This is a genomic window from Azospirillum sp. BE72 (assembly GCF_031455875.1).
In the GTDB taxonomy this organism is placed as follows: Bacteria; Pseudomonadota; Alphaproteobacteria; order Azospirillales; family Azospirillaceae; genus Azospirillum.
The window spans coordinates 224,354-447,647 of sequence record NZ_JAVDTO010000003.1; the positions used below are offsets into that span (position 1 = coordinate 224,354).

Sequence of the window (223,294 nt, forward strand, 5' to 3'; positions counted from 1 at the left end):
AACCTCAAGCGAAGCGCTCATCTCCGTGGTCGCGCGAAGGTCAGCCGGTGCCAGACGATCATCTGATCGTCTGCGCCACGGTGGTACTGTCGAAGCATTCTGGCAAACTAACCAACCGACGAGCCGACGACGCCACGCGCCAGATCATAGCCCGCGATCGGGTCGCCCAACTGCGCCGCTCCGGCTACCAGATCACCTTCGGGCCGGAAGTACCCGACCACGGCAGAATGACCTCGCCCGTGATTGGAGATCACGACGATGCCTGACCATACCAACGGTCCCGGCCCGGACCTGTCGGAACAGACGGCGTTCTGACCGCGGCGGAGTGTCCGGATCACTCCATCGCAGCAGCGATGCCCGTCCTAAGCACTGGTGGTCCCTTTCCCATACGTGGGCGGTATCAGAGGACGACAATCACCCAGCCGGCGCGGAGCTGACTCTCCGCGGCCGTCCGACTGGCCCAGGCGCAAGGCCGGAACGGGCGGTTGTGTTTTTCCACATATATTCTCTTTCCGCAACTGGCATGAAGGGAGCGACCGCCCGGCCGCTCCCATATTCAGGCTATCAACGCGGGCTTGCCGGGTCTTTCGCCAGCGTCGCCACCGCCCCCAGGACGGACAGGCCGATGCCCAGCCAGCCCTGACCGGACGAAGCCCCCTGGGCAGCGGCATCGGCAACGCTGGCCGCCGCCGTCACCCAAGGGGACGATGCGATCATGCTCACACCGCCCAGGATGCTGGCGAGACCGGCATAGGTGGCGGGTTCCTTCAGGCGCTGGGTATTGAAAGCAAACTTCATCGGTTGTGCCCCTCCTTCGGGCATCAAAAACGCCGCACGGCGGGATGCCGGCGGCGGAACGGTGGATCAGCGGTGTGGGCTGAAAGGGACTACTTGAGCTCCAGCCGGAAGAAGCGATGGTTGCCGATCACGGCCACCGGCTTCTTGCCGCTCGACCATGCAGGCGACACTCCGGCGGTGTGGTAGTGGTCAGCGCCGTTGGTGACGTCGGCCAGCCGGCCGGACAGCAGGGTGTCTGCAATTTCCAGCGCCGCGCGATAGCTCGAATCACGGTCGGTCACTGCCAGCAGTTTGCCCCGGTTCGGATCGTCCGCCAGCCAGCAGGAAAACTGATAGGGCTTCAGGCACACGGTGATGGGCGAGCTGCCCCACCAGCGCGGATTGCGTGCCCGGTTCTGGATGACGCAGGCGACGGCGGCCATGCCGTTGCGGCCTTCGCCGCGCGCTTCACCCCACAGGGTGCGGGCGATCACATCCCGCGCAGTCATGGTGGGGAGCGTGGGAGACTGGGTCATGGTCGAACTCCTTTAGTGACGGGGGGACGGAGGGCCAAGCCGGAGGAAGCCGGCGGACATGCCGCTGTTGGCGGCGAGAGCGAGGCGGGCGAGCGCGAGACGGGCGAGGGCTTCATCCCCACCGCACTCCGCCAGCACGCGCGCGGCGAGCTGCTGCGCGGCATCAGGCGGCGGAGGCATGGTCCACCTCGACTTCGGGGAGGGGACGCGGGGCCATGGCGCGGAGCGCGGCCACGTCGATGCCGAAGGCTCCGAGTTGATCGACCAGGGCGGAGATGATCCGGCTCTTCTCTTCGTCGCGGTGCTCCAGCCCCACCACCTGGGCTTCCAGCAGCTCCACCTTGCGGGCGAGCGCGGCATTCTGTTCACGCAGTCGCTCTTCCCGGCGAGTAGCACCCCCACGCACGGTGGCGTAGGCATCGGCCAGTGGTCGGGCGGCCCGCGGCAGCGCCTGGACCACGGTGACGAGGACAAGCACCACCGCTGCCAACGCGGCAAGGAAGGCGACGCCCAGCACCAGCTCCAGCGCCACCACGGCAGCGCCACCGCGCTCCAGCAGGTCAAGGAAGCGGTCAAGCTGCCCGGCTAACTGATCGATGGGAGGCGGGTCGGTGGCCGCCACGGCAGCACCGCAGGTCACCAGCACGGAGCCGGCGTAGGTAATAGCCCGAAGAATGGTCACAATGCCCTCCGCGCATGAAAAAAGCGCCTCGGGGGCGCCTGTGTGGTCTCAGTTTGGAGTGTTGTCGCGGCGGTCAGGCCAGCCGGCGGTGATGTCCACCGACAGCACGACTTCCACTGTTTCGGCGGCGTCGATGGTGTCGTGCAACTCGCCTTCCCGGTCGAAACAGGCTTGGACGTGATCGGCGACGGCATCGGCGATGGCGATGATCTGGGTGCCAGTCAGTTCCACCCAGGTGCCACCCGCCGTCTTCCATCGGAAGGTCATGTCCGGGTTTTCTCTGGCCCTGGCGCGCTTGCCCAGGATCAGAGTCTTGGACCGGTCGTCGGTCGCGACTGGCACGCCGCCGATTGCAATGCCGGCAGTCTCCTTGCGCCACCGCAGATCGGTCACAGCGGCTTTTGCTGCGTCCTTCACCTCATCCAGCGGGATCGGCTCCACCCCCCGCACTCGGACGATGCGGCCAAGCTCCTGGTCTTCGGTTTCTGTAAAAGTGAGCGCCGGGCGCTCGAAGCGCGCGTCGAATGCACGCTCCATTACTTCGAAGATTTCCATAGATCACCTGTCGGGTATCAAGGCAGCGGGGAGAAGCCGCTCACGATCGGATACGGCAGTTCGGCAGCGGAGGTCAGCAGGGTCATGGTCGTGCCGCTGCCGGGGCCGCATGCCACATACAGCGACCCGCTCAGGCCGCTGAACGCAGGGTTGGTATCTGCGGCAGGGTCGCCGGACGCCTGCACCACGCCATTTTTGGCAAACCAAATCTTGCCGGTGGCAGTGTTCAGATAGACGTACAGCACATCTCCGACCGCAAGAGACGCCCCCATTGCAGTTGCCGATCCACCATTTACTTTACTGCCGAAGGTATCGTACGCCCACCCACTGGCATCCTGCCCAAGATATTGAGACAGGGTTGCTGTGCTCTTGGCGATACCCGCGCCCCCGGCGCTGCTCAGAGTGTCCACCCGGAAGCCGACCACCCACTTCCCGGCCGGGATTGCGGGCGTACCGCGGACGACGCCGATACCGCTGCCCGTCGCCTGCTTGTTGCCGCTGGCCAGCGAGACATTCGGGCTTTTGTCGGCCGCATTGAATGTGGTGGACGAAATGAGCGAGGCGAGACTTACGCCATTCAGCAGCAGCCGTCCGGTAGACGGACGCAAATCCAAGTCACCGGGACCGGCCAAGACAAGCTTGTTCACGATTGCGGATGTCGATCCGGAAGCCGGCGGGGAAGAACACACAAGCCAGGACGCCCAATAGGCCCCCATCGTCGTGTCTGCGATGTTGTCGCCGCCGAGCAAGATTGATTGCATCTTGACAGAGGCAGCGTTCGAAACACGCCGACGCAGATTGCTTTGCGCGTAGTTCCAGTTTGCATCGCTAATTTGCTCAGTGACACCAGCCGTGACCGCAAGGCTATCACTGGCACCACCGGGCGCCTTTAGCCCAGTCACGGAGACGGCCCCGGCGGCGTCGCGTTGCGCCAGGGTGTTGGGGGTGGCCGCGGTGACGCCAGAGCCAGAGTCGCCCTTATCGCCAGTCCGGACGAAGCCCAGCGCCAATGGATCACCTGCAGCAAAGCCGCCGGGGCTGGCGATGTAGCTGACCGGCACCTTGCTGTAGCCGGTCGCCGCGGTCACCGCTCCCGTCACCGCGAACAGCGCCCACTTCGCCGGGTTGGAGCGATGGCAAATGCGCAGCAGTCCCTTGACCGTGGTGGATGTGCTGTCGTCGAACAGCCCAACCACCGCCGACACGTCGCTACCCAGCGCATCGGAATTGGCAATGAAGAGCTGTGTCGTGGCGGCGAGCGTTGCTGCATTGCTCCGGAGTTTCCCGCCGCCAGGGTTGGCATCGGCCGTGCCCGCGTCCCACCCGGTCAGGAATGCCGGCACCGCACCGCCCATTCCACCTGCGCGGATGTCCATCTCCGCCAGTACGTCTTCCCAAAACTTGTCCCAGATGGCGGCATAGGCATACGGCGCGAAGCTGGCGAAGGTGTAGGAAATCCCGTTGAAGGTCGCCATCAGATCAGTTCCTCAGCGGTGATGCCCCAGCCATAGCGGCGGGGCATGGTGGCGGTCGTGGTGGTGATGCCGGTGGTCTCGGTCAGGGCGGCGTAGACGGTCCGGCGGAAGCGCACGGCAGGGGAATCGTCCGGGTCGTAGACCAGCAGGAAGTCGCCGCTCTTCCCCAACTGCCGCTCGATCTCGAAGCCGGTGCTGTAGGCGTCGGCTTCGGTCATGTGCTCGAAGGTGATCGACACCTCACGGTAGCCGGGCAGTTTCCGCACCAGCCGCCGACCGCCGCGGGTCCGGCGGGTCTCGCTCGGGTCGACCGGCCTGATCTTCACCCCGAACGCCATCTTCTGCGTCCAGGCCTCTCCCGCCATCAGGCGGCCCGCCTGCAGGTAGGGGGCAGGGTTCGACGGGTCGGACAGAAAAGTGAAAAGATACCGGCCATAGACGGTGGATGGCGCGACATGCAGATCGACCGTGCCGCCCGGATAGGCCGTGGTGTCGACGCCATCGAAGGGGAACGCTCCGAAGGGCTGCTGTCCCCACACCTCGGTTGGGGTCGACATGCGTTCGAAGCCGGTGTCGTAGACCGGCGATCCCGCGTTGTTCGGATCGTTGGTGACGACATGACGGCGGCGGGCGGCGGGCGATCCGTTGTGGTTGAGGATGGCGAACATCGACAGCGGCACCAGCCGGCCGAAATCGACCCGCCACCACGTCGAGGTCTCCGCCGTGTCGGTGGAGCGGGCCAGCTCCATCACGTCCTGGGTGACGAGATTCCCCAGCGCCAGCCCACCCGTGTCCACCCATGAACCACCGGCATAGACCCCGGAATCGGTCGGCTTCTTCCACAGCACATGCAGAGGCTTCATCCCAGCACCGTCAGCTTCATGGTTTCGTCGTCCGCGTTCCGCTCACTTTCGAGCACCAGGCCGTGCCATCCGGCAGCAAGCCCATAGCGGGAATCGGTCAGCGCCACCGTATTCCCGACCGTCAGGCCGGGGATCAGCGGCACCGTGGCGTCGAAGGCTTTGCGCTTGGCGGCATAGAGGCCCAGCCGGCGGTTGCGCTCCGCGACGGCGTCGGCTTCAGCATCGAACAGGGTCTTGGCCTCGTCCTCGGTCGCCAGCAGCGAGGCGGCGGCAGCGGCAGCATCGGTCGCCACCGCGGTCCAGCGGTATTCGTTCTGGAAGGCTTCGGCATCGGCGGCGGTGACGTTGACCTGATCCAGGTCGGATGCGGTGAAGGTCACACCGAAAGGGCGGTAGCCCAGCTTCAGCGCCTTCATCCGGCGGGCGACCGAACGCGGCGTCAGGTCGATGATGTCCCGCGCGTCAAACTCATAGTCGGCGGTTCCGGCAGGTCCATCGTAGCGCCCCAGCGACAGCAGGCGGTCTTCACCGAAGCCCCAGAACGCCCCGACCGAATCGGCGAGCTGGTCGACCACGTCGCGCACCTTCGGCACGCTGGACCCGTCGCACCAGTAGCCCAGCACCGCCGGCTGAAGAGCGTTGAAGGCGGTGAAGGAGGCATCCAGCAGGCTGGCTCCGGTCACCGTCGTCATGCTGGTAACCAGATGGCGCACCAGATCGGCGAAGCGGTAAATCCAGGCACCGGAGACCTTCACCCCTTCGGCGTCGACGGTGAAGCGACCGGCAGGCTTCTGGCCCAGCCGGATCAGCCCGGCCGCTTTGGACGTCGCCACGTTGGTGCCCGTGATCGACGCGGCAACCAGGGCGTCATAGGAGGGGTAATCGCCAACCGATGCCGGGTAGGACACGCCCATGTCGCGCGCCGCCAGCAGAGCGGAGTAGCCCAGCGGATCGACCATGTAGACGTTGTTGTTGGCGTCGATCAGCACCGGTTCGATCTGCCGCCGCCGGCCGATCAGCCAGGGCTTGTCCCGGCCCTTCAGCTCGGCGGTGCCATCGATGCCGCCGGTTCCGCCGAACTGCCCCCGGCTTGCCGGTACATCCAGCAGCACCAGCAGGTCGCGGAGCTGGATTTCGATCTCATCGCCCAGCACGAGCTGTTCGGCCGCACCGCTGAACAGCACGCTGAAATCTGCCAGCGTGGGACGTTCTTTCGGCGTGTACAGGATCTCGACCAGCCGGCCGTCCCAGTCCAGATCGACGAGCCAGTCCAGCGCCCCGTCGTCATTGGCAAGCGTCGCGTTGCCGAAGGAGGTTTCCGAATAGCCGCCGACCGCAGTGCCATCGAACAGCGACCGTCGGACCTGCAACGGCGTCTCGATCCGCCTGACGAAGTAGGTGTTGGACGGGCTGTCCGCCGGCTCGCTGGTGAAGCCGATGTCGGAGAAATAGAGGGGCCGCACTGCGCCAAGGCTGGCGTCGTACGGCTCCGCGCGCATCAGATAGGGCATGGGATCACCCGTTCACGGCGCGGCGCTGACCGACCGGGGCGGCGGAGCGGCCAAGCTGCTTGCCGATGCTCTTCAGCTCGCCCAGCGTGTCGGCATCGCCGTCTTCAATGGCGTCAAGGATGCGCTCCAGCACCGCGACGGCCCGGTCGAGGCGCTGCTCCAGTCCGGCGGTGTTGATGACGATGGGCGGGATGCTGGGCGCGTGCAGGGCGGTGACGTTGCCGCCCCAGCGGTCATTCGCCGCTTGGAAGCGCCGCGCCATCGCCAGCGAGGTTTCGTGCGGATAGACCCGCTCGCCGCCGGCCATCCGCACCAGCTCCCGGCCATGCTCGCCCACCCAGGCCAAGCCGGGCGGTGCGCTCTCGGTGCCGCTGGCGAAGCCGGGAATGCTGCGGGTGCCGGACAACACTTCGTTTATGCCGAAGGTCCGGAACCACTCCGCCAGATTGAACAGAGGATTGGCCGCACGAGCGGCGATGATGTCGCTGAAGCCGCCGAACTTGGCTTCGATGTCGGCATTGGTGAAGGCTTCCAGCCGCGCCCGCTTCTGCTCAATCGTCCTGTCGACGTTGGTGGTCGGCGCGGTGCTGGAGTTGGCACCGGTCAGCCCCTGCAACGCCGTCAGCGACGCCTGCCAGACCAGATAGGACTGGTTCATGATGCTGTTCAGGTCGGTCAGCGCGCCATACTGCCGCTGGCCCAGATTGGCGGCTTCAGCCCGCTGGCGCTGCAACTCCTTCAGCGTGGCGTTGGCGGCGTCGAGTTGGCGTTGAGCGGTGTCGACGCCGCTTGCCTGAAGACCGGCGAATTCGGCGAAGACCTGCCGCACCCGGTTGTAGTCGGTGGTGTCAGTCGATCCAAAGAATCCCTTCGCCAACTGCACCAGCGTCGGACCGAGTTGCTGCAGGGTGGCGATTGCCGCTGTCTTTTCCGCCTCGCTGGCGGATGCACTCTTAGCCGTGGTGTAGGCCGCTTCGAACTGGCGGCGGGCTTCGGCCAGCCGGTCGCGGGCGTTCAGCGGGCTGTTGTCGTTGACGGCAAGCGCATCATAGGCCTGCCGGAACTGCTGCATCGCCTGGGCGCTGGTCTGAAGGCTCTCGACCAGGGACTGTTGCGCGGTGATCTGCGCATCGTAGGCGGCCAGAACATCGGCCTGGGCAAGCTGGAAGGCTTTGGCCGAACGCTCCGCCGCCTGCACCTGCCGGAGCTGCGTGACGTCGTAGCCATTGGCACGAGCCTGCGCCAGCTCCGCCGCCTGTTGCTGATCCAGCGCGATCAGGCCGGCACCGCGGTCGTTGCCGAGTGCGGCATACATCCGGCTGTTCAGATCGGCCTTGTAGGCTTGCAGGTCCGCCGCCGCCTGGACCGTTGCCGCGCTGGTGGCGCGCATCGACACGGCCAAGTCGCGGATGCTGCCGGTGAAGCTGGCCGCGATCACGTCGAGTTGCGACGCGTCCAGCCCCCGCAACAGGCCGGTCAGCGAGGCGTTGAAGATGTCGCCGGCCGTCGAGACGTCCAGCCCCACCGCGGCAAGGTTGCGGGCGTTGATGTTGCGGGCATCTTCCAGCGCCTTGATCTGGTTCAGATAGCCGCGCCCCATCGCTTCGTTGAGCATGGCGGCGGCTTCCTGCGCGGTCTGCGTCTTGATCCGCGCGCGGGTCTCCGCCTCGATCTGGTCGACATAGCCGGCCATCGTCGGATTGAGCTGCGCCACCGCCTCCCGAATCGCGGCGAACTGGCCGGTCAGTGCCGCCATTTCCTGTTCGCGCTGGGTGTAGTCGACCGGGTTCCGAAGCTGATCCAGATAGGCCTTGAGCTGGTCAGTGGCGAGCGAGACATAGGCCCCACCAAGGTCCAGTTTCTTCGCCCGCTCGAACTCGTCCAGCATCGGCTTCATCGCTTCCGCCGTGGTCTCCTTGGCGGATTTCGTGAAGCTGTTCAGCGACTTGTCCAGGGTAGCAAGCGCGGTCACACCTGCGTCGATGGACGAGCCGAGCGCGATGTCCTTGGCCGCGTCCTCATAGCTGGCCGCCTTGGTGTTCCTGATCGCCTTGGTGACGGCTGGCCCGGCATTCTTCAGCCCGCCCTGTTCCAGCAGGGTGTAGCGCAGCAGGTTGCCCAGGGCGTCGTCGCCGGTGCCGAATTCCTTGTAGGGGACAGAGCCGCTGACATAGAGGCCCTTGGCTGCGGTCTGGCCGATGCCGAACTCTTTCGCCAGCGTGCCGCCGCCGGCTGCCGCCGCGGTGAAGATCGTGCTGAAGGCGGTGCCCAGCTTCTGGGCGTCTTCGATCTTCCCGTCGTTGTCGACTTGGAAGTTGCCCGCCGTCGCGCTCTTGCCCCCGGCGGTGATGGTGATGTCCGCCGATGCAGTGGGGCCGACCGTGGCCTTCTGGGTGCCGATCATGCCCATGATCAGACCGACCACGGCACCGATGGCCGCTCCCACCGGCCCGCCCAGCGATGACAAGCCGATGACGGTCGAGAGGTAGCCCGCCCCGGCACCGGCCAGAGCGCCAGCAGCCCCGCCCACGACCTTGCTGTTGGTCTTGGTGCCGAGCCAGCCGCCGACCAGACCGCCGCCCAGGGCACCGGCCCCGGCGGCACTCAGGTAGGCCGAGAGGCCGCCCGTGATGCCGCCGACCGTGGTGCTTCCGGTCGCCGCCGCGTTGCTGACACCGCCCAGCGTCGGCATGACGCCGATGTCGGCAGCCAGCCCGCCGGCTGTTGTGGTCATCATGGTTCCCTGGGTGCCGGCCATCGTGCCGATTCCCAGGGTCGAGTAGCCGAACTTGTCGATGGCGTTGGTGATGCCGCCGGTCAGCCCCAGCTTGTCCATAGCCCAGCCGCCGGCCTTCGACACAGCGGTGTTGGTCAGGCTGCCGGTCAAGCTGCTGGTGGCGGTGCCGGCCGCGCCCGTCGCCCCGGACGGAGCGGTGATGCCGAACAGCGACGGCATCGCGCCCACGACCTGGGTGACGATGGGCAGGACGATGTTGGCTTCCAGGGCGGCGATGGCGATGCGTTTGAAGATGGACTTGAAGACGTCCACCACGCTGGTGGCCTTGCCTGGGTCCATCAGCCGGTCGTACAGCGCTTCCGAGATGTCGCCGGAGATTTCCTTGGCTGTGGCCTGGACCGACTTCAGATAGTCGATCATCGCCCGCTTGTCGGCGATCTGTTCCTGCCACGCCAGCCACTGCCGCGCGCCATCCTCGCCCAGTTCCGCCACCTTGCGGGTGGCTTCCTGCTGGTTGCGCAGGGTGGTCATGGCCCGCTCGCGCACCGGCTCCGCCTGCCCCATCAGCTCCAGCTCACGCTGGGCAAGGGCAAGGTTGTCGTTGGCGCTCTGGCGTTCCTGCTGAAGCCGGTTGTTGTCGTTGGCCGCCCGGTTCTTCCGGTAGGCGTCCATCGCATCGTTCAGCGCCTTCTGGGCCGCCGTGCCGGCGACGGTGGCGTCGGTGCCGAGCTTGCGGATCAGGGCGAGCTTGTATTCCTCTTCCTGCGCCACCCGCACCGCCGCACCGCCGGACGCCATGGCAAGCGTCAGCGCGTTGGTGTTGGCCGTCTCCAGTTCCAGCGCCCTGACCGTCTCATTCCGGATCTGAACGATGGCCGCCGCCTCTTCCCGGCGGTTGGCGGCGGCGACCGCGGCGACGTTGCCGTTCCCCTTAGCAGCTTCCTGGGCCAGCTTGGTGGCATAGGTCGCCTGTCGCGTTGCCGCCTCGCCCAGTCCTGCCGCCTGGGCCATGACCATCTGGGCATCGGCGGCCAGCAGGATTTCCTTGGCGGCCTGCCCGGCGGCGGCACCGGCTTCGGTGATGGCGACGGCGTAATCCTGGGCGGCATTGGCTTCGGCGACCTTCCGGTCGACACCGCGTGCGACCATCTGTTCGACATCGCGGTCACGCTTCAAGCGGGCTGCTTCGGCAGCATTGCCGGCGGTCTGCGCCCTCGCGATCTGCTTGTCGAGGTCGAGCACCTTGGCGCGGGCGGCGGTGGCGGCTTCCACCCGCTTGGTTTCCACCTCCTGCGCCTTGCCCAGCAGTTGCAGATACTCCGGGCTGACCGTGGTCAGCGGGGCCTTGCCTTCCTTCTCCCGCTGCTGGTTGATGCCCTGAAGCACGGTCAGCGCCGTGCGGGCGGCACCTTCCGCCGCACCGGCCTGGGCCAGTTCGCGGTTCATGTCGGCGATGGCCGATGCGACGGGATCGATCTTCAGCTTCAGCGCGGCCATGATGCCGCCGATCTGCTGGGCATCGGTGCCATACGTGCGCAGGAAACCGGACCCTGCCTTCAGCGCCTGTCCCAGCGCGGTGACCGCCTTTTCGGTCTCGGCCTGCTCGTTGGTCATCAGCCGGCCGGACTGGACCGTCAGCCCTGCCTGCTTCAGCGCATCGCCCGTTGCGGTGTTCAGTGCGTTGAAGGCGGCGGTGCCGCGGGACAGCTTGCCGGCCATCTCCAGCCCGACCGCGTCGCCGGTCTTCTGACCCACGGAGTTCATGGCGTCCAGCGCCGCCGCTGCCGCCTGCGCCCGCTTGCGGGTGGTGTCCGCCACCTCGATCAGTTGGCGCATCACCCCGGTCTGGTTGGGGGTGCCATCGGCACGGACGTTGCCGGTCCGCTTGTACAGTGCTTCCTGTGCCGCCAGCTCCGCCTGCGCCGCCGCCGCCGCATCCTGGGCGGCGGCCACCTCGTTGCGCTGCTTCTCCAGCAGGGCGTTCGCCTGTTCACGGGTGGCGGAGGTCAGTTCCTGCACCCGCTGCCGGCCATCGGAGAGGGTGCGGTTGTAAGCTTCCTGCGCCTTGTCGGCTTCCGTGGTGCGGGTGGAGAGGTAATAGACGGCGGCACCGGCCGCCAGGAAGGCGGCACCCCAGGGGCCACCGACCAGCCCCATGACGGACGACAGCCCGGCCCCGGCTCGCGACAGCAGGGTCGCGGCGGCGGTGGTGCGGGCGACGGCGGAAGCCTGCGCCTGCGACGCCATGTTGACGGCAATGGATGCCTGGGCGACCCGTTCGTCGGCAGCGGCACGGGCGAGACGGGCCGCCGCCAAAGCCTCTTCCGCCTGGACAAGGCGGGCGGTTTTCCCGATGGCGGCATCCAGCGCCACCGCGGCTTCATACTGGGCGGCACGGGCGGCCAGATCGGATCGGGCCTTGACCGCAGCCGCTTCAGCAGCGGCCAGATCGGCGGCAGCGGCCTGGGCGGCGGCGGCAGCCCCGGCCCGAAGCGCCGCCTCCTTCTGCAGGATGTGGCCGGTGTTCCGCACCAGCTCGCCGCGTAGCGCAATCTGCGCCTTGGCGAACTCCAGCCCGGCAGCGACCGCCGGCACCAGCCCGCGCGCCACGTAGACCGACGCCATGGCCGTGCCGACCGCCGTCACCCCGGTGGCGACGGCATTCAGGTTCTCGCCCAGCGCCTGGATGCCGCGGGCCAGGGCCGTGGTGGCCCCGGCCGCCTCGTTCGCCTCCCCGATCAGCTTGCCCATGGCGTTGTCGAGAATGGCGAGCGACCGGCTGATGGTCGGAACCGTCTTGTCGAACTCCGCCTGGATCTTCGGAACCTGCCCAAGGAAGGCGTCGAAGAACTGCTTGTTGCTGACCTTGCCGTCGTTGATGAGCTGCTTCAGCCGCGAGACGGAGCCGCCCGCTTCAGTCAGTCCATCGGCGACCGCCTTCGCCACCCGCGGGGCACCGTCGAGGATGGAGTTGAATTCCTCCGCCTGGACGCGGGCGGAGCCGAGCAACTGCCCGAGCTGCTGCATCGCCCCTGCGGCCGCATCGGCACTGGTGGCGGAAACGGCGAGCGCCTGGGCAACGCCGCCGGAGAAGCGGGTCAGTTGTTCCTGGGAGGCGCCCAGCTCGCCCGCCGCCTGGGAGGCGCGGCTGTAGACGTCCACCACGGAAGCCATCGACACGCCCGCCTTTTGGGCGGCCTGGAAGAGCTGTTCCTGCGTCGCCTTCATCTGGGCGGCGTCCTGCGACACCAGCCGCAGGCGGTTGCCGACCTGGGTCCAGGCTTCGGCATAAGTGAGGGTCTTGGCCGCCATGGCAGCGATGCCGCCGACCCCGATCACCGCGGCGAACTGGGTGAGCCGCTGCGTCACCTGGGCGGCGGAGCGGTTGACCTGCACCATCGCCTGATCCATCCGGCCGGCGGAAGCCGTCAGCGCCCGTTCGGCGCGGGCAACCGACTGCTCCGCCGACCGCATGCCGCGGTCCAGCCCGCCGGTATCGGCGGTCAGAGAGACGGAAAGGCCTTCGAGTTCAGCCATGGATGGATTCCGGATGGAGGAAGGGCGCCACGGCATGACCGGGCGCCCTGCGGGTCGGACTCAGGCTGTCGGCTTCCGGTAGCGTGGACTGCTCCGGAGGATTGCGATCAGCCGGTCGGCGGCTTCTTCCTCGGAGGCGGCGGCAGGCGTTTCCTCTTTCGCCGCGCCCCAAGGGTTGGTTTTCTTCAGAAAGTCGACGCGACCATCCAGGGCCAGCTCGATCTGGGGGATGGGAGTGCCCCAGAAGACATCCGGCGTCCATCCGAGCCAGCCCGTCGCGTACTTGAAGAGTTGATCCAGATATTCGTCGAGGGTCAGGCCTCGCCGTTTCCCTCGTCTTCCTCGCTGTCCTCAGTGGACGGCATGTCGTCCGGCCGCTTGCCGCCGTTCATCAGGATGACGATGAACTCGATCAGGGGGGCGGCCAGATCGCTGATGCCGGCGGTGAAGACCTTGTCGTTCAGCCCCTTGGCGGCCTCGCCCTTGATGCCGGCACCGGCCGCGATGATGAAGGAGGCGGCGGCGATGTCATGGCCGGCGACGCGCGGCACCGCCCCCTGAAGGCCGGTGAAGTGGTTGCTGATCGCCATCGCGGCGCGCGGCGTCGGCTTCAGCACGACCTTTTCGCCGTCGAGGGTGATGGTGACGTTGCCGGAGTTCAGCTTGGACATGGTCGGATTTCCTCTTGGTCAGGGGGAAGAGTGTCAGGGCGGATGAAAAAGGCCGATGGCGCCCTGACTCGCCACCGGCCCTCTGAACCACCAGCGGAGCGCAGCCCCGGCCGGCGGTGTGCCGTCAGGCGACCCCGCGGGCGCCTTCGATGATGAAGCCGTCGATGCCGACGTTGATCACGGCCTTCGTGACCTGATTGGCGTCGCCGAACTGGTTCTTGTAGGAGAAGATTTTCGCCGGGAAGCAGAAGCGGGTCGGCTTGGCACCGGCACCGGCCGGCTTGTCGTTCATCTCGACCTTGATGTTCACGTTCTCGTAGCTGTCGAGACCGACCAGCACGTCACCCTGACCTTCGTCTTCCGGGTTGCGGGCGACGGTGATGGAGAAGGTGCCGTTGTCCAGAGCGCCCTTCAGGCGGTGGACGATGCCATCGTCGATGGTGGTGTAGGTCACCTCCTGGTACTGCGCGCCGAACTCGCCGACATCCAGCAGGTTGCCGACGCGCACCCAGGTCAGCGCATCGAACTCAGCCAGCGTGTCGGCGGCGGTGCCGGCTTCGATGAAGACTTTCATCTTGGCGGTGGAAATCGCACCCATGGGGGTTCTCCTCAGAAAAAGAGCCGCCCCATGGGCGGCCCGGAAGCTCCGGCAATGCCGAAGACGGTCAGGCGCTCTGAAGCAGAGCGCGGAAGCGGATCACGCCGTGACGGGTCAGCCCGTCCGGCTCCAAGAAGACGGCTTCGAAGGCGAAGCGCAGGGTCACCAGTTGCGGTCCGTCGACCGGGAGCGGCTGCTGGTGCAGCGCCGCCTTGATGGTGCCCATCAGCTCCTTCACCTCACACTTGCCGGCATAGCGGCTCCAGACGTGGATGACGGTGTCGATCTCTTCGGCCTCGTCATCGCCCAGCATCGGCCAGTCGGTGACGGTGTCTTCACCGATCACGACATAGGGGAAGGCCTGCCCCTGGGGCACGTCGTCCAGCACCGGCACGGCATCGCCCAGCGCCGCCGTCAGCGCGGCGAACAGGGCCTTCTGGAGCGGCCAGGATGCGGCGCTCACGGCTTGCCCCCTTGGCGGGCGGCGGCACGCGACAGAGCCTCATTCACCGCGGCGCGGATCAGCTTGACGCTGTGCGCCCGGTGCCGGCGGTAGGCCGGGAACAGGAAGGGCTGGGCCGGGGCACCGGGATGGTGGATCACCCCGCCGTCCGGCATCCGGATGTCGTGCGGGGCCGCGCCGAACTCCACCAGATGGATGTGCCGGGCGCGGCGCTTGCCCCAGGACCCGACGCGGGCCTGAAGGCCGTTCCGGCTGATCATGAGCCGCAGCTTCCGCTTCAGCTCGCCCGTGGCATAGGGGTGCTCCGGACCGGGAGCGGCGGCCTGGGCATCGGTGAAGATCGCGGCGCCGGCCTGGGCAATGGCCTGGGTGACGCCGTCCTTGATGTCGATCGGCAGCTTGCGCAACGCGGCGCGGAGCGCCCGGCCACCCGACACGGCGGTCTTTCTAGCCATCAGATCGCGACCCCCGCTTCGGCGTCGATGGTGAGGAAGCCAGAGCGCGCCCCGGCATCGGCGATGAAGCGGACGTTGTGCGCCCGCCCGTTCCAGACGATCCGCATGCCTTCGCTCAGGTCGCGGCGGTGGCGCAGCTTGAAGCGCATCATGGTGGCGGCCTGGAGCTGCTGCGCATCGGCGCGTTCCTGCCCCGACACCGGCCAGACCTGCGCCCAGACGGTCGCCACCTCCACCCAGGCTTCGACGGCACCGCCGCCGCCATCCGCGACGCGGCTCTTGGTCTCGATGCGGATGCGCTGGTCGAGGTCGCCGGCACCGGTCTTGCGCCCGCTCATCAGAGGGACAGCCGGCGATGCGGCCAGAGCAGGCGCTCGACCGTGGGGTTCACCGCGTGGATGGTGCCGAACACGCCACCTTCCCGGTTGCTGTAGAGGTCACCCAGCACCAGCAGGATGGCCGCCTTCACCGATGCCGGCACCGGCACTTCGGTGCCGGCGGCATCGACCCAGGGCAGCGGGCGGTTGAGGAACTGTGCGGCGGCATCCTCAGCCGCTGCCAGCTTCAGCGTGATGTCCGCATCCTCTTCGGCGCCGTCGACGCGCAGATGCCCCTTGGCCTCGTCCAGGGTCACAACGGCCATGGGGTCAGCCCTTCGCCCGGACGGCACGGCCGCCCTTGTTGGCCGGAGCCGGTTCGGCCTTGTCCAGCACCGGCTCCAGCACGCCCAGGCGCAGCAGCTCGGTCGCATCGGTGGGCAGCATCTGGCGCAGCTCGCCGGCCGCATAGGAGCGGTCACCGTCCAAGGGACGGTTCACCCGATAGGTTCTCAGTTCGGCCATGGCTCGTCTCCGGAAGGAAGACGGGGCGGCTCCAGCAGCCGCCCCATCGGTCATCAGGCCACGCGGCCGAAGTCGCCGTAGATGAAGGCCTCCGGCCGGTAGACGGCCAGTGCCAGGCGCTCTTCGCAGAGCATGGTGATCAGGTTCTTGACGAAATCGTCTTCGTTCTCGGTGGCGATTTCCACGCGGGCAAGCCAGCGGTCGAAGACCTGCGCACCCATGCGGAAGGCACCGGTCAGATACTTGTCGACTGCCATCGCCTGGGTGGTCACCACCGGCAGGCCCCACAGCGACGGCGCGATGTTGCCCTGCGGATTGCCGATGATGTAGCGGCCTTCGCCGTCCTTCAGGGTCTCGATCCAGGCCCAGTCGATGGGGTTCAGGACATGGCCGGTGGCCGGCAGTTCGGCCAGTGCCGCCTGGAGCATGGCAAGACGCAGCACGTCGATGCTGGTCGGGTCGGTCAGCGTGATCGGCGCGGTGAAGGCGGAGGCCTGCGGCACGATGCCCAGCAGGTTCTGGCCGGTGCCGTCACCGTTCAGAAGCTGGGCCTCTTCCTTGTAGGCCAGCCCGTAGCGCAGACGCCCGTCGATGTAGGAGGCGAGCTGCGACACGTCGTCAAGGATCTGGCGGGAGGCCTTGGCGTAGTGGGCGATCACCTTCGCGGTGGTGCTGACCAGATCGAACTTGATGTCGGACTGCGGCTTCTTCGCCGTCTCCGCGACCGTCGCGGCGTTGTTGGTGAAGCCGGTTTCCTTGACGTACTCCAGAGCGTTGCCGTCCATCCGGCCGGGGGTGATCAGGTCGCGCACCGTCATGCGGCGATCCGGCGGAGCGACGATGCCCTGCAGACGGGTCGGACTGACCAGATCGCCGGCAGCACCGGCAGAGTCGGAGGTGTCCGACGTGATCGTCGCCTTCATCTGGAAATCGACCCGGCCACGCGGCTGGGCCTGACTGATGAAGGACTTGACCTTGTCGTCGTCCACGAACTGCTGGCCCAGCGACTTCTGGGCATCGTCCTTGCCGCCGTGCTGGCCGCGGGCGACCCGCTGTTCCAGCTCGGCGAGCTGCTCGCTGATGCCGTTCATCTTCAGCAGGGCTTCGTCGGCCTTTTCCTTGGTGGCGGAAGCGACCTTGCCGTTCTCCTTGGCTTCGGAGAGTGCCTTTTCGGCGATGCTCTTGGTCTCGTCCAGCGCCTTGTCGAACGACGCCTTCACCTCCGCCGCCAACTCGGCCGCGGTCTTGGTCCCGCCGCTGCCCCGGCCATCGGGCGCGTCGAAGCAGATGCGGTTACCGAAACGGGAGGCAACAAGCCAAGCGATGCCGCCCGCCGCAATCATCGTGCGGTGGTTCATAGGGAATCCCCTTTGTGTGGAATGGATGGTCAGCGGCCCAGCAAGGCCTGAAGGAACGCGGTCGAATCATCACCCGCCGCAGCTTCAGGCTCCCCCCGAAGAAGCGGCGTCGCCTTGCTGGCAATGGCCGTGGCAAGGCTCTTCGAAAAGCCGCCTGCCTCCCGCAGGAACTCTTCGAACTCTCGGACGGTCGGCAGCGCGCCGGCCTCCAGAATGGATTTCACGCTGGTCACCCGAGCCTGGACGTTCATCGGCATGGTGACCAGCGAGACTTCGCGCAGGTCCAGCTTCTTCAGCCGGTACACCCCACGGCGCTTCTCGTCTTCGGCGATGCCGCCGGCCGGGATGCGGTAGCCGATGGACAGGCCGCCCAGCGCCTTGGCCTTCAGCAGGCCATGGGCGCGCTTCGCCAGCGGGTCCGCCTCGATCAGCAGCCGGCCCTTCACCCACAGGCCTTTGGCGTCCTCGCTGATGTCGTCCCAGACGCCAATCGGCTCGTCCTGCTTGTGCTGCCACAGCATCGGGATGGCGCGGCCATCGGCCTTCGCCTTCACCAGCCCTTCGATGAAGGCGCCCGGCTCGACCACGTCGCCGCCCTGGTCGACGTTGCCGAAGGTCGAGGCATAGCCTTCGAAGGTGCCTTCGTCGCCAACGGCCTTGGTCTCCAAAGCGAAATCAAGCGTCTTCATGGTCGCTCTCCAGAGGCGGCCCGCCGTTGTGGCCGATGCCGGCGGATTGGGTGATCGGGATGTTCTGGGCCTGCATGCGCGGCACGTCGCCACCCGGCACGGGCGGCAGGTTCTCCAGTGCCCGCACCTCGTTGATCGTCATCACGCCCGCGTCGAGCATGGTCTTGTAGAAGGCCGCGCGTGCGGCGCTGTCACCGCGCAGCAAGCCTTCCAGATTGAACTCGACGGTGATACCGGCGGCCCGGTCCTGCGGGCTGAGAAGCTGCTTGGCGATGGCCTGTTCGATGCGCTTCAGCCGACGGCGCAGGGTGAACTTCTGGAAAGCCAGCGTCTGCTGTTCCAGGCCGGTGCCCCAGCTCGTCGCCTTTTCCGTCCGCCCCACCATGTGCGGCGGAACGCCAAAGAAGCGGCACACCTCTTCGACGGAGAAGCTGCGCGACTCCAGCATCTGCGCGTCTTCGGGATTGATGGACACCGGCTCCAGTTTGGCCCCGCCCTCGCTGATGAAGGGCTTTCCGGTGTTCATCGCCCCGACATACTTCTCCACCAGCACGGTTTCAGCGATGGACCGCTGTTCAGAGGTCAGGAACTTGTCGAAGGCAATGGCGACGGACGGGCGCATGCCGTTGGCGAACATCTTGCCGGCGGCCCGGTCGATGGCCGATGCCAGACCGAAGGCATGTCGGCCGAACGCCAGCGTCGACATGCCGCCCAGCGGGTCGCCGCCGAAACCGCGAATGTGCAGCATGTCCGGCTGCATCACCTCGAAAGCCTTGCCTTGCTCCGACCAGCGATAGCGCAGCACGCCGGACGACAGGCGGTCGACCAGCATACCGTCCGGCTTGGCCGGGGTCAGCGCGATCACCCGGTCGCCGGACCGCTCGATGCGGGCATAGGCGTTGCCCCACAGCTCCAGACCGGCAACGCTGTACTCCCAGAAGTCGCCCGCCGTCTGATCGGCATTCGGGCTGTCGTGCAGCACCCGGTACAGCGGATGGTCCTTGGCGACCGTCCGCACGCCCTGCGGCGTGGTGCGGTAGACCATCAGCGGCAGCGATGCGATGGTGCCGGCCAACAGGTTGACGCAGGCCCAGGCCGTCGACAGCGCAAGTGCGCTTTCGGCGGTGACCGGTTCGCCCGCGTGGCTGGAACCGCCGCCCCGCGGCCAACCGGTGGGGTCAGTGAGGGATAGGGAGCGGATGACGAAGCCAACCGCTTTGCGCAACAGGTTCATCCCGCCCTCGCCAAGCTCGCGAAATAGTCGTCCAGGCCGCCGTCCTCTTCGGACGGGGCCATGGCGCGACCGATTGCCATGATCAGCGCGACGATGCCGTCGATGCGCTTCGGGGTGCCCTTGCGGTTCGGTTTGACCGGGGCGATGTTGTCGCGACCGTCATCGTCAAATGCGACGCAGGTCGCCATCCAGCGGGCGACCGGGTTGCTGCCGTGGTTGAGGTCACCGGTCAGGATCAGCCGTTCCAGCTCCTTCGACGGAGCCGACATGCTGGCGATGCCTTGGCCAAACGGCACCATGATGACGCCGTCGTTGCCGAGCTGCGTCGTGATCTGGGACGAGTTCCAGCGGTCGATGGCGATTTCCTTCAGGTCCACCATCTCCGTGATCGGCGTCCAGTTCTTCAGCCGCTCCGCCGCCTCTCCCTTGCCGGTGATCTCCGCCCGGATGACGTCGTAATCGACCGCGTTACCTTCGGTGCCCCGTATCCAGCCCTCGGCGATCCACTTGTCGAAAGCGACCCGGTCGCGCTTGATCCGGTCCGCCAGGGCCTTGCTCGACGGCACCGGCAGCCAGAACCGCCACCACGCGTCATAGCCCGGCCCGTCGAGGCGGGGCGAGATGAGCGCCAGGGCGCTCAGGTCGGTGGTGGTGGAAAGGTCTAGGCCACCCCAGCAGCGGCGGCCCGCCAGATCGGCCAGCGACACCGGCCGGATGCGGCAGGCGTCCCACTGCTCCATGTCCAGGCCGGTGGTGACGACGTTGTCGACCCACAGGTTCAGATGGAAACGCTTGAACTCGGCTTCCTTGCGCGGCTTGCCCTTGGCCTTCTCGCACTCGGAAGCCAGGAAGTCGGGCTTGGGCGAGACGCCATAACCGGGGTTGGCCTTCGCCCAGGTCTCCGGAGCCGTCCAGTCATCGGCCGGATCGGCGGCGAAGATCACCGGCAGGAAGGTCGGGTCGATGATGTCGCCCTTCAGGATGGCGACAGCCCGTTCATGGACTTCCCAGCCATAGCCGATGCCCGCCAGCCCGGCCGTGGTGGTGTACACCTCCAACGGCTGGCGGCGGGCGGCAGCGCCCTTGTGAACGACGTCCTGAAGCTCGCCGGACGGCCATTCGTGGATTTCGTCATAGATGCCGCCGGAGGGGGAGAAGCCGTGCTTGCTGCCCGGCTTGGCCGACAGCGGCTTGAAGCTCGCCGCCAGCTCCGCGCAATAGAGCGAGGTCTTGTACACCTCGACGGCTTCCCGCAGTTCCTCCGACAGGCCGACCATGGTGCCGGCTTTGTTGAACACGATCTTGGCTTGGTCCTTGTCGACCGCCGCCGAATAGACCTGACCGCCGAACTCGCCGTCGCCGATCAGCATCAGCAGCGACAGGCCGGCGGCGAACTCGGTCTTGCCGTTCTTGCGCGGAACCTCAAGGTAGACTTCGCGGATCAGCCGGGTTCCGTCCGCCCGCTTCCAGCCAAAGACGGTGCGCACCAGCTCCGCCTGCCACGGGCCAAGATGGAACGGCTTGCCCCACCACTCCGCCTCCGTGTGGCGCAGATAGGTGGGGAAGAAGGCCACCGCCGCTTCGGCCGCCGCATGGTCGAACCACGCGCCAAAGCGTTCTCCCCCGCGAGGCATCGGGGGAGGCGGCAGGGTCTGCAACTCGGTCACGTCAGTTCAGGCGGGAGCGGTTCAGCAGGCCGACAGGCGACGGGGGCGGGGCGGCGGCAGGCGCGTCGGGGGCAGCAGCGCCCGGCTGCTGGTCATCGCCGAACAGCCCCGGCTGGGGTGCCGGCGGCGGGGCCATTGCCAGCCGCTGAAGAAGCTGCTGGCGGGCCATCGGCGACAGGCCGAAGCGGTCTTCCAGCGATTCCATTCGAGCTTCCAGCCGATCCCTGACCATGAAGGCCGGGCGGATGCGCTCCATGGTGCCGTGGGCGCTTGCGGTGACGTAGGTTTCACCGTTCTTGCGCAGGTCCTTGGTCAGCTCCACCCACCGGGCCAGATGCTCACAATAGCGCGCGAAGGCCCCGAAGTCGGTGGAGCGCAGCAGCTTCATGCGGCCCAGCTCGGGCGCGAGGTCTTCCCAGATGCGGCGGGCTGCAACCGGCAGCGTCCTCGGCGCCGTCGACTTCAAGCCCGGCAGATCGTGGGCAGCAGACGACAGCGGACGGCGGCCAGGGTTGCCCTGGGCTTCGCGCACCTCCGCCGGCTTAGGTTTACGGCCCTTCATCGCCTAACCCCCTGCCACAAAAAAAGTTTTCCCAATTTCGCGCGCTGTTCCATTTGCTTAAGGCACCGGTCCGTGGGGCGAAAGGCCCCAAGGATCAGACCCCCCCCCACCCGCCGGGGGGACCGGCCGGGGGCCGGCTGCGCGGCGCGGGCCGCCGCCCGCTCCGCCGCCTGTTTCGGCCCGTCATGGCAGGGCTTGCACAGGCTCTGGGTGTTCTCGCGGCTGAAGAACAGCGCGCGGTCGCCATGGTGCGGCTTGACGTGGTCGACCACCGTCGCCGCGACGGTCTGGCCGTGCTCCGCACACATGCGGCACAGCGGCTCCACCGACAGCCGCCACGCCCGGATGTCCAGCCACGACTTGACCTTGTACCAGCCGCGCCACGGCTGCGCTTCCTGACGGGCGCGGTCGTGGCGTTGGCGGTCTTCGGCAGCGTGGGCATCGCAGAAGCGGCCATCGGTCAAACGACCGCAGCCGGGACGGGCGCAGGGTTTCTTTGGCTTCCAGGGCATGTCGGGGAGGGTCAAAACGCAGTGCGCCCGGCTCGGGTTACCCCGGCCGGGCGCAGTACCTCAATCTGAAGGATAGCTTTGCGCAAACGCCCCCGTGTCCGTCAAGTGGTTTCTTTTGGAACAGTGAGACGGAAAGTTGCGGCGTAGCCCGCCAGCACCTTCAGCACCGCATCCCGCGTCCTGTCCTTGCGCAGCCCAAGCACGCGATCCAGCTCACGCGGCTCCACCTCACCGGTCACGACCTTGACCGTCACAACGTCGAGATACAGCGTCTCATGCCGCCCGCGCAGCAGCCCCGCCTTGCCCGATGCGCGCACCGCCGCCCGCCACTCCGCCACCCGCCGCGCCGGAGCCGACACCGCCCACGACACCGTGCCGCCGGACGGAGCCAGCGGCGGACTGGTGCGGTTGCCGCCATCAACCACCAGCCGCGATGGATCAATCGCCCGCAGCCCCGACGCCGTCCCGATCTCGGTCGCCAGCCCGCGCCCGATGTCGACGGCAGCAGCGAGCTGCGCCACGTCCATCCGCCCGCGGGCATACATCAGCGCTACCCATCCCCGACCGCAGACCAGCCCCGGCACCGCCGGGTCACCCCGCTTCGGCAGGTCGCGCAGACGGCCGGTGATCAGCCCGTCACTGTCGCCTTCACCCCTGCCCGGTATCACCGCTCCGCCATCCATGCCCGAATGCTCCCTGATTGCTCCCCGCCCGGCGGGAATGCTCCCTCTCTGAACCCCTTGGAAACTCTCGTTTTAGGGAGGATAGGGAGGATAGGGAGCAATAATCGGAGGTCTGCCATACGCGCCCGCACGCCCCCGCGCACACACGCACGCACATATGTGAGACCCCCGAAAATCGCTCCCTATGCTCCCTATGCTCCCTAAACCCAGCATTTCCGCGCCTTTCCCCAAGTGAGCCATGCCCGCGATTGCTCCCTCTGGGGTCGATTGCTCCCTGTCCCGTCAGATTTCGGGGGGCGGGGTATCGACGTTCTGGGGCAGCCCGTCCAGCAGGCACAGCCCCACATACTCGTTGACACCGCAACTCTTGACTGTGCGGAAGCCGCGATCCTTCATTTTCCGTCCGAACCCGTTTTGCTTGAGCGGTTCTTGCGCGTTTCTTTCGCACCACTTGGTGTAAGCGTCGTACAGCGCCGTCGCCGTAACGCGCCGATCCCGCAGGGCCGCCGTCTCCGCTTCGAGGAAGTCGCCCAGCGGGTCCTGATCGCGCCGGTACTCTTCGACCGCCGCCATGATCTTCTCGGGCGGGTCCAGCCCCTCTTCCAGCCACAGCCACAGCCCGTCCAGCAGCCAGTTGAAGACCCCGTCCTTCTCCGCGACCAGCTTGTCGAGGATGTGCGGGTCGCGTTCGTCCGGGGTGATGAAGACTTCGAACGGCACCAGGATCACGCGGCGCCAGATGCCCACGTCCTGCCCGCGAATGATCGGCCGATGGTTGGTGACCATGATCGGGGTGAACTCCGGCCGAAACTCGAACGGGTCCTTGTTGAGCTTGCGGGTCTCCATCGGTTCGCCGCCGGTCACCTCCTTGACCAAGCCTTCCGACAGGGCCTCGCCCTTGTCCGGTTCGTTCATCAGCACCAGCCGCACGCCCGGCAGCTTGGCGATGGACGGCTTCGGTCCGTCCGCCTTCTTGTCCTTCCCGTCGAGGAAGACACCCACCGGGATGGTGGCGGCATAGTCCCCGAAAATCTTGCGGATCAGGTCAACCAGCTTTGACTTGCCGTTCTTGCCTGTTCCGTAGAAGATCACAAATATCTGTTCAGACGTGTCGCCGGTCAGACAGTATCCAAGAAGCTTTTGCACGAATTTTCTCACATCTTCATCCGGCAGGATGCGCTTGATGAACCGGTCGAACTGTGGCGCACTCGCCTGTGGGTTGAAGGCGGCACCGGCAAGCCGGGTGATCAGGTTCGCTTTGCGGAAGCCGCCCAGATGCATCTGGTCACGGCTTTCCGGCTTCTGGCGCAGGTCCAGCGTGCCGTTCTCCGTCGTCAGCAACCAGGGGTGCGCGTCCATCGCCCGCATCGGCTTCGACAGGTACGGCTTGGCCTGTTCCAGCGCGCCCTTCACCTTCGGGGTGTCGCCGCTCTTCACCGCGAATTGCTCGAACGCCTTCAGGCCGCGTTCCCAGTCCTTGATGCGCTCCAGCCGCAGCTTGCCCTGAACGTTCGGGTCAGTCTCTTCGGTCTCGGTCGGGGGTGCCGGCGGCGGCCCCAGGTCGCGCAGCTCCTTCACCTCGTCCCGCAGCTTCTCCACCATGCGGTGGCACAGCTTCGTGGCCGCCGCCTCGCCCAGCTCATAGCCGAAGCGCTTGCCATCCCAGACCGCCCACCCGTTCTGATCGACGAACACAAGGTCACGGCCGAACCGCTGAATCAGCCGCTCCCCGTTGCCCTTGTCGGACTTATCGTAAGTTGCAAGCTCTCGGTCTGGCGGCGGTTCCCCGTCGTCATCGTCCGGCGGCTGGGCGACACCGCCGCCACCCGTGCCGACATCGACCACGACCGCGCCTTCGATCTGCTGTCGCAGCTCTTCCAGCGTATCGGGATGGTCCGCCGGCACGATCTTCGCTCCGTCATCGGGCATCGCGCACCTGAAAGCCTCTGGCACGCCCATCGGGCGCCCATATTTGGAGGGGGGCGGGGGGAGGCGCGGAGGGGTGGCGATGGGTCATGATCCCACCTCCCCGGCGTCCGCCGTGAATTTGCCAGTCTCGTTCCCCCAGACGTCGAAGCCCGGCCAGGATTGGCGGGCGAACAGCTCGCACGCGGGGCCGCTGGGGATCAGCCGGCGCGCCATGGCGTATTGCTCATCCGGCTTCCGGCTATGCTCGCGCGTGACCGCGTCCAGAGCGTCGCCATCGTCCAGCAGGATGCCGCGTTCCGACGTGCAGCCCGGCCCATAGGGCGGGTCGCCGATGGCCCATAGGGTGACATGCTCGGTCGAGACCCGGACGACATAGCCGGGGCCGAAGGCCAGCTTGCCGGAGGGGGTGCGCTTCACCCAGGGGAAGCCGGTGACGTACCGGAAGCCCCACGCCTCCCCCACAGCGATGGCCTGGGGGAGCATGGCCCAGGTGCCCCACATCCACAGCAGGCAACCCCGCGGGTTGGCGAGCTGCTGCACCGGCAGCGCCTTGATGGCATCCACCGGCATGCAGGCGTAATGCGCCACCGGGTTCTTGCCCTCGCCCTTGGTGGAGCGGTTGTAGAAGCGCCATGGCGGGTCCGCCATGATCAGGCGGTACGCCGCGGGGGCGAGGTTGCCCCACTGCCACGATGCAGGCTTGCCCGACAGCGATACCGCCCGAAAGGGAGCATCGCCCCCAATCGCCGGCAGATCGAACAGGAGGGGGGCGGGGGAGGTGATCTTGGTCACGCGGCGGCCCTCCTTCGGTCTTGGTCGAATTTGGCCGCGAGCTGTTCGGAAGCGGCCACCCGCCGGGCGATTACCGCGGCGAACAGCTCGGAGTCGGCGATCAGCACGACCAGCAGGTCGAAGGCGTCCGACCACAGGGCGGCGCAGTCGCGACGGCGCTCACGGTGCCCCAGCAGCCGGCGACACCAGCGGTAGACGTCCGGCGCACGGCGCGCGGTCGTGCTCATGTAGCGGAAGGCCAGCAGGCGCGCGGCGGCGTCATCCATGGCCGCCCCCATTCCGCGCCCGGCGGGGAGGGAAGCGCACGGTCACCCGGCCATCACCGCCCAGCGCCCGCGCCACCCGGCCGCGCAGCTCATCCGACGCGCCATCCGCGCCGATCACGATCACGTCCCGCACCGTCTCCGGCAGCGCCAGATGCAGCAGTGCCGACACCGGCCCGCCGATCCACACCGGCACGCCCGGATAGGCATTGCGGGTTTGAAGCCCGATCACAGCCCCGGTGGTCAGGTGCAGCCGCTCGCCCGAAACCTTGCCCAGGCGCACCGCCGCGCCCTGCCACGCGCCAATCAGGCGGCGGGGCGGCAGCACCTCCCCTGTGCTGGGATCGGCAATGGTCGCCATCCGGCAGCCGTCGGGCGACAGGAAGGTCGCCAGCACGGCGCGCACCTCCGGCTGGCCGTCCCGGTCGGGCCACCGCGCCATGCCGGCCAGCAGGGCGGGCCACCGGCCGATGCACACCGGTTCCGCCCCGTCCGGGCCATGCAGGTATTCAACCTCACCGAAGCCAAACCACGGGCCGGCAGTCGCCGGGTCCACGCCGTTGGCAGCGAGGAAGGCGGCGGCGGGCGTGTCGGTCAGCGACGCGGCGCGGGCATTCCACACCGCCCGGCCAGCGGCCATCTGCACGCCCAGGGCAGCCGGCGATGGCGCACCGCCACGGTGCCGGCGCTGGGGTTGATAGCGCCGCTGTTGCCGCTCCGGAGGCTCGGGCACGTCGCGCGGGTGGTTCCGGCCGGCGGCGATGCCGCCGTCGATGATCTTTTCTAGATGGGCCGGGTCCCACCCGCCTTTGCGCGGGTCGATGCTCCACCCCAGTGCCGCCGCCATCAGGTGCTGGCGCACCAAGTCTTCCGGCAGGGCGTTGGTGGCGACCAGCCCGCCCAGCTTGAAGGCCGCTTCGTTCAGCGCGTTGTTCTGATTGCCCGGCCCGGTCTGCCGCACGCGCTTGGTTTCGTCGTCCAGCGCGGCGCGGGCATAGGCGGAGATGCGTTCGGTCTTGGTCGAAGGCGGGCGCGCGGATGCCTTCGACACCGGCTGGCCAATCCGCTTGGCGAGAAAGGCCGGCAGCTCGCGACCGTCGAGGCGCAGGCGCAGCCACTCAAGGTCTTCCGGCTCGCCCATCAGCAGCCGAATCACCCACTCCGGGGCGGGGGCGATGGGGGTGGAGTCCGGGCTGCCGATCCAGGCGTACCGCCCGCCGTTCGGGTGGATCGACGGCGCGGCGAGGATGTAGCCGCCGCTTGACCGGGTGTCGAGACCCGGCCCCAGGCGCGACCGCGCGCTGTTCTTGACCGGGCGGCCCGGCCAGCGGAACAGCCAGTGCCGGCCACCGCTGGGGGTGTTCTGCCCCAGCGTTTCCGGCAGCGCCTCGCCGAACAGCCCTTCAAGGATCTGCAACGTCTCGAAGCCGTTCTCCGCCGCCTTGTCGCCCGTCGCTTCCTTTATGTCGGCATCCATCACCCAGAAGCCAGACTGTTCGCCGGCAGCCAGCCCGACATTCGCCCGTGGCCAGCGGGCCCAATACTGCTTCACCCAGTAGGGGGAGGTCTTGGCGTCGTTGACGCCGTGTTCGAAGAAGCCCTTTTCCTTGTAGGGCAGCTTGTCCCCGGCCACGCAGGGGAACACCGCCCAGCCGCGGGCGGCATAGGCCGCCGCCGCCTCGAACAGTTCCGGTCCGGCGGCTTCGGTCATGGCCGAACCTCCCCGGACGTCAGATCGCGGACATGCGCCCACAGGGCGGCATCGGCGATGGACAGCGCCAGCGAGAAGAAGCCCCACGAGCTGTGGCGGCAGCTTCCGCGGCTGATCGTCGCCCGCAGGTCGCCCGCGGCGGTCTCCAGCCGATAGCCGGCCGGCACCATGACCAGGGCGGCACCGACCAGGGTGATGGGCGGCAGCAGTCCGGCGGCAGCATCGCTGATCTGCCGTCGCAAGCCCGCATGCTGATCGGGGCTGAGGATGATCCGCCCGCCCGCGCGCAGGCACAGGATGGCAGAGTGCAGCGCCTCGCATTCCTGGCGCAGACTGAAGGCGTCCTGGGCCAGTCGCCGCAGGTCGCCCAGATAGGACACGCTGGTCATGGCCGGTTGCCTCCGACCTGGGCGCGGACGCGCTCCATCACATCCGGCGGAACCGTGAAGAAGCCCAGCGCGCCCTTGCACGGGATTGGCTCCCGGAACGCCATGGGGTTGGCGAGCTGGAAGCCGTAGTCACCGAAGAACCACGGGCTGTCGCTGGCGCTGACACAGCCGATGATATCGACCATGCCGACAATGCATCCGCCATAGGGGCGGATGTCGTCTTCAGCGGTGAAGCGGCGACCGCAATGCCGTTGAGCCAGGGGATAGCCCCACGACATGGCTTCCAGCACCTCAATGGTCCGCCACCACTTGCTGGCATGGATCAGGACGGAGCCGCGGTAGTTCGTCGACCAGTCCCGGTTTTCGATGTCCTTGCCGCCGTGCAGGATGAACCACCACCACGGGGCACGGATGGACAGAGCCTTGTTCGGGACGATCATGGCCGAACCTCCGGGACTTCGTCCCAGGTCAGGCCATCCAACCAGCGGCCAGCGGCCTTCTTGCCGACGCGGTACAGATCGGGCTCGTCGTCACGGTGCATCTCTTGGCTCGCCTGGGGCGACAGGGAGCCGAAGCGCCACTCTTCGTTGATCAGTTCCGCGGTTTGCTCCGTCCGCGTGGCTGTATGCAGTACGCATTCGCCGGGCGCCCATTCGCCCCACTGCTTGAAGAAGAAAGCCACGCCCGCCGCGGCGCATTGGTCGCGGATCGACCGTAACCAGTCCGGATGGCTGGGACGCGCGCCGGGGCCGCTCTCGCCGCCGGTGATGACCCAATCAATGCCGGGCCAACCGAAGCTTTGAACGCCGGCCAGAGCGTTGATCGTAAACCGCGCCTTGGTGATGGCTGGTTGGCCGTCGAAAACGGCCGGAGATTCGCCAATCAGGACGCGCGTCAGGTCCACCGGCCCCAGCAGCGGCTCCATCGACAGGAAACGCACCGCAGCCGGCGTCGCCAGCAGGTGCGGGATGCGGGCTTCCGCCATGGCCTGATTTTCTACGGTGGTGCCGAGCCAGACGTTCGGCAGCGGCCATTGCACCGCCGGGGTGCCGAGCTGATCAGCCAGCCAGTGTTCGCCGCACCGCCACGCCAAGTCGGCATAGTCCCGCATCACCTTCGGGCGCTTTGTCAGCAGCAGCCAATCGAGGTTCGGCGTCGCCGCAATCAGGGCGAACAACTCGTCGCGCCACGCGTCCGGCACCTCCGCGTCGAAGACATCCGCCAGCGAGGCGCTGAACACCCGCAGCCGGCGGCCTTCGCGTTCAGCTTTCCGGTTCCAGCGCAACGGCAGCTTCCAGTTGCCGTTGCTGGTGCGACGCCGCGGTTCGCCCTTACCCCAGGCAACACCCAGACGCGCCTTGCTCAACGCCTCCGCATAGCAGTGGTCACAGGCCGGTGAGACGGCGGTACAACCGATCCACGGGTTGAAGGTCGCGTCGGTCCATTCGATCTTGCTGACTTCTGCCATCGGGTCAGCCCTCCCCGCGCCGGAGCCGCACGGCGATGCCGGCCGCGCCGAGCGCCGCGCCGCGCACGGAGTCGCGCAGGCGGCTCTTCGGCTTCCACCACTTGGGCAGCCAGGGCCACAGGTCGCAGGGTTCACCCGCGGGGAACTCCTTGCGCTCCTTATCGGTCGTGCCCGCGTTTAGCAGGTAGCAGCCGCCGGCCATCTCCAGATCGCCGTGGTCGTTGACAGCGCCGTCCGCTTCGGCGGCGAAGCCCTCGACGGTTCTCTGCCGGGCCAGCTCCTGCGCAATCAGGCGCAGGGCGGTCCGGTCTGCCAAATCCAGACCGGAAGGCAGCTCCAGCACGAAGACGGCACCCGTCACCCAGGTGGCGCCCGAGTCGTCCATCGTGACGGTCAGACCTTCCTTCCGCAGAAGGCGGCCGAACTTGTTCCGCTGCACCGGACGCAGCTTTTGCGCCCCGCAGAACTGGACATAGTCGCCGTACAGATGGGCGACGCGGACACGAACGGAGGCTTCGCGTCCCTCGCATGCACTGCGGAGGAACGCGTTCAACGTGGCGGACATGGGTCAATCCTCCAGGGCTTGGGCCACTCTCGCGGCGTGGGTTGCGGGCGCGAACAGCGGCATGTCATCGGCACCGCGTTGCGCCGGATCGGGGCGCCGGTTGGCGCAGAAAGGGGCGTTGAAGTTGGCGAGCGCCACGGCCAGAGCGTGGTTGTCGAGACCGCCGGCCAGCCAAGCGGCGGCGACCTGGGCCAGTCCGCGCGCGGCGCTGTCGACGTCCGGCACCGCGGCGATCGCTCTAACCAGGCCGTCGCGGTCGGCGTCCTGGGGACGACCGATCAGCACCCGGCCGCAAGCCAGCGACAGGGCGATACCGGGGGAGATGTCGCGGGAGCCGGCCGGGGCGGTCATGCAGGCACCTCTTGCGCTGCATGGTCTGGCCGGCAGGCTTCCAGATGGCCGGCGAGCACGGACACCATGCTGTCGGCATCAGCCCAGCCCGACGCCCAGCCCCAGCCGCTGATGGTATCGGGCAGATAGGGGTTGTCGGTCAGGGGGCGGCGAGCGAGGCAGGCCGTAGAGCCTTCCCCCCAGCCCGCAAGGAATCGCACGTCGGTCGGATGCTCGATCCGGCCGGACAGCATCAGGGCAACGCCCCCGGTGGTCAGCAGCGCAGTCATCACGCCACCTCGACAGCACGGGGGCCAGCCGGGATGGAGGCGGTCACGTCGCGTTCCAGAGCGTCGAGCACCCCGCGCAGGACGGCCAGCTCGCGCAGCACCTCGCGCGCTTCCTCCGGCGTGATCTGCCGGCCGGCGTCGCTCTGCGGACAGCGTGCCTGCCGGACGGCTTCGGCCACGTCGCCCAGCTCCACCATGGCTTCGGCAAGCCGCGCCATCGGATCGCCCGGCACCGCGACACCATCGGCCGCGCGGCGCAACTCCGCCTTGTAGGCGGTCAGTATCGGCGGGGCCTCACCACGGCCAACCATGGCACGATCCAGGCGCAGGGCCTGGAACAGGGGAATGCGGTGCGCATCGTCGTCAGGGTCCGACCACATGCGGACGAGGCGCGCGCTCTTGCTGGTGACGGCCTCGACCTGGGCATCGCCCAGGGAGGCATGGACGAGAAACACCGCGTCCTCCAAGGACAGCGGATCACGGCGCTTGGTCATTGTCCGACACTCTCTTTGGGATTGAACAAGACTGTTTCCACTCGCGGTTCCATAGTTCCGCCATGCCCAAAGCTAGCCACCGGACGCGCCACATAAATCCGCAGCAAAAAGCCATCCAGCCCGCGGTGGGCAGATCGCTGTGGCGTGTCGCGCCCGGCGTCTTTCTTCACCCGGCTCATGCGGCGACAACCTTTCGATCAGCCGCCAAAGGAGGCGGCTCGAAGAACCACGCGTCGTCCCACGGCTTTCCGTTTGCCATCGCATGGCATCGGATGCGTTCCATTTCACGGCGTGAGGGATCGAGTTCCCCGCTTTCCCATCTGCTGATGGTCGCTTGGTCTCGTCCGACGATTTCGGCCATGGCCTTCTGCGAAATGCAGAGAATGGCCGTTCGAATGTGGCGCATCTGGTTCATGGGCGGAGCGTATGCGCATGCGCATTAGTGTGCAAGAGCCAAATGCGTTACCGCATTTGCCATCGGCGATGCTCGGCTATATGCATGTGCGCATGGTCAATCTTGCGCAGAAAATCATACGCTTGCTAGAGCGCCACCGGCTCACACAGTTGGAGCTGGCTGAAAAGATTGGTGTCCATCAATCGACTGTGAACAGATGGACAAAGGGTGCCGATATTAAACCAGAGAACTTAATCGCGTTGGCGACGTTTGCCGGCCAGACCGTGGACGACTTCCTGCTATCAGAAAGCGTTGAGGCAACTATCACGGATGCAGAAGCAAGCGCTCGTCTGGCTGAGGACCTTCAGGTAATAGGTACTGTTGACCCAGAAGAACGTAAGGATCTTGAAGATCTTGTTCGCAAGCGAGCCGCAGCCGCTCGCGGGCGGCTCGGGCGTGCCGACTGATAATTTGCTGAAGCTCCCGCTGCTCATCTTTCGGTAAGCTGTTGAATGCAGCCATTAGCTCCGACAATTCTGCCGCACCCGCCATATCGATTCTCCTAAAATCCAGACCCAAATAGGAACACATTAGGAACATCGTCTCAACTGCCTACCGCGAGAATTTCCTAAAACTTCTCTTGTTATGGGCGAGTGATCTGCGGAGCGGGGTTGTTCTCACTTCCAGCAACGCCGCCGAGGTAATGCGGATGCGCATTTTCCTGCTTGCGTCACGAATGCGCATGCGCATATGGTTGGGTCGTTCAGAGGCATTACAGAGCCTTCATGGACGATCCTTCCAACCTCCCCGGCGGACTGACACGCAGTCCACCGGGGATATTCCTGAGGCTGCGGTATGCTGTTATCCGGCCAACTCCTGCTGAATACGCATGATCAGGTTGAATTCGGCTGGGTCCTGTACTCCGTCCGCGTCCATCAGCATCATCGCAAACCGAATCAACAGCCGCTGTTGAATTCGGGGTGCGGCATTCAAAGCCAACAGACATTCGCTAAGAATATCCGAACTGGGTTGCTGCCGTTTCAAGTACGGCAACAGAGCCGCACGATCTGGTTCCATCATATCGATACCGCACAGGTCGCACTGTTCGGCGATATAGTCCAGGATCACTTCCAGTTCTTCGGGGTGCAATTCGCCATCGGCACGGGCCAAGGCAACCAGCACCCGCAGTCCATCGCGCGCCGCCCGTCGCTGGGCCATTCCAGGCTTGTCCGTCGTTCGCACGTCGGGACCGGCAGCGCGATTGCGTGGGGCCGATTGTTCGTAACGAACCGGGCTGGCGGGCGGTTTGGTCGGGCTGCTGACCGTTGCTACGGTCGGGAACTCCAACCCCAGCGCTTCGATGAAGAACTGTCGCGGATCGTGGCACTCGCCATCAAGGTCGATCACCTCGACGATCCTGTCGAAGCGGAAGGATCGGGCCGCGCGGCGTTCATGGCAGAATGCCTGCACATAGCTCCGCTCGCCGTTCGTATAAAGCTCTCGCATCGTAATTCGCCGACGCGACAGGTTGCCCTTGCTGTCCTGATAGTCGATGGCAAAGGTCGAACCAGCCGCCTCTTCAGCTATGGCCTGGAACTTGTCGTTTCCTACGCAGAAATGCGCGCGGCCATCATGGGCAGGCTGATCGACAACAGCCGATTCAACGCCAATGGTCACGAACAGACCTGTCATATCCGCATCATCGGGTTCGGCCAGCCCTTCCGGATGGAAGGTTGCAGGCATTACTGGCGGCACGGACTCCGTTCGCCGGAACAGCCGAGCTAAGCCATCAAACACACCCATGTCAGCGCCCCATTCGGTTGTGTAGCGACGCCGATGGTACGCGCGACAGCGACGGGCTGGAAGGCCCGCCGCAACCCTCAAGCCATGGAGACCACCTTGAAGCACCGCCAATCGAAGCGCAGCCCGTCCGACCTGCATCAGATCGCTCGTAACATGGGGCGCAAGATCGCCGATCTGGGCGGAGCCGGCGATGCAGTGACGGAAGCCGACCTGCTGACTGACTTCAGCGCCAGCGACATCAAGCTCCACATCGAAGCTGCCCGCGACTATGCCCGCGACCTGTTGGGCATGAAGCAAGCCGCCTGATCGTCTTCCGCGCTGGGGCGCTTCTGAAGCCCCAGCGCGGCGACGGCGACCCGAGCGGATGCACTGCCTCCCCTCCGGCCGCCGCCGCAGTAGGCAGCGGGCGCGGCTGGCGCAATCCAGCCACCTAGCGTGTGTCCCAGCCTGAGGCCCCCGGTTTTCGGCGGAAGTGCCGGGGGTCGCTGGGACCCCACCCCGAGACTTCGACCATGACCGACACCACCGCTTCGGTGGACGGCGGAGCTTTGCCCGCCGTGCCCCAGACGCACGACCCCGATCTTGAAGCGATCTACCGCCTGTGGGTCGACATCATCCGCGAGGCGCGCATGCTGGGTGGCCGCGACGCCGCCCGCCGGCTGTGGCGGTCTTCACCCCTGCCGCCCCTGGACACGCACAGCAAGGGGAAGGACACGCCCGACTGGGTCGAGTCCTTCCTCTCCGACAGCACGGAACCGGCCCCCGGTGCCCGCCTGAAGGCGGAGGCCCTGTGGACCGCCTATGTCGCGTGGTGCCAGCCGCGCGGCCTGGAACCGATCACCCGCGCCGGGCTGATGCGCCAACTCGTCCGGCACGGCCTGCGGCGCCAGAAGGCGAGCTGCATCTACTTCCTGAACCTGCGCCTGCGGGTCCAGTGATGGCAAAGGCGAAGGTTTCCAACGCGCGTACGCACGTTCCGCAGGATGCGCCAGGATTGGCCCCCGGCCCATCCGTCGCGGCTCGGCACCCGAACGAATGCCGGGAGTGCGGACGGCCATTCCGGCCCATCGACCTTCAGCAGGAATTCTGCTGCGCCGTGTGCCGCCGGGCATGGCGGTCACGCGCCATGACACGCGGCGCAAAGCTCTACGAAGCGGTGATGACGTGGCGCGTCCTGCGCCAGCCCGGCGGCTTCGCCGACGTCACCGCCCTTGTCTCCGCCTTCCTCGACGAAGACCGCACCGCCGGCCGGCGGTGGCGGCCCCGCACCTTCAACCCCAAGACCGGCCGCCGCGAGCGGCGGAAGTGAGGAACCATGACCAAACAGCAGAACCTGCACCGGGCGGGCCTGTCCGCCGTCGCCGATCTGGAAAAGCTGATCGACCGGCTGAAGGATGCCGGCCCTTGCCCGCTGGATGGGCGCAACGCGCTGATGAACCTGCGACAGCACGTCGAAGGGCTGTTGAACCGCTTTCCGCAGGATACGGCGGCGGAGCGTCCCGCGCAGAAGGCGAAGCGTCCCGCGACGAAGGCGACCGGCATGGAAGGATGGTGCGTCGTCCAGATGGGCGACACCATCCTGCCTGGACACAGCCGACTGGCCCGCTTCGAGATCCGTGGCCCCAACCGCCTGATACCGGGCAACCCGGCCTATCCGCCGCTGCTGGCGACCATCGAACAGGACTGGGGTATGGACCGGGAGGAAACCACCCAGGTCGCGCACACCATGGGTGCCGCCCAGGACATGCTGGCCGCGCTCAAGGAGGCACACCGCACCTTCGGCCCCTTCTTCGACACGTCGGAAGAGGCGCAGAACCGCGCCACGGCCATGATGGAAGCTGCCATCGCGAAGGCGGAGGGTCATTGAATGACCGTCATCGGCCACTGCCACGACTGCGGCGAACACACCCGCATCGACCGCGCCACGCGCCTGTGCGACGGCTGCACCGAACAGGCGGAGATGTTCGCCGCCCTCCCATCGCGCGAAGACACCATCGCCTTGATCGGCCGTCACCTCATTCCGAAGGGGAGCGACCACCATGCCCCGTGAAGCCTTCGTGCAGAAGCGCTTCACCGCCAAGAACGAGGCGGTGATCCTTCAGGCGAACGACATCATCGCCGACTACCAGCGGCAGGGTTTCACCCTCACCCTGCGTCAGCTCTACTACCAGTTCGTTGCGCGGGCGCTGATCCCGAACACCATGCAGAGCTACAAACGCCTTGGGCAGATCGTGAACGATGGCCGCATGGCCGGGCTGATCGACTGGGAGGCCATCGAAGACCGCACCCGGAACGTCCAGAGCGTGTCGACGTGGAGCGACCCGGAAAGCATCATCGACGCCTGCGCGTCGCAGTTCCGGGTGAACCGCTGGGCTGCACAGCCAGCCTACGTGGAAGTGTGGATCGAAAAGGAAGCGCTTGTCGGCGTCATCGAACCGGTCTGCACCGACCACTTCGTACCCTTCTTCGCCTGCCGGGGCTACACGTCTCAGTCCGAACAGTGGCGTGCCGGCCGCCGGCTTCGGCAAAAGCACCGGGCCGGCAAGCGTGTGGTCGTGCTGCATCTGGGCGACCATGACCCGTCCGGGTTGGACATGACCCGCGACAATGACGAACGGCTTGCCCTGTTCGCCGGGGATGAAGACATCGTCGAAATCCGCCGGCTGGCACTGAACATGGATCAGGTGCGGAAGTACCGTCCGCCCCCCAATCCGGCGAAGGAGACCGACAGCCGATTCGCCGACTACATCAAGCGGCACGGCGACCAGTCCTGGGAGCTGGACGCGCTAGACCCCACCGTGATCGACAAGCTGATCCGCGACCAGCTGGAAGGGCTGATTGATCGGAAGGCTTGGGAACGCAGCGTGGCGGAGGAAGACGAGTACCGCGCCCAGCTGGAACGCACCGCCGACCGCTGGACCGATGTCCGCGACTTCCTCTATCGGGAGGGCGAGGAATGACCATCCTGCTGCCCGCCCTGACCATCACGGCGATCCTCGCCGGCTCTGCCGGCGGGTTCGTGTGGTTCCTCTCTGCATGCCGGGGGGCGTCATGAGCGAGAATACCGATTCGCTTGCCGGCCGGGCCGAAGCCCAACCGGAGCCGTCCCATGACTGCGTCATCAAGCGCTGGATCATCATGTACGAGCCGGGGATGGTGCCGCAGGTCAAGGGGCCGATGCCGGACCATGACAGCAATATCGCCTTCCTTCGCGAGCTGATGCAGCACAACCCGACGGCCACGTTCACCGTCTGCGAGGTGGTGTGGAACCATGACCTGTGGGTCACGGACGGGCACGAAGCTATCGCCATCGACGACGATATGAAACTTCTGCCCGATCTGGACGAGTTGCTTCACGACGAAGCGGATGACGATGGGGAAGGCGAGGAATGACCGCTGCGAAAGCACGCCCTGCGGAGCTGCCCGGCTGGCCGCGTCTGCTGTCGCGTGAATTGGCGGCGGCCTACATCGGCCAGTCGCCGAACGTGCTGGATCGACTGGGCATCACCTTCCACAAGGTCGGCTCCCGGCGGATGTACGACCGGACCGATCTGGACCGCTGGGTGGACGACTTGGCGGGCCACCGGCAGGATGGGGAACCTCAATCCTGGATGGAGCGAATTTCCCAATGCGGAACGTGAAGCGGGTCACCGCCAAGGGGCGGGCCTACTACTATCACCGGGGCACCGGCATGCGCCTGCCGGGCGAACCCGGCAGCGCTGAGTTCGAAGCCGAATACCGGCGGCTGGAAGGCATCGCCGTCGAGAACAGCGACGCGGCGGCCCCGGTGATCTGCAAGACGCTAGGCGCGCTGCTGATTGCCTATCGGGGCAGCCCAACCTTTGCCGAGAAAGCGGACTCGACCAAGGCCGACTATCACGAAGCCATGGATTGGCTGAAGCCGCTGCACGACATGCCGCTGGACCGTATCGACACCCCGACCATGACCCGGCTGCGCGATCAGGCGTACAAGACGCGCAAGCGGTGGTTCGCGAACCACCTGCTGCGCTTCATGTCGGCACTGTTCAACTGGGGCCGCCCATACGGCTACATGGACGCGAACCCTTGCGAGAAGGTCCCGAAGATCCGGAAGCCGCGCGGTGAACGCGTGGTCAACCGCCCGTGGACCGACGAAGAGTTCGCCACGATCATGGCGGCGATGCCGCCGGAGCTGCGCGTCGCCGTGGCGCTGGGCGCACATGCCGGTCTGCGCGAAGGCGATGCCATCCGCCTGACGTGGTCAGCCTACCGTGGCGGCGTGATCGAGTCGCGACAGGCGAAGACCGACGACCCGATCTGGGTGCCGGTGCATTCGGAGCTGAAGACGATCCTCGACGAAGCCCGCGCCCGCCTGCCGGCTCTGTCGGCGAAGCTGGCGTCGAAGAACCGCCCGGTGCCCATGACCATCGTCGTCGGACAACGCGGCGAGCCGTTCACGGAGTCTGGCTTCCGTGCCCGGTTCTTTAAGGTGATTCGGCAGTTGGTGGCTGAAGGCAAGGTCCAGCCCGGCCTGACCTTCCACGGCCTGCGGCACACGGCTGCGACAAAGCTCGCGGATGCCGGCTGCGACACCCGCGACATCATGGCGATCACGGGGCACAAGACCGAAGCGATGGTCGCCCGATACACCCGGTCGGCAGACCAGAAGCGGCGCGCGACGGCGGCGATCATGAAGCTGGAAGGGGTGGGGAAGAAGGCGTGACCAGAGCCAGAACAACGGTGGAAAACCGTTTGGAAAACTCTGGAAAACTAGGTCAGAAGCGCTGACCGTACGACACCATCCAACCCACTGATTTTAAAGGAGGGAGGGTGGTGCCCAGGGACGGAGTCGAACCGCCGACACGGGGATTTTCAGTCCCCTGCTCTACCAACTGAGCTACCTGGGCATCTCGGCGCCGCTTGGTGGGTGACCGTTTCGGTCGGTGCGGCGCGTCGTGTGGGGCGCTTTTTAGAGAGGTTCGGACGGGCTGTCCAGAGAAAAATTCGCAAAAATTTTCGACCCCCTTACGGCTCGTCGTCAGGGTCGGAATCGTGGGGCGGAACCGGGGCTTCAGGGCCCGGAATGCGGTAGCCTTCGCCCAGCCAGCGCGACAGGTCGATGTCGGCACAACGCTTGGAACAGAAGGGGCGGGTGGCCGGTTCGGTCGGGCGGCCGCAGATCGGGCATTGGGTGCCTTTCTCGCCGATGGGCCCCGCTTTGGCGGCGGCATAGGAAGGCGCATGGGAATGGGGGCGCTGCTCGGCGCCGGGGGATTGGGGATCGGACAAGGGAAGGTCTCCGTAACGAACTGCTGTAAGCGGCTAGGGACGCAGCAGGGCGGCCAGCGGCGTGCCGCGGCGGGCGCGGGTCAGCTCGACCAGGCCCAGCTTCGACATGCCATAAACTTGGGTCTGCACCGGGTCGCTTTCCACCGCATGCGACAAGGCGGCCAGCACGCGCTCGGCATCGCCGCGGCCGCGCATGTTGACGAAATCCACCACCACGATGCCGCCGACATTGCGCAGGCGAAGCTGGCGGGCGATCTCCGCCGCGGCGTCGATGTTGACGTCCACCGGGTTGCCGCGCTCCCCGGCATTGACGTCCACCACCGTCATTGCCTCCGTCCGCTCGATCACCAGCGAACCGCCGAGCGGCAGCGGCACCCGGATGTCCAGAAGCTCCGCAATCGCAGAGTCGAGGTCGCGCAGATCGAACAGGCGCTGGGAGGCCCTGTGGGCGGTCAGGCGCGGCAGCAGGTCGGGGGCGTGGCGGTCGCACCAGCCGCGCAAGCCCAACAGCAGCGGCCCTTCACCGACGGCGATGCCGCCGGCCGGGGCCGGGTCGTCGACGATGATGGAGTCGGGGGCCGCGGCTCCCTGCTCGATCAGGGCGCGGGTGGCGGCGTCGGGACCGGGATGAAGCAGGCGGGGGGCGGAACCGGCGCGGGCGTCGTCGCGGATGGCGCGCCATTGCAGGTGCAGCGCTTCCGATTCGGCGGCCAGAAGATCGTCGGACACCTGGGCGGCGCCGGCGCGGACGATCCAGCCGGCGCCGGTGACCAGCCCCTCGATGCGGCGGGCAAGCGCCGCGCGCTCCGGGCCGCTGCCCAGGCGCTTCGACACCGCGATGTCGCGGCCGAGCGGCGCATGCACCAGGAAGCGGCCCGGCAGGGTGATGTCCATCGTCAGCGACGGCCCCTTGGCCCCCGTGGCGTCGGCCTTCACCTGCACCACCACCGGCTGGCCGGTGCGCAGCAGCGTGCCGATGGCAGACGGCTTCGACCCCGGACGGGGATGGGAGCGTGATGGGGAGGAGTCGTCGTCGAGGATGGGGCGGCGCACGTCGGCGGCCGGCAGCAGGCCGGACAGGCCGCCTCCCAAGTCGATGAAGGCGCCGTTCAGGCCGGTGGCGATTCGCTCCACCCGGCCGAGGATGACGGCGCCCAGCAGCGACGGGCGGTCGGCATGGTCGATGTGCAGGTCGGTCAGGCGGCCGTCGGCCAGCACCGCCGCCCGCATCAGCGGACCGTCGCGGTCGACCAGCAGCTCAAGCCTGCTCATCGTTCAGGAGGCGCAGGGGGAGCGGGCGGGAAGCCGGCGCCGTGCAGCATGCCGGCGACCTCGTGGAGCGACAGCCCGACGACATTGCTGTAGGAGCCGCCGATCCAGCGCACCAGCGCACCTGCCCGGCCCTGGATGGCATAGCCGCCGGCCTTGCCCTTCCATTCGCCGGACGCGATGTAGGCGTCGGTTTCCGTCCGGTCGAGCACCTTGAAGGTGACGTCGGTGCGGACCAGCCGGTCGATCCTGCGGTGGCCCTCTCCGCCGGCGTCGGGGACCAGCAGGACGATGCCGCCCAGCACCCGGTGCCGCCGGCCGGACAGCAGGGACAGGCAGCGTCGCGCCTCCTCCTCCCGTTCGGCCTTGGGCAGGATGCGGCGGCCGCAGGCGACCACGGTGTCGGCGGCGAGAATCCACGAATCGGGATGGCGCGCAGCGACGCACGACGCCTTCTCCGCCGCCAGACGCAAGGCGTGCTGGGGCGGGAGTTCGTCGCGCAGCGGCGCTTCGTCGAGATCGGCGGGATCGACCGCGTCGGGCACGATGCCGATCTGGCGCAAAAGGTCGAGCCGGCGGGGCGAGGCCGAAGCCAGAACCAGCCGGGGCGCCTTGGACGGGATCGTCACGGGGAACCGCGATGCAGCAAGAATGCTACTTGAACCGGAAGGTGATGCGGCCCTTGGTCAGGTCGTACGGCGTCATTTCCACATTGACGCGGTCGCCAGCCAGGACGCGAATCCGGTTCTTACGCATCTTCCCCGAGGTGTGCGCGAGAACCTCGTGATCGTTGTCGAGCTTCACCCGGAACATCGCGTTCGGAAGCAATTCGACGACGGTCCCGGAAAACTCGATCAGATCTTCCTTTGCCATAGGCCCTTATGTCCGTCCTAATAGTTTCGCGGCAATAACTGACCTTCCAAAGCCGCCGGGTCAAGTGGGATTCCCACTGCCGATGCGTTCGGCCGCAGCCCAGCCGCGCGGGTCAGCCCCGCGTTGCGGGTCGGACGGCCCTCCGGCACCGCTTCCGCTGGCCCTTCGGTCAGACCGACTGATGGGGGTTGAGCGGCGATGCGCTGCCCTCGTCCAGGCGGCGCGGCCGTTCCAGCGCTTGGCCGATGGCCGCGAACATCTCGCGCTGGTCGATCTCCATGCGCCGCGTCAGGCGGCTCACGGTTTCCGCCGCGGTCAGGGCGCGGCCGCTGGACCGGTCGTGAAACAGGTTGTGATTCGCCTTCGCGGCGCTGGGCAGCAGGTCGGCGGCGACGGCGCCGGGCGTCGATTCGGCGGCGCGAATCAGCTTCGCCGCCCCGCCGGAGCCCAGAACATAGGCCATGCGGCTCTCCGATTCGCTGGCCCGGCGGCCCAGCCGCTTCTCCAGCGCGTCTCGCCCCTCGGCCAGATAGCGGGCGGCCATGCCGGCCGACAGGTCGACATCGTGGCGCAGGTCCAGGATTTGGCGGCGGATCGCCGGGTCCTTGACGCTGGACACGCCGTTGCGGACCTGGATGTGCGAGGCGAGTTCACCTTGCCCATAGGCGGCGCCATGGCGGCGGAACAGGTCGAGCCAAGTGGATTCCAGGAACTGGAACGGCCCTGCGGCGGAGCTGCGGCTGTTCTTCGCCGCGCTGTCCAGCCCGCTTTCCTGCGTCGCCTGGGCCAGGATGGCGGTGAAGCTGTGGCCGGACAGGCCGGCGACCTGCTGCGAGGCGACCAGCACCCGCGCTGCGGTCGGATTGTCGGATGTCACCGCCTCCACGGCGTCCGCGACCCTGGCGGAGCTTGGCACCGGGGCGGGAACCGCCGGCTTCAGTCCGGGCAGTGGCGTGCGCGGTGCCGCCGCCTCAGGTGCCGGGGCGGTGTCGGCCAGCAGGACGGGTGCCGCGGGCTTGGCGGCGGGCACCGGTACGGTGGTGCCGTCGGCCAGCCGGATGGGTGTCACCGGCTTCGCAGCAGGAAGGGGAACCTGGGTACCATCCCCCAGCAGGACCGGGGCCGCCGGCTTGCCCAAGGGCAGGGGCGGCGCCTTTTGGCCGTTGGCGAGCCGGCCGACCGGAACGCTCCCCGAACGGCCTTGCGAGGTCTGGACCAGCGAGTCGCGGAAGGACGGCTCGGCGCCGGCACCATCGGCCGGCGGCGGAAAGGCGTCGGGCTTGCGCTCCGGAACAGGGGCGAGAGGGGGCTGCGCAACCTTCATGGCACACACTTCGCTGCAGGCCGGCAGAGCATGCCGGGGTCGAGGCCCGCCCGGCCGCGCATCGGGAGCGGGAGCGCGGCCGGGACGGTGCAGGCACTATAACACCGACTCGTCAGCTGTGTGCGATCAACTGCGGGCGCTGGGCATCGGACCCCTCCCCATCCCGGGCCCCAACACGCTCATGGCCGAACTCGCCGCCGCCGGACCTGTCGCCGGACCTGTCGTTGTGGCCGTCATCGGGGCGGGCCCAGCGGCCGACGGCGGCCAGAAGCTTCGACTTCTCCAGCGGCTTGGCCAGATGCGCGTTCATGCCCGCCTGCAGGCAGCGCTCGACCTCCACCTGCATCACGCCGGCGGTCAGGGCCAGGATCGGGATCCTGCCGACCGGAGCGGGCAGGGCGCGGATGCGGCGGGTGGCCTCCAACCCGTCCATCACCGGCATCTGCACGTCCATCAGCACGATGTCGTAGGTCTGTTCCTGCACGGCGGCGACGGCGGCGGCGCCGTCAACCACGGCGTCGACATGATGCCCGGCCTTGGTCAGCATGGTCATCGCCAGATCGCGGTTCATCGCCAGATCCTCGGCCAGCAGGATGCGCACGCCGGGGCTGCCCGGCTCGATGCTGGAGACGGCGGTGCTGTCGGGCTGGACCGCGGCGCTGCCGGCGGACAGCAGCGGCAGCGAGAACCAGAAGGTGCTGCCGGCGCCCACCTTGCTGTCCATGCCGATCTCGCCGCCCATCAGCTCCACCAACCGGCGGCAGATGGCAAGGCCCAGCCCGGTGCCGCCGCGCCCGCGCTCCAGCTGGGTGAAGCGCTGGAACAGGTCGCGCTGGCGGTCGGCGGCGATGCCGATCCCGGTATCCGTGACGGTGAAGGTGCAGATGCGGTTCCCGCCCGGCCGGCCCCCGGATTTGCTGCCGTCGTCCTCCACCGCCTTCACCGTCAGCCGGACGGACCCGCGGTCGGTGAATTTCACCGCGTTGCCCAGCAGGTTCAGCAGGATCTGGCGCAGCCGGTCGGGATCGCCCATGACGAAGCCGCGGGCGGTGGCGGAGATCGTGGTCTGAATCTCCAGCCCCTTCTGTTCGGCGGCAAGCCGGACGATGGCGACGCAGCGGTCGGCCAGATCGTCCAGCCGGAACGGCACGCTGACCAGATCGAGCCGCCCGGCCTCCAGCTTCGACAGGTCGAGCACGTCGTTGATGACGGTCAGCAGCGACCGGCCGGCATCGCGCACCTGCGAGGCATAGCGGCGCTGTTCGGTCGTCAGCGGCGTTTCCAGCAGCATTTCCGCGAATCCGATCACGCCGTTCATCGGCGTGCGGATCTCGTGGCTCATGGTGGCGAGGAATTCCTCCTTGGCGCGGCTGCCGGCCCGCGCCTCCTCCATGGCGGAGCGCAGTTCCTGTTCGCGCTGCTTCAGGCGGCGCGACATGTTGTTGAAGGCGTGGGAGACGACGCGGAATTCGTGCGGGGCGCGGTCGGCCTCGATCATGGTGCCGCCGCCGCCGTCGCCGATGCGGGTGGCCGCACTTCCCAGTTCCCACACCCAGCGCAGGACGGAGGCACGCAGCAGCACCCACAGCGCGATGACGCTGACCAGCCCGGCGATGGCGAGCAGGCCCAGGCTTTGCCACAGGTCGCGCCGGGCCTCCGCGATGATCGGGGCGGTCGGCATGCCGACGGCGAAGACGGTGTCGGTCTCGCTGGAATGGCGGAAGGCCCACAGCCGGCCGCGGCCGTCGGCGCTTTCGGAATCGAAGGCGCCGTTGCGTTCGCGCAGCATGTGCTGGACATGCGGCATGTGGAAGACGTTGCGGTTCAGCCAGCCTTCCGGGTCCGGCTGGCGGGCCACGATCACGCCGTGACGGTCCAGAACCATGACGCGGGCGTCCGGCTGCTTCAGCACCTTCACCAGATCGGTCAGCCAGGTGAGGTCGACCGCCACGCCGATCACGCGGACGATCCGTCCATTCTCCATGATCGGGCCGGCGACGATGATCAGCGGCTTCAGCGAGCGCTTGCCGATGATGAAGTCGCTGACCACCCAGTTTTTCGTGTCGAGGACGCGCTGGAAATACTCGCGTTCCCTGAGCGAGATGCCGGCGCCGGGGCCGGTGGTGTCGCAGATGATGTTGCCGTCGGCATCGGTCAGCCAGACGCCGGTGGTCCAGCGGTGCTGGCGCGGCATCGGCGACAGGGTGGCGACGCAGGAATCGGTGTCGAGCGGCGTCGCATCACGGATCGCCGGAACCAGCGACAGCACGCCGAGCAGGTTGCGCGCCTCCCCGATCAGGTCGCGCTGGCGCTCCACCCCGTCGTCGGCGAGGTGCAGGGCCAGTTCGCGCGCCGCATCGATGCGGTCGTCGAGCTGCTGGTCCGCCAGATAGAGCGCACCCGCCAGCGGCAACGCCAGCGACGCCAGCACGACACCCATCAGGCGTGCGCGCAGGCTGCGCGGACTGAAGGCGCGGAGGAGGCGGGGCAGCAGACCGGCGGGCATGGATCAGGGGCTCTCCGCGGGAATGGGCGTCGACACACCCGAGCCTAGGCCGGCACGCAGTGCGTTGCGATGACACAGCTCAATAGCATTGCGCGGGACGCTATGGGAACAGGCTGCAACGCAGAAAGTTGCAGAATGCCAAAATTATTACCGACCATGCCGTGTGTCCGTATGGCGGAATTTGACGGCCGTCAAGGCCGGCCGGCAGGGCTTCCGGGATGGTTCGCCCACTGCACCGATCATCCTTGCGCCGATCATCCGTCAGGAGACCCGCCCGATGCACACCCACGGCGACTGCGCCATGACCCCGGCGAGAGCGGCCGGCCGAGCTTCCGGCATGGCAAGACAGCGGATCCGAAGGATCGTGTTGACCCTGCACCTGACGCTGGGGCTCGTGGTCGGAGGGCTGCTGGCCCTGACCGCGCTGACGGGCAGTCTGCTGGTCTTCTACGTCGACATCGACCGCATGCTGACGCCGGAGCTGGTGGTCCCGGCGGGCCAAAGGGATGGGCGGACGGACCCGGTGCCGCTCGACCGGGTGGTTCAGGCACTGCGCGAGGCCCATCCGCATCGCACAGGCGGCTGGCGTCTGGAACTTCCCCATGGCCCCGACCATCCGATCATGGCGCGCTACATGAAGCCGGAGGAGACGGCGGGGAAATCCTTCGCCCCGCTGATGGTGGCGGTGAACCCCTACAGCGGTGAGGTGCTGTCCTCCCGCTTCTGGGGACGGACCGCCATGACCTGGACCTACGATCTGCATTACCTGCTGCTGGCCGGCGACAGCGGCCGGATGGTGCTGGCGGCGGGCGGCATCGCCAGCCTGCTGATCCTGGCCAGCGGGGTCTATCTGTGGTGGCCGGCCGCCGGGAAATGGGGGCGGGCCCTGCTGCCCCGCATCCGCTCCGGCTTCGTGCGGCAGGTGTTCGACATCCATGTGCTGGCGGGCGTCTACGGCCTCGTCGTCCTGCTGCCGCTGATCGTTACCGGGGTGGTCATGGAACAGCCGGACTGGGTGAGGCCGATGGTCGAGAGGCTGTCGCCGCTGACCCCGGCGCCCGCCGTCGCCGCGGCGAAAGCGGGGACGGAGGTGGGGGCGGATGCCGCCCTGGCCGCGGCGCTCGCCCGCTTTCCGCAGGCCGAGCCGCGCTGGGTCGAGGTGCCGGCGCAAGCGGGCGGCGCCTACCACATCCGCCTGTTCCAGGCCGGCGAGCCCGGCTGGCGCTTTCCGAAGACCAGTGTCTGGGTGGACGGCGGCGACGGCACGATCCTGGACCTGCGCGACCCCACCCGCTGGACCCTCGGCGACGCCTTCTTCGGCTGGCAGCATCCGCTGCACAACGGCGAGTGCTTCGGCCTGTGCTGCCGCATCCTGGTGGCGGTGGGCGGCCTGCTGCCGGCATTGCTGCTGGTCACCGGCGTGGTGCGCTGGCGGCAGAAGAAGCGGCCGCGGCCGGTGGCGGCGCGGGTCGGCTGACCGCCGTTACACCGTCGGCCCGCGCGTCAGCGGGAAGCGCTGCTTGACCTTGGCCAGCAGGCCGTCGCGCACCTGCCGGTAGGCTTCCAGCATGGTGTCGCGGGTGCCGTCGACCAGGGTGGGGTCGAAGGTGTTCCAGAACTCCACGTCGCAGGCCATGGTGCGCGTCATCTCGATGGCGCGGTGCTGCGCCTCCGGCGACAGCGAGACGATCAGGTCGAAGTTGGTGTCTTCCAGATCCTCGAAGGTGCGGCAGCGGTGCTTGGACAGGTCGATGCCGATCTCCTCCATCACCGCGACGGCGAAGGGATCGACCTCGTCGCCCTCGCGGACGCCCACCGAATCCACATAGACGCGCGTGCCGTGGTAATGGCGCATCATCGCCGCCGCCATCGGCGAACGGATCATGTTGTAGGTGCAGGCGAACAAGACGCTCGTCACCGGCAGGGGGGTGAGGACCGGGGTCGCCGCCATGGCCATGCGCCGCCCGTGCCCGTCAGCCGCGGATATGCAGGACGCAGATCAGCGTGAACAGCCGGCGCGCGGTCTGCAGGTCCATCTCAACCTTGCCGGCCAGCCGTTCGCGCAGCATCTCGGACCCCTCGTTGTGCAGGCCGCGGCGGCCCATGTCGATGGCCTCGATCTGCGAGGGCGTCGACCGCTTGATGGCGGCGTAGTAGCTCTCGCAGATCAGGAAGTAATCGCGGACGATCGACCGGAAGCCGGTGATCGGAAGCATCAGCCTGTCGAGTTCGCTGTTGTCCTCGCGCCGGATGTCGAAGACCAGGCGGTTGTCCTCGATCGACAGGTGCAGATGATACGGCCCGTCCTCCGCGAACTCGCAGGGACAGAACTCGTTGTCCTCCAGCAGGTCGAAGATGGCGACGGCGCGCTCATGCTCCACCTCGGGCTTGTGGCGGACGACACTCCGCTCGTCGAGCGTCACATGGGTGATGCGCCGCTTGCTTTTCGCCGTCGTCACGCCCCGCCTCCCCCGCAATCCCGGATTTATCGCCTTTAGTCTTTGTAACCCGGCAGCCGCTGCGCGACCGAGCGCGCATGCGCCTCCAGCCCCTCGGCCATCGCCAGCGTCACCGCCGCCGGGCCGATGGCCCTGAGGCTGTCGGCGTCGCAGGCGACGAAGGTCGTCCGCTTCATGAAGTCCAGCACGTTGAGGCCGGAGGAGAAGCGGGCGCTGCGCGCCGTCGGCAGCACATGGTTCGGCCCGGCGACGTAATCGCCGATGGCCTCCGGCGTGTAGCGGCCGAGGAAGATGGCGCCGGCATTGCGGATGCGGGCCGCCAGCGCGTCCGGATCCTCCACCGCCAGTTCCAGATGCTCCGGCGCCAGGCGGTCGACCAGGGCCGGCGCGTCGGCCATCAGGTCGCCGACCAGGACGATGGCGCCATGCTCGCGCCAGCTTTCGCCGGCGATTGCCGTGCGCGGCAGCGTCTCCAGATGCTTCTCCACCGCCGACGCCACCGCGTCGGCGAAGGCGGCATCGTCGGTGATCAGGATCGACTGGGCCGAGGTGTCGTGTTCGGCCTGCGACAGCAGGTCCATGGCGATCCAGGCCGGATCGTTTTGGCCGTCGGCCACCACCAGGATTTCCGACGGGCCGGCGATGCTGTCGATGCCGACAAGGCCGTAGACCTGACGCTTGGCGGCGGCGACGAAGGCGTTGCCGGGGCCGACGATCTTGTCGACCGGCCGGATCGTCGCCGTGCCGTGGGCCAGCGCCGCGACCGCCTGGGCGCCGCCGATGCGGTAGATCTCGTCGATGCCGCAGCGCTTGGCGGCGGCCAGCACCAGCGGGTTGATCGCCCCGTCCGGCGTCGGCACCACCATGACGACACGCTCCACCCCCGCGACCTTGGCGGGCAGGGCGTTCATCAGCACCGACGACGGGTAGGACGCGGTGCCGCCCGGCACATAGAGGCCGACGGCGCCGACCGCGGTCCAGCGCGCACCCAGCCGCACCCCGGCGGCGTCGCGGTAGTCGGTGACCTCCGGGATCTGGCGGCGGTGGAACTCCTCGATCCGCGCGGCGGCGAGGTCCAGCGCCTCCAGCGTTTCCGCCGAGCATTTGGCCGTGGCGGCGTCGATCTCGTCCCGGCCGATGCGCAGGGTGTCGGCGGTCAGGGTCTGACGGTCCCAGCGGGCGGTGTAGTCGATGAGCGCCGCGTCGCCGCGCGTGCGCACCTGCTCGATGACGCCGGCGACCAGTGTCTGGACATCCTCGCTGGCCTCGCGCTTGGCGTGCAGCAGCGCCTCGAAGCCGGCGGCGAAGTCCGCGTCGCGAATATCAAGCCTGACGGGCATTCACCGCCTCCCGGAACTTGTCGATCCACTGAGAAATCTCGGCCGTCCGCGTCTTGAAGGCGGCGCGGTTGACGATCAGGCGCGAGGTGACGTCGGCGATATGCTCCACCTCCACCAGTCCGTTGGCCTTCAGCGTCGACCCGGTGGAGACCAGATCGACGATGCGGCGGCACAGGCCCAGCGTCGGGGCCAGTTCCATCGCGCCGTTCAGCTTGACGCATTCGGCCTGGACGCCGCGGGCGGCGAAATGGCGCTTCGTCACCTCCGGGTATTTGGTGGCGACGCGCACATGGCTCCACCGCGACGGATCGTCGCCCTCCATCATCTCCACCGGCTCGGCGACCGACAGGCGGCAGGCGCCGATGCCGAGGTCGAGCGGCGCGTAGATCTCCGGATAATCGAATTCCATCAGCACGTCGTTGCCCGCCACGCCCAGATGGGCGGCGCCGAAGGCGACGAAGGTCGCCACGTCGAAAGACCGGACGCGGATGATGCTGAGGTTCGGCACATTGGTGGCGAAGCGCAGGAGCCGGCTCTTGTCGTCGTCGAAGGCCGGCTCCGGATGGATGCCGGCATGGGACAGCAGCGGGCGCAGCTCCTTCAGGATGCGGCCCTTGGGCAGGGCCAGCACCAGCTGGTCATCGACCGGCGTGGCCGTCATCGCTGCGGCAGTCACCCCTTGGGCGCTGGGATCGGCGGACAAAACACTCTCCTCGCATCGCTCGCCGGGGCGCTGTGCAGGCCCCGGATGAACCATCGACGCGATTGATAGCACATTCCGCGCGCCCGTCACCTGTCGGTGTCGCGCCCCGCATCGTTCGCGTGGCCCGCCGGTCGCCGGCGGCTGCGGCACGACGGCGGCAGGTTGCCGGGATATGGTTACAATTTGACTCAGAAAATCCATCCATAGGTGCATTGACAGCATTTATACAATTTTCATCCATTCACTTTAAGAAACATCAAAGCAATGATTGCGTCGCTCCATCCCATTTCCCACGGCGCCGTCCGGCCGGCTATTCTGACGGCCTTGGTCCTGGCGCTTTCAGCCGCCCCCTTGGCTGGCGCCGTTGCCGCCTCTTCCACCTCCTCCGGCAATTGCACCTATCCGCAGAGCGGTTCGGTGTCGCTGGCGCTCAGTTCGGGCGCATCGTCGGTTCTGAACGGGTATATGATCGACGTCGCGGTGCTCGACGCGAACAACGCGGCATCGGCCGGCACCCAGCCGGTGATGGTCGACACCGGCTCCACCGGCCTCGCCCTGCCGTCCGGCAAGGTTCCGGCCAGCGTCTGGAAGGCCTCCACCCAGACGACCCAGATCGCCTATTCCAGCTCCGGAAATTACTACGCCGGCAAGAACGTCAAGGCGGCGATCGCCCTGCCGCTGAGCGGCGGCGGCTATACCAACACCACGCCGGTCGACATCATCGCCACCAGCTGCCATTGCCAGGTGACCTCCAACCTGCCGACCAGCACCGCCACGGTGGACCCGAACAACTGCGCCAGCTATGAGGGCACCGCCCCGGTGAACGGCAAGACCGGCACCAGCTTGGCGAACTGCGCCAAGGTCAGCGACGGTTTCGGCATGATCGGCGTCGGCTTCGACCGCGGCACATCCCCGACCACCACCAACAACCCCTTCCTGAACGTGCCGGCCGCGGCACATGCCGGCTATGTCTTCACCCAGCAGGGCATCGACATCGGCCTGACCCAGGCGAACGCCAACGGATTCCAGACGGTTCAGCTGACCCAGGTGTCGCCGCAGCCGACGACCGGCGGCACGGTGTGGAACGGGGCAACCGGCTGTATCACGCTGAAGGATTCGAAGGGGACCGCGCTGGGCGCCCCGCTCTGCGGCAGCACGCTGGTGGATACCGGCCTGGACTACATGTTCATGGCCTTCGCCGACAGCGCCCGTCCGGCCGGTTCCGTGGACACCGTCACCGTGAACGTGCCCCAGCCCGGCGGCGGAACCAAGCCGGTGAAAGAGACGATCGTCACCCCCGGCCTGACCATGGAACTGACCGTAGCGGGCACCACGCTGAACCCGACCCTGACCGCACAGCTGAATCCGCCGAAGGTGGTGCTGCCGCTCGACCAGTCCCAGGCGACCTGGATCGAGCCGAGCAACGGCAACTTCATCAACACCGGCCGGCATTGGCTGAGCAAGGTCGACTATCTGTTCGACCAGTCCTGCGGCCAGATCGGCTTCAAGCAGCTGTCGCAGTAACCGGCATCATTCGGGCGCGGCGGTTTCCGCAGACCGCCGCGTATTCAACATGATAAGAATGTGCAAACACATAAAGTACACTTATTTGTGAAAAAGCCGGTTGACTGAATACCGATATCAGCAGTAGACATTATCCATCGGACGCCCCGCCGGGGCATCCCGCGGCAATTTGACTTCTGCAGCTTGCGCCGCGTCACCAAACGCTAAAGCGCCACGATACCGGTCGTGGACCTCTTCAAGAAGGAGAGACCGGAATGACATCGCGAGTTTCCGCTCCCCCATCCGTGCGTCGGACCGCCCCCCTGGCCTGCATGATGCGCCCGGGCCTGTGTTGCCGCTGACCTCGCGGCCCCAAGACACAGCGCCCATTCCGCACATCCGCCAGTCCTGAACGCATTTGCGCCGCCGTCCCGCCCTGCCCCAGTGTGCCGAGGGCCCGGCCGCGCCAGGGGGAGTCCTTCGCCATGTCCCACGCCAACGCCTACGCCATCGAAGTTCAGGGCCGGTCCGCCGGCATCGTCGTCGCCGAGCGCGGCGGCTTCACCTTCTTCGTGTCCGATTGGGCTTTCCGCGATCTCGACCGCCGCGTCTTCCGCAATGTCGGACAGGCCCAGCGCGCCGCCCACCAGCACTACAGCCGGCTGCCCGACACGCGGCGCCGCTGAGCCCTCATCAAGAAACCTGCCGCCAACGTCACTGAGGAAAGTCCCGATGAAGCGCATCCTGATGTCGGTGGCCGTCGCCGCCGGCCTGCTGACCGCTGCGACCTCTGCCTTCGCCGCTCCGCTGAAGCTGGGCGTGTCGGCCGGTCCTTATGGCGAGATCCTGGAATTCACCGCCAAGCTGGCCGCCAAGGAGGGCATCGAGGCGCAGGTGATCGAATTCACCGACTGGAACATGCCCAATGCCGCGCTCCAGGCCGGCGACATCGACGCCAACAACTTCCAGCACCAGCCCTTCCTGGACAATCAGGTGAAGCAGCGCGGCTACGACATCGTGTCCGTCGCCAAGAGCGTCGTGGTGCCGATGGGCGTCTACAGTGCCAAGGTGAAGGCGCTGGCCGACCTGAAGCCGGGTGCGTCGGTGTCGATCCCCAACGATCCCACCAACGGCGCCCGCGCCCTGTTCCTGCTGGCCAAGGCCGGCGTGATCGGGCTGAAGGACGGTGCCGGCCTGAACACCACCATCGCCGACGTGGTGAACCCGAAGGGCATCAAGCTGGTGGAACTGGACGCCGCCCAGCTTCCCCGCTCGCTCGACGACGTGGATGCGTCGGTCATCACCCTCAACTATGCCGTGCTGGCCGGGCTGGAGCCGAAGAAGGCGCTGGTGCTGGAGGATGACCAGTCCAAATGGAACCTGGTCTGGGCGGTCCGCAAGGATCGCATGGAAGACCCGACGATCAAGCGCTTCATTGCGCTGTATCGTTCGCCCGAAGTGCGGCAGTTTATCGAAACGCGCTTCAACGGTTCCATCATTCCGACTTGGTGAGGGGGCTGGGGGGACGCTGGACGTCCCCTTTTGCCGAATAAAAGATGATAACGCTAACAAACATTCGCAAGACTTACGCCGCCCGCGGCGGCGGGTCACCGGTTCACGCGCTGGCCGACATCGACCTCTCCATCGGGCGCGGCGAGGTCTTCGGGATCATCGGCCGGTCGGGTGCCGGCAAATCCACCCTGCTGCGCACGATCAACCTGCTGGAAAGCCCGACCTCGGGCAGCGTCACGGTGGACGGGGTGGAGATGACCACCCTGTCGGCGGCGGAGCTGCGGCAGGCCCGCCATTCCATCGGCATGATCTTCCAGCATTTCAACCTGCTGTCCTCGCGCACCGTCTTCGACAATGTGGCGCTGCCGCTGGAATTGGCGGGCATGGCCAAGGCGGAGATCGGCCGGACGGTGGAGCCGCTGCTCGACCTCGTCGGGCTGGCCGACAAGCGCAACCGCTATCCGGCGGAGCTGTCGGGCGGGCAGAAGCAGCGCGTCGGCATCGCCCGCGCTCTCGCCAGCAAGCCGAAGGTGCTGCTGTCGGACGAGGCGACCTCCGCGCTCGACCCGGAGACGACGACGCAGATCCTGCATCTGCTGGGCGACATCAACCGGCGGCTCGGCCTGACCATCGTCCTCATCACCCACGAGATCGCCGTCATCAAGGAAATCTGCCACAAGGTGGCGGTGATGGAAGGCGGCCAGGTGATCGAGCAGGGGCCGGTCTTCGACATCTTCGCCCACCCCAAGCACCCCACCACCCGCAGCTTCGTCGATCCCGTCATCAACCGCGGGATTCCCGATAGCCTGCGCGACCGGCTGTCGCCCCAGCCCGGCTTGGGGAGCAACCCGGTGCTGCGCATCACCTTCACCGGCGAGAAGGCGACCACCCCGGTCATCAGCGCCATCAGCCGTCAGTTGAACCTGGACCTGAACATCTGGCACGGCCAGATCGACGAGATCCAGGGCGCCCCCTTCGGCACGCTGGTGGTGGAGGCGCTGGGCGACACGGCCAAGGTCGATGCCGCCATCGCACTGGTGAAAGAGAACAATCTGGGCGTCGAGGTGTTGGGCCATGCTCTCCCCGCAAATCATTGACCTGCTGATCAAGGGGCTGATCGACACGCTGCACATGGTGGCGGTGTCGGGCGCCATCGGGACGCTGATCGGGCTGCCCATCGGCGTGATGCTGGCCGTCACCGGCCGGGGCGAGCTGCTGCAGAACTTCGCCTTCAACAAGGTGATGGGGGCGGTGGTGAACATGACCCGCTCCACCCCCTTCATCATCCTGGTGGTGGCGATCATCCCCTTCACCCGGCTGATCGCCGGCACCTCCATCGGCACCAACGCCGCCATCGTGCCGTTGACCGTCGCCGCCGCCCCCTTCATCGCCCGTGTGGTGGAGAATGCGGTGCGCGAGGTCGACCGCGGACTGGTCGAGGCGGCGCAGGCGATGGGCGCCACGCCCTTCCAGATTATCCGCAAGGTTCTGCTGCCGGAAGCCCTGCCGGGCATCGTCGCCGGCCTGACCCTGTCGGCGGTCAGCCTGATCGGCTATTCGGCCATGGTCGGCGCCGTCGGCGGCGGCGGCCTGGGCGACCTCGGCATCCGCTACGGCTATCAGCGCTTCCTGCCGGAGGTGATGCTGGCGGTGGTGATCGTGCTGATCGTGCTGGTGCAGATCGTGCAGTCGACGGGCGACCTGATTGCCCGCCGGGTCAACAAGCGTAATTTGAAATCCTGACCTAAAAATCCGAGGAGTGTTCGAGATGCTGCGCTTCCGTTCGCTGGCTTCCCTGCTGGCCGGCGCCGCCACCATGGCAATCGCCTTCGGTGCTTCTGCCGAGACCATCAAGGTTGGCGTCACCGCCGGGCCGCATGCCCAGATCCTGGAAGCGGTGAAGCCCATCGCCGCCAAGGACGGGCTGGACATCCAGATCCTGGAATTCACCGACTACGTCATCCCGAACCAAGCGCTGGCCGGCGGTGACCTGGACGCCAACAGCTTCCAGCACCAGCCCTATCTGGACAACCAGGTGAAGGACCGCGGCTTCGATCTGGTCAGCGTCGGCAAGACGGTGGTCTATCCGATCGGCATCTATTCCAAGAAGGTGAAGAGCCTGGAGGAACTGCCGGCCGGGTCCAAGTTCGCCATCCCCAACGACCCGACCAACGGCGGCCGCGTCCTGCTGCTGCTGCAGGCCAAGGGGCTGATCAAGCTGAAGGACGGCGGCAATCTGAAGGCCTCGCCCATCGACATCGTCGAGAATCCGAAGAAGCTGGAGATCGTCGAGCTGGACGCCGCCCAGCTGCCGCGCTCGCTGGACGACGTGACCGCCGCCGCCATCAACACGAACTTCGCGCTGGAGGCAGGCATCGACCCGGTCAAGGACGCCATCGCCCGCGAGGACGCCGACAGCCCCTATGCCAACGTCATCGTCGTGCGCAAGGCCGACAAGGACAAGCCCTGGGTCGCCAAGCTGGTGAAGTCCTACAACAGCCCCGAGGTGAAGGAGTTCATCCTCACCAAGTTCAAGAACGCCGTGGTTCCCGCGTTCTGAGGCTGTTGAGAGCACGCCCGGCGGCGCCCAGCGCGTCGCCGAGCGTCTCGCCCGTTTTCGGGCAGACCAGCCGCATCGACGGATACCAGGGCCGGCACGCGGTGCCCAGCGCCGTCCAGTCCCCTGCCGGCCCGATCCGCCAGACCGGCACTCCCAGCGCGCCCGCCATCTCCGCCACCGACGTTCCGGCGGAGATCACGAGGTCCAGCGCCGCCGTCAGGGCGGCCGCCCCGTCCAGATCGTTCTTCAGGTCGAGCGGCGGGCGGTGGATAGCGATGCCGAAGCGTTTTTCGGTGTCGGCGAGTTCGGATTCGCAATCGTCATATTGAAGGTTGACGAGGCGCAGGCCGGGCAGGGTGAGGATCGGCGCCCAGTCGGCCAGCGGCGCGTAGTTGGCGTCGCGCAGGGCACCGCGCAGGCCGCTGCGCCAGCAGAGGCCTATGTTCAATGCGGAGTTAGACCCCCACCCTGACCCTCCCCCGCCGGGCGGGGGAGGGGATTGGAGTTTTGTCACCGCTCGGCGGTAGTCCCTCCCCCGCCCAGCGGGGGAGGTTAGGTGGGGGCAATCGTCGAGACCCAACCCACCCAACCATCCCCGCCACCGCTCCACCGCCGCCTCATCCGCCCGCAGCCAGCCGCCCCGCGCCGGAAAGCCGCCCAACCCCCAGCCCAGCCGCAAGGGCAGCGACCCCGCCGGGACGTGGCAATCCGCGTCCACCGGGTCCGCCGTCGCCGCCCGCACCAGGGCCTGCGGGAAGGAGCGCGCGAACAGCGCGACCAGTCGCGGCTCGCACTCCACGATCACCTTGCCGGCACGCGCGATCAGATCGGCATAGCAGGCGCTGTACATCAGCTCGTCGCCGATCCCCTGCTCGCGCCAGACCAGCACGGTCCGTCCCGTCAGGTCGCCGCCGTCCCAGGCCGGGATGCGGAACCGGCGGTCGGGCAATGCCTGTCCGGCGGCGAAGCGGGCCTCCAGCCCGGTCCACCCGGTGCCGAGATCGCCGCGCGCCAACGCCGCATAGCCACGGTTGAAGGCGGCGAGCGTCAGGCCCGGGTCGTCCTCCACCGCCTGCCGATAGGCCGCGTCGGCCTCGGCCGGCCGGCCGGCGGCGTGCAGGGCGTTGCCCAGATTGTAGCGCCACTCCGCCCGCCGCGGCTCCAGCGTCAGCGCTCGTCCCCAGCCCTTCAGCGCGGCATCCAACCGGCCTTGGCGCTGCCGTAGGTCGGCCAGCCCGGCCCAGCCGGCCCCGACGCCGGGAGCCAGCAGGATCACCCGCCACCAAGCCAGCCCCGCCGCCGCGCCGTCGCCCGCCCGTTCCAGTGCCAGGGCGAGGTTGCCGATCGTACCGAGGTCGCCCGGACGGCCCCGGAGCGCCAAGTGCAGATGCGCCACCGCCTCGGCCGGGCGATCGAGCGCCAGCGCCGCCAGTCCCAGGTTGCCGACCGCCGACGGATCGCCGGGCCGCAGGCGCAGGGCCCGCCCTGCCGCCCGCTCCGCTTCGGCGGCATGCGCCGCGTCGCGCAGAGCGTCGGCCGACAGGGCGGTCCAGGCCTCCGCCAATGCGGGATCGAGGGCGAGCGCCCGTCGGAAAAACGGCACGCCATCACCGTCCATCGCCTGCCGGGCCAGCCCGGCATTGGCCCACAGCCCGGCATGGAAGGGGGCGAGGCGCAGAGCCGCGTCGGTCGCCTCCGCCGCGTCCCTGCCGGCGCCGCGGGTCAGGCGCAGGGCGCCGAGATTGCCGAGCGCCTCCACATCCTCGGGGTCGAGGGATGCGGCGGCCTGCCAGTCCGCCTCGGCTTCCTCCATCGCCCCCATGTCCTGGTGAGCCAGCGCGCGGCGCTTGTGGCGGCCGGCGGTCGGCTCCGCCGCGATGGCGCGGGTCAGCAGGGTGACGGCGATGTCGGGACGGCCGGCCTGATGGCCGAGCAGGCCGTAGCCCTCCAGCGCCGCCGGCACTTCGCCGCCCTGGTCGAGGATGCGCTGATAGGCCTTCTCCGCCTCCGGCAAGCGGCCGGACTCGTGCAGGTCTCGCGCCTCCGCCAGCCAGTCGGCGATGGGCAAGGCGGGCACCAGACGGCGGAGTTCCGCGGCCATGCGCGCCAGCACGTCCGCCAGCCCTTCGCCCGGCCGCGTGCTCCACAGCCGCATGGACGGGAACCAGGGCCGCACCGCGCTGCCCAGCGCCGTCCAGTCGCCGGCCGGGCCGAAACGCCAGACCGGCACCCCCAGCGCACCGGCCATCTCGCCCACCGAACTCGCCACCGTCACCACGAGGTCGAGGCCGGCGATCAGCGCCGCCACCCCTTCCAGGTCGTTCTTCAGGTCGGTGTCCGGCCAGCGGTGGATGCGCAGGCCGAGTTGTGCTTCGGTCGCGGCGATCTCCGCCTCGCGCCCGTCATATTGCAGGGTGACCGGGGTCAGGCCGGGCAGGGCCAACAGCGGCGCCCAGTCGGCGAGCGTCGTGTAGGCGGCCTTGCGCTCCCCCAGCACATTCTGGCTGCCCCAGCAGATGCCGACGCGCAGGCCCGGCCCCAGCGCCGCCAGCCGGTCCCGCCAATCCGCCAGCCGGGCCGGGTCGGGTGCCAGCCAGGACCGCCGGTCGGGAAAGGCGGACAGCGTCGGCCGCAGCCGCCGCGGCAGCGACCCCATCGCCAGATGGGCGTCCGCATCGGTGGGATCGTCCGTCTGCGCCCGCACCGTGACGCCGGGCAGGGCGCGGCCCACCAGCCCGGTCAGCCGGGCATCGACCTCCACCACCAGGTTGCCCGGACCGATCCCGGCGGCGAGGTCGGGCAGGGCGGTGCCGAACATCAGCTCGTCGCCCAGCCCCTGTTCGCGCCAGACTAGCAGGCGCCCGCCCGTGGCACCGTCCGCGGCGGCGTCCCAGGGCGGCAGCGTGAAGCTGCGCCCGGCCGAGACGCGGCGGGAGGCGAAGCGCGCTTCATACTCGTCCCACCCCTCCGCCAGCCGTCCTTGCCCAAGCATCCGCAGAGCGAGGTTCCAGCGCGCCAGCGCGAATCCGGGGGACAGGGCGAGCGCTTGGCCGTACAGCGCTTCCGCCTCTCCGCCGAGGCCTTGTGCCTCGCGCAGCAGGGCGAGGTTCACCATGGTCTCGGCGTCGCCGGGGGCAAGGCGCAGCGCCTCCAGATGCGCGCTCTCCGCCTCTTCGAGGCATCCGGTCTCCTTCAGCACGACGCCGAGATTGGTCAGGGCGGTGGCATGGCCGGGGTCGAGCCGCAGGGCGTGGCGCAGCGCCGTTTCCGCCTCGCCATACTCGTCCCGCGCCCGCAGCAGCGTGCCGAGATTGGCCCAGGCCTCGGCATAGCCGGCGTCGAGGTCGAGCGCGCGGCGGTAATGGACGGCGGCATCATCCAGCCGGTCCTGCTCCTGCAACGCGCTGCCCAGGCTGTTGTGCGCCTGCGGATAGGCCTCGCGCAGGGCGAGCGCCCGGCGGTATTCCGCCTCGGCCTCGCCCAGCCGGCCCTGCGCGTGGAGGGCGAGGCCGAGGTTGGCGTGCTGCTCCGCCATCCGGGGGCGCCGCGCGATTGCCCGGCCGATCAGTTCGACCGCTTCGGCATCCTCCCCGCGCTGGTGGTGCAGCACGCCCAGCAGATGCAGCGCATCGGGGTTGCCGCGGTCGGCCGCCAGCATCGCGCGGTAGGCGCGTTCCGCCCCATCCAGGTCGCCGGCGCGGTGAAGCCCCAGCGCTTGGCCCAGCAGGGCGGCCAGTTCGGCGGCGGCGGAGGATGGCGGCATGGAACGGGGGCCGGATCGAAGGAGGCGGTCCGTCTCGATAGCATGAGTCGGCCGGCCGCCGCGCCCGCAAAATCCCGACGCCTATTCCCGGCTGCGATCAAGGGGACTGGCGTGACGACATTCATTCTGTATACTTGCGCACAATTCGGCTCTGCCGGTCGAGCTCTATCCAAAAGGCCTATATCTTGGGTAAGACTGTAATCATTGTCGACGATAGCAAGCTTTCGCGCATGCATGTGCGGGCGATGGTCTTGCGCAACAAGCCGGACTGGTCGGTCGTCGAGGCGGCGAACGGCGATGAACTCTTCAAGACGCTTCAGGACACGCCTGTGGATGTTGCGATCATCGATTACAACATGCCCGGCGACAATGGCGTGGAGAGCGCGGCCAAGCTGCGGGCGAGCCACCCGAACGTCCATATCGCCATCATCACCGCCAACGCTCAGGACGCGGTGGTTTCCGGCATCCGGGCGGTCGGCGCCGCCTTCATGCCCAAGCCCCTGGAGGAGGAGCAGGTCGCCCGCTTCCTGAACTCCACCGCCCTGCCGCTGCGCCGCGCCTCCCAGGCCGCGCCGGAGTGACCGCCGCCCCCATGCTGAGCGAGCTGGAGCGCGATGCGTTGGCCGAACTGGGCAACATCGGGATCGGCAAGGCATCGACCGCGCTCGGCCGCATGCTGGGCAGTCTGGTGACGCTGTCGGTGCCGTCGGTGGAGATGGTGCCGCCGGACGAGGTGGCCGGGCTGCTGGACCGGGCGCTGACGCCGCCGCTGGTGGGCGTGTCGGAAAAGCTGGGCGGCCTGTTCGCCGGCTGCGCCCTGCTGGTGTTTCCCCAGGCCGGCAGCCTGCCGATGGTCCGCGCGGCCCTGCCCCCCGACGTTCCGCCGGACGACGTTCCCGAACTGGAGGACGAAGTCCTAGCGGAACTGGGCAACGTTGTGCTGAACAGCGCGCTGGCGCTGGTCGCCAACCTGCTGGGCGAGCCGGTGGACACCGGCCTGCCCGTGGTGATCCGCGGCAGCGGGGCGGAGGTCCTGGGCGGCTGCGCCGCGGTGGTGCCGGCCATCGTGGCGGATGCCGGTGCGGCCCAGTCCGGGTTGGGGGCTGCTGCGGTGCTCTTCCACATCGATCTGCACACCAGCCTGCCGGGCGGCGACGGGGTCGGGGTCGGAGTAGGAGTCGGGGGGCGGGTGGTTCTGCTGCTCGATTCGGGCTCGGCGGACGCACTGCAGGCCACGCTCGGCCGCTATATCGGGCGGATGGTAACGTAAGAGCATCAAGAAGAACCGACGCGGAAGAATCGGCCAAGAAGAACCGGCCAAGAAGAACCGACTGGAAAGGCGGGGAAGGACAATGGCGCTCATCAAGAAGACCAGGATGGACACGGCGCGCACGGCCCGGAACAAGGACGGCGGTGCCGATGCCGGTTCGGATGGGGGTGCGGTCGAAACCGCAGCCGAAGCGGCCACCGTCCCGACCATGAAAGCCGCTTCGCCGGACGGTGCCGTGCCGAACACTCCGCAACGCCGCCGGGCGCGTGCCGACTCGCGCCGCCGGCAGGCCGCCAGCGGCATCGCCGCCGCTTCCACCGAACTGGCGAGCGGCGTCACCCAGGCGGCCTCCGCCGCCGAGGAATTGCGCCGGGCGATGGAGCAGATCGCCGCCGGGGCCGAGGAAACGGCCGGCGCCACCCAGCAGTCGCAGCGCATGATCGGCCGCGCGTCGGAACTGCTGGCCCGCTCGCGCGCCACGGCCGAGCAGGCGGTGCTGCGGGTCGAGGCGCTGCAGGGCACGCTGAAGGACGTCAGCGGCCAGATCCTGTCCTCCATCGACGGCATCGTCCGCGCCGCCGAACGGCAGGAGGCCTCGGTCCGGCTGGTGCGCGACCTGGAGGCCCAGGCGAGCGAGATCGGCGCCATCGTACAGAGCGTGGCCGCCATCGCCGACCAGACCAACCTGCTGGCGCTGAACGCCGCCATCGAGGCCGCGCGGGCGGGGGAGGCCGGGAAGGGCTTCGCCGTCGTCGCGGACGAGGTGCAGGCGCTGGCCGAACGGTCCGAACGCAGCGCCAACGACATCCAGGGGATGGTCGGGGAGATCCAGGAGGCGGTGGCCTCCATCGCCGCCGGCATCGTCGCCTCGTCCGACGCCGCCAAGGCGGAGGTGGAGCGCGGGCGCACCATCGTGCAGCAGCTGGAAGGCGTGAGGTCGGACATGACCGCGCTGGTGCAGGGCGCACAGGAGACGATCCGCGCCGCGGTCGAGGCCGACCAGGCTGCGCGCGAAGCCCTGCGCGGGGCGGAAACCATCGCCGCCAGCGCCGAGGAGCAGTCCGCCGCCGCCGAGGAGGCGCTGAAGACCGCGGGCGAGCAGGCCGTCGCCCTGAACCAGAGCCAGCGCGCCGCAGGCCAGCTGTCGGAACTCGCCGAGGATCTGGAGGGCACCGCCGACCTCGCCGCCACCGCCGACGAGCTGGCCTCGGCCGCGGAGGAGCTGTCCGCCGCCATCGAGGAGATCAACCGGGCCGCCGCCCAGATCATGACGGCGATCGGCCAGATCTCCGGTGGCGCCCAGTCGCAGAGCGCCGCCACCCACCAGTTGGCTTCCGCCATCGCGGAGATCGACGCGGCGGCGACGCTGGCCGCCGGCCGGGCGCAGGATTCGGTCGAGCGCTGCTCCTCGATGGAAGCCCTGCTGGGCGAGACCCGCGACACCATCGGCCGGCTGGCCGACGGCATGCTGGAGGCGGTGGACTCGTCCCGCCGGGCCGGCGAGCGGCTGGACGCGCTGGAGCGGATCGGCCGGCGCATCGACAAGGTGGTGGACGCCATCGCCACCGTCGCCATCCAGACCGGCATGCTGGCGGTCAGCGGTTCCATCGAAGCGGCGCGGGCGGGCGAGTTCGGCCGCGGCTTCACCGTGGTCAGCGGCGACATCCGCAAGCTGGCCGGCGACAGCGCCGAGAGCGCCGAGCGGGTCAAGGACATCGTCCGCGACATCCAGGACCAGATGCTGCGAGTGCGCCGCGACATCGACGATGGCTCGGCCACCGCGCTGGCGGAAACCGCGCGCCACCGCGCCTTCGGCGTTACCCTGACCGCCGGCGCGCAGGAGCTGCGGGTGGTCACCGCCGGTAGCCGCGAGATCCTGGACGCCGCCGCGGAGACCACCATCGCCCTGCGCGAGACCCGCACCGGCGTGGAGCAGGTGGCCACCGCCGCCGCCGCCGCCAACCTCGCCGCGACCGAGGCGGCCAAGGCCGCCCGCGAACAGGCCAAGGGGGCGGAGGAGCTGGCGTCGGCGATCGAGGAGATCGCGGCGATGGCCGACAGCCTGCTCGGCGCGGTTTGACCGCCGTGGCGACGGAAGAGGCGTCCGGAGGGGCAACCGGCGACGGCGGGGCGGGTAGCCTCGCCTTCGTAACCATGACGGTCGGCGACCTGCGCCTCGCCCTGCCGATGTCGTCCGTGCATGCGGTGATCCGTCCGCCGGAGCTGGTGCGCATCCCGCTGGGCCCGCCGGGTCTGGAGGGGCTGGCGCATTGGCATGGCGACGCGGTGCCGGTGCTGGACCTCGCGATGGCGCTCGGACGGGACGGCGGGACGCCCGACACGCGCGAGACCCGCGTGGTGCTGGTCGGACATCGCGGCCAGCCGGTCGGCCTGCGGGTGGACGCCATGGCCGGCATCCTGCGCAGCGACCCCGACCGCATCGACCCGGTGACCGCCGAGGATGGCGGGCTCGACCCCGCCATGCTGGACGGCCTGCTGCGCGACGGCCCGGCCACCATCCTGAAGCCGGACGTCCTGATCGACCGGCAGTTCGGCGATCCGGGCGAGAGCGCCCGGACGGCGGGCGCGGGCGGGCTGGTCGGCGGTTTCGGTCAGGTCGCAGGCCCAGGCGATGACCAGAGTGCCGGCGCAAAGGCCGCGGGCGCGATCGACCGGCTGGCGCTGCTGGTCTTCGAGGTCGCCGGGCAGGAATTCGCCCTGCCGGTGGAGCGCGTGCGCGAAGTGCTGCCGGCCCCACGCGAGATCGCCCGCATGGCGCGGTCCAGGGCGCATCTGCTGGGGGTGATGTCGGTGCGCGACCGGCTGCTGCCGCTGGTGGGCCTGCGGGCGCTGTTCGGGCTGGACGGCGCTGGAGAGCAGGGGGCCGGGGAGCAGGAGGGCGGACGGCGGGTGGTCGTGGTGCGGCCCGGCCAGGGGCAGGCCCCGGTCGGCGTCCTGGTGGACGAGGTGCGGGAGATCCTGCGGCTCGACGCCGCACAGATCGATCCGGTGCCGCCCTTTCTCGCCCGCGAGCCGGAATTCGAGGATTTGGACGGCATCGCACGGGCGGATGGCGGGCGGCGGCTGGTCTCCGTCCTGTCGGCCGGGCGGCTGTTCCGGCATGGCGCGGCAATCGGTGCCGAAAAAAATGTCGATGGGGGGAGCGACGGCATGGAACCGGCACGGCCTGCGGATGCGGGCAGCAAGGGGGGCATGGCGGAGCGTTTCGTCGTCTTCAGCCTCGCCGGGGCGGAATACGGCCTGCCGGTCGCCGCCGTGCGCGAGGTGCTGCGGCGGCCCGACAGCATCACGCCCCTGCCCAATGCTCCCGACTTCGTCAGCGGCGTGCTGACGCTGCGCGGCGAGGTGCTGCCGCTGATCGACCAGCGCCGGCTGCTGCATCTGCCGGCCGTGAGCGGTGACGCTGCCGCCGGAATCGCGCGCGGCCGGGTGGTGGTGGTCGGACATAACGGGGCGGATGCCGCACGGGTCGGACTGCTGGTCGACGGGCTGTCCGGGCTGGTGACGATCCCGGCGGAGCGGATCGGTCCGGCTCCGACGGTGTCGGCGGCGCAACGGCGGTTGATCCGCCGGGTCGCGACCCTGGTGCCCCGCGAACCGGAATTGGCGGGGCGGGATGCCGGCGGCGCGGCGCGCCTGATTCTGCTGATGGATGCGGAAAGCCTGCTCGACATGGACCGGCTGGCCGGCCTGCTCGTTACCCAGCAGTGATGACTCGATGGGGAACGGCGTGCTGACGGTTCTGGTGGTGGACGACTCCGCGTTGATGCGCCGGCGCATCGCGGAGCTGCTGACCGAGGCCGGTTTCCGGGTGGAGACCGCCGCGACGGGGGAGGAGGCCCTGGCGCGCCTGCCGGTCGTCGATCCGGACGTGGTGACGCTCGACGTGACCATGCCCGGCATGGACGGGCTGACCTGCCTCGCCCGCATCATGGTGGAGCATCCCAAGCCGGTGGTCATGGTCTCCGCCCTCACCGGCGCCGGCGCGGAGGAGACGCTGGAGGCGCTGCGGCTGGGAGCGGTGGAGGCGGTGCAGAAGCCGGCCGCCGGAGCCATCGGCCGCATCGGCGAGGGGCTGGTGGAGACGGTGCGCGCCGCCGCGTCGTCGCGCCCGCGCCGGGTGCATGGCCTGCGCGAGCGGCTGCGGCTGGCCCGCGCCCGCATCGCCGGGGAGGATTTCGTCGCTCCCGAAGCGCCGCTGCCGGCTCCGCCCGCGGGAAAGACCGTTGCGGGCGCGGAGGGGGACGGGGTGGTGCTGGTTGGCGTGTCCACCGGCGGACCCAGCACGCTGGAGGACATCCTGCCGCTGCTGCCGGCCGACTTCCCCTGGCCGGTGGTGGTGGCCCAGCATATGCCTGCCGCCTTCACCGCGACGCTGGCGCGGCGGCTGAACGAGCTGTGCGCCCTGCGCGTCTTGGAGGTGGAGCGGGCGACGGTGCTGGAGCCGGGCATGGTCTGCATCGCCCGCGGCGGTGCCGATGTGGAACTGGCGCGGCGCGGCGGGCGGCTGCAGGCGGTCTGCGTGCCCGCGTCACCCGACCGACCCTGGCATCCCAATGCCGACCGGCTGGTGGCCAGCGCCATGCGGCTGCTGCCGGCGGACCGGCTGGTCGGGGTGCTGCTGACCGGCATGGGCAACGACGGCGCCGCGTCGCTGGCGGAGCTGCACGCCCGCGGCGGACGGACCATCGCGGAGTCGGAGGACAGCGCCGTCGTCTTCGGCATGCCGCAGGATTTGATCCGGCGCGGCGGCGCCGGCATCGTGCTGCCGTCGGACCGCATCGCCGGCCAGCTGGTCCGCTGGCTGATGCCCGCCCAGCGGCGGGCCGGCGGGCACTAGGGAGGACGCCATGGGACTGGTGAGGAAGAAGGCCGGCGCCGCGCCATCCGGTACTGCGGCGCCCGACGCGCAAGCTGATCCGTTGGCCGATCCGCTGGCGGCGCTGGAGGAAGCCGACGCTTCGGTCCGCCGCGATGCTGCCCATGGCCTGGGCCATGCAGCGCCTCCGGGGACCGTCGCGGCGCTCGCCCGCCGGCTGGAGACGGAGAACGATGCCGGCGTGCGGGAGGCGATCCTGACGGCGCTCGCCCGCATCGCGACCGGCGAGGCGGCGACGGCATTGCTCCCCTTCCTCGACCGCGAGGACGCGGCACTCCGCAACGGTGTGCTGGAAAGCCTGCAGCAGATGCCGGCGGAGGTCGCCGCCCCGGCCCTGCTGCCGCTGCTCGGCCATGCCGACCCGGACCTGCGCATCTTCGCGGTGCAGGGGCTGGGCGGCCTTGTCCATCCCGGCCGGGCCGACTGGCTGGCGGCGGTGATGGAGCGGGACGCCGACGTTAATGTCGGCCTCGCCGCGGTGGAGGCGCTGGCCGAGGCCGGCAGCCCGGAGGCGCTGTCCAGCCTGGAAACCCTGGCCCGGCGCTTCCCCGACGATCCCTTCGTCGCCTTCGCCGTCGACGCCGCCCGCTCCAGCTTCCAGGGCGGGTGAGCGCGTGGGGGAGAGCGAACCGGGCGGCCTGTCGCCGGAGGATTATGCGACCCTGTGCGATTTCCTGCGGGATCGCACCGGCCTGTCCTTCACCGAGGCCAAGCGCTATTTCGTCGACCGCCGCATCGCCGCCCGCATGCAGGCGGTCGGGGCGACGGGCCTGCGCGCCTATCTGAACCTGCTGCGCTTCCAGGCCTCGGGGGAGGAGCTGCAGCGGCTCGTCAACCTGATGACGGTGAACGAGACCTATTTCTTCCGCGAGAAGTACCAGTTCGACTGTCTGGTGAAGTCGGCCCTGGACGAGCTGGTGCGGGACAAGCCGAAGGGCTCGCGGCTGCGCATCTGGTCGGCCGGCTGCGCCACGGGGGAGGAGCCCTATTCCATCGCCATCATGCTGCTGGAGAACTGGGGCCGCGTGGACGATTACGAGATCGAGCTGCTGGCCTCGGACATCGACAGCGCCGTGCTGGAGCGGGCGCGCGAGGGCATCTATGACGAGCGCGCCCTGCAGGGGCTGCCGGCCCATCTGCGCGCCAAGTATTTCCAGCCCGTGCGCGGGACGGCGGGGGCCGGGGGCCCGCGCTGGCGGATCGCGGAGGAATTGCGGGAGTCCGTCGATTTCTCGCTGGTCAACATCGCCGATCCGCAGCAGGTGCGTGGATTCCGCGGGATCGACGTGATCTTCTGCCGCAACCTGCTGATCTATTTCGACGATCTTGGCCGACGGGAGGCGGCGAGCATGTTCCACGATGCCCTGGCGCCGGGCGGCTTCATCTGCCTCGGCCATTCGGAAAGCATGAGCCGCATGTCCTCGCTGTTCGTCCCGCGCCGCTTCCCCGACGCGATCCTCTACCAGAAGCCAGTGGACGGAGGTGCGTTATGAAGGATGGGCTGCGCATCCTGGTGGTGGACGATGCCGTGACCGTCCGCGCCTTCGGCCGCCGCGTGCTGGAGGCCGACGGCTTCGTGGTGGACGAGGCGGTGAACGGCATCGAGGGGCTGGAACGGGCGATGGCCGTGCCGCCCGATCTGGTGATCGTCGACGTCAACATGCGCAAGATGGACGGCTACACCATGCTGCGCGTCCTGCGCCGCGATCCGGTCTTGCGCGACGTGCCCGCCATCATGATCAGCACCGAATCCAAGGACAGCGACCGCGAACAGGCGCTGCTGGCCGGCGCCAACTGGTACATCGTGAAGCCGCCGCGGCCGGAGATGCTGGTGGAGGCGGCACGGCTGCTGACCGGCCGTCCGCTTGGACCGGAGGGGGCGCCATGAGCGAGCTGTTCGACCAGTTCATCGTCGAGGCGCAGGACCTGCTGGAGACCGCGGGCGGCGCGCTGCTGACGCTGGAGCGCGACCCGGCCGACCGCGCATCGGTGGACGAGCTGTTCCGCGCCTTCCACACCCTGAAGGGGGCGAGCGGCCTGTTCGAGATGGCGCCCTTCACCCGGCTGGTCCATGCCGGGGAGGACACGCTGTCGCTGCTGCGTGACGGCCGGCGGGCCATGACGCCGGAATTGGCCGACCGGCTGTTCCGCGTGCTCGACCAGTGCGCCCGTTGGGTGGCGGCGCTGGAGACTGCCGGCGCACTGCCCGACGACGCGCCGACCGCGGCCGACGCGCTGGTCCGCGGGCTTGGCGGAGACGCGGCAGCGGAGGGCACGGCCGCGGCCAATGGGGAGGCGGAGGCTTTCCCCTGGCTGGCGGCGTTGACGGCGGAGGAGAGGCAGGCGGCGGGCGATGGCCGGCTGACCGCCATCGACTACCGGCCCGATCCCGAATGTTTCTTCACCGGCGACGACCCACTGGCGCTGTTCCGCCGGGTGCCCGACCTGCGGCTGCTGCGCATAGAGCCGGCCGAACCGCTGCCGGCACCGGCGGAAATGGACCCCTACCGCTGCGTCCTGCGCTTCCACGCGCTGAGCGGCGCCGATGCGGAGGCGGTGCGTCCTGCCTTCCGCAGCGTGCCGGATCAGGTGCACATCGCCGCCGTCACGCTGAAGCCGGCCGGAACGCCTGCCGTGAAGCCTGCCGTGACTCCCATTGCCGTGGCGCCGCCGGAGTCGCTGGCCGCACGCATGCTGGAGGAGCAGGCGCGGATTCTGGAGTTGCCCGGCAGTGCCGTGGAGCGCGACTCCCGCCGCGCCGCGGTGGCGCGGGCGGTCGCCGCGATCCTGGCATCGCTGGGGCGTCCGGCCGACCGGCGCATGATCGAGGCCGCCTGCGCCGATGCCGGCACGCTTCACCGCTTCCTCGCCGAAGGGCCGGCCCGTCCTGCCACACCCGAAGCGCCGCCGGCAGCCCTCCCCGCCGCCCGCCGCGCCTTGCGGGTCGAACCGGAACGGATGGACGCGCTGATGGCCCTGGTCGGCGAGCTGTCGGTGGTCAAGGGGCAACTGGGACCGCTGCTGCGCCGTGCCGAAGACGGTGAACTGGCGACGGAGTTGCGGCGCGACCTGAAGGGCTTTTCCGCCCGGCTGGATACGCTGGTTGGTGATTTGCGCCATGCGGCGCTGCGGTTGCGGCTGCTGCCGCTGGCCCGCGTCTTCGATCCGCTGCCCCGGCTGGTGCGCGACACCGCCCGCCGGCTCGACAAGACGGCGGAACTGGTGCTGGAGGGGGCGGAGACCGAGGCCGACAAGGACATCCTCGACGTGCTGGGCGAGCCGCTGCTGCATCTGGTGCGTAACGCCCTGGACCACGGCATCGAGCCGCCGGACCGCCGCATTGCCGCCGGCAAGCCGCCCGGCGGCACGTTGCGGGTCCGCGCCTTCCAGGACAAGGGCGGGGTGGTGGTGGAGGTATCGGACGACGGCGCCGGCATCGACCCGGCGGCGATGCGCCGCGCCGCCGTTGCCAAGGGGCTGCTGGAGCCGGACGCCGCCGCGGCGCTGTCCGATGTTGACGCGGTGCGCCTAGTCTTCGCCCCCGGCTTCAGCACCGCAGGCTCCGTTTCCGACCTGTCGGGCCGCGGCGTCGGCATGGATGCGGTGCGCGCGGCGGTCGAACGGGCCGGTGGCCGGGTGGAGATCGCCTCCACCCCCGGAGCCGGAACGCGGGTGCGGCTGTCCCTGCCGCTGACGCTCAGCATCACCCGCGTCGTGGTGGTGGAGGCGGCGGGCGCTCTCTACGGCATTCCCGTCGCGCTGGTCGGCGGCATCCAACGGGTGCCGCGCGCCGCCATCCGCGCGGTCAAGCGGGCGGAAAGCGTGGTGCTGCGCGACCGGGTGGTGCCGCTGGTCCGTCTGCGCCGCCTGCTGGGCCAGCCGGAGGACGGCCGCGTCCGCGAGGCGGATTGCGTGGTGCTGGCCGAACTGGGCGACGGTCCGGTCGCGGTGGCGGTCGACGATGTCGGCGAGCGTGCCGACGTGGTGCTGCGCCCGATGACCGGCGTTCTGCGCGGCCTGCGCGGCTATGCCGGAACCGCCGTGCTGGGCGACGGCCGCCTGATCCTGGTGCTCGATTTGCGGGAGCTGCTGTGATGCCGGTCCGGTTCGACTCCGACCTCGCCCGGTTCGAGGCCGCCTGCACGGCGGAAGAGGCGCTGCCGCTCGCCGAATGGCTGGAAACGGCGGCAGCGCCGCGGGTGGATTTGTCCGCCTGTACCGAACTGCACACCGCCCTGCTGCAATTGCTGCTGGCGGCAAGGCCGGCGCTGGCGGCAGCGCCGGAGGATGCCTTCCTGGCCCGCTGGGTCGGGCCGCTCCTGGCGAAGGCCGGGTGAAGCCGCTTACCGCTCCACCGCCACCGGGACGTTCAGGGCGTTGCGCTTCGCCACCGCTTCGTAGACCGGAGGGAAGGCGGGGCGGTTGACGTAGCGGCCGGCGCCGCGCACCGCACGGCTTTCGCCCAGCGCGTGGACGATGCGGCCCTGGCTCAACGTGTAGGCCGGGGTACCGGTGACGGTCATGCCTTCGAAGATGTTCAGGCCGACCTTCTGCATCTGGGTCTTGGCCGAGATGGTCTTGGTCGCCTTCGGGTCCCACACCACCAGATCGGCGTCGGCCCCGACGCTGACCGAGCCCTTGCGCGGGTAGAGATTGAAGATCTTGGCGGCATTGGCGGAGGTGACGGCGACGAACTCGTTCATCGTCAGCCGGCCGGAGTTGACGCCGTGCGTCCACAGCGCGGTCATGCGGTCCTCGATGCCGGCCGTGCCGTTGGGGATCCTGGTGAAGTCGTTGCGGCCCATCGCCTTCTGCTCCGCACAGAAACAGCAATGGTCGGTGGCGGTGGTGTGCAGATGCCCCGCCTGCAGGCCGCGCCACAAGGCGTCCTGATGCTCCCTGGGGCGAAAGGGCGGGCTCATGACATGGCCGGCGGCGAAGTCCCAGTCGGGGTTGCGGTAGACGCTGTCGTCGATCAGCAGATGGCCGGCCAGCACCTCGCCGAACACGCGCTGGCCGCCGGTCTGGCCGCGCTCGATCGCCTCCAGAGCCTCCTTGGCGGAGACATGGACGATGTAGACCGGCACGCCGAACACCTTTGCCACCTGGATGGCGCGGTTGGCGGCCTCGCCCTCCACCTCCGGCGGGCGTGACAGCGGGTGTGCCTCCGGTCCTGTCAGTCCCTGGGCCAGCAGCTTTTTCTGCAACTGGAACACCAGCTCGCCATTCTCGGCATGGACGGTGGGGATGGCGCCCAGTTCCAGGCAGCGCTGGAAGCTGTTCACCAGCGTTTCGTCGTCGGCCATGATGGCATTCTTGTAGGCCATGAAATGCTTGAAGCTGTTCACGCCATGGTCGGCCACCAGCGTGCCCATGTCCTGCCGCACGCTCTCGTCCCACCATGTCACGGCGACGTGGAAGCTGTAGTCGCCCGCAGCCTTCTCCGCCCAGCCGCGCCAGGTGTGGTAGGCCTCCATCAGGCTCTGCTTCGGGTTGGGGATGACGAAGTCGATGATCATCGTCGTTCCTCCGGCGAAGCCGGCGGCGGTGCCGCTGAAGAAATCCTCCGTCGTCACCGTGCCCATGAAGGGCAGTTCCATGTGGGTGTGCGGGTCGATGCCGCCGGGCATGACGTAGCAGCCGCCGGCATCAACCATTTCGGCTCCTGCCGGCACGTCCAGCGTTTCGCCCACCGCCGTGATGATGCCGTCCTGGCAGAGGACATCGGCGCGGCGCGTGTGCTCGGCGGTGACGACGGTGCCGCCGCGGATCAGGATGGTGGACATGCTCGGGCGCTCCCTCAAAGGATTGGTTGGGCGGAGTCGATGGGCGTTTCGGCTATTTGTGGTTCGGGCAGGCCGGCGGCGCGCAGGACCATGCGCAGGACTTCGGCCGTCATGGCGGCGAAGTCCTGGCGGGTCAGGCTGCGGCGGCCCAGCACCTTGCGGATCTGGATGTCGAAGTCGGCGTAATGCTGGGTCACCGCCCAGATCATGAACAGGAACTGGCGGGCGTCCACCGGGGCCATGCGGCCGGCGGCGACCCAGCCGTCGATGACGGTGGCCTTGGCGTCGACCAGCGCTTTCAGGTCCTCCGCCAGAAAGCGTTCAACCTGGGTCCCGCCATGCAGGATCTCGTTGGCGAAGACCTTGGAGGCGTGCGGGCGGGTGCGCGACGCCTCCATCTTGGCGGTGACGTAGGCGGTCAGCGTCTCCGCCGGATCGGCGTCGGGGGTGAAGGAGGCGATCGGCGCCAGCCACATGCGCAGGATGTTGTCGAGCACCGCGCGGTAGAGGTCCTCCTTGGTGCCGAAATAGTAATGCAGGTTGGCCTTGGGCAGGCCGGCCCGCTCGGCGATGTCGGCCATGGTGGCGCCGGCGAAGCCGGCTTCGGCGAAGATGCGCTCGGCCGCCTTCAGGATGCGCTCGACGTTCTCACGCCGGATGCGGCCCTGGGGCGACGTGGTGTCGGTGGTGTCGGCAGCCGTTCGCGCCATCGATTTCGCCATTGCTGTTGCTAAGTGCCCTCTCCCGCCCCGGGAGAGGGAGGGGACCCACGAAGTGGGGAGGGTGAGGGGTTAGGCACGAAGCCATGCGGTTCGGGATTCTTGCAATCCCCCTCGCCCTTCCCACCGCTTCGCGGCGGGCCCCTTCCCTCTCCCGGGACGGGAGAGGGAGCGTATCACGCGGGCGCCTTCACCTGTTCCGCCATGGCGTTGGCGCGGTCGAGCACGGCGTGCAGCAGCACCTCGCAGCCGGCGGTCGACCATTCCGGGGTCGTTTCCTCGACCTCATTGTGGCTGATGCCGTCGATGCAGGGGATGAAGACCATGGCCGTCGGCGCGACCTTCGACAGGTAGCAGGCGTCGTGGCCGGCGCCCGACACGATGTCGCGGAAGCTGTGGCCGGTGCGCTCCACCCCCTTGCGGACGGCGGCGACGCAGGTCTCGTCGAATTTGATCGGGGCGTAATACCAGATCTGCTGGAAATCGCTCTCCAGCCCGATCTCGCCGGCGATGCGCTCCACCTCGGCGCGCAGCTCGCCGTCCATGGCGGCGAGGATGCCGTCGTCCGGGTGGCGGAAATCGACGGTGAAGAAGACGCGGCCGGGGATGACATTGCGGCTGTTGGGGTGGATCTGCATCAGCCCGACCGTGGCGCAGGCGAGCGGGCCGTATTTCAGGCCGATGCGATTCACCGCATCGACGACGCGGGCCGCGCCCAGCAGGGCATCCTTTCGGCGGACCATCGGGGTCGGGCCGGCATGGGCCTCCTGGCCGGTGAAGGTGATCTCGTACCAGCGCTGGCCCTGGCAGTCGGTGACGACGCCGATGGTCTTGCCCTCGATCTCCAGGATCGGGCCCTGTTCGATGTGGGCCTCGAAATAGGCGCCGACCTTGCGGCCCCCCACCTCCTGGTCGCCGGCATAGCCGATGCGGGCCAGCTCCTCGCCCATCGTCTTGCCGTCGAGATCGGCGCGGGACAGGCCGTATTCCAGATCGAACACCCCGGCGAAGACGCCGGACGACACCATGGCCGGGGCGAAGCGCGAGCCTTCCTCGTTGGTCCAGACCGCGACCTCGACCGGGGCTTCGGTGACATAGTTCATGTCGTTCAGGCTGCGCACCACCTCCAGCCCGGCCAGCACGCCATAGACGCCGTCATACTTGCCGCCGGTCGGCTGGCTGTCCAGGTGGCTGCCCATGATGACCGGCGGCAGGCTGTCGTCGCGGCCGGGGCGGCGGGCGAAGATGTTGCCCATCCGGTCGACCGAAATCGTGCAGCCCGCCTCCTCGCACCAGCGCACGAACAGGTCGCGGCCTTGGCGGTCGAGGTCGGTCAGCGCCAGCCGGCACACGCCGCCCTTGGGCGTGGCGCCGATCTGCGCCATGTCCATCAGGCTCTGCCACAGGCGCAAGCCGTTCACGGCGACATTCTGCGGGGTGGACATGTTGCTCTCTCCTGAACGTCGTTTTTATTCGGCGGCTTCGGGGACGCGCATCGGATTGCGGGCGTCGTTGGGCCAGGTGACGTAGGGCAGGTCGGTCTGCTCCGGCACCATGGTGATGCAGTCGGGCACCGGGCAGACATGGCTGCACAGGTTGCAGCCCACGCACTCCTCGTTGACCACGGTGAAGACGCGGCGGCCTTCCCCCTGGTCGATGCGGATCGCCTGGTGCGAGGTGTCCTCGCAGACGATGTGGCAGCGGCCACAGTCGATGCACAAGGCGGGGTCGATCACCGCCTTGGTCGAGAAGTTCATGTTCAGGTCGTTCCAGTTGACGACGTTGCGCACGGCCCGGCCGCTCAGTTCGTCAAGGCTGCGGTATCCCTTCTCGTCCATCCAGTTGGACAGGCCGCCGATCATGTCCTCCACGATCTTGAAGCCGTAGGTCATGGCGGCGGTGCAGACCTGGACGTTGGTGGCGCCGAGCGCCAGGAACTCCGCCGCGTCGCGCCATGTGGTGATGCCGCCGATGCCGCTGACCGGCAGACCGCGCGTGTCGGGATTGCGGGCGATCTCCGCCACCATGTTCAGCGCGATGGGCTTCACCGCCGGGCCGCAATAGCCGCCATGGCTGCCCTTGCCGTCGACCACCGGGGTCGGGGCCATGGCATCGAGGTCCACCGCGACGATGGAGTTCACCGTGTTGATCAGCGACACCGCGTCGGCGCCGCCGCGCTTGGCCGCTTCGGCCGACCACAGGATGTTGGTGATGTTGGGGGTCAGCTTGACGATCACCGGCAGGTTGACGGCGTTCTTCACCCAGCGGGTGACCTGCTCCACCATCTCCGGCACCTGCCCGATGGCGGAGCCCATGCCGCGCTCGCACATGCCGTGCGGGCAGCCGAGATTCAGTTCCAGGCCGTCCGCCGCCCCGGTCTCGGCGATGCGGCGGGCGAGGCCGGCCCAGGCCGTCTCGGTCATGGTGGCCATCAGCGAGACGACCATGGCGCGGTCGGGCCAGTCGCGCTTTACCTCGATAATCTCCTGCAAGTTCACGTCAAGCGGCCGGTCTGAGATCAGTTCGATGTTGTTGAAGCCGATCATCCGGCGATCGGTGTCGAGATGGGCGCCGTAACGGCTGGAGACGTTGACCACCGGCGGGTCCTCGCCCAGCGTCTTCCACACCACGCCGCCCCAGCCCGCCTTGAAGGCGCGGACGACATTGTAGGCCTTGTCGGTCGGCGGGGCGGAGGCCAGCCAGAAGGGGTTGGGGGAGCGGATGCCGGCGATGGTGCTGCTGAGATCGGCCATGATGTGGCTCCCTTTCCTCAGGCGGACAGGTGGCTGTGGATGGCGAGCGCGGCGAGTTTGCCGTCCTGCACGGACTGGACCGTCAGATCCTCGCCCGTGGCGACGCAATCGCCGCCGGCCCAGACCTTTGCCAGCGTCGTGCGATAGGCGTCGTCGATGGCGATCTTGCCGCCGGCCAGTTCCAGGCCGTCGAGCGCGTCGGCCGACAGCTTCTGCCCTACCGCCTTCAGCACCATGTCGGCCTGGAGGGTGAAGGTCTCGCCGGTGCCGGTCAGCTTGCCGTCGGTCAGGCGGGTGCGCTCGAAGGTGATGGTGGTCTCGCCGATCTCTCTGGGCGCGGCGAAAGTCTTCAGCACGATGCCCTCGGTCTGGGCCAACTCCTGCTCCCAGGCGGTGGCGCCCATTTGGGCCCGGCCGCGTCGGTAGACCAGGGTGACGTCCTCCGCGCCCAGGCGCTTGGCCTGGATGGCGGCGTCCACCGCGGTGTTGCCGCCGCCGATCACCACGACGCTGCGCCCCACCGCCGGCGGCTGGCCGGGGGGAGCCTGACGGACGCGCTCGATGAAGGCGGTGGCGTCCTCCACGCCCGCACGTTCCTCGCCGGGGATGCCCAAGCGGTTGTTGGACCCCAGGCCGACGCCCAGGAACACGGCGTCATAGTCGGCGCGCAGGCTGTCGAGCGACAGGTCGGCGTCCAGCTTGCGGCCATGCTCCACACTGATGCCGCCGACGCCGAGGATGAAGGCGACCTCGCGCTGGGCGAAATCGTCGGCCATCTTGTAGGGGGCGAGGCCGTATTCGTTGAGGCCGCCGGACTTCGCCTTGGCCTCGAACACCGTCACGTCATGGCCGAGCGTGGCGAGGCGGTGGGCGCAGGACAGGCCGGCCGGGCCGGCACCGACCACGGCGACGCGCTTGCCGGTGGCGGCTGCGCGCGGGAAGGGGTGGGCCGGCTCGCCGTCGATCAGGCGGTCGGTGGCATAGCGCTGCAGCCGGCCGATGGCGACGGGCCGATCCTCCGCCCGGTTGCGCACGCAGGACTGTTCGCACAGCGTCTCGGTCGGGCAGACCCGGCCGCAGGTGCCGCCCATGATGTTCTCCGACAGGATCGTCGTTGCGGCACCCTTCAGGTTGCCGGTGGCGATGGAGCGGATGAAGGCCGGAATGTCGATCCCGGTCGGACAGGCCTTGATGCAGGGCGCGTCGTAGCAGAACAGGCAGCGGTTGGACTCGGCCAGCGCCTGCACCGGCGTCATCGCCGGGGTCAGGTCGGCGTAGGGCGAGGACGGATGGTCCGCATCGGGTCTTGAGGTGTCGTCAAGCGTAGCGATCAGGGTCATGGCGGATGGCTTCCCTTCGGTCGCAGAGCGGCGTGTCTACCGAAGCGTCAGCAACCCGCGTGCCAACAGAACCAACCAGCACTGCCAAGGCACGGAGGCGGCGGAAAAGCTGACTGTTCGGTCAAGAATTGACGGTATGGACAGGCATGGTTCGATCATGCCAGCCATGCGCATTGCACGCAACTCAGCCTTTTGGCGCCTCTTTTGGCGGCGATGCGCAAGAAAATCCGTTGAGCGGCGCAGGTCGAGGACAGGAAATTGCGCCCTATCAAAGAGTTGCGTCGCAAAGGCGATGCCTTCATTTTCGGCAGCGCGCCTATGCATCAGGGATAGGGGGTGTCGCCATGTTCGCTGTCTCCAGCCTGCTGATCGACCGCACCGCCACGCCCATCGGCGAGTTGATCGTCGTCGCGGATGAAGAGGGCGCCTTGCGGGCCATCGACTGGACCGAGCATGAGGATCGGCTGCACCGGCTGCTGCGTCTGCATCATCCCGGCGGGTACGAATTGCGGCCGTCAGACGATCCGGGCGGGCTGACGCGGGCGATGGATGCCTATTTCGCGGGCGAGCTTGCGGTGATCGACCGGTTGCCTGTGCGCACCGGTGGAACGCCGTTCCAGCGTGCGGTGTGGGCGGCACTCCGCGGGATTCCCTGTGGCGGCACCGTCAGCTACCGCGAACTGGCGGCGCTGGCCGGACGTCCGGCGGCGGTGCGGGCGGCTGGGCATGCCAATGGCGCCAATCCGATCAGCGTCGTGGTGCCCTGCCACCGGGTGATCGGCTCCGGCGGGGCGCTGACCGGCTATGGCGGCGGGGTGGAGCGCAAGCGCTGGCTGCTGGCCCATGAAGGTGCGCTGGCGGACACCGCCGGCCGCTGATATGGGGCTGTCTCAACCCTGTTCGGTCATGGGTGGTTGGTCTTCCGCCATATCTGCGGAATCGACCGACACCAGGACGGCTTTGGAGGCGGGAACGTTCGGCCCGGGGTCCCGGATCAGAATCGGCGTGAGGTCGCTGCCGGCCGCGACCTTGTCCAAGTAGGAGGCGCCGTTCGTCACCCAACCGCCCTGTGCCTGGTCGTAGGGCAGTGTCACGCTGGCCGGGGCCGTTGACAGATCGATTGCGACGGCGGGACCGAGACAGGTCGTCAGGATTGTGCCGGACTGATAGGTCGAGGTTCCGAAGAAGAACAGGGCGGACCCGGTGGGCGCTGTCGTCACCATGGAGGATGGCTGTGCATCGAAGGCTACGGCCGGCACCGCAGATGGAGGGACGTTCTGAATAGACATGTTGCGGGCGATGCCGACCGTGTAGTCGACGGACGCGTTGTTGACGATATACACGGTGTTTGCCGGAGCCCCGGACGTGACCGAGAGGGAGCCGTTGCCGTCGATGACGGCGAACTGCCCGGTGGTTACGGTGATCTGATTGCCGATCTGGATCGTTGCATTGTCAGCAATCTGGGAACCCGAGTCATAGGCGGTCAACTGACCTGAAAGCGTCACCGTGTTGTTTTGAAAATATGTGTTCGTACAGACGACGACCGCGGGCCTTCCGCTTTTGTTTGAGCTGATGACCCCGACCATTCCAAACAAATTATATCCGGAATTTTTCAAAGAGGTGAAAGTTGTGCTTTCGATTGTAATGCTGATAAGGAAATCGCGGGTCGTGCTCATCACCGCTCTCCAAAGGGGGGCGTGCCCGTGTGCCTGCCGATCGACGGAGGCCGGCGCGGCGCCGCCGCCGGGTTGCGTTCTGCAACCCGGACAACGACGCCGTGGCCAATCACATGGGGCCGATCACATGGGGCCGATCACATGGGGTTGATCAGGAGCGGCTTCAGCGCCGCATTCGGCGCATAAACCGTCGCCCAGGTCGCCCCATCCGTCTGCCAGCCCTGGTTGACGACGTAGCTGACCGTGCGGGTGTTGCCCGGGGCCCCGGTCAGATCGACGGCGATGCTCTGCGTGTAGGCGTTGTAGAGCACGGTGCCGGTGTTGACCGTCTGGGTCGCGAACATCAGCAGGACATATTCGATCGGCACGATCACGTCCGTCGTCTGTCCGAGAAGGCTGAGCGCGCAGAGCGGGGTGGCGGGGCCACCGTTGGCGGCCTGGCTGAGGCCCGTCGTGTAGGGGGTGCTCGAATTGTCATAGACGCTGACCGCGCCCGACGTGCCGCCCGTGGTGCTGACGGTTAGCATGCCGTTGCCGTCCACAGTCACCAGATTGCCGAGATCGGCGGAAATGTTGTTGCTGGCGTCGATCGTCGTGTTGGCCTGAATCTGCTGGGAGCTGATATAGGCCTTGTAATTTTCGGTCCAGCTGATGGTGGTGTTGGTCAGATATTGATTGGTTGAAAACCAGACGGTCGGCTGTGCCGACGAGGCATTCGGCGTGTTGATGCCCTTAAACCCGTAAAGAATGAAGCCGTTGTTTTTCAGAGTGGTCAGAGTGTTCTGGTCCATGTTGACGGCAACGCTGTAAGTCGTAGACATAACTATCGCTCCTATTTTCAGAAACATTGAAATGATAATCGATCTGCCTATGCACTCATTAAGATGCATGAGTGGCAAGTGCGTATCGTGTTCTGATAATGCACAGGCAATTATTCTATTCAATAGAAGTTTCTTGGGAAAATAATGCACATAAACGTATTATTGCACCAGAAGATAACAAGATACACTTCAGAAGCATTCATTTGTCTGTTGAATTTATTTGCATGTGATTGCGCACATGCGAGATTTGTATGCTGCTGTATGCTTTTGTTTTGATGACGAATTAAGTATCCTGAAGTTCCGAACCGTCGTGGCGGATGCTGACGCCGGCTGCCCGGCATCGTCTGCGAGGTCTCCTTTCGCGCGGCGCAAGTTTCGCGTCCGCTTCCGGTTGATAGGGAATGGGGCATCGCAAGGTGGAGCGGCAGTTGCCCGGATCGCCGCGGTGCCGCAAGCCAAAGGAAAGGATTGCCGATGAGCAACCAGAACGACCGGAACCGGCCCAGCGACCGGAACAGCAGCGGGCAAGACCGCGCCTCGGGTGACAATGACCGGATCCGGGACGCTATCGATCAGGCGAAGGACAAGGCCGCAGGCGATCTGTCCGGTCACGAGCAGGGCGCGCGCGAGGGCGGCGAGCGGATCAAGCGTGCCGTCGACGCCATGTCGCCCGGCAACACGCCGCAGGCTGGCGACGACCCACAGCACATCACCGGGGATACCATGCAGACGCCGATGCCGGACGAGACCGGCGGAGAAGGGGCGAAGCGGCGGGGCCGGGACAAATAGGGAAAAGCAAGGCGGGGGACGGTCGTCGTCCCCCTGTTCCCCGGTACCGGAACGTTTGGCGTCAGGCGCCGAACCCGCCGTCGATGGTCTGGAACGAGCCGGTGATCATCGCGGCATGCGGACCGGCGACGTAGGCGGTCAGTTCGGCGACCTCGTCGGCATGGATGTAGCGCTTGATCGCCATGAACTCGCGCATGGCGGGCGCCATCGGTCCGTCGGCCGGATTCATGTCGCTGTCGGTCGGACCCGGCTGGATTGCGTTCACGGTGATGCCGCGGTGACCGAAATCGCGGGCGAGGCCGCGCACCATGCTCTGCACCGCCGACTTGGTCATGCCGTAGGCGGCACCGCCCGCGAAGGGCACGCGGTCGCCGTTGACCGACCCGATGACGATGATGCGCCCACCGTCGTTCATGCGCCGGGCCGCTTCGACCGACGCGTGGTAGGGCGCACGGACATTGATGTCGATCATCCGGTCGACGGCGTCGGGCTCGAAGGTGAGCGGATCGCCGATGATCGCCGTGCCGGCATTGACAACCAGCACGTCGAGCGCGCCGCGATCGGCCACGGTGGCGATCAGAGCATCGCGGTCGGCGCTGTCGGTGCGGATGGCCTCCGCGCCGGTTTCGGCGGCAAGCGCGTCGGCGGCGTCCTTCGACCCGGCGTAGGTGAAGGCGACCTCGGCGCCGGCCTTGGCGAAGCGGCGGACGATGGCCTTGCCGATGCCGCGGCTGCCGCCGAGGACCAGGACTTTGCGGCCGGTGAACTCACCCATGATGCGCTCCTTGAGAAAATGTAGTGAGCGCTATATAAAATCAGGCAGGGGGTTTGCGCAAGGAGAAAATATAGTGGTCACTACAGAATCATCGCCAAAGGAATCGTCCGGAGTACGCGGACGGCGGCGGTCGTTCGATGTGGACGAGGCGGTCGAGACCGCGATGAAGCTGTTCCATGCGCGCGGCTACGACGCCGTGGGCGTCGCCGAACTGGGGGCGGAGCTGGGGATCAAGCCGCCGAGTTTCTATGCGGCCTTCGGCAGTAAGGCCGGGCTGTTCGAGCGGGCGCTTCAACGCTATACGGCGGGGGAGGCGAACATCTTCGCGCGGGCGCAGGCAGAGGGAGGCAGCGTGGCCGAGGTGATCGAGCGCACGCTGCTGCTGGCGGCGCGGCTCTATCCGGAGCGGAACGGGGTGGCGGGCTGTCTCGTGCTCGACGGCGCGCGCAACAGCGCCGACCCGGAGGCATGCGCGTTGGCCGAGGCACTGAGGAAGGCCGGCGTAGCGACGATCCGTGACTTCATCGCCGGGGAGGCGCCGGAACGGGCCGGCGAACTGGCCGACTTCGTGGCGATCGCGATGAAGGGAATGTCGGCGGCGGCGCGTGACGGCGCGGACGAGGCGGCGCTCACCGCCTTCGCGGAAATGGCGAGCCGCGCCTTCCGCCGCGAACTGGCGGCGGAAGGCTGATTTGGGGCCTGAACCGGCGATCAGGCCGGCATCGCCTCGCGCGGGATGATGGCACCGCGGTGCTGGATGACGGCGGCGGCAAGCCTGTGGGCGGCGCGGGCGGCGTCGACCGGGCCTTCGCCGCGCAGGCGGGATGCCAGATAGCCGGCGCTGAAGCTGTCGCCGGCCGCCGTGGTGTCGACCACCGTGGCGACCTTCTGCGCGGGGACCTCGACGGCTTCGCCGTTCTCGATCACCACGCAGCCGGGCTGTTCCAGCTTCAGGACGATCTCGGTGACGCCGGCATTGCGGACGCGGGCCAGCACGGCGTCGGCATCGGCGTCGCCATAGAGATCGCGCAGGTCGGTGACGCCGGGCAGCGCGATGTCGGTCAGCCGCAGCATGCGGTCGAAGGCGACGCGGGCGGTCTCGATGTCCGGCCACAGGCGCGGGCGCCAGTTGGTGTCGAAGGCGACCTTGCCGCCGCGCGCCCGCACCCGCTGCAGCACCTCGAACAGCCCCTCGCGGCCCTGCTCGCCCAGGATGGCGATGCTGATGCCGGACAGATAGACGATGCCGTAGCCCTCCAGCGCCTTGGACAGTTCCGGCGTCTGGGGCAGGGCGAACAGTTCGCGCGCCGGGGCCTTGTCGCGCCAGTAGAGGAAGCGGCGCTCGCCGCTGGCATCCGTCTCGATCAGGTAGAGGCCGGGCAGGCGGTTCGGCACCCGCAGGACATGGGACGTGCCGACGCCTTCCGCCGCCCAGGCGGCCACCATGCCGTCGCTGATGCTGTCGTCGCCGAGAGCGGTGACATAGTCGACCGGCGTGCCCAGACGCGCCAGATAGACCGCGGTGTTCAGCGTGTCGCCGCCGAACCCCATGGTCAGCGACCCGTCCGGCCGCCGGAACATCTCGATCATGCATTCGCCGAGCGCGGCGACGCGGTTGGGCGTGTCGGTCATGTTTCTTCTCCACAAGCCGGGGATCGCCCCGGCAAATCCTATTTCATGCCGCCAAGCGGCGTTCCCGTGCCCGCATCCGTTCGCGGTGCGCGGTGTAGAGGCCGCTGGCGATGATCACGCCGGTGCCGACGAAGGTCCAATGGTCGGGCACCGCGCCGAAGACGAGGAAACCCAGGGCGGTCGACCAGATCAGCTGGACGTAGGTGAAGGGCGCCAGAACCGATGCCTCGCCCTGGCGGTAGGCCAGGATCAGCAGCCATTGCGCTGCCGTGTAGACCAGCCCGATGAAGACCCCGAGCAGCATCTCCCACGGCGTCGGCCATGCCGCATGCAGGGGAAGCAGCGCCGTCAGGACGATCAGGCCGGTGAGCGCGCTCCACACCATGGTGGTCAGCGGGTTCTCCTGCACCGTCATCTTGCGCGTCGCCACCAGGCCCAAGGCCCAGCTGAAGGCGGTCAGGATCGGCAGCAGCGAGGCGGGCTGGAAGCCGTCCGCCCCAGGCCGGATGACGATGATGACCCCGACGAGCCCGACCAGCAGCGCCACCCAGCGGCGGATGCCGACCGTCTCCTTCAGCAGCAGGATCGACAACACGGTGACGAAGACGGGGGAGACGAAGCTGATCGCCGCGGCCTCGGCCAGCGGCAGATGCTGCATCGCCATGATGAAGAACAGCGCCGAACCCAGCATGCCGAGCCCCCGCAGGACCTGCAGCCCCGGCCGCGTCGTCTTCAGCACCCGCAGCGATCCGCCACGCAGAGCCAGCGGCATCACGAGGGCGGTGAAGACGACATAGCGCATCCAGGCGATCTCGACCGGCGGCAGGGTCCGGGCGAGATATTTCGCCGTGGCGTCGGAGCAGGACAGGCAGGCCACCGCCAGCACCACCAGCAGGATCGCCCGCATCGGCTCCGTGCCCTTGGCCCCCGATCCGGCCGCTGGATTGACCGTCGGCTGGATCGGGGTCTGCGGCGCGTTCACCGGTTCGGGACCGGATTCAACACTGTTGCGCGGGGTGGAACTGTCGGGCATGGCGCCGGCTCGTCATCGGTTCTGAAAAAGGGGGCGGACCCCTTACATAACCGCTCCCATCTGCCAAGGAGCGAATTCATCGGCGCCGACGCCGAGTTCCTCGCTCTTGGTCTTGCGGCCCGACGCGGTGTCGAGAACCAGCTGGAAGATCGCGCGGCCGACCTCCTCGATGGAGGCGTCGCCGCTGGCGATGGCGCCGCAATCGATGTCCATGTCGTCCGGCATCTTGCGGAACAGTTCGCTGTTGGTCGCCAGCTTCAGGCTGGGCGTCGGCTTGCAGCCGAAGACCGAGCCGCGGCCGGTGGTGAAGCACAGCACGTTGGCGCCGCCCGCCACCTGCCCGGTCGCCGAGACGGGATCGTAGCCGGGGGTGTCCATGAAGACGAAGCCCTTCTCGGTGATCGGCTCGGCATAGCGATAGACGGCGGTCATCGGGGTGGTGCCGCCCTTGGCGACCGCGCCCAGCGACTTTTCCAGGATGGTGGTCAGGCCGCCCTTCTTGTTGCCGGGCGACGGGTTGTTGTTCATCTCGCCGCCGGTGCGGCTGGTGTACTCCTCCCACCAGCCGATGCGCTCGACCAGCGCCTCGCCCACCTCGCGGCGGACGGCGCGGCGGGTCAGCAGATGCTCGGCGCCATAGACCTCGGGCGTCTCGCTCAGCACCGCGGTGCCGCCGTTGCGGACCAGCAGGTCGACGGCATGGCCCAGCGCCGGGTTGGCGGTGATGCCCGAATAGCCGTCCGAGCCGCCGCATTGCAGCGCCAGCGTCAGGTGGCTGGCCGGCAGGGTCTGGCGCTTGACGTCGTCGATCTCCGGCAGCAGAGCCTCGATCCGGCGGATGCCCTCGCGGGCCGCCGCGGCGGTGCCGCCCATGTCCTGGATGCCGATGGGGATGACGCGGGCGCCCGCCTCAAGGCCGGTTGCCTCCATCAGCTTGTCGATCTGGTTCACCTCGCAGCCGAGGCCCAGCAGGATCACCGCGGCGAAGTTCGGGTGGCGGGCATAGCCGGCGATGGTCCGGCGCAGCGTGTCCATCACCTCGCCGCTGCCGGCCATGCCGCAGCCGTAGCCGTGGGTCAGCGCGACGACGCCGTCGATGTTGGGATATGCCGCCAGGGCGGAGCCCCGGAAATGGTCGGCGATCATCCGCGCCGCGGTGGCGGAGCAGTTCACCGAGGTCAGCACGCCGATGTAGTTGCGGGTGGCGACGCGGCCGTCCGGGCGAACGATGCCCTGGAAGGTGGCGCGCTCGGCCTCCGGGATCGGCTCGACCGGGTGGACGTCGGCGCCGAAGGCGTAGTCGCGCTCGAAATCGCTGCCCATGCCCATGTTGTGGACGTGGACGTGATCGCCCGGCTGGATCGCCACGGTGGCGAAGCCGATGACCTGATTGTACTTGCGCACCGGCTCGCCCGGTGCGATGGCGCGCACCGCGACCTTGTGCCCGGCCGGCACCGGCCCGGTGGTCGCGACTTCTGTGCCGGGCAGAAGGATGCCGGGCTCCAGGTCGGGGCCGGCGACGACGACGTTGTCGGCGGGGTGCAGGCGGATGGTCAGCGATGCCATGGGAAGATGTCCTTGAGGAGACTTGCAGGCCCCTCTCCCCTTGCGGGAGAGGGGTTGGGGTAAGGGGTGCGGCCCGCCCGACAAGGGCGGGAGCGGGTTTGAGGCCGGCAGTGGCCGGCGCCACCCTCACCCCAACCCCTCTCCCATCAAGGGAGAGGGGCTTCGCTGGTCGTAAAGCTCAACCAATCACAGCTCAGCCAATCACAGCTTGTAGGCGTTCTTGGCGAGGCGGTAGGCGAGGTCGACGGCCAGCTCCGCCGCCTCGTCCTCTTCCATCCGGTGCTCCGCGACCAGACGGGCGAGGAAGCTGCAGTCGACGCGGCGCGACACGTCGTGACGGGCCGGGATCGAGCAGAAAGCGCGGGTGTCGTCGTTGAAGCCGACGGTGTTGTAGAAGCCGGCGGTCTCCGTGATCATCTCGCGGTAGCGGCGCATGCCCTCGGGGCTGTCGTGGAACCACCAGGCCGGGCCGACACGCAGCGCCGGGTAATGGCCGGCCAGCGGCGCCAGCTCGCGGGAATAGCTGTCCTCATCCAGGGTGAACAGGATGATGGTCAGGTCGCGCTCGTTGCCGAAGCGGTCGAGCAGCGGCTTCAGCGCCCGCACATATTCGGTGCCGCTCGGGATGTCGGCGCCCTTGTCGCGGCCGAAACGCTCGAACAAGCGGGTGTTGTGATTGCGGAAGGAGCCGGGGTGGATCTGCATGACCAGACCGTCTTCCAGGCTCATCCGCGCCATTTCGGTCAGCATCTGGGCGCGGAACAGCTCGGCCTCCTCGGCCGTCGCGCCGCCGCGGCGGACGATGTCGAACAGCGTCTCGGCCTCGGCGCGCGGCAGATCGGCGGTCGCCGCCGTCGGGTGGCCGTGGTCGGTCGAGGTGGCGCCGAAGCTCTTGAAATACTGGCGGCGGTCGGCGAGCGCGGCGAGATAGCCGTCCCAGGTCGCCGTGTCCTTGCCGGTGATGCGGGCCAGCTCGGCGAGGTTCTCGCGGAAGCCCTCGAACTCCGGATCGACGACCGGGTCGGGACGGAAGGCGGTAATGACCCGGCCCTTCCAGCCGCTCTCGCGGATCGCCTTATGGTGCTCCAGCGTGTCGAGCGGCGATTCGGTGGTCGCCAGCACTTCGAGGTTGAAGCGCTCGAACAGGGCGCGCGGACGGAACTCCGGCTTGCCCAGGCACTCCTCGATCTGGTCGTAGATGCGGTCGGCGCTGGCCGCGCTCAGACGCTCGGTGACGCCGAACACCGTCTCGAAGGCGTGGGTCAGCCACATCGACGTCGGCGTGCCGCGGAACAGGTGCCAGTTGGAAGCCAGCAGGCGCCAGATGGCGCGATTGTCGGACGAGGTCTCCCCGCCGTCCTTGCGCGGAACGCCCAGCTGCTCCAGCGGAATTCCCTGGCTGTACAGCATGCGGAAGGCATAATGGTCGGGCTTGACGAACAGGCTCGCCGGGTCGGGGAACGCCTCGTCCTTCGCGAACCAGGACGGATCGGTGTGGCCGTGCGGGCTGATGATCGGCAGGGCGCTGACTTCGCCGTAGAGGCGCCGCGCGATGGCGCGCTGCGTCGGGTCGCTCGGGAACAGACGGTCGGGGTGAAGCATCGGAAGCCTCTGCGCTGCAAGAGAGTGACAAAAGCAGGGTGGGGAGAAGGCGGGGTCCGTGCGGGGGACCGTCCCTACCGGCTGGTCGTATAATATTAATATATCAGATATGATTGCAAGCCCAATCATGCTCCCGATCACCTCTCGGGACCCCTATGGCCTGCGCCCAGTCGCCGCACCCGAGCCGGGCAAAAGGTCGGGCATGATGCTGGCGATGGGTTTGACCTTGGTGAAGCGGGGCGGGTAGATTGCGGGAAACGAGGAACGCCCTGGGGGCGGAAGACTGCCGCCCCGTTACATGCCTGCCGGAATGGAGCCATCGGTGAAGAAGGTCGCGACGACAGACGATGAAGGCGGCCTGGCCCCTGCAACCGCCCGACGTGCTGCGGTGCCGGCCGCGACGGTCCGCCCGCCGCGCCGCGCCGCGACGGTGGCGTCGCGCATCTACCGTGACCTGCGGGGCGAGATCGTCTCGCTGAAGCGCAAGCCGGGCGACGCCATCGCCGAAAAGCAGATCGCCGAGACCTACGGCGTCAGCCGCACGCCGGTGCGCGAAGCGGTGCTGAAGCTGGCCGACGAGGGGCTGATCGAGATCTTTCCGCAATCCGGCACCTTCGTGGCGCGCATCCCGCTGGACGGCCTGCCGGAAGCCTTCGCAATCCGCAAGGCGCTGGAAGAGGCGACGGTGCGCTATGCCGCAGCGCGCGCCACGCGCAGCCAGATCGCAGCGCTGCGAGCCAATCTCGAGTTGCAGAAGGAGATGCAGGAGGCCGCCGATTTCCCCGGATTCCATCAGGCCGACGAGGCGTTTCACGCGCTGGTCGCGGAGATCGCCGGCTATCCCGGATTTTGGACGCTGATCCAGCAGACCAAGGTGCAGATCGACCGCTACCGCCTGCTGACCCTGCCGGTGCTCGGCCGCGTCGCCGAGGTGATCGCCGAGCACACCGCCATCGTCGACGCCATCGCGGCCAACGATCCGGCGGCCGCCATCAAGGCGCTGGACGAGCATCTGGACGACCTGCAGATCTCGGTCGCCGACATCCGCCGCGACTATCCGCGCTACTTCACCGCGCCCGGCGACCTCGCCTGACCCGAGGGGAAAGGGGGGCGGGGAAAGTGGCCAGCGCGGCCCCCTTTCCCCAGCACCGGTCAAGCCTGGGTGGCGTCGGCCGCGGCGGCGTAGGCCACCGGCTCGCCCAGGAAATCCTCGCGGATCGGCGTGAAGATGTCGAGCAGCACGCCCGGCTCCAGCGCAACCACGCCATGCAGCACGTTGGACGGCACCATATAGCCGTCGCCGGTGTTCAGGCGCTTGGTGCGGCCGTCGATGGTGACGTCGAAGGAGCCCTTCTCCACCACGGCGCACTGGACATGCGGGTGGCGGTGCTGCGCGCCGATGGCGCCGGCCTCGAACTCCACCCGCACCATCATCATGGCGTCGTTGTAGCCGAGGATCTTGCGCCGCACCCCGGCGCCAAGATCCTGCCAGGGGATATCGTCCGCGGTCACGAACACGTCGGTGGTCATTGGTCTTCTTCCTTCTTCCCCTGAGATCCCGTCGCCGCTCCGGACTGGGGCGGCGGCGGGTGTTGGTTCCCGTCAGCGCGCCAGCCAGCCGCCATCCACCGGCAGGGTGATGCCGTGGACATAGTCCGAGGCGTCGGAGGCCAGGAACACCGCCGGGCCGGCCATGTCGGACGGCACGCTCCAGCGCCCGGCCGGGATACGGCCGAGGATCTCGGCATTGCGCGCCTCGTCGGCACGCAGCGCCGTGGTGTTGTTGGTCTCGACATAGCCCGGCGCGATGGCGTTCACGTTGATGCCCTTGCCCGCCCATTCGCAGGCCAGAAGCTTGGTGACGCCGGCGATGCCGCTCTTGGAGGCCGTGTAGGACGGCACCCGGATGCCGCCCTGGAAGGACAGCATCGAGGCGATGTTGATGATCTTGCCCTTGGCGTCCTCACCCGCGGCCCGACGCGCGAAGACATGGCGGCCGAATGACTGACAGAGGAAGAACACCGACTTGATATTGACGTTCATCACGTCGTCCCAGTCGGCTTCGCTGAAGTCGATGGAATCGGCGCGCCGGATGAGGCCGGCATTGTTGACCAGGATGTCGACATGGCCGAGACCTGCGACCGCCTCCTCCATGATCCGGGGGACCGGCTCGATGCTTGTGAAGTCGGCGGAAATGGCGACGAAGCGCCGGCCGGCGCGCTCCACCATCCCTTGAGTTTCCACCGGCGGGGTGCGGCCGGCCACCGCCACGTCGGCGCCGGCCTCGGCCAGCGCCACGGCGATGGCCTGACCGATGCCGGTGTTGGCGCCGGTGACCAGCGCCGTCCGGCCGGACAGATCGAAGGACTTGGTCATGGCTGCGTCGGCCCTCAGCGCAGGCGGTCCATGGCGATGAAGTCCATGTCGGTGAAGTCCTGGTTGTCGCCGCCCATCGCCCAGATGAAGGTGTAGTTGCGGGTGCCGACGCCGGAATGGATCGACCAGGGTGGGGAGATCACGGCCTGCTCGTTGGCGACGACGATGTGGCGGGTCTGCTCCGGCTCGCCCATCAGGTGGAAGACGCGGGCATCCTCCGGCAGGTCGAAGTAGAAATAGACCTCGCAGCGCCGGTCATGGGTGTGGCACGGCATCGTGTTCCACATGTTGTTCGGCTTCAGCACGGTCATGCCCAGCACCAGCTGCGCGGTGCGCACCACGTCCGGGTGGATCATCTGGTAGATGGTGCGCTCGTTCGACTGGGCCGGGTCGCCCAGATGCACCGCCTTGGCCTGCCCGATGGAGATCTTCATCGTCTCGAACCGCGCATGGGCCGGCATGCTGTTCAGGTAGAACTTGGCCGGCTCGCGGCGGTCCAGGCTTTCGAAGGTGACGTCCTTGCTGCCCATCGCGACATAAAGCGCATCGCGCGGCGCCAGTTCGAACACCGCGCCGTCGACGGTGACGCGGCCGGGGCCGCCGACATTGACCACGCCCAGCTCGCGCCGGTCGAGGAAGTTGGGCGAGCCGATCTCCTTGGACGACACCAGCTTGACCGGGCCGGCGACCGGCATGGCGCCGCCGACGACGAAGCGGTCGATGTGGCTGTAGGTGAAGACGGTCTCGTCCGCCTCGAACAGGGTCGGAACCAGGAAGTGGTCGCGCAGCGTCTCGGAATCGAAGCTGCGCACCGCGTCGGGGTGGGAGGCGTGGCGGACGGAGATTTTCATGTCGATCGGGTCCTTCGATTTCGGGTGGGCCGGCGATTCGGCAAGTCTGCCCCGATCATACTAATATACTAGTAAAACGGGCAAGCTCTAATGATGGAAAGCCGGACATTTCAGCCAACGGAGAATGCGCGACAAAATCGCGGGAATGCGATTCCAGCCGGCTTCGGCGGGGCTTTCGCATACCGATTCTGTTCACGGACAAAGCCCCTCTCCCCTTGCGGGAGAGGGGTTGGGGTGAGGGGCGCAGGTTCAGAAATTCCAATGGCTTGCGGGCGCATTACCCCTCATCCCAACCCTTCTCCCGCAAGGGGAGAAGGGCTTCCGTAACGGAAAGTCGTTGCCCACTTCCCGAATGCGATAGGCCCTGACCGGGCTGGGCGCCCGCGTTGCGCCTGCGGCCAATCTAATATATCAGTAAGGAGGCATTTCCCGGAGACCAAATCCATGACCGCCCAGCAGCCCCGCAAGCGCATCGCTCTCGTCGCCCATGACGCCCGCAAGGCGGATCTCATCACCTGGATCGGCGCCAACATCGCCACGCTGGACGGGAACGCCTTCTGGGCGACCGGCACCACCGGCCAGAAGGTGCGCGCCGCCCACCCCACTCTCGACGTGACCCCGCTGAAGAGCGGACCGCTCGGCGGCGACCAGCAGATCGGCGCCATGATCGCGGAGGGGCGGATCGACCTGCTGGTCTTCTTCGTCGATCCGATGACCGCACAGCCGCACGACGTGGACGTGAAGGCGCTGACCCGCCTCGCCACGCTGTACAACATCCCGATGGCCTGCAACGAGGCCACCGCCGACATGATCGTGTCCTCGTCCCATTTCGCCAGCGGCTACATCCCGCGCAAGGCGAGCTTCACCGATTACGAGACGCGGACGGTGTGAGGGCGGCCGACCGCCTCTCCTCCGCCGTCCTCAGCTGGTGAAATATTGCGGATTGGTCCGCTGGACGTCGGCGATGCCCAGTTGAAGGTCGGTCAGGTGGCGGCGCAGCTCGGCGACGGCACGGTCCGGGTCGCGGGCGGCGATCGCCTCGACGACGGCGCTGTGTTCGGCTAGGGCCTTTTCCATCCGGCCGGCGACCGGCAGCGTCAGATGGCGGTAGCGGTCGACCTGCCGCTTCACCTGCTGGGTCAGCGTCCAGAAGCCGGGATAGCCCGACATCTCCGCCAGCAGCGCGTGGAAATCCTCGTCGGCATCGTGGAAGCCGTCGAAATTGCCGGCCTCCTGCATTTCCCGCTGCAGTTCCAGATTGGCGCGCAGGCGGGCCACCTGGCTGCCGGTCGCCTGTTCGGCGGCATAGCGCACCGTCGCCTCTTCCAGCGCGCGGCGGATGGCGATGGCCTCGGGCAAGGCGCTCAAGGGGATGCGGGCGACGAAGGTGCCGGATTGCGGGAACACCTCCACCAGCCCTTCGTCGGCCAGCTTCAGCATCGCCTCGCGCACCGGCGTGCGGCTGACGCCGTAGGTATCGGCCACTTCCTTCTCGATCAGCGGCTCGCCCGGCTTGCGCCGCAGGGAAACGATATCGTCGCGCAGATCGCGGTAGATGGTGCCCGACACGGTCGCGCCGCGGTGGGCCGGCCTTGCGGTGGCGCTGGCGGGCCGGCGGCGGCGGCGGCGGACCGGAGCGGTCGCGTCCGCCAGATTCATATCGCCCGCGTTGGAGTCCATGTTCGATCCGTTCATGTCAGCGGCGTGACGCCGTGCTTACTAATATATCTCTTGCGCTCCTCATGCGGAAAGTCTTTTGCCGAAAGAAATGCACGTCTGTCTTGTGCGGGCAAGGCTTGGAGGAGGGGGCGTGCGCGACGCCTCCCTCCCCTCCGTAACCCGCGACTGGTCCTTACAGCTTGGCCGCCGCGTCGAACACCGCGTGGCTGTAGGCGCCCTCCGGCTTCTTGGAGATCACAGGCGCCGAGGCGCCCGACATCAGGATGTCCACCGTGCGGTTGAAGTCGGCCGGGTCGAGATAGCCGGTGCCCTTGGCGCCGCCGTCGATCAGCTTGGCGATCTCCTGCATCATGGTGGTCTGGTGTTCTTCGGTCTGGGCGCCGGTGGTGTCGTTTTCCAGCACGATCTTCACCGCCTCGGCCTGGTTCTTGGCGGCATACTCCCAGCCCTTGGCCGAGGCCTTCACGAACTTCGCCAGCTTCGCCACCGTCTTGGGATCGGACAGCGCCTTTTCCGTGGCGTAGAGGCCGTCCTCCAGCGTCGCGACGCCCTGGTCCTGGTATTTGAAGACGGTCAGCTCGTCGGCCTTCATGCCGGCCTCGATCAACTGCCAGTATTCGTTATAGGTCATGGTGGAGATGCAGGCCGCCTGCTTCTGCAGCAGCGGATCGACGTTGAAGCCCTGCTTCAGCACCTTCACGTCGGGGCTGGACCCGGAGGTGGAATAGCCGAGCTTGCTCATCCAGGACAGGAACGGATATTCGTTGCCGGAGAACCAGACGCCCAGCGTGTTGCCCTTGAAGTCCTTCGGATCCTTGATGTTGGCGTCCTTGCGGCAGGTCAGCATCATGCCCGACTTCTGGAACATCTGGGCGATGTTGACCAGCGGCACGCCCTTTTCCCGGCTGGCCAGTGCCGACGGCATCCAGTCGACGATCACGTCGGCTCCGCCGGCGGCGATGATCTGGGTCGGGTTGATGTCGGGGCCGCCGGCCTTGATGGTGACGTCCAGCCCGGCGTCCTTGTAGAAGCCCTTGGCCGCCGCGACGTAATAGCCGGCGAACTGAGCCTGGGTTACCCATTTCAGCTGCAGCGTCAGCGGATCGGCGGCGGCGGCCGGCGCACCCCAGCCGGCGAGGCCGGTGAGCGCGGTGGCGGCGAGCAGGACGGCGGAGGCAAGGGTCTTCATCGCGTTCGATCCTCTTCTGGCTGGAGTTTGGTTTGGCTTGAAGGACGGAAAGTCGGTCAGCGTTTGCGCAAAGACGGGTGCCAAGCGGTGACGCGCCGCTCCGCCAGCGCCAATGCGCCGTAGAGCAGCGATCCGGTGAGCGCGGCGACGGCGATGGTCGCCCACACGACATCCAGATTCATCCGGGCGACCTGGGTGGAGATCCGGAAGCCCATCCCCACCACCGGTGTCCCGAAGAACTCGGCGACGATGGCCCCGATCAGGGCCAAGGTCGAGTTGATCTTCAGTCCGTTGAACAAAAAGGGCAAGGCGCAGGGAAGCCGCAGCATCACCAGCGTGCGCCAGTAACCGGCGCCGTAGGACCGCATCAGGTCCAGTTGGATACGCTCGGCGCTCTGCAGCCCGGCCAGCGTGTTGATCAGCATGGGGAAGAAGGTCATCACCACGATGACGGCGGCCTTGGACTGCCAGTCGAAGCCGAACCACATCACCATGATCGGCGCGATGCCCACCACCGGCACGGCGCTGGCGAGATTGCCGAGCGGCAGCAGCCCGCGCGCCAGGAATGGTACCCGGTCGGCCAGGATCGCCACGAGAAAGCCGGCGCCGCAGCCGATCAGATAGCCGCGCAGGACGGAGATCAGCACCGTCTGGCGGAAATCGTCCCACAGATCGGCGGCATGGACGGCGAAGGCGGACAGCACCGCGCTGGGCGGCGGCAGCAGGATGGTCGGCACCTGGAAGCCGCGGGTCAGGATCTCCCACAGCATCACCAGTGCCAGTCCGAACAGAGCCGGACCGGCCAGCCGCGCCGGACCGCTGACCTCCGCCAGCAGGGCCAGCACCCGCCACAGCAGCAACGTGGCGCCGGCCACATAGACCCACAAGCCGCCGGCCTGGGCGAGGCCATAGCCCTGCTTCAGCAGCACCAGCGGCGCAGCATAGGCGGCGGCGACCCCGGCCAGCAGGAGCAGGGCCTCGCCAAGAGCGGAGCCGGGCAGCCGGCGGGCGAGGATCGTCGCAACGGTCACGGCGAAGAGGGCCAGCGCGATGGGAAGCTGCGGCAGGAACAGGGTGGTGCCGTTCAAGCCGGCGAAGGGCAGTAGCGGGGCGGCCAGCATGACGAGCGGCCAGGGCGCCATATTTGGGTGCGCCATTTGCGGGCGGGCCATGGTGGGACGCTTCATCGCGCACCTCCCCGGCCGCCCGGCACCAGCGCCCGCTCGGCGAGGCCCACGGCGGCGACCAGCGTGACGCTCAGCAGCGCGGCCATCACCAGCGCGCTCCAGATCTGCACGGTCTGGCCATAGTAGGAGCCGGACAGCAGCCGCGCGCCCAACCCAGCCTGCCCGCCGGTCGGCAGTTCGGCGACGATGGCGCCGACGACGCTGGCGGCGACCGCGATCTTCAGGCTGGTGAACAGGTAGGGCAGGGAGGCCGGCAGGCGCAGCAGGCGGAAGGTCTGGGCCGTCCCGGCGCTGTAGGTCCGCATCAGGTCCAGCGTCAGCGGATCGGCGGAGCGCAGCCCTTTCACCATGCCAATGGTGATCGGGAAGAAGCACAGATACATGGCGATGATCGCCTTGGGCAGCAGGCCGGTGAAGCCCAGGTTGCCGAGGATCACCACGATCATCGGCGCGATGGCCAGGATCGGCACGGTCTGGGAGGCGATGACCCAGGGCAGCAGGCTCGATTCCAGCGTGCGCGCCTGGACGATCCCCGCCGCCAGCGCCACCCCCAGCACCACCCCCATGCCGAAGCCGGCCAGCGCCGCCCCGGCGGTGACGCCGGTGTGGTAGAGCAGGTTGCGGATGCTGGTCACCGGATGGCCGGTCAGGGACGTGTAGAGATCCAGCGCCACCTGATCCGGCGTCGGCAGGATCGGCCGCTTCATCGCCAGCGTGGCGCGGATCAGGTCTGCGGTGGTCCAGCTTTGGCCGGCGCGGTTCAGCGCATCCGTCGCCATCGGCGCGTTCAGCCAGACGGCGCCCACATACCACAGCACCAGCACCGCCAGCGCCATCACCGCCACCGGCAGGGAGCCCTTAATCGTCATAGCTGTGGCCCTCCATCAGCCCTTCGCGGACGCGGTGGGCGATGCGCTGGAACTCCGGGCTTTCGCGGATGTCCAGCGTGCGCTCGCGCGGCAGATCGCCGTCGCAGTCGATGATGTCGAGGATGCGGCCGGGCCGCGGGCTCATCACCACGATGCGGGTGGAGAGGAACACCGCCTCGGCGATGGAGTGGGTGACGAAGATGCAGGTCTTGCGCGTTTCCAGCCACAGGCGGGTGAGCTGCAGGTTCAGGTGGTCGCGCGTGATCTCGTCCAGCGCGCCGAACGGCTCGTCCATCAGGAGCAGGTCGGGATTGAAGGCGAGGGCGCGGGCGATCGACACGCGCTGCTGCATGCCGCCGGACAGCTGCCAGGGGAACTTGCGCTCGAAGCCGGACAGGCCGACCAGATCCAGCTGCTCGCGGGCGCGCTGCTGCCGGTCGGCCTTGGGCAGACCCATGATCTCCAGCGGCAGCATGACGTTGCGTTCCACCGTCCGCCACGGATAGAGCGCCGGGGCCTGGAAGACATAGCCGTAGGCGCGCTTCAGCCGTGCCTGTTCCGGCGTCATGCCGTTGACCGTCACCTCGCCGGAGGTCGGCCGCTCCAGATCGGCGACCACCCGCATCAGTGTGGTCTTGCCGCAGCCGCTGGGGCCGATCAGCGAGATGAAGTCGCCCTTGACGATGGACAGGCTGACGTCGCTCAGCGCGTAGACCGGATGGTCGGCGGCCTGATAGGTCAGGGTCAGGTTGCGGATGTCGACGATGGTGCGCGGCGCCGGTTCGGCGGCCGGCGGAACCAGAGTGAGCGGTGCGGGCTGGGCGGCTGGCACGGCGTTCGTCCCTTCGCGTTGGCGTCTCTCGCGAGGGACGGGAGCAAGAAGCGAGCCAGACGGGGCGAGGGGGTCGGTATAAAGGGGCAGCGCTTTGTTTCCATTGCTGAAAAACCTGTCTGCCGGGACAGGAACTGACGGGATGGACAATGGGCGGGCCGGGTGCTGTTCCGGCAGACGCACAATTTTCGGGCCGAGCCTGTCCGGCTGGTCAATTTTCAGGCATTGGCGGGAAAAGACCCTCTCCCGTCGCGGGAGAGGGCGTAACCGTCACCCCACCTCGACCATCAGCGTGGTCGGGTATCCGGCGTCCTTCATGCGGGCGATCAGCGCGTCGACATGGGTCTGGTTGCGGGTTTCCAGGACCACGTCGACCTCCGCCATCTTCACCGGCACATTGTGGAACAGGCGCTGGTGGTGCACCTCGACGATGTTGGCGCCGGCCTCGCCCAGCAGGCGGGTTACGCGGGCGAGAGCGCCGGGGGCGTCGGTGATGCCGATGCGCAGGCGGACGATGCGGCCCTCATAGACCAGCCCGCGCATCAGCACCTGCGCCATGATGCGGGAGTCGATGTTGCCGCCCGACAGCACGATGCCGACCTTGCGGCCGCGGTAGCGCTCCGGTTCCTCCAGCACGGCGGCGAGCGCCGCGGCGCCGGCCCCTTCGGCGACCTGCTTCTGCACGGTGGCGAGGCGGTAGACCGCTTCCTCCAGCCGCGCTTCGCCCACCTCCACCACGTCGTCGACCAGGGCGCGGATGATCGGCAGGGTCAGGGCGCCGGGCGCCTTCACCGCGATGCCTTCCGCCACCGTGGCGCCGCCGCAGGTGATCGGCTGTCCGGCAAGCGCCTGCCGCACCGCGGGGTAGAGGCTGCACTGGACGCCGACAATCTCCAGGTCCGGCCGCAGCGCCTTGGCCGCCGTCGCCATGCCGGCGATCAGCCCGCCGCCGCCGATGGGGATCACCAGCACGTCGAGGTCCGGCACATCCTCCAGCAGTTCCAGCGCCGCGGTGCCCTGGCCGGCGGCCACCAGCGGGTCGTCGTAGGGATGGACGAAAATCAGCCCGTCGCGCGCCGCCAGATCATGGGCGAAGGCGGCGGCCTCGCTCAGCGTTTCGCCATGCAGCTCGACGGTGGCGCCCAAATTCTCGGTGCGCTCCACCTTGGTGAAGGGGGTGAAGCCGGGCATGACGATGGTGGAGCGGATGCCGAGCCGCGTGGCATGGCAGGCCACCGCCTGGGCGTGGTTTCCGGCGGACATGGCGATGACGCCGGCGCGGCGCTCCGCCTCGCCCAGCGACAAAAGCTTGTTCAGCGCGCCGCGCTCCTTGAAGGATGACGTGGCGTGCAGGTTCTCCAGCTTCACATGCAGCCGGCATCCCGCCATGTCCCCCAGGCGGGGCGCCGGCACCGTGGGCGTTCGGGGCAGATGCCCCGCGATGCGCGCCGCGGCGGCGCGCACGTCCTCCAGAGTTATGGTCATTTGTTGCTTGTCCCGGTGTTGCGTGGTGTGAGTGTCAGCACCTCCGCCCCTGCCGAGATCAGCGTGCCACGGTCGCCGGCCAGACGCAACGCGCCGCCGTCGCGCCACATCTCCACCAGATCGCCCCAATGGCGGGACCAGATGTTGCCGGACTGGCCGGTGGCGATCACGAAGCGGGAATTGTCCAGGTCGGCCAGATCGTAGACCGCGCGGAACCCGGCGCCGTGGACATGGCGGAACGGGTTGGCGGCGCTGCGGATGGTCGTCGATCCGCGGTTGACGGTGAAAAAGTCGCCGTCGGTCTCCACCGACACATCCGCCATCCCGCCGATCAGCGGCAGGCGGCTCAGCATCCGGTGGACGAGGTCGGCCTTGTGGTCGTCGCCCCAGCGCCAGCTCTTCGGGCTGGAGCCGTGGCGCTCGGCCAGCGCCGCCACCGCGGTCTCCAGCGACCGGCCGATCATGTCGGCGCAGCTTTCCTTCTGCGGGGTGGCGACGTCGTCGCACCAGTCCGGCCGTTCATGGATGACGCGGCGCAGCGCTTCCGGCCGCAGATCCCAGTAGGTGGCGAAGTCGGTGCCGAGTTCGTCGGCGAAGACCGCCCGCACCAACTCCCGCAGCCACATGGAGAAGATCAGCGGTTCCGGCCGCTCGCGGTCCATCCGCCCGTCCCAGCCGCGCAGCAGCGCCGCCGCATCGCTGGCAAGGCCCGGAGGCGTCGGGTATTTCAGCAGCTCCGGCAGGAAATCGCGGGCGGGCAGCGAGACGATGTCCATCTGCTGGCGCGCCACGTCCTCGACGGAATGGCGCCCGGCGCCCAGCATTTCGACGATGCGCTTCGCGCGCGACGGGTCCGGCCATTCGGTGGCGAGGCGGTAGGGATAGTCGCGCCCGACCACCGCGTTGTTGGCGTTGACGAACTGGCCCGACGGCGGGTTCACCGCCTGCGGCAGCGCGTAATAGGGCAGGAAACCGGTCCAGTCATACTCGCCGGTCCAGCCCGGAACCGGCACGCTCCCGTCGCCCTTGCGGCGGATCGGCACCCGGCCGGGGGTGATGAAGCCGACCTCGCCGGTCACGTCGGCATAGACGACGTTCTGCTGCGGGGCGACATGCAGGCGAAGCGCGTCGCGCGCCGCTTCCGCCGTCGCGGCATGGTTCAGGCGGTACAGCGCCTCGGCGCTGGTGTCGTCGTCGGCAAGGCCGGGGAAGGACAGCGCCAGCACCGGGCCCGGCGCGTTTCCGCCTGCGCCATCAGCCGGCGCGGTGTCGAGGTCGGAGATAACGGGGCCATGGCGCGTGCTGCGCACGGTCAGCGTCTGCGACGCCTCGCCGGCGACGGCGATGGTCTCGGCCCGCGTCTCGAAGGGCTCGCTGCCGTCGGGGGTCAGATAGCGGCTCGGGTCCCGCGGATCCGGTTTTTCGACGAACAGGTCCTGGGTGTCGCTGTGGGTGGTGGTGAAGCCCCAGGCGACCTTGCCGTTATGGCCGAGGATGGTCAGCGGCACGCCCGGCACGGTGGCCCCGGCGCTGGTGAAGCCCGGCGTCACGATGCGGGCGAGATACCAGAGGATCGGCGCCTCCAGCCCCAGATGCGGATCGTTGGCGAGGATAGGCTTGCCGGTGGTGGTGCGCGCACCGGTCAGCACCCATTCGTTGGACGCGGTGTCGAAGCCCATCTGCGGCAAGGCCGCCAGGGTGCGGCGCACCATGTCCCGCATGTCCATGCCGCGCAGCTCGCCGGCCAGCGTGGTGGGCGCACCGGGGATGTCGGACGGGAACAGGTCGTCGATCTGCTGCGGCGACAGCCGCTCCAGCACGCGGGAACGGAACAGCTCGTCCCGGTAATTCGCGGACAGCTGCAGCGCCATCAGCTTCGCCCAGACAAGGCTGTCGGCGACGGTCCAGGGCTCCGGCGTGTGGCGCAGAAGCTGGAATTCGAGCGGCAGCGCTTCGGAGCGCGTTTCGAGATAGGCGTTCACGCCCTCCGCATAGGCGTCGAAGGCGGCGCGGGCATCGGGCGACAGGGTGGCGGCCATCGCCTCGGCCGAGCGGCGGACGCCGAGCGTCCGCATCAAACGGTCGGTGCGCAGCGCGAAGTCGCCGTATTTGACGCCGATCAGCTCGGCCAGCCGGCCGGCGCCGGCCCGGCGCATCGTCTCCATCTGCCACAGCCGGTCCTGGGCATGGGCATAGCCCAGCGCGCGGTAGGCGTCGCGCTCCGTCGCGGCGAAGATGTGGGCGACGCCCCGGTCGTCGCGGACGATCTCCGCCGGGGCGCCGCTGCCGGGGATGGCGACCGTGCCGCCGGTCTGCGGCTGCTGCGCCCGCATCCACAGATAGGTGCCGAGCAGAGCCACTGGCGGCAGCAGCACCAGAACGCCCGCGACCGCCGCGACCTTGCTCCAGCGCCCGCGCGGCAGGCGGAAGCGCGGACGGTTCGGCGGAGGCGGGGCATAGGGAGGCTGCGTGCCGTAGACCGGCTGGCCGGTATAGGGCGGATTGGGGGGCGGAACGGGCTGCTGCGGATAGGGGGGCGGGGCGGGCGGATAGCCGCCGGGTGGGTAGCCGCCGGGCGGGTAGCCGTTGGACGGATCGACCGGCTGCTGCGGCGCCTGCGGATAGGGGGCGCCGGGATAGGGCGCGCCCGGATATTGGACCGGCCCCTGCTGCGTCCGATGCGGCGGATATCCGGCGGGGGGAGGCGCGGCAGGCGGAGGAGCGGGGCGGGACAGCGCCCGCGCCAGGGCGGCGCGGAGATGGAAAGCGCAGGTCTCGCCGGCGCGGATCAGGGAACGGCGCAGCATTACGGTCCGTGGGAGAGAATGGGGCGGCGACGGGCGGGGGCCGCCGGGGGCTCGTTCGGGTGCCGGATGCTAGTTGCCGGCCGCCCGTGCGTCCAGGGCCGCATGGGTGGAGCCGGGCGCTTTTTCGGACCTGGACCCGCAGGCTGCCCCTCAGGCTGCTGAAGTCAGGATTTCCCGCAGCATGGGGGCGGACACCGGCTTGTGGATCAGGCGGTGGCCGCTGCGCTGGACCTCGGCGATGCGGGCGGGGTCGGTGTCGCCGGTCAGCACCACGGCGGGAACGCGCACGCCGCAGACGCCGTAGATGTCGCGGATCGCCTCCACGCCGGTCCGGCCTTCGCGCAGGCGGTAATCGGCGACGATCATCGCCGGCTGGCGTCCCAGGTTCAGCAGCGATTCGATCGCCTCGTCGGCCGACACGGCGGCGACCACGTCGTATCCCCATTCCTCCAGCATCGCACGCATGCTCAGCAGGATGATGGTGTCGTCGTCGACCACCACGATCAGGCCCTTCGCGCGCGCCGGCTCCACCGGCAGGCGGACCGGCTTCGGGATCGGGCGCGGCACCGCCGTCGGCAGGTCGAGGAAGAAGCCGCTGCCCCGCTCGGGCGTTGAACGCACGGTCACCCCGTGCTCCAGCAGCCCGGCCAGCCGCCGCACGATCGCCAGCCCGAGGCCGAGGCCCTTGCGCCGGTCGCGCTCCGGGTTGGCAAGCTGGGTGAACTCCTGGAAGATGTCCTGGGTCTTGTCGGCGGGAATGCCGATGCCCTGGTCCAGCACCGCCAGCCGCAGCCCGCCGCCGCGATGCAGGCAGCCGAGCAGGATGTGGCCGCGTTCGGTGTAGCGGATCGCGTTCTCGATCAGGTTGCGCAGGATGCGCTCCAGCAGGGCCGGATCGCTGCTTGTCCAGGCGGAGGTCGGGACATGGCGCAGCACCAGACCCGATTCCGCCGCGCGGATGCGGTATTCCTCCGCCAGACGGTCCAGCAGGGGGCCGAGCGCGAAATCGGTGACGCCGGGCTTCACCACCCCGGCATCCAGGCGCGAGACGTCCAGCAGGCTGTCCAGCATCACCCGAAGGCCGGTCAGCGATTCGGTCATGCTGGCCAGCAGCGGGGCGGTCGGGTGGTCCTCCAGCTTGTCCGATAACGCGTGGGCGAAGAAGAACAGCGACTGCAGCGGCTGGCGCAGGTCGTGGCTGGCGGCGGCCAGGAACTTCGTCTTGGCGCGGTCTGCGCGCTGGGCGTCGTCGCGGGCGCGCAACGCCTCGATCCTCGCGGCTTCCGCCTCGTCGCGGGCGCGCAGGATCGCCTCCTCCGCCGCCTTGCGGGCGGTGATGTCGCGCATGATCCCGGTGTACATGCGCCGCTTGCCGACATGCCATTCGCCGACCGACAGGTCGAGCGGGAAGGTGGTTCCGTCCTTGCGCAGCCCTTCCACCTCGCGGCCGATCCCGACGATCCGCCGCTCTCCCGTGCGATGGTAGCGGTCGAGATAGCCGTCATGGGCGGTGCGGTAGGGTTCCGGCATCAGCATGTTGACGTTGCGGCCGATCACCTCGTCGGCGCGGTAGCCGAAGGTCTTCTCCGCGGCATGGTTGAAGGACTGCACGGTGCCGCGGTCGTCGATCAGGATGATGGGATCGACCGCGGTGTCGACGATGGCGCGGTAGCGCGCCTCCTGCTCCGCCGAGCGGTCCGCCTGCTGCCGGCGGTCGAGCAGGGAGGACAGCAGGGCTAGGCACAGCAGCAGCAGCGTCCCGAGCCCGGTCATGATGGCGAGAAGGGTGGAGGACAACGCAATTCCCTGGCCCGTGGCCGTCATCCCCGGTTGATGTCCTGCCTGATGGGCGGGCGTCAGGGCCGGTCCGGCGGCACTCAGCTCCGTAACCGGCTCCATGCCCGCCGCGGCCATGCCGGTATAATGCATCGTCACCACGCCCAGCCCCAGCAGGACGGCACCGGCGGCGCGCTGCAGCGGGCGCCTGGTGCGGAAGGCCAGCCACAAGGCCGCGGTCGAGGCGACGATGGCGACGGCGACGGAGACGGCGACCAGAAGGAGGTCGTAGGACAGTTCCATGTCCATGCGCATGCCCGCCATTCCCACATAGTGCATGCCGACGATGCCGAGACCGGTGAGTGTTCCGGCAACGCCGAGGGTGAAGCGGTGCGGACGGTTGCGGGCCACGGCGAACAGCCCGGCGCCCGATACGGCAACCGCCAGCAGGAAGGACAGCGCCGTCAGCCCGGCGTCGTAGCCGATCGGCACGTCGCTGCGGTAGGCCAGCATGCCGATGAAGTGCATCGACCAGATCCCGGCGCCCAGCGCCAGCGCAGCACCGGCCAACCGACGCACGTCGCCGCGGCCGCCACCTCGGAGACTGCCCTCGCTGACGCGGGCGTGATTCGCCAAATCCAGGGCAACGTAACCGCCGAAGACGGCGATGACGTAGGATAAGGCGACGAGCAGTGGGTCGTATTGGCCTGGCACGGGAGTCGTGGTGGGTTGTACGGATTGATCGGGTTTGTAGCGATATCGTTTGCATATGTGCGGAGACAATTGGTGGGACAGTGCCAGTCCCTCCCCACGAACGAAAGGCTCGCCTTGGTGGTAGACTGCGACCTACGCCATCCGGCGGGATATGACGGATGATCGGGCCTTCCTCTTCCGGGCAGCCCCACGACCCCGATTCCCCCGAACGGTCGGCTCCTTCGCGCTCCCGTCCCGGCTTGCCGGCGAGCCGCCTGCTGCGTCCGGTGGGGACGCTGGCGGCATTGGTGTACTTTCTTCTGGATGCGCTGGCCTACTGGGTGGTGCGGCCGGTCCTGCGCCGGATCGCGCAACTTCCGGTCTTCGCGCGCATCGGCCGCCGGATCGGCTTCTGGATCGCCGGGTTGGGGCCGTATCCGTCGCTGGTGCTCGTCCTGGTGCCGCTCGCCCTGCTGGAACCGGCGAAGCCGGTCGGGGCGTGGCTGTTCGCCACCGGGCGGCCGCTGGCCGGTGCCGCCGTGATCGCCGGGGCGGAATTGGTGAAGATCACCCTGGTGGAGCGGCTGTTCCACATCGCCAAGCCGAAGCTGCTGACCATCGGCTGGTTCGCCCGCGGCTATGGATGGGTGACCGCATGGCTGGCCTGGCTGAAGGAGACCGCCCCCGTCCGCGCCGCGCGCCGCCTGCTGGGCGGACTGCGGCGGGTCGCGCGCCGGATTTCCCTGATGGTGCGGCGGGCGGCGCGGCGCTGACGGATCAGCCCAGCAGCGCCAGCACCAGCGCCCCGCCGATCAGCAGAATGCAGGCGCGGCGGTAGAGCGCCAGCGCGCGGCCGATGTCGGACGGAGTCGCGGCGGTGCGGCCGGCGCCGAGCCAGACATCTTCGATGCGGGTGGCGCCATAGACGCGCGGACCGCCCAGCCGCAGGTCGAGCGCGCCGGCCATCGCCGCCTCCGGCCAGCCGGCGTTGGGGGAGCGGTGGCGGTGGGCGTCCTGCCGCACGGACCGCCACGCCTGCCGCGGGTCGGCCCCCTGCATCATCCAGGCAGCCCCGATCAGCAGCAGGGCGGTCAGGCGGGAGCCCGGCAAATTGACCAGATCGTCCAGCCGCGCCGCCGCCCAGCCGAAGGCTTCGTGCCGCGGCGTGCGGTGGCCGATCATGCTGTCGGCGGTGTTGATCGCCTTGTAGAGCGCCAGTCCCGGCAGCCCCCCCACCAGCAGCCAGACGGCCGGCGCCACCACCCCGTCGGAGAAGTTCTCCGCAAGGCTTTCGATGGCGGCGCGGGCGACGGCCGGCTCGTCCAGCGTGGCAGGGTTGCGGCCGACGATCATCGACACCGCCTTGCGCGCGCCCTCCAGCCCGCCGCTGCGGAAGCCGTCCGCGACCGCCGCCACATGGTCGTGCAGGCTGCGCTGGGCCAACAGGGTGGAGGCGAGCGCCGCCTCGATCAGCCAGCCGAAGGGAAGCAGCCGGCAGGCCCAGGCCACCGCCACCGCCACACCCCCCACCGTCAGCAGCAGCACCGCCAGCGCCAGCACACCGAACGCCTTGCGCCGGCCGAAACCGTCGTCCTCGCGGTTGAGTGCGCCGTCGAGCTGCGCGATAAGCGCACCGATCCACACCACCGGATGGCGGATGCGGGTATAGAGTGGGTCCGGATAGCCGGCCACCGCCTCGATGACGAGCGCGGCGGCGAGCAGGAAGGGATGAAGCGGCACGGGCGGGACGTTCCAGCGGATGGGGCGGCCGGCTGGCCGCGTGAGGGTGGGCGTGAAGGAGGCGCGATCATGGCCGAAGACAGCACGGTGACCAAGCCGCGCGTGGTGGGCGATAGCGGCAGGCTGCTGCATGGCGGCGACCTGGATGGGGCGCGCGCCGTCTTCCCGGCGGCGCCCGAGCCCTGGGTCGACCTGTCCACCGGCATCAACCCCTGGCCCTATCCACTGCCCCCGGTCCCGCCGCAGGCCTGGGCCCGGCTGCCCGGCCGGGCGGAGGAGGAGGCGCTGCGCGCGGCCGCCGCCGCCTGCTACGGCGCGCCATCGGCGGAACTGGTGGCTGCCGCCTCCGGCTCGCAGGCGCTGATCCAACTGCTGCCGCGCCTGCTGCCGGCCGGCCGGGTGGCGGTCATGGAGCCGACCTATGCCGAACATGCCCGTTGCTGGGCGCTGGCCGGTCATGAGGTGCGCGGCGTGGAGGGCAAGGGCATCCTGATCCCGGATGCCCCGGATGTCCTTGTCGTGGTCAACCCCAACAACCCCGACGGCCGGCTCCTGCCGCCCGAACGGCTGCTGGAACTGGCGCAGGCGCAGGCGGCGCGCGGCGGCTGGCTGGTGGTGGACGAGGCCTTCGCCGACATGGAACCGGAGCAGAGCGTCGCCCGTTTCGCCGGCCGGCCGGGGCTGGTGGTCCTGCGCTCCTTCGGGAAGTTCTTCGGGCTTGCGGGCTTGCGGCTGGGGATCGCGCTGGCGCCGGCCGGTCTGGCGGCGTCGTTGCGCGATGCCGTCGGCCCCTGGGCGGTGTCGGGCCCCGGCCTGTCCATCGCCACGGCGGCGTTCGGCGACGGCGACTGGATCGCAGGGACGCGCGGCATGCTGGACGATGCGATGGCGCGGCTGCGCCGCCTGCTGTCCGGTGCCGGCCTGACGGTGGTCGGCGGCACCGCGCTGTTCTGCCTCGTCGAGGATCGGCGGGTGCCCGGCCTCTATCGCGCGCTTGGGGAGGCCGGGATCCTCGTGCGCCGGTTCGAACGGCGGCCGGATTGGCTGCGCTTCGGCCTGCCCGGCCCGGAAGAGGCTTGGCAGCGACTTAGCGTCGCACTCGACAGCCGCGGGACTTGGGAGCAAGGCGGGGACAAGGTTGGGGCGGTGCAACCAAGCAAAAAGTCAGCACCTTGAACAATCGCCGAAAATTTTATATACTCAACTGTTTTTAGAAGTCCGGCCGGAGCACTTCGACCCCTTGGGGCCGCGCCGGCATTGCAGGGAAATAAAACTCTATGGGACACCGCGTGCCATGCTGGTTTCGGATAGCATGGCAATGATCTCCGACCGTGGCGTGCAGGACATGCGGGGTTCCGCATGGTCGGCCTACGACCGTTTGCCGGTCGGGGTTTGCATCGTCACGGCATCGGGGATGATCCGCTACGCCAACCCCGCGTTGCACGGGCTGCTCGGCTGCGGACCGGGCGGGCTGCCGGGGCGGAGCCTGTGCGAGTTCGACCTGGACCGCAACCTGCCGCAGGCATGGCCGGCGCGGCGGGCCGACGGCGCCGTCCGTTGGGTGGCGGTGGCGGAAATGCCCCTTCCCGCAGACGCCGACGGTCAGGATGCGGACGCGCTGCGGATGCTGACGGTGACGGATGTCGACGCCCTGTGCCGTCAGGAGAAGGTGGCCGGCGACGGCGCCCCCTCCCGCCCCGGCCCCGCCGGAATGCCGATGGTCGATGCCCTGCTGGAAGCGGCTCCGGTGCCGCTGTTCGTCAAGGATGCTGACGGCCAGTACATCGCGGTCAACGACGCCTTCGCGCGCCTCACCGGCATCAGCAGGGCGGACATGCTGCGGCGGACCACCTTCGCGCTGACCGGCCCCGACATGGCTAGGGAGCATGTCGGTCAGGACCGCGCCGTGATGGAGCGGGAGGGCAGCGTCCAGTACGAGGCGCCGGTCCGCACGGCGGAGGGCGCGATGCGCATGGTCAACCTGACCAAGGCCGCCTTCCGCGATCAGGCCGGCAATGCGATGGGCATCGTCGGCGCCATCCACGAACTGACGGAATCCCGCCCGAACGAGGAGCGGCTGGAAGCGATCCTGGAGCAGAGCCCGATCGGCGTCTCCGTTTCCCGCCGCGACGACGGGCGGATCATCTTCGTCAACACCCGCTTCGCCGAACTGATCGGCCTGCCGCGGGAAAAGCTGATCGGCAGCCGCGCCCGCGACTATTACCTGGACAGCCACCAGCGCCTGCGCGTCCTGGAACGTCTGCGCGGCGGCGGTGGGGTCACCAACATGGAGGTCCAGTTCAAGCGGGCCGACGGGTCGCCCTTCTGGACGCTGTTCACCGTCAATCAGGCGGTGATCCAGGGCGTGCCGGTCAATCTGGCCTGGATCTACGACTACACCGAACGCCGCAGCATGGAAGAGGCGCTGCGCGACATGGCGTCGCGCGATCCGCTGACCGGCATCTACAATCGCCGCTCCTTCATGGAACTGGCCCGGTCCCAACTGGCCCGCGCCCACCGCTTCCACGAACCGCTGTCGGTCTTCGTGCTGGACGTCGACCATTTCAAGCGAATCAACGACACCTTCGGCCATGCCACCGGCGACGACGCGCTGCGCATGGTCGCCGCCGGCTGTCAGGCGATCCTGCGGGAATACGACCTGCTGGGCCGGCTGGGCGGGGAGGAGTTCGTGGTGGTCCTGCCCGGCGCCACCGCCGACGAAAGCCGCGTGGTGGCCGAACGGGTGCGCCGCCACCTCGCCCGCATGCCGATCGAGGTGCCGGACGGCACCTTCCGCCTGACCGCCAGCATCGGCATCGCCGGGCTGGAGGGCGCCACCGACACGCTGGAGCGGGCGATCCACCGCGCCGACCTCGCGCTCTATCGTGCAAAGCACCTGGGCCGCAACCGCGTGGCGGTGTTCGAGCCGGGAATGTAGGCTCAGGGTTGGTGCGCCGCCGCCGCTCTGCTAACGTGGCCGTGACGGGATCCACCACGCCCGGGTGTGTGGATGGGGCCGGGTGCAACGGCGGATCGGCGCATGGACTATACGGTGCATGACAGCGGCAGCCTGCGGGAGCTGGAGCTTCGCGGCCAGATGACGTTCGAGGCCGATGGCGGGTTCCGCGAGATCATGGCCGGCTGGGAGGCGGGCGGCGTGGCGGACTGCGTTCTGAACCTCGCCGCCGTCGACTACATCGACTCCGCCGGGCTCGGGCTGCTCGTGCTGGCGAACAATGCGGCAAGGCGGACGGGCGTCACCTTCCGGTTGAAGCATCCTCGCGGGCAGGTGCGCGAGCTGATCGAGAACTCGGAGTTCCACACGATCATCCCCTGCGAGTTCTAATCTTTTGATTTTCCGTGCGATTCACGCTTCAGACGATTCCGTCCGAACCGGTCGCACTCTAACCGCTACTCCCCGACCTGTCCCCGGTCCAGGTTGACGATCCCCACCACCCGGTTGCCGGTGCCGACGAAGGTCAGCTGGTCGAACCCGACCATGCGGGCCAGTGCGATGCCGCGGCCATGGGTGGCATGCGATTGGGAGGCATCGACCGACAGATAGCGGTTGAAGTCGAATCCCGGCCCCATGTCGGTGACGGTGAAGATGACGCGGCTGTCGCTGCGCTCCACATGCAGGCTGGCGTATTTGTCGCGGTGCTCGGACGAGGCCAGCCGGGCTTCGATCTCGCGGGACAGCATGCCGCTGGCCTTCAGCCGGCCCTTCGCCTCGAACCCGATGCCGAGATTGCCGTGCTCCACCGCGTTGACCAGGATTTCCGACAGGCCGAAGGTCAGGCTGTGCCCGGTGGAGGCGACCGACGACAGGGCGATGGCGAGGTTCTGCGCCTCCTGCGGGGTGCGGAAGCGGAAACGCGCGTCGCGCAGCAGCGCGATGGCGTCGGAGCGGGAGCGCAGGTCGCCCTGCAGGCTTTTCAGCCGGCCGGTCGTCTCCTCCGCCGCGCGGACGACGGACCGCAGCAGCGCCCCGTCATAGGGCTTGATCAGGTAATAGAACACCCCGGCGCGGATCGCCGCCGCGATCTCCGCACTGCTGTCGGAGATGGTCTGCACGATGACGGGGATGCCGGCCAGTTCCGGCACGCCCTTCATCCGTTCGTACAGCTCAAGCCCGTCGCCGTCGGAAAGGCGGCGGTCGAACAGCACGACATGGATCGCCGCCCCGTTGGCCGACAGGATCTCCCAGGCTTGCGCCATGGTCTCAGCCTCAAGCGTCCGGTAACCGATGCGGGACAGATACCCGGCGACGATGGCGCGGGTCATTTCCTCGTCATCGACGACCAGAGCGGTGACGGCATCGGCCATGGTCGGCTTGGCTCCAGCGGTTCGCAACAGGGAGGGGAATGAAATCCGCGGCATTTTACTGAAATCGGGCCTATCGCACAATCACCGGCGGCATTGCGCCGCAGCATGATTCGCGAGCCGCGTGGGCCGCGTTTCAGCCGACGGGGGCCTCCAGTGACGCTGCCGCCCGCTGGGCGGCCTCCAACTCCTCCGCGACGCGGATCCCGGCGGCGGGGGTCAGCGCGTCCTGGTCCCGGCGGCGGGCGGCGGTGACCAGATGATGGGCGGTGGCGGCCAGCCGGTCGAAGCCGACATTGGCGGCGGAGCCCTTCAGGATGTGCGCCTCCCGCTCGATGCCGACGCAGTCGCCGCGGTCGATGGCGTTGCGCAGCAGGTCGAGATGCATGGGGCTGTCGCTGAAGAAGGTTTCCAGCAGCAGGGTGAAGCCGTCCCTGCCCAGGGCGTCGCGCAGTTCCTCGATCTTCTCCACGTTGACGGCGGCCGGTTCCGGTTCGGCTGGCGGAGAGAATGGCCGGTCGGCCGACCCGCCACCGGGACCACCATCGATCCCCCCGGCCGGCTTCGCGAAGCGGGTGATGGTGTCCAGCAGCTTGCGGGCATTGATCGGCTTGGACAGATAGTCGTCCATGCCGGCCTCCAGGCAGATGGCGGCGTCGCCCTGCATGGCGTTGGCGGTCAGCGCGACGATGGGAATGCGCGTGGCCGGGCCGGACAGCCGGCGGATGCGCCGCGTCGCCTCCAGCCCGTCCATCACCGGCATCTGGACATCCATCAGCACCAGGTCATAGGGGCGGGCGGATACCGCCTCCACCGCTTCCTCGCCGTTCGACACCGCCTCCGCGCTGTGGCCGGCACGGCGCAGCAGCGCCAGCGTCAGCTGCTGGTTGACCGGATTGTCCTCCGCCACCAGCACGCGGACCCGCGGCTTGCCGTCGGGCGGAGCTGCCGGACCGGCCGGGGGCCGTGGGGGGAGGGGAACGACGTTGCCGGTCCCCGCGGGTGCCGACCGGTCCGCCGCCGCCGGCAATTCAGGCCCCGATTGCGGCTCCAGCAGGCGGGCGAGGCACTGGCAGAGCGTGCTGAAGCGGATCGGCTTCGGCAGATGGGTGTCGACCGGCGCCCGCTCCGGTTCCTGCCCCTCCAGCCTTTGGGAAGAGGCCAGCGCCAGACGGATCCCGGCCAGCGCCGGATTGGCGCGGATGCGTTGCGCCACCTCCACCCCGGTCAGGCCCGGCATGCGGTGGTCGAGAATCGCGGCGTCGAACGGACGGCCCGTATGAGCGGCGGCGACCAGCCGGTCCAGCGCCTGCTCGCCGTTCTCCGCGGTCTCGGTCACGATGCCGAAGCCGTCCAACTGCCGGGTCAGCAGGTCGCGGTTGACCGCGATGTCGTCGACCAGCAGCAGGCGGCGCCCGGCCCAGTTGCCGGCGGGAGTCGGGGGATGGGCGCTGCCGGCGCCGCGCTTCAGCGGGATCGACACCCAGAAGGTGCTGCCGGCGCCCGGCTGGCTCTCCACCCCGATGCGGCCGCCCATCAGTTCCACAAGCCGCTTGCAGATCGCCAACCCCAGGCCGGTGCCGCCATGACGCCGCGCGGCGGACGAATCGACCTGGGTGAACATGGCGAACAGGCGGGGGCGTTCCTCCTCCGGGATGCCGATCCCGGTGTCGCGCACTTCGAAGCGGACGCGGACGCCGCCGCCCGCCTGCTTGTCGGGATCGGCCGGCTCCTCGCCCAGCAGGATGGTGACGCTGCCGCTGTCGGTGAACTTCACCGCGTTGCCGGCGAGGTTCAGCAGGATCTGGCGCAGCCGCCCGGCATCGCCCAGCAGGGTGCCGCGCAGGCCGGGCGGCACGAAGCTGGCCAGATCCAGCCCCTTGGCCGCCGCGCGCGGCGCCAGGATCTCCGCCACGCTTTCGACCATCGGCACCAGTTCAAACTCGCCGACCTCCAGATCCAGGCGGCCGGCGTCGATCTTCGAGAAATCCAGGATGTCGTTGATGATGACCAGCAGCGATTCGGCGGAATCGCGGATGGTTTCGGCATAGGTGCGCTGCTCCGCCTCCATCGGCGTGTCGAGCAGCAGCCCGGCCATGCCGATCACCCCGTTCATCGGCGTGCGGATCTCGTGACTCATCGTCGCGAGGAATTCCATCTTGATGCGCTGCCCGTCCTCCGCCCGCTCCTTGGCGTCGCGCAGCGTGTGCTCCAGCCGCTTCTCTTCCGTCAGGTCGCGCAGGATGGCGGCGTAGAGCGGCCCGGCCGCCGTCTTCACCAGGGCCATGGAGTAAGCGAGCGGGAAGCTCTCTTCGCCCTCCGCCTTCTCCGTTTCCGCCACCGGCCTCATCGCCATGGTCTCTCCGCGGATGGCGGTGTCCATCGGGCGGCGGCCGCGCGCGATCTCCGACAGGGTGCGGGCGGTGGCCTCGCGCTTGTCGGCCGGCAGCAGGTCGGTCACCGGCCGGCCGACCAGCCCACCCGGCGCGCAGCGGAAGATGGCGTGGGCGGCCGGATTGGCGGCTTCGATCACCCCGTCGGGCCGGGCGGTGACGATGCCCTCCGCCGCGGTGTCGACGATGGCGGACAGGCGGGCGTTCGCCTCCTCCAACTCCTCGCCCTGGCGGCGCTGGGCGGCCAGCGACCGCGCCAGCAGCAGGCCGAACAGCCCCAGCAGCAGGATCATGCCGCCCGACAGCAGGGTCGCCATCCACAGATTGTCGCGCCAGTTCACAAGCACGGCGTCCTGCCGCACGCTGACCGTCAGCACCAGCGGCCAGACCGGTGTCGTCCGGTAGGCGACGATCCGCGTGTCGGGACCGGCGCCGACATCGGTGCCGGAATGGCGGAACACGCCGTATTCGGCCTGCGGCAGGCGCTCGCGGAACAGCGGCGTCGCGGCGAAGGAGCGGCCGATCTCCTCCCCCGCCTGCGGCTGGACGGTCAGCAGAGTGCCGTCATAGCGGTAGAGCGCGATGCGGTCGGCCACCCCGGCCGCGTCGCCGCCCTGGACCGCGCGGTACAGCCCCTGGAAATAGTCCGGGTTGACGGTTGCGACGACCACCGCCTGCAGCATGCCGTCGGCATCGCGGAGCGCGCGGCTCATCGGCAGAAGCCAGCGCCCGGACCGCTCGCCCCCCGCCGCGCGGTCCAGCAGGCCGCGCCCCGGCCGGGGATCGCCGATCACCAACGTGCTGCCCTGGCCGGCGGTCTGCAGGCGGAAGGCGTCCAGCTCCGTCAGGTAGGCGTCGCCGGGATGCGCGCCCTCGGTCGTGGCCAGGATGCGGCCGGTGCGGTCCAGCAGGGTCAGTCCGCGCAGGTGCGGCGACCGCCGCAGCCGGTCGGTCAGAAGCGCCGCCAGATCGGGACCGGGCCGGTTATCCTCGCCCGTCCAGCTGGCGTCGGCCAGGGAATCGACGATCGCCGACAGCGTGACGTCCACCGACTGCACCGTGCGGGTGGTCGACACCTCCAGCGCGGCGGCGAGGCTGGCGAGATTGATCTCCGCGGTGTCGAGCGCCGCCTTGCGCGCGGCGATCAATTGCTGTCCCTGGTTGACCAGCAGGGCGAAGACGGCCAGAAGGGCAAAGGCGATGATGCCGCCGCGCTTCTGGAAAAGACCCTTCAGATCCGCTTTTGCTGGGGGCGAGGACAGGGCTTGCGTTCCGGACGGTCAGGTGTGGTCGAACGGGTTGGGTCGGGCAGGCGTGGTCATCCGCACCTGGCCCGGTGCCTGGCCGACGTTGGCTCTCGCGACAATAGCAGCTACGCGGACCATACGCCAAGCGCCCACTGCCGTTTGCAACCGGTCGATGCTAAGATGCCGCTCCCGCCGCATGGCATTGCGCGGCGATGATGAAGAACAGGGTCGAGTGGTTAACGAAAGGTGTGACATGGCGACGCGGATCCTTTGGGCTGTCTGCTGCACAATTCTGTTCCTTCTGGTTGCCGGTAACACTGCACCGGCAACTGCGCAGGCCGGGAGACTTCAGAAAATTGCGGCGCAGAAGCAACTTCGTGTCTGCTCTTGGCCTGATTACTACGCGATCTCGTTCCGGAATCCGCGAACCGGCGCGCTGGAGGGGCTGGACGCCGAACTGGCACAGGCCTTCGCCGACGATCTCGGCGTGCAGCTGGCGGTGGTGGAAAGCAGCTTTCCCCGCTTCATCGACGATCTGCTGGCCGACCGCTGCGACATCGGCATGTTCGCCATCGGCGCCACTCCGGCGCGGGCCCAGCGCGTGGCCTTCAGCCAGCCCTATCTGCGCAGCGGCATCTATGCCGTGACCACCCAGACCAACGACACCATCCGCCGCTGGGAGGATCTGGACCGCAGCGGCAACGTCGTGGCGGTGCAGAAGGACACCTATATGGACGGCTACGCCCGCGGCGCGATGAAGGCCGCCCGCATCGTCGCCGTCACCCGCCCGCAGGAGCGCGAGGAGGAGGTGCAGGCCGGCCGCGCCGACGCCTTTCTGACCGACTATCCCTATGGTCAGCGCATGCTGGCCTTCCATCCCTGGGCTCGGCTGGTCGTGCCGGACATGCCGGTGCAGCCGACGCCCTATGCCTATGCGGTGGCGCCGGGCGACGCGGCGTGGCTGGAGCGGGTCAACGTCTTCGTCGCCGCCATCAAGGCCGACGGCCGGCTGGAGAGCATCGCCGCCCGTTACAAGCTGACCCCCATCGTGGCGCGGGACTGAACCGCGCCATCAGAATGCGTCTGCGGGAACGATCCGGTTTAGGATATGTGGCGTGGTCCAGCATCACCCTGGGGAATCGTCGATGATCCTGATCGGACAGTATGACTCGCCTTTCGTCCGCCGCGTCGCCGTCGCTCTGCGGCTCTACGGGATGGCCTACGACCACCGGCCCTGGTCGGTCTTCTCCGACGGGGCGGAGCTTGCGCGTTTCAACCCGCTGAAACGGGTGCCGACGCTGGTGCTGGACGACGGGGAGGTGCTGATCGAGAGCGGCGCCATCCTCGACCATCTCGACGAGGCCGCCGGACCGGACCGGGCGCTGATCGCCCGCCAGGGTGCGGAGCGGCGCCGGGCGCTGAAGCTCTGCGCGCTGTCGACCGGGCTGGCGGACAAGGCGGTCAGCCTCGTCTATGAACGGGTCCTGCACAAGGAACGGTCGGATGTGTGGGTGGAGCGCTGCACCGGCCAGATCGGCGCCGTCCTCGACGTTCTGGAGGCCGACCGTGCCGCCGCAGCGGGGCCCTGGTGGTTCGGTGAGCGGATCGGCCACGCCGACATCGCCGCCGGCTGTGCCCTGCGCTTCGTCGGTGAAGCGCATGCCGCCGTCTTCGACCGCAACCGCTGCCCGGCGCTTGCCGCGCATTCCGACGCCTGCGAGGCGATGGCGGATTTCCAGGCGGTGGTGCAGCCCTTTTCGATCAGCGCCTGAACCGGCCTCCCCTCCCGTCCCGGGTTTCAAGTTCCGAGAAGGGAGGGGGCGCCTCCCTGCCGCCGCGCCTTACCGGTGCCCGCTGATCTCCGCGTGCAGCGGCTTGGTGTCCTCGAACTTCTGCTGCTGTTCGGGGGTGGCGTCCTTCTGGTGCTTCTGCTTCCATTCGGAATAGGGCATGCCATAGACGGCGATGCGGGCGTCCTCGTCGGACAACGCGACGCCGCGCTCCTTGGCCGCCGCCGCATACCATTTGGACAGGCAGTTGCGGCAGAAGCCGGCGAGGTTCATCAGGTCGATGTTCTGCACGTCGGTGCGCTTGCGCAGATGTTCGACCAGACCGCGGAAAGCCGCAGCTTCCAGTTCGATGCGGGTCTGGTGGTCCAGATCGGCCATGGGGTCTCTACTCCTCCGGTTTTCTTGTTCTGTTAAGAGTGGGGTGGCCGGTGCAGCGTGACCATCCGGCCATGGGGATGAAAATCGCGCGAGCCGCCACCGCCGACGATGGTGCGGACCACCGCCTCGCGGTCGGTGGCGACGAAGCCGGCCAGCACGTCGACGCCGTAGTCGAACAGGCGCGGGGTCAGCGGCGTGCCGGGGCCGATCATCGCCACCCGCGCCCCGGCCGACACCCGCAGCAGGCGGGGCAGGGTTCGGTTGGCGAAGGCCGACGCGGTGACGGCCACCGCCTCCGCGCCCGGCAGAAGCCAGTCGCAGGCGGCCTCCGGATGCTCGCCCTCCTGCGGGGTCATGTCGATCACCTGGGCGCGCGGCATGCGGCGGGCGACCTGCGGGAAACCGCCGACCACCACGACGCGTCCCTCCACCGAAGCGAACAGGTCCAGCCCGTTGCCGGGGATTCCGGCCACATCGGGACGGTTGTAGTGGGCGTTCAGCGCCGCGACCCCCACTGCCATCTCCAGCGGATCCCAGGACTGCGCGGCCATGGCGGCCAGATCGCGCAAGGACCGGCCGGCCCAGCGCCCTGGGGCGTCGTCAGCCGCGGGCGCCTGCCGGGCGGCGACGCCGAGCCCTTCGGCGGTTTCCACCAGGACCCACTTGTCGCCGGTGACGACGCGGCGGACCTCGGCATCGGCGACGCCCTGCACCAGATCCGGGTACATCCGCTGCGGCCCCCACCAGCGCCACAGCGCGTCGGCGGTCGGCGACAACAGGTCGCAGAAGCCGCCGGTGGCGGTCTGCCATTCGTTGAGATAGCGGCTGCCGACGCTGGTCAGCAGCGGGATGCCTTCCGCGATGGCCGTCAGCATCTCGTCCGACAGGCCGTCGCCATGCGATTCCAGCCCGGCGAACTTGTTGACCACCAGCAGGTCGACGTTCGCGGCGACGGCATCGCGGATGGCCTGGCTCGCCTCCGCCACGCCGGTCGGGTCGACGCGGCAGGATTGCGATTCCCGGCCCAGCCTCTGGGTGATGTCATAGGCGCGGCCGGTCGCGACGTCGACCAGCTCCATCCGTTCCGCGCAGTCGTCGCCCGGTCCGTGGTTGCGCTGCACCAGCCCGCCGACGCGGAAGCCGCGCCGCTTCAACTCCGCCGTGAAGCCGTCCAGCAGCGCGTCGACCCCGTACGAACCGGGACCGTGGATCACGGCGCCGGGACGCAGGGGCGGCGGGGAGGCGGGGGGAAGCGGCATCGGGGTGGAACCTTTCGCGGAGCGGCGGGGAGGGGAAGAACGGATGCCTCAGCCGCCCCGGCGGATGCGGTAGACGAAGACGGTCTTGTGGACCTCGTCCGGCTGGGTCTCGTGCGACAGCAGCGCGTTGTCGGTCGTGTTGCAGAAATGCTTGAAATCGATGACGGAGGCCGGGTCGGTCGCATGGACCACCAGTTCCTCCCCCGGTTCCATGCGGTCGAGCAGAGCCCGGGTGCGCAGGATGGGCAACGGGCAATGCAGCCCCTTCACGTCAAGCTCTCTCGCCGGCACCGCGCCCGCTCCACGATCGTTGAGGACGAAATCCTTACTCCGCCTGCGACTGTAGCCGGTTCGCGCCCGCTTCTCCAGACCGCTGGCCGATCGGTCGCATCCGCCGCAACCACCGACGGCGGATCCGGAGCGGCAGCCGAGATTTTCCTCAAGCCGCGCTGTTGTACGGCCCAACGACGGGATTTCGACGAAAGGATTGCGGTCATGGCGAAGCGTCTTGACGACAAGGTGGTGGTCATCACGGGCGCGTCCAGCGGCATCGGGCGGGCGACCGCGCTGGAGTTTGCGCGCCAAGGCGCCGCGGTGATCCTGGCGGCCCGCCGGATGGCCGCCTTGCACGAGGTGGCGGAGGAATGCGTGGAGGCCGGCGGCCGGGCGATGGTGGTGCCGACCGACGTCACCGACCAGCGCGCCATGCAGCATCTGGCCGACCGCGCCGTCGAGGCCTTCGGCGGCATCGACATCTGGGTGAACAATGCCGGCGTCATCGCCTTCGGCCGGTTCGAAGACATCCCCGACGAGGTGTTCGAGCAGGTGGTGCGCACCGATTTCTTCGGCACCGTCCATGGCTGCCGCGCCGTGCTGCCCCATTTCCTCGACCGCGGGGAAGGCATCATCATCAATACCGCGTCGATGGTGTCCAACATCGGCCAGCGCTATGCCACGCCCTACACCGCGGCGAAGTTCGCCGTGCGCGGCTTTTCCGAATCGCTGCGGCAGGAGTTGGTGGACGAGCCCGCAATCCATGTCTGCATGGTCATGCCGGCTTCCATCGACACGCCGCTGTGGCAGCATGCCGCCAACTATACCGGCCGGGCGGTCAAGCCGCTGAACCCGATCCACCCGCCGGAGGAGGTCGCCGCCGCCATCCTGTCGCTGGCCCGCAACCCCCAGCGCGAGCAGTTCGTCGGCACCGAGGCGCGCATCGCCGCGGTCGGCAACGCCATGGCCCCGCAGCTGACCGAGCGGGCGCTCGCCCACACCATCGAGCGGGACATGTTCCAGAACCGCTCCGCTCCCGCCACGTCGGGCGGCGTGATGACCGCGATGCCGGAATATCAGGGCGCCAGCGGCGGCTGGATCGAACCGAAGCCGCCGCGCCGCCCCTTCTCCTGGACCAACCTGACCCTGTTCCTGCTGCCGGTGGTGCTGGCCAGCCGGCCGCTGGGCAACGGTCGGACGCGGCACGTCTGGTGACGCCGCATCCGATGGCCCGGCAGCGCGCTTGATCCGGCCCGCCCTGATCTTGCGGCCCCTGATTTTGCGGCCTTGATCCGATGGCCGGGAGCCGTTATACGCTCGCCCCTTTTCCGGTGCGGCGGGTGGCCGCAGCGGTCATCCGGGCAGGAGGCGGGACATGACGGCGTGCGGACTCGATTTCGGCACCTCGAACACGACGCTGGGCGTGCAGGACGCCGGCGGCTTCCGGCTTCTGGCGCTGGACGGCGCGCGCACCACCCTGCCGACGGCGGTGTTCTTCGATTTCGAGCATGACCGGACCACCATCGGTCAGGAGGCCATCGACGCCTATGTGTCGGGGGTGGAAGGGCGGCTGATGCGCTCCATCAAGTCGATGCTCGGCACCGACCTGATCGACGCCGACACGGCGCTCCGCAAGGGCCGCATCAGCTTCCGCGCGGTGATCGGCACCTTCCTCGACCTGGTGAAGGTGCGGGCCGAACAGGCGCTGGGGGGCGAACTGGGCGATGTGGTGGTCGGTCGTCCCGTCCATTTCGTCGACGGCGACCCGGCCGGCGACGCCGCGGCGGAGGAAACGCTGGGTCAGATCGCGCAGGCCGCCGGTTTCCGCAACGTCTCCTTCCAGTTCGAACCCATCGCCGCCGCGCTCGATTACGAGCAGCAGGTGGCGGGGGAGGAACTGGCGCTGATCGCCGACATCGGCGGCGGCACGTCGGACTTCTCGGTCGTGCGCATCGGGCCGGAGCGGCGCGGCAAGGCCGACCGGGCCGGCGACATCCTGGCCAACGACGGCATCCGCGTCGGCGGCACCGACTTCGACCGCGACCTCAGCCTCGCCACCGCGATGCCGGAGCTTGGGCTGGGCAGCGCCATGAAGCGCGCCGGGCTGCTGGCTCCGCGCAGCATCTATTTCGATCTGGCGACCTGGTCGAAGATCAACTTCCTCTACACCGCCAAGGCGATGGCCGAACTGGAGCGCCTGCAGCGCGATTCCGCCGAGCCCGAAAAGATCGAGCGCCTGATCGGCGTGGTGGAGCACCGGCAGGGCCATGCGCTGGCGATGGCGGTCGAGCGCACCAAGATCGCCCTGTCCGACCGGGAGGCGGCGGATCTGGCGCTGGATTGGGGCGATGGCGACCTCGCCCTGGCGGTGGACCGGGAGGCGCTGAACCGCGCCACCGGCTCGCTCGCCGCCCGCATCGGCTCGCGCATCCGCGACTGCCTGGCTGATGCCGGGGTGACCGCCGACCGCATCGACGCGGTGTTCCTGACCGGCGGCTCCACCCTGCTGCCGCAGGTGCGCGCCGCGATCCTGGCCGAGGCGCCGGACGCGCGGGTGGTGGAAGGCAACATCTTCGGCTCCGTCGGCCTGGGGCTGACGGTGGAGGCGCTGCGGCGGTACGGGTAAGGGGCGCCGGTCCGGCTCCTGCGGGGGGCGGCCGAGGCTACCCTCCCCGCGGGGGATCGTCCTGCGGGGCGTCACTTGCCCTTGGGTTGCTGCCTTTTGAAGTCCTCGTGGAACTGGTCGGCCATTTTGCGCAGGGAGCGTCCGATCGCGGCGTATTCGTATTCGTTCAGATTGGCCAGCGACGCGCGGGCGGCCGGCTGCTGGGTGCCGAACCCCTTGCCCGGCAGCAGGACGATGCCGGTTTCCGCCGCGATCCGAAACAGCAGATCGTTCGGCTTGTAGGTCGCCTTCACCCAGGCCGCATAATCGGGGCCGTACAGCTTCAGGGCGATGTTTTCCAGGTCGAGCAGCGTGTAGTAGGCGACTTCGTTCGGATCCGACTGCGTCGGCATGCCGAGTTCGCGGTACAATGCGGCTTCGCGCCGGCGGATCACCTTCTTCAGTTCGGCCTTGTAGCCGTCCTGTTCGTCCATCAGGGCGAACAGGGAGAACAGCACCATCTGCACCTGCTGCGGCGTGGACAGGCCGGCGGTATGATTCAGCGCCACGGTGCGGCTGTCGGCGACCAGCCGGTCGATGAAGCGCAGGCTGCGCACATCCGGCACCAGTGAACCGTAGCGGCGGTCGAGCATGGCCTTCCTCTCCTCCGGCATGCCGGCGATCTCCTGGTCGCAGACATTCTGCTTATGGGTCGCGATCACGCCCAACCGGAAGAAAGCCCTGCGCGGCAGCGTCGCCAGGAAATTCGGATTGCCGCGGCCCGCATTCAGCATCAGCCGGTTCTCGCGGCCGGACGCGAGCTTGATCAGTTCATCCTTCAGTTCGAAGGGGCTGAGCTTCTCGTAGCGGCTGTAATTGATCGGATCCATGATGGAATCTCCTCGTCCGGATTACACGAAGGCCACGACCAGCGGGCCCAGCAGGGTCAGGAAGACGTTCGCCAGCGCATAGGTGATGGCGAAAGGGACGGTCGGGATCGAGTTGCCGGCCTTGTTGAGCACCTCGCCGAAGGCCGGGTTGGCGCTTCGCGCTCCGGAAAGCGCGCCGGCGAAGACGGCCACATTGTCGTAGCGCAGCAGGTAGCGGCCGACGAGCAGGGTGACGATCAACGGAACGAGCTTCACCACCATGCCGACCAGGAAGATGCTCAAGCCGCTCTCGGCGACCGTGCTCACCGCCTGCCGGCCGGATTGCAGGCCGACCACGGCGACGAAGCCGGCAAGTCCCAGGTCGCGCAGCAGCGTGGAGGCCGGCGTGGGCATGTTGCCGATGGTGAGGTTGCGGGTGCGATACCAGCCGAACAGCAGCCCGGCCAACAGGGCGCCGCCGCCGCTGCCCAGCGTCAGCGGAATGTCGCCGAAGCGGATCACGGCCAATCCGACGAGCAGGCCGAGCGCCAGCCCCAGGCCGTGGTAGACGAAGTCCGTCTTGTCGCTTGGGATGATGTCGGTTCCCACGGCCTTCGCGACGCGCTGCACATCCTCCGCGGTGCCGTAGAGCGTGGCGACGTCGCCGGCTTCGATCACGGTATCGGGAGCGAGCGTCAGCGGCATGCCGCTCCGCTTCACGCCGGTCACATAGACGCCGTGATAGTGGATGTCCGCCGCTTTCCTGCGGATCTCCGCGACGGTGCGGTGGATGTAGGCCGGGTTGGTGACGGCAACGTCCCGCTCCAGCATGATCAGATCCATGCCCTGCGAGGACTGAAGCTCCGTGCCGAGAGTGCCGGCGAGATCGACCACCCCGGCACGCCTTCCCACCAGCAGAACGATGTCCCCGGCTTGCAGACGCAGATCCGGCTGCAAGCCGATCAGCGTGTTCTTCCGCTTCACGCGTTCGACGCTGACCGGGCCGTCGGCGGAGGCCGCCTCGATCTCCGCCACGGTTCGCCCCGCCGCCTGTTCGATCTGATAGAGACGGCCGACCAGGGCCGGCATCGCGTACTCCTCGCCATGACCCAGAAGATGGGCGCCGGCCAGCATCGCCGTTTCCGCCTTGATGGCGTCGTCGCGGATGCCGCGCTTCATCAGCCAGGGCAGCAGATTGACGCAAACCAGAATGGGGCCGAACGATCCGAAGATGTAGGTGACGGCATAGCCGACCGCGACGTTGCTTTGGAGGCGCTGCACCTCTTCCGCGGGCAACCCGAGTTTGCCGATGGCCGAGCCGGCGGTGCCGATGATGGCCGACTGGGTCAACCCACCGGATGCGATGCCCGCGGCCAGGCCTTTGTCGAGACCCGTCAGGCGGGCCATAACGATGACTGTGATCAAGCCGCTGACCGCCAGAACCGCCGCCAGGACGATTTCGCGGATCGACTTCCGGCCGAGCGATTGAAAGAACTTCGGGCCGCTTTCGAAGCCGACCGCATAAATGAATAAGGCAAACAGGATCGATTTGACCCCATTGTCGATCGAAACGCCGATTTGGCTGATCGCTACGGCGACCAACAGAGAACCGGCAACTCCGCCAAGCTGAAATTTACTGAATTGGACCTTGCCGATCCAGTAGCCGCCCGCCAGGGAAAGAAATAACGCGATTTCCGGTGCTTGATTGAGGATTGAATGAATCCATGGCATGGGATTTCCTTGCGGAAGGGTTTGTTCCCGGCATTTTTCATATGGATAATGAATGAAAGTAAAAGCCGGCTTTTCTGTGTTGGTCAATAAAATGCACCATAGAATCCGGAAAACGATTCTTAATGGTCATACTTTGAGCGGAAATGAGAGTAAAAGAAATTATGCTTTCCGTACAGACAAATGACTCTACATTCTTAAAAATTTGAGACTTAAAAATGCATGATAATTTGCATTTTTCATTTTTATGTCAGAGTGCTGAGCTTTTAAGGTTGGGCGTGGCTTTAAAGAATCCGTCGTTGGGCGATTTCTCCGGTATACGGAAAACCGTCTTTGGAGACATCGAATTTTACGGTGGCGTCTTCGCTCACGTCTTCGGAGCGCACGCACGGTCCCGCGCGGTGCGTCGGATCACCATTCCAGGCGGGGCGGCGACGGCAGCAGCGATTGGGCGGGCAAGCCGGTCGTGCATGGACGGCCGGCTCACCGGAACCTTAGGGGCGTCGGGCATGGCGTCGGGGGCGCGGCGACAGTGGAGTCCTCTCCACAACCAAGCCCCCTCGGCCGCCATTCAATCAGCGGGACGGGCCCCCCACTCCCCTCACTGCACCACGATGCGCGGGGCGGCGCGCCCACCGGTGCCGCCGCCGATCTTTTCCCACAGGCGGGTGGCGATGCGGCGGTAGGACTTGGCGTGCTCGGACTCCGGCTGCGACACCACGATCGGCTGGCCCTGGTCGGAGGTCTCGCGGATCGACAGGTGCAGCGGGATCTCGCCCAGGAACTCCATGCCCAGGGTGTCGGCTTCCTTGCGGGCGCCGCCGTGGCTGAAGATGTCGGTGCGGTGGCCGCAGTTGGGGCAGCAGAAATAGCTCATGTTCTCGATGATGCCCAACACCGGCACATCGACGCGGCGGAACATGTTCAGCCCCTTGCGGGCGTCCAGCAACGCGATGTCCTGCGGGGTGGAGACGATCACCGCGCCGGCCAGCGGCACCTGCTGGGCCATGGTCAGCTGGGCGTCGCCGGTGCCCGGCGGCATGTCCACCACCAGGATGTCGAGCGTGCCCCAGTTGACGTCGCGCAGCATCTGCTGCAGCGCGCTCATCACCATCGGCCCGCGCCAGATCATCGGGGTATCCTCGGCCACCAGGAAGCCCATGGACATGACCTTGACGCCGTAATTCTCCATCGGCTCCAGGCGCTTGCCGTCGGGGCTGTTGGGGCGGCCGGCGATCCCCATCATGCGCGGCATCGACGGGCCGTAGATGTCGGCGTCGAGCAACCCGACCTTCAGCCCGTTGGCGGCCAGCGCCAGCGCGAGGTTGGCCGAGGTGGTCGATTTGCCGACGCCGCCCTTGCCCGAGGCCACGGCGACGATGGCCTTCACGCCGGGGACCAGCGGCTTCTGCGGGTCGCCCTGCGGTGCGGCGCCATGGGAATGCCCGTGCGAATGCCCGCCATGCGAATGGCCTTGCTGCGGTGCGGCCTGGGGAGCTGCCCGGTGGGCGGTCAGCACGGCGGTGACCGACAGGACGCCGGGCAGGGCGTCCACAGCCTTCTCGGCGGCGTGGCGCAGCGGCTCCGCCTGGGCGCCGCGCTTGGGGTCGACCTCGATGGAGAAGGCGACATGGCCGTCACGCACCACGAGGCCCGACAACATGCCCAAGCTGACGATGTCGCCACCCCGGTCCGGGTCGACGACGGTCTTCAGCGCCTGCATGACTTGAGCTTCGCTGATCTGCGCCATGGTTGAAAACTCCGCTATCTTCCCGATATTGGCGGATATCCGTTGGTGGAATCCTTGCCGAAGGGTATGGGGGACTATAGGACCGACGGAGGACATCGGTAAAGGGAGGCGCGGGGTCATGCCGTTGCGCTTTCACATCATGGGACGAATCGCAAAGTAAGGGGGACTCACTCGGATGCCGTGGAACAATCAAGGTGGGGGCGGCGGCGGCGGCGGTCCCTGGGGTCCCCCGCCGGGCAACAACGGCCCGGGCAACCCGTGGGGCCGTCCCCAGGGCGGAGGAAATGGCGGCGGCGGCGGCGGCCCGCAGCCTCCCGACCTTGAGGATCTCCTGCGCCGGAGCCAGGACCGCCTGCGCCGCGCCATGCCCGGCGGCTTCGGCAGCGGGCGGGGCGTGGCCCTGGTCGTGGGCGTGCTTGCGCTGATCTGGCTCGCCAGCGGCATCTACCGCGTCGAGGCGGACGAGCAGGGCGTGGTCCTGCGGTTCGGCGAATGGACGCGCACCGAACAGCCCGGCCTGCGGTATCGCCTGCCGTCACCGATCGAGACGGTGCTGCTGCCGAAGGTGACGCGCGTCAACCGGATCGAGGTCGGCTACCGCTCCTCGGCCGGCGGCGGCCGCAACGACCGCGACGTGCCGGACGAATCGCTGATGCTGACCGGCGACGAGAACATCGTCGACATCGATTTCACGGTGTTCTGGGTCATCAAGGATGCCGGCAACTACCTGTTCAAGATCCGCGATCCGGAATCGACGGTGAAGAAGGCCGCCGAGAGTGCGATGCGCGAGGTCATCGGCCGCACCGACCTGCAGCCCGCCCTGACCGAGGCACGCCAGCAGATCGAAACCTCGACCCGCCAGCTGCTCCAGGCCATGCTGGACGAATACCAGTCGGGCATCGAGATCACCCAGGTCCAGTTGCAGAAGGCCGATCCGCCGCAGCCGGTCATCGACGCCTTCAACGACGTGCAGCGCGCCCGCGCCGACCGCGAACGCGCCCGCAACGAGGCGGAAGCCTACCGCAACGACATCATCCCGCGCGCCCGCGGCGAGGCGGAACGTCTGGTGCAGGAGGCGTCGGCCTATCGCGAGCAGGTGGTCAGCCTGGCGCAGGGTGACGCCGACCGCTTCCGCAAGGTGTACGAGGCCTATGCGCTGAACAAGGACGTCACCGCCCGGCGCATGTATCTGGAGACGATGGAGGAGATCTTCCGCGGCCGGAACAAGATCATCGTGGACGGGTCGGCGCAGAACGTCGTGCCGTACCTGCCGCTGAACCAGCTGGCCCCGAACGCCACCCCGGCCCCGCAGCAGGCGCCGCGCCAGGCTCCGCCGGCCAATTCCGGCGGCAACCAGGGCGGGCCGCGGCCCGGCACGCAGACGCAGCCCCAGCCGCTGTCGTCGCTGCCGCAGAACCCGCTGATGTCCGGCCAGTGAGGAGGATCGCATCATGAACCGCACCCTCGCCATCGCCGGCATCGGCATCGTCGCCCTCGGCATCATCGCCTCGTCGTCCCTGTTCACCGTCAACGAGGCCCAGCAGGCGCTGATCCTGCAGTTCGGCGAACCGCGCCGGGTGATCCAGGAGCCGGGCCTGCAGGCCAAGATCCCCTTCATCCAGGAAGTCCGTCTTCTCGACCGCCGCGTGCTCGATCTCGATCCGCCGGTGGAGCAGGTGATCCTGGCCGACCAGAAGCGCCTGGACGTCGACGCCTTCGCCCGCTACCGCATCCAGGACCCGCTGCGCTTCTACCAGACCGCCGGGACCGAGGCGGTGGCCGAAACCCGCCTGAACTCCATCGTCAACTCGGCGCTGCGCCGCGTGCTCGGCAACGTCACGGTGCTGGCCGTCCTGTCGGACGAGCGTGCCCGCATCATGACCGACATCAAGGGGCAGGTGAACGACGAGGCCAAGCGCTTCGGCATCGAGATCGTCGACGTGCGCATCCGCCGCGCCGACCTGCCGGAGGAGACCAGCCAGTCGATCTTCGCCCGCATGCGGTCCGAGCGCGAACGCGAGGCGTCCGAGGCGCGAGCCCAGGGCCAGGAGCAGTCGCAGCAGATCAAGTCGCGCGCCGAACGCGAACGCACGGTGATCATCGCCGAGGCCCAGCGCGACGCGCAGATCCTGCGGGGCGAAGGCGACAACAGCGCGTTGAAGCTGATCGCCGAGGCGACGTCGCAGGATCCCGGATTCTACGGCTTCTACCGCTCGCTGGAGGCGTACCGGAAGTCGCTGAACGGCAACGACACCACGATGGTGCTGTCGCCGAACGGCGAGTTCTTCCGCTACTTCAGCGGCCCGGGCCCGCAGGCGGGAGGCCCTCCGGCCGCCGCGCAAGCGGCTCCCCAGGCCGCTCCCCAGGCGGCTCCGCCTGCCGCTGCCGCCGCTCCGGCGCAGTAAGGCCGAAGGCCCGCATACGAACGGCAAGCGGCCGGATCGGGGTTTCCCCCGATCCGGCCGTTGCTTTGCCGGGCCCAAGGCGCGCGGCAGCTGTGGGAAGAAATCGGCGGGCCTGTGATTTCCGCTGGTGCCGACTGGACCGGCAGGCCATCTTGCGGCCATACTCTTGGACCAACACATATATGGCCCAGAACTGGGCGGCCGCTCCCGTCCATGGAACCGGCCGGACGTCTGGTAGGGAGACCACGTTGATTCGCATACCCAAATTCGAACCCGCCGCGCGGGGTGCCGTGGCCGGGGCCCGGCCGCGTAAGGCGGGCGTCCGGCCGCTGGTCGCCGCCATCGTCTGGGGCATGACGTCGGTCATCGGCGGCGGCGCCGTCATCGGCGCCTTCGCCGGTGCCGCACCGGCCCAGGCCCAGGCGGCGACGCCCAACCGCAACGCGCCCGGCAGCTTCGCCGATCTGGCGGAAAAGCTGCTGCCGGCGGTCGTCAACATCTCCACCAGCCAGAGCGCGCCGCAGCGTCCGCAGGGGCCGCGGCCGGAGATCCCGCAATTCCCGCCGGGCTCGCCCTTCGAGGATTTCTTCCGGGACTTCTTCGACCGTCAGCAGCAGCAGGACCAGCCGCAGCGCAAGGCGACCTCGCTGGGTTCCGGCTTCGTCATCGACGCCAAGAACGGCTATGTGGTCACCAACAACCACGTCGTTCAGGACGCCGACGAGATCACGGTCATCCTGCAGGACGATACCAACATCAAGGCGGAGTTGGTCGGCAAGGACAGCAAGACCGATCTTGCGCTCCTGAAGATCAAGACCAGCCATCCGCTGGTCGCCGTGCCCTTCGGCGACAGCGACGCCATGCGCGTCGGCGACTGGGTGCTGGCGATCGGCAACCCGTTCGGCCTGGGCGGTTCGGTCACCGCCGGCATCATCTCGGCGCGCCAGCGCAACATCGACGCCGGTCCCTATGACGACTTCCTGCAGACCGACGCGTCGATCAACCGCGGCAATTCCGGCGGCCCGATGTTCAACCTGAACGGCGAGGTCATCGGCATCAACACCGCCATCTTCTCGCCGTCGGGCGGGTCGGTCGGCATCGGCTTCGCCATCCCGTCCAACCTGGCCAAGCAGGTGGTGGCGCAGCTGAAGGAATACGGCAAGACCCGCCGCGGCTGGCTGGGCGTGCGCATCCAGGCGGTCACGCCGGAGATCGCCGAGAGCCTTGGCCTGCCCGGCCACAAGGGCGCGCTGGTCGCCTCCGTCACCCCGGACGGCCCGGCCGCCAAGGCCGGCATCCAGGCCGGCGACGTGGTGACGAAGTTCGACGGCAAGGAAATCGACGAGATGCGGCGCCTGCCGCGCGTCGTCGCCGAAACCTCCATCGACCGGGCTGTCCCGGTCGAGGTCTGGCGCAAGGGCAAGGCCCAGACCATGCAGGTCAAGGTCGGCGAACTGGAAGCCGCGGAAGAGCAGGGTCTGCTCGCCGCCAATCCGGACGAGAAGCAGCAGCCGAAGGACAAGGCCCCGGCCCAGAAGCCGACCGAATCGCTCGGCATGAAGCTGACCGGCATCACCCCGGAACTGCGCCAGCAGTTCGAGATCAAGCCCGACCTGAAGGGCGTGGTCGTCACCGAGGTGGCCGGCAACTCCACCGCCGCGGAGAAGGGCCTGCGCGCCGGCGACGTCATCCTGGAAGTCGGGCAGGAAGAGGTCCGCAAGCCGGAGGACGTCACCGCCAAGGTCCAGAAGGCCAAGGAGCAGAGCAAGAAGTCCGTCCTGCTCCTGGTCGACCGCAAGGGCGACCTGCGCTTCGTGGCGATCCCGCTCAGCTGATCCGGCTGCGGGCGGAGAACAAGGGGCGCTGGCGGGAGACCGCCGGCGCCCTTTTCGTTTGTGCGGGTTCGTATGTGCCCACAAGGAGCGCCGTGCGCTTCTACGTCCGGTCCAGCATCATCGCCACCGCGACCGTACCGGCCAGCAGGGCGCAGAGGACGGCGACGATGGCGAGGCTGCGCAGGAACTGGCGGAACTCCCCCTGCTTCCAGGCGCTTCGCCCCAGCAGCGCCAGATAACCCGCCACTGCGGCGGCGATGATCTGCCAGCCCATTCCAGTCTCGATCTTGCTCAACATCGTCTTCGGCCCATCCCCGCCATCGGGGCGGCAGCATGAAAAGCGCATGCGCGGCCGGTCCCGGTCAAGCCGTACGACCATGGCCGGGTTGTTCCCTATATCGAATGGTGCGGGTCTCCATTCGGGTTATCTGTTGGCATCACCACCGCAGGGGCCGTGACTTCAACTTCGTGTGAGAAAAATGCGGCACAGCTCGCTTATGAGGCGCAACTATACGCAAATAAGTGGTGGTTAACAAAACAGTTAACGCCTTCGAGCACTGCAATGTTCGCTGCTGTGATATCTTTGGATCCGGAAATCTTGGGGAGGCTTTGCGCATATGCCCAATGCGTTCTTCTTTTAACTCAGGAGAGTGGTACCGTAGGACGCGACACGGGGGTAACCTCCCCCTAAATAACGGCCTGCCGAAGCTGTCGAGGGGTAATCGGCCAGTCGCCAATGCGTCGGGATCTTCCTTCGTGCAGCGGCCACCACCGGCCCAACCGTCGGCCATCACCCGATGATGCTCGGTTCAAAATTGCGGGAGCGGACAATGGACACAGTGCGCGCTTTTCTTATCGACTCGAACAAGCTGTTTCGCGAGGGGCTGAAGCGCCTCCTTGACGATTCGCCCTTCCAGATCCTTGCGGAGGCGGGAAATCTGCGCGAGGCGCTGGGTTCGGTCGAAAACGGCCTGAAGCCGCAGCTCCTTCTCCTCGACCTGCAGAATGGCGGCGACGAGGAAGCGGAAGGGATGCGCCGCCTGCGCGCCTTGCTGCCGGACACCCGCATGGTCATCCTGACCAGCGACCTCTGCACCCGCCGCCTCGCCAACGCGCTGGAGGCCGGCGCCGACGGCTATCTGATGAAGGATCTGTCGTCCGACGCGCTCGCCCAGTCGCTGAAGCTGGTGATGATGGGCGAGAAGGTGTTCCCGACCCATCTGGCGGCCCTGCTCATCTCCGGCCGCGTCAACGGCAACGGCACCGAGATGCCGGTGTCGCGCAAGGGCCTGTCCCAGCGCGAAGTGCAGATCCTGCGCTGCCTGCTGAACGGCGACAGCAACAAGATGATCGCCAACCACCTGAACATCACGGAAGCCACCGTGAAGGTTCACCTGAAGAGCCTTCTGCGCAAGATCAACGCGTCGAACCGCACCCAGGCCGCCATCTGGGCGCTGAACAACGGCATCGGCGGCGAGCTGGCCGGGGCCGGCGCGGTCGCGGCTGCGGCGAACCAGTAACCCGCCTGTCCATTGCGCTCACCTGACCCTCCCTCGCCATCCCGGGGGAGGGTTCTTCCCGTTTGCGTCTTCCGTCTGCTTTTCCGCTTATTTGGCGAACAGCTGCGACATGTCGGCGAAGGCCTTGAACTCCAGGGCGTTGCCGGCGGGGTCGAGGAAGAACATGGTGGACTGTTCGCCCACCTGCCCCTTGAAGCGGGTGTAGGGCTCGATCACGAACTTCACGCCGGCGGCCTTCAGTTTCCCGGCCAGCGCATCCCAATCGGCGGGCTGCAGCACGACGCCGAAATGCGGCACCGGCACGTCGTGGCCGTCCACCGGATTGCGGTGGGCCGGGGCGGCATTGGGATCGCGCGGCTTCAGATGTGCGACGATCTGATGTCCGAACAGGTCGAAGTCGATCCACTCGTCGCTGCTGCGCCCCTCCGGGCAACCGAGCACGGTGCCGTAGAAATGGCGGGCGGCGGCCAGATCGTCGACCGGGAAAGCGATGTGGAAGGGCGTCAGCGTCGTCATAGGGTCATGACCTTTTGGGACCGGTTGGCACTTGGCTGTTGGTGTCCCCAGCAGACCCGATCCCTCCGGACTTGACAAACGAGTTCTCGGGCGGAGATTTATGAGTTCAACTCATGAGTCGGTTCGCCCCATGCCAGACCGCGTCCTGCCGTCGCTCAACGCCGTCCGCAGCTTCGTCGCGGTGGCCCGCCATCTCAGCTTCACCAGGGCGGCCGACGAACTGGCGGTGACCCAGGGCGCCGTCAGCCGCATGATGCAGACCCTTCAGGCCGATCTGGGCGTGGAGCTGATCCGCCGCGTCGGCCGGGGCATCGAATTGACGCCGACCGGGGCCGCCTTCTATGGCGAAGCGTCGGCGGCGCTCGACCGCATCGCGGCGGCGGCGCGGGCGGCCCGCGCGCAGGACGGCGGGGTTCTGCGGGTCAGCGCACTGCCGACCCTGACCCAGCGCTGGCTGATCCCGCGGCTGAAGCGCTTCCAGGCTGAAAATCCCGACATACAGGTCGAGGTCGGCATCGGCGAGCATCGCGTCGATTTCGCCAAGGAGCGGATCGACGTCGCCATCCGCTATGGCGTGGAGGATTGGCCGGGGGCGGAGATGGCGACGCTGATGCCGGAGACGATGGGCGTCTTCTGCGCGCCGTCGCTGCTGGAGCAGGGGCCGCCGCTGCGCCGTCCGGCCGATCTGGCGCATCACCGGCTGCTGCAGCACACCACCCGGCCAGATTCCTGGCGCGTCTATCTCTCCGCCTTCGGACTGACCCTGCATGATGCGGCGCTTTCGCTGGCCTTCGAGCATTTCTTCATGATCATCGAAGCGGCGTCGGCCGGCATGGGGGTGGCACTGCTGCCGGTCTTCCTGGTGGGCGACGACGTGGCGTCGGGCCGGTTGGTCCAGCCGATGCCCGAGACCCTGCGCCCGCGCGGCTGCTACCTGATCGCCCACGCGCCGGGTGCGGAGCGGGCGCGCCGCGTCCGCCGCTTCAAGGACTGGCTGCTGACCGAGGTGGAGTAGGGGGCGCTACTCCCCAGCGTCCTACTCCAGCGTGCCCGCCACCTCAAATCGGTCCTCTGCCGTCGTCAGGATGGTTTCAACCGCGATGCGCAGGCCGGCGACCACCTGTTCGACCGCCATCGACGGGGCACCCGGGTGGCGCACCGCCTGTTCGGGGGCCAGCGGGATGTGCAGGAAGCCGACGCGCAGGGTCGGGCGCCGCACCGCCCGCAGATGGCAGGCGCCGTAGAACAGATGGTTGCAGACGAAGCTGCCGGCGCTGTGCGACAGGCCGGCGGGGAGGCCGGCGTCGCGCAGGGCGGCGGCGATGGCCTTCACCGGCAGGCTGGCGAAATAGGCCGCCGGACCGCCCGCCACCACCGGCGCGTCAATCGGCTGGTTGCCGGCAGTGTCGGGGATGCGGGCGTCGTCCAGGTTGACGGCCACCCGTTCCAGCGACAGCTCCGCCCGGCTCTGCGCCTGCCCGACGCCGAGCAGGGCCACCGGGTCGGTTTCCGCCACCGCGCGGTCGAGCGCGTCGAGCGACGCGCCGAAGACGCAGGGCATCAGGCGGGCGGCGATATGGTGGCCGCGGCATTCCCAGCCGTCGAGTTGCCGCACCGCCTCCCAGGACGGGTTGACGGCCTCCCCACCGAAGGGCTCGAAGCCGGTCAGCAGGATCGTCGGCATCGAGCCTCCTCCCTTAAGCCGGGTCCGTCCGCTCCCAGGACGGCGTCGGCAGGGTCATGCCGTGGTTGCCGCGATAAGCCGCGACCTCCGGCGACGACCAGCCCGCCAGCAGGGCCGGGTCGAGCCGGTAGACCTCGACGCCCAGCGGGCGGCAGACCTCCAGCGGGTCGCGGGCGTCCGGTCCCCACAGCGGCACGCTGAGGTCGCCGCCGGGGCAGGTGGACAGGGCGCACAGCAGGTCGATCTCGGCGAAGAATTCCAGGAAGTCGCCCTTCTTGGCCGGGCAGGCCTTCATGAAATACTTGTCCTCGGCGTTCAGCCCGGTGACCTGGAAGACGTTCAGCACGTCATGCACGTCGAACTCCGTCAGGCCATAGGGGGCGACGGCGCGGGTCAGGTTGGAATGGCAATGGTGGTGGAAATCCTCACCCGTCAGCATGCGGTTGACGTAGGGATCGCAGCGCGTGCCCAGCAGGTCGTGGACCCGGCCGCCATACTCGTCGATGCCGTAATCGGCAAGCGTGTCGTGGGTGATGGTCGCCAGCGGCCGCAGATAGGGCAGGGTCGACCACAGCCGGTCGAAATTGCTGACATGCGCCTGCTGGAGCTGCCGCGTGCGCGAGGCCCAGAAGCGTTCGCGGGGGTTGTGGCGGTTCCAGATGTTCAGGTCGGCGACCTGCGGCCCCTCGACGGTGACGATGCGGAAGACATGGCCCGCCGGCACGGTCCAGGCGCGGCCGGAGCGGATCGGCACCACGAATTGGTCCACCAGCTCCCGCCCCGCGGTCTGCGACCCAATGCGCCCGTAGAACGCGCGGTCGACGTCGAGCGCAGAGCCTTTGCTGGCTTGGTAGGCGGCGGGATAGCTGGGCATCGCGGTCTCCTCTGGGGGATTCACAGGGAAGGTGCCGCTGGACGGCCCAGCTCAGGCCGCGGCGGCGGCCAGGACGCGGGTTTGGCGGGCGACCTTCTCGAAGGCGCGTTCCTCGATCTGGCGGATGCGCTCGCGGCTGACGCCGTAGCGGACCGACAGATCTTCCAGGGTCAGCGGGCTGTCCGACAGGCGGCGGCAGGTCAGGATGTCGCGCTCGCGGTCGTTCAGCACGCCCATCGCCTCGTGCAGCAGGGCGCTGCGTTGGCGGGCCTCACCGCGTTCGACCAGCGAGTCCTCCACCGACGGACGCTCGTCGGTCAGCAGATCCTGCCATTCGGCCGAATCGCCGTCGGCGCTCATCGGGGCGTTGAGCGAGGCCACGGGCGCCGACAGGCGGCGGTTCATGGCGACGACGTCGTCCTCCGGCACCGACAGGTCGGCGGCGATGCGGGTCACGCTGTCGGGCTGCAGGTCGCCGCTGCCGTATTCGCCCAGCTTCCGCTTCAGGCGGCCCAGGCTGAAGAACAGCTTCTTCTGCGCGGCGGTGGTGCCGATCTTCACGAGGCTCCAGGACCGCAGGATGTAATCCTGGATCGACGCCTTGATCCACCACATCGCGTAGGTGGACAGGCGGAAGCCGCGTTCCGGCTCGAATTTCTTGACGGCGGTCATCAGGCCGAGATTGCCCTCGGCGATCAGGTCGGACAGCGGCAGGCCGTAGCCGCGATAGCCGCCGGCGATCTTGACGACGAGACGGAGATGGCTGGTGACCAGCTTGTGCGCCGCATCGACGTCGCCATGCTCGGTCCAGGCCTTGGCCAGCATGTACTCGTCCTCGGCCGCCAGGACCGGGTAACGGTGCGTGTCGTTGATGTAGCGGGACAGCGATTCGCCGGAATCGGGCGAACGGAGGGTGATGGCGGTGCTCATGTCACATCCTCAAGCAAAGCGATATGACGGGTGCAGGGCCCCCAAGATGGCGAGCCCAGGCCTCTCCGGCGGAGCAGGCAAGCATATAGTACAAAATCGGTGCTGAAAGTCAAGCTTGGCGGTCGGGTATCGCGCCCGGCACCTCGGCGGATTGACCTCCCTCAGTGCGCGGCAAGCCGAACCGTGGCAGGACCGGGCAGTCGCCGGGCACCATCGCGAGGGAACCGCATGCCATGAAAATCGCTGTCGGCACCAAGGACTTCGAGACCATCGCCACCCATGGCGGCCGCACCCGCCGCTTCCTGGTCTATGAGGCGGAGGCCGGGGGCGACCCGGTCGAGACCGGCCGGATCGAACTGGCGGAGGAGGAGGTCCTGCACCTCTGCGGCGACGGCCGGCCGCACCCGATCGACGCGGTGCGGGTGGTCATCACCGGATCGTCCGGCTCCGGATTCGTCGCGCACATGAAACGCCGCGGCATCGAACCGGTGACGACGACGGAAACCGATCCGGTCCGGGCGATCCGCTGCTGGTTCGCCGGAACGCTGGCCCCTGCCGCCGAACCGGAGCACCCGCATGAGCACCATGACGGCCACCATCACGGCGACGGGCACCGCCACTGAGGGGCTGCGGATCAGACCGGAAAGCTGACGCTGGCGGTCGTGCCGGCGGCGTCGCTGTCGGTGGACAGCGTGTCGCCCAGCTGGCCGGCCAGCGCCTCGGCCAGCATCAGGCCGTCCTCGGCTGTGGTGTCGAAGCCGGCGGGCAGGGCGCGTCCGTTGTCCTCCACCGTCAGGCGGGCGCGGCCGCTGTCGCCCTGCTGGCGTACGGTGATGCGGATCCAGCCGTCGTCGGGGAAGGCATGGTGCAGGCAGCTGGTCACCAGCTCCGCGATGATCAGGCCGAGCGGCATCGCCTCGTACAGGCCGATCTGGATCGGGTCGGAGTCCACCGTCACCGGCACGCGGGACAGGGCGCCCGGCGTGCCTTCGCGCACCGCCTCGCACAGGGCGGTGACGTAGCGGCCGAGGTCGACATGAGTGCCGGCACCGCTCTCGTGCAACTGGCGATAGAGAATTGCCAGCGCTTCGATGCGCACCATGGTTTGTTCGTAGGCGGCGCGGGCGTCGGGGTCGCGGATGCGGCCGGCCTGCAGCTTCAGCAGGCTGATCACCAACTGCAGGCTGTTCTTGGCGCGATGCTGGAGTTCCCGAAGCTCGGCTTCCAGCTCCTGGATGCGCGCCGTCAGCCGGTCGGCCGGGGACGTCCCGGACGCGACGCCGTCGCCTGGCTGGTCCGGAGGAGAGTAGGCGGCCTGGGACCGCGGAAGCATCGGCATGGGAACGGACTCGGCTCGGTCATCACAGGTAAGCATTGTCGAAAACATTCGTCAATCTAAGCGCTTGTCCGGCAGGCCCCACCGGTTCTGAGGGAGTAACCCGCCGCGCCTAACCGTTAAGTCCGAGGCGTCATGACGGTCGTTCCGCAATCCGCCGGCCCCGGATGGGCATGCGGATGGGAGCGGGCGGGTGCCCGCCGAAAGATAGGTTGTATCCCTCGGTTGCACTGGCAAGAGTGGCCGCATGACGATGCGAAAGATGTTGGTCTGGGGCCTGCTGCTGACGGCCCTGTCGGGCGGCTGCGCCGCCATGGTCGGGGCCGGTGGCCGGTCCGGAGACCCGGAAATTGTCACTGCCAAGGAGGTGCCGCTCGACCGCGTCCGGCCGGAGAAGGTGGCGGTCGGGCCGCTGCGGTTCCTGGGTGGGCTGGAGATCGTTGGCGGCGACCGGGTCGGCGGACTGTCCGGCCTGTGGATCGACCCGGCCGGCGAGCGCTTCGTCGCCGTCGGCGACACCGGGCTGGTGGTGGACGGCCGGCTGCGGACCGACGCCGCCGGACGCTTGGCCGGGGTCGCCGAGGTCCGCGCCCGCCCGCTGCCGGTGGAGGAGGGGGTTTCCCGCCGCAAGCGCCGCACCGATGCGGAGGATATGGCGCGTCTGGCCGACGGCAGCTGGCTGGTCTCGCTGGAGCGCGACCACCGCATCCTGCGCTATTCCGCCGGAGACCACGGACCGGAAGGGACGCCGACGCCGATCCCCTTGCCGCCGGAGGCGGAGGACGGCCCGGAGAATGGCGGGCTGGAGGCGCTGACCCGTCTTCTCGACGGCCGGCTTCTGGTCCTGGAAGAGGGCGGGGACGACGGCCGGCAGGAGCGCCGCGCCTGGATTGCCGGAGCAGGGATCACCGGCGCGGGAGTCGCTCGGACCGGCTCGCCGAAGGACGCCGTGCCGCGCCGTGCGGCGGACTGGCAGCCGCTCACCTACCGTGCGGCACCCCGCTACCGGCCGACCGGCGTCGCTCCGCTGCCCGATGGCGGCGTTCTGGTGCTTGAACGGCGGGTGTCGCTTCTGGGCGGCTGGTCGTCGCGTCTGGTTCGGGTGGCGCCGCAACAGCTGAGCGCCGGTGCCGTCATCGAGGGGGAGGAACTCGCCCGGCTGGAGTCGCCCCTGCTGAACGATAATTTCGAAGGCATCGCCACGCGCCCCGGACCGGCGGGGGAAACGCTGGTCTACCTGATCACCGACGACAATTTCAGCTCGCTCCAGCGCACCTACCTGCTGCAGTTCGCCCTGGACGGGCCGTCCTCCTGAAAGCCCGGCCGTTTCCGACCAAAGTCGGATGGGGCGAAGCCAGCTGCGGGTTTGACAGCGCGGCAACCTTGCGGCTAGCTGCTCCAGGTGTTTGCAGGGGAAACAATCATGGCGGCGAGCGATAAGCTGGGGGCGGGGCGGGCCGCTGCCTCACCGGCAGTTCCGGCGATGACCCCCGGGCTGAGGCGGGCGGCGCTGCTGACCCTGCTGGCGATGCTGGCCTTCGCCGCCAACTCCATCCTGTGCCGGCTGGCCCTGACGCAGACCGCCATCGATCCGGCCGGCTTCACCCTGGTGCGGATCGTCTCCGGTGCCGCCAGCCTGTGGCTGATCGCCCGCGCGACCGGGCATGCGAAGCCCGGATCGGGCAGCTGGCGCGGCGCGGCGGCGCTGCTGGCCTATGCGGCGGCCTTCTCCTTCGCCTACCTGACGATGACCGCCGGGACCGGGGCGCTTCTGCTGTTCGGGGCGGTGCAGGCCACCATGATCCTGGTCGGGCTGTACCGCGGTGAACGGCTGGTGGCGCTGCAGTGGGGCGGTCTGGCTCTGGCATTCTGCGGGCTGGCGCTGCTGCTGGCGCCGGGCCTGTCGGCCCCCGATCCGCTGGGGGCGCTGCTGATGGTGGCGGCCGGTGCGGCCTGGGGCGTCTATTCGCTGCTGGGGCGGGCCAGCCGCGATCCGATCGCCACCACCGCCGGCAATTTCCTGCGCGCCGTTCCGATGGCGGCGGCGTTGGCCCTGCTGTCGGCGCTGGCCGGGCCGTTCACCGGCGGCGGGCTGCGCTGGGATGCGGGCGGGCTGCTCTACGCCGTCCTGTCCGGGGCGCTGGCGTCGGGAGTGGGCTATGCGATCTGGTACGCCGCGCTGCCGGCCCTGACCGCCGCCCGCGCCGCCTCGGTGCAGTTGAGCGTCCCGGTCATCACCGCGCTGGCCGCGGTGCTGGCGCTGGGCGAGCGGATCTCGCCGGCGCTGGCGGTCTCCTCGGTCGCGGTGCTGGGCGGCATCGCGCTGGTGATCGTCGGAAAGCGGCGGGCTTGAAAGGAGTCTTCACCCCGCAAATTCATACGGGGACCGTCTGCGTCCGTTCCAGCGTCATGAGGTCGGCGGGACGGCTGCGCAGGCGTCCCGGTGGAAAGAGCACGGTGGCGGTGGTGCCGCGCCCCAGCACGCTGGACAGCACGAATCGCCCGTCCTGCATCTCCACCAGCGACTTGACCAGAGGCAACCCCAGCCCGGTGCCGGCATAGCGCCGGGTGTGGGAGTTGTCGACCTGATGGAACGGCTCCATCACCTGTTCCAACTCGACGGTGGGGATGCCGATGCCGGTGTCGCTGACCCGCAGGCGCAGGCTGCGCGCTGCCCGATCCGCCTCCACCGCGATCCGGCCGCCGGGCGGCGTGAACTTCACGGCGTTGGACAGCAGGTTCAGCAGGATCTGCCGCACCGCGCGGGCGTCGGCGTACAGGATGGGCAGGGGATCGTCCAGCTTCGCCGTCAGGGTCACGCCCTTTTCGAGCGCCAGCTGCTCCATCTGGCGCAGGCACTCGCCGATCAGATCCTCCACCGCCAGTTCCTCCTGGTGCAGGACGTATTTGCCCGATTCGATCTTGGTGGTGTCGAGGATGTCGTTAATCAGGCTCAGCAGATGCTGGCCGGACCGGCGGATGTCGCCGACATATTCGGTCTGCTTGGGCGTCAACGTGCCGAAGATGCCGCTTTCCAGCGCCTCCGCGAAACCGATCACCGCGTTCAGCGGGGTGCGCAGTTCATGGCTCATGTTCGCCAGGAACTGCGTCTTGGCCCGGTTGGCGGCGTCGGAGACCTGTTTGGCGGCGATCAGCTCCGCCTCGATCCGGTGACGGGCGGCGATGTCCTGGATAAGCCGGTGCTGGCTGTCGCGCAGCGCCCGCTCACTGCCCTGCAGGTCGGTCATCGTCCGTTCGCGCCGCCCCGCCTCGCGCAGCAGGGCCAGCATCATCAGCCCGAGGACCAGCGTGCCGGCGAGGCCGGCGGCTGCCAGCATGACGGCTTTGGACCGCCAGGGGGCGAGCACCGCGTCGCGCGACGACGACACCGTCACCACCAGCGGCATTTCGGCCGAGGCGCGGTAGCTGAGGATACGCCGCGGCCCATCGGACGGGCTGTCCAGTAGTTCCGTGCCGACCGGCGCCTCCTTCAGCAACCGGGCGAACAGCGGCAGATGGCGGGCCGACCGGCCGATGTAGGTCTCATGGTCGGGAAAGCGGGCCATCACCGGCCCGTCGGCATGATAGAGCGTCACCACCGCGTCGCCGGGAAGCGCCAGCGTCCGGTAGAGGCCGCGGAAGGCCGTCGGCTCCATCACCGCGACCACCACGCCGGCGAAGCGCCCGTCCGGGGCGTTCAGCCGCCGGCTCATGCCGATGAACCAGGTGCCGGAGGTGCGCCCCCGCGCCGGATTGCCGACGAAGACCCCGTCCGCTCCGCCGGCGACCAGCCCGTCGCGGTGAGCCATCAGGTAGTCACGGTCCGACAGGTCGAGGGTGGCGGGGGTCAGCGTCTGGGTGTCGTGGACCAGCCTGCCGTCGGCGGCGACCACCAGCATGGCGCGGATCAGCGGCGACTGGCCGGCCTGACGGCGCAGCAGGGCATGCACGTCGGCATCGCCCTGCTCCCAGCTGTCGCCGCGGACGGCCAGCACCTCCGCCACGCCGGCCAGGATTTTCGATACGCCGGAAAAGCTGTCGGTCGCATGGCGCTCCAGCACCAGCGCCATCGCTCCGTTCTCTTCCCGTGCCCGGGTGACGGTCTCGCTGCGCTCATGCAGGAGGTCGTAGCCGATCATGGCATTGAAGCCGACGATCAGCGCCACACCGAAGGCGCCCATTCCCCCTTTGAGACGCGAGATCAACCGACGGCCCGCCGTGTCCGGTCATGGATCGACCGATGCTACACCGCGAATCGCAACGCCGGAAGTCGCCTTTTCGTGGAAGAGGATATGGATTTGTTCGCCTAAAGCCGGACGGTGGAGCTGGAGAAACGCTCTGCGGTCGAATGGCCGATGGAGTTCAGCGCCACCGCCGCGCCCAGCGCGATCACCGCCGCGGCGGCAAAGCCAAGGATCATGGCCTTCATCTCGTGTCTCCCATCTTTGGGTTTGGCATGTTTGGGTTCGGCGCATAAAAGCAAAGCGGCCCCGGCGGCGCAATCCGCGCTTTCCCGGAGTCGGGATCTCGAAATCGGAACTGCCGTCAGAGTTCGTCCGGATCCACCACCGAGAGCGAGATGACGTCGCTGTCGATCAGCACCTTGCCCGCATGCTCGAAATTCACGGTGATGCGGTTGCGGATGGCCGACTGCACCTGGCCCAGCCCCCAGTCGGGCCGGTCGGGGTGGCGCACCCAGGCGCCGGGCACCAGCGAATCGTCCATGTCGCGTCCCATCCGTCAGTCTATTGTACATAGGAAATGCGACCGCCTGTGCGGCGGCGCCGTGAGAGTATAGAATCGCCGGCACCGCGCCGTCGCCGCTCCTTTTTCCACCGGAGACCGTCTCGTGACCGAATCGCCTTCCCAACCCGTCAGCGTCGACATCCGTGTGCTGGAACTGCTGGCGTCGAAGCTGTGCCACGATCTGGTCAGCCCGGTCGGCGCCATCCGCAACGGCCTGGAACTGATCGAGGAGATGCAGGAGGACGAGGATGGCGGCGGGGCCGGGTTGGCCGGCGGCTTCCTGGGCGAGGCGGTGAAGCTGATCGACCATTCCTCCGGTCAGGCGGACCGCCGGCTGCGGGTGTTCCGGCTGGCTTACGGGGTGGCGGGGCGCGACCAGAAGGGATTCGGCGACGCCCGCAACTCCGCCGCCGGCTATCTCGAGGGCGGCCGCACCCGGCTGGACTGGCCGGAACGGGTGCCGCACGACATGACGGCCCAGCGCCGCGGCGTGGTGAAGCTGGTGCTGAACCTCATCCTGCTGGCGGACGAAGCGCTGACCCATGGCGGACTCGTGTCCGTCGCGGCCGACGGCGACGAGACGGCCGGCCGCATCACCGTGACCGCCGCCGGCCGTCCCGGCACCTTGAACCCGGATGCCGCCGCGGCCCTGGCCGGCACGGCGACGCCCGATGCGCTGACGCCCCGCACCATCCACGCCTATCTCGCCGGACGGCTGGCGGAGAGCGATGGATTCCGCATCGCCGCCGCCACCGAAAGCAGCGAGCGGCTGGTCTTCACCGCGGAGTGGTGAGGCTTTCTACAGCTGTTTGAAAATCCGCGTTTCCACCACGACCTGCTCCACCCCGCCGGTGGTCTGGTGGGACGTGGTGCGCAGCGTGACGGCCAGATTGTGGCGTGCGGCCTCCGCCAGGGCGGCGTTGAGGTTGTCCACGGCGTCGCGCACGGCCTGGGCGAGTTCGGCGTCGGTCATCGATCCTCCCTGTGACAATCGGTCCCTCATCCTACCGGTGGAAGCTTCCGGAAGACTCCCTATCGGAAGAGGTAAGGTTCTCTTAATCAGTGTTTGACAGGCTCCCACCCTACCTGGACTGGAGCGCAACCGGCGGCCCTTAGATGCTGCCCGTTCGAGCCGCAGGCCGGCGCGGACCATAAACATTGGGCCTGGGGAATGCGACATGGATGATCTGCTGTCCGAATTTCTGACGGAAACCAACGAAAACCTCTCGGTGCTCGACGTCGAGTTGGTGCGGTTGGAGCAGAATCCCAACAATCCGGAACTGCTGTCGAACATCTTCCGCCTCGTTCACACCATCAAGGGAACCTGCGGCTTCCTCGGCCTGCCCCGCCTGGAAAAGGTGGCGCACGCGTCGGAGAACGTGCTGGGCAAGTTCCGTGACGGCGAGCTGACGATCAATCCGGAAGCGGTTTCGCTGATCCTGCAGGCTCTGGACACCATCAAGAGCCTGCTGGCGGTTCTGGAAGCGACCGAGGCGGAACCGCCCGGCGACGACCTGCCGCTGATCGAGCGGCTGAACCTGTGCGCCGAGGGCAAGCTGGGCGGCCCCGCTCCGGCCGCCGCCGCTCCGCCGCCGCCGACCGCTCCCGCGGTCGCAGCATCGGACGACAGGCCGGCGACGCTGGACGAGCTGGAGGCACTGTGGAACTCCATCCCGGGCCCCAATGACCCGCCGGCCGCGGCTCCCGCCGTTCCGGCGAGCACGGCGGTCGCCACCCGCGCGCCCGAGCCGGCCGAGGAGCCCGCCCCGTCGCAGGACCTCGTCGTTCCCGACGCCGAACCGGCCACCGCCGCCAAGGTGCCGGCGCCGGTCGCCCCGATGGCCGGCGGTTCGGCCGGCGGCAATGCGGGCGGTGCCGATGCGGGCGCCGAGGCCGCGACCAAGGAATCGGCGGTCGCCGCGCAGACCATCCGCGTGAACGTCGACCTGCTCGAAAACCTGATGACCATGGTCTCGGAGCTGGTGCTGACCCGCAACCAGCTGCTGCAGATCCTGCGGTCGCAGAAGGAGAGCGAGTTCGCCGCCCCGCTGCAGCGCCTGAACCATGTGACGTCGGAGCTGCAGGAAGGCGTCATGAAGACGCGCATGCAGCCCATCGGCAACGCCTGGGCCAAGCTGCCGCGTCTGGTGCGCGACCTGGCGCATGAACTGAACAAGAAGATCGACCTCCAGATGCTCGGCGCCGACACCGAGCTGGACCGCCAGGTGCTGGAGCTGATCAAGGACCCGCTGACCCACATGGTGCGCAACAGCGCCGACCATGGCCTGGAGATCCCGGCGGAGCGCCTGAAGTCCGGCAAGTCGGAGACCGGCCGGATCACGCTGAACGCCTATCACGAAGGCGGCCACATCATCATCGAGATCCAGGACGACGGTAAGGGACTTGCCATCGACCGGATCAAGCAGAAGGCGATCCAGAACGGGATGGCGTCGGAGATCGAGCTGGCCTCGATGACCGACCAGCAGATCATCCAGTTCATCATGAAGCCGGGCTTCTCCACCGCCGCCAAGGTCACCAACGTGTCGGGCCGCGGCGTCGGCATGGACGTGGTGAAGACCAACATCGAGAAGATCGGCGGCACGATCGAGATCAAGTCGGCCCAGGGCAAGGGGTCGACCTTCGTCATCAAGATCCCGCTGACGCTGGCCATCGTCTCCGCCCTGATCGTGGAGTGTGCGGGCGAGCGCTTCGCCATCCCGCAGATCAGCGTGGTCGAATTGGTGCGTGCAGCATCCGACAGCGAGCACACGATCGAGCGCCTGAAGGGCACGCCGGTGCTGCGCCTGCGCAACCGCCTCCTGCCGCTGGTCTCTCTGCAGCAGCTGCTGCGGCTGGATGACAGCGAGGACGCAAAGAAGCCGGCGGACGAGACCTTCATCGTCGTCACCCAGGTCGGCACCTACACCTTCGGCATCATGGTCGACCGCGTGTTCGACACCGAGGAAATCGTGGTGAAGCCGGTGGCGCCGATCCTGCGCCACATCGAGATGTTCTCGGGCAACACCATCCTGGGCGACGGCTCGGTCATCATGATCCTGGACCCCAACGGCATCGCGTCGGCCACCGGCGAGATGGCGATGGGCGAGGCTGCGGGCAAGGAGACCACCGCGGTCCAGACCCAGCGCCAGGAGGACAAGATGGCGCTCCTGCTGTTCCGCGCCGGCGAGGGCGCGCCAAAGGCGGTGCCGCTGTCGCTGGTCGCCCGCCTGGAGGACGTCGATCTCGCCACGGTCGAGATGTCGAACGGCCTGCCGGTGGTCCAATACCGCGGCAAGCTGATGCCTCTGGTGCCGATCGACCCGAACTTCTCCCTGGCCAACGAAGGCCGCCAGCCGGTTCTGGTCTTCGCCGACGGCGACCGCTCGATGGGCCTGATCGTCGACGAGATCGTCGACATCGTGGAGGAGAAGCTGAACGTCCAGCTGGCCGCGGAGCGTCCCGGCCTGATGGGGTCGGCCATCATCGCCGGCAAGGCGACCGAGGTGATCGACGCCGGCTTCTTCCTGACCCAGGCCTACAAGGACTGGTTCGGCTCCGCCCAGGAGGGGTTCGAGGAGGAGAAGCTGCAGCGCGTGCTGCTGGTCGACGACAGCCCCTTCTTCCGCAACCTGCTGACGCCGCTGCTGTCGGTCGCCGGCTACGACGTGACGGCGGTGGAGAATGCCGGCGACGCGCTGGCGCTCTGCGAGGCGGGCGAGGACTTCGACGTCATTGTCTCCGACATCGAGATGCCGGGCATGAGCGGCTTCGACTTCGCCGAGGCGGTGCGCCACGGCAGCCGCTGGCAGCGCGTGCCGATGGTGGCGCTGTCCAGCCACGCCAGTGCCCGTGACCTCGACCGCGGCCGGATCGCCGGCTTCAACGACTATGTCGCCAAGTTCGACCGTGATGCGCTGCTCTTCGCGCTGCAGCAGACGCTGACCGACCAGAAAGGTGCCGCATGAGCAACGCCAAGCTGCCGTCCACCGTCCGGAAGTCGAAGGGCGACGATATCGTCGTCTCCGGCAATCAGGACTTTGTGACCATGACGATCGCCGACCAGATGTTCGGCATCCCGGTCCTTCAGGTGCAGGACGTGCTGGGCCATCAGCGGATCACCCGTATCCCGCTGGCCCCGCCGGAGGTCGCCGGATCGCTGAACCTGCGCGGCCGCATCGTCACCGCCATTGACGTCCGCCTGCGGCTCGGCCTGACCGGCCGGCCGAAGGACAAGCCCGGCATGTCGATCGTCGTCGACCTGCGCGGCGAGCTGTACAGCCTGATGGTCGATTCGGTTGGCGAGGTGCTGAGCTTGACCAAGGAAGACTTCGAACGGAACCCGGCGACGCTGGATCCGCGCTGGCGCGAGGTATCCACCGGAATTTATAGGCTGAACGGCCAGTTGATGGTTGTGCTGGACGTGCCTCGTCTGCTCAACTTCACAACCATCGAGACGGCCTGACGGCTTTCGGCGCCATCCCCAGGGGAGGGCGCCGTTCCGGCCGGCCGGCTTCTCCGCCGACGAACAGATGACCTGAGGCCCTGCCGCAATGAAATCCTGCCTGGTGGTCGACGACAGCCGCGTGGTCCGCAAGGTCGCACGCAAGATCCTTGAAGAGCTGAACTTCACCTGCACCGAGGCGGAGGACGGCAAACAGGCGATGGAGGCCTGCGCGGCACAGATGCCCGATGCCATCCTGCTGGACTGGAACATGCCGGTGATGACCGGCATCGAGTTCCTGCGCCGGCTGCGCAAGATGAGCGGGGGCGAGCTGCCCAAGGTGGTCTTCTGCACCACCGAGAACGACCTCGCCCACATCCAGGAGGCGCTGTCCGCCGGGGCCAACGAATACATCATGAAGCCCTTCGACAGCGACATCATCCAGACCAAGTTCGTGCAAGTCGGCTTGCTGTGATCTCCTGCCCGTGCCGGACATGACCGTCCAGCATACGGCCGCCGGCTCATGAGCCGGTCGGGACAGGCTTCCTGTCTGAACGCTGGACAAGCCGCGTTGAACCAGTCGAGTTGAAAGGCGAATCGCCGATATGTCGGACAGTTTTGGCAGAGGCCCCCTCACCACCGCGCGACCGGCCAATCCGGATCCCGTCCGGGTCATGGTGGTGGACGACTCGGCCGTCATCCGCGGCTTGCTGACCCGTGCGCTGGAAGGAGACCCGGACATCCGGGTCGTCACCTCCGTGGGCGACGGCCAGATGGCGGTGAATTCGCTGCAGCGCAATTCGATCGACGTCATCGTGCTGGACATCGAGATGCCGGTGATGGACGGGCTGACCGCCATCCCGAAGCTGCTGGCGGTGGCGCCGCAGGTGAAGATCATCATGGCCTCCACGCTGACGCTGCGCGGGGCCGACATCTCCATCCGCTGCCTGTCGGCGGGTGCGGCCGATTACATTCCGAAGCCGACCTCCACCCGCGAGATCGGCGGGGCGGAGAACTTCAAGCGCGAGCTGGTCGCAAAGGTCAAGGCGCTGGGCGCCGCGGCGAAGCGTGCCGGGTCGCGCACCCGCGGTGAAATCCGCCCGCTGACCCCGGCGTCTCCGGTCGGGCTGCTCAAGCGCGAGGTCGGGCCGATCACCACCCGCCCGGCCCCGGCCGGCGCCATGGCGGTGAAGCCGGACGTGATCGCCATCGGCAGCTCCACCGGCGGCCCGCAGGCGCTGTTCGAGGTGCTGTCGCACCTGAAGGCCGGCGTCAGCCAGCCGATCCTGATCACCCAGCACATGCCGGCGACCTTCACCACCATCCTGGCCGAGCACATCACCCGCCAATGCGGGATCGATGCGCGCGAGGCCAAGGACGGCGAGCCGATCGTGCAGAACCGCTGCTACATCGCCCCCGGCGACTTCCACATGCTGGTTGCGCAGCGCGGCGGGGCCAACGTGATCACGCTCAGCAAGGATCCGCCGGAGAATTTCTGCCGCCCGGCCGTCGACCCGATGATGCGCTCGATCCTGAAGGCCTTCGGCGGCCGCAAGATCCTGGCCTGCATCCTGACCGGCATGGGGCAGGACGGGCTGAAGGGCTGCACCGACGTCGTCAACGGCGGCGGCATGCTGATCGCCCAGGACGAGGCGTCGAGCGTGGTCTGGGGCATGCCGGGTGCCGTGGCGCAAGCCGGCATCTGCAGCGCCATCCTGCCGCTCAAGGAAATCGGTCCCCATATCCGCAAGCTCGCTTCGAGGGCAGCATGAGAGTCGAAGATTTCGACATGTTCTCCACGCTGCTCAAGCAGCGTTCCGGCCTGGTCCTCACCCGCGACAAGGCCTACCTGCTCGAATCCCGGCTGATGCCGGTGGCGCGCAAGTGGAACATGAAGGGGCTGGAGGAGCTGGCGACCACCGTCCGCACCCGCAAGGACGAGGCGCTGCTGCGCGACATCACGGAAGCGATGACGACCAACGAGTCGTCTTTCTTCCGCGACCAGAAGCCCTTCGACCAGTTCAAGCAGCTGGTGCTGCCGAAACTGATGGAGGCGCGGGCGGCCAAGCGCAGTCTGCGCATCTGGTCGGCCGCCTGTTCGTCGGGGCAGGAAGCCTATTCGCTGTCGATGATCCTCAACGACGAGGCGGCGAAGCTGGCCGGCTGGCGCATCGAGATCGTCGGTACCGACATCTCGGCCGAAATGGTGGAGCGGGCGAAGTCCGGCGTCTACACCCAGTTCGAGGTGCAGCGCGGCCTTCCAATCACCATGCTGGTCAAACATTTCAAGCAGAACGGCGACAAGTGGCAGATCAGCCAGCAGCTGCGCCAGATGGTGTCGTTCCGCGAATGGAACCTGCTGGGCGATCTGTCGGCGCTCGGCCAGTTCGACATCGTCTTCTGCCGCAACGTGCTGATCTATTTCGACCAGCCGACGAAGGCGAAGGTCCTGGAGTCCATCTCCCGGCAGATGCCGCAGGACGGCGTTCTGTATCTGGGCGGTGCGGAAACGGTGCTGGGCATCACCGACAAGTTCAAGCCGGTGGAAGGCCAGCGCGGCCTGTACAGCCTGGGCGGCTTTTCCGCCGCCGGCGCCAGGGTGGCGTGAGAGCCTGTTGAAGAGCGACGGGGGCGGGAGAGCCGCCCCCATTCGATCACAGTAGCTTCAGGCCGAAGGCGTGATCGACTTGATCGGTCCGCGCGGGTTGCCGGACATCTCGGCGATCTTGCGGTCCTGCGCCTCGATGAAGGCGCGGATGGAATTCTCGCGGTCGAACTGGTCGATGTCGGACGTCGGCACCTTGCGGTTCGAGGTGCGCGCACCGTCCTGGTAGATCACATCGAACAGTGCAAAGGCGTTTTCGACGGGTTGTTTCTTCTGACGGGCCATGGCCTGTCCTCCGTATAATCGCGGTCGGCCGAAGGATCGGCCTTGCGGTCAAGCATTGTTGGTATCGGTCTTGGTATCGGTGTCGGTCGAGACGGCGTCATCCTGCACGTCCGCATCGTCCTGCCCGGTCTGTTCGCCATCGGTCTGAGTGCCGGCACGGCGGGCGGCGACCTCTTCCTCGCGGCGCTGAAGCTTTTCCTGCTTCCTCTGTTCCTTGGCCCGGTTGCGCTCGGCCCGCTGCTGGTTGTAGTTCGGTTTGAAAGCCATAGCGGTTCTCCTCTGGGCAGGTCCCGGCGGGACGTAGGCCCGGCGTATGGGCGGCACTGAATGCGCAACACGGAAAAAGGGCACCGGTTTCCCGATGCCCCTCTTTCCGCAGGTCGGCGGTCAGGCGGTCAGACCGCCTTCAGATTTTCCGCCGAGGTCTTGCCGCGCTTGGGATCGCGCTGCTCCTCGTAGGAAATCTTCTGGCCATCGACCAGGCTGCGCAGCCCGGCGCGTTCGACAGCGGAGATGTGAACGAACACATCCGGGCCGCCGCTTTCCGGCTGAATGAAACCGAAGCCCTTGGTGCTGTTGAACCATTTGACGGTGCCGACGGGCATGTCTGTCTCCCATAACGCGAAGGGCGCCGCACCACCGGTGCGGCGCATCAGACTGGATGTGGGATTGGCGGCCCCCGAATGCCCGCAATGGCATGCTCGCAACGGCGAAAAAAAGGGGGCTGAGCGTGGGGGCGTTTGAACGTCCCGCAGTCCGTAGCAGAATGACCTGCCTTACATGGGAACGCCCGGTCCGACTTTCAAGGCGAAAGACGTCCGGGCGTTCGATTGTGAGAGCGACAATGCCGCTCCACCTTTTCAGATGCCGGTTTTCAGATGGCAGTCAGCCGGCCGCCTGCTGCTGGGGCACGCGCGGCGGCGGGGGATTCGCTTCCGAGATTTCCTCGTGCGGGTCGCGCAGCACGTAACCGCGGCCCCACACCGTTTCGATGTAGTTGTCGCCTTGGGTGGCGGCGGCCAGCTTCTTGCGCAGCTTGCAGACGAAGACGTCGATGATCTTCAGTTCCGGCTCGTCCATTCCGCCATAGAGATGGTTCAGGAACATTTCCTTGGTCAGCGTCGTGCCCTTGCGCAGGCTCAACAACTCCAGGATGCCGTATTCCTTGCCGGTCAGGTGCAGCGGCGACTGGTCGACCTCCACCGTGCGGGTGTCGAGGTTGACGGTCAGGCGGCCGGTGCGGATGATGCTGTCCGAATGGCCCTTCGACCGGCGGACGATGGCCTGGATGCGGGCGATCAGTTCGCGCTTGTCGAACGGTTTGGTCAGGTAATCGTCGGCGCCGAAGCCCAGGCCCTTGATCTTGTTGTCCATCTCGGTCAGGCCCGAGAGAATCAGGATCGGGGTGGTCACGCGCGCGGCGCGCAGGCGGCGAAGAACCTCGTACCCGTCGATGTCCGGCAGCATCAGGTCGAGAATGATGATGTCGTAGTCATAGAGTTTGCCGATCTCCAGCCCGTCCTCACCCAGGTCGGTAGAGTCGACGATGAATCCTTCCGTGTTCAGCATCAGCTCGATGCTTTTGGCGACGGAGGAATCGTCTTCAACCAGCAGAACCCTCATGGCGATATCCCGACGTTTGATGGCGCGCTTTCGCTACCCGACCCCCGAAATGGTCCCCGGTCCTTGATGACCGATTTCAACCATCCCGTTTACACAAGTTAACAGACGATTCAGCTTAACGCCAGTGCCAAGCGCTTACACAACGTTAATCCTTCCATCGCAAGATGCGATCATGGTGGTTAACGTCGCCTCCGTCCACAGAACTACCACTTAATAGGAGCGCGTCCCGTCTTGGGGATGTCGGTATCCGACTCATGCCGTTTGATTTCGACCAGCTGATCCGCGACATCGACCAGATTCCAGACCGCAGCCGTTACGGCCGCGTCACCGCCGTGTCCGGCCTCATGGTCGAGGTCGGCGGGATCGAGAAGGAATTGTCGGTCGGCGGCCGCTGCATCGTGGAGACGCGCGACCGCCGGCAGGTCCCCTGTGAAGTGGTGGGATTCCGTCAGGGCCGGGCGCTGGCCATGCCCTTCGGTGCGCTGGACGGGGTGGGGCTGGGCTGCCGCGCGCTGGTTGCGGGCGATCAGGCGCAGATCTTCCCCACCGACGCCTGGCTCGGCCGCGTCGTCAACGCGCTGGGTCAACCGGTGGACGGCAAGGGACCGCTGCCCAAGGGGCCGCGCGGAACGCCGATCCGCAACAGCCCGCCCAACGCCCACGCCCGCGCCCGGGTGGGACAGAAGCTGGACCTTGGAATCCGCGCCATCAACGCCTTCCTGACCTGCTGCCTGGGTCAGCGCATGGGCATCTTCGCCGGCTCCGGCGTCGGCAAATCCTCGGTGATGTCGATGCTGGCCCGCTTTTCCGGTGCCGAAATCGCGGTGATCGGGCTGATCGGCGAGCGTGGCCGCGAGCTTCAGGAGTTCATCACCGAGGACCTCGGCGAGCAGGGACTAGCCCGCAGCATCGTCGTCTGCGCGACATCGGACGAGGCGCCGTTGATGCGCCGGCAGGCCGCCTACATGACGCTGGCGGTGGCCGAGCATTTCCGCGACGAGGGCCGCAATGTCCTGTGCATGATGGACAGCGTCACCCGCTTCGCCATGGCCCAGCGCGAGATCGGCCTGTCGGCCGGCGAGCCGCCGACAACCAAGGGCTATCCGCCGACCGTCTTCGCCGAATTGCCGCGCCTGCTGGAGCGTGCGGGGCCGGGGCTGGTCGGCTCGGGCACCATCACCGGCCTGTTCACCGTGCTGGTGGATGGCGACGACCACAACGAACCCATCGCCGACGCCGTGCGCGGCATCCTGGACGGTCATATCGTGCTGGAGCGCCAGATCGGCGAGCGCGGGCGCTATCCCGCCATCAACATCCTGCGCAGCGTGTCGCGCACCATGCCCGGCTGCAACACGCCGAACGAGAACGAGCTGGTCGGCCATGCCCGGCGCCTGCTGTCGTCCTACGACAACATGGCCGAGATGATCCGGCTGGGCGCCTATCGCCGCGGTTCCGACCCGCAGGTGGACGAGGCGATCCACTTTCAGCCGGCGCTGGAGGCTTTCCTGAAGCAGGGCAAGCGCGAAGCCACCGATCTGGAGACCAGCTACGCCATGCTGGCTGAAATCTTTGGGGTGCAGTGGCCGCAATGAGCCTGAAGACCATCATCCGCCTGCAGAAGCTGCAACTGGACGAGAAGCGTCGCGTCCTGGCGGAACTCCACACGCTGGCCGACCGGCTGCGCAACGAGATCGAGAAGGTGAAGCAGGAGATCGCGCACGAACAGGACACGGTTCGCGACGATTTCTCCGTCTCCTTCACCTATTCCAACTTCGCCCAGGCGGCGCTGGAGCGCGGCCGCCGGCTCGGCCAATCGCTGGCCCAGGTGGAAGCGCAGATCGAGATCGCCACCGACGAGATGGCCGAAGCCTTCCAGGAGCTGAAACGCTACGAGCTGGCGGAGGAGGAGCGGCAGAAGCGCGAGCGCGACAAGCAGAAGCGCAAGGATGCCGCGATGCTGGACGAAACCGCCCTGGTCGGCTTCCGCCGCCGTCAGGCGGAGGAGGAAGCGGCCGGCGGGTGAGTGCCCCGCCGGCCGCTTCCTCCTCCGCCCGCCGGTCCTTACAACTCCGCCACCTCGACCACGCCCGGCACCGCCTTCAGGGCCGAGCGGCTCTGCGCGGTGATGGTGTAACTGCCGGGCAGCTCGATCTCGACCTCCTTCAGCGGGTCGATCTCCACCAGCACGTTGATCCGGCTCTTGCCGCGGGACAGCCGGTCCAGCGTGGCGCGCAGATGCTCGATCGGGGTAGGGTCGCGCAGGACGACGCGCAGGCCGGCGCTGACCGAGGCGACGGCCTCCTCCAGCGGCTTGATCTCCTGGCAGGTCAGGCGGATCTCTTCGCCGTTCAACTGGACATCGACGGTCAGCAGGACCGCGTTGCCCGGCTCCAGCAGGGCGCGGTTGGCCGCCAGGATTTCCGAGAACAGTGTGACCTCGTAGCCGCCGGCGGCGTCCGACAGCTCGACGAAGGCGAAGCGGTTGCCGGACTTGGAGGTCTTCTCCTTCTTCGACACGATGATGCCGGCCATTGCGCGGCGGGTCATGCCGCCGGACTTGGCGACGTTCGCCAAATCGGCCGAGCGCACCACCTTCATGCGGCCGAGCGGGCCGGAATAGGCGTCCAGCGGGTGGGCCGACAGGTAGAAGCCGATTGCGCCGAACTCGTGCTTCAGTTTCTCCAGCGGTTCCCAATCCTTGACCTTGGGCAGATCCGGTTCGGGCAGGCCGCCCCCGCCCCCACCGAAGAGGTTGCCGATGCCGCTGTCGCGCTCCGCCGCCTCCGCCTGGGCATAGCGGATGATGGTTTCCAGCGCGGCATGGACCTGGGCGCGGTTGGGGTTCAGCCCGTCGAAGGCGCCGGCGCAGGCGAGATTTTCGAGCTGGCGCTTGTTGATGGTCTTCAAATCCAGCCGGCGGGCGAAGTCGAACAGGCTCTTGAACGGACCGTTCTTCCGCCGCTCCTCCACCACCGCCCTCATGGCGGGCTGGCCGACGCCCTTGACCGCGGCCAGCGCGTATCGCACCGCCTTGGTTCCGTCGGCCAGCTGCTCCACCCCGAAGATGGAGTCGGATCTGTTGATGTCCGGCGTCAGCAGCTTGACGCGCAGCCGGGCCAGTTCCTGCCGGAAGACGTTCAGCTTGTCGGTGTTGCCGAGGTCGAGCGTCATCGACGCCGCCATGAACTCCACCGGGTGGTTCGCCTTGAGATACGCCGTGTGATAGGCGACCAGGGCATAGGCGGCGGCGTGGGACTTGTTGAAGCCGTAGCCGGCGAACTTCATGACCTGATCGAAGATCAGGCTGGCCAGCTCGGCCTTCACGCCGCGCGCCTCTGCGCCGTCGCAGAAGATCTTGCGCTGGTTGTCCATCTCCTCCTTGATCTTCTTGCCCATGGCGCGGCGCAGAAGATCGGCGCCGCCCAGCGAATAGCCGGACAGCACCTGGGCGATCTGCATGACCTGTTCCTGGTAGATCATGATCCCGAAGGTTTCCTTCAGGATGCCTTCCAGGCTGTCATGCATGTAGTCGGCTTTTTCCTCGCCGTTCTTCACCCGGATGTATTTCGGGATGTTGTCCATCGGGCCGGGACGGTAGAGCGACACCAGCGCGATGATGTCCTCCAGCCGGTTCGGCTTCAGCCGGCGCAGAACGTCGCGCATGCCCGAGCTTTCCAGCTGGAACACGCCGGTCGCCTCGGCCCGGCTGAGCAGCTGGTAGCTTTTCTCGTCGTCCAGCGGGACGGTGGTCAGGTCCGGCTTCTCGGGAATCAGGTCGACCGCCGTCTTCAGCACGGTCAACGTCTTCAGGCCGAGGAAGTCGAACTTCACCAGACCGGCCTGTTCGACATACTTCATGTTGAACTGGGTGACGGGCATGTCCGAGCGCGGGTCTCGGTAGAGCGGCACCAGTTCCTGCAGCGGACGGTCGCCGATCACCACACCGGCGGCGTGGGTCGAGGCGTGGCGGTAGAGCCCTTCCAGCTTCAGCGCGATGTCGATCAGGTGGCGCACGGTGTCGTCGCCGTCGCGCGCCTGCCGCAGCATCTCCTCGCTGTCCAGCGCCTGCTGGAGGGTCACCGGGTTGGCCGGGTTGTTCGGCACCATCTTGCAGATCTTGTCGACCTGACCGTAGGGCATCTGCAGCACGCGGCCGACGTCGCGCAGCACGGCGCGCGCCTGCAGCTTACCGAAGGTGATGATCTGGGCGACGCGGTCGTAGCCGTACTTGTTCTGGACGTAGCGGATGACCTCTTCGCGGCGGTCCTGGCAGAAGTCGATGTCGAAGTCGGGCATCGACACGCGCTCGGGGTTCAGGAACCGCTCGAACAGCAGGCCGAAGCGCAGCGGGTCGAGGTCGGTGATGGTCAGCGCCCAGGCGACGACGGAACCGGCGCCCGACCCGCGGCCCGGACCGACGGGGATGTCGTGGTTCTTCGCCCATTTGATGAAGTCCGACACGATCAGGAAGTAGCCGGGGAACTTCATCTTGACGATGACGTCCAGCTCGAACTCCAGCCGCTCGAAATAGGTCTTGCGGGTTTCCTCCCGCTGTTCCGGCGTCATGTCGGGCGTGAAGACGACCTTCTCCAGCCGCATCTCCAGGCCGGCGCGCGACTGGGCGCGCAGCTCGTCGTCCTCGGTGCGGCCGCCTTCGCAGGCGAAGGGGGGCAGGATCGGCTTGATCGGCTTCAGCAGGAAGGAACAGCGCCGGGCGATGGCGACCGTGTTGTCCACCGCCTCCGGCAGGTCGGCGAACAGCAGCCGCATCTCCTCCGCCGACTTGAAGCGGTGGTCGGGGGTCAGGCGGCGGCGGTCCTCCTGGCTGAGATAGGCGCCCTCGGCGATGCAGAGCAGCGCGTCGTGCGCCTCGTACATGTCGGCGGTGGCGAAATAGCAGTCGTTGGTGGCGACCAGCGGCAGGTGATGGGCATAGGCGAGGTCGATCAGCGCCGGCTCGATGGCGTTCTCGATGGCAGCGAAATGGCCGCGCCCGCCCTCGTGCCGCTGCAATTCGACATAGAGGCGGCCGGGGAAGAGACGCTTCAGGCGCTCCAGAACGTCGAGCGCCAAGTCCTTCTGCCCCTCGTGCAGCAGCCGGCCGATGGAGCCGCCGGGGCCGCCGGTCAGCGCGATCAGCCCGGCGGACCGCCCCTCCAGCGCGTCGAGCGTCACCTGCGGGCCGGCCAGCGGGTCCGATTCGAGGAAGGCCTTGGACACCAGCGCCGTCAGGTTGCGGTAGCCCTCCTCGTTCTGGCAGAGCAGGACGATCTGGTCGGGAGTGGCCGCCGCCTTGCCGGGCAGGCCGGGCTTCGTCTGGGCCGGGCCGACGCGGGTGATGCCCAGCACGGTGCCGATGATCGGCTGAACGCCGGCATCGGACGCCGCCAGCGCGAATTCCAGCGCACCGAACAGGTTGCCGGTGTCGGTGACCGCGACGGCCGGCATCTGCTGCTTGAGGCAGAGCTTGACCAGCTCCTTCACCTTGATCGCACCTTCCGACAGCGAATAGGCCGAATGGACGCGCAGGTGGATGAAGTCGGCGTGGGGCATGGCAACCAAGGGCTTGCTGCGACAGGGCCCCCGGTTCTAGCACAGGCGGGGCGGTCGCCGCGACGGTCGCCGGATGCATGCGAACGTGGTATGCAGATCGCCGCATCACGTTCAGGGATGGGGAGGACGCCGCGATGGATCGGCTGCACCTTGCACCCGTCGTCCGACTGCGGCCGGCCTTCATGAGCCGCCGCGCCGTCCGGGCGGCGACGCCTTTGGCCCTGTTGACCGGCCTCGTGCTGGCGCTCGCCGCCTGCGAGACGGTGCCTCCTCCTCCGGCCCCGCCGCCGCCCGCCGCGGGTCTGCCGGACGGACCGGCCAAGCCCTTCAGCGCCGGCAAGGGCTGGACCGTCACCATCCACACGCCCTCTGGCGGCAAGGCTTTTTGCGTTGCGGAGCGCGGTATTGCGGTCGGCCAGGATGCCGCTCCGCGCCTGACCTTCCGCACCGCCTCGACCGAATCGGGTTTCATCCTGTCGGGCTTCACCCCGTCGGACAGCGGCGCGGCGGTGAAGCCCGGCGAGCGCTATGACCTGACGGCCAGCCTGGACCAGGGATCGCGGATGTCGCTGAGTGCCCGCGGCCTGCCCAACGGCAGCCTCTATGTCGCCATCCCGACCAAGAGCTACCTTGAGGATCTGGAACTGCTCGCCCGCGCCCGCCGCGTCAGCTTCCGCAGCAGCGGCCTGGGCGATATCGGCACGATGGTGCTGGCGGGGTCGTCCTGGGCGATCAACGCGTCGGACGAATGCCGGATCCTGCATGCCGATCCCTGACTGGACCGCGCAGGTCAGCCCCGCGACGGGAACGTCCAACCTCTGATTGACCGGTCCGGCGGCGCCCGTTTAGCTTGCCGATCATGCGTGCTTCCCACATTCTGCTCGCGGTGGCGGTCGCCGCCGTCTGGGGCTTCAACTTCGTCGCGATCAAGGTCGGATTGCGCGATTTCCCGCCGCTGCTCTTCTCCTGCCTGCGCTTCGCGCTGGCGGCGCTGCCGATCCTGGTGCTGGGTTGGGCCAAGGGGCCGCCGGTGCCCTGGCGGTTCGTGATCGGCATCGGCGTGATGCTGGGGGTGGTGAAGTTCCCGCTGCTGTTCCTGGGCATCGACGTCGGCATGCCGGCCGGGCTCGCCTCGCTGGTCCTCCAGGCGCAGGCTTTCTTCACCGCTATCTTCGCCGCCCTGATGCTGGGCGACCGGCCGGGGCCGCGGCAGATCGCCGGCATGGTCGTCGCCTTCGCCGGAGTAGGCCTGATCGCGCTGGAGATGCCGGCGGGCGACTCGCTGCTCGGCCTTGCCCTGACACTGGCGGCGGCAGCAGCCTGGGGCGTGTCGAACATCGTGATGAAGCAGGCCAAGGCGCCCGACCTGTTCAGACTGATGGTCTGGGTCAGCCTGATTCCGCCGCTGCCGCTGCTGGCGATGTCGCTGGCGCTGGAGGGGCCGGAGCGCATCGCCCACGCCTTCACCACCCTGACGGTCGTCGGCGTCGGCTCGCTGGTCTACATCGCGGCGGGGGCGACGCTGTTCGGCTTCGCCGCCTGGGGCTTCCTGATGCGGCATTATCCGGCCAGCCTCGTCGCTCCCTTCTCGCTGCTCGTGCCCATCTTCGGCATGAGTTCCAGCGCGCTCCTTCTGGGCGAGACCTTCACCGCGGCCAAGCTGGCCGGCGGGCTGCTGGTCTTCGCCGGCCTTGCCCTGTCGGTGCTGAAGCTGCCGGGGCCCATGCGGGCGCGCGCCTGATCCGGTGCCGCCCTGATGGCGGCCGTCAAGGTCCTATTAGCCTTGACGGTCTTGACGGGACGCTATGGCGTCCGGATCATTCCAGTTGATAAGTTAGACACTACACCATAGGCCTGCCTTGATCTCTTCCGACAGGATGGCGCAACCGGACGGTGGGCTGCCGAAGTCCCCGATCGGGCAGTGGCTGGTCCATCTGCGCGCCAGCCGACCGCTGCGCCTCCTTCTGCTGATCGGCGGGCTGTCGGTCGCCGTCCTGCTGGCGGCGACGGTCCACTATATCGGCAGCATGCACGAGCGCGAGATGGAGGGGGCGGAGCGCGAGCTGTCGACCCTGAACCTGTCGCTGGCCGAACAGACGACCCGCGCGATGCAGAGCGTCGATCTGGTCCTGGCCACCATCATCGATCAGATGAAGTCGGAAGGGATCGCCACGCCCGGCGACTATGTCCGCCGGATGGGCGGGCGCGACACCCACCAGATGTTGCGGGCGCGGATCTCCGGCCTGCCGCAACTGGACGCGGTGACGATGATCGCGGCCGACGGGCACCTGATCAACTTCTCGCGCTATTACCCGATACCGCCGGTCAATGTGGCCGACCGCGATTACTTCGCCTATCTGCGCGACCACGACACCGCGGAGCCCTTCATCAGCGAACCGGTGCAGAACCGCGGCAACGGCAGCTGGACCATCTATCTGGCCCGCCGCATCAGCGGGCCGGACGGCAGCTTCGTCGGCCTCGTGCTGGGCGCCATCGAGCTCAGCTATTTCGAACGGCTGTACAAGGCGCTGCAGCCCGACGGCGACGGCAGCATCAGCCTGTGGCGGCGCGACGGCATCCTGCTGGCCCGCTATCCGTTCCTGCCCGACATCGGCCGTCCGCTGGGCCAGCGCCTCTTCCTGGAGGTGCTGCAGACGGCCCGGTCGGGCGTCTATCTCGCTCCCATCGGGCTGAATGACGGACCGCGGATGGTGGCGACTCGGGCACTGGCCGATTATCCGCTGGTCGTCAACGTCACCCGCAAGCTGGAGGCGGTGCTGAGCGAGTGGCGCATCCAGGCCTGGACCATCGGGGCCGCCGGCACCATCGGTGTCGCCGCGCTGCTGTTGTCCTTATGGGCGCTGGCCCGCCAGTTCAGCGCCTACGAGGCGGCGACCCAGGCGATGGACGCCGCCCGCCTTGCGGTGGAGGGGCGCGAAAAGGCGGAGCACGCCCTGCGCCAGAGTCAGAAGATGGAGGCGATCGGCCAGCTGACCGGCGGGGTCGCCCATGATTTCAATAACCTGCTCCAGGCCATCGGCATCAACCTGCATGTCATCGACAGCCGCAGCGACGACGAGCGCATCACCGGCCCGGCCCGTCTGGCCCTGCAGGCGGTGGAGCGGGGCGCCACCCTGACCCAGCATCTGCTGGCCTTCTCGCGCCGGCAGCAGCTTCGGCCGATCCCGGTCGACGTCGCCGGGCTGGTGGAGCGGATCAGCCGCCTGCTCGGCCGCACGCTGGGCCAGTCGGTGCGGATCGAGGTGGAGGTCGCCCCCGGCCTATGGGCGGCGATGATCGACCCGACCCAGCTGGAAATGGCCCTGCTGAATCTTGCACTGAACGCCCGCGACGCCATGCCCGGCGGCGGCACCCTGTGGATCACGGCAGCCAACCGGACGGTCGCCGCCGACGCGGTGCCCAACCTCTCCGCCGGCGACTATGTGGTGCTGCGGGTGTGCGACACCGGCACCGGCATGCCGGCCGAGGTCGCCGCCCGCGCCTTCGAACCCTTCTTCACCACCAAGGAGGTCGGGCGCGGCACCGGCCTCGGGCTCAGCATGGTGCATGGGCTGGCGACCCAGTCGGGCGGCGGGGTGGAGCTGGACAGCCGGCCGGGGCGTGGCACCACGGTGACGCTCTACCTGCCGCGCGCCCTGACGGATCCGGCCGCCGCGTCGGCTGGCGGAATGGGAGCGGGGGACACTGCCGCGACCGGAATCGGTGCCGGGGGCGATGTCGGTGCCGGGGGCGGCTGCGCCGTCCTGCTGGTGGATGACGAGGAACTGGTGCGCACCGCCACCGCCGAATATCTGGCGCAGGCCGGCTTTTCGGTGCGGGAGGCGGCCGACGCGGCGGCGGCGCTGTCCCTGCTCGACCACGGCTTCCGGCCGGACGTGATCGTCACCGACCACATGATGCCGGGAATGACCGGGCTGGACATGGCCCGCGCCCTGCGCGCCAGGAAGGATGCCACGCCGATCCTGATGGTCACCGGCTATGCCCAGGATCTGACCACCACCGCTGCAGCCCAGGAAGTGGCGTTGACCGTACTGTCCAAGCCGGTGGAACCGTCGCGGCTGGCCCGCTCCATCCGCCACATGGCGGCGGCCGAGGACTGAACGCCCGCGGCCTTTGGGCAACGGCCGGGGGGCGGCCGGGGTGGCGGCAGGGGAGGGAACAGACGGGGATGTACCGCGTTGGAAGGGGCATCCCACCCCCATTTTCCTCCGGAGCAGCCATGAACGCCCAATCCTCGATCCGCCATGCCTATGACAGCGTCTTCGAAGGCCACACCAACATGGGCATGGGCGAGCGCATCGTCTCGACCGGTCTCGGCCTTGCCGTCGCGGCGGGCGGCCTGCGCAAGGGCGCCAGCATTCCCGGCGCCATCATGGGGCTGGTCGGGGCCGCCCTGGTCGCCCGCGGCATGAGCGGCCACTGCCCGGTGAAGGAGCGCCTGTCCGGCGGCCATCAGGACGCCCTGGGCCATGATGGCTCCCACGGCTCCTTCGACGGCGGCTCCGGCAGCATGAGCCGGTCGCGGATGGCGGAGACCTACTGAGTGCCCCTTGCCGACAGGAATGACGGCCGCGCCGTGAGCCGCGTCGCAATCCATTCACCGGCCGTCACAGTCCATTCACGGGGATGAGCGACGCCATTAACCCTGATGGTGAATTGTTGGGTAGACCAGCGACGGGGTGAAGACCGGGGACCGCGGGTGTGACATCCTGCGGGGCCCGGGTTGCAGCCCCCGACCTGTCGTCCCGCTCAGGAGATTCACCGCATGTGGTTTCCCGCTTTACGGTCCCGTTCCTCCATCGCGGCGGTGGCGGCGCTCTGCGTCGGCTCGGCCCTGGTCCTGCCCCTGGTCCTGCCGGCTCCAGTCCTTGCCCAGAAGGCTCCTCAACAGGTTCCGGCAGCTGCCCCCACCACCACCTCGGCCCCGCCGTCGGTCCGCTACGACATCGGCTACGACATCTTCTATCCCGTCCGTTCGCAGAACGGGATGGTAGCCTCGGAGCACCGGCTGGCGACGGAGATCGGCGTCGACATCCTCAAGCGCGGCGGCAATGCGGTCGACGCGGCGGTCGCCGTCGGCTTCGCGCTGGCGGTGGTGCTGCCCAACGCCGGCAATGTCGGCGGCGGCGGATTCATGATCGTCCATGACGCGGCCAGCGGGAAGGACGTCGCCATCGACTTCCGCGAGATGGCACCGGCCAAGGCCTTCCGCGACATGTATCTGGACGCCCAGGGCAAGGTCGTGCCGGACCGCTCGCTCTACACCCATCTGGCGGTGGGCATTCCCGGCACGGTCGCCGGGCTTGCCCACGCGCTGGAAACATACGGCACGATGCCGCTGCCCGACGTGATGGCCCCGGCGATCAGGCTGGCGCGCGAAGGCTACACCGTCACCCCGCAGCTTGCCGGCCTGCTGGAGGTCGAACGCGACCATCTGGCCAAATGGGACGCCACGCGCGCCGTCTTCTTCAAGGGCGATGGCCCGCTGACCGCCGGGGAGACGCTGGTCAACCCCGACCTCGCCAACTCGCTGGAGATGATCGCCCGCCAGGGGCCGAAGGCCTTCTACGAGGGGGAGATCGCCGAGAAGATCGCGGCGGAGATGGCCCGCCATGGCGGCTATGTCACCAAGGAGGATCTGAAGTCCTACAAGGTGGTGGAGCGCGAGCCGGTCAGCGGCAGCTACCGCGGCTATACGGTGAAGTCGATGCCGCCGCCCAGCTCCGGCGGGACGCACATCATCCAGATGCTGAACATGCTGGAGCGCTGGCCGCTGAAGGAGTACGGCCCGGCCAGTGCCCGGTCGATCCATCTGATGGCTGAGTCCATGAAGCTCGCCTATGCCGACCGCTCCGAATATCTGGGCGACCCCGACTTCACCAAGGTGCCGGTGAAGGGCCTGACCTCGCGCAAATATGCCGACGAACTGGCGGCGAAGATCGATCCGGAGAAGGCGACCCCGGCCAGCAGCATCAAGCCCGGCAAGCCGGCGCCCTACGAGAGCGATCAGACCACCCATTATTCGGTGGCGGACAGCCGGGGCAACGTGGTCAGCACCACCTACACGCTGAACCTCAATTTCGGTAGCGGTATCGTCGCCGCGGGCACCGGCATCCTGCTGAACAACGAGATGGACGACTTCTCGGCCAAGCCGGGCGTGCCCAATGCCTTCGGGCTGATCGGCGGCGAGGCCAACGCCATTCAGGCCTTCAAGCGGCCGCTCAGCTCCATGTCGCCGACCATCGTGCTGAAGGACGGCAAGCCCTGGCTGGTCACCGGCAGCCCCGGCGGCAGCCGCATCATCACCACCACCATGGAAACGGTGATCGACCACATCGACTTCGGCATGAACCCGGCCGAGGCGGCTGCCCTGCCGCGCGTCCATCACCAGTGGACCCCCGACGAGCTGCGGGTGGAGAAGGGCCTCAGCCCCGACACGATCCGCCTGCTGGAGCAGATGGGCCACAAGGTGGCGGTGAAGCCGACGATGGGCCGCACCCAGACCATCCAGCTGCGCGAGGACGGGTTGTACGGCTATTCCGACCCCCGCAATCCCGACGGCATGACGCTTGGATACTGAAAAGGCGGATTGACCGAACGGTATGAGCCGCAAGGAAAGAAGGACGCCCGGCGGAGGCTGGGCGTTACAATTCCCGTGTACAAAGAAAAAGCGTCGTGCTTTGGTAACCTTTGATCCGCCGTGCCGGGGGGCACGGGGTCGCGAGGGCTAGGGGCTCGTTCGGATAAGGCAACGGAACAGTTGGCTTAAGGCGGGCCGGTCGGTTAGCCTTTGCAGGAGTGAACCGGAGCATTTGCCGTGGACAAGGCCTTGGTCGAAAAGAACCGCGAGTGGACCTATCAGCGTGAGGGAAAGCAGCCCGTCACCATCCGGGTCGCCGATTTCGAACGCGAGGGGAAGCGCATCGTCGCCTTCCTGGAACAGACCGACATCGTCAAGGCGGCCGGCTCGCCCCAGCCGGCCGTGAACGATTGGCCCGGCATCGCCGAAGCCTATGCGAAGGAACAGGGCGTCGCGCTCGGCGACATCTATTGGTACGAGCTGCACCCGCGACGCTTCGCCAACGGCCGTCCCAACGTGTCGGAATACCGGCCGGGCATGGCCGAATGGCGGTTCGAGACCAGCATCCCGCTCGCCCGCGCCATCGTGGAGCAGCTGGGCTTCGACCCCGACAACCTGCCGCTCGACATCTGATCGATCCGATCGGCCCGCATATGGCCCCGCGCGCAGCCCCTGTGATGCGCCGCGGGGCCGGTGTATGATGCCCTGTCGGGCATGTCTGCGGCGGGACCGCCGGGTGTCGCGACCGGGAGACGGATGATGAAGACGGTGCGGAGGGCGTTTGCCCTGGGTTCTGTGATGATGGCGACCGCGGTTGCCGCTGCGGTGGCCTTGGTTCCTGGACCGGCGCAGGCGCGCACGTCGGTGTCGGTCGGCATCGGCTTCGGGCCGATCTTCCCGGGTTACGGCTATTACCAGCCCTACCGCTACTACGCGCCGCCTCCGCCGGTGGTGCAGTATTACGCGCCGCCACCGGTGGTCTATGCGCCACCGCCTCCGGTGGTGCAGTATTACAACCCGCCCCCCGCCGCCATCGGCGTCGATCCGGCCGGCCCGGTCTATTACTCGCGCAGTGGTCAGCAATGCCGCGAATACCAGAGCCGCGCCATGGTCGGCGGCCGGTCGCAGCCGGTCTACGGCACCGCCTGCCTGCAGCCCGACGGTACCTGGCGTATTGTCAATTAGGGGCGCATCGTCAACTGAGTGTGCCGCCGGTCGTCACGCATCCTCCGGGACGATCTCCGGCAGGTCGTCGGCATTCTCGCGGTGGATGGTGCAGACCTCGTCCCAGCGCGACAGGAAGGCGTCGAGCAGGGCGGGGTCGAAGTGGCGGCCGCGCTGCTCGATCATGAAGCTGCGCGCCTCCTCCAGCGTCCACGACCGCTTGTAGGGCCGGGTGGAGGTGAGGGCGTCGAACACGTCGGCGATGGCGACGATGCGGCCGGACAGCGGGATGGCGGTGCCGGACAGACCGTTGGGATAGCCGCTGCCGTCGAACTTCTCGTGATGGCTGAGCGCAATCTCCGCCGCCAGCCGCAGCAGCGGGATGTCGCTGTTGGCCAGGATACGGTGGCCGATGGCGGCGTGCTGGCGCATCACCGTCATCTCCTCAGGCGTCAGCCGCCCCGGTTTCAGCAGGATCATGTCGGCGATGCCGATCTTGCCGATGTCGTGCATCGGCGCCGCCTTCTGCAGTTCATGGGCATAGGCGCCGCCGCAGCCCGCCGCCTCGGCGATGAGGCGCGAATAGAGCGCCATCCGCTCGATATGGGCGCCGGTTTCGGGGTCGCGGTATTCGGACGCGCGCGACAGGCGGTTGACCAGCTCCTCTCCCTGGCGCTGGAGGGCGGCGGTCACCCGCTCCACCTCGTCGGCCAGCAGGGCGGCGCGGTCGCGCAGCAGGGCGCGGCTCTGGCGCAGGGCCAGCAGGTTGCGCAGGCGGGCCTGCACCTCCGGTACCACGATCGGCTTGGTCAGGAAATCGCTGCAGCCCTCGTCCAGCGCCCGCACCCGGATGTCCACCGCCGTGTTGGCGGTGATCATCACCACCGGAACATTGTCCAGCCGCGAATCATCGCGGATGTGGCGCAGCAGCTCCATGCCGTCCATGTCCGGCATCATCTGGTCCAGCAGGATCAGGTCGGGCTCGTTCCCGCGCAGCCACTCCATGGCGTCCAGCGGGTTGTCCATGGCGATGGGCTCCGCATCGTCCAGACGGCGGACGATGGCGCCCATGATGAACAGGTTGGTGCGGTCGTCGTCGACGATGAGGATGTTCATCCGGCGGCACCTTCCTTGCGGGCGGCGATCAGCCGGCCGGCTTCCGCCAGCAGGGCCGACAGGTCGACCGGCTTTTCGAACGCCGCGTCGGCCCCCAGCAGTCGGGCCATTCCCGGCAGCTCCATGCGCAGCCGCAGGCTGCCGCCGGTTACCGCGATCAATGGCGGGCGCGATGGTTGTTCCTTCAGCCGCAGGATCACCTCGTATCCATCGGCCTCGGGCATGATGATGTCGGTCACGACCAGATCGACGGTCTGGCCGGCCAGGATCGCCATGGCGGCGTTGCCGTTCTCGGCCTCGTGGACGGTGTAGCCGGCGCGTGTGAAGGCGATGCGGGTCATCCCGCGGAAATCGGGATCATCGTCGACCAGCAGGATGGTGCCGGGCTTTGGGTCGGCGGCGGTCGCGGGGGAGGGGGCGGGATGCGCCCGCAACTCGTATAGGGTCATGTCCATGGTCGCCGCTTCCGTCGCCCGCCTTGATGCCGGCGGGCTGCGCTGGATAGGATCGCTGAGCCTCACCATAACCGGATGCGACCCTCCGCGGCGGTTGAGTCTGGGATAGCAGGATCAGAAAATAGGATAGTGGGGATATTATCCCGCGGGCGGCAAGGAGTGGCTTCGCTGAAGCATGTTCCAATGTGACCGACGTGAAATATATGGAAGCCACGAAAACTTAAGATTTCGACCGGCATAAGGGGGAATGCTGATATAACGAATCGGGCGGGTGCCGAGGGTTGGCGGAGGCTGTTTGATGAAGATCTTGGTGGCAGACGACCATCCCCTGTTCCGGGATGCGCTTGAGCTGTCGGTCCGGCAGGCTTGGCCGGATGCCGAGGTTGGCTGCATCGGTTCGCTGCTGGAACTGCCGGCGGTGCGGCAGGTTCCCGACGGCGCACCCGCCCCGGCTTTCCGTTACGACCTGATCGTGCTGGACTGGCGCATGCCGGGTGCCGAGGGAAGCAACCCGGTCAGCGTGCTGCGCCAAGCCGGGATTCAAGGACCGGTCGCCGTGGTGACGGGGGCGGAGGACCCGCTGACCGCGCTGGAGGTGCTGCGCTGCGGTGCCGAAGCCTATCTGCCGAAGACCACGCCGCGCCGCGTCCTGGCGCAGGCCCTCCGGCTGGTGGCGGAGGGCGGCAGCTTCGTGCCGAAATGCGTGGCGCTCGACCTGATGCACATGACCGACCTGTCGCTCGACATCGACGAGGCGGACGACGCCGAGGATCCCGTGGCGGAGGGGGAGGGGGTGCTGTCGTCCCCCCTGACCGACCGGGAACAGCAGGTGCTGTCCATGCTCGCCACCGGGGCGACCAACAAGGAGATCGGCCGCCATCTGAGCCTGCAGGAGGTGACGGTCAAGCTGCACACCCGCCGCATTCTGCGCAAGCTGGGTGCCCGCAACCGTACCGATGCCGTCCGCCGGGCCCAGCAGGCGGGACTGCTGTCGCGCAGCCTGGACGAGGCGTCGTCCTGACCGGGCGGGGCCGCCTTGGGAGCGGGGCGGCCAGGGTGACACATAGGGCCGATCCCAGCGGCGCTATCCCCACCCTTCTGGTATAGTCCCTCTCCATCCGGTCGCGTCTCCTGCCCCGCCCGCCGTCAGGTCCGCCACAAGGCGGGGGCGCAACCGCAAATGGCCGCACTCCCGAGTCGCCGATGAGCCCATCCGACCATTCCCTGCCACGGCCGACCGTTCCGCCGGCCCCTGCACCTGCTGCCGGCCGAGATACGTCCGGCAATGCCGTCGCGGCGCCGGCATTGGCCGCGCTGGCAGGTGCGGCGGTGCTGCTCCTGCCCGTGCTCGACCCGCTGAGCGGTGCTGCCCCCTGGGCGCTTCCCCTGGTTGCCGCCGGCACCGGCGCGGCAGCCGGGCTGGCGCTTTTCCGTGGCTGGGCCGCACACCGCCGGCCGGCGGGACCGGTGCAGCAGCGCCTAGCGCCCACCACACCGCCCACCGCTTCCCCGCTGGCCGAGCAAGGGAATGCACAGGCGAGAAGCGCCGCGGACGCCGCCCGGATCGCCGCGCTGGAGGAGGCGCTGCACGAGATGCGGCTCCGGATGTCGGCCGCGCTGCGCGCCCAGCAGATGGCGGCGATGGACGCCCGTGCCGAACTGGCCTGCACCATCGTGCACGACCTCAACAACGCGCTGGGGGCCGTGGCCGGTTATGCCGATTTCCTCGCCGCCGACCTGCCGGCCGACTCGCCCCAGGCCGACTATGCCGAGAGAATTCTGAAGGCTGTTCAACGCGCCCGCCCGGAATTCCGCCGTCTGGTGACGGCGGCAAGAATGGAGCCGGCCGCCGTCGTCCAGGAGCGGGCGGGCAAGGTGCTGGACGAGGCCGCTGCCCTTCTGCGCACCGCGTCGGCGACGCCGGCCTGCCTGGCGGTCCGGCTCGACCCCGCCGCGCCCGATCCCCTCTGCGATGCCGGGATGCTGGCGCGGACGCTGGCCGGACTGGTGGCGGAGATCGTGCTGGCGACCGGTGCAGGCACCGATTTGCGGTTCTGCCTGCGGTCCGGCTCTTCCGGCCTTCCCGGCGGCCCGCCTTGCGGGGGGTCCCACAGGGAAGCTGCCGGCGGAGACCCGGATTCGCGTGAGGGCGAGGACGCGGCGGGCGCCGGCTGGCATGTGCGCCGGCTCCTGCAGCCGCGGGAAGGCCTGCATACGCTGTTCGAACTGCGCGTCAACGGCGCGCCATTGGCCGACGACCTGCTGTTCGCCCTGGTCGACCCGCTGCTGTCCGTCCGCACGCGCTACCGGCGCGGCCAGCCGGCGCGGGAGGATGGCGACTGGCCCACGGCCCTGTCGACGGCGCGGCGCCACGATGGCGGCCTCAGCCTGCTGACCCATCCTGTCGAAGGCGCGGCCATCCGCCTCTACATTCCCGCCGTTTCACCTCCCCGGCCGGAGCCCGCGCCGGCAGCCCCCGTACCCCCATTGCGGCAGCGCAAGGCACCGGTGCTCCAGGTTCTGGTGGTGGAGGCCGACCCGGCGTCGGGCGACCGGTTCCAGACCGGTCTGGAACGGCAGGGCTTCGAGGTGTCCGTCTGCGACGATCTGCGCGATGCGCTGGACGTGGTCGCCGAGGAGCCGGGCTTTTTCGATGCGGTGGTGATCGGGCCGGGCTTGAGCGCGCTGCCCGCGGGCATGGCTCTGGCTGGCCGTATCAAGGAATTGCGCAGCGATTTGCCCTGTGTCCTCTACGGCGGTGAAGCCCCGTGCGGACCTGCCGACCTCGTGCTGCCGACGCCGGTGGACCTGCCGCGGCTGGCGCGTGGGGTGGCGGCGCTCGCGGCGGGCGGGCCGGACAGAGCCCGGGCCGGCGGAGAGCGCGGCTGATGGGGGAGCGGCTTCAGCAGCATGGCTTCATCGCCGCCGTCTGGGCGGCGACCCTGGTGATCGCAGCCGGCCTGTGGGCGGCATCCCTGATGCTCGTCCATTACGACGACGCGGAGGCCATGGAGCGGGCCGAGCGCGACGGCGGCAATCTTGCCCGCGTCGTGGCCGAACAGGCGAACAGAACCATCGCCGAGGCCGACCAGATCCTTCTGTTCCTGATCGACGACTTCCGCGAGCACGGCGATGTGTGGAGCCACGGCGTGTCGCGGATGCTGCGGCAGGCGGTGGAACGGTCGGCGATCCTGGTCCAGCTCGCGATCATCGACGAACATGGCGACCTTACCTACACCAGCGTGGAGGACGCCCCCGCCCGCGTCCATCTGGCCGACCGCGAGCATTTCCGCGTCCACGCCAACAATCCCAAGACCGGCCTGTTCATCGGAAAGCCGGTGTTCGGCCGGGCGTCCGGCAAATGGTCGATCCAGCTGACACGCCGCATCGACCGCAAGGACGGCAGCTTCGCCGGCGTGCTGGTCGCGTCGATGGATCCCTTCTATTTCAGCCGCTCGCTGGAGGAACTGGACGTCGGTCCGAACGGTGCCGTGGCGATCGTCGGCACGGACGGCATCCTGCGCGCCCGTTCCCTGATGAACGACCGCATCATCGGCCGTGACGTGAACGATTCGGCGACGCTGGACATGGCGCGCCGCCAACCCACCGGCTTCCTGCGCACCGCCAGCGTGATCGACGGCATTCTGCGCCTGCAATCCTACCGCACCCTGTCGGCTTATCCGCTGATCGTCACGGCCGCCTTCGACGAGGCGTCCTTCATGGCCGATACCCGGCGGCGGCAGCGGATCTACCTGCTGGGAGCGACGGTCTGCAGCGTCGGCCTGTTCGGGCTGGCCCTGCTGGCGACGCGGCAGACGGCGCGGCTCACCGCGCTCGCCCGGCGCCTCGCCCAGAACGAGGAGCGGTTCCGCGACCAGGCGGAGACGGCGTCCGACTGGTTCTGGGAGATGGATGCGGATCTGCGCTTTTCCGGCCTGGCCGGTCCGCTGGTCCCGCACATCGCCAACGGCTCTCTGCCCATCGGCCTGCGGCGGGAGGATATCGCCCTGCGCGAGCCGGGGGATGCCGCCAGGTGGGAGGAGCATCGCCGCGTCATGGAACGGCGGGAACCGTTCCGCAACTTCCGCTACCGGGTGATGACGGCGGCCGGGCCGCGCTATTTCAGCGTCAGCGGCCGGCCGATCTTCGATCGGCGCGGTGAATTCCGCGGCTATCGCGGCTCCGCCACCGACATCACCGAGCGGGAGACGGCCGCCAACCGGCTTGCCTCGAGCGAGGCGCGCTACCGCGCCATGTTCGAGGCGGTCGGCCAGCCGATCGTCACCATCGACGAACACGGCACCGTCGACGCCTTCAACCGGGCGGCGGAGCGGCTGTTCGGCTATCGGGCGGCGGAGGTGCTGGGGGGACCGATGACCCGGCTGATGCCGGCCGCCGTCGGCGCGGTCCACGACGGGCTTCTGGCCACATATCGCGACAGCGGCGGCGACACCCCGCGGTCGGAGGTGCAGGAACTGACCGGGCGGCGCAAGGACGGCAGCGAGTTCCCGTTGGAGGCGTCGCTGGCCGGCTGGCGGGAAGGAGACCGCCGCTATGTCACCGGTGCGCTCCGCGACGTCACCGCCCAGCGCGAGATCGAGGCCAGCCTGCGCCGTGCCAAGGAGGCCGCCGATCAGGCCAACCGCGCCAAGGGCGAGTTCCTGGCCACCATGAGCCACGAGATCCGCACGCCGATGAACGGCGTTCTGGGCGCGCTCGCCCTGGTGGACGGCCCCAACCTGGACGAGGAGCAGCGCCAGCTCCTGGACGTCGCCAACCGGTCGGGCAAGGCGCTGCTGCAGATCATCGACGACATCCTCGACCTGTCCAAGCTGGAGGCCGGCAAGGCGGAGGTCGAGCCGGCGGATTTCGAACTGCGCGCCGTGATGCGCGACTGCATCGACCTGCTGGAACCGACGGCCGGCGGACGCGGCCTGATCCTGACGCGGGAGGTGGCTCCGGCGGTGCCGGACCGCGTGCGCGCAGATCTGCGGCGCATCCGGCAGGTGCTGGTCAATCTGGTCGGCAACGCGCTGAAATTCACCCAACGGGGCGGCGTCGCCGTGCGGGTCGGGCTGGAGGGGGAGGCCGTGCCGGGCCGTCCCTTCTTCCTTCGGTTCGAGGTGGCCGACACCGGCATCGGCATTCCGGAGGACGTGCAGCCGACCCTGTTCCGCCGCTTTACCCAAGGCGACAGCTCCACCACCCGGCGCTTCGGCGGAACCGGGCTGGGGCTGGCGATCAGCCGCGAACTGGTGACGCTGATGGGCGGGCGGATCGGCGTCGTCAGCGCCGAGGGCAAGGGCAGCACCTTCTGGTTCACCGTGCGCTGCGAACCCGCCGCCGACCCGTGCGACGGCGTCCCGACCGCGCCTTGCGCCCCGGAACCGGAGCCGCAGGGGGCGCCGCAGGGCGGGTGGGGAACGGAGGAAACCTGCGGCCTGCGCGTGCTGGTGGCCGAGGACAACGAGATCAACCGCGACATCGTCGTCACCATGCTGCGCCGCGCCGGCCACCGGGTGACGGCGGTGGAGGACGGGCTGCAGGCCGTGCGACTGGTGGAGGAGGACCGATTCGATCTGGTGCTGATGGATGTGCAGATGCCGGTGATGGACGGCGTCACCGCCACCCGCCACATCCGAGCCATGCCGGGTCCGGCATCCCGCCTGCCCATCGTGGCGCTGACCGGCAACGTCATGCCGGGCCACCGCGCCGAGTATCTCGCCGCCGGCATGACCGCCTACCTGACCAAGCCCATCGTATCGGCCGACCTGTTCGAGATGCTGGGCAGCGTGTCGAAATCCCGGACGGAGGAGCCATCCGGCACGGGCGCCGCCGGTCCTCAGCAGTCCTCTTCGGACGCAGGAGCGAGGGAGACCGTCTCCGCGCCGGCGGGCCCATCGCCGGCTTCGGCTCCGGCGGATGCCGAACTGTGGCGGTCCGCACCGCTTCTCGACGCCGGGCAGGCGGAGTCCCTGCGTGCGGTGATCGGCGAAGAGACCTGGGCGAGGACGGTGAGCGCCTTCCGGCAGACGGTGGACGACGGCATCGCCGCGATCCGGGAAGGCAACCGGCTGGCCGGGCAGGGCGGTGCGGGAGATGGGCCCGGCAATTCCCCGGCCCATCTCCTTCGCATCGCCCACACGCTGAAGGGGACGGCGGCCAACATCGGTGCCGTGCGCTTGAGCCGTCTGGCCTCGCTGATGGAACAACGGCTGCAGTCGTCCGGCACCTGCCCGCCCGACGACCCGCTGTACGAGGCGCTGGGGGAGGTCGCCGCCGCCACCAAGGAGGTGCTGACACCGCGCCTGCAGCCTTTGGAAAGCCCTGGAAGTCGAAGCGAGATGGTTTGAAGCAACAGTAATTCTGCAGCTAGAATTTTTGTTGCTCAATGGCAAAAATCAAATAACCCAAGAGTATTTCCTGCGGTTCAACGCAGGGTTCATCCGATTTCGACTGTTTGCCGTGACGAAGGTGACGAAACGGTTTAGAGTGATTTTGCGTCGAAGGGCGCAAATCGTTTGTACTCTTAACGTGCGAAGTGCCTGATCATGGTCGCTGCCGGCAACATTCTCCACGTCATTTCAATCCGGGCGAAGGTTGTGGCGGTCGCGGTGTTCGTGTTCGCCGCGGTCGGCTTGTCCTCGGTCCTCACCATGCGCGACATGGGACGGCAGACCGAGCATCTGTCCGATGTCCAGCGTGAAACCGGCGATGTGGTCGGCCGGATCATCCCCCTCGTGTCGCTGGTGGCGGAGATCCGGCACGACGTGGTGCAGACACAGCAATGGCTGACCGACCTGTCGGCCACGCGCGGTCTGGACGGTCTGGACGACGGCGGGGCGAAGGCGGCCGATTTCGCCCGCCGCTTCGGGGAGCACACCGCCAGGGCCGCCGATCTGGCGCGCGAACTGAAGCTTCCGCAGGTGGTCGCCGAGATCGAGAAGACCCGCACCGCCTTCGGTCCGTTCTATGAGACGGGCCAGCGCATGGCCAAGGCCTATGTCGCCGGCGGGCCGGCGGCCGGCAATCCGATGATGGGCCAGTTCGACGACGTCGCCGAGGTGCTGGGCGCCAGCCTGGAGGCGCTGGGCGTCAGCGTGGTCGCCGTCAGTTCCGACCGGTTGAGGGCGCTGACCGCCGGCATCGAGGAGGTGCGGGCGACGGCGGACGGGCTGCGCCTGACGCTGATCGGTGCTGGTCTGGCCATCCTGCTGATGGCGTCCGCCTGCGTGGTGTTCCTGGAGGTGGCGATGATCCGGCCGATGGAGCGGCTGCGGCGCGCCATGGTTGCGCTTGCCGGCGGCACGCTGGATGTGGAGATCGGGCTGACGGATCGCCGGGACGAGATCGGCCACATGGCCGATACCGTGCGGGTCTTCCAGCAGAGCGCGCAGGAGAACGCCCGGCTGCGTGCCGAGCAGGAGGAGACCCGCCGCCGTGGCGAGGAGGAGCGGCGCCATGCGCTGGAAGCGATGGCGGAGAAGGTGGAGCAGGAGACCCGCGTCGCCGTCGACCATGTGGCGGAGCGCACCTCCCGCATGAGCACCAATGCCGGCGCGATGGCCGAATCGGCGGTTCAGGTCAGCGACAATGCCCAGACCGTCGCGGCTGCCGCCCAGCAGGCGCTGAGCAATGCCGAAGCCGTCGCCGCCGCGACGGAGGAGCTGTCGGCCGCCATCGCCGACATCGGGATGCAGGTGTCCACCGCCGCCGACGTCACCGGCCGGGCGGTGGACCGTGCCGGTCTCGCCCGCTCCACCATCGAACGGCTGTCGGCCTCGGTGGAGCGCATCGGCGCCGTCGCCCGGCTGATCGGCGACATCGCCAGCCAGACCAATCTCCTGGCGCTGAACGCCACCATCGAGGCGGCGCGGGCCGGCGATGCCGGGCGCGGCTTCGCCGTCGTCGCCAACGAGGTGAAGAACCTCGCCAGCCAGACCGCGCGCTCCACCGAGGAGATCGGCTCGCTGATCGCGGAGGTGGAGGCGGTGACGGCCTCGGCCGTCGGCGCGGTCGGCGAGGTGTCGGAGACCATCGACGAGGTGGCCGGCATCTCCTCCTCCATCGCTGCGGCGGTGGAGGAGCAGGCGGCGGCGACCCACGAGATCGCCCGCTCCGTCGGCCAGACCAGCGAGGCCGCGAAGGAGGTGTCGCTGCGCATCGGCCGCGTCTCCGCCGAGGCGAGCTCCACCCAGAACCGCGCCGGCGAGGTGCGGACCGTCGCCGTCGACGTGGCCGGCGGCATCGACGCCCTGCGCAACGTGCTGATCCGCGTCGTCCGCACCGCCACCACCGACGTCGACCGCCGCCAGCGCCCGCGCTTCGCCGTGTCGATCGACTGCACGGTCGAGGGCGCCGGCGCGCCACCGGTGCGCGCCACCATCGCCAACCTGTCGTCGGGCGGCGCCATGCTGACCGGCGCTCCCGAACGGCCGGCCGGCGCGCCGCTGGTCCTGCGCATCGACGGCGTCGCCCGGCCGCTCGCGGCCCGCATCAAGTCCAGCGAGCAAGGCCGCCTGCACGTGAAGTTCGACCTGTCGGACGCCGACCAGGCTGCCTTCGACCGCGATGTCGAACGGTTGACACGTGGGCTGACGCCGCTGGAAGCGGTGGCATGAGGAGTCGGAGGTTCGACCTGAAAGCCAGCCGCCTTAGTACCGCATGCCCTAAAGCCCGATGCCCTATAGCCCAATGAACGGCTGCATCAGCCGCCCCATCAGCCCGGTGAAGCGCAGCGGCGCGTCGGTCGCGATCAGGCAGATGCAGTCGCGGTGGCTGTCGGCGATGGGCTGATGGTCGGTATCGCCGTCGACCTCGGCAAGATCGCCGGGACCGTAGCGGCCGAGTTCATCGGCGAAATGGCCGCTCAGCACCACGGTCAGCTCCAGCCCGCCATGGCCGTGGTGGGGCAGGGCGGTGCCGGGGGCGATGCGCAGAAGCTGGGCGGCACCGCCCGATGCGCTGCGCGGCATCAGCTCCACCCGCCGGACGCCGGGCGCCAGACGCTGCCATGCCAGCCCGTCCAGTTCGGCCGCCCTTGGCACATAGGGTCTCAACGGTGCGGGAAGAGCCGGGCCGCATCGTGGCCCCGGACCGGCCGGCCGGCGGCTGACCCACAGTGCGCCGGCCCGTCCGGCCTTGCACGGGTTGGCGGGGGCCTCCTCCAGATCCAGGCGGGCCAGCGTGGCGGACAGCGACAGGGTTTCGAGCGGTGCGGGCGGCAGCTCCTCCAGCAGGGCGCCGCCCAGCGCCTCCACCTCCGCCAGGGCGGCGCGGCAGTCGGGGCAGTGGGCGAGATGGACGGCGACCGCCAGCGACAGCCCTTCCGCGAGGCTGCCGGCGCCATACGCCACCAGCAGGGCGTCGCTGGGATGGTGGTTCGGCAGGACGGCTTGGGCAGAGGTGGGTTGGCGGGCGGTCATCGGTCGTCGTCTCCCAGCGCCTTGCGGATCTTGACCATGGCCAGACGCAGGCGCGATTTAACTGTGCCCAGCGGCACATCCAGCCGTTCGGCGATTGCCGGGTGGGCGAGGTCGGCGAAGAAGGACAGCTGAACCACCTCCGCCTGTTCCGGCGTCAGCTCGGCCAATGCGCCGCGCAGGCGGCGGGCGCGGCGGTCGCCGTCCAGCAATTCGTCGGCGCGGGGGCGGTCGTCCTCATGCTCCAGCAACTCGTCGTCCGACACCTCCGGGTGGCGTTCGCGGCGAAGCGCGTCGATGCGCAGGTTGCGTGCGATGGTGAAGACCCAGGTCGCCGCCTCCGCCTTCGCCGGGTCGTAGAGCGAGGCCTTCCGCCACACCGACAGCATGGTGTCCTGCGCCAGATCCTCCGCCCGCTGCGCCGGCATGCCCAGTTTCAGCATGTAGGCCTTCACCCGCGGGGCGAAGTGGCCGAACAGCCGGGCGAAGGCAATCCGGTCGCCGGAGGCCACCGCGACGAGATCCTCCGACAGCCGCGCCGCCAGCGCATCGTCTGGACATCGGGCGGGAGGCGGGGCAGGCAGGTGCCGGGCTGGCCCGGTCCTGGTCCGGGCCGGGCCGGCGGCATGCGAAAGCAGTGAGGCCAGCGGTGCGATCATGGCCAGGATACGCCAACGCTGCCGCTTCGGATCACCGCCGGTGAGACATTTATCGGTGCGCGTTTCGTCCACTCGACCGGAGCGCCGGAAAGCGCGAGCGTGGCATGATCCAACCGCGGCCGACCGCCGTATCTGGATCATTCGCGCCGGACCTACCCATTTCGGATAGGGTCCGGTCCCGATAACGCCCAAGACCCCGAGAAGGGCCGTCCGCCATGCCGCTTTCCGACCCCGCCCTTCCGCCATCGGCCCCGCTCGACATCGCCGTGATCGGCGCCGGCATCGCCGGGCTGTCGGCGGCCTGGCTGCTGTCGAAGGCGCACCGCGTCACGCTCTACGAGAAGGAGGACCGGCCGGGCGGCCATGCCAACACGGTGGAGGCCGATGGTGCCGGCCCGGTCGATACCGGCTTCATCGTCTACAACGAGCCCTGCTATCCCAATCTTGTGGCGCTGTTCGACCGGCTGGGCGTGCGGACCCGCGCCACGGACATGAGCTTCGCCGCCTCGCTCGACGGCGGGCGGGTGGAGTATGCCGGCAGCTCGCTGGGCACGCTGTTCGCGCAGAAACGCAACCTGCTGCGCCCGCGTTTCTGGCGGATGCTGGCCGACCTGCTGCGCTTCTATCGCGAGGCGCCGGGGCTGTTGGCCGAGTTGTCGGAGGGGCCGGCGGCGGAGACGCTGACGCTGGGCGACGTCCTGGTCCGCGGCGGCTATTCCGACGCCTTCGTCCGCGACCATCTGCTGCCGATGGCCGCCGCCATCTGGTCCAGCCCGGCCGAGGCGATGCGCGACCATCCGGCCGCCGCCTTCATCCGCTTCTGCGACAACCATGGCCTGCTGAAGATCAAGGGCCGCCCGGTCTGGCGCACGGTGGAGGGCGGGAGCCGCAGCTATGTCGAACGCATCCTGGCTGACATGCCCGGCGCGTTGCGCCTGAACTGTGCGGTGGAGGGGATCGCCCGCGAGGAGGGGCGCGTCCTGGTGCGCGATCGCCGCGGCAACCTGCGCGCCCATGACCATGTCGTGATCGCCACCCACGCCGATCAGGCGCTCGCCCTGCTGGAGGATGCGGGCGAGGAGGAGCGCCGGCTGCTGGGCGCCTTCGGCTACGAGCGCAACCTCGCCATTCTGCACACCGACGCCGCCCTGATGCCGAAACGCCGGGCCGTGTGGTCGAGCTGGAACTATCTCAGCCGGCAGAGCGATGGCGGCAAGGATGGGGACGCCGTCTGCGTCACCTACTGGATGAACCGGCTGCAGGGCTTCCTGCCGCGGGAGCGCGACCTGTTCGTCACGCTGAACCCGTCCCATCCGCCGCGCGAGGGCAGCATCCTGCGCAGCGTTCTCTACGACCACCCCATCTTCGGGATGGCGGCGCTTGCGGCGCAGAAGCGGCTGTGGACCCTTCAGGGCCAGCGGCGGACCTGGTTCGCCGGCTCCTATTTCGGCGCCGGATTCCACGAGGACGGCGTGCAGGCGGGGCTGGTGGTGGCCGAGGCGTTGGGCGGCCTGCGCCGGCCCTGGACCGTGCCGAACGAGTCCGGCCGCATCCATCTCGGCCCGTCGCCTGCGCCGGCCGCCCGCGCCACCCGGCTGGAGGCCGTGTGATGGAGCGCCATCAGGAAGAGCGGCGCTTCGCCTCCGGCCTCTATGTCGGCACGGTGATGCACCACCGGGTGAAGCCGGTGCGCCACCGCCTGTCCTATCGTGTGTTCAGCCTGCTGGCCGACCTGGACGAGCTTCCCCGGATGGACCGCGAACTGCGGCTGTTCGCCCACAACCGCTTCGGCCTGACCGGTTTCCACGACCGCGACTTCGGGCCGTTGGAAAGCAACCCTTCGCGGTCGGATGCCCTTCTCCCGCAAGGGGAGAGGGGCTTGAAAGCTTGGGCGGAGGCGCAGCTGGCCGCGGCCGGGATCGAGGCGGGCGGGCCGGTGCGGCTGCTGTGCTTTCCGCGGGTGCTGGGCTTCGTGTTCAACCCGCTCTGCGTCTGGTTCTGCCACCGGCCCGACGGGACGCTGGCCGCGATCATCCACGAGGTCAGCAACACCTTCGGCCAGCGCCACGCCTATCTGATCCCGGCGGAGCGCGGAGCGGACGGGCTGGTGCGCCAGAGCTGCGACAAGCGGTTCTACGTGTCGCCCTTCATGGACATGGAGACCGCCTATCACTTCCGCATCCGCCCACCCTCGGGCGAGCTGGGGGAACCGCTGTCCGTCTCGATCCGCCAGACCGACGCGGCGGGGCCGGTCCTGCATGCGTCGCTCGCCCTGCGGCGGGTGGAGCTGACCGATGGCGCCATCCTGCGCGCCTGGGCCCGGCACCCGCTGATGACCGCCAAGGTGGTCGCCGGCATCCATTGGGAGGCGCTGCATCTCTGGCGCAAGGGGCTGGCGATCCGCCCGCGCCCGCCCGCGCCTGCGCATCCGGTGACCGTCGTCGGCACCCCCGCTTCGACCCGCTTCTGACCGTTCCCGAGAAGGCTTTCCCGCATGACCGACATCGCTGCGCCCGCGCTTCGCCGTCCCTCCCGGTGGCTGCGGCTGGTGACCGGACACGATTTGTGGACCGGCGCGCTGCTGAGGCTGGCCGCCCGCATCCGCGTCGGCGAACTGACCCTGCGCCTGCCGGACGGGCGGACGATGCGGTTCGGCAACGGGACAACCGGCCCCCGCGCCGATCTGGCCCTGCTCGACGGATCGGCGGCGCGGCGGCTGGTGCTGGGCGGCGGGATCGGCATGGCGGAGGCCTATGGTGACGGGCTGTGGCACAGCGGCGACCTGCCGGCGCTGATCGAACTGGCGATCCGCAACGAGGCGGCGCTGAAGGGCGTGCTGAAGGGCACGATGGCGGCGTCCGCGATCAACCGGCTGTTCCACCGCAGCCGGGCCAACTCCCGCCGTGGCAGCCGCCGCAACATCGCCTTCCATTACGACCTCGGCAACGAGTTCTACCGGCTGTGGCTCGACCCCGGCATGACCTATTCCTCCGCCCTTTACGAGGATGAGGGGCAGAGCCTGGAGGACGCGCAGGACGCCAAGATCCGCCGCGTCGCCGAGCTTCTGCAATTGCAGCCCGGCGACCGGGTGCTGGAGATCGGTTGCGGCTGGGGCGGCATGGCGGAGCATCTGGCCGGCCGCGGCGGGGCCTCGGTCGTCGGGCTCACCCTGTCGGCGGAGCAGCTGTCCTTCGCCCGCCGCCGCATGGCGGAGTCCGGACTGGCCGGCTCGGTCGATCTGCGGCTGATGGATTATCGCGATGCCGGCGGCAGCTTCGACCGCATCGTCTCCATCGAGATGATCGAGGCTGTGGGGGAGGAGCATTGGCCGCGCTATTTCGCCAGCCTGCGCGACCGGCTGGTTCCCGGCGGGGCGGCGGTGGTGCAGGCGATCACCATCGACGACGCCCGGTTCCAGCACTACCGCCGCAACTGCGACTTCATCCAGCGCCACATCTTCCCCGGCGGGCTGCTGCCCTGTCCGTCGGCCCTGCGAACCGAGGCGGAACGGGCCGGGCTGGTCGTGGAGCATGTCGAGACCTTCGGCGCCTCCTATGCCCGCACCTGCGCCGAGTGGCGCCGCCGCTTCCATGAGGCCGCGCCGCAGGTCGCCGCCATGGGATTCGATCCGCGGTTCTGCCGGCTGTGGGACTATTACCTCGCCTATTGCGAGGCGGGATTCCGCGCCGGAACCATCGATGTCGGGCTCTGGCGCTTCCGCCGGCCCGGCTCCACACCCTGAACGGGGGACTCCTGCCATGAAGGTCGAGGATTTCGCCGGGACGGGTCCGGAATTGCGGATCGAGCGCTATTTCGCCGGCCGCACCCGTGCCTGGGGCCTGTTCGAGGACCGGTTCGGCACCTTGCGCCGCAGCTTCACCGTCGTCATCGACGGGCATTGGGACGGGCGCGAGCTGACGCTGGACGAACGGTTCGACTATGCCGATGGCGAGACCGACCGCCGGGTCTGGCGCATCGCCAGGACCGGGGAGGGCCGGTACGAGGGGCAGGCCGACGACGTGATCGGCAAGGCGGTCGGCCGGTCGGCCGGCAACGCCCTTAACTGGACCTACGAGATGGCGCTGAAGGTCGGCGGCGGACGCTGGCGGGTGCGGTTCGACGACTGGATGTGGCTGCAGCCGGGCGATGCGCTGATCAACCGGGCCAACGTCTATCGCTGGGGATTGTGGATCGGCACCGTCAGCCTGTTCTTCCTGCCCGAAGGGCGGATGATCCAGCCGGGCGCCGTCAACGCGGCGGTGCCGCCCCCAGCCGCCGCTGAATGAGGCGCAGCGGGGCGCCCAGCACCGGCAGGCGCAGGTAGACATGCTCGCCGGAATCCCAATGGTCGATATGCTCGGTCACCCGGCCGTCGGGAGCCTGCCGGATCTCGCTGGTGCCGATGACGTCCATCCGGCCGATGCCGGTCACCGTCGCCTCGAACCGCCAGCGCAGGATCGCCAGATCGTCGGCGGGCAGCCGGTGCGTGACGGTGAAGCGCAAATCCCGGCAGCCGTTCAGCGTGTGGAGCAGCGCCGCGCGCACCGCGTCGCGCCCGCGGGCGTCGTTGAAGGGATCGCGGAAGCGCACCTCCGGCACCGTCAGCGCGGTCAGCCGGTCGAGCGTGCCGTGGCTCAGCGTCTCGAAGAAATCGGTCCAGGCGTCGAGCCCGCGGCTTTTCAATTCATCCGTCATGTTCCCCGCCATCATGCCCCCGTCACCTTGCGGACCAGCGGGAAGTAGGCCCGATACGGCAGCAGGCGCGCCAGCTTCAGCTTGCGGATGAAGCGTTTCGGGAAGGCGATTTCGAAGCCGCCGCTCTCCAGCCCGTCGGCCAGTTCGCGCGCGGCATCCTCCACCGGCATGAGGTCCGGCATGGAGAAGCCGTTGCGGGCCGTCAGCGGCGTGTCGACGAAACCGGGGCAAACCAGCTGGAGCCGGATGCCGACGCGGTCGCAGTCGGGCTTCAGCGATTCGCACAGGTTGATCAGCGCCGCCTTGGTCGGGCCATAGGCCGCGGCGGTCGGCAGGCCGCGGTATCCGGCGACGGAGGCCACCACCGCGACATGCCCGCGGCCACGGGCGCGCATCCGCGGCAGCAGCGCCTCCAGCCCATGGACGACGCCCATATAGTTGACCTCCATCAGCCGGCGGGCGGTGTCGGCCGAGAAGTCCTCCAGCGACATCGGGATGTGGGTGCCGGCGTTCAGCACCGCCCGATCGATCGGACCCAGCCAGCGTTCGATGGCGACGACCGTGGCGGCGGTCGCCTTGCGGTCGGTGACGTCCAGCGGGAAGATCCGCATGCGCTCGGCCGACAATTGGGCGGTTGCGGCCAGATCCTCGGGGTTGCGGGCGGACAGCGCCACCCGTTCGCCCGCATTGGCGAGGTGGATCGCCAGCGCCCGGCCGATGCCGCTGCTGGCACCGGTGATCCAGGTCAGTGGCTGAGTTGGCGGTGTCCCGCCATTCGGATCGGCCTTTTGGCCGTTTTCCTCGCCGTGCATGGTGCGCTCCGCAGCTTTCCCCGCTCCCCCCTACGCAGCCATGGTCTTGGCGGATCACCCGATCTCGGCCCTACCAGATGCGGCGGGCCAGCTGGTCGCCGCGCTGGGACAAATCGCGCATCAGCGCCCGCGCCTCGTCCTCGCCGGTCCATTGGGCGACCGATTCGATGCCGTCAGGGCTGTCGGCGGCGCCATCGCGACCGCCGTCGCGGTCCTGCGGCATGCCGAAGACCTGTCCGGCCCGCGCCTCCACCACGGCGAAACGGCCATCGCAGGCGACCAGCCGGAAGCTGCCCTTTTCCTCCACAACCGAAACGCGGTCCATCGGCTTCCTCCTCGGGATGATATCGACCGAGGGTTCAACCCGGGGCGGCGTCTGATTGTTGCGCGGTTCCGGTTTATTTCAGCCGGTCTGGCCGATTGAAAAGATCGCGATTTTCCCGCGACAGAGCGGCGGTTTGGTGGTACTGAGACTTAGTCGCAGCATCGAGTCCGCACCGTTCATGGCCCTTGAACAGTTCGCAAGGCCAACGGAACGGCGACCGAGCTGTTTGAAATTCCCGCAGAAAATGACCCGATTGCGTGCGGAAGAGGTCGATTTTCCGTGCGAGTGCGACTCATTCGCATTATAACCGCGGTGGGGGCTTTGCTCTGGAGTGTCATCGGGTTTTTGCATCGCGCGTGCCGGACACGCGTCGAGGGGAGTTGGACCGCCATGCCGACATCGTTTCGCCACCGTCCTGTTCTGGCTGCCGTCCTTGCCGGCGCCGGGACGTTGATGGCCGGCGCCGCCGCCCGCGCGCAGCAGGCTGCCGCACCCGCCACCGTCGCGCCCGCCGCGCCGACGGTGCCGGAGGCGGTACAGGGCGCGGTGCCGGATGTGGCGCAGGGTGTGGCGCAGGGCGTGGCTCCCGCCGCCCAGGGTGCCGCGGACGCGGCCGCCGCACTGGCCACTCTTCCGCACGACCTGTCGCCCTGGGGCATGTTCATCGCCGCGAGCCCGGTCGTTCAGGCGGTGATGGTGGGTCTGGCGCTCGCCTCCGTCGTCACCTGGACCATTGCCATCGCCAAGGCGGTCGAGCTGTCCGCGGCCAAGCGCAAGGCACGCGGCGCCCTGGCGATGCTGGAAGAGGCGCGCTCGCTGTCCCAGGCGGCGGAGCGGGTCGGCTTCAGCCAGGGCACGGCGGCGGCGCTGGTCCGCGCGGTGGTCGCCGAGACCCATCTGTCGGCCGATGCGCCGTCGCGTGACGGGCTGATGGACCGCGCCGCCTCGCGGCTGGAGCGGATCGAGGCGGCGGCCGGCCGGCGCATGGCGCGCGGCACCGGCATCCTCGCCACCATCGGTTCGACCGGCCCCTTCATCGGCCTGTTCGGCACGGTGTGGGGCATCATGACCAGCTTCATCGGCATCTCGAAGGCGCAGACCACCAACCTCGCCGTGGTGGCGCCCGGCATCGCCGAGGCGCTGCTGGCGACCGCCATCGGCCTCGTCGCCGCCATTCCGGCGGTGGTGGTCTACAACGCCTGCACCCGCGCCATCGGCGGCCACAAGGCCCAGCTGACCGACGCGTCGGCGGCGGTGCTGCGCCTGCTGAGCCGTGACATCGACCGCCATGCGCTGCCCCGTGCACAAGCACAGGTCCATGGCGGTTCCCGGGCGGCGGAGTGACGGCGATGGGTGCGCGCCTGGGCTCCGGCAACGACGACGAACTGACCGAAACGCATGAGATCAACGTCACGCCCTTCATCGACGTCGTTCTCGTCCTGCTGATCATCTTCATGGTGGCCGCACCGCTGGCCACGGTGGACGTGCCGGTGGACCTGCCGGCGTCCACGGCAACGCCGACGCCGCGGCCGGACAAGCCGCTGTTCCTGACCATCCAGGCCGACAAGACCCTGTCGCTGGGCGACACCCCGACCACCAAGGAATCGCTGGGTGCCGCGCTCGACGCCGCCACCCATGGCGACAAGAGCCAGCGCGTCTTCCTGCGCGCCGACAAGACGGTGGATTACGGCGCGCTGACCGAGGTGATGAACAGCCTGCGCGGCGCCGGTTACCTGAAGATCGGCCTCGTCGGCCTGGAAACGGCCCCCGCCCCATGAGCGCGGCGTCCGATTACGGTGCGGCGGACTGGTCCGCCGCCCTTTCCGACGACGGCAGCGAGCGTCCGGCCCGCGGCTTCGCCCGCTGGGGCGGCAGCCTGCTGCTGGCGCTGGGCGTCCATGCCGCGGCCGGCGTCGCGATGGTGGCGTGGCATGTGCCGATCACGCCGTCGGAGGCGGACCCGCCGGCCGTGCTGCTGGAGTTGGCTCCGCTGCCGGTCGCCCCGCCGGAGCCGGCCCCCGTTCCAGCCATCGACATCCCCTTGCCGGAACCGATGCCCGAACCGGTCATCGAACCGCTTCCCGAACCGCCGCCGGAACCCGAACCGGTGGTCGAGGAACCGCCCCCGCCGCCGGAGCCGCCGCCCGTGGTCGAGCCGGAGGTGGTGCTGCCCAAGCCGCCGCCCGAACCGCCGAAGCCCAAGCCCGAGGTGAAGAAGGAAGCGCCGAAGCCCAAACCTGAGAAGCCGAAGCCGCCACGCCCGGTGGCCCAGCCGGTGCAGCAGGCGCAGCCCGCACCCGCCGCCGCCCCGCCGGCTCCGGCCGTGGCTCCCGTCCCGGCGGCCCCGGCACCGTCGGCCGCACCCAGCCGCGCGATTCCGACCTGGCAGGGCCGCGTGCTCGGCCATCTGGAACGGCACAAGCGCTATCCGCGCTCCGCCCAGGCCCGCCGGCAGGAAGGGGTCGCCCAGGTCCGCTTCACCATCGACCGCGAGGGGCGCGTGCTGTCGGTCCAGCTCGACCGCAGTTCCGGCCACAGCGTGCTGGACGAAGAGACGGTGGAGATGGTCCGCCGCGCCTCCCCGCTGCCGGCCCCGCCGGACGAGATGGCGCAGGACCGCATCGAACTGGTCGTTCCGGTCCAGTTCTTCATCCGATAGGGCACGTCCCTCCGTCGCCCCTCAAAGCCATCTCCCTCAAGGTCGTCGCCATGGCCAACGCCAGCAAGCCGCGCAGCCAGCGCCTGTGGTACCGCACGCTTCAGAACATTCACCTGTGGGTCGGCCTGATCCTCTGCCTTCCGCTGGTCCTTCTCGGCATCACCGGTTCCATCCTGGTGGTGGAGGACGAGCTTCGCGCGCTGACCGGCGACACGCCCGCCCAGGCGATGGCCGACGGACCGATTCAGCCGGTGTCGGCGATCCTGGCCGCCGCCCGCGCCGCCGCTCCGGCCGGCACCCAGCCCGGATTCCTGATCCTGCCCGAGGAGCCGGGCCGTCCGGCGGTCGTCCGTCTGGTCGCGGCGCGCGGCGGAGAACGGGGAGGTGAACGGGGAGGGCAGCAGGGCGCACCGCAAGGTGGCGCCCCAGGAGGCGCTCCCCAGGGCGGCGCTCCCCAGAGTGGGCCGCCGCAGGGGCCGATGGGGATGCTCAGCATCGATCCGGTGTCGCTGGCCGTGCTTGGGGATGCCAATCCGGCCCAGGCGTCCGGCGGCTTCCTGCGCACGGTTCACATCCTGCACGGCAACCTGCTGATCCGCGACCGCAGCGGGCGCGAGATCGTCGGCTGGCTGGGCGTCGCGATGCTGGTGCTGGGCGTCAGCGGTCTGGTGCTGTGGTGGCCGCGGCCCGGCCGCTGGAAGGCCGCCTTCACCGTGAAGGCCGGAGCCCGCGGCGTCCGCCTGCACCGCGACCTTCACGGCGCGGTCGGCATCTGGTCGCTGGCGGTCTTCATCGTCGTCACCTTCTCCGGCGTCTATCTCGCCTTTCCGCAAACCTTGGGAGCGGGGGTGTCATCGGTCCTGCCGGCCCGCGACCTGCGCGCCGCCGTGACGGTCCAGCCGGTGAAGGGCGCCACCCCCATCGACGTCGACCGCGCGGTCGCCCTGGCGCGGGAGGCCCTGCCGGGAGCCGAACTGCGCTCCGTCTCGCCGCCGGCCCGGCCGGACCAGGCCTATCGGATCGGGCTTGCTCCGGCCGGTCAGGCGCATGGTGCGCCGGCCGCGACGGTCTTCGTCGATCCCTGGGCGGCCCGCGTCGCCGAAGTGCGCGATCCCGCAACCTACAGCGCAGGCGAGACGGTGATCGCATGGCAGCGCCCGCTGCATGCCGGCGAAGGGCTGGGACCGCTGTGGAAATGGGCGGTCTTCCTGTCCGGCGTCCTGCCGCCGCTGTTCGCCGTCACCGGCACGCTGATGTGGTGGCTGAAGCGCAAGGCCCGCCGGGCCAAGGACGCGGAGCGCGCGGCGGCCCTCGCCACCGCTGGGTGAGGTTTGTTCAGGGGAGCGTCGGCGACGATGCTCCCCGCCCGTTACCGACGCAGCGGCACCGCCCGCTTCACCAGCCGGCGGTCCATGTCCGCGGCGGTGACCGTGGGTTCGCCCTGGCTGCGCATGACGAAGGCAAAGGTGTCCATCACCCGGTCCAGCACGATTTCCTGGTCGTCCGGGCGGCGGCTGACCGACACCACCGCATAGCCGGCGGCACGCGCCACCGCCGGGTCGCCGCGCAGGCCGCGCACGCCCCAGCCGGCCAGCGCGTCCTTGCAGCGGAACAGCTCGGCGGCGAAACCACCCGCCGACTGGGTGCGGCCGACCACATAGGCGGCGGCGACCGCCAGCGGCGCCAGCAGCCCGTCCCAATCCAGGCAGTCTTCCCGGCCGACCCAGACGCCGCCGACCGAACAGGCGGCGGCACCGATCGCCTCGCCCAGCCCGGCGCGGAAGGCGCGCAGCGAGTCCACCGCGTCCGCCGCCGGCATCGGCTCCACCCGTCGTCCGTCCGGCATCAGCATCAGCCGGCCCGCCCATTCCGACGAAGGCGGCAGCTGTTCGGTCAGGCGCGCGAGCAGCGCCTCGCGGGCGGCGGCGAAGGGAACGACCTCGGACATCGGGGCCTGCGGCAATGGTGGGGAGGAGAGAGGGCGAGAAAAAGCCTGAGATGCCCCGAACTGTCAAGAGCAAGCCTGAACGGCGGCAACCCATGGCTGCGCCGCAGGTGCTTTGTCACAGGCAAACGGCGCGAAACCGGCCTTCTCCGGAAAAAATGCGCAGCTTTGCATTTTTCCGCTTGCCAGGATCCGCCAGCGCTTTTATAAGGCGGCCTCTGTTCCCGGTTAGCTCAGTTGGTAGAGCAGCGGACTGTTAATCCGCTTGTCGCTGGTTCGAGTCCAGCACCGGGAGCCATCGCGCGGGTGTAGCTCAGTTGGTTAGAGCGCCGGCCTGTCACGCCGGAGGCCGCGGGTTCAAGTCCCGTCACTCGCGCCATTCTCTCCTATATCTCTCCAAATCGATGTAGCGGATGATGGCGACTGCCCCACCGGGCGGCTTCGCGCTATCATGCGTTCTTCGCCGTGTTCACGATGCGGCCGAAAGCGCCGGTTCCCTGTTGTACGGAGTCCGCGCGCCGAACGGCCGCGCGCTTATGGGAACGCGAATTGCCGGGGAGGAACCGCTCATGCGTTTGTCAGGGAAAGTCGCCGTCGTCACCGGTGGCGGATCGGGCTTCGGCGAGGGCATCGCCCGACGCTTCGCCGCCGAAGGCGCCCGCGTCATCGTCGCCGACCTGGACGAGGCGGCGGCCGGCCGCGTCGCCGACAGCCTGGGCGAGACGGCGCTCGCCGTGCGCGCCGACGTCGCGGTGGGGGAGGATTACGGGGCGATCGTCTCCACGGCGATCGGCGAGTTCGGGCGGCTCGACATCCTGGTCAACAATGCCGGCTATACCCACCGCTACGGCTCGATGCTGGAGGTGGACGAGGCCACCTTCGACCGCATCTATGCCGTCAACGTGAAGTCGATCTATCACGGCGCCATCCACGCGGTGCCGGTTTTCCGCGCCCAGGGCGGCGGCGTCATCCTGAACATCGCCTCCACAGCCGGGCTGCGGCCGCGGCCGAACCTGACCTGGTACAACGGCTCCAAGGGTGCGGTCATCACCCTGACCAAGTCGATGGCCGCCGAACTGGCGCCCGACCGCATCCGCGTCTGCGCCATTGCCCCGGTGGCGGGCGAAACCGGCATGCTGCACCGCTTCATGGGGCAGGACACGCCGGAACGCCGCGAGCAATTCCTGCGCAGCATCCCGCTCGGCCGGCTGACGACGCCCGACGACATTGCCAACTCGGCGCTCTACCTCTGTTCCGACGAGGCGGATTTCCTGACCGGCGTGTGCCTGGAGGTCGATGGCGGGCGGTGCATCTGAGGGGAGGTTAGACCCAGCCTCCCCCCTCTCCCCCCGGGAGAGGGTCGGGGTGAGGGGGAGGCACTGCGTGATCTTTGGGTAAATCCAGGAGTGCTTCCCCCCTCACCCTACCCCTCTCCCCGGGGGAGAGGGGATTACCGCTGCATTGCGAGGTGTGTGTAATCTGCAATCGCCCAGCGGGGTAGGGTCGGCGTCAGGGCAGGTGGCGTCCCCCGGCAACTCGCCGTCAGCCAACTCCTCTTGGCTATCGGCCACCACCACCTCCTCCTCAACCTCCTCCTCCCGCTTCTCGTCGGGCAGCACGGCGTCGAGCAGGCGGGCGATGTCGTCGGTGGGCCGCAGGGCGCCATAGCCGGGGGCGTTGTAGTCCCAGTCATATTCGGCGAAGCCGCGGAAGCCGGCGATGGCCGGGTCGCTGGCCCAGGCCTTGCGCAGGGCCTGGCGGCGCAGTTCCTCCGGAACGTCGCGGCGCAGGAAGCCGGTATAGTCGCTGCCGGCGTCCAGGCTGTCGAGCGGGGGCAGGTCCGACAGGTCCGGCGCCTCCTCCTCATCCGCCGCCGGAGGGGCAGCGGCGATCTCAGCCGGGACCGCGGCCGGGGCGCCGTCCACCCGCTCCGGCACCATCGGCTGGATCGGCGTCTCGACCGGCGCCTCCTCCGTCCGCGTCTCGCGCTTCCGCCGCGACCAGCGGCCGAGGAAGCCTTCCGTGCCTGCGGGGTCAGCCATGCCGGGGCCGCTCCGTCCCGCGGTGCCGGGCCAGGGCTTCGGTGTCGGCGCGGTCGCGTTTGCGCTTGTGGAAGGGGCGTTCGACATGATGCCGGGCGACGAAGCCGTCCATCCACAGCAGCAGAGGAATCGGCAGCGCCAGCGGCTCGATCACGTCGTCGCCGGCTTCAGCATGGGTGTCGATCTCGCCGGGGTCCACGGTGACGGCCAGCAACCGCATCCCCGGCGCGGGGCCGCCCGGCCGCAGGATGATGTAGGCGCAGGGCTTGCCGCCGTCGAGATTGTGCTTGTAGTTCTCCGTCTCGGTCGGGAACAGGGCGATCTCGGCGGTGCCGGCATAGTGGCGGCTCCAGTCCGGCCCCTCCGCCACCACGCTCCAGTCGGGCCGGTCGGGTTCGGGCGGGACCAGAAGGACCGGTTGCCAGCGCGCTTCGATCCAGGGATTGTCGACACGCCGCCGCTCCACCACGACGCCGACCGTCCGCCGTTCGGCACGGTCGGGCGGAGAGGCCGGGTGGGTTGCGGGCATGGCCTGCGCGGATGGGAACTCGGTGGGCATGGGCGGTGTTCCTGATGGGCTGGAGGCGGACTCCGTCCCCGCTACAACGCGCCGGCGGGCGATTGGTGCCGCCGGCTCGCCGAATGCCCCCGAACTACGGCCAAACCGCCCCCGAACCTGAGGATGCGCCATGCGCAAGTTCGCCGCCGCCCTACTGCTGTCCAGCCTTCTCGCCGGCCTGCCGCTGGTCGCCACCGCCCAGCAGCCGGCCCAGCATGAACCGGCTCAGCAGCAATCAACCCAGCCGGTGGATTCCGGAGCGAAGGAGACGACCGGCGACGCGCTTGCCCGCGACGGCAACGTCCAGCAGAGCCAGGACCCGCTCCCCAGCCAGCAAGGCAACAAGCCGCCCAACCCGACCAGTTCCGCCGCCACCGGCAGCGGGGAGCTGCAGCAGGCGCTCGCCGACGTCCGCCGGGCGCCGCCCGACCTGAACGGCACGCCGGTCCCGCGCCCGAACCAGTGGGCAAGCGAGCCCGACCAGCGCAACGAGCCGACGCGCTCGCAGAATCCTTCGGACCTCACCAGCCAGGAAGTGAAGTAGCGCCGCCTATCCCGAGACCCGGCGGGCGCGGACGCGGATCAGGCCGCTGCCCTGCGGATCGGCGCGGTCCGGCTTCAGCATGGCGTCCAGCAGCCGGTCGTCGCCGGTCCAATAGGGCACGTACCACAGGCGGTCGGGGTCCATCACCAGCGCGCGCCGCGTCGCCGGATCATAGGCCCCCAGCGGCGCGATATGGCCGAGGCCGACGTCGCCGGTCAGCGTGCCCTGGTCGAAGGCCAGCAGGATGATGTCGTCGGCGCTGCGCTCGTTCTCGGCCAGGATGCGGCGCAGTTCCGCCAGCGTGGCGGGGGAGGCGTCGCGCGGGCGCCAGACCTCCACCTCGGCGTCGATGCCATAGGCGGCGAGGCTGCGGCGGACATAGCGCTCCAGTTCGCCGAAGGAGACGCCCTCGCCGTCCTCGGCGGTGGCGGCGCGCCAATGGTCGTCGTCCAGACGGTCGAGCAGCTGACGGCCTGTGACCAGCCGTTCCGATGCCGGCCCCGGCAGCCCGCGCAGTGCGTTCAGCATCATCGTCACGCTGGCCAGCGAACAGGAGGCGCTGGTGGTCTGCGGCACGTAATAGGGGCTGAGCGCCCAGTAATCCGGTGCCGGGGCGCTGCGAAGATAGTCGGCGGCGCGGGTGATCGGCACCGCGTCGGGGCCGAATTTCGGCTTCTGGTCTTCCTGCGCCCGGGCCGGCACCGTGCCGGCGATGCACATCAGCAGGCCGGCCATCATCGCCGTCACCATCCCGCCTGCCGTTTTCGCGGTCCTGTTCATCTGCGTCATCAATGGAAACGGTCTCTGTCGGTCCGGCTTCGATCGGGAGTCCGCATATGGTGCGCGGCAAGGCTGGAGCCAAGCCGGGGCAATGGCCCACGCCGGAAACGCCTGTGGACGAACGCTGATGGGCGGAGCCCACCGCTGCCCGACACCGTCGAGCAGGACAGGATCCGCCCATTGCGAAGTTCGGCGCACCGGAGGGATCACCCCCCCCGGTGCCGCCGTCCGGGATCGTGCGATCAGACGCCGTCCCAGAACTGTTCCATCCCGGCCGCCGCGGTGCCGACCACACCCATCTTCGCCCAGGCGAGGTCGTGGATGCCCATGTCGAAGGCCGGCGAGGATGCCTGCAGAGAGTAGTCGCCCCAGTAGGGATTGGTGAACATCGGCTTGGCGCTGACGTCGTGGTCGCCGTACTTCGGCACGTTGTAGACCAGATTCTGGTCGATGACGAAATCGTTGGCGCTCAGCAGCTCGGTGTAGTCGTCCAGCGGCAGGGTCCCCATCACCACGTTCTTGGTGATCGTGTTGTTGTGCGGATCGCCGGCCGTGCCGTGCACCGGCTGCCATTCGATGCGGATGAAGTCTTCCTTGTTGCTGGCGATGACCGAGAAGTTGTTGGTCACCACGTTGTTGTCGCCGCCATGGATCTGCACCGAGGCCCAATCGGCATCCTTGATGAAGTTGTCCTTGACGGTGACGCCGCCGGCCATGTCGTCCAGATAGATGCCGAAGCCCTTCTGGCCGTACATCCAGCTGTCCTGGGCGCTGGTGGCGAGGCCGTTGGCATGTTCGATCCGGTTGCCCTGGATGATCAGGCCGGTGTTGGTGCTGGACCGGCCGAGGATCTCGATGGCGCCGCCGTCGGCGGTCTCCAGCCCGGTGTAGGAGACGTTGTTGTACTGGATGACGTTGTTGTGGTTGGCCGTGTTGGTGCTGCCGCCGTAATCCTTGAACGAGATGCCGTAGCGGGCGCTGTGGTCGATGTCGTTGTTGGAGATGACGTTGTTGTCGACGCCGGTCCCGAAGATGCCGGACACCGCCTTGCGCACTTCGCCGATGTTGCTGATGCTGTTGGCGTAGATGGTGTTGCCGTTGCTGCGGCCGTCCATCTCGATGCCGTTTTCCGCCAGATGGTTCAGCGTGTTGTGGGCGATCTGGTTGTTCGACGAGCCCGAGCTGAGCCGGATCGCCGTGCCGACGTTCAGGAAACTGTTGTCGCTGATGTGGTTGCCGTCGGCATTGTTCAGCAGCAGTGCGTCGCCGCCGGTGGTGGTGTTCTTGAACGTCAGCCCGTCGATGGTGACGTCGTTGGCGCCGGTCAGCTTGATCAACGTGCCGAGCCGCGGCACCTCCACGCCGGTCGACGCGAAGCCGGAGCTGGCGGCCTTGTACAGCAGCTTGCCGTCCGACGCGCGCCAGGCGAACTCGCCCGCCTGATCGACGTAAGAGGCGTTGTTCAGCAGCTTGTAGGTGGTGCCTTCCGCAAACGGCAGCGAGGCGCCGTTCTTCAGCTTGATCGTGCGGGTGGCGGCGTTGAAGCTGTCGATGCTGGTCAGCGTGTCGCCCAGCCGTTCGGCGTCCATCACCTGGATCATCGTGCCCGGCTGGATGTCGGCGGCGGTCACCTCGGTGCCGTGGGAGCGGATGTACCAGCCGCTGGGGCCCCCCGAGGCGGCATCGGCGAACTTCCAGCCGCTGGTGACGTCGGCGGCGTCATAGGCGTACTTCTCGGCCAGATGCTGGCGCACGTCGCCGACGATCAGGTCCAGGTTGCTGGCGGTGGCGAGCTTGGCCGAATAGAGGCCGTTGCCCTCGCTGGTGAAGCTCTTCACAACTTCGCCGCCGCTCAGCACCGGCGTCTCGCCGGGATAGTTCTGGAAGCTGTGGCCGTTGTCGAGCGAGGTCAGCTCCAGCGTCTTGGTCAGGTGATAGGTGCCCTCGCGGACATAGGTGGTGTCGATGGTCGAACTGGCCCGCATGGCGGCCTGCGCCTTTTCCAGCGAGGCGAAGGGACCGTCGGTGCCGTCGGCGTTCGGCGCCGACAGCTTGCCGGACCAGCTGTCCTTGCCGTTGGCGGCGACGTAGAAGGCCGGCTTGGTCGGCGGGGTCGGGACCGGGTTCTGCGGGACGGGCGTGTCGCCGAACATCTCGGCGCCGGCCTTGATGTTCAGGGCGCCGCCCCAATACAGGCCTTCCTGGCCCTTGACCACGTCCTTGCCGTCGACCGCACCCTTGTCATAGGTGACGATGCTGTCGGTGACGGGAACGGTCTTGCCGTTGATGACCACCGACTTGACGAACAGGTTGCGGTCGACGCCGTTCACCGTGGCGTCGTTGTCGTACCAGACCTGGACCGTGTGGGCCTTGGTCGGATCGATGTCGGCGGTGAACTTGTAGCCCGTGGTGGTGGCCGACGCCTTGGCGTCGCCGATCACCTGCCCGTCGACCAGCAGCTTGAAATGCGCCGCCTGTCCGCCGGCCGAGGTGCCGTAGGCGTTGACGACGATGTCGACCGGCTTGGTCGGGATCGGCGGGGGCGGCGGGACATAGGCGCCGCCGAAATACTCCTCCGGCACGCCGAAGGACAGGGCGCCGCCCCAGAACAGCCCTTCCTGGCCGGCGACCACGAATTTGCCGTCCACCGGACCCTTGTCGTAGGAGGCCATCTCGGAGGTGGCGGCGATGGTCTTGCCGTCGATGTTGATCGACTTGACGTACAGGTTGCGGTCGACGCCGTTCACCGTGGCGTCGTTGTCGTACCAGACCTGGATCTTGTGAGCCTCGTTGGGGTCCACCTTGGCGGTGAAGGTGTAGTCGGTGGCCGAGGTCGCGTTGACCCAGGCGTCGCCCACCACTTCGCCGTCGACCAGCAGTTTGAAGTGCGGGGCCTGGCCGCCGGCGCTGATGCCGTAGGCCTTCACCTTGATGGTCGTGGTCATGGTCGCGGTGTCGGTGCCGGTGTCGACCGGGGTCGTCGAGAACAGCGTGGCGGGCAGCGCGACGTTCAGCGCGCCCGGCCAGTACATCTCGCTCTGCCCGGCGATGACGTTCAGCCCGTCGATCTTGCCGGTGTCGTATTTCACCGAGGGATCGATGGCGAGGATGGTCTTGCCGTTCACCTCGAAGGACTTGACGAACAGATTGCGGTCGACGCCGTTAACCGTGTCGTCGTTGTCGTAGACCAGTTGGAGGGCGTGGGCCTTGTCGGCCGGCACGTTGGCGGTGAAGACATAGCGCGACTGGGAGGCGGAGGCGACGGTGGCGTCGCCGATGACCTTGCCATCGACAAGCAGTTGGAAATGCGGCCATTTCCCGCCGGCCACGGTGCCCCAGGCATTGACCGCGAAGGTGACCTTGATCGTGCCGTCGGTGTTGGTGGTAGCCATTTTGGAACTCCGCTTTATGGGTATCGCCTTGTTCCGCAGGCTCGTCTGTTAGCCTTAATCGGGTACTAACACTTATGGTTAGGAAATTATGAATAAGGTGGTTTTCCGTGGCATGAATGAGACAAAAAACGGGCATCGATCCTTGGTCATGAATCAGCCAAAAATGAAACTTCCACGTTCAGGGGAAACCCGGAGCAGTCGATCGGCAGGTTTTTCCCGGCCACCTTGAGCTTGGCTGTTTGTATTTATCGAAAGCGTTGCGAAATAAGCTCAAACACCACTTTTTTGAACCGTTGACTTGGCGTGACGGGATCACCTCCCACGAGAGGCACCCTGCCGGGCGAATGGAACCGAAAGGCCCGGAACTGCGTCTAGAACGAGCGTCCCCGGCGACGCAGGATGCGGCATGCGGAGGCGGAGAGCGTGGACAGCGGAACGGACGGCGGGCGCTGGGATGACGGGCAGGGGGATGACGGGGAGCGGCAGGGCAGGGGGCGCGTCGACCGCGTCAACCTCGCCCTCTGGCTGCTCGGCATCCTGGCCGGGGTGGCGGTTTTGTGGGTGTTGCAGGCGGCGGCCTCGATCCTGATCCCGGTCATCTCGGCCTTCTTCGTCGCCGTCGCCGTCGCTCCGGTCAGCCGCTGGGTGCGCGAGCGGGTGCCGCGCCGCCTGTCCTGGCTGGGACTGGCCGCGTCGATGCTGCTGATCCTGGGCATCCTGGCCGCCTTCTTCGGCGGAATGGCGCTGGTGGCCCAGCGCGTGGCGGAGGATTTCCCGCAATATGCCGAGGCGTTGGGCAAGCTGTGGGCGAAGGTCAACCAGTGGATCCAGGGCGCCAAGGCCGATCTGGCGCCGGCGGCCGGACAGGGTGGGGAACAGCAGGCCGGGCAGGGCGGCGGCGAGGTGCCGGTCGATCCGATCACCGGCTTCGCCAAGGCGGCCCTGTCATCGGCCGGCCAGACGGCCTCCATTCTGGTGCTGACCGTCTTCCTCGCCCTGCTGATGCAGCTGGAAGCGCCGGTCTGGCGGGAGAAGATCGTCATGACGCTGGGCCGCGAGCGCTGCCAGACCGCTGTGGAGGCGGTGGCGGCCATCGCCCAGCAGTTCCGCCGCTATCTGGTGGTCAGCAGCGTGCTGGGGCTGATCACCGGTGCGCTCTATATCGGCTGGCTGTCGCTGTTCGGGGTGGATCTGGTCCTGCTGTGGGGCCTGCTGGCCTTCCTGCTGAACTATGTGCCGGTGGTGGGATCGGTGGTGGCCGGGGCGCTCCCGGTCCTGCTGACCGTGGCGACCAAGGACGCCGGCACCGCGACGGCGGTCGCCGCCGGCCTGCTGGTGATCGAGCAGGTGATGGGCAACTTCGTGGCGCCGCACATGCAGGGCAAGCAGCTGGCGATCTCGCCCCTGGTGGTGATGATCGCGCTTCTGCTGTGGAGCTGGCTGTGGGGAGCCGCCGGCGCGCTGCTGGCCGCCCCGATGGCGGTGTTGATCGCCATCACCCTGAACCATGCCGACGCGCTGCGTCCCTTCGCCATCTTCATGAGCGACAAGAGCGACCGCGAACGCTTCGACGCCCACACAAGGGCGGAGTGACCCGGACCGGCGGGAGGTCGCCGGTCCAAAGACATTAAAAAACACATAACAATCATTATGGAAATTTAGTTCAAGTGCCTCCCAAGGCGGAAACGCCGCCCGGTCTTGCGACCGGACGGCGTTCGGAGCCCTGCCTGTGGAACCCGCATGACGATCAGGCGGCGTTCTCGCTCAGCACGCCGCGGCGGATCTGGTCGAGTTCGATGGATTCGAACAGCGCCTTGAAGTTGCCCTCGCCGAAGCCCTCGTTGCCGATGCGCTGGATGATCTCGAAGAAGATCGGGCCGATGACGTTCTGGGTAAAGATCTGCAGCAGCAGGCCCTGGCCCTCGGTCGGGGCGCCGTCGACGAGGATGCGGTTGGCGCGCAGGCGCTCCAGATCCTGGTTGTGGCCGGGCACGCGGGCATCGATGCGCTCGTAATAGGTGTCGGGCGTGTCCTGGAACGGCGTGCCCATGCCGCGCATCGTCTCCACCGTGTGGACGATGTCGTTGGTGCCCAGCGCAACGTGCTGGATGCCTTCGCCCTTGTAGTCGCGCAGATATTCGACGATCTGCGACTTGTTGTCGGCGGACTCGTTGATCGGAATGCGGATCTTGCCGCAGGGGCTGGTCATCGCCTTCGACCGCAGGCCGGTCAGCTTGCCTTCGATGTCGAAGTAGCGGATCTCGCGGAAGCCGAACAGGCGGGTGTAGAAGCCGGCCCACTCCTCCATCCGCCCGGTGTGGACGTTGTGGGTCAAATGGTCGATGTAGGTCAGGCCGGCGCCCTTCGGATGCTGGTCCACCCCCGGCAGCGGCACGAAATCGACCTCATAGATGCTGTCGCGCTCGCCATAGCGGTCGACGAGGTAGATCAGCGAATCGCCGATGCCCTTGATGGCGGGGATGTTCAGCTCCATCGCGCCGACCCGGTTTTCGACACCCCAGGCGCCGAGATCGACGGCGCGGCGGTAGGCGAAGGCGGCGTCGGCGACGCGGAAGGCGATGGCGCAGATCGACGGGCCGTGCTGGGCGGCGAAGTTGCGTGGGAAGCCCGACGGCTCGGCATTGACGATGAAGTTCACGTCGCCCTGGCGGTAGAGCGTGACGTCCTTGGACCGGTGGCGGGCGATTGCCGAGAAGCCCATCTGCTCGAACAGGCGGCCCAGCGCCACGGTGTCCGGCGCGGTGAATTCGATGAACTCGAATCCGTCGGTCTTCATCGGGTTTTCCCACATGTCGGCCATGATCGCCTCTCCCTTGGTTCATTATGCGATCAGTATGCCGGACTGTTCGTGGAAATAGCTTTCAAAGTGGGGCCAGCATACCTATGATTTTGGCAGGATTTTTCGCCTAACGCTGCTCCACCGGAGAAGTTTGCCGTTGCCTGCCGCCCTATCGGAAATCGACGTCAAAATCCTGATCGCCCTGCAGGAGGATTCGCGCCTGACCGTGCAGGAGCTGGCCGACCGGGTCGGCACCTCGCCGTCTTCCTGCTGGCGCCGTTTGAAGTCGCTGGAGGAGACGGGGGTGATCCGCCGCTACACGGCGCTGGTCGATCCGAAAGCGGCGTCGGTGGGAGAGTGCGTGTTCGCCCATGTGACGCTCGACCACCATTCGGCTGAGACCGCCGCCGTCTTCATCGACGCGGTGCGCAAGCGGCCGGAGGTGCTGGAATGCTATGCGGTGTCGGGCGATGCGGACTATCTGCTGCGCGTCGCGGTGCGGGCGATCGCCGACTACAACCGCTTTCTGGAGGAGTTCGTCTTCCAGCTGCCCTTCCAGGTCCGCATCCGCTCCAACTTCGCCCTGAAGGAGATTAAGTTCGAAACGGCCCTGCCGCTTGGGGGCGGGGCCTAGCGCCCTCCCCCATGCCTCTCTCCTACCCCGCCACGCGGCGCTTGGCCGGCACCGCGGCGGCGGCGGTCGCGGGGTGCGGGCCGGCGATGCGGTCGAGCAGCAGGTCCAGGCCGGTGCGGCTGGTCTCGTAGGCGACCCGCGCGCGGGTCAGCGTCTGGGCGGACGCGAGGGCCAGAGCCTCGCGGTCATCGGCCCAGGCCGCCAGGATCGGCAACGCCGCTTTCACGAAGTCGGCATCCTGCGGGACCAGCCCGTCGGCCGGGATGTCGGAACCGATGCAGCCGCGCTCATAGGCCAGGACCGGCACGCCGGCCGCCATCGCCTCGAACAGGACCAGCGGCTGCGCCTCGTTGCGATAGCGGGTGGGGAAGACGAAGACGTCGATGTCACGGTAGAAGGCCTCCTTGGCCTCGTCATGGATCGGGCCGTGATACTCGACCGCCCCGTCGAAGGCCATCAGGCCCGCGGCGATCATCGCATTGTCCTTCGGCTTCAGGCCGGGGCCGGCCAGCACCAGCTTGGCGTCCACCCCATCCAGCTGCAGAGCGCGCAGCAGGGCGAACAGCGTGTCCAGCCCCTTCTCGCTGCACAGGTTCGACAGGTGGCCGATGCGCAGGGGTCCGTCGCGCCGCGGACGCGGGGCAGCGTCGGGGACGGAGAAGATGGCGTTCGACATGGTCATGCAGCTGCGCGCCGCCGGGTAGATCGACTGGAAGCGCATCTGCATCGCCGGGCACAGCAGCACATGGGTGCAGTCGGGCCCGGCTATCCGGGTCAGCAGCCGCATTCGCCAGGTCGGCTTGCTGATGGTGGCAAAGGAATGGTGGTGCAGAACCCGCTCGTAGCCGAACAGGCGCGCGGTGCCGGCAAGCGCCGCGGTGTAGAGCGCACCCCAACCCGAATCGACCGGCATGTAGAAGCGCCGGTCGGCCTTGCCCACCCCGGCGGCCAGCCGCCCCATGGTCCCGAACACCCGCGCCATCTTGCGCAGGTGGTAGGCGGCGCCGCCGCCGTTCCACCCCGGCGACAGGTCCGCCACCTCGACACGGCCGCGCCCCCGCATGCGGTCCCGGAGACGGTCCAGCACCAGGGCGGTCACCCGGCTCATCCCGTCCACCGGCGGCGGCAGCCGTCCCGAGACGACCACATGGGTGCGCGCGTTCCGTTCCATCGTCAACTCCCGGTCAGTGCCGCTCCGGCGGACCGGCCATGCTGGCCACCCTCCGGGTCGGCGGAATAGTCGGACGCATATTCCGTGTCCGCGCTGCGCTCCGCCTTAGGGCCGCCCAGCGCCACCACGGCCTTCTCCACCGACTGGGCGAAGAAGCTCGCATCGGCCAAGGCCTGGAAGGGCCGCCCGTTCAGGCTCAGACGGCGCCATTCATCCTCATCCCCCGCGACCGACAGCATGTAGCGCGCCAGCCCCTCGGGGTTGTCCGGCTCCACGATGTGGCCGTTCAGGCCGCTGCGGATCAGCACGTCGCGGGCGCCGCACTGATCGGACAGGATGGTCGGAACCCCCATGGCCAATGCCTCGTTCACCACCAGACCGAACTGCTCCTCCAAGGACGGCAGCAGCAGGCAGAGCGTGGACCCCAACGTTTCGGCGATCCCCTTCTCCTGCAGAAAACCGCGGAAGATGATCGATCCGTCCAACCCGCGCCGCGTCACCTCGGCCCGCAGATCCGCCTCCAGGGGACCGGACCCGCAGAGATGGAGCGGACGGGCGGCCGGACCGGCCAGCCGCCGGTAAATGTCGTAGGCTTCGACCGCCCGGAACAAGTTCTTCTTCGGGACGAAGCGCGCGATGATGGTGAAGTGTCGATCGGCGAAGGGTACTCCGCCAGGGGCCGGCTCCATCCCGGACAGGCGCCGGATGCGGTCCAGGGACAGCGTGTCGTACCCGATATAAAGGCGGTCCTTGGGCAGTCCCAGCAGTCGGAAGTAATCCACCGTGCGGTGGCTGCCGCCGATCCCCGCCTGATAGGGGGAGTAGAAGACGCTCTTGACCATCTCCCGCCACAGGATGCGCGGCTTGTCGTCGTATTTGGACGCGTTCATGTTGATGACCTTGCGCCCGGTCAGCCGCATGGTCAGGGCAAGCGCGAAGACGTCCGGATCCTCGTAATGGCACAGGAAGACGAAGCGCGCGTCGACGCGCCGGCATTCGCGCAGCAGGGCGCGGTAGACCGCGGCCTTCGACAGGTCGGCCTTCGATTGGCCGGGGAACAGGGTGACTTTGCGGAAATTCTGCCCCGTTCCGGTCGAATCCCAGGCGTAGGTGTGCGATTTCGACCCGACCTCCAGCCCGATCACGTCATAGACATGGCCCAGTCGGCGGCCGACCGCTTCCAGCCGGTCCATGTGGTAGGGGCCGAACATCTCCCAACTGAAGACCAGAGCGGGCTTCTTCATGCTGCCTCTCCCAACAGAAGACGGGCGTATCGGTCGAGCGCAACGGCGCGGGTGGCATTGGCCTCCACCCAGGCGCGGCCGCGGCGGCCCATCGCAGTGGCGCGGGCGGAATCGGACAGCAGCGCCGCCACCGCCTCCGCCATGGCGCGCGGCTCCTCCGGCGGGGTGCACAGGAAGGCGCCGACCTGGGCCTCCAGCGTGGCGAGCGCGGACCCCGGCAGGCAGGTGCTGACGAAGGGCCGTCCGGCGGCGAGGATGGTCACCGCCTTGCCGGGCATGGCGAAGGCCGCCCCTTCGGGCCGCTGGGGCACGAGATGGACGTCGCCCTCCGCCATCGCTTCGTTCAGTTGGTCCTTGGGCGCCAGCGGCTGGAAGATCACGTTGCCGAGGCCCATGGCGCGGGCGCGCGACTTCAGCTCCTCCTCCAGCCCGCCCTGGCCGCGCATCTTGACCCGCGCCTGCGGCATCAGCTCCGCCAGATGGCCTGCCATGTCCAGCACCTGCTCCAGCCCCTGCTTGCGGGCGAAGGCGCCGCTGTAGAGCGCGGTCGGCGGCTGGTCGGGGCGTGGCAGCGGATGGACCGCGTCGGCATCGACATGGGGCGGGATCACATGGATCGGCTTGGTGACGCCAAGCTCCTCCAGAACGCCGCGCATCGGCTCCGACAGGACGACGATGGCGTCGGCGCGGTTCAGCGCCGTGCGCTCCATGGCGCGGATGGCCTTGACCGCCGCCTTGCCGCCCATGCCCAGTGCCCCGGCAAGCCCGGACTGGATGTCGTGGACGATGGCGACGTGGCGGCCGCCCGGCGTGGTCAGGCGGTCGGCGATGGCCACCGACAGGATCGACGGGCAGAGCGACAGCACCGCGTCGTGCCGCCCGACCCGGCCGCGGGCGAGTGCCGCGGCGAAGCCGGCATGCAGCACGCCCTCGTGGATCAGGCGGGCCTTCATGCCGCCGCCGGCCGGCGGGATGGTGGGCAGGCGCTCGATCAGCACCCCGTCCACGGTCTTGCGGTCCTGCGACCCGTCGATGTAGCCGTCATAGACCTTGTTGCCGGGATAGTTGGGCCGCGCGGTCAGCACGGTCGTTTCGGCCCCGGCCGCCGCGAAGGCGGTGGCGAGGTCGGTCATCATCGGCGCGCTGCCGGCCGGCTCCGGCCAATAGCTCTGCGCCACCAGCAGCAGCTCTTCCGGCACGGGCACGTCCGACAGGGACAGCGAGCTGGGAGAGGCCTTGGAAGCTGGCCGGTCGGTGACCGGCTCCCGCAGATGGATGGAATCGTCCGGCATCGGGGCTTTACTCCGCTGCCTGCTTGGAAGCTTGGCGACGGTCCGGAGCGGCGTTCTCCAGGAACCAGTCGTAGGTGCGGCGCAGCCCCTCCTCCAGCGACACCCTGGGGCGCCAGCCGGTGGCGAACAGGCGCGACACGTCCATCAGCTTGCGCGGGTGGCCGTCGGGCTTGCTCAGGTCCTGGGTCAGCGTGCCGGTGTAGCCGACGGTGTCGCGGATCAGCGCCGCGAGGGAGGATATGGCGATGTCGTCGCCGGGGCCGACATTGATGATCTCCTCGCTGTCGTAATGGTCCATCAGGTGCAGGCAGGCGTCCGCCATGTCGTCGACATAGAGGAACTCGCGCCGCGGCGTGCCGGTGCCCCACAGCGTCACCGTCGGGTCGCCCGCCAGCTTGGCGTCGTGGAAGCGGCGGATCATGCCCGGCAGCGCGTGCGAGGTCTCCGGATCGAAATGGTCGCCGGGGCCGTAGAGGTTGGACGGCATTGCGCAGATGGCGTTGAAGCCGTACTGGCGCCGGTAGGCCTGGCACATGGTGATGCCGGCGATCTTGGCGACGGCGTAGGGCTTGTTGCTCGGCTCCATCGGGCCGGACAGCAGCGCCTCCTCCTTGATCGGCTGCTCGGCATGCTTGGGGTAGAGGCAGGAGGAGCCGAGGAACAGCAGCTTTTTCACGCCGCCGCGCCATGCGGCGTCGATGACGTTGTTCTGGATCAGCAGGTTGTCGCGGATGAAGTCGCCGCCGAAGCGGTCGTTGGCAAGGATGCCGCCCACCTTCGCCGCGGCCAGGATCACGTGCTCGATCCCCTCGCGGTCGAAGAAGGCGCGCACCGCCGCCTGGTCGGTCAGGTCGAGCTGCGACCGGTCGCGGATCACGAGGTCGGTATGCCCGGCCTCGGTCAGCCGCCGCAGAATGGCGGACCCGACGAGTCCCCGGTGGCCGGCGACGAAGATACGGCTGTTGCGGTCCATGCGGGCCGTCTCCTTAAGATCTTGTGCGAGCTCTTGCCCCCGATTGCCCCCACCCCGACCCTCCCCCGCTCTCGGCGGACCGAAGGTCCGTCCGATGCGGGGGAGGGTGATTGGAGTCTTGTCGGCGTTCAGCGGCAGTCCCTTCCCCGCCCAGCTCTCGCACAAAGCTTCGCTTTGTGCTGACGCGGCAGGCGGACCGTAGGTCCGCTGAGAGCGGGGGAGGTTAGGTGGGGGTCTAACCCCCCAGTCGACTCCCTACTCCGCCGCCTGCCCCAAGCGCCCCAGATCAGCCCGTGCACGCTCCGCGTACCACTCCACCACGCCGGGCAGGCCGGCGGAGAGCGGGATGCGCGGGGTGAAGCCCAGCGCCGTCAGCTTGGCGATGTCGGGACTGCGGCGGTCGGTGCCGCCGGGGGCGGCCGGGCCGGGCATCACCTGGGCCTCGCGGCCGAGGCAGGACACCGTCTGCCGGGCGAGGTCGGCGATGGTGACCTCCTCCGGGTTGCCGACATGGTAGATGCCGAGATGCTCGCCCTTGTCGACCACCGTCACGATGCCGTCGATGGCGTCGTCGATGTGGACGAAGGCGCGGGTCTGGCGGCCGTCGCCCTGGATCTGGAAGGGCACCGGCCCGCTGGGATGGGAGGCGATCGCCTCCACCGCGCGGCGGGAGAACTCCGGCACCACATGCTCCCAGCCCATGTCGGGGCCGTAGACGTTGTGCGGACGGAAGATCGCCACGCGGTCGAAGCCGCTGCGGCCCCAGTTGACGGCCAGAAGCTCCGAGATCAGCTTGGAGCCGCCGTAGCTGTAGCGGGCGTTCAACACGTCCGGCACCACCAGCGGCACGTCCTCCGGCGTCGGCACCACCGGCGGGGTCTGGTAGGCCTCCGAAGAGGAGGCGACGACGAGGTCGCCCACCCCGTCGGCACGGCAGGCGTCCAGCACGTTCATCATGCCGCGCACGCCGACGTCCAGCACAACCTCCGGCTTCTCGTAGAAATGCTTGGTGCCGTTGACGGCGGCCAGATGCAGCACGCCGTCGACGCCACGCACCGCCTCGCGCACGGCGGCCGGGTCGCGGATGTCGCCCTGGACGAACTCCACGTCGTCCAGCACGCCGGCCAGCCGCCCGGTGTGCCCGCGCGAGTTGTCGTCCAGCACGCGGACGCGGTGGCCGTCACGGACCAGCCGCTGGACCAGTGCGGCACCGATGAAGCCGCTGCCGCCGGTGACGAGATAGTGTTTCATGTCGATCAGATTCCTCTTCCCAAACCGCTTTGCAGACCCGGATTGCGTCAGGCCACATGCGCGTAGCGGGCGGCGCCATGGCTGCCGAGCGCGACGTAGGCGGTGCCGTCCGGCAGGTCGACATCGCGGCTGTTGAAGTTGTTCCAGAAGTCGTAGATCACGCCCGGCCGGTCCATCCGCTGGGCCAGATCCGGCAGCGGCATGGAGGTGAAGACCGGGTGGTTGTTCAGGATCACCGCAAGGTTGGCGCCGGACACCGCCTCGGTCATGTTGGCCGCCGGCTCCAGCCCGAAGGAGCGGATGTCGTCCGGCCGCACCACCGCGTCGAAGCCGCGCAGGCGGGCGGTGGGGAAGCGCTGGCGCAGCTCCTCCAGCACCGGCTTTGCCATGGTGCCGCGCAGGTCGTCGGTCGCCGGCCGGCCCTTGAAGGCGAGGCCCATCAGGCTGATGGTCGGCACCTCCGGGAAGCCCTGCATCGAATGGGCGAGCTTGCCGAGGAAGTCGGCGACCTCGACCGGCTGGCTTTCGTTGACCAGACGGCCGGCAGCGGTGATCGCCATCTCGACGCCGACCTCGCGCGCCGCCTCGATCAGGATGTGGGGGTCCTTCTCCAGGCAGGGGCCGCCGACCGGGCCGGGCAGCGGCAGGTTGGTGCGCGGATAGCCCAGCTTGCCGGCGCGCGCCACCTCGACCGCCGAGATCTCCATGGCGTTGCACAGCTTGGCGATCTCGTTGGAGAAGGCGAAGGTGACGTCCCGGTAGGTGTTGTCGACCAGCTTGATCAGCTCCGCCGTCTCCAGGGTGGAGACCTTGACGGTGGTCGGCGTCAGGAAGCCGAAGATCTGGGCGGCGCGGGTGGCGACGTCCAGGCTCTCCGCCCCGATGATCTGCGGCAGTTGGTTCAACTCCAGCAGCGCCTGCCCTTCCAGCGTGCGTTCCGGGCAGAAGGCGATGTCGAATTGCTTGCCGGTGGCGCGCAGGATCGGCGCCACGACGTTGCGGGTGGTGCCCAGCTTCACGGTGGAGCGCAGGATGACCAGATCGCCGTCATGCAGGCAGCTGGCGACCTGACGGGTGGCCGCCTCGATCATGTCGGTGCGGACCCGGCCGTCCTTGCCGAGCGGCGTGCCGACCGTGATGATGAAGACGCTGGCCTTGCTGCAATCCTGTTGGTTGCGGCTGAAGGTGAAGCGACCGCGCGCGATGACGTGGCGCAGCTTCTCCGTCAGGCCCGGTTCGTGGAAGTGCGGGTTGCCCTGGCCGAGCTTGTCGAGCACGTCCTGCCGCACCTCGACCCCATGCACCTGGAAGCCGGCGTCCGCCATCGCCACCGCCAGCGTCAGGCCGACATAGCCGAGCCCGAGGACGCTGACGTTACGATCGGAAAAAGTCTTGGGAAGCATCGTCGCTCCTGCCGTTTGCTGAGGCCCCGCCACCGGCGGCGGGGTCTTAGAGTTTGGAGACGCCCCGACTGCCCTGCCCTGTCGCCAAGGATGCAGACGGAGAAACCTCGAAATTCGAAATTGTTTTCTTGTTGTGACTTCGCCGTGACGATGAAGTACCTCGTTACCGGCGTTGTGCAGCGCGAAGTGTTTCAGAAATCGCCGTCCGATGGAAAGACCATGATTGCAGATCACGGCCGTATTAATGGTACTAACCCTCGTCGCGTCCTAATGAATGCTTGGAGGCACCAACAGAGACGTTCGAAAGTGGTGCAATAGGCGCATTCCGCTCCCGCAGCCGAAAGCCGATGGACGGCATTGCAAAATTGTTGGGTGCGATCACTGGAGCAGGCAGCCGGACTGTCATGCTTCACCTCCTTCACGCCGTGGCTCTGGTCAGCCGGCGCAGCCTTTTCGGGCGCACCAGGCCGGTCAGGACGGCCACCAGCGCATAGACCACGACCATCGCCGCGCTGCCGGCGGCGAAATGCACCAGCGCCGGCATGCGGTCGAAGAACGGGGCGCCGACATGGGCCAGGGCGAAGGCCGTGCCGATGGCCGCGCCGGCACACAGCATCGCCCGCGCGGTGATCCCGACATACAGCTCGCCCACTGCCCGACGGTGGATCCAGGCGATGGCGACGGTGGCGGCCAACTCCGCGGTGAAGGTCGCCATGGCGGCGCCCTCGATGCCGTAGCGGGGAATCCACCAGATGTTCAGCAGGGCGTTCAGCGCGCCGCCCGACAGCATGGCGATCATGTAGCCGGTCTGCCGGTGCCAGACGAGCAGCGGGTTGCCCAGGATCATGTTGGCGTAGACCACCGCCGAGGCCAGCATCAGCAGCCGCAGCGCCAGCGTCGCCGGGGCGTAGGCGTCGCCGAACAGCGTGCCCAGGATGACCGGCGCCAAGGCGAAGCCACCGGCGACGACCAGCCCGCCGACCGCCAGCATGACGCCGGCATAGGCGCGCATCCGGTCGCGCATCGGCCCGATCTCGCCATAGGAGGCAGCCAATTGCGGCAGGAAGGCGTTCATCACGATGTTGCCGACCAGATTCGCCAGGGTCTGGATCTTCACCGCCGCGCTGTACCAGCCGACCTCGGTGTGCGGAGCCAGGAAGCCCAGCATCACCACGTCCAGATGGGTGAAGATCGCCCAGGCGAAAACGCCGACCGCCATCGGCGTCGCCGCCGTCAGGATTTCGCGCCACACCTTCAGGTCGATCCTCGGGCGCAGCGTGCCGAAATCGCGGCGGAAACGGCCGATCATGATCAGCGCGTTGACGGTGATGGAGCCGCCGGTGATGGCGGCTGCGGTGATGGCGTCCTCAGGTCCACGCACCAGCAGGAAGACGAGCAGCATGGAGCCGATGGATGTTCCGATCTCGCGCGTGGCGATCACCCCCATCTTCTCGGTCGCCTGGTAAACAAAGTCGAGCACCAGGGCGTTCCCGAGCAGCTGCACCGCCTGCACCAGAAGAACCGCCTTCACCTCCATCGGCTTGTCCAACGACAGGATGAAGACTGCATAGATGGCACCCACCACCAGGGCCAGTACGGTGCGCAGCGTCAGCACATGCTCCGACAGTTCCGCGGCCCGGTCCCGGTGGTCGTTCCGATCGCGGTCGCGCGCGATCTCGCGGATGGCGTAGGTGGACAGGCCCATGTTCACGAACAGGGCCGCATAGGCCATCAGCGAAGTGCCGAACCCCAGCACGCCGAAGCTGTCCGGGCCCAGCACCCGCGCGGTCCAGGCGGCGGTGACCAGCCCGCTCGCCATCGTCGCCGCCTTCGCGGCGGCAAGGGCTCGGATGTTCCGGAAGATGCGGTGGCCAGCGGACATTCACAGGCTCTTCGGTGGTGGAAACGTCTTTTGAATCAAGGGGGCAAAAAGCCCTCTCCCGCCCTGTGGGGCGGGAGAGGGGGGAGCCTTCCTCAGTTCGCATAGTAGCGGCGGTAGCCGTGGTATCGGCCGCTGTCCGGGAACTCGTATTGTGCGTGGCGCCGGGTATCGACCTGACTGAACAGGACGCCCACCACCTCGCCGCCGGCCTCGACCACCTCCTTCAGGCCAGCCATGGCGGTGCCGCGCTTGGTCAGCCCCCAGCGGACGATGAAGACGGTCTGGTCGGCGAGCGCCGCCAGCAGCTTGCCTTCCGACACCGCCAGGACCGGCGGCGAATCCAGGACCACGCGGTCGTAGTTGACCGACAGGCGCGACAGCAGCTGATGCATGCCGGACGAGCCCAGGGCATCCTGCGGCAGCGACGGGCCGTGACCAGCGGGGATGACGTGCAGGCCGGTGCGCGGATCGACCTGGATGACGTCCTCCAGCGCAGCGGTGCCGGCCAGCACCTCCGACAGGCCGCGGTTGTTGGCCATGCCCAGCATTTCGTGCAGGCTCTTCCGCCGCAGGTCGCAATCGACCAGGATCGTCCGCTGGCCGGCGTTGGCGCAGGTGCGGGCGAAGGCCGCGGCGACGGAGCTCTTGCCCTCGCCCGGAACCGACGAGCTGAACAGGATCACCCGGTGCCGCCCGTCGGGGTTGGCGAGCAGCAGTGAGGTGCGCAGGTTCTGCATCGATTCCGCAAAGGCGGAGATCGGCTTGTCGACCACATAGCTGGCAGGCGATCCGCCGAAGCGCGGGATGCGCGGCACGATGCCCAAGCTGCGCACGCCTGTCGCCAGTTCGAACTGGTGCGGGCTGCGGAAGCCGCCGTCGGCCCGTTCGCGCAGCATGGCCAGAAGCACGCCCAGCGTGCCCGACGCCACCAGCGCCAGCAGCACGATCAGCTTGCGGTTGGGCTGCGACGGGTCGAGCGGGATCGACGCCTCCGACACCACGCGGGCGTCGGGCTGGCGCATGTCGGTCTGTGCCGCGATCTGCTGCGACCGGGTCAGCAGCGCCTCGTACATCGACTGCGCGGTGGTGGCGTCGCGTTCCAGTGTGCGCAGGCCGACGGTCGCCTGCTGCTGTTCGTTCTGCTTGGCTTCGGCCTGATCCAGGCTGGCCTTCAGCCCCTGCTCGCGGCCCTTCGCCAGTTCCACCTCATTGCTGAGGTTGGAGACGATCTTGCCGACATCGGCCCTGATCTGGCCTTGCAGGTCACGCAGCTGGCTCTGCAGGGCCTGCAGCATCGGGTGCTTGCTGCCGTATCGGTTGGTGGCGTCGGCGATCTGCCGCTGGATGTCGACCTCGCGCTCGCGCAGGGCCTGGATCAGCGGGGATCCCAGCACGTCGCCGACCGCCGAGGCGCCGCGCGGCGAGTTTGCCATCGCGGTGACGTCGCGCAGCTTGGTTTCCGCCTCCTGCCGCTTGGTGCGGGCCAGGATGTAGTCGGCGTTCAGCTGGCTCAGCTGCTGGCCGACCACCGTGCTTTCGTTGACCGACGAGGTGGTCAGGCCATGCTGGGTCCGGTACTTCTCCACCGCGTCACCGGTGGTCTGCGCTTCCCGGCGCAGGTCGGCCAGCCGCTCTTCCAGCCATTGAGTGGCGCGCTTGGACGCCTTGAACTTCTCGTCGAGCTGGTCGACCAGATAAAGGTCGGCCATGGTGTTGGCGATCAGGGAGGCCTTGCGCGGATCCTCGCTGTCGAAGCTGACGGCGATGACATAGGAGCGGCCCTGCGGCCGGACCGACGTGTTGTCGAGCACCTCGTTGACCACCGAAGTCAGATGGTTTCGCTCGATCTCCTCGGGCGACAGCGGCACGTCGCTGGTCTGCTTCCAGCTGTCGGGAATCCAGTTGCGCGGGTTCAGCGCCGCCACCCAGCCGGGGGGCGGCGGCCGCAGCGAGGCGTTGAATTCCGGATCGTTCATCAGCTTCAGCTTCGCCACCACCTTTTCGGCGAAGGCGGGCGATTTCAGGATGGCGACCTCGCTCTGCAGGGAGCTGATGTCGGGCGTCATGTCGGAGACCACCCCCTCGAAATTGAGGACGGTGTTCTTGCGATGCTCGACCATGATCAGGGTCTCGGCCGTGTAGAGCGGCGTCATGCGGAACGCGGCGAGGACCGCCAATCCGGTGCCGACCACGATCACCGTGCCGATGAGCAGCTTGTGCCGCCGCAACAGCCCGGTGGTCCGGCGTACCGCACTGGCCGCACTGGCCGACAGATCGTAGGAGATTCCGGGGGAGACGGAACCTGGGCCCCGCCGAGACTCAGGGGTATTGCGTCGGGGTTGATCCTGAAGTTCCTGGGTGGCCAAGGGGGTCCTCCTCGCGTAACGACCAAAAGCGCGGCCATAGGACCGTCCGTTAGCCCGATCCGCCGTTTCGGACAGTGGCTGCTGTCCGGCGGGCAGGCTCGGCGGTTCGTCCGATTGGCTGAAACGCAGTGTTAGTCCAGCCGTTGCATCGGCCATCCAGTGCATGCGGCGAGCAATGGGCGCGCAGTGGGTAGCCTTCCTGACCCTGTTGCAGTGCAGTATGGACCGCGGGGCCAGGACGGGGGATAATAGTGGTTACTCGGAAGGACAGGTTCCATGACGAACGAACGAGCGGACGAACGGACCGACTGGGCTGCGCTGATCCCTGCGCTTTTCCCCACTCTGGCCAAGCTGGAACCGGATTCGGCAACCTGTCTGTGCAACGCCGGCCGGCGGGTGAACGTTCCGCGCGGAACCGTCCTGTTCCGTGCCGGCGACCGTTGTCACACCTTCATGATGGTGCTGGATGGCGCCGTGCGGGTGCAGATGGCGTCGGAAACCGGGCGGGAGATCGTGCTGTACCGCGTCTCCCGCGGGGAAACCTGCATCGTCACCACCGCTTGCCTGCTGACCGACAATCCTTACAGCGCCGAAGCGGTGGCCGAGACCGACATCGACGCGGTGGCGCTGGCGGCCGGCCCCTTCCACGATCTGGTGGCCCGCTCCGCCGCCTTCCGCAACTTCGTCTTCGCGTCCTTCGGCAACCGGCTGACCGGCATGATGATGCTGATCGAGGAGGTTGCCTTCGGCCGCGTCGATCTGCGCCTGGCCCGTTTCCTGGCTGACCGGCGCGACGGCGCCGGCGGGCTGGACGTCACGCATCAGGCCCTTGCCGTGGAGTTGGGCACCGCGCGGGAGGTGGTGAGCCGCCAATTGAAGGAATTTGAACGCAGCGGACTAGTGGCCTTGTCGCGCGGCCGGATCCAGGTGCTCGACCCGGCGGCACTCTTGGCACTGGCCGGAGGCCAGCTATGACTTAGGGTTTACACTTAAATGCTATGCATACCAACTTTTCCGCTACAAAGGATATGATAAACAGGATAGAGTCAGTCATTCCTTAGACGGAGGATTGCGTCATGATGTGCCGTCACGATACCCCCACCGTCTGCGTGATCCGACAAATCCGCAACCATAGCCGCGAATGCAACAGCCTGCCTGCACGCGAAATGCTGCTGCGGATCGAACGGCGGATCATCCAATTTCTCGAAGAGGGACAGGTATCACCATCCGTCCCGTGGCCCGACCGACATTGCGTAGCCAAGTGTGATTCCATCACAGACGGAAGGATGGCCCAGGCGTAGAGCGGTGGACATCGCCGCACAAACACGACAGGTGCCGTCATGAATTGCCGCAATGTGGGCCCGTTGGATCGCGCGCTGCGCGCCATCGTCGGGCTGATCCTGCTTTCGCTGACCGTCGTCGGGCCGCAGACCCTGTGGGGGCTGGTCGGGCTGGTGCCCCTGCTGACGGCGATCGTCGGCTTCTGCCCCGCCTACACGCTGCTGGGCGTCAAGACCTGCCGCACGGAAGACCGCACCGCCTGACGGGCGCATCAGCCCGCCATGCGAACGGCCCGCTCCCTTCCGGGGGCGGGCCGTTCGCGTTTTCCCGGAAAGTGCCGGGCCGGGGAGTCAGGCGCGCGGGGCGTGCTTGTTCAGGATGCGCTGCAGGGTGCGGCGGTGCATCTTCAGGCGGCGGGCGGTCTCCGAGACGTTGCGGTCGCACTGTTCGAAGACGCGCTGGATATGCTCCCACCGCACGCGGTCGGCCGACATCGGGTTTTCCGGCGGCTGGGGCAGCGGGCGGCCGTCGGCCAGCAGCGCCGATTCGACGGCGTCGGCGTCGGCGGGCTTGGGCAGATAGTCGACCGCGCCGGCCTTCACCGCCGCGACGGCGGTGGCGATGTTGCCATAGCCTGTCAGCATGACGACGCGGGCGTCGGGGCGGGCGTCGCGCAGGGCGGACACCACGTCCAGGCCGTTGCCGTCGCCCAGCCGCAGGTCGACCACCGCGAAGGCGGGCGCGGATTCCTGCGCCACCTCGATGCCGAGCTGCACGCAATCGACTGCGACGACGTTGAAGCCGCGCTTTTCCATGGCGCGGGCCAGCCGCGTGCGGAAGGGGGCGTCGTCGTCGACGATCAGGAGGCTGCGGGTGACGTCGCCAGTGAAGGTCAGCTTGACGGCATCGCCCGACAGCAGGTCATCGGTTGTTTTGAGGGTGTCCACCGTAAAACCTCACTTCTTGGCGTTGATGGTCTTCCAGCGCACGGAAATCCGCGCACCGCTGCCGCCCTGATTGGAGTGCCCGCCGGCGGTCTGATCGGCGGGCGGAATGCCGGCCGGCGGATTGTTGGTGTAGCGCACCGTCGCGCCGGTCTTCTCCAGCAGCGTCTGCGCGATGAAGATGCCCAGCCCCATATGTCCGCCGCCCGTCTGCCCCTTGGGGCCGGAGCGCTCGCCGCGCACCGACAGGTACGGCTCGCCGATGCGGCCCAGCAGATGGGGCGGGAAACCCGGGCCGTCGTCCATCACCGTGATGGTGACGCCGCGGCCGTCCCAGGCGGCGGCGACCGTCACCTTGTGGCGGGCGAACTGGTGGGCGTTCTGGATGAAGTTGCCGATGCCGTGGATGATCTCCGGGCTGCGGCGCAGGAAGGGTTCCTCCGCCTCGCCGACCGGGTGCGGTTCCACGACGAAGTCGATATGGCCCAGCCGATGCGGCGCCGCGGCGGCTTCGATCAGCGTGGTCAGCGGCAGCCGTTCGAACGGGTCGCCGCCGTCGGCCTCGGGCTTGCGCGCTAGATCGGCCAGGATCTCGCGGCAGCGCATCACCTGACTCTGCAGAAGCTCGACATCCTCGCCATAGGGGCTGTCGGGCGGCAGGTCGCGCGCCAGCTCCTTCGCCACCACGGCGATGGTGCCGAGCGGCGAGCCCAGTTCGTGCGCGGCGGCGGCGGCGAGCGCGCCCAGTGCGCCGAGGCGCTGTTCGCGGGCAAGCGCCACCTGCGAGGCGGCGAGCGCATCGGCGAAGCGCCGCGCCTCGGCGGCGACGCGGAACACATAGCCGGCGATGAAGACCGATGACACCGACAGCGACAGCCACACGCCGAAGGCATAGAGCGGCGCCATGGATCGCACCGGCTCCTCCCACGGCAGCGGGAAGTGCCAGAGGGCGAGCGCGGTCAGGCAGATCAGGTTCAGCCCGGTCAGCAGCACCGTACTGTAGCGCGACAGGATGGCCGCACCCACGGTCATCGGCGCCAGCAGCAGGATGGCGAAGGGGTTGCTCAACCCGCCGGTCAGATAGAGCAGCAGCGTCAGCTGCAGCATGTCGTAGCTGAGATACAGCGCGGCGTCGCGGTCGGCCAGCCGCAGCCGGCCGCCCTGCTGGGCCATCGCCACCACGTTCAGCAGGGCCGACGCGCTGATGGCGGCCAGGACCGGCCCCAGCGGCAGCGGGAAGCCCAGGCCCAGGCTGACGAATCCGACCGCCGCCAGCTGCCCGATCACCGCGACCCAGCGGATCAGGATCAGCGTGCGCAGCGTGATGCGGCCGTCGGGCTGCGCCCATTGCGGCGGGGCCGGGGCCGGAACCGGGGCGGGCAATACGCTGGCGAGCGTCACCATGATCGATACCCCTGGCCTGCATGCCCGTCGCCCGCGTGCCCCTGGCGGTTGCGGCTCCCGCCGCCATATTCTGTGCCCATGACCGAGCGAACCATTCCACAGCATCCGCCCGCCATCCGGGTGGCCGGGCTGACCAAGCGCTTCCCCACGCCCGGCGGCGGGGAGGTGACGGCGGTCGACGCCATCGACTTCACCGTGCCGCGCGGCAGCGTGACCGGCCTTCTGGGCGGCAACGGTGCGGGCAAGACGACGACCATCTCGATGCTGCTGGGGCTTTTGCTGCCGACGGCCGGGACAGTGGAGATCCTGGGCGTCGACATGGCGCGCCATCGGCATGCCGTGCTTCCGCGCATGAACTTCTCCTCCCCCTACGTCGAACTGCCCCATCGGCTGACGGTGCGGGAGAACCTTACCGTCTATGCCCACCTCTACGGTTTGACATGCGTCAAAAAGCGCGTCCGAGAATTGTCCGAGCATCTTGACCTGACGCGTTTTCTCGATCGACCGTCCGGCGGGCTGTCGGCGGGGCAGAAAACCCGCGTCGCACTGGCGAAAGCTCTGCTGAACGACCCGGAGCTTTTGCTGCTGGACGAGCCGACGGCCTCGCTCGACCCCGACACCGCCGACTGGATCCGGACATATCTCGAGCGGTACCGCGCCCGCACCGGCGCCACCATCCTGCTCGCCTCCCATAACATGCTGGAGGTGGAACGCTTATGTGACAGCGTGCTGATGATGCGGCAGGGGCGGATCGTCGACCGCGGCGCGCCCTCCGCCCTGCTCGCCCGCTATGGCCGCCAGACGCTGGAGGAGGTGTTCCTGGACATCGCCCGCGCTTCGGACGGCACGCTCCTGGCCGGGGAGGCCGCCGATGCCGCCGAATGACGCGACCGCTCCCCACCCGATCCCGCGGGCCGACTTCTCGCTGCGCCGGGTCGGCGCCATGGTGCTGCGCTATTGGTATCTGCTGCGCGGGTCCTGGCCGCGCATCCTGGAACTGGCCTATTGGCCGACCATGCAGATGATCCTGTGGGGCTACATCAACCAGTTCATGGCCTCGACCAGCGGCGGCGGCAGCGGCTGGGTGGCGCAGGGGGCCGGGGTGCTGGTCAGCGCCGTGCTGCTGTGGGACGTGCTGTTCCGCGGCCAGCTCGGGGTGTCCATCTCCTTCCTGGAAGAGATGTGGTCGCGCAACCTGGGCCATCTGTTCGTCAGCCCCTTGCGCCCCGGCGAATGGGTGACGGCGCTGATGACCATGAGCCTGCTGCGCACCCTGATCGGCGTGCTGCCGGCGGCGGGGCTGGCGATTCCCTTCTTCGGCTATTCGGTCTTCGCGCTCGGCCTGCCGCTGGCCGCCTTCTTCGCCAACCTGATCGTGCTGGGCTGGTCGCTGGGGCTGCTGATCGTGGCGCTGATCCTGCGCTATGGCATGGGGGCGGAGGGGCTGGCCTGGATCGTCGTCTTCATGCTGGCGCCGGTCAGTGCGGTCTACTATCCGGTTTCGGTTCTGCCGGCATGGCTGCAGCCGGTCTCGCTGGCGCTGCCCTCGGCCCACGTGTTCGAGGGCATGCGGGCGCTGGTGTTCGAGGGCGTCCTGCGCTGGGACCATCTGGCCTGGGCGGTCGGGCTGAACGCGCTCTACATGGCGGCCGGCGTGGCGGTGTTCCTGTACGCCTTCCGGCAGGCACGGGTGCGCGGCGCGTTGCTGCAAACGGGCGAATGATCGGTAGACTATGCGCCCGATACCGTCAGCGATCCCGGAGACCGCCATCATGTCCCTGCCCGCCATGACTGCCTCGGCCCCCCGCCCCGACCTGTTCGACCGGCTCGTCGCCGAGGCCCGGCCGGACTGGTCGGCCTATGTCGACCATGCCTTCGTGCGCGGGATGGGCGACGGGACGCTGCCGCAGGAGTGTTTCCGCCATTATCTGGTGCAGGATTACCTGTTCCTGATCCATTTCGCCCGCGCCTACGCGCTCGCCATCTACAAGGGTCGCGACCTGCGCGAGATGCGGGCGTCGCTGAACGGGCTGAAGGCGATCCTGGACGTGGAGATGGACCTGCATGTCGGCCTGTGCGCCGGCTGGGGCCTGTCCGCCGCCGAACTGGAACAAGCGGCGGAGGCCAAGGCGACGATGGCCTACACCCGCTATGTGCTGGAAACCGGCCTGCGCGGCGATCTGCTGGACCTGCATGTCGCGCTCAGCCCCTGCGTCATCGGCTATGCCGAGATCGGCCGCCGGCTGGCTGCCCTGCCCGGCGCGCTGGACGACGCCAACCCCTACCGCGCCTGGATCGCCGAATATGCCGGCGAGGCCTATCAGGAGGTGGCGCGGGCGGCGCGGGAAAACCTGGACAGGCTGGCCGCCGACGGGATGACGGAAGCACGCTTCCCCCGCCTGGCTACGGTGTTCCGGCAGGCCTGCCGGCTGGAGGCGGACTTCTGGGAAATGGGGATGACGCTGGCGGGGTGAGGGGGTGGTAACGGAGAAGCGTCGGCTTCGAATGTCCCCCACCCTGGCCCTCCCCCGCTGGGCGGGGGAGGGGATTAAGTGCTTGCTCGGATGAGCAGCGGCAGTCCCTCCCCCGCCCAGCGGGGGAGGTTAGGTGGGGGTCCAACGCCGCAAGAATCGAGGTCCCTCACCCCAGCGTATGCTCAAGCAGAATCTTCGCCCCCAGCCCGATCAGCACCACGCCGCCGGCCATTTCGGCCCAGCGCCCCAGATGCGCGCCGGCGGCACGCCCGATCAGCACGCCGCCGAAGGCCACCGCGAAGGTCACGGCACCGATCAGTGCCGAAGTCGTCACCATGTCCACGTCGACCAGCGCCAGGCCCGCGCCAACGGCGGCGGCGTCGATGCTGGTGGCGACGGCGGTGGTCAGCAGGGCCAGCCATTCGGCGCGCACGCTGCGCACCGGGCCGCAATCCTCTTCGCCCTCATCCTCGCCGGCCATGATTGCGTTGCGCAGCATGGCGCCGCCGACGGCCAGCAGCAGGCCGAAGGCGATCCAGTGATCGACCGATTCAACGAGGCTTGCGAAGGCGATGCCGACGCCCCAGCCGACCAGCGGCATCGCGAACTGGCAGATGCCGAAGGTCGCACCCACCCGCACCGCCTCGGGCAGGCCGGCACGGCGCGAGCAGGCGCCGCGACCGAGTGCAGCGGCAAAGGAATCCATGGAGAGGCTGAAGGCGAGCACGAGGGACGTGGCGATCATGGCTATTCCCGGGCCAGACAACTCAGTGGAACCGGACGGACTCCGGCTGGCCGCGGAGATGCCCGATCCACTGGTCTCGCCGGGTCGGCCCGCTGGCCGCCGTGCGCGCCATGGCGGTAGCGGCCGGAGGCCGGAACCATCCAAGTCTGTTGACGCGAACCCCGCCCGGTCCGAATGCCGGCGGGTGGCTACTCCCCAATGACGGCGGAAGTCCTACAGGGACTAGGGGCTTCGGTCAAGCGCCCGATTGCCGCAGGTGCGAATTGCGGCCGCGCAGGTAGGTGGCGGCCACCGACCGGTCGTCGCCCAGCGTCATTTGGATGAACAGCTCCTCCTCCAGGTCGCCGTCGACCGCCTTCATGCGATGTCGCATAGCCGGCGTGGCGGCGGGGTCGAGAACGACGAGGTCGGCCCAGCGGCCGGGCTCCAGACTGCCGATCTCGTCGGCCATGCCCAGCGCCTCGGCATTGCCGCGGGTCATCCAGTGCAATGCCGCGAGCGCCGGCAAGTTTTGGCGCCGCAGCTGCAGCACCTTGTAGGCCTCCGCCGCCGTGCGCAGCATCGAATAGCTGGTGCCGCCGCCGACATCGGTGGCGATGGCGGTGCGCACCGGCCGCTCCGGCTTCGACAGGGCGTCGAGGTCGAACAGGCCGCTGCCGATGAACAGGTTGCTGGTCGGGCAGAAAACGGCGACCGACCCGCTTTCCGACAGCCGGCCCATCTCCGCTTCCGACAGATGGATGCAGTGGCCGAACAGCGAGGTCGGACCCAGCAGCCCGAAACGGTCGTAGACGTCGGTGTAGTCGCGGGCGCCGGGGAACAGGCGGCGCACCTCGGCGATCTCGTCGGTGTTCTCGGACAGGTGGGTCTGCATGTGGACGCCGGGATGCTCGCGCAGCAGCGCGCCCGCCGCCTCCAGCTGCGCCTCGGTCGAGGTGATGGCGAAGCGCGGGGTGACGGCATAGCGCTGCCGGCCCCGCCCGTGCCAGCGGTCGATGAGATCCTTGCCGTCGCGGTAGCTGCTCTCCGCCGTGTCGGTCAGGGCGGGCGGGGCGTGGCGGTCCATCATCACCTTGCCGGCGATCAGCCCGGCGCCCCGCGCCTCGGCTTCCGCGAAGAGAGCGTCGACCGACTGCGGATGGACCGAGCCGTAGACCACCGCCGTGGTCGTGCCGTTGCGCAGAAGCTCGTCCATGAAGAAGGCGGCGTTGGCGGCGGCGTGGACCGGGTCGGCGAAGCGCTGCTCCTCGATGAAGGTGTATTTCTCCAGCCAGTCGAGCAGCTGGGCGCCGTAGGAGGCGATGACCTGGGTCTGCGGGAAATGGATGTGGGTGTCGATGAAGCCGGGCAGCACCAGCTTGCCGCCGTGGTCGTCGACCGCCACCTCCTCCGGCACTTGGCCACGCAGGTCCGCCCAGTCCCCGACCTCCAGGATGCGCCCGTCGGCCCCCACCAGCAGCAGCCCGTCTTCGTGATGGCGCACGGCATCGAAATCGCCCGGCCCGGCAGGCGCGCGGTGGAAGCTGAGCAGGCGTCCGCGGATGGCGGCGGACACAGGGGTGGCGATGGACTGGTCGGGCATGGGGATCCGGTTCGACAAGAAAGCTATGAGAGCGGGTTACTTAATGTTCCCCGACCACGCCGCCAACACCGCGCGCTCCTGGGGCGTGATTCCGGTGATGTTGGCGGGGGGCATGGCGCTGCTGAAACCGGCCTGCAGGCGGATCTGCTCGGCATGGCGTCGGATGCCGTCGCCTTCCAGCACCACGCCGCGCGGCGGGGTGGCGATGCCGTCCCACACCGGCTGGGCGGCGTGGCACATGCTGCAGCGGGTGGCGACGATCTCCTCGACCTGGGCATAGCCCACCTTCACCGGCGCCGCAGCGGCGGTGTCGCCGCCGGCAGGCCCCATGGTGCTGAGCCAGACGCAGCCCAGCATGCCGGCGGAGGCGACGCCCCAGGTCCACCAGGGCGTCGGCTTGCCGGCATGGCGGCTGTTGAAGAAGTGGCGGATCGCCGTGCCGACCACCAGAACCAGCGCCACCATCACCCAGTTGTAGCGGGTGGAACTGACCAGCGGATAATGGTTGGACAGCATCAGGAAAACGACCGGCAGCGTCAGGTAGTTGTTGTGCAGCGACCGCTGCTTCGCCTTCTTGCCCAGCGCCGGGTCCGGCGTCTCGCCGCGCAGCATGGCGGCCACCGTCTTGCGTTGGTTGGGGATGATCAGCATGAAGACGTTGCAGGCCATCATGGTCGCCATCAGCGCTCCGACCTGCAGCATGGCGCCGCGCCCGCTGAAGATCTTCGTCATGCCCCAGGCAGTCGCCACCAGCAGCACGAAGCCGGCGACCGCGAGTGCCCCATCGTTGCGGCCCAGCGACGACTTGCACATAAGGTCATAGGCGACCCAGCCCGCCACCAGCGCCGCGACGCTGATCGCCACCGCCTGCCAGTGGCCGAGCGCCATCACGTCCTGGTCGATCAGGAACAGGTCGGCGCCGCGGTAATACAGCACGCACATCAGGAAGAAGCCGCTGAGCCACGTCGCGTAGGATTCCCACTTGAACCAGGTCAGCTCTTCCGGCAGCTGCGGCGGGGCGACCATGTATTTGGTCATGTGGTAGAAGCCGCCACCATGGATCTGCCACGCATCGCCCGCCGTCCCGGACGGCGCCCCCGCCCGGCGGCGCAGCGAGGCGTCGAGATGGATGAAGTAGAAGGACGATCCGATCCAGGCGATGGCGGTGATGACGTGCAGCCACCGCGCCAGGGCGTTGATCCACTCCCACAGGATGGGCTCCATCACGCGCACGCTCCTTCCACTCAGGGTCCGGGCTACTCAGGGTCCGGGGCTGGACTCTCCGACATGGAGTCTACGGCGATTGTGCGGGTGCGGAAAACCGCGCTCCTGTCCCAACAGCTTCAAAGAATGGCGAAAGATGAAGGACCGGCCCGCGGAACGTCACCCTGCCAGTTCCGCGGGCACCGGAAGTTCCTCCCCCTCCTCGCGGCGGAGCATCCAGACCAGCCAGCGTTCGGTATGGATCAGGAGACGCCGGGTCTCGACGCTGTCGCAGCCGCGGCTGTGTTCACGCAGCAGGCGAATTGCGCGGTAGATGGCGGATTGTGGATTGGCGGTGCGTTCCGGCAAGGCGGCTTTCCTGGCGGGCGGTGAAGTCCGCCGACACATAGCGGACCGCTCCGCAACCAAAGCGTGATCTTTCTTGGCCACGGACCTGTTCCAGCAGCACCGGCCGGTCTCGGAATTGCGCAGGGGCGAAACAATAGCGCGAGTGGAATTGGCAGAAATTTCAAAAGCATGGCGGCAGTCGAAACCCTGCCCGTGACAAGCGCCGATGTCACCGCCCTGCGCGCTCTTGTCCCTATCTGTTGCATTTATCCAATGTTATATCTTTTGGCCTAGGCCCGGTGTCTGGCCGCCGTCATCACAGCCGTCCGTTCGCGCGCCTGCATTCCGCAAGGATCGAATCCCCATGACCAAGCGCCTGTCCGCCGGCATCCTCGCGCTTTGCTCCGCCCTCCTCTGCAGCCTGACGGCGGCCATGCCGGTCCGGGCGGAGGAGCCGGCGCTGCGCATCGGCATCGCCCCGCACACCAGCGCCCGCGTCATCGTCGAACAGTACCAGCCGGTGCGCCGGGCGGTGGAGGAGGCGCTCGGCCGGCCGGTGGAAATCGTGACGGCGCCCGATTTCACCGCCTTCGCCCGCCGCGCGGTCGACCAGGAATACGACGTCGCCGTCACCACCGGCCATCAGGCGCAACTTCTGCGCAAGGACGCCGGCTATCTGCCGCTGCTGACCTACAAGGCGGACTTCCGCGCCGTGGTGGTGACGGCAGCCAAAGGACCCTATCGGACCGCGGATTCGCTGGCCGGCACCACCGTGCTGGGGCTCAGCCCGTCCTCGCTGGTGACGCTGTGGGGCCAGCGATGGCTGGCCGACCGGACGCTGCTCAATGTACAACTCCGCTATGTCAGCGCAGCCGACAGCGTGGCCCAGCTGATCCTGGCCGGCGACGCGTCGGCCGGCTTCATGTCGCTCGCCAACCGCGCCAAGCTGGCGCCGGAGGTGCAGGCCCAGCTCGCCACCATCGCCGAAAGCCCGCCGATGACCGGCCGCGCCTACATGCTGAACGGCAAGCGGGCGGCGCTGCTGGAGCCGCTGCGCAAGGCCCTGTTCGCCTTCGGCGAGACGAATGAGGGAAAGACCTATTTCGACAGCAATCAGCTGGGCGGCTACCGTCCGGTCACCGACGCGGAGCTGGAGGCGATGGAGCCGCTGGCCGACGAGGTGCGGCGCGTCCTGAAGGCCGGCAAATGATCCTGACCCGTCTGGCCCCCTGGAAGACCCTGCGCGGGCGCATGCTGGCCGCCGCCATGGCGGTCGAGGCGATCATGCTGACCCTGCTGGTCGCCAACAGCGTACGCCTGCTCTACGGCAGCCTCGCCGAACAGGCCCGGCTGCACGCCGATCAGGTGGCGCCGGTGCTGAACGCCGCGCTGGTCGCTCCGCTGGCCCAGCGCGACTATGCGACCCTCCAGGCGGTCCTCGATGAAAGCCGATCCACCGGCGGGGTGCTCTATCTCGCCGTCAGCGACAGCAAGGGAAAGCTGGTGGCGATCAGCGGCTGGCCGCAGGACCGCAGGCTGCCCGATCCCGATCCGTCCCTGTCGCTGGACGGCAAGGACGGCGTCACCCGCTACGACGTGGCGGTGCCGGTGTCGCTGGCCGGGCAAAGGCTGGGCGCTGTGCAATTCGGGCTGGACCTGCTGCACATCGTCCAGGCGCGGCGCGACCTGCTGACCCAGGGCATCGCCATCGCCCTGTCGGAGATCCTGCTGTCGGCCGGGCTGCTGGCCCTGCTGGGCCTGTGGCTGACCCGGCATCTGGCGGCGCTGGCGCGGGCAAGCGAACGGGTGGCCGCCGGCGACTACAGCCCGCCGGACCTGGCGGAGGGCGACGACGACATCGGCCGGCTGGGCGCCGCCTTCAACACAATGTCGCACGCCATCAAGGAGCGCGTCGACCAGCTGACCGTGGCGCTGGACGAGCAGGAAGCGCTCGCCCGCGACGTGGAGCAGGAACGCGCCCGCCTGTCCGCGCTGCTGTCGGCGATGGATTTCGGCGTGCTGTTCGTCGGCGGCGACGGGCGCATCGCCTATGCCAATCCGGCCTTCTCCGCCCTGTTCGCGGTCGCCGGCGCGCCGGTCGGCCTCCGGCTGGACGAGACTCTGGCCACTGCCGGCAACGCCCCGCTGGACACCGACCACGCCCTGCTGTCGGCGGTGGATGCCGACGAGCGGCGCGAGATGACGCTGACCGACGGGCGCATCGTCAGCTGGCACAATGTGCCGGTGCGCAACGCCGCCGGGGCCGCCATCGGCAAGCTGTGGCTGTGCATCGACGTGACCGAGCCGCGCCGAGCCGCCGAACAGCTGCTCCAGGCCAAGGAGAAGGCGGAGGCCGCCAGCCGGTCGAAGACCGAATTCCTGGCGACCGTCAGCCACGAGCTGCGCACCCCGATGAACGGCGTGCTCGGCAACCTGACCCTGCTGGCCGACGGGCATCTGCCGGCGGAGGAGAAGCGGCTGGCCGGTGTCGCCCGCCGGTCCGCCGAGACGCTGCTGCGGCTGCTGGACGACATCCTCGACCTGTCGAAGCTGGAGGCCCGCCGCATCGACCTGGAGGAGGCCGACTGCGCCCTGCCACAGCTGATCGAGGGCGTGCTGGAGGTGCTGCGCCCCAACGCCGCCGACAAGGGGCTGGAGCTGTCGGCCCGGCTGATGCCGTCGGTGCCGGAGGTGATCGTCACCGATCCGGCCCGCCTGCGCCAGATCCTGTTCAATCTGGTCGGCAACGCCGTGAAGTTCACCGAGGAGGGCCACATCGCCGTCCGCGTGCGCCGGCTGGACCGCGATCCCGACGACCTGATCGACTGCCGCCATCCGGACTCCTTGCCGCTGGAGTTCGAGGTGGAAGACACCGGCATCGGCATCGCGCCCGACTCGGTGCCCACGCTGTTCGACCGCTTCACCCAGGCCGACAGTTCCATCACCCGGCGCTATGGCGGGACCGGGCTGGGTCTGGCGATCTGCCGCGACCTGTGCATGCTGATGGGCGGCAGCATCAAGGTCGACACCGCGCCCGGCCGGGGCAGCGTCTTCCGCTTCACCATCGTCGCCCGTCCCGGCGACCCGTCGGCCCTGCGCCGGGTCGATCCGTCCCAGTCCACGAGCGTCGGCGAGGCCGCGCGCATCGCGGCATTGCCGCCGCTGCGCGTGCTGGCGGTCGACGACATCGAGGTCAACCGCGACATCGTCCGCGGCATCCTGGAGCGTGCCGGCCACAGCGTGGCGCTGGCCGCCGGCGGCGGGGAGGCGGTGCGCATGGTGCGCGAACAGCCTTTCGACCTCGTGCTGATGGACATCCAGATGCCGGGCATGGACGGGCTGACCGCCACCCGCCGGGTGCGCGAGCTTGCCGACCCCAGGGGACAGGTTCCCATCCTGGCGCTGACCGCCCACGCCTCCGGCAGTTCCCGCCCGGAATGCCTGTCGGCGGGAATGAACGGTTTCATCACCAAGCCCTTGCGCCCGGCCGCCCTCTTCGCCGAGATGGCGTCGGTGCTGGGCAAGGCGGTGCCCGCCGCCCCGCCGCCGGCCGGCTCCGCCCACCAACCCACCCATCGACCCGCTGCCCCGGAGGCTGCCATGACCGACACGCAAGATGCCCCGGACGACGGCCCGGATACGGGCCTGCTGGACGAGGAGCAGGTCTCCCTCCTGCTGGAGGTGCTGACCGCCGAGGATTGGAGCGCCTCGCTGGACGGTTTCGCCGACAACGGCCGCAAGACCGTCGACGGCATGATCGCCCAGGCCCATGCCGGGGAGCCGCACAACCGCACGGCCCACACGCTGAAGGGCACCTCGCTGAACCTCGGCGCGGCGGCGCTCGGCCGTCTGGCGAAGGAGCTGGAACAGGCCCCGTCCGCCGCGGTCCTGGCGCAGCAGGACCGGCTCTACGACCTGCTCGACCGTTCCCTGGCCGCACTGCGCGCCCGCCGGCCCCAAAACGCCTGAACAGGCGCCTGAATGGGCGTCTGAACGGGTAGCCGGGCGGCCGGACTTGCACCAACAGGCGGTCCCGCCCCCCACGTTCGGACAGGTATGCACGGCACAAAAGTCTTCCTGCGGCGTTGTCCATCCAGGACCACGACCAGAGAGGCGACATGAGCGAGCTTGCGGACGATCTCGACCGGCCGACCGGCCTGCGGACCGACAAGGTGCGCGCGACGGTGCGGGAACCCCTGACGGCGGCCGGCTTCCGGGCGATGGATCTGGGCGATGGCTGCCATGCCTGGTACCGGCGTTCCGACGACGGCAACCATGCGCTGATCTCGCACAACAACGCACTCGACGGCGACCCGGCGGTCAGGGATTGGATCGTCGGCCAATATGGCGAGCGCGGCGGCTTCGTCGAGGTCGGCGGCCTGCCGCTGTCCCGCGCGCTGGAAGGGGCGGACGTCCTGCCGTCGCCGGTTCGGCCGGACGGATCTGTGGTGGAAGCCCTCTATCCGTCTCTCCAACAAGCACTTGATGATCTGGGGTGATAGTCCGGATGCAGCTTGCGGATGGCCCAATGGGCGATGACCAAGGTCAGGATGGACAAGCGGACGGCCGAACGGAAAAGCTCACGCCTGTTGCCGCATGGGATTTCGGTCCCCATCTGCGGCCTGACCATCGCCCAGACCAGCAGCGAGCCGCATGTCCATGGAAGCCGACCAGTCCAAGCCCTTGCGCATCCTGCTCGTCGAAGACGAGCCGCTGGTGGCCATGGCCATCGAGGATTCGCTGGAAGTCCAGAATGTCGGCGTCATCGGCCCGGCCGGCACCGTGGCCGAGGCGCTGGACCTGATCGCCAAGGGGGGGATCGACGCGGCCCTGCTCGACGTCTCGCTGCGCGGAGAGCGCGTCGACAGCGTCGCCGACGCGCTCTCCGCGCAGGGCATCCCCTTCGTCTTCACCACCGGCCACGGCGCCGCCGGCCTGCCGAAGGGCCATCAGGACCGCCCCGTCCTGACCAAGCCCTTCCGCGAGGTCGAGATGAACGACGCCATCGACCGCTACTTCCGCGGCGCCGCCTGAGAGTTCATCAGCCTCAACCCGGGCGGCCATTACCCAGGGCGACCGTCGGCGCGCGGCGCCAGCAGGACCGGGGCATAGGCGACCAGATACAGGGTGAAGGCGGCGACCCAGCCGTAGCCCGACCATTGCAGCGCCGACCATACCCAGTCCACCGGCAGCAGCGGCGAGACGGTGCGGGCGACCGCCGCGACCGTCAGCAGCACATAGGCGGCGACCGTCACCCGCGTCACCACCAGCGGCCGCCCGGTGTGGCCCAGCGAGGCGCGGCTCATCACCGCCAGGATCAGCGTGGCGAAGGCGCCGACCGTCAGCGCATGGGTTCCCGCCGCGGCAGGAACGTCGGCAAGTGCATGCAGTCCGCGCAGCAGCAGCGCCACCGGCACCCAAAGATAGCCGACATGCAGGATCCACAGGATCGGCGAGCGCCAAGCCTTCCAGCCCTGCCAGCCGGCCAGCCGCGCGGTATGAGCCACGGCGGCGGCAAGCGCGATCAGCCCGGTGACCACCGACTCCGGCGCCGCCATCGTCGCCGGGATCAGCGCCAGCGTCAGGACGAGGGTCGCCCGCTCCACCAGCGGCCATGAGCGCACGCCAAGGCCGGCGCGGCCCAGCCCGTTGCGGGTGAAGGCCGGCAGGATGCGCCCGCCGATCACCGTCACCATCATCAGAACGATGCCGAGGCCGAGCGCGAATCCGGCCTCCACGCCGCCGTCCAGCAGGTCCAGCCATTCCAGATGGATCAGCAGGTTGGCGGTGGTCAGCAGCCCTATCAGGATCAGGAAGGCGCTGTTGCGCCACTTGCCGGCGGCCACCAGCGGCCGGGCGAGCGCGAAGCCCAGCCCCGGCAGGAAGGCGATGTCGATCACCGCCGCCACCGGTTCCGGCACGCCGGCCCAGGGGAAGACGGCGACGCGGCCGGCCATCCACACTGCTGCGAGCGCCATCAGCGGAGCGCCCGCCACCGCCTTGGTGCCGGTCCAGCTCGGCACGGCGGTCAGCAGGAAGCCGGCGACGGCGGCGACCACCATGCCGAACAGCATCTCATGTGCGTGCCAGGCGCTGGCGCCGGCGGCATGCTGCGGCCATTCCCCGGTCACCAGCACGGCCAGCCAAGCGGCCAGCAGGCCGACGGCGGCCACGCCGCTGAACAGGAAGAAGAAACGGAAGCCATATTGGAACAGGATCGGGATCGCGGGGCCGTCGTCGCGGCCGGCAAGACTGGGTGAAGACATGAACGGGGACTCCCCAAAACGGGTGCAGCGGTGCAGGATTGATCGCCAGCGTGAGCCCGGAACCCCGTCCCCGCCTTGACGAAAATCAAACGCATTCGCAAGCTGCTCCCCCACCCTCTCACGGTTCCCTGCCCACGGATCGACCGTTTGAAGCCCCTCTCCCTCGATGGGAGAGGGGTTGGGGTGAGGGTGGCGCCGGTGCATACCGGCCGGAAACCTGTTCTGTACCAGTGTCGTACGTATGTTTACCCCTCACCGAGTATCTATACCCCTCACCCCAACCCCTCTCCCGCAAGGGGAGAGGGGCTTCAAGCGATTGCCCAGCCCATGCCCCGTTCCGACAGCCTGTCCCTGCGTGAGGCCCGCCGCATCGCCATCACGGCGCAGGGCTTCGCCAACACTGCCCCCGAAGACGCTTCAACCGCCGAGGCGGTAGAGGCCCGCCATGCCCGGCGCATGATCGGCCGGCTGGGCCTGGTGCAGATCGATTCCGTCAATGTGCTGGTGCGCTCCCACTACCTGCCGCTCTTCTCGCGGCTCGGACCCTACGAGGCGGCGCTTCTCGACCGGCTGGCCTATGGCGGCAAGCGGCGGGCGCTGTTCGAATATTGGGGCCACGAGGCCTCGCTGATCCCGGTGGAGCAGCAGCCGCTGTTCCGCTGGCGCATGGCGCGGGCCGAACGCGGCGAGGGCATCTATGGCGAGTTGGCCCGCTTCGCCGTCGAACGCCGCCCCTATATCGACTCCGTCCTGGCGGAGGTCGCGGCGCGCGGACCGATGGGCGCGTCGGAACTCAGCGAGGCCGGGCGTGGAGCCGGCGGCTGGTGGGGCTGGAGCGACGGCAAGCGGGCGCTGGAGTACCTGTTCTGGGCCGGCCTCGTCACCACCGCCGGACGGCGCGGTTTCGAGCGGCTCTACGACCTGCCGGAGCGGGTGCTGCCCGCTGCCATCCTCGACACCCCCACCCCGGAGGAGGCCGAGGCCCAGCGTATCCTGCTGCGCATCGCCGCGCGTGCCCATGGCGTGGCGACGGAACGCGACCTGCGCGACTATCACCGGCTGGAGGTCGCCGACGCCCGCCTGCGCATCGCCGAGCTGGTCGAGGCCGGCGAGTTGATGCCGGTGGCGGTGGAGGGCTGGGAGCGCATCGCCTACGTCACCCCCGACCTGCGGGTTCCCCGCAAGGCCCAGGCCCGCGCCCTGCTCTCCCCCTTCGATTCGCTGATCTGGGAACGGCAGCGCACCGAGCGCCTGTTCGGCGCCCGCATCCGGCTGGAGATCTATACCCCCGCCCACAAGCGGGAACATGGCTATTACGTGCTGCCTTTCCTGATGGACGAGCGCATCGCCGCCCGTGTCGACCTGAAGTCGGACCGTAAGGCCTGCACCCTGCTGGTCCAGGCCGCCCACACCGAGCCCCACGCCAACCCTGCGGCCGTCGCCCCGCCCCTGGCGGCGGAACTGCGCCGGCTGGCCGGCTGGCTCGGGCTGGAGCGCGTGACCGTCTGCGGTGGCGGCGATCTGGCGCCGGCTTTGGTTGGGGCTTTGCAGCAGACCGGCGCGGACGCTTTGCTCACTCCAGATGGTCAAGCGGCAGCCGGGTCTCGAACTTGACCTCCTTCAGGGTGACACTCGATTTGACGTGCGACACCGCGGGGATGGAAAAGATGCGCTCGCTGAGGAAGCGGCCGTAATCCTCGGTGGTCGGCACGACGATGCGCAGCAGATAGTCGGCGTCGCCGGTGACGGCGAAGCATTCCAGCACCTGCGGCATGCCGGCGATGGCGGTCTCGAACTGTTCGACCGCGTTCTCCTTGTGGCGTTCCAGCGTGACATGGGCGAAGACGCATTCGCCGAGCCCCAGCTTGCGCGGGTCGAGCTGGACCGTGTAGCGGCGGATGACGCCGATGTCCTCCATCGACCGCACCCGGCGCCAGCAGGGGGAAGCCGAGAGGCCGACGGTGTCGCCTAACTCCTGCATGGTCAGGCGGGCATTCTCCTGCAGGGCCGCCAGGATCCCCTTCTCATGCCGGTCGAGCTTGATCGTCGCCATTCCGTCTCTCTTCAATCCGCGCCGGAAACCATCATCTACGGGAACATATGCCGGGCGGACGGCGACTGCGAGTCCCCCCGGCGCAACCAATCGGCCCGCCCGGTGTTCTCCGGTTGGGCAGACACGGGAGATTGAGTGTGTTCGACTGGATCGTCAGGTTGGTGGAGCAGACCGGCTATCTCGGCGTGGCACTGCTGATGTTCGCGGAGAACCTGTTTCCGCCCATCCCATCGGAGCTGATCCTGCCGCTGGCCGGCTTCACCGCCGCTCGCGGGGACATGAGCCTGCCCCTGGTGGTGGTCGCGGGCACGGCCGGCGCGCTGGTTGGCGCGCTGTTCTGGTACGCGATCGGCCGCTGGGTCGGCTGCCGCCGGCTGAAGCACTGGGCCGAACGCCATGGCCGCTGGCTGACCATCAGCCCCGACGAGGTGGATGAGGCCGCCTCCCATTTCCGCGAGCATGGTGGGCGGGCGGTGCTGATCGGCCGGATGATCCCGGCGGTGCGCACGCTGATCTCCATCCCCGCCGGCGTGTCGGAAATGGCGCTGGCGCCCTTCCTGCTCTACACCACCCTGGGCACCGCGATCTGGACGACCTTCCTCGCCACCGCCGGCTATCTGCTGGAAGACCGCTATCAGCAGGTTTCCGGCTGGCTGAACCCGGTGTCCAACATCGTCGCGGTTGGCATCGCCCTCTGGTACGTCTACCGGGTCGCCACCTTCGGCCGGCGGACGTCCAAGCAGCCGGCGGAATAGCGGGCGCCGTTTCCGCCCGGAGGAATTCCGCCCAGAGGAAAACTCCCCCGCCGCGGCTGGACGCCGCCGCCGCCGGCATGCTCTTCCTGGCCTGTCCGACCGCCAGCGGGAGCATCAGCCCATGGGTTCCACCCCGACAATCATCCTCGTCCACGGCGCCTTCGCCGACGGCTCCAGCTGGGGCCGGGTGATCCCCCGCCTGCAGGCGGAAGGGCTGGCGGCGGTCGCGGTGCAGAACCCGCTGGTGTCGCTCGACGACGATGTCGCCCATGTTCAGCGCGCCATCGACCGGACGAAGGGGCCGGTGCTGCTGGTCGGCCATTCCTGGGGCGGGGCGGTCATCACCCAGATCGGCGATCAGGAGCGGGTGAAGGCGCTGGTCTATGTCGCCGCCTTCGCCCCCGACGCCGGGCAGTCGCCGAACGACACGCTGAAGCCATTCCCGCCATCGGCCGGCCTGTCCGGCGTCTCGGTCGACAAGGGCCGCTTCCTGACCCTGACGCCCGAGGGGATGGCCCGCAACTTTGCCCAGGACCTCCCTCCCGAAGACGCCGCCCTGCTGGCCGCGACCCAGGGGCCGGTGGCGGCCGCCTGCTTCGCCAGCAGGGTTTCCGCCGCCGCCTGGAAGGCCAAGCCCGCCTGGTACATCGTCGCCACCCAGGACCGCATGCTGCCGCCGGACTTCCTGCGCGCCACCGCCGCGCGCATCGGCGCCCGCACGGTGGAGGTCGAGAGCGGCCACGCCCCCCACCTGTCGCGCCCGGACGCCGTGGCGGCGGTTATCGTCGAGGCGGCGCGCGCGGCGGTCTAAAGTCGGTTCCGTAGCGCCCCCGGCGTGGTGCCGCGGCGGCGGCGCAGGCTGCGGGTCAGGGCGCTCTGGTCGGAAAATCCCACCACCAACGCCACTTCCGCCAACGGCAGATCTCCGTCGCGCAGCAGCGCCTCCGCCCGGTCCAGCCGCAGCTCGGCCAGCCGGCGGGCCGGGGTGGTGCCGGTCTGCGCACGGAAGCGCTCATGGAAACG

General features: G+C 68.4%; 217 protein-coding genes, 3 tRNA genes and 1 riboswitch (2 of these 221 cut by a window edge). Of the genes, 93 read left to right on the top strand and 127 right to left on the bottom strand.

Going from position 1 to position 223,294, the window contains the following annotated elements; genetic code table 11:
• On the top strand, positions 1-266 hold the 3' portion of the coding sequence (locus tag J2Y49_RS12545) for a hypothetical protein (protein WP_310115173.1). The gene continues 22 nt to the left of window position 1, outside the view; 266 of the gene's 288 nt are visible here — the last part of the coding sequence; its start codon lies off the left edge, out of view; its stop codon occupies positions 264-266.
• Between the two features lie 298 nt (positions 267-564).
• Here J2Y49_RS12545 and J2Y49_RS12550 read toward each other — a convergent pair whose 3' ends face one another.
• From J2Y49_RS12550 to J2Y49_RS12725, 36 genes are all read right to left on the bottom strand, one after another.
• Positions 565-798, bottom strand: a complete 234-nt coding sequence (locus tag J2Y49_RS12550) for a hypothetical protein (protein WP_310115174.1) — start codon at positions 796-798, stop codon at positions 565-567.
• A gap of 89 nt (positions 799-887) precedes the next feature.
• Positions 888-1,313: a cell wall hydrolase gene (locus J2Y49_RS12555; RefSeq protein WP_310115175.1), complete on the bottom strand. Its 426-nt coding sequence runs from the start codon at positions 1,311-1,313 to the stop codon at positions 888-890.
• A gap of 12 nt (positions 1,314-1,325) precedes the next feature.
• On the bottom strand, positions 1,326-1,493 hold the full coding sequence (locus J2Y49_RS12560) for a hypothetical protein (RefSeq protein WP_310115176.1): 168 nt from the start codon (positions 1,491-1,493) through the stop codon (positions 1,326-1,328).
• A complete protein-coding gene (locus tag J2Y49_RS12565; RefSeq protein WP_310115177.1) occupies positions 1,477-1,953 on the bottom strand; it encodes a hypothetical protein in 477 nt (158 codons plus the stop codon). The genes J2Y49_RS12560 and J2Y49_RS12565 overlap by 17 nt, the downstream gene beginning before the upstream one ends.
• A gap of 90 nt (positions 1,954-2,043) precedes the next feature.
• Positions 2,044-2,550 carry a DUF4376 domain-containing protein gene (locus tag J2Y49_RS12570; RefSeq protein ID WP_310115178.1) on the bottom strand — a complete coding sequence of 169 codons (507 nt, stop codon included), beginning with the start codon at positions 2,548-2,550 and terminating at the stop codon, positions 2,044-2,046.
• Between the two features lie 17 nt (positions 2,551-2,567).
• A complete protein-coding gene (locus J2Y49_RS12575; protein WP_310115179.1) occupies positions 2,568-4,025 on the bottom strand; it encodes an SPRY domain-containing protein in 1,458 nt (485 codons plus the stop codon).
• Positions 4,025-4,888: a hypothetical protein gene (locus J2Y49_RS12580; protein WP_310115180.1), complete on the bottom strand. Its 864-nt coding sequence runs from the start codon at positions 4,886-4,888 to the stop codon at positions 4,025-4,027. Before J2Y49_RS12580 ends, J2Y49_RS12575 begins: the two co-directional genes overlap by 1 nt.
• Positions 4,885-6,399: a hypothetical protein gene (locus tag J2Y49_RS12585; protein ID WP_310115181.1), complete on the bottom strand. Its 1,515-nt coding sequence runs from the start codon at positions 6,397-6,399 to the stop codon at positions 4,885-4,887. The genes J2Y49_RS12580 and J2Y49_RS12585 overlap by 4 nt, the downstream gene beginning before the upstream one ends.
• Before the next feature lie 4 nt (positions 6,400-6,403).
• Positions 6,404-12,673, bottom strand: a complete 6,270-nt coding sequence (locus J2Y49_RS12590; protein WP_310115182.1) for a tape measure protein — start codon at positions 12,671-12,673, stop codon at positions 6,404-6,406.
• 314 nt (positions 12,674-12,987) lie between these two features.
• Positions 12,988-13,344, bottom strand: coding sequence for a hypothetical protein (locus J2Y49_RS12595; RefSeq protein WP_310115183.1), 357 nt, complete (start codon positions 13,342-13,344; stop codon positions 12,988-12,990).
• Between the two features lie 124 nt (positions 13,345-13,468).
• Positions 13,469-13,942 (bottom strand): hypothetical protein, encoded by a 474-nt coding sequence (locus J2Y49_RS12600; RefSeq protein WP_310115184.1) that lies wholly within the window; start codon positions 13,940-13,942, stop codon positions 13,469-13,471.
• A gap of 67 nt (positions 13,943-14,009) precedes the next feature.
• Positions 14,010-14,405, bottom strand: coding sequence for a DUF3168 domain-containing protein (locus J2Y49_RS12605; RefSeq protein ID WP_310115185.1), 396 nt, complete (start codon positions 14,403-14,405; stop codon positions 14,010-14,012).
• On the bottom strand, positions 14,402-14,860 hold the full coding sequence (locus tag J2Y49_RS12610; RefSeq protein ID WP_310115186.1) for a hypothetical protein: 459 nt from the start codon (positions 14,858-14,860) through the stop codon (positions 14,402-14,404). The genes J2Y49_RS12605 and J2Y49_RS12610 overlap by 4 nt, the downstream gene beginning before the upstream one ends.
• Positions 14,860-15,198 carry a phage head closure protein gene (locus tag J2Y49_RS12615; protein WP_310115187.1) on the bottom strand — a complete coding sequence of 113 codons (339 nt, stop codon included), beginning with the start codon at positions 15,196-15,198 and terminating at the stop codon, positions 14,860-14,862. Before J2Y49_RS12615 ends, J2Y49_RS12610 begins: the two co-directional genes overlap by 1 nt.
• Positions 15,198-15,503, bottom strand: coding sequence for a head-tail connector protein (locus tag J2Y49_RS12620; RefSeq protein ID WP_310115188.1), 306 nt, complete (start codon positions 15,501-15,503; stop codon positions 15,198-15,200). The genes J2Y49_RS12615 and J2Y49_RS12620 overlap by 1 nt, the downstream gene beginning before the upstream one ends.
• 4 nt (positions 15,504-15,507) lie before the next feature.
• Positions 15,508-15,702, bottom strand: coding sequence for a hypothetical protein (locus tag J2Y49_RS12625; RefSeq protein WP_310115189.1), 195 nt, complete (start codon positions 15,700-15,702; stop codon positions 15,508-15,510).
• A gap of 53 nt (positions 15,703-15,755) precedes the next feature.
• Positions 15,756-17,060 (bottom strand): phage major capsid protein, encoded by a 1,305-nt coding sequence (locus tag J2Y49_RS12630; protein WP_310115190.1) that lies wholly within the window; start codon positions 17,058-17,060, stop codon positions 15,756-15,758.
• A gap of 29 nt (positions 17,061-17,089) precedes the next feature.
• A complete protein-coding gene (locus tag J2Y49_RS12635) occupies positions 17,090-17,749 on the bottom strand; it encodes an HK97 family phage prohead protease (RefSeq protein ID WP_310115191.1) in 660 nt (219 codons plus the stop codon).
• Positions 17,736-18,974 (bottom strand): phage portal protein, encoded by a 1,239-nt coding sequence (locus tag J2Y49_RS12640; protein ID WP_310115194.1) that lies wholly within the window; start codon positions 18,972-18,974, stop codon positions 17,736-17,738. The genes J2Y49_RS12635 and J2Y49_RS12640 overlap by 14 nt, the downstream gene beginning before the upstream one ends.
• 5 nt (positions 18,975-18,979) lie before the next feature.
• On the bottom strand, positions 18,980-20,650 hold the full coding sequence (locus J2Y49_RS12645; protein WP_310115196.1) for a terminase TerL endonuclease subunit: 1,671 nt from the start codon (positions 20,648-20,650) through the stop codon (positions 18,980-18,982).
• Between the two features lies 1 nt (position 20,651).
• Complete coding sequence (locus J2Y49_RS12650; RefSeq protein WP_310115197.1) at positions 20,652-21,212, bottom strand: phage terminase small subunit P27 family; 561 nt, start codon at positions 21,210-21,212, stop codon at positions 20,652-20,654.
• Positions 21,209-21,676, bottom strand: a complete 468-nt coding sequence (locus tag J2Y49_RS12655) for an HNH endonuclease (RefSeq protein ID WP_310115198.1) — start codon at positions 21,674-21,676, stop codon at positions 21,209-21,211. The genes J2Y49_RS12650 and J2Y49_RS12655 overlap by 4 nt, the downstream gene beginning before the upstream one ends.
• A 149-nt stretch (positions 21,677-21,825) precedes the next feature.
• Positions 21,826-22,407: a hypothetical protein gene (locus tag J2Y49_RS12660; protein WP_310115200.1), complete on the bottom strand. Its 582-nt coding sequence runs from the start codon at positions 22,405-22,407 to the stop codon at positions 21,826-21,828.
• Between the two features lie 282 nt (positions 22,408-22,689).
• Positions 22,690-24,336: a phage/plasmid primase, P4 family gene (locus J2Y49_RS12665; protein WP_310115201.1), complete on the bottom strand. Its 1,647-nt coding sequence runs from the start codon at positions 24,334-24,336 to the stop codon at positions 22,690-22,692.
• 84 nt (positions 24,337-24,420) lie between these two features.
• Positions 24,421-25,128 (bottom strand): MT-A70 family methyltransferase, encoded by a 708-nt coding sequence (locus tag J2Y49_RS12670; RefSeq protein ID WP_310115202.1) that lies wholly within the window; start codon positions 25,126-25,128, stop codon positions 24,421-24,423.
• Positions 25,125-25,394, bottom strand: coding sequence for a hypothetical protein (locus J2Y49_RS12675; protein ID WP_310115203.1), 270 nt, complete (start codon positions 25,392-25,394; stop codon positions 25,125-25,127). The genes J2Y49_RS12670 and J2Y49_RS12675 overlap by 4 nt, the downstream gene beginning before the upstream one ends.
• On the bottom strand, positions 25,387-27,102 hold the full coding sequence (locus J2Y49_RS12680) for a bifunctional DNA primase/polymerase (protein WP_310115204.1): 1,716 nt from the start codon (positions 27,100-27,102) through the stop codon (positions 25,387-25,389). Before J2Y49_RS12680 ends, J2Y49_RS12675 begins: the two co-directional genes overlap by 8 nt.
• The gene (locus J2Y49_RS12685) at positions 27,099-27,491 is read right to left on the bottom strand and encodes a hypothetical protein (protein WP_310115205.1); all 393 of its coding nucleotides are present in this window, start codon (positions 27,489-27,491) and stop codon (positions 27,099-27,101) included. The genes J2Y49_RS12680 and J2Y49_RS12685 overlap by 4 nt, the downstream gene beginning before the upstream one ends.
• On the bottom strand, positions 27,488-27,931 hold the full coding sequence (locus J2Y49_RS12690; RefSeq protein WP_310115206.1) for an ASCH domain-containing protein: 444 nt from the start codon (positions 27,929-27,931) through the stop codon (positions 27,488-27,490). Before J2Y49_RS12690 ends, J2Y49_RS12685 begins: the two co-directional genes overlap by 4 nt.
• Complete coding sequence (locus tag J2Y49_RS12695) at positions 27,928-28,959, bottom strand: phage Gp37/Gp68 family protein (RefSeq protein WP_310115207.1); 1,032 nt, start codon at positions 28,957-28,959, stop codon at positions 27,928-27,930. Before J2Y49_RS12695 ends, J2Y49_RS12690 begins: the two co-directional genes overlap by 4 nt.
• Before the next feature lie 4 nt (positions 28,960-28,963).
• Complete coding sequence (locus J2Y49_RS12700; protein ID WP_310115209.1) at positions 28,964-29,524, bottom strand: hypothetical protein; 561 nt, start codon at positions 29,522-29,524, stop codon at positions 28,964-28,966.
• A gap of 3 nt (positions 29,525-29,527) precedes the next feature.
• Positions 29,528-29,875 carry a hypothetical protein gene (locus tag J2Y49_RS12705; protein ID WP_310115211.1) on the bottom strand — a complete coding sequence of 116 codons (348 nt, stop codon included), beginning with the start codon at positions 29,873-29,875 and terminating at the stop codon, positions 29,528-29,530.
• Positions 29,872-30,144, bottom strand: a complete 273-nt coding sequence (locus tag J2Y49_RS12710) for a hypothetical protein (protein ID WP_310115213.1) — start codon at positions 30,142-30,144, stop codon at positions 29,872-29,874. Before J2Y49_RS12710 ends, J2Y49_RS12705 begins: the two co-directional genes overlap by 4 nt.
• Positions 30,144-30,638 (bottom strand): hypothetical protein, encoded by a 495-nt coding sequence (locus tag J2Y49_RS12715; RefSeq protein ID WP_310115215.1) that lies wholly within the window; start codon positions 30,636-30,638, stop codon positions 30,144-30,146. The genes J2Y49_RS12710 and J2Y49_RS12715 overlap by 1 nt, the downstream gene beginning before the upstream one ends.
• Entirely contained in the window at positions 30,635-30,817 is a 183-nt protein-coding gene (locus tag J2Y49_RS12720) for a hypothetical protein (RefSeq protein ID WP_310115217.1), read from the bottom strand. The genes J2Y49_RS12715 and J2Y49_RS12720 overlap by 4 nt, the downstream gene beginning before the upstream one ends.
• Positions 30,814-31,053 carry a helix-turn-helix transcriptional regulator gene (locus J2Y49_RS12725; RefSeq protein WP_310115218.1) on the bottom strand — a complete coding sequence of 80 codons (240 nt, stop codon included), beginning with the start codon at positions 31,051-31,053 and terminating at the stop codon, positions 30,814-30,816. The genes J2Y49_RS12720 and J2Y49_RS12725 overlap by 4 nt, the downstream gene beginning before the upstream one ends.
• A gap of 11 nt (positions 31,054-31,064) precedes the next feature.
• Between J2Y49_RS12725 and J2Y49_RS12730 the strand changes: the two genes are divergently transcribed.
• Positions 31,065-31,499 (top strand): helix-turn-helix transcriptional regulator, encoded by a 435-nt coding sequence (locus J2Y49_RS12730; RefSeq protein ID WP_310115219.1) that lies wholly within the window; start codon positions 31,065-31,067, stop codon positions 31,497-31,499.
• A gap of 394 nt (positions 31,500-31,893) precedes the next feature.
• Here J2Y49_RS12730 and J2Y49_RS12735 read toward each other — a convergent pair whose 3' ends face one another.
• Positions 31,894-32,835 carry a WYL domain-containing protein gene (locus J2Y49_RS12735; protein WP_310115221.1) on the bottom strand — a complete coding sequence of 314 codons (942 nt, stop codon included), beginning with the start codon at positions 32,833-32,835 and terminating at the stop codon, positions 31,894-31,896.
• A gap of 96 nt (positions 32,836-32,931) precedes the next feature.
• On the opposite strand from J2Y49_RS12735, the gene J2Y49_RS12740 reads away from it, so the two are divergent.
• The 9 genes from J2Y49_RS12740 (at position 32,932) to J2Y49_RS12780 (ending at position 37,537) form a co-directional block, all read left to right on the top strand.
• Entirely contained in the window at positions 32,932-33,141 is a 210-nt protein-coding gene (locus J2Y49_RS12740) for a hypothetical protein (RefSeq protein ID WP_310115222.1), read from the top strand.
• A 206-nt stretch (positions 33,142-33,347) separates the two neighbouring features.
• On the top strand, positions 33,348-33,773 hold the full coding sequence (locus tag J2Y49_RS12745) for a hypothetical protein (RefSeq protein ID WP_310115223.1): 426 nt from the start codon (positions 33,348-33,350) through the stop codon (positions 33,771-33,773).
• Positions 33,774-33,961: 188 nt separating this feature from the next.
• Positions 33,962-34,144 carry a hypothetical protein gene (locus tag J2Y49_RS12750; RefSeq protein WP_310115224.1) on the top strand — a complete coding sequence of 61 codons (183 nt, stop codon included), beginning with the start codon at positions 33,962-33,964 and terminating at the stop codon, positions 34,142-34,144.
• A gap of 6 nt (positions 34,145-34,150) precedes the next feature.
• Positions 34,151-34,702: a hypothetical protein gene (locus tag J2Y49_RS12755; protein WP_310115225.1), complete on the top strand. Its 552-nt coding sequence runs from the start codon at positions 34,151-34,153 to the stop codon at positions 34,700-34,702.
• Positions 34,703-34,885: a hypothetical protein gene (locus J2Y49_RS12760; protein WP_310115226.1), complete on the top strand. Its 183-nt coding sequence runs from the start codon at positions 34,703-34,705 to the stop codon at positions 34,883-34,885.
• Entirely contained in the window at positions 34,875-35,795 is a 921-nt protein-coding gene (locus tag J2Y49_RS12765; RefSeq protein WP_310115227.1) for a hypothetical protein, read from the top strand. The genes J2Y49_RS12760 and J2Y49_RS12765 overlap by 11 nt, the downstream gene beginning before the upstream one ends.
• 91 nt (positions 35,796-35,886) lie before the next feature.
• A complete protein-coding gene (locus tag J2Y49_RS12770; protein ID WP_310115228.1) occupies positions 35,887-36,228 on the top strand; it encodes a hypothetical protein in 342 nt (113 codons plus the stop codon).
• The gene (locus J2Y49_RS12775) at positions 36,225-36,476 is read left to right on the top strand and encodes a hypothetical protein (protein WP_310115229.1); all 252 of its coding nucleotides are present in this window, start codon (positions 36,225-36,227) and stop codon (positions 36,474-36,476) included. The genes J2Y49_RS12770 and J2Y49_RS12775 overlap by 4 nt, the downstream gene beginning before the upstream one ends.
• Positions 36,464-37,537 carry a tyrosine-type recombinase/integrase gene (locus J2Y49_RS12780; protein WP_310115230.1) on the top strand — a complete coding sequence of 358 codons (1,074 nt, stop codon included), beginning with the start codon at positions 36,464-36,466 and terminating at the stop codon, positions 37,535-37,537. The genes J2Y49_RS12775 and J2Y49_RS12780 overlap by 13 nt, the downstream gene beginning before the upstream one ends.
• Before the next feature lie 108 nt (positions 37,538-37,645).
• Here J2Y49_RS12780 and J2Y49_RS12785 read toward each other — a convergent pair.
• The 7 genes from J2Y49_RS12785 to J2Y49_RS12815 form a co-directional block, all read right to left on the bottom strand.
• Positions 37,646-37,721, bottom strand: a tRNA-Phe gene (locus J2Y49_RS12785).
• Between the two features lie 118 nt (positions 37,722-37,839).
• Positions 37,840-38,022, bottom strand: a complete 183-nt coding sequence (locus J2Y49_RS12790; RefSeq protein WP_310115522.1) for a DNA gyrase inhibitor YacG — start codon at positions 38,020-38,022, stop codon at positions 37,840-37,842.
• 114 nt (positions 38,023-38,136) lie between these two features.
• A complete protein-coding gene (locus J2Y49_RS12795; protein WP_310115231.1) occupies positions 38,137-39,375 on the bottom strand; it encodes a ribonuclease E/G in 1,239 nt (412 codons plus the stop codon).
• Complete coding sequence (locus J2Y49_RS12800) at positions 39,372-40,001, bottom strand: Maf family nucleotide pyrophosphatase (protein ID WP_310115232.1); 630 nt, start codon at positions 39,999-40,001, stop codon at positions 39,372-39,374. The genes J2Y49_RS12795 and J2Y49_RS12800 overlap by 4 nt, the downstream gene beginning before the upstream one ends.
• A gap of 25 nt (positions 40,002-40,026) precedes the next feature.
• Positions 40,027-40,245: a translation initiation factor IF-1 gene (infA, locus tag J2Y49_RS12805; protein WP_012977999.1), complete on the bottom strand. Its 219-nt coding sequence runs from the start codon at positions 40,243-40,245 to the stop codon at positions 40,027-40,029.
• 169 nt (positions 40,246-40,414) lie between these two features.
• Positions 40,415-41,569, bottom strand: a complete 1,155-nt coding sequence (locus tag J2Y49_RS12810) for a lytic transglycosylase domain-containing protein (RefSeq protein ID WP_310115242.1) — start codon at positions 41,567-41,569, stop codon at positions 40,415-40,417.
• Between the two features lie 112 nt (positions 41,570-41,681).
• Positions 41,682-44,075 (bottom strand): ATP-binding protein, encoded by a 2,394-nt coding sequence (locus J2Y49_RS12815; RefSeq protein ID WP_310115244.1) that lies wholly within the window; start codon positions 44,073-44,075, stop codon positions 41,682-41,684.
• 364 nt (positions 44,076-44,439) lie between these two features.
• On the opposite strand from J2Y49_RS12815, the gene J2Y49_RS12820 reads away from it, so the two are divergent.
• Entirely contained in the window at positions 44,440-45,552 is a 1,113-nt protein-coding gene (locus J2Y49_RS12820) for a PepSY-associated TM helix domain-containing protein (protein ID WP_310115246.1), read from the top strand.
• Positions 45,553-45,558: 6 nt separating this feature from the next.
• On the opposite strand, the gene J2Y49_RS12825 is transcribed toward J2Y49_RS12820, so the two are convergent.
• From J2Y49_RS12825 to hisG, 4 genes are read right to left on the bottom strand one after another with little or no spacing between them, the layout of a single operon-like run.
• Positions 45,559-46,032 carry a low molecular weight phosphatase family protein gene (locus J2Y49_RS12825; RefSeq protein ID WP_310115247.1) on the bottom strand — a complete coding sequence of 158 codons (474 nt, stop codon included), beginning with the start codon at positions 46,030-46,032 and terminating at the stop codon, positions 45,559-45,561.
• Between the two features lie 16 nt (positions 46,033-46,048).
• Entirely contained in the window at positions 46,049-46,534 is a 486-nt protein-coding gene (locus tag J2Y49_RS12830; RefSeq protein ID WP_149222878.1) for a UPF0262 family protein, read from the bottom strand.
• A 35-nt stretch (positions 46,535-46,569) separates the two neighbouring features.
• The gene (hisD, locus tag J2Y49_RS12835) at positions 46,570-47,874 is read right to left on the bottom strand and encodes a histidinol dehydrogenase (RefSeq protein WP_310115248.1); all 1,305 of its coding nucleotides are present in this window, start codon (positions 47,872-47,874) and stop codon (positions 46,570-46,572) included.
• A complete protein-coding gene (gene hisG, locus J2Y49_RS12840) occupies positions 47,858-48,535 on the bottom strand; it encodes an ATP phosphoribosyltransferase (protein WP_109073237.1) in 678 nt (225 codons plus the stop codon). The genes hisD and hisG overlap by 17 nt, the downstream gene beginning before the upstream one ends.
• Before the next feature lie 306 nt (positions 48,536-48,841).
• On the opposite strand from hisG, the gene J2Y49_RS12845 reads away from it, so the two are divergent.
• The 6 genes from J2Y49_RS12845 to J2Y49_RS12870 all read left to right on the top strand — a co-directional run bounded on the left by J2Y49_RS12845 (position 48,842) and on the right by J2Y49_RS12870 (position 54,152).
• Positions 48,842-50,101: a hypothetical protein gene (locus tag J2Y49_RS12845; RefSeq protein WP_310115249.1), complete on the top strand. Its 1,260-nt coding sequence runs from the start codon at positions 48,842-48,844 to the stop codon at positions 50,099-50,101.
• Positions 50,102-50,565: 464 nt separating this feature from the next.
• Entirely contained in the window at positions 50,566-50,766 is a 201-nt protein-coding gene (locus J2Y49_RS12850) for a hypothetical protein (protein WP_045583820.1), read from the top strand.
• A 46-nt stretch (positions 50,767-50,812) separates the two neighbouring features.
• Entirely contained in the window at positions 50,813-51,592 is a 780-nt protein-coding gene (locus J2Y49_RS12855) for a MetQ/NlpA family ABC transporter substrate-binding protein (RefSeq protein ID WP_310115250.1), read from the top strand.
• Between the two features lie 44 nt (positions 51,593-51,636).
• On the top strand, positions 51,637-52,689 hold the full coding sequence (locus tag J2Y49_RS12860) for a methionine ABC transporter ATP-binding protein (protein ID WP_310115251.1): 1,053 nt from the start codon (positions 51,637-51,639) through the stop codon (positions 52,687-52,689).
• The gene (locus tag J2Y49_RS12865; protein WP_108548565.1) at positions 52,667-53,335 is read left to right on the top strand and encodes a methionine ABC transporter permease; all 669 of its coding nucleotides are present in this window, start codon (positions 52,667-52,669) and stop codon (positions 53,333-53,335) included. The genes J2Y49_RS12860 and J2Y49_RS12865 overlap by 23 nt, the downstream gene beginning before the upstream one ends.
• 25 nt (positions 53,336-53,360) lie before the next feature.
• Positions 53,361-54,152 (top strand): MetQ/NlpA family ABC transporter substrate-binding protein, encoded by a 792-nt coding sequence (locus tag J2Y49_RS12870; RefSeq protein ID WP_310115252.1) that lies wholly within the window; start codon positions 53,361-53,363, stop codon positions 54,150-54,152.
• Here J2Y49_RS12870 and J2Y49_RS12875 read toward each other — a convergent pair.
• Positions 54,124-57,915, bottom strand: coding sequence for a tetratricopeptide repeat protein (locus J2Y49_RS12875; RefSeq protein WP_310115253.1), 3,792 nt, complete (start codon positions 57,913-57,915; stop codon positions 54,124-54,126). The two genes, J2Y49_RS12870 and J2Y49_RS12875, sit on opposite strands and share 29 nt — an antisense overlap.
• A 185-nt stretch (positions 57,916-58,100) precedes the next feature.
• On the opposite strand from J2Y49_RS12875, the gene J2Y49_RS12880 reads away from it, so the two are divergent.
• From J2Y49_RS12880 to J2Y49_RS12925, 10 genes are all read left to right on the top strand, one after another.
• Entirely contained in the window at positions 58,101-58,496 is a 396-nt protein-coding gene (locus tag J2Y49_RS12880) for a response regulator transcription factor (protein ID WP_310115254.1), read from the top strand.
• The gene (locus J2Y49_RS12885) at positions 58,493-59,185 is read left to right on the top strand and encodes a chemotaxis protein CheC (RefSeq protein ID WP_310115255.1); all 693 of its coding nucleotides are present in this window, start codon (positions 58,493-58,495) and stop codon (positions 59,183-59,185) included. The genes J2Y49_RS12880 and J2Y49_RS12885 overlap by 4 nt, the downstream gene beginning before the upstream one ends.
• Before the next feature lie 82 nt (positions 59,186-59,267).
• A complete protein-coding gene (locus J2Y49_RS12890; protein WP_310115256.1) occupies positions 59,268-61,265 on the top strand; it encodes a methyl-accepting chemotaxis protein in 1,998 nt (665 codons plus the stop codon).
• Positions 61,266-61,270: 5 nt separating this feature from the next.
• On the top strand, positions 61,271-62,917 hold the full coding sequence (locus J2Y49_RS12895; protein ID WP_310115257.1) for a chemotaxis protein CheW: 1,647 nt from the start codon (positions 61,271-61,273) through the stop codon (positions 62,915-62,917).
• Positions 62,918-62,936: 19 nt separating this feature from the next.
• Complete coding sequence (cheB, locus tag J2Y49_RS12900) at positions 62,937-64,046, top strand: chemotaxis-specific protein-glutamate methyltransferase CheB (RefSeq protein ID WP_310115523.1); 1,110 nt, start codon at positions 62,937-62,939, stop codon at positions 64,044-64,046.
• Positions 64,047-64,056: 10 nt separating this feature from the next.
• Positions 64,057-64,695 (top strand): HEAT repeat domain-containing protein, encoded by a 639-nt coding sequence (locus J2Y49_RS12905; RefSeq protein WP_310115258.1) that lies wholly within the window; start codon positions 64,057-64,059, stop codon positions 64,693-64,695.
• 4 nt (positions 64,696-64,699) lie between these two features.
• A complete protein-coding gene (locus tag J2Y49_RS12910; protein ID WP_310115259.1) occupies positions 64,700-65,578 on the top strand; it encodes a protein-glutamate O-methyltransferase CheR in 879 nt (292 codons plus the stop codon).
• Positions 65,575-65,973: a response regulator gene (locus J2Y49_RS12915; protein ID WP_310115260.1), complete on the top strand. Its 399-nt coding sequence runs from the start codon at positions 65,575-65,577 to the stop codon at positions 65,971-65,973. Before J2Y49_RS12910 ends, J2Y49_RS12915 begins: the two co-directional genes overlap by 4 nt.
• Positions 65,970-68,180 carry a chemotaxis protein CheA gene (locus J2Y49_RS12920; RefSeq protein ID WP_310115261.1) on the top strand — a complete coding sequence of 737 codons (2,211 nt, stop codon included), beginning with the start codon at positions 65,970-65,972 and terminating at the stop codon, positions 68,178-68,180. The genes J2Y49_RS12915 and J2Y49_RS12920 overlap by 4 nt, the downstream gene beginning before the upstream one ends.
• Positions 68,180-68,422, top strand: coding sequence for a hypothetical protein (locus J2Y49_RS12925; protein WP_149222895.1), 243 nt, complete (start codon positions 68,180-68,182; stop codon positions 68,420-68,422). The genes J2Y49_RS12920 and J2Y49_RS12925 overlap by 1 nt, the downstream gene beginning before the upstream one ends.
• A 6-nt stretch (positions 68,423-68,428) precedes the next feature.
• Here the strand turns inward: J2Y49_RS12925 and hydA are convergent, their stop codons facing one another.
• From hydA to J2Y49_RS12950, 5 genes are all read right to left on the bottom strand, one after another.
• Positions 68,429-69,871 carry a dihydropyrimidinase gene (gene hydA / locus J2Y49_RS12930; protein ID WP_310115262.1) on the bottom strand — a complete coding sequence of 481 codons (1,443 nt, stop codon included), beginning with the start codon at positions 69,869-69,871 and terminating at the stop codon, positions 68,429-68,431.
• Between the two features lie 14 nt (positions 69,872-69,885).
• Positions 69,886-70,581 (bottom strand): TetR/AcrR family transcriptional regulator, encoded by a 696-nt coding sequence (locus tag J2Y49_RS12935; protein ID WP_310115263.1) that lies wholly within the window; start codon positions 70,579-70,581, stop codon positions 69,886-69,888.
• 185 nt (positions 70,582-70,766) lie between these two features.
• Positions 70,767-72,035, bottom strand: a complete 1,269-nt coding sequence (locus J2Y49_RS12940; RefSeq protein WP_310115264.1) for a Zn-dependent hydrolase — start codon at positions 72,033-72,035, stop codon at positions 70,767-70,769.
• A 24-nt stretch (positions 72,036-72,059) separates the two neighbouring features.
• Positions 72,060-73,343, bottom strand: a complete 1,284-nt coding sequence (preA, locus tag J2Y49_RS12945) for an NAD-dependent dihydropyrimidine dehydrogenase subunit PreA (protein WP_310115265.1) — start codon at positions 73,341-73,343, stop codon at positions 72,060-72,062.
• 17 nt (positions 73,344-73,360) lie between these two features.
• The gene (locus J2Y49_RS12950) at positions 73,361-74,683 is read right to left on the bottom strand and encodes an NAD(P)-dependent oxidoreductase (RefSeq protein WP_310115266.1); all 1,323 of its coding nucleotides are present in this window, start codon (positions 74,681-74,683) and stop codon (positions 73,361-73,363) included.
• A gap of 344 nt (positions 74,684-75,027) precedes the next feature.
• Between J2Y49_RS12950 and ogt the strand changes: the two genes are divergently transcribed.
• Positions 75,028-75,561, top strand: coding sequence for a methylated-DNA--[protein]-cysteine S-methyltransferase (gene ogt, locus J2Y49_RS12955; protein ID WP_310115267.1), 534 nt, complete (start codon positions 75,028-75,030; stop codon positions 75,559-75,561).
• A 12-nt stretch (positions 75,562-75,573) separates the two neighbouring features.
• Here ogt and J2Y49_RS12960 read toward each other — a convergent pair whose 3' ends face one another.
• The 4 genes from J2Y49_RS12960 to bdcA form a co-directional block, all read right to left on the bottom strand.
• The gene (locus J2Y49_RS12960; RefSeq protein ID WP_310115268.1) at positions 75,574-76,359 is read right to left on the bottom strand and encodes a hypothetical protein; all 786 of its coding nucleotides are present in this window, start codon (positions 76,357-76,359) and stop codon (positions 75,574-75,576) included.
• Between the two features lie 137 nt (positions 76,360-76,496).
• Entirely contained in the window at positions 76,497-77,180 is a 684-nt protein-coding gene (locus J2Y49_RS12965) for a hypothetical protein (RefSeq protein ID WP_310115269.1), read from the bottom strand.
• Between the two features lie 216 nt (positions 77,181-77,396).
• Positions 77,397-77,888, bottom strand: a complete 492-nt coding sequence (locus J2Y49_RS32425; protein WP_409017836.1) for a hypothetical protein — start codon at positions 77,886-77,888, stop codon at positions 77,397-77,399.
• Positions 77,889-78,030: 142 nt separating this feature from the next.
• On the bottom strand, positions 78,031-78,744 hold the full coding sequence (gene bdcA / locus J2Y49_RS12975; RefSeq protein ID WP_310115271.1) for an SDR family oxidoreductase: 714 nt from the start codon (positions 78,742-78,744) through the stop codon (positions 78,031-78,033).
• A 139-nt stretch (positions 78,745-78,883) separates the two neighbouring features.
• Here bdcA and J2Y49_RS12980 point away from each other — a divergent pair, with 139 nt between their 5' ends.
• Positions 78,884-79,435, top strand: coding sequence for a helix-turn-helix domain-containing protein (locus tag J2Y49_RS12980; protein ID WP_310115272.1), 552 nt, complete (start codon positions 78,884-78,886; stop codon positions 79,433-79,435).
• Between the two features lie 20 nt (positions 79,436-79,455).
• On the opposite strand, the gene J2Y49_RS12985 is transcribed toward J2Y49_RS12980, so the two are convergent.
• The 4 genes from J2Y49_RS12985 to uxaC all read right to left on the bottom strand — a co-directional run bounded on the left by J2Y49_RS12985 (position 79,456) and on the right by uxaC (position 84,577).
• Positions 79,456-80,376: a sugar kinase gene (locus tag J2Y49_RS12985; RefSeq protein ID WP_310115273.1), complete on the bottom strand. Its 921-nt coding sequence runs from the start codon at positions 80,374-80,376 to the stop codon at positions 79,456-79,458.
• A 43-nt stretch (positions 80,377-80,419) separates the two neighbouring features.
• Positions 80,420-81,409 (bottom strand): DMT family transporter, encoded by a 990-nt coding sequence (locus J2Y49_RS12990; RefSeq protein ID WP_310115274.1) that lies wholly within the window; start codon positions 81,407-81,409, stop codon positions 80,420-80,422.
• Between the two features lie 42 nt (positions 81,410-81,451).
• The gene (locus tag J2Y49_RS12995) at positions 81,452-82,975 is read right to left on the bottom strand and encodes an altronate dehydratase family protein (protein WP_310115275.1); all 1,524 of its coding nucleotides are present in this window, start codon (positions 82,973-82,975) and stop codon (positions 81,452-81,454) included.
• A gap of 201 nt (positions 82,976-83,176) precedes the next feature.
• Positions 83,177-84,577: a glucuronate isomerase gene (gene uxaC / locus J2Y49_RS13000; RefSeq protein WP_310115276.1), complete on the bottom strand. Its 1,401-nt coding sequence runs from the start codon at positions 84,575-84,577 to the stop codon at positions 83,177-83,179.
• A gap of 310 nt (positions 84,578-84,887) precedes the next feature.
• On the opposite strand from uxaC, the gene J2Y49_RS13005 reads away from it, so the two are divergent.
• On the top strand, positions 84,888-85,670 hold the full coding sequence (locus J2Y49_RS13005; protein ID WP_149223081.1) for a GntR family transcriptional regulator: 783 nt from the start codon (positions 84,888-84,890) through the stop codon (positions 85,668-85,670).
• A gap of 59 nt (positions 85,671-85,729) precedes the next feature.
• Here the strand turns inward: J2Y49_RS13005 and J2Y49_RS13010 are convergent, their stop codons facing one another.
• The 3 genes from J2Y49_RS13010 to kduI form a co-directional block, all read right to left on the bottom strand.
• Positions 85,730-86,107, bottom strand: a complete 378-nt coding sequence (locus J2Y49_RS13010; protein ID WP_310115277.1) for a cupin domain-containing protein — start codon at positions 86,105-86,107, stop codon at positions 85,730-85,732.
• A gap of 72 nt (positions 86,108-86,179) precedes the next feature.
• The gene (kduD, locus tag J2Y49_RS13015; protein WP_310115278.1) at positions 86,180-86,953 is read right to left on the bottom strand and encodes a 2-dehydro-3-deoxy-D-gluconate 5-dehydrogenase KduD; all 774 of its coding nucleotides are present in this window, start codon (positions 86,951-86,953) and stop codon (positions 86,180-86,182) included.
• A gap of 14 nt (positions 86,954-86,967) precedes the next feature.
• Positions 86,968-87,804, bottom strand: a complete 837-nt coding sequence (kduI, locus tag J2Y49_RS13020) for a 5-dehydro-4-deoxy-D-glucuronate isomerase (RefSeq protein WP_310115279.1) — start codon at positions 87,802-87,804, stop codon at positions 86,968-86,970.
• 444 nt (positions 87,805-88,248) lie between these two features.
• Here kduI and J2Y49_RS13025 point away from each other — a divergent pair, with 444 nt between their 5' ends.
• Positions 88,249-88,695, top strand: coding sequence for a methylglyoxal synthase (locus J2Y49_RS13025; RefSeq protein ID WP_310115280.1), 447 nt, complete (start codon positions 88,249-88,251; stop codon positions 88,693-88,695).
• 30 nt (positions 88,696-88,725) lie between these two features.
• Here J2Y49_RS13025 and J2Y49_RS13030 read toward each other — a convergent pair whose 3' ends face one another.
• The 8 genes from J2Y49_RS13030 to J2Y49_RS13065 all read right to left on the bottom strand — a co-directional run bounded on the left by J2Y49_RS13030 (position 88,726) and on the right by J2Y49_RS13065 (position 100,343).
• Positions 88,726-89,484: a GntR family transcriptional regulator gene (locus J2Y49_RS13030; RefSeq protein WP_310115281.1), complete on the bottom strand. Its 759-nt coding sequence runs from the start codon at positions 89,482-89,484 to the stop codon at positions 88,726-88,728.
• Positions 89,485-89,656: 172 nt separating this feature from the next.
• A complete protein-coding gene (locus J2Y49_RS13035) occupies positions 89,657-90,673 on the bottom strand; it encodes an ABC transporter substrate-binding protein (RefSeq protein WP_310115282.1) in 1,017 nt (338 codons plus the stop codon).
• Positions 90,674-90,729: 56 nt separating this feature from the next.
• Positions 90,730-91,860: an ABC transporter permease gene (locus tag J2Y49_RS13040; protein WP_310115283.1), complete on the bottom strand. Its 1,131-nt coding sequence runs from the start codon at positions 91,858-91,860 to the stop codon at positions 90,730-90,732.
• The gene (locus tag J2Y49_RS13045; RefSeq protein ID WP_310115284.1) at positions 91,857-92,729 is read right to left on the bottom strand and encodes an ABC transporter permease; all 873 of its coding nucleotides are present in this window, start codon (positions 92,727-92,729) and stop codon (positions 91,857-91,859) included. Before J2Y49_RS13045 ends, J2Y49_RS13040 begins: the two co-directional genes overlap by 4 nt.
• Positions 92,719-93,561 (bottom strand): ABC transporter ATP-binding protein, encoded by an 843-nt coding sequence (locus tag J2Y49_RS13050; protein WP_409017838.1) that lies wholly within the window; start codon positions 93,559-93,561, stop codon positions 92,719-92,721. Before J2Y49_RS13050 ends, J2Y49_RS13045 begins: the two co-directional genes overlap by 11 nt.
• A gap of 270 nt (positions 93,562-93,831) precedes the next feature.
• Positions 93,832-95,046 (bottom strand): threonine ammonia-lyase, encoded by a 1,215-nt coding sequence (locus J2Y49_RS13055; protein ID WP_310115285.1) that lies wholly within the window; start codon positions 95,044-95,046, stop codon positions 93,832-93,834.
• The gene (locus tag J2Y49_RS13060; protein WP_310115286.1) at positions 95,043-97,853 is read right to left on the bottom strand and encodes a penicillin acylase family protein; all 2,811 of its coding nucleotides are present in this window, start codon (positions 97,851-97,853) and stop codon (positions 95,043-95,045) included. The genes J2Y49_RS13055 and J2Y49_RS13060 overlap by 4 nt, the downstream gene beginning before the upstream one ends.
• A gap of 150 nt (positions 97,854-98,003) precedes the next feature.
• A complete protein-coding gene (locus tag J2Y49_RS13065) occupies positions 98,004-100,343 on the bottom strand; it encodes an MHYT domain-containing protein (protein ID WP_310115287.1) in 2,340 nt (779 codons plus the stop codon).
• 158 nt (positions 100,344-100,501) lie between these two features.
• Between J2Y49_RS13065 and J2Y49_RS13070 the strand changes: the two genes are divergently transcribed.
• Positions 100,502-101,095, top strand: a complete 594-nt coding sequence (locus J2Y49_RS13070) for a hypothetical protein (protein WP_310115288.1) — start codon at positions 100,502-100,504, stop codon at positions 101,093-101,095.
• Between the two features lie 4 nt (positions 101,096-101,099).
• Here the strand turns inward: J2Y49_RS13070 and cbiB are convergent, their stop codons facing one another.
• Positions 101,100-102,062 carry an adenosylcobinamide-phosphate synthase CbiB gene (gene cbiB, locus J2Y49_RS13075; protein ID WP_310115289.1) on the bottom strand — a complete coding sequence of 321 codons (963 nt, stop codon included), beginning with the start codon at positions 102,060-102,062 and terminating at the stop codon, positions 101,100-101,102.
• A gap of 69 nt (positions 102,063-102,131) precedes the next feature.
• On the opposite strand from cbiB, the gene cobD reads away from it, so the two are divergent.
• The 3 genes from cobD to J2Y49_RS13090 all read left to right on the top strand — a co-directional run bounded on the left by cobD (position 102,132) and on the right by J2Y49_RS13090 (position 105,408).
• Entirely contained in the window at positions 102,132-103,238 is a 1,107-nt protein-coding gene (cobD, locus tag J2Y49_RS13080; RefSeq protein WP_310115290.1) for a threonine-phosphate decarboxylase CobD, read from the top strand.
• 118 nt (positions 103,239-103,356) lie between these two features.
• Positions 103,357-105,000 (top strand): diguanylate cyclase, encoded by a 1,644-nt coding sequence (locus J2Y49_RS13085; protein WP_310115291.1) that lies wholly within the window; start codon positions 103,357-103,359, stop codon positions 104,998-105,000.
• A gap of 102 nt (positions 105,001-105,102) precedes the next feature.
• Entirely contained in the window at positions 105,103-105,408 is a 306-nt protein-coding gene (locus tag J2Y49_RS13090) for an STAS domain-containing protein (RefSeq protein ID WP_310115292.1), read from the top strand.
• Between the two features lie 65 nt (positions 105,409-105,473).
• Here the strand turns inward: J2Y49_RS13090 and J2Y49_RS13095 are convergent, their stop codons facing one another.
• Positions 105,474-106,388, bottom strand: coding sequence for a response regulator (locus J2Y49_RS13095; RefSeq protein ID WP_310115293.1), 915 nt, complete (start codon positions 106,386-106,388; stop codon positions 105,474-105,476).
• 133 nt (positions 106,389-106,521) lie between these two features.
• Positions 106,522-109,926: a response regulator gene (locus J2Y49_RS13100; RefSeq protein ID WP_310115294.1), complete on the bottom strand. Its 3,405-nt coding sequence runs from the start codon at positions 109,924-109,926 to the stop codon at positions 106,522-106,524.
• Between the two features lie 352 nt (positions 109,927-110,278).
• Here J2Y49_RS13100 and J2Y49_RS13105 point away from each other — a divergent pair, with 352 nt between their 5' ends.
• Both J2Y49_RS13105 and J2Y49_RS13110 read left to right on the top strand, forming a co-directional pair.
• Complete coding sequence (locus J2Y49_RS13105) at positions 110,279-111,088, top strand: ABC transporter substrate-binding protein (RefSeq protein WP_310115295.1); 810 nt, start codon at positions 110,279-110,281, stop codon at positions 111,086-111,088.
• An 82-nt stretch (positions 111,089-111,170) separates the two neighbouring features.
• A complete protein-coding gene (locus J2Y49_RS13110; protein ID WP_310115296.1) occupies positions 111,171-111,797 on the top strand; it encodes a glutathione S-transferase family protein in 627 nt (208 codons plus the stop codon).
• Positions 111,798-111,866: 69 nt separating this feature from the next.
• Here the strand turns inward: J2Y49_RS13110 and J2Y49_RS13115 are convergent, their stop codons facing one another.
• The 3 genes from J2Y49_RS13115 to J2Y49_RS13125 are packed head-to-tail and all read right to left on the bottom strand — an operon-like array spanning position 111,867 to position 113,722.
• Entirely contained in the window at positions 111,867-112,193 is a 327-nt protein-coding gene (locus J2Y49_RS13115; RefSeq protein WP_014189699.1) for a DUF1244 domain-containing protein, read from the bottom strand.
• 32 nt (positions 112,194-112,225) lie between these two features.
• Entirely contained in the window at positions 112,226-113,452 is a 1,227-nt protein-coding gene (locus J2Y49_RS13120) for a DUF2478 domain-containing protein (RefSeq protein WP_310115297.1), read from the bottom strand.
• A gap of 48 nt (positions 113,453-113,500) precedes the next feature.
• Positions 113,501-113,722, bottom strand: a complete 222-nt coding sequence (locus J2Y49_RS13125; protein ID WP_310115298.1) for a sulfurtransferase TusA family protein — start codon at positions 113,720-113,722, stop codon at positions 113,501-113,503.
• Positions 113,723-113,947: 225 nt separating this feature from the next.
• On the opposite strand from J2Y49_RS13125, the gene J2Y49_RS13130 reads away from it, so the two are divergent.
• Together J2Y49_RS13130 and J2Y49_RS13135 are read left to right on the top strand one after the other, a co-directional pair.
• Positions 113,948-114,940, top strand: a complete 993-nt coding sequence (locus tag J2Y49_RS13130; protein WP_310115299.1) for an SDR family oxidoreductase — start codon at positions 113,948-113,950, stop codon at positions 114,938-114,940.
• Between the two features lie 160 nt (positions 114,941-115,100).
• Positions 115,101-116,351 (top strand): Hsp70 family protein, encoded by a 1,251-nt coding sequence (locus J2Y49_RS13135; protein WP_310115300.1) that lies wholly within the window; start codon positions 115,101-115,103, stop codon positions 116,349-116,351.
• A gap of 71 nt (positions 116,352-116,422) precedes the next feature.
• Here the strand turns inward: J2Y49_RS13135 and J2Y49_RS13140 are convergent, their stop codons facing one another.
• The 3 genes from J2Y49_RS13140 to apbC form a co-directional block, all read right to left on the bottom strand.
• A complete protein-coding gene (locus tag J2Y49_RS13140) occupies positions 116,423-117,220 on the bottom strand; it encodes a hypothetical protein (RefSeq protein ID WP_310115301.1) in 798 nt (265 codons plus the stop codon).
• A 21-nt stretch (positions 117,221-117,241) separates the two neighbouring features.
• Complete coding sequence (gene aspT, locus J2Y49_RS13145; protein WP_310115302.1) at positions 117,242-118,930, bottom strand: aspartate-alanine antiporter; 1,689 nt, start codon at positions 118,928-118,930, stop codon at positions 117,242-117,244.
• 598 nt (positions 118,931-119,528) lie between these two features.
• The gene (gene apbC, locus J2Y49_RS13150) at positions 119,529-120,677 is read right to left on the bottom strand and encodes an iron-sulfur cluster carrier protein ApbC (RefSeq protein ID WP_310115303.1); all 1,149 of its coding nucleotides are present in this window, start codon (positions 120,675-120,677) and stop codon (positions 119,529-119,531) included.
• 175 nt (positions 120,678-120,852) lie between these two features.
• Here apbC and hflK point away from each other — a divergent pair, with 175 nt between their 5' ends.
• The 3 genes from hflK (at position 120,853) to J2Y49_RS13165 (ending at position 124,917) form a co-directional block, all read left to right on the top strand.
• Entirely contained in the window at positions 120,853-122,115 is a 1,263-nt protein-coding gene (gene hflK / locus J2Y49_RS13155) for an FtsH protease activity modulator HflK (RefSeq protein WP_310115304.1), read from the top strand.
• A gap of 13 nt (positions 122,116-122,128) precedes the next feature.
• The gene (gene hflC, locus J2Y49_RS13160) at positions 122,129-123,082 is read left to right on the top strand and encodes a protease modulator HflC (protein WP_310115305.1); all 954 of its coding nucleotides are present in this window, start codon (positions 122,129-122,131) and stop codon (positions 123,080-123,082) included.
• 353 nt (positions 123,083-123,435) lie between these two features.
• Positions 123,436-124,917 carry a DegQ family serine endoprotease gene (locus J2Y49_RS13165; RefSeq protein ID WP_409017840.1) on the top strand — a complete coding sequence of 494 codons (1,482 nt, stop codon included), beginning with the start codon at positions 123,436-123,438 and terminating at the stop codon, positions 124,915-124,917.
• Positions 124,918-125,017: 100 nt separating this feature from the next.
• Here J2Y49_RS13165 and J2Y49_RS13170 read toward each other — a convergent pair whose 3' ends face one another.
• Positions 125,018-125,215: a hypothetical protein gene (locus J2Y49_RS13170; protein ID WP_310115307.1), complete on the bottom strand. Its 198-nt coding sequence runs from the start codon at positions 125,213-125,215 to the stop codon at positions 125,018-125,020.
• Positions 125,216-125,747: 532 nt separating this feature from the next.
• Between J2Y49_RS13170 and J2Y49_RS13175 the strand changes: the two genes are divergently transcribed.
• Positions 125,748-126,437: a response regulator transcription factor gene (locus J2Y49_RS13175; RefSeq protein WP_014189689.1), complete on the top strand. Its 690-nt coding sequence runs from the start codon at positions 125,748-125,750 to the stop codon at positions 126,435-126,437.
• Between the two features lie 87 nt (positions 126,438-126,524).
• Here J2Y49_RS13175 and J2Y49_RS13180 read toward each other — a convergent pair whose 3' ends face one another.
• Positions 126,525-126,953, bottom strand: coding sequence for a VOC family protein (locus tag J2Y49_RS13180; protein ID WP_310115308.1), 429 nt, complete (start codon positions 126,951-126,953; stop codon positions 126,525-126,527).
• A 130-nt stretch (positions 126,954-127,083) separates the two neighbouring features.
• On the opposite strand from J2Y49_RS13180, the gene J2Y49_RS13185 reads away from it, so the two are divergent.
• Positions 127,084-127,968: a LysR substrate-binding domain-containing protein gene (locus tag J2Y49_RS13185; RefSeq protein WP_310115309.1), complete on the top strand. Its 885-nt coding sequence runs from the start codon at positions 127,084-127,086 to the stop codon at positions 127,966-127,968.
• Positions 127,969-127,989: 21 nt separating this feature from the next.
• Here J2Y49_RS13185 and pcp read toward each other — a convergent pair whose 3' ends face one another.
• From pcp to rpoH, 3 genes are read right to left on the bottom strand one after another with little or no spacing between them, the layout of a single operon-like run.
• The gene (pcp, locus tag J2Y49_RS13190; protein WP_310115310.1) at positions 127,990-128,637 is read right to left on the bottom strand and encodes a pyroglutamyl-peptidase I; all 648 of its coding nucleotides are present in this window, start codon (positions 128,635-128,637) and stop codon (positions 127,990-127,992) included.
• Positions 128,638-128,650: 13 nt separating this feature from the next.
• Positions 128,651-129,511 carry a DUF1989 domain-containing protein gene (locus tag J2Y49_RS13195; protein ID WP_310115311.1) on the bottom strand — a complete coding sequence of 287 codons (861 nt, stop codon included), beginning with the start codon at positions 129,509-129,511 and terminating at the stop codon, positions 128,651-128,653.
• A gap of 51 nt (positions 129,512-129,562) precedes the next feature.
• Entirely contained in the window at positions 129,563-130,441 is an 879-nt protein-coding gene (gene rpoH / locus J2Y49_RS13200) for an RNA polymerase sigma factor RpoH (RefSeq protein ID WP_310115312.1), read from the bottom strand.
• 233 nt (positions 130,442-130,674) lie between these two features.
• Between rpoH and J2Y49_RS13205 the strand changes: the two genes are divergently transcribed.
• Positions 130,675-131,064 (top strand): NifB/NifX family molybdenum-iron cluster-binding protein, encoded by a 390-nt coding sequence (locus J2Y49_RS13205; protein ID WP_310115313.1) that lies wholly within the window; start codon positions 130,675-130,677, stop codon positions 131,062-131,064.
• Between the two features lie 11 nt (positions 131,065-131,075).
• On the opposite strand, the gene J2Y49_RS13210 is transcribed toward J2Y49_RS13205, so the two are convergent.
• Entirely contained in the window at positions 131,076-131,780 is a 705-nt protein-coding gene (locus J2Y49_RS13210) for a histidine kinase dimerization/phosphoacceptor domain -containing protein (protein ID WP_310115315.1), read from the bottom strand.
• Positions 131,781-132,024: 244 nt separating this feature from the next.
• On the opposite strand from J2Y49_RS13210, the gene J2Y49_RS13215 reads away from it, so the two are divergent.
• Positions 132,025-133,092: an esterase-like activity of phytase family protein gene (locus tag J2Y49_RS13215; RefSeq protein WP_310115316.1), complete on the top strand. Its 1,068-nt coding sequence runs from the start codon at positions 132,025-132,027 to the stop codon at positions 133,090-133,092.
• A 108-nt stretch (positions 133,093-133,200) separates the two neighbouring features.
• Complete coding sequence (locus tag J2Y49_RS13220) at positions 133,201-134,130, top strand: DMT family transporter (RefSeq protein ID WP_310115317.1); 930 nt, start codon at positions 133,201-133,203, stop codon at positions 134,128-134,130.
• A gap of 22 nt (positions 134,131-134,152) precedes the next feature.
• Here J2Y49_RS13220 and J2Y49_RS13225 read toward each other — a convergent pair whose 3' ends face one another.
• The 3 genes from J2Y49_RS13225 to J2Y49_RS13235 all read right to left on the bottom strand — a co-directional run bounded on the left by J2Y49_RS13225 (position 134,153) and on the right by J2Y49_RS13235 (position 136,502).
• Complete coding sequence (locus J2Y49_RS13225; protein WP_310115318.1) at positions 134,153-135,958, bottom strand: ATP-binding protein; 1,806 nt, start codon at positions 135,956-135,958, stop codon at positions 134,153-134,155.
• A 125-nt stretch (positions 135,959-136,083) separates the two neighbouring features.
• Positions 136,084-136,206 carry a hypothetical protein gene (locus tag J2Y49_RS13230; RefSeq protein ID WP_310115319.1) on the bottom strand — a complete coding sequence of 41 codons (123 nt, stop codon included), beginning with the start codon at positions 136,204-136,206 and terminating at the stop codon, positions 136,084-136,086.
• Positions 136,207-136,322: 116 nt separating this feature from the next.
• Positions 136,323-136,502 (bottom strand): DUF3553 domain-containing protein, encoded by a 180-nt coding sequence (locus tag J2Y49_RS13235; RefSeq protein WP_310115320.1) that lies wholly within the window; start codon positions 136,500-136,502, stop codon positions 136,323-136,325.
• A gap of 124 nt (positions 136,503-136,626) precedes the next feature.
• Between J2Y49_RS13235 and J2Y49_RS13240 the strand changes: the two genes are divergently transcribed.
• Positions 136,627-137,316: a histidine phosphotransferase family protein gene (locus J2Y49_RS13240; RefSeq protein WP_310115321.1), complete on the top strand. Its 690-nt coding sequence runs from the start codon at positions 136,627-136,629 to the stop codon at positions 137,314-137,316.
• A gap of 6 nt (positions 137,317-137,322) precedes the next feature.
• On the opposite strand, the gene J2Y49_RS13245 is transcribed toward J2Y49_RS13240, so the two are convergent.
• Positions 137,323-137,496 (bottom strand): hypothetical protein, encoded by a 174-nt coding sequence (locus J2Y49_RS13245; protein ID WP_310115322.1) that lies wholly within the window; start codon positions 137,494-137,496, stop codon positions 137,323-137,325.
• Positions 137,497-137,701: 205 nt separating this feature from the next.
• On the opposite strand from J2Y49_RS13245, the gene J2Y49_RS13250 reads away from it, so the two are divergent.
• The 5 genes from J2Y49_RS13250 to J2Y49_RS13270 all read left to right on the top strand — a co-directional run bounded on the left by J2Y49_RS13250 (position 137,702) and on the right by J2Y49_RS13270 (position 143,572).
• Positions 137,702-140,488 (top strand): chemotaxis protein CheW, encoded by a 2,787-nt coding sequence (locus J2Y49_RS13250; RefSeq protein WP_310115323.1) that lies wholly within the window; start codon positions 137,702-137,704, stop codon positions 140,486-140,488.
• Complete coding sequence (locus tag J2Y49_RS13255) at positions 140,485-140,985, top strand: chemotaxis protein CheW (protein WP_200193412.1); 501 nt, start codon at positions 140,485-140,487, stop codon at positions 140,983-140,985. Before J2Y49_RS13250 ends, J2Y49_RS13255 begins: the two co-directional genes overlap by 4 nt.
• 88 nt (positions 140,986-141,073) lie before the next feature.
• Positions 141,074-141,439, top strand: coding sequence for a PleD family two-component system response regulator (locus tag J2Y49_RS13260; protein WP_149222953.1), 366 nt, complete (start codon positions 141,074-141,076; stop codon positions 141,437-141,439).
• A gap of 130 nt (positions 141,440-141,569) precedes the next feature.
• Complete coding sequence (locus J2Y49_RS13265; protein ID WP_310115324.1) at positions 141,570-142,736, top strand: chemotaxis response regulator protein-glutamate methylesterase; 1,167 nt, start codon at positions 141,570-141,572, stop codon at positions 142,734-142,736.
• Positions 142,733-143,572: a protein-glutamate O-methyltransferase CheR gene (locus tag J2Y49_RS13270; RefSeq protein WP_108548501.1), complete on the top strand. Its 840-nt coding sequence runs from the start codon at positions 142,733-142,735 to the stop codon at positions 143,570-143,572. Before J2Y49_RS13265 ends, J2Y49_RS13270 begins: the two co-directional genes overlap by 4 nt.
• Positions 143,573-143,629: 57 nt before the next feature.
• On the opposite strand, the gene J2Y49_RS13275 is transcribed toward J2Y49_RS13270, so the two are convergent.
• The 4 genes from J2Y49_RS13275 to ctrA form a co-directional block, all read right to left on the bottom strand.
• Entirely contained in the window at positions 143,630-143,854 is a 225-nt protein-coding gene (locus J2Y49_RS13275; RefSeq protein ID WP_014189667.1) for a hypothetical protein, read from the bottom strand.
• A 48-nt stretch (positions 143,855-143,902) separates the two neighbouring features.
• On the bottom strand, positions 143,903-144,121 hold the full coding sequence (locus J2Y49_RS13280) for a hypothetical protein (RefSeq protein WP_310115325.1): 219 nt from the start codon (positions 144,119-144,121) through the stop codon (positions 143,903-143,905).
• A 128-nt stretch (positions 144,122-144,249) separates the two neighbouring features.
• Entirely contained in the window at positions 144,250-144,459 is a 210-nt protein-coding gene (locus tag J2Y49_RS13285) for a cold-shock protein (protein WP_012977930.1), read from the bottom strand.
• A gap of 280 nt (positions 144,460-144,739) precedes the next feature.
• The gene (gene ctrA, locus J2Y49_RS13290) at positions 144,740-145,477 is read right to left on the bottom strand and encodes a response regulator transcription factor CtrA (RefSeq protein ID WP_149222957.1); all 738 of its coding nucleotides are present in this window, start codon (positions 145,475-145,477) and stop codon (positions 144,740-144,742) included.
• Between the two features lie 254 nt (positions 145,478-145,731).
• Between ctrA and fliI the strand changes: the two genes are divergently transcribed.
• Positions 145,732-147,069, top strand: a complete 1,338-nt coding sequence (gene fliI, locus J2Y49_RS13295) for a flagellar protein export ATPase FliI (protein ID WP_310115326.1) — start codon at positions 145,732-145,734, stop codon at positions 147,067-147,069.
• Positions 147,066-147,500 (top strand): flagellar export protein FliJ, encoded by a 435-nt coding sequence (locus tag J2Y49_RS13300; protein ID WP_310115327.1) that lies wholly within the window; start codon positions 147,066-147,068, stop codon positions 147,498-147,500. Before fliI ends, J2Y49_RS13300 begins: the two co-directional genes overlap by 4 nt.
• 38 nt (positions 147,501-147,538) lie before the next feature.
• Here J2Y49_RS13300 and dnaE read toward each other — a convergent pair whose 3' ends face one another.
• The gene (gene dnaE / locus J2Y49_RS13305) at positions 147,539-151,030 is read right to left on the bottom strand and encodes a DNA polymerase III subunit alpha (protein ID WP_310115328.1); all 3,492 of its coding nucleotides are present in this window, start codon (positions 151,028-151,030) and stop codon (positions 147,539-147,541) included.
• Positions 151,031-151,164: 134 nt separating this feature from the next.
• Between dnaE and J2Y49_RS13310 the strand changes: the two genes are divergently transcribed.
• The 7 genes from J2Y49_RS13310 to J2Y49_RS13340 all read left to right on the top strand — a co-directional run bounded on the left by J2Y49_RS13310 (position 151,165) and on the right by J2Y49_RS13340 (position 158,816).
• Positions 151,165-151,806, top strand: coding sequence for a hypothetical protein (locus J2Y49_RS13310; protein ID WP_310115329.1), 642 nt, complete (start codon positions 151,165-151,167; stop codon positions 151,804-151,806).
• 83 nt (positions 151,807-151,889) lie between these two features.
• On the top strand, positions 151,890-152,771 hold the full coding sequence (locus J2Y49_RS13315; protein ID WP_310115330.1) for an EamA family transporter: 882 nt from the start codon (positions 151,890-151,892) through the stop codon (positions 152,769-152,771).
• Positions 152,772-152,907: 136 nt separating this feature from the next.
• The gene (locus tag J2Y49_RS13320; protein ID WP_310115331.1) at positions 152,908-155,151 is read left to right on the top strand and encodes a response regulator; all 2,244 of its coding nucleotides are present in this window, start codon (positions 152,908-152,910) and stop codon (positions 155,149-155,151) included.
• A 119-nt stretch (positions 155,152-155,270) separates the two neighbouring features.
• Positions 155,271-155,594 carry a DUF2892 domain-containing protein gene (locus J2Y49_RS13325; protein ID WP_310115332.1) on the top strand — a complete coding sequence of 108 codons (324 nt, stop codon included), beginning with the start codon at positions 155,271-155,273 and terminating at the stop codon, positions 155,592-155,594.
• A 222-nt stretch (positions 155,595-155,816) separates the two neighbouring features.
• Complete coding sequence (gene ggt, locus J2Y49_RS13330; protein ID WP_310115333.1) at positions 155,817-157,631, top strand: gamma-glutamyltransferase; 1,815 nt, start codon at positions 155,817-155,819, stop codon at positions 157,629-157,631.
• Positions 157,632-157,868: 237 nt separating this feature from the next.
• Positions 157,869-158,264 carry a hypothetical protein gene (locus J2Y49_RS13335; protein ID WP_310115334.1) on the top strand — a complete coding sequence of 132 codons (396 nt, stop codon included), beginning with the start codon at positions 157,869-157,871 and terminating at the stop codon, positions 158,262-158,264.
• Between the two features lie 168 nt (positions 158,265-158,432).
• Positions 158,433-158,816, top strand: coding sequence for a hypothetical protein (locus J2Y49_RS13340; protein WP_310115335.1), 384 nt, complete (start codon positions 158,433-158,435; stop codon positions 158,814-158,816).
• 33 nt (positions 158,817-158,849) lie between these two features.
• On the opposite strand, the gene J2Y49_RS13345 is transcribed toward J2Y49_RS13340, so the two are convergent.
• Positions 158,850-159,911, bottom strand: a complete 1,062-nt coding sequence (locus J2Y49_RS13345; RefSeq protein ID WP_310115336.1) for an HD domain-containing phosphohydrolase — start codon at positions 159,909-159,911, stop codon at positions 158,850-158,852.
• The gene (locus J2Y49_RS13350) at positions 159,908-160,366 is read right to left on the bottom strand and encodes a response regulator (RefSeq protein WP_310115337.1); all 459 of its coding nucleotides are present in this window, start codon (positions 160,364-160,366) and stop codon (positions 159,908-159,910) included. Before J2Y49_RS13350 ends, J2Y49_RS13345 begins: the two co-directional genes overlap by 4 nt.
• Before the next feature lie 298 nt (positions 160,367-160,664).
• Between J2Y49_RS13350 and J2Y49_RS13355 the strand changes: the two genes are divergently transcribed.
• The 4 genes from J2Y49_RS13355 to J2Y49_RS13370 all read left to right on the top strand — a co-directional run bounded on the left by J2Y49_RS13355 (position 160,665) and on the right by J2Y49_RS13370 (position 168,987).
• Positions 160,665-161,387 carry a response regulator transcription factor gene (locus J2Y49_RS13355; protein ID WP_310115338.1) on the top strand — a complete coding sequence of 241 codons (723 nt, stop codon included), beginning with the start codon at positions 160,665-160,667 and terminating at the stop codon, positions 161,385-161,387.
• Positions 161,388-161,569: 182 nt separating this feature from the next.
• Positions 161,570-163,255 carry a histidine kinase dimerization/phospho-acceptor domain-containing protein gene (locus J2Y49_RS13360; RefSeq protein WP_310115339.1) on the top strand — a complete coding sequence of 562 codons (1,686 nt, stop codon included), beginning with the start codon at positions 161,570-161,572 and terminating at the stop codon, positions 163,253-163,255.
• Positions 163,255-166,719 (top strand): PAS domain S-box protein, encoded by a 3,465-nt coding sequence (locus J2Y49_RS13365; RefSeq protein ID WP_310115340.1) that lies wholly within the window; start codon positions 163,255-163,257, stop codon positions 166,717-166,719. Before J2Y49_RS13360 ends, J2Y49_RS13365 begins: the two co-directional genes overlap by 1 nt.
• Before the next feature lie 198 nt (positions 166,720-166,917).
• Complete coding sequence (locus J2Y49_RS13370; protein ID WP_310115341.1) at positions 166,918-168,987, top strand: methyl-accepting chemotaxis protein; 2,070 nt, start codon at positions 166,918-166,920, stop codon at positions 168,985-168,987.
• A gap of 63 nt (positions 168,988-169,050) precedes the next feature.
• On the opposite strand, the gene J2Y49_RS13375 is transcribed toward J2Y49_RS13370, so the two are convergent.
• Together J2Y49_RS13375 and J2Y49_RS13380 are read right to left on the bottom strand one after the other, a co-directional pair.
• Entirely contained in the window at positions 169,051-169,791 is a 741-nt protein-coding gene (locus tag J2Y49_RS13375; RefSeq protein ID WP_310115342.1) for a ChrR family anti-sigma-E factor, read from the bottom strand.
• Entirely contained in the window at positions 169,788-170,447 is a 660-nt protein-coding gene (locus J2Y49_RS13380; RefSeq protein ID WP_310115343.1) for a sigma-70 family RNA polymerase sigma factor, read from the bottom strand. Before J2Y49_RS13380 ends, J2Y49_RS13375 begins: the two co-directional genes overlap by 4 nt.
• A 215-nt stretch (positions 170,448-170,662) precedes the next feature.
• Between J2Y49_RS13380 and J2Y49_RS13385 the strand changes: the two genes are divergently transcribed.
• From J2Y49_RS13385 to J2Y49_RS13400, 4 genes are read left to right on the top strand one after another with little or no spacing between them, the layout of a single operon-like run.
• Positions 170,663-172,057, top strand: coding sequence for an FAD-dependent oxidoreductase (locus J2Y49_RS13385; protein WP_310115344.1), 1,395 nt, complete (start codon positions 170,663-170,665; stop codon positions 172,055-172,057).
• Positions 172,057-172,917 (top strand): DUF1365 domain-containing protein, encoded by an 861-nt coding sequence (locus J2Y49_RS13390; protein WP_310115345.1) that lies wholly within the window; start codon positions 172,057-172,059, stop codon positions 172,915-172,917. The genes J2Y49_RS13385 and J2Y49_RS13390 overlap by 1 nt, the downstream gene beginning before the upstream one ends.
• 24 nt (positions 172,918-172,941) lie before the next feature.
• Positions 172,942-174,189 carry a cyclopropane-fatty-acyl-phospholipid synthase family protein gene (locus J2Y49_RS13395; protein ID WP_310115346.1) on the top strand — a complete coding sequence of 416 codons (1,248 nt, stop codon included), beginning with the start codon at positions 172,942-172,944 and terminating at the stop codon, positions 174,187-174,189.
• A 16-nt stretch (positions 174,190-174,205) separates the two neighbouring features.
• Positions 174,206-174,733, top strand: coding sequence for a DUF3833 domain-containing protein (locus J2Y49_RS13400; protein ID WP_310115347.1), 528 nt, complete (start codon positions 174,206-174,208; stop codon positions 174,731-174,733).
• Here the strand turns inward: J2Y49_RS13400 and J2Y49_RS13405 are convergent.
• From J2Y49_RS13405 to J2Y49_RS13415, 3 genes are all read right to left on the bottom strand, one after another.
• Positions 174,696-175,142 carry a nuclear transport factor 2 family protein gene (locus J2Y49_RS13405; RefSeq protein ID WP_310115348.1) on the bottom strand — a complete coding sequence of 149 codons (447 nt, stop codon included), beginning with the start codon at positions 175,140-175,142 and terminating at the stop codon, positions 174,696-174,698. The genes J2Y49_RS13400 and J2Y49_RS13405 overlap by 38 nt on opposite strands.
• An 11-nt stretch (positions 175,143-175,153) precedes the next feature.
• Positions 175,154-175,954, bottom strand: a complete 801-nt coding sequence (locus J2Y49_RS13410; protein WP_310115349.1) for an SDR family NAD(P)-dependent oxidoreductase — start codon at positions 175,952-175,954, stop codon at positions 175,154-175,156.
• 70 nt (positions 175,955-176,024) lie between these two features.
• Positions 176,025-176,279 (bottom strand): hypothetical protein, encoded by a 255-nt coding sequence (locus J2Y49_RS13415; protein WP_149222980.1) that lies wholly within the window; start codon positions 176,277-176,279, stop codon positions 176,025-176,027.
• Positions 176,280-176,669: 390 nt separating this feature from the next.
• Between J2Y49_RS13415 and exbB the strand changes: the two genes are divergently transcribed.
• The 4 genes from exbB to J2Y49_RS13435 are packed head-to-tail and all read left to right on the top strand — an operon-like array spanning position 176,670 to position 180,266.
• Complete coding sequence (gene exbB, locus J2Y49_RS13420; protein WP_310115352.1) at positions 176,670-177,623, top strand: tonB-system energizer ExbB; 954 nt, start codon at positions 176,670-176,672, stop codon at positions 177,621-177,623.
• 5 nt (positions 177,624-177,628) lie between these two features.
• Entirely contained in the window at positions 177,629-178,057 is a 429-nt protein-coding gene (gene exbD / locus J2Y49_RS13425) for a TonB system transport protein ExbD (protein ID WP_310115353.1), read from the top strand.
• Complete coding sequence (locus J2Y49_RS13430; protein ID WP_310115354.1) at positions 178,054-178,938, top strand: energy transducer TonB; 885 nt, start codon at positions 178,054-178,056, stop codon at positions 178,936-178,938. The genes exbD and J2Y49_RS13430 overlap by 4 nt, the downstream gene beginning before the upstream one ends.
• A 50-nt stretch (positions 178,939-178,988) precedes the next feature.
• Complete coding sequence (locus tag J2Y49_RS13435) at positions 178,989-180,266, top strand: PepSY-associated TM helix domain-containing protein (protein ID WP_310115355.1); 1,278 nt, start codon at positions 178,989-178,991, stop codon at positions 180,264-180,266.
• A 41-nt stretch (positions 180,267-180,307) separates the two neighbouring features.
• Here J2Y49_RS13435 and J2Y49_RS13440 read toward each other — a convergent pair whose 3' ends face one another.
• Positions 180,308-180,886: a hypothetical protein gene (locus J2Y49_RS13440; protein WP_310115356.1), complete on the bottom strand. Its 579-nt coding sequence runs from the start codon at positions 180,884-180,886 to the stop codon at positions 180,308-180,310.
• Positions 180,887-181,105: 219 nt separating this feature from the next.
• Here J2Y49_RS13440 and J2Y49_RS13445 point away from each other — a divergent pair.
• From J2Y49_RS13445 to J2Y49_RS13455, 3 genes are all read left to right on the top strand, one after another.
• Positions 181,106-181,181 (top strand) — tRNA-Asn (locus J2Y49_RS13445).
• A 4-nt stretch (positions 181,182-181,185) separates the two neighbouring features.
• Positions 181,186-181,262 (top strand) — tRNA-Asp (locus J2Y49_RS13450).
• 190 nt (positions 181,263-181,452) lie between these two features.
• Complete coding sequence (locus J2Y49_RS13455; protein ID WP_310115357.1) at positions 181,453-182,199, top strand: glucose 1-dehydrogenase; 747 nt, start codon at positions 181,453-181,455, stop codon at positions 182,197-182,199.
• Between the two features lie 102 nt (positions 182,200-182,301).
• Here J2Y49_RS13455 and J2Y49_RS13460 read toward each other — a convergent pair whose 3' ends face one another.
• Together J2Y49_RS13460 and J2Y49_RS13465 are read right to left on the bottom strand one after the other, a co-directional pair.
• Positions 182,302-182,925 carry a DUF3306 domain-containing protein gene (locus J2Y49_RS13460; RefSeq protein ID WP_310115358.1) on the bottom strand — a complete coding sequence of 208 codons (624 nt, stop codon included), beginning with the start codon at positions 182,923-182,925 and terminating at the stop codon, positions 182,302-182,304.
• Positions 182,918-183,484, bottom strand: a complete 567-nt coding sequence (locus tag J2Y49_RS13465) for a DUF3305 domain-containing protein (protein WP_310115359.1) — start codon at positions 183,482-183,484, stop codon at positions 182,918-182,920. The genes J2Y49_RS13460 and J2Y49_RS13465 overlap by 8 nt, the downstream gene beginning before the upstream one ends.
• Positions 183,485-183,614: 130 nt before the next feature.
• On the opposite strand from J2Y49_RS13465, the gene J2Y49_RS13470 reads away from it, so the two are divergent.
• Positions 183,615-184,028 (top strand): hypothetical protein, encoded by a 414-nt coding sequence (locus J2Y49_RS13470; RefSeq protein WP_310115360.1) that lies wholly within the window; start codon positions 183,615-183,617, stop codon positions 184,026-184,028.
• 6 nt (positions 184,029-184,034) lie between these two features.
• On the opposite strand, the gene J2Y49_RS13475 is transcribed toward J2Y49_RS13470, so the two are convergent.
• Both J2Y49_RS13475 and J2Y49_RS13480 read right to left on the bottom strand, forming a co-directional pair.
• Entirely contained in the window at positions 184,035-184,808 is a 774-nt protein-coding gene (locus tag J2Y49_RS13475) for a phytochelatin synthase family protein (protein ID WP_310115361.1), read from the bottom strand.
• Positions 184,809-185,050: 242 nt separating this feature from the next.
• The gene (locus J2Y49_RS13480; RefSeq protein ID WP_310115362.1) at positions 185,051-188,200 is read right to left on the bottom strand and encodes a carbohydrate-binding domain-containing protein; all 3,150 of its coding nucleotides are present in this window, start codon (positions 188,198-188,200) and stop codon (positions 185,051-185,053) included.
• 423 nt (positions 188,201-188,623) lie between these two features.
• Between J2Y49_RS13480 and J2Y49_RS13485 the strand changes: the two genes are divergently transcribed.
• Positions 188,624-189,793: an AI-2E family transporter gene (locus tag J2Y49_RS13485; RefSeq protein WP_310115363.1), complete on the top strand. Its 1,170-nt coding sequence runs from the start codon at positions 188,624-188,626 to the stop codon at positions 189,791-189,793.
• Between the two features lie 154 nt (positions 189,794-189,947).
• On the opposite strand, the gene hppD is transcribed toward J2Y49_RS13485, so the two are convergent.
• Complete coding sequence (hppD, locus tag J2Y49_RS13490; protein ID WP_310115364.1) at positions 189,948-191,021, bottom strand: 4-hydroxyphenylpyruvate dioxygenase; 1,074 nt, start codon at positions 191,019-191,021, stop codon at positions 189,948-189,950.
• 136 nt (positions 191,022-191,157) lie between these two features.
• On the opposite strand from hppD, the gene J2Y49_RS13495 reads away from it, so the two are divergent.
• Complete coding sequence (locus J2Y49_RS13495; RefSeq protein ID WP_310115365.1) at positions 191,158-191,634, top strand: Lrp/AsnC family transcriptional regulator; 477 nt, start codon at positions 191,158-191,160, stop codon at positions 191,632-191,634.
• A gap of 22 nt (positions 191,635-191,656) precedes the next feature.
• Here the strand turns inward: J2Y49_RS13495 and J2Y49_RS13500 are convergent, their stop codons facing one another.
• From J2Y49_RS13500 to J2Y49_RS13535, 8 genes are all read right to left on the bottom strand, one after another.
• Positions 191,657-192,805, bottom strand: coding sequence for a glycosyltransferase family 4 protein (locus J2Y49_RS13500; RefSeq protein ID WP_310115366.1), 1,149 nt, complete (start codon positions 192,803-192,805; stop codon positions 191,657-191,659).
• A 2-nt stretch (positions 192,806-192,807) separates the two neighbouring features.
• Positions 192,808-194,049, bottom strand: coding sequence for a glycosyltransferase family 4 protein (locus tag J2Y49_RS13505; RefSeq protein ID WP_310115367.1), 1,242 nt, complete (start codon positions 194,047-194,049; stop codon positions 192,808-192,810).
• Positions 194,046-195,341, bottom strand: coding sequence for a glycosyltransferase family 4 protein (locus J2Y49_RS13510; protein WP_310115368.1), 1,296 nt, complete (start codon positions 195,339-195,341; stop codon positions 194,046-194,048). Before J2Y49_RS13510 ends, J2Y49_RS13505 begins: the two co-directional genes overlap by 4 nt.
• Positions 195,342-195,348: 7 nt before the next feature.
• Complete coding sequence (locus J2Y49_RS13515; protein ID WP_310115369.1) at positions 195,349-196,314, bottom strand: GDP-L-fucose synthase; 966 nt, start codon at positions 196,312-196,314, stop codon at positions 195,349-195,351.
• Between the two features lie 255 nt (positions 196,315-196,569).
• Entirely contained in the window at positions 196,570-197,565 is a 996-nt protein-coding gene (locus tag J2Y49_RS13520) for an SDR family NAD(P)-dependent oxidoreductase (protein ID WP_310115370.1), read from the bottom strand.
• A 47-nt stretch (positions 197,566-197,612) separates the two neighbouring features.
• Entirely contained in the window at positions 197,613-198,968 is a 1,356-nt protein-coding gene (locus tag J2Y49_RS13525; protein WP_310115371.1) for a nucleotide sugar dehydrogenase, read from the bottom strand.
• Between the two features lie 418 nt (positions 198,969-199,386).
• The gene (locus J2Y49_RS13530; RefSeq protein ID WP_310115372.1) at positions 199,387-200,850 is read right to left on the bottom strand and encodes a flippase; all 1,464 of its coding nucleotides are present in this window, start codon (positions 200,848-200,850) and stop codon (positions 199,387-199,389) included.
• 92 nt (positions 200,851-200,942) lie between these two features.
• Positions 200,943-203,078 carry a polysaccharide biosynthesis tyrosine autokinase gene (locus J2Y49_RS13535; protein ID WP_310115373.1) on the bottom strand — a complete coding sequence of 712 codons (2,136 nt, stop codon included), beginning with the start codon at positions 203,076-203,078 and terminating at the stop codon, positions 200,943-200,945.
• 414 nt (positions 203,079-203,492) lie between these two features.
• Here J2Y49_RS13535 and J2Y49_RS13540 point away from each other — a divergent pair, with 414 nt between their 5' ends.
• The gene (locus J2Y49_RS13540; RefSeq protein WP_310115374.1) at positions 203,493-204,191 is read left to right on the top strand and encodes a Crp/Fnr family transcriptional regulator; all 699 of its coding nucleotides are present in this window, start codon (positions 203,493-203,495) and stop codon (positions 204,189-204,191) included.
• 365 nt (positions 204,192-204,556) lie between these two features.
• Entirely contained in the window at positions 204,557-204,760 is a 204-nt protein-coding gene (locus J2Y49_RS13545) for a DUF2892 domain-containing protein (RefSeq protein WP_310115375.1), read from the top strand.
• 87 nt (positions 204,761-204,847) lie between these two features.
• Here J2Y49_RS13545 and J2Y49_RS13550 read toward each other — a convergent pair whose 3' ends face one another.
• Both J2Y49_RS13550 and J2Y49_RS13555 read right to left on the bottom strand, forming a co-directional pair.
• Positions 204,848-205,417, bottom strand: coding sequence for an ActR/PrrA/RegA family redox response regulator transcription factor (locus tag J2Y49_RS13550; protein WP_044553362.1), 570 nt, complete (start codon positions 205,415-205,417; stop codon positions 204,848-204,850).
• Positions 205,418-205,453: 36 nt separating this feature from the next.
• The gene (locus tag J2Y49_RS13555; protein ID WP_310115376.1) at positions 205,454-206,845 is read right to left on the bottom strand and encodes an ActS/PrrB/RegB family redox-sensitive histidine kinase; all 1,392 of its coding nucleotides are present in this window, start codon (positions 206,843-206,845) and stop codon (positions 205,454-205,456) included.
• Positions 206,846-206,923: 78 nt separating this feature from the next.
• On the opposite strand from J2Y49_RS13555, the gene J2Y49_RS13560 reads away from it, so the two are divergent.
• The 3 genes from J2Y49_RS13560 to tenA all read left to right on the top strand — a co-directional run bounded on the left by J2Y49_RS13560 (position 206,924) and on the right by tenA (position 209,319).
• Entirely contained in the window at positions 206,924-207,730 is an 807-nt protein-coding gene (locus J2Y49_RS13560; protein WP_310115377.1) for an ABC transporter ATP-binding protein, read from the top strand.
• Complete coding sequence (locus J2Y49_RS13565) at positions 207,717-208,568, top strand: ABC transporter permease (RefSeq protein ID WP_310115378.1); 852 nt, start codon at positions 207,717-207,719, stop codon at positions 208,566-208,568. The genes J2Y49_RS13560 and J2Y49_RS13565 overlap by 14 nt, the downstream gene beginning before the upstream one ends.
• 64 nt (positions 208,569-208,632) lie before the next feature.
• Positions 208,633-209,319: a thiaminase II gene (gene tenA / locus J2Y49_RS13570; protein ID WP_310115525.1), complete on the top strand. Its 687-nt coding sequence runs from the start codon at positions 208,633-208,635 to the stop codon at positions 209,317-209,319.
• A 166-nt stretch (positions 209,320-209,485) separates the two neighbouring features.
• Here tenA and J2Y49_RS13575 read toward each other — a convergent pair whose 3' ends face one another.
• The 4 genes from J2Y49_RS13575 to J2Y49_RS13590 all read right to left on the bottom strand — a co-directional run bounded on the left by J2Y49_RS13575 (position 209,486) and on the right by J2Y49_RS13590 (position 213,218).
• The gene (locus J2Y49_RS13575) at positions 209,486-210,064 is read right to left on the bottom strand and encodes a manganese efflux pump MntP family protein (RefSeq protein ID WP_310115379.1); all 579 of its coding nucleotides are present in this window, start codon (positions 210,062-210,064) and stop codon (positions 209,486-209,488) included.
• A gap of 83 nt (positions 210,065-210,147) precedes the next feature.
• Positions 210,148-210,273, bottom strand: a riboswitch (yybP-ykoY riboswitch).
• Between the two features lie 26 nt (positions 210,274-210,299).
• Positions 210,300-211,646 carry a guanine deaminase gene (guaD, locus tag J2Y49_RS13580; RefSeq protein ID WP_310115380.1) on the bottom strand — a complete coding sequence of 449 codons (1,347 nt, stop codon included), beginning with the start codon at positions 211,644-211,646 and terminating at the stop codon, positions 210,300-210,302.
• A 36-nt stretch (positions 211,647-211,682) separates the two neighbouring features.
• On the bottom strand, positions 211,683-212,870 hold the full coding sequence (locus tag J2Y49_RS13585) for a urate hydroxylase PuuD (RefSeq protein ID WP_310115526.1): 1,188 nt from the start codon (positions 212,868-212,870) through the stop codon (positions 211,683-211,685).
• Between the two features lie 159 nt (positions 212,871-213,029).
• Positions 213,030-213,218 carry a hypothetical protein gene (locus J2Y49_RS13590; RefSeq protein WP_310115381.1) on the bottom strand — a complete coding sequence of 63 codons (189 nt, stop codon included), beginning with the start codon at positions 213,216-213,218 and terminating at the stop codon, positions 213,030-213,032.
• Between the two features lie 343 nt (positions 213,219-213,561).
• Between J2Y49_RS13590 and J2Y49_RS13595 the strand changes: the two genes are divergently transcribed.
• The 4 genes from J2Y49_RS13595 (at position 213,562) to J2Y49_RS13610 (ending at position 218,231) form a co-directional block, all read left to right on the top strand.
• Entirely contained in the window at positions 213,562-214,407 is an 846-nt protein-coding gene (locus J2Y49_RS13595) for a phosphate/phosphite/phosphonate ABC transporter substrate-binding protein (protein WP_310115382.1), read from the top strand.
• On the top strand, positions 214,404-217,166 hold the full coding sequence (locus J2Y49_RS13600; protein ID WP_310115383.1) for an ATP-binding protein: 2,763 nt from the start codon (positions 214,404-214,406) through the stop codon (positions 217,164-217,166). Before J2Y49_RS13595 ends, J2Y49_RS13600 begins: the two co-directional genes overlap by 4 nt.
• Positions 217,167-217,315: 149 nt before the next feature.
• Positions 217,316-217,696, top strand: coding sequence for a hypothetical protein (locus J2Y49_RS13605; protein ID WP_310115384.1), 381 nt, complete (start codon positions 217,316-217,318; stop codon positions 217,694-217,696).
• A gap of 154 nt (positions 217,697-217,850) precedes the next feature.
• Positions 217,851-218,231, top strand: coding sequence for a response regulator (locus J2Y49_RS13610; protein WP_247883655.1), 381 nt, complete (start codon positions 217,851-217,853; stop codon positions 218,229-218,231).
• Positions 218,232-218,260: 29 nt separating this feature from the next.
• Here the strand turns inward: J2Y49_RS13610 and J2Y49_RS13615 are convergent, their stop codons facing one another.
• On the bottom strand, positions 218,261-219,463 hold the full coding sequence (locus tag J2Y49_RS13615; RefSeq protein ID WP_310115385.1) for an NnrS family protein: 1,203 nt from the start codon (positions 219,461-219,463) through the stop codon (positions 218,261-218,263).
• 327 nt (positions 219,464-219,790) lie between these two features.
• On the opposite strand from J2Y49_RS13615, the gene J2Y49_RS13620 reads away from it, so the two are divergent.
• Positions 219,791-221,077, top strand: coding sequence for a winged helix-turn-helix domain-containing protein (locus J2Y49_RS13620; RefSeq protein ID WP_310115386.1), 1,287 nt, complete (start codon positions 219,791-219,793; stop codon positions 221,075-221,077).
• Here J2Y49_RS13620 and J2Y49_RS13625 read toward each other — a convergent pair.
• A complete protein-coding gene (locus tag J2Y49_RS13625) occupies positions 221,037-221,516 on the bottom strand; it encodes an Lrp/AsnC family transcriptional regulator (protein WP_014189594.1) in 480 nt (159 codons plus the stop codon). The genes J2Y49_RS13620 and J2Y49_RS13625 overlap by 41 nt on opposite strands.
• Positions 221,517-221,653: 137 nt before the next feature.
• Between J2Y49_RS13625 and J2Y49_RS13630 the strand changes: the two genes are divergently transcribed.
• Positions 221,654-222,271: a DedA family protein gene (locus J2Y49_RS13630; protein ID WP_310115387.1), complete on the top strand. Its 618-nt coding sequence runs from the start codon at positions 221,654-221,656 to the stop codon at positions 222,269-222,271.
• A 121-nt stretch (positions 222,272-222,392) separates the two neighbouring features.
• On the top strand, positions 222,393-223,082 hold the full coding sequence (locus J2Y49_RS13635; protein WP_310115388.1) for an alpha/beta hydrolase: 690 nt from the start codon (positions 222,393-222,395) through the stop codon (positions 223,080-223,082).
• Here J2Y49_RS13635 and J2Y49_RS13640 read toward each other — a convergent pair.
• A protein-coding gene (locus tag J2Y49_RS13640; RefSeq protein WP_310115389.1) for an AraC family transcriptional regulator crosses the window boundary here: on the bottom strand, positions 223,079-223,294 show its final stretch. Its footprint extends 525 nt past the window's final position; only the last 216 of its 741 coding nucleotides appear in the window; the start codon falls outside the window, past its right edge — the gene reads right to left on this strand; it ends in the stop codon at positions 223,079-223,081. The genes J2Y49_RS13635 and J2Y49_RS13640 overlap by 4 nt on opposite strands.

Coding starts and splice junctions, on each gene's coding strand:
- J2Y49_RS12550 (WP_310115174.1), bottom strand. CDS start 798: ATGAAGTTTGCTTTCAATACCCAGCGCCTGAAGGAACCCGCCACCTAT.
- J2Y49_RS12555 (WP_310115175.1), bottom strand. CDS start 1,313: ATGACCCAGTCTCCCACGCTCCCCACCATGACTGCGCGGGATGTGATC.
- J2Y49_RS12560 (WP_310115176.1), bottom strand. CDS start 1,493: ATGCCTCCGCCGCCTGATGCCGCGCAGCAGCTCGCCGCGCGCGTGCTG.
- J2Y49_RS12570 (WP_310115178.1), bottom strand. CDS start 2,550: ATGGAAATCTTCGAAGTAATGGAGCGTGCATTCGACGCGCGCTTCGAG.
- J2Y49_RS12575 (WP_310115179.1), bottom strand. CDS start 4,025: ATGGCGACCTTCAACGGGATTTCCTACACCTTCGCCAGCTTCGCGCCG.
- J2Y49_RS12580 (WP_310115180.1), bottom strand. CDS start 4,888: ATGAAGCCTCTGCATGTGCTGTGGAAGAAGCCGACCGATTCCGGGGTC.
- J2Y49_RS12585 (WP_310115181.1), bottom strand. CDS start 6,399: ATGCCCTATCTGATGCGCGCGGAGCCGTACGACGCCAGCCTTGGCGCA.
- J2Y49_RS12590 (WP_310115182.1), bottom strand. CDS start 12,673: ATGGCTGAACTCGAAGGCCTTTCCGTCTCTCTGACCGCCGATACCGGC.
- J2Y49_RS12595 (WP_310115183.1), bottom strand. CDS start 13,344: ATGTCCAAGCTGAACTCCGGCAACGTCACCATCACCCTCGACGGCGAA.
- J2Y49_RS12600 (WP_310115184.1), bottom strand. CDS start 13,942: ATGGGTGCGATTTCCACCGCCAAGATGAAAGTCTTCATCGAAGCCGGC.
- J2Y49_RS12610 (WP_310115186.1), bottom strand. CDS start 14,860: ATGGCTAGAAAGACCGCCGTGTCGGGTGGCCGGGCGCTCCGCGCCGCG.
- J2Y49_RS12615 (WP_310115187.1), bottom strand. CDS start 15,198: ATGAGCGGGCGCAAGACCGGTGCCGGCGACCTCGACCAGCGCATCCGC.
- J2Y49_RS12620 (WP_310115188.1), bottom strand. CDS start 15,503: ATGGCCGTTGTGACCCTGGACGAGGCCAAGGGGCATCTGCGCGTCGAC.
- J2Y49_RS12625 (WP_310115189.1), bottom strand. CDS start 15,702: ATGGCCGAACTGAGAACCTATCGGGTGAACCGTCCCTTGGACGGTGAC.
- J2Y49_RS12630 (WP_310115190.1), bottom strand. CDS start 17,060: ATGAACCACCGCACGATGATTGCGGCGGGCGGCATCGCTTGGCTTGTT.
- J2Y49_RS12635 (WP_310115191.1), bottom strand. CDS start 17,749: ATGAAGACGCTTGATTTCGCTTTGGAGACCAAGGCCGTTGGCGACGAA.
- J2Y49_RS12650 (WP_310115197.1), bottom strand. CDS start 21,212: ATGAAGGGCCGTAAACCTAAGCCGGCGGAGGTGCGCGAAGCCCAGGGC.
- J2Y49_RS12660 (WP_310115200.1), bottom strand. CDS start 22,407: ATGGATGGCGGAGCGGTGATACCGGGCAGGGGTGAAGGCGACAGTGAC.
- J2Y49_RS12665 (WP_310115201.1), bottom strand. CDS start 24,336: ATGCCCGATGACGGAGCGAAGATCGTGCCGGCGGACCATCCCGATACG.
- J2Y49_RS12675 (WP_310115203.1), bottom strand. CDS start 25,394: ATGGATGACGCCGCCGCGCGCCTGCTGGCCTTCCGCTACATGAGCACG.
- J2Y49_RS12680 (WP_310115204.1), bottom strand. CDS start 27,102: ATGACCGAAGCCGCCGGACCGGAACTGTTCGAGGCGGCGGCGGCCTAT.
- J2Y49_RS12685 (WP_310115205.1), bottom strand. CDS start 27,491: ATGACCAGCGTGTCCTATCTGGGCGACCTGCGGCGACTGGCCCAGGAC.
- J2Y49_RS12690 (WP_310115206.1), bottom strand. CDS start 27,931: ATGATCGTCCCGAACAAGGCTCTGTCCATCCGTGCCCCGTGGTGGTGG.
- J2Y49_RS12695 (WP_310115207.1), bottom strand. CDS start 28,959: ATGGCAGAAGTCAGCAAGATCGAATGGACCGACGCGACCTTCAACCCG.
- J2Y49_RS12700 (WP_310115209.1), bottom strand. CDS start 29,524: ATGTCCGCCACGTTGAACGCGTTCCTCCGCAGTGCATGCGAGGGACGC.
- J2Y49_RS12705 (WP_310115211.1), bottom strand. CDS start 29,875: ATGACCGCCCCGGCCGGCTCCCGCGACATCTCCCCCGGTATCGCCCTG.
- J2Y49_RS12710 (WP_310115213.1), bottom strand. CDS start 30,144: ATGACTGCGCTGCTGACCACCGGGGGCGTTGCCCTGATGCTGTCCGGC.
- J2Y49_RS12715 (WP_310115215.1), bottom strand. CDS start 30,638: ATGACCAAGCGCCGTGATCCGCTGTCCTTGGAGGACGCGGTGTTTCTC.
- J2Y49_RS12720 (WP_310115217.1), bottom strand. CDS start 30,817: ATGAGCCGGGTGAAGAAAGACGCCGGGCGCGACACGCCACAGCGATCT.
- J2Y49_RS12725 (WP_310115218.1), bottom strand. CDS start 31,053: ATGAACCAGATGCGCCACATTCGAACGGCCATTCTCTGCATTTCGCAG.
- J2Y49_RS12730 (WP_310115219.1), top strand. CDS start 31,065: ATGCGCATGCGCATTAGTGTGCAAGAGCCAAATGCGTTACCGCATTTG.
- J2Y49_RS12735 (WP_310115221.1), bottom strand. CDS start 32,835: ATGGGTGTGTTTGATGGCTTAGCTCGGCTGTTCCGGCGAACGGAGTCC.
- J2Y49_RS12745 (WP_310115223.1), top strand. CDS start 33,348: ATGACCGACACCACCGCTTCGGTGGACGGCGGAGCTTTGCCCGCCGTG.
- J2Y49_RS12750 (WP_310115224.1), top strand. CDS start 33,962: ATGACACGCGGCGCAAAGCTCTACGAAGCGGTGATGACGTGGCGCGTC.
- J2Y49_RS12755 (WP_310115225.1), top strand. CDS start 34,151: ATGACCAAACAGCAGAACCTGCACCGGGCGGGCCTGTCCGCCGTCGCC.
- J2Y49_RS12760 (WP_310115226.1), top strand. CDS start 34,703: ATGACCGTCATCGGCCACTGCCACGACTGCGGCGAACACACCCGCATC.
- J2Y49_RS12765 (WP_310115227.1), top strand. CDS start 34,875: ATGCCCCGTGAAGCCTTCGTGCAGAAGCGCTTCACCGCCAAGAACGAG.
- J2Y49_RS12770 (WP_310115228.1), top strand. CDS start 35,887: ATGAGCGAGAATACCGATTCGCTTGCCGGCCGGGCCGAAGCCCAACCG.
- J2Y49_RS12775 (WP_310115229.1), top strand. CDS start 36,225: ATGACCGCTGCGAAAGCACGCCCTGCGGAGCTGCCCGGCTGGCCGCGT.
- J2Y49_RS12780 (WP_310115230.1), top strand. CDS start 36,464: ATGCGGAACGTGAAGCGGGTCACCGCCAAGGGGCGGGCCTACTACTAT.
- J2Y49_RS12795 (WP_310115231.1), bottom strand. CDS start 39,375: ATGAGCAGGCTTGAGCTGCTGGTCGACCGCGACGGTCCGCTGATGCGG.
- infA (WP_012977999.1), bottom strand. CDS start 40,245: ATGGCAAAGGAAGATCTGATCGAGTTTTCCGGGACCGTCGTCGAATTG.
- J2Y49_RS12810 (WP_310115242.1), bottom strand. CDS start 41,569: ATGAAGGTTGCGCAGCCCCCTCTCGCCCCTGTTCCGGAGCGCAAGCCC.
- J2Y49_RS12815 (WP_310115244.1), bottom strand. CDS start 44,075: ATGCCCGCCGGTCTGCTGCCCCGCCTCCTCCGCGCCTTCAGTCCGCGC.
- J2Y49_RS12825 (WP_310115247.1), bottom strand. CDS start 46,032: ATGGCCATGGCGGCGACCCCGGTCCTCACCCCCCTGCCGGTGACGAGC.
- hisD (WP_310115248.1), bottom strand. CDS start 47,874: ATGCCCGTCAGGCTTGATATTCGCGACGCGGACTTCGCCGCCGGCTTC.
- hisG (WP_109073237.1), bottom strand. CDS start 48,535: ATGACGGCCACGCCGGTCGATGACCAGCTGGTGCTGGCCCTGCCCAAG.
- J2Y49_RS12845 (WP_310115249.1), top strand. CDS start 48,842: ATGATTGCGTCGCTCCATCCCATTTCCCACGGCGCCGTCCGGCCGGCT.
- J2Y49_RS12850 (WP_045583820.1), top strand. CDS start 50,566: ATGTCCCACGCCAACGCCTACGCCATCGAAGTTCAGGGCCGGTCCGCC.
- J2Y49_RS12855 (WP_310115250.1), top strand. CDS start 50,813: ATGAAGCGCATCCTGATGTCGGTGGCCGTCGCCGCCGGCCTGCTGACC.
- J2Y49_RS12860 (WP_310115251.1), top strand. CDS start 51,637: ATGATAACGCTAACAAACATTCGCAAGACTTACGCCGCCCGCGGCGGC.
- J2Y49_RS12865 (WP_108548565.1), top strand. CDS start 52,667: ATGCTCTCCCCGCAAATCATTGACCTGCTGATCAAGGGGCTGATCGAC.
- J2Y49_RS12870 (WP_310115252.1), top strand. CDS start 53,361: ATGCTGCGCTTCCGTTCGCTGGCTTCCCTGCTGGCCGGCGCCGCCACC.
- J2Y49_RS12875 (WP_310115253.1), bottom strand. CDS start 57,915: ATGCCGCCATCCTCCGCCGCCGCCGAACTGGCCGCCCTGCTGGGCCAA.
- J2Y49_RS12890 (WP_310115256.1), top strand. CDS start 59,268: ATGGCGCTCATCAAGAAGACCAGGATGGACACGGCGCGCACGGCCCGG.
- J2Y49_RS12905 (WP_310115258.1), top strand. CDS start 64,057: ATGGGACTGGTGAGGAAGAAGGCCGGCGCCGCGCCATCCGGTACTGCG.
- J2Y49_RS12915 (WP_310115260.1), top strand. CDS start 65,575: ATGAAGGATGGGCTGCGCATCCTGGTGGTGGACGATGCCGTGACCGTC.
- J2Y49_RS12920 (WP_310115261.1), top strand. CDS start 65,970: ATGAGCGAGCTGTTCGACCAGTTCATCGTCGAGGCGCAGGACCTGCTG.
- J2Y49_RS12925 (WP_149222895.1), top strand. CDS start 68,180: ATGCCGGTCCGGTTCGACTCCGACCTCGCCCGGTTCGAGGCCGCCTGC.
- hydA (WP_310115262.1), bottom strand. CDS start 69,871: ATGTCCACCATCCTGATCCGCGGCGGCACCGTCGTCACCGCCGAGCAC.
- J2Y49_RS12935 (WP_310115263.1), bottom strand. CDS start 70,581: ATGGCGCGAACGGCTGCCGACACCACCGACACCACGTCGCCCCAGGGC.
- J2Y49_RS12940 (WP_310115264.1), bottom strand. CDS start 72,035: ATGTCCACCCCGCAGAATGTCGCCGTGAACGGCTTGCGCCTGTGGCAG.
- preA (WP_310115265.1), bottom strand. CDS start 73,343: ATGGCCGATCTCAGCAGCACCATCGCCGGCATCCGCTCCCCCAACCCC.
- J2Y49_RS12950 (WP_310115266.1), bottom strand. CDS start 74,683: ATGACCCTGATCGCTACGCTTGACGACACCTCAAGACCCGATGCGGAC.
- ogt (WP_310115267.1), top strand. CDS start 75,028: ATGTTCGCTGTCTCCAGCCTGCTGATCGACCGCACCGCCACGCCCATC.
- J2Y49_RS12960 (WP_310115268.1), bottom strand. CDS start 76,359: ATGAGCACGACCCGCGATTTCCTTATCAGCATTACAATCGAAAGCACA.
- J2Y49_RS12965 (WP_310115269.1), bottom strand. CDS start 77,180: ATGTCTACGACTTACAGCGTTGCCGTCAACATGGACCAGAACACTCTG.
- bdcA (WP_310115271.1), bottom strand. CDS start 78,744: ATGGGTGAGTTCACCGGCCGCAAAGTCCTGGTCCTCGGCGGCAGCCGC.
- J2Y49_RS12985 (WP_310115273.1), bottom strand. CDS start 80,376: ATGACCGACACGCCCAACCGCGTCGCCGCGCTCGGCGAATGCATGATC.
- J2Y49_RS12990 (WP_310115274.1), bottom strand. CDS start 81,409: ATGCCCGACAGTTCCACCCCGCGCAACAGTGTTGAATCCGGTCCCGAA.
- J2Y49_RS12995 (WP_310115275.1), bottom strand. CDS start 82,975: ATGGCATCGCTGACCATCCGCCTGCACCCCGCCGACAACGTCGTCGTC.
- uxaC (WP_310115276.1), bottom strand. CDS start 84,577: ATGCTTCACCCCGACCGTCTGTTCCCGAGCGACCCGACGCAGCGCGCC.
- J2Y49_RS13005 (WP_149223081.1), top strand. CDS start 84,888: ATGGAGCCATCGGTGAAGAAGGTCGCGACGACAGACGATGAAGGCGGC.
- J2Y49_RS13010 (WP_310115277.1), bottom strand. CDS start 86,107: ATGACCACCGACGTGTTCGTGACCGCGGACGATATCCCCTGGCAGGAT.
- kduD (WP_310115278.1), bottom strand. CDS start 86,953: ATGACCAAGTCCTTCGATCTGTCCGGCCGGACGGCGCTGGTCACCGGC.
- kduI (WP_310115279.1), bottom strand. CDS start 87,804: ATGAAAATCTCCGTCCGCCACGCCTCCCACCCCGACGCGGTGCGCAGC.
- J2Y49_RS13025 (WP_310115280.1), top strand. CDS start 88,249: ATGACCGCCCAGCAGCCCCGCAAGCGCATCGCTCTCGTCGCCCATGAC.
- J2Y49_RS13030 (WP_310115281.1), bottom strand. CDS start 89,484: ATGGACTCCAACGCGGGCGATATGAATCTGGCGGACGCGACCGCTCCG.
- J2Y49_RS13035 (WP_310115282.1), bottom strand. CDS start 90,673: ATGAAGACCCTTGCCTCCGCCGTCCTGCTCGCCGCCACCGCGCTCACC.
- J2Y49_RS13040 (WP_310115283.1), bottom strand. CDS start 91,860: ATGAAGCGTCCCACCATGGCCCGCCCGCAAATGGCGCACCCAAATATG.
- J2Y49_RS13045 (WP_310115284.1), bottom strand. CDS start 92,729: ATGACGATTAAGGGCTCCCTGCCGGTGGCGGTGATGGCGCTGGCGGTG.
- J2Y49_RS13055 (WP_310115285.1), bottom strand. CDS start 95,046: ATGACCATAACTCTGGAGGACGTGCGCGCCGCCGCGGCGCGCATCGCG.
- J2Y49_RS13060 (WP_310115286.1), bottom strand. CDS start 97,853: ATGCTGCGCCGTTCCCTGATCCGCGCCGGCGAGACCTGCGCTTTCCAT.
- J2Y49_RS13070 (WP_310115288.1), top strand. CDS start 100,502: ATGATCGGGCCTTCCTCTTCCGGGCAGCCCCACGACCCCGATTCCCCC.
- cobD (WP_310115290.1), top strand. CDS start 102,132: ATGGCCGAAGACAGCACGGTGACCAAGCCGCGCGTGGTGGGCGATAGC.
- J2Y49_RS13085 (WP_310115291.1), top strand. CDS start 103,357: ATGCTGGTTTCGGATAGCATGGCAATGATCTCCGACCGTGGCGTGCAG.
- J2Y49_RS13090 (WP_310115292.1), top strand. CDS start 105,103: ATGGACTATACGGTGCATGACAGCGGCAGCCTGCGGGAGCTGGAGCTT.
- J2Y49_RS13095 (WP_310115293.1), bottom strand. CDS start 106,388: ATGGCCGATGCCGTCACCGCTCTGGTCGTCGATGACGAGGAAATGACC.
- J2Y49_RS13105 (WP_310115295.1), top strand. CDS start 110,279: ATGGCGACGCGGATCCTTTGGGCTGTCTGCTGCACAATTCTGTTCCTT.
- J2Y49_RS13110 (WP_310115296.1), top strand. CDS start 111,171: ATGATCCTGATCGGACAGTATGACTCGCCTTTCGTCCGCCGCGTCGCC.
- J2Y49_RS13115 (WP_014189699.1), bottom strand. CDS start 112,193: ATGGCCGATCTGGACCACCAGACCCGCATCGAACTGGAAGCTGCGGCT.
- J2Y49_RS13120 (WP_310115297.1), bottom strand. CDS start 113,452: ATGCCGCTTCCCCCCGCCTCCCCGCCGCCCCTGCGTCCCGGCGCCGTG.
- J2Y49_RS13130 (WP_310115299.1), top strand. CDS start 113,948: ATGGCGAAGCGTCTTGACGACAAGGTGGTGGTCATCACGGGCGCGTCC.
- J2Y49_RS13135 (WP_310115300.1), top strand. CDS start 115,101: ATGACGGCGTGCGGACTCGATTTCGGCACCTCGAACACGACGCTGGGC.
- J2Y49_RS13140 (WP_310115301.1), bottom strand. CDS start 117,220: ATGGATCCGATCAATTACAGCCGCTACGAGAAGCTCAGCCCCTTCGAA.
- aspT (WP_310115302.1), bottom strand. CDS start 118,930: ATGCCATGGATTCATTCAATCCTCAATCAAGCACCGGAAATCGCGTTA.
- apbC (WP_310115303.1), bottom strand. CDS start 120,677: ATGGCGCAGATCAGCGAAGCTCAAGTCATGCAGGCGCTGAAGACCGTC.
- hflK (WP_310115304.1), top strand. CDS start 120,853: ATGCCGTGGAACAATCAAGGTGGGGGCGGCGGCGGCGGCGGTCCCTGG.
- hflC (WP_310115305.1), top strand. CDS start 122,129: ATGAACCGCACCCTCGCCATCGCCGGCATCGGCATCGTCGCCCTCGGC.
- J2Y49_RS13165 (WP_409017840.1), top strand. CDS start 123,436: ATGACGTCGGTCATCGGCGGCGGCGCCGTCATCGGCGCCTTCGCCGGT.
- J2Y49_RS13170 (WP_310115307.1), bottom strand. CDS start 125,215: ATGTTGAGCAAGATCGAGACTGGAATGGGCTGGCAGATCATCGCCGCC.
- J2Y49_RS13175 (WP_014189689.1), top strand. CDS start 125,748: ATGGACACAGTGCGCGCTTTTCTTATCGACTCGAACAAGCTGTTTCGC.
- J2Y49_RS13180 (WP_310115308.1), bottom strand. CDS start 126,953: ATGACGACGCTGACGCCCTTCCACATCGCTTTCCCGGTCGACGATCTG.
- J2Y49_RS13185 (WP_310115309.1), top strand. CDS start 127,084: ATGCCAGACCGCGTCCTGCCGTCGCTCAACGCCGTCCGCAGCTTCGTC.
- pcp (WP_310115310.1), bottom strand. CDS start 128,637: ATGCCGACGATCCTGCTGACCGGCTTCGAGCCCTTCGGTGGGGAGGCC.
- J2Y49_RS13195 (WP_310115311.1), bottom strand. CDS start 129,511: ATGCCCAGCTATCCCGCCGCCTACCAAGCCAGCAAAGGCTCTGCGCTC.
- rpoH (WP_310115312.1), bottom strand. CDS start 130,441: ATGAGCACCGCCATCACCCTCCGTTCGCCCGATTCCGGCGAATCGCTG.
- J2Y49_RS13205 (WP_310115313.1), top strand. CDS start 130,675: ATGAAAATCGCTGTCGGCACCAAGGACTTCGAGACCATCGCCACCCAT.
- J2Y49_RS13210 (WP_310115315.1), bottom strand. CDS start 131,780: ATGCCGATGCTTCCGCGGTCCCAGGCCGCCTACTCTCCTCCGGACCAG.
- J2Y49_RS13215 (WP_310115316.1), top strand. CDS start 132,025: ATGACGATGCGAAAGATGTTGGTCTGGGGCCTGCTGCTGACGGCCCTG.
- J2Y49_RS13220 (WP_310115317.1), top strand. CDS start 133,201: ATGGCGGCGAGCGATAAGCTGGGGGCGGGGCGGGCCGCTGCCTCACCG.
- J2Y49_RS13225 (WP_310115318.1), bottom strand. CDS start 135,958: ATGGGCGCCTTCGGTGTGGCGCTGATCGTCGGCTTCAATGCCATGATC.
- J2Y49_RS13230 (WP_310115319.1), bottom strand. CDS start 136,206: ATGAAGGCCATGATCCTTGGCTTTGCCGCCGCGGCGGTGATCGCGCTG.
- J2Y49_RS13235 (WP_310115320.1), bottom strand. CDS start 136,502: ATGGACGATTCGCTGGTGCCCGGCGCCTGGGTGCGCCACCCCGACCGG.
- J2Y49_RS13245 (WP_310115322.1), bottom strand. CDS start 137,496: ATGACCGACGCCGAACTCGCCCAGGCCGTGCGCGACGCCGTGGACAAC.
- J2Y49_RS13250 (WP_310115323.1), top strand. CDS start 137,702: ATGGATGATCTGCTGTCCGAATTTCTGACGGAAACCAACGAAAACCTC.
- J2Y49_RS13255 (WP_200193412.1), top strand. CDS start 140,485: ATGAGCAACGCCAAGCTGCCGTCCACCGTCCGGAAGTCGAAGGGCGAC.
- J2Y49_RS13260 (WP_149222953.1), top strand. CDS start 141,074: ATGAAATCCTGCCTGGTGGTCGACGACAGCCGCGTGGTCCGCAAGGTC.
- J2Y49_RS13265 (WP_310115324.1), top strand. CDS start 141,570: ATGTCGGACAGTTTTGGCAGAGGCCCCCTCACCACCGCGCGACCGGCC.
- J2Y49_RS13270 (WP_108548501.1), top strand. CDS start 142,733: ATGAGAGTCGAAGATTTCGACATGTTCTCCACGCTGCTCAAGCAGCGT.
- J2Y49_RS13275 (WP_014189667.1), bottom strand. CDS start 143,854: ATGGCCCGTCAGAAGAAACAACCCGTCGAAAACGCCTTTGCACTGTTC.
- J2Y49_RS13280 (WP_310115325.1), bottom strand. CDS start 144,121: ATGGCTTTCAAACCGAACTACAACCAGCAGCGGGCCGAGCGCAACCGG.
- J2Y49_RS13285 (WP_012977930.1), bottom strand. CDS start 144,459: ATGCCCGTCGGCACCGTCAAATGGTTCAACAGCACCAAGGGCTTCGGT.
- ctrA (WP_149222957.1), bottom strand. CDS start 145,477: ATGAGGGTTCTGCTGGTTGAAGACGATTCCTCCGTCGCCAAAAGCATC.
- fliI (WP_310115326.1), top strand. CDS start 145,732: ATGCCGTTTGATTTCGACCAGCTGATCCGCGACATCGACCAGATTCCA.
- J2Y49_RS13300 (WP_310115327.1), top strand. CDS start 147,066: ATGAGCCTGAAGACCATCATCCGCCTGCAGAAGCTGCAACTGGACGAG.
- dnaE (WP_310115328.1), bottom strand. CDS start 151,030: ATGCCCCACGCCGACTTCATCCACCTGCGCGTCCATTCGGCCTATTCG.
- J2Y49_RS13310 (WP_310115329.1), top strand. CDS start 151,165: ATGGATCGGCTGCACCTTGCACCCGTCGTCCGACTGCGGCCGGCCTTC.
- J2Y49_RS13315 (WP_310115330.1), top strand. CDS start 151,890: ATGCGTGCTTCCCACATTCTGCTCGCGGTGGCGGTCGCCGCCGTCTGG.
- J2Y49_RS13320 (WP_310115331.1), top strand. CDS start 152,908: ATGGCGCAACCGGACGGTGGGCTGCCGAAGTCCCCGATCGGGCAGTGG.
- J2Y49_RS13325 (WP_310115332.1), top strand. CDS start 155,271: ATGAACGCCCAATCCTCGATCCGCCATGCCTATGACAGCGTCTTCGAA.
- ggt (WP_310115333.1), top strand. CDS start 155,817: ATGTGGTTTCCCGCTTTACGGTCCCGTTCCTCCATCGCGGCGGTGGCG.
- J2Y49_RS13340 (WP_310115335.1), top strand. CDS start 158,433: ATGGCGACCGCGGTTGCCGCTGCGGTGGCCTTGGTTCCTGGACCGGCG.
- J2Y49_RS13345 (WP_310115336.1), bottom strand. CDS start 159,911: ATGAACATCCTCATCGTCGACGACGACCGCACCAACCTGTTCATCATG.
- J2Y49_RS13350 (WP_310115337.1), bottom strand. CDS start 160,366: ATGGACATGACCCTATACGAGTTGCGGGCGCATCCCGCCCCCTCCCCC.
- J2Y49_RS13355 (WP_310115338.1), top strand. CDS start 160,665: ATGAAGATCTTGGTGGCAGACGACCATCCCCTGTTCCGGGATGCGCTT.
- J2Y49_RS13360 (WP_310115339.1), top strand. CDS start 161,570: ATGAGCCCATCCGACCATTCCCTGCCACGGCCGACCGTTCCGCCGGCC.
- J2Y49_RS13365 (WP_310115340.1), top strand. CDS start 163,255: ATGGGGGAGCGGCTTCAGCAGCATGGCTTCATCGCCGCCGTCTGGGCG.
- J2Y49_RS13370 (WP_310115341.1), top strand. CDS start 166,918: ATGGTCGCTGCCGGCAACATTCTCCACGTCATTTCAATCCGGGCGAAG.
- J2Y49_RS13375 (WP_310115342.1), bottom strand. CDS start 169,791: ATGACCGCCCGCCAACCCACCTCTGCCCAAGCCGTCCTGCCGAACCAC.
- J2Y49_RS13380 (WP_310115343.1), bottom strand. CDS start 170,447: ATGATCGCACCGCTGGCCTCACTGCTTTCGCATGCCGCCGGCCCGGCC.
- J2Y49_RS13385 (WP_310115344.1), top strand. CDS start 170,663: ATGCCGCTTTCCGACCCCGCCCTTCCGCCATCGGCCCCGCTCGACATC.
- J2Y49_RS13390 (WP_310115345.1), top strand. CDS start 172,057: ATGGAGCGCCATCAGGAAGAGCGGCGCTTCGCCTCCGGCCTCTATGTC.
- J2Y49_RS13395 (WP_310115346.1), top strand. CDS start 172,942: ATGACCGACATCGCTGCGCCCGCGCTTCGCCGTCCCTCCCGGTGGCTG.
- J2Y49_RS13400 (WP_310115347.1), top strand. CDS start 174,206: ATGAAGGTCGAGGATTTCGCCGGGACGGGTCCGGAATTGCGGATCGAG.
- J2Y49_RS13405 (WP_310115348.1), bottom strand. CDS start 175,142: ATGACGGATGAATTGAAAAGCCGCGGGCTCGACGCCTGGACCGATTTC.
- J2Y49_RS13410 (WP_310115349.1), bottom strand. CDS start 175,954: ATGCACGGCGAGGAAAACGGCCAAAAGGCCGATCCGAATGGCGGGACA.
- J2Y49_RS13415 (WP_149222980.1), bottom strand. CDS start 176,279: ATGGACCGCGTTTCGGTTGTGGAGGAAAAGGGCAGCTTCCGGCTGGTC.
- exbB (WP_310115352.1), top strand. CDS start 176,670: ATGCCGACATCGTTTCGCCACCGTCCTGTTCTGGCTGCCGTCCTTGCC.
- exbD (WP_310115353.1), top strand. CDS start 177,629: ATGGGTGCGCGCCTGGGCTCCGGCAACGACGACGAACTGACCGAAACG.
- J2Y49_RS13430 (WP_310115354.1), top strand. CDS start 178,054: ATGAGCGCGGCGTCCGATTACGGTGCGGCGGACTGGTCCGCCGCCCTT.
- J2Y49_RS13435 (WP_310115355.1), top strand. CDS start 178,989: ATGGCCAACGCCAGCAAGCCGCGCAGCCAGCGCCTGTGGTACCGCACG.
- J2Y49_RS13440 (WP_310115356.1), bottom strand. CDS start 180,886: ATGTCCGAGGTCGTTCCCTTCGCCGCCGCCCGCGAGGCGCTGCTCGCG.
- J2Y49_RS13455 (WP_310115357.1), top strand. CDS start 181,453: ATGCGTTTGTCAGGGAAAGTCGCCGTCGTCACCGGTGGCGGATCGGGC.
- J2Y49_RS13460 (WP_310115358.1), bottom strand. CDS start 182,925: ATGGCTGACCCCGCAGGCACGGAAGGCTTCCTCGGCCGCTGGTCGCGG.
- J2Y49_RS13465 (WP_310115359.1), bottom strand. CDS start 183,484: ATGCCCACCGAGTTCCCATCCGCGCAGGCCATGCCCGCAACCCACCCG.
- J2Y49_RS13470 (WP_310115360.1), top strand. CDS start 183,615: ATGCGCAAGTTCGCCGCCGCCCTACTGCTGTCCAGCCTTCTCGCCGGC.
- J2Y49_RS13475 (WP_310115361.1), bottom strand. CDS start 184,808: ATGAACAGGACCGCGAAAACGGCAGGCGGGATGGTGACGGCGATGATG.
- J2Y49_RS13480 (WP_310115362.1), bottom strand. CDS start 188,200: ATGGCTACCACCAACACCGACGGCACGATCAAGGTCACCTTCGCGGTC.
- hppD (WP_310115364.1), bottom strand. CDS start 191,021: ATGGCCGACATGTGGGAAAACCCGATGAAGACCGACGGATTCGAGTTC.
- J2Y49_RS13500 (WP_310115366.1), bottom strand. CDS start 192,805: ATGGAACGGAACGCGCGCACCCATGTGGTCGTCTCGGGACGGCTGCCG.
- J2Y49_RS13505 (WP_310115367.1), bottom strand. CDS start 194,049: ATGAAGAAGCCCGCTCTGGTCTTCAGTTGGGAGATGTTCGGCCCCTAC.
- J2Y49_RS13510 (WP_310115368.1), bottom strand. CDS start 195,341: ATGCCGGACGATTCCATCCATCTGCGGGAGCCGGTCACCGACCGGCCA.
- J2Y49_RS13515 (WP_310115369.1), bottom strand. CDS start 196,314: ATGGACCGCAACAGCCGTATCTTCGTCGCCGGCCACCGGGGACTCGTC.
- J2Y49_RS13520 (WP_310115370.1), bottom strand. CDS start 197,565: ATGAAACACTATCTCGTCACCGGCGGCAGCGGCTTCATCGGTGCCGCA.
- J2Y49_RS13525 (WP_310115371.1), bottom strand. CDS start 198,968: ATGCTTCCCAAGACTTTTTCCGATCGTAACGTCAGCGTCCTCGGGCTC.
- J2Y49_RS13530 (WP_310115372.1), bottom strand. CDS start 200,850: ATGTCCGCTGGCCACCGCATCTTCCGGAACATCCGAGCCCTTGCCGCC.
- J2Y49_RS13540 (WP_310115374.1), top strand. CDS start 203,493: ATGACGAACGAACGAGCGGACGAACGGACCGACTGGGCTGCGCTGATC.
- J2Y49_RS13545 (WP_310115375.1), top strand. CDS start 204,557: ATGAATTGCCGCAATGTGGGCCCGTTGGATCGCGCGCTGCGCGCCATC.
- J2Y49_RS13555 (WP_310115376.1), bottom strand. CDS start 206,845: ATGGTGACGCTCGCCAGCGTATTGCCCGCCCCGGTTCCGGCCCCGGCC.
- J2Y49_RS13560 (WP_310115377.1), top strand. CDS start 206,924: ATGACCGAGCGAACCATTCCACAGCATCCGCCCGCCATCCGGGTGGCC.
- J2Y49_RS13565 (WP_310115378.1), top strand. CDS start 207,717: ATGCCGCCGAATGACGCGACCGCTCCCCACCCGATCCCGCGGGCCGAC.
- tenA (WP_310115525.1), top strand. CDS start 208,633: ATGACTGCCTCGGCCCCCCGCCCCGACCTGTTCGACCGGCTCGTCGCC.
- J2Y49_RS13575 (WP_310115379.1), bottom strand. CDS start 210,064: ATGATCGCCACGTCCCTCGTGCTCGCCTTCAGCCTCTCCATGGATTCC.
- guaD (WP_310115380.1), bottom strand. CDS start 211,646: ATGCCCGACCAGTCCATCGCCACCCCTGTGTCCGCCGCCATCCGCGGA.
- J2Y49_RS13585 (WP_310115526.1), bottom strand. CDS start 212,870: ATGGAGCCCATCCTGTGGGAGTGGATCAACGCCCTGGCGCGGTGGCTG.
- J2Y49_RS13595 (WP_310115382.1), top strand. CDS start 213,562: ATGACCAAGCGCCTGTCCGCCGGCATCCTCGCGCTTTGCTCCGCCCTC.
- J2Y49_RS13600 (WP_310115383.1), top strand. CDS start 214,404: ATGATCCTGACCCGTCTGGCCCCCTGGAAGACCCTGCGCGGGCGCATG.
- J2Y49_RS13605 (WP_310115384.1), top strand. CDS start 217,316: ATGAGCGAGCTTGCGGACGATCTCGACCGGCCGACCGGCCTGCGGACC.
- J2Y49_RS13610 (WP_247883655.1), top strand. CDS start 217,851: ATGTCCATGGAAGCCGACCAGTCCAAGCCCTTGCGCATCCTGCTCGTC.
- J2Y49_RS13615 (WP_310115385.1), bottom strand. CDS start 219,463: ATGTCTTCACCCAGTCTTGCCGGCCGCGACGACGGCCCCGCGATCCCG.
- J2Y49_RS13620 (WP_310115386.1), top strand. CDS start 219,791: ATGCCCCGTTCCGACAGCCTGTCCCTGCGTGAGGCCCGCCGCATCGCC.
- J2Y49_RS13625 (WP_014189594.1), bottom strand. CDS start 221,516: ATGGCGACGATCAAGCTCGACCGGCATGAGAAGGGGATCCTGGCGGCC.
- J2Y49_RS13635 (WP_310115388.1), top strand. CDS start 222,393: ATGGGTTCCACCCCGACAATCATCCTCGTCCACGGCGCCTTCGCCGAC.